The organism is Desulfuribacillus stibiiarsenatis, assembly GCF_001742305.1.
GTDB classification, from domain to species: domain Bacteria; phylum Bacillota; class Bacilli; order Desulfuribacillales; family Desulfuribacillaceae; genus Desulfuribacillus_A; species Desulfuribacillus_A stibiiarsenatis.
In genome coordinates, this window is sequence record NZ_MJAT01000022.1 from 57,672 (window position 1) to 288,357 (window position 230,686).

The following is a 230,686-nucleotide window of genomic DNA, read 5'->3' on the forward strand; positions in this document are numbered from 1 at the left end:
AGGACTGTTCATACCATCATCGATTACAGGTCAGAAATTCATGGTAAGAGATATGGCTGACGTGAAACTTCAAGCTTCAGTCCCAGCAATTCGCAAATATGATCGAGAAATTTCGTTAACAATATACAGTGATGTGATTACTGGGTATAGCCCTGTTACAATTCAAGAGCAGCTTCAAGCAAAGCTCGGTACAATTGAGGCAAAAGGCGTCGGGATTGTATTTGATGGAGAGCGTGAAAAGATTCAGGAAAACTTCGGGGACATTGGGTATTCTGCATTGTTCGCAGTCCTGTTGATTTATGGAGTATTGCTATTGCAATTTAACTCGTTTAGTCAGCCGTTTATCATCTTACTTACGATTCCACTATCAGCGATTGGGTCGATTGTTGGCTTATACCTCTTCCAACAGCCGTTGTCATTTACAGCGATGCTAGGAATTGTGAGTTTATTTGGGATTGTAGTCAATAATGCGATCGTATTACTAGACTATATTAATAAGGAACGCGAAATGAATATTGAAATTGAACAAGCTTGTTATGATGCTGTTATTAAGCGCTTCCGACCGATTATGTTGAGTACGATTACGACAACCATGGGAATTATGCCTCTCGTATTTTCAGGGAGCGAATTGTTTCGTCCGCTGGCAATCTCAATCATGTGCGGTTTATTGGTCTCAACGATTCTAACGTTAGTAGTCGTGCCTGTCTTCTATGCACTTACACAAGGCAACTTGAAAGGGCAAAAACAACAAAATGCAATATTGTCGAGTTCTGCGGAGATGCTAAGTAAATAATCAAAGCAAAGTAAAACATCAGCAAAGTAAAGTACAAAAACAAAGTAAAGAATCAATTGAAATTGTTCATGTGAATACAAATAAAAATAAAATCTTCTTAATTGCAAAAATGGAGATGATGACATGTCGTATAAAGTCGCAACCTTTGGCCTCGGATGATTCTGGGGACCTGATGCCCGGTTCGGGGTCATGGAAGGAATCGTACGTACTCGTGTTGGTTATGCAGGAGGGACAGCGGACAATCCAACCTACCACAATTTAGCGGACCATACGGAATGCTTGCAGGTGGAGTATGATGAGTCCATGATTTCTTATGAACGAATTCTAGAATGGTTTTGGAAACTGCATAATTCCACAAGACGTGTATGGTCTAGACAGTATATGCCAGTGTTGTTCTATCATGATGAACAACAAAAAGCATTAGCAATAGCCAGTAAAGAACTGCAACAAAGCCTTCTTGGGAAGGTGATTACACCGATAGAGCAGTATGAGAAATTCTTTCTAGCGGAATTCTATCATCAGAAATATTATTTGCAGCAAGTGCGAGAAGTAGCGCAAGAGATACAGAAACATGAAGGAACTCCACAACAATTTGTCGACTCAACGGTGGCAGCTCGTTTAAATGGTTATATTGCCGGCTATGGCAATTTGCCGCAACTATTGCTGGAATTACCTGATTGGAAGCTTTCTGATGCTGCCAAGAAATTGCTAATTGTAAGAGTAAGTAGTTACCAATCTTAATATGAATAATTCACTCTATAAGCAGCAATGTAACATAAGGTTAATTTTATATAGTTTGTACAGAATAAGAGCACGTGCCATTTTTTAATCATGGGGCGAGCTCTTATTTTTATTACTAAAAAATATGAACATATGGAACTAAAAGACAATACGAATAATCAAATTGTTCCAGTAGATAATAACATTGACAATGTAAATCCTACTATCAATGGAAATATAAAAAACTATGAGAGGTTGCCCAATTGAAAGATGATTTATATCGTATATATGAGGTAATCATACATCAAGTCATCCAATTAAAAGCGGATACGCCATTGCTAGAGCAAGACCGACAAGAAGCTGTGGCAATTTGTTAAGCTATGCTGTAATGCGCGGCTTCGACTAAGAAAGCTTGCAAGATAGGCTGGCTGCGTTAGGTTTAACATCCTTGTCGCGACTTGAGGAAGAGTTGTTTACCATGCAAAATAATATATTTGAGGTAAAGAAAAAGAATCATTAAAGACTGTAAGAACATTTAAAGAAGGGAGTAAAAACATGAAAAAAAGTTTAATTATAGCTTTCGTAGTATTAGTTGCAGCATCAATTTTTGTTGGATATCAAACGCAGGTAGGCGATCAAGCGATTCAGGAGAGTAATAATCCAGAACAAGCTGCTGTACTTGCATTAAGCCCAATTGAAGTTGCAGAAAGAATTTCAAGTGAATGGAAAGGCTCTAACAAGTTTTTCGCGCAAATTAACGCAGCAAATTTGGCGAACAGTCCAGGTGCGCGTGAGGGTTGTACACATTGTCATAACGGTATGGTGTTTGCAGGTGGAGTACATACAAACGCCCCGATTGGCGATCATATGACGGGTATCAATTGTCAAGCATGTCACACTGGCACTGGTAATGAATTGATGAAAACTGGGCAAATCAATCCAGCTATGAGACATTTCACAGGCACATACATAAAAAGTGATATTACTGGTGGACGCGCAGGAAAAGGCGCATTATGTATCACATGCCACAATGGTAGACGTGATCCGCAGGCATCATTAGCAGCATTTACGGCTGGAACAGGAAACATGCAATATCCTCACTATGGTGCAGCATCGCTAGTGTTTGGGCAAGGCGGTATGCATTTGCCTGAAGCTACTTACCGCTCATCGGCAGCGCACTCGAACATCCAAGATAGTTGCGTTGGGTGTCATATGGTAGAGACTCAAGAAGGATATTCACAACATACATTCATACTTGATGAAGCAGATGCTAATAAAGCATGTGGAAACTGTCATGTGGGTGCACAGAATTTCAATATCAACGGTTCACAAACAGAAGTCTATAACGGTTTGAAAAGAGTCTATGATGCATTATTAGAAGCGACAGGAGCCGCTAGAATCGAAACATCAGGTCAAGGTGGATTCTTGTTCTACGATCAAGCTGGGGCAACGTTCCAACATAGGCCAACTCCCGAAGTATACTCATTACTATATAACTGGTACCTTGTAAAAAGCGATGGCAGCTTAGGAGTCCATAACCCCGCGTATGCACGTGCGTTATTGGGTGAGTCCTATCGCGCTGTAACAGGTAAAGGGCTTTGGTAGTCATATTCAATAGGAAGGAGATATAACATGAGAAAAAGTCTAATTTTAGTACTAGTTTTGCTGGTAACTATGTTCATATCAATCGGTTGTGAGTTGGAAGAGATTCCAGAAACTCCAGCACCGCAGACGCCTACACAACCACAAATACCAGCGTTAACATTAAATAACTTAGATTTAACAGAAAGAATTTCGAATGAATGGAAAGGGACAGGAAAAGCCTTTGCGATTCCAGATCCAGCGGGACGGGGAATTGGCTGCGCGCAATGTCATGACGGTTACGGATTTTCAATGTTCAATACGTATAATCCTAACGTAACTGGTGCACCAGCCTATGCTCCAAAACACCCTACAGGAATTGACTGTCAAGCCTGTCATACTGGGCGTGGCAAAGAGTTAATGGATTCTGGTTCCGTACAGCTACCGTTTAATGCACAACCGTTACAAGCTGGAAAATCAGCAAATTGTATGGCGTGTCACAATGGTAATAGAAACCCAGAAACGTTAGCACAGCAATTCCAAGCAGGTACACTAGCTCGTTTAACATATCCGCACTATGGAATGCAAGCAGCTGTAACAACGGGACAAGGCGGCATGGCGATTCCAGGAGTTACCCTGCCATCCACAGTAGCTCACTCTTCAACTCCATGCATCACATGTCATATGCCGTACACGAATGAAGGATATAAGTCGCATACATTTAAAGCAGATGTGGCAAATATCAACCAAACCTGTGGAACATGTCATGCGGGAATTACAGATTTCAATTACAATGGATTCCAAACTGAAATTACTGATTTGTTAACAAAAGTTAAAAAGGCAGCGATAGAAAAAGCAGGAGCATCTGATTTAACGTATGCAGGTGGTGCGTTTACTTTCCATGACGCACAGGGTGCTGAAATTGATATTAAACAGATTCCGTTTGAGGCGTACGTTGGTGCCTATAACTGGAGGCTAATTGCTTTAGATGGTAGTGGTGGTATTCACAATCCTCAATACGCAAGATCAATTTTGAGGGAGACGTATAGATTTATCACAGGACAACAAATTCAATAGTTTTTCCATAATGTAAAAGAAACCCTTGTGAATGCAAGGGTTCTTATTTTGCCTAATTATCACTTAGAACGAATGCAATTTTACATTAAAACTTCACATTCGAGTATCAAAAATGAAAGAGATTTAGCGTCACTCATGCATAAAAATTGCACAATTTTTACATAAATTATCCATAAAAAACACAAACTTTCTCCACAACTTCTCCATGATTTCTCCACAACTTATCCGCGTTAACTCCTTGTGTATCAAGTGTTGCCGCCAATTGAACTATTATTTTAAGTATGAAAAATAGAGCCAAAGAAAATTAAAAATATTTATATATTTTTGACACAAAACTGTAACAAATGTATTGAAAAGAAGTGTGATGCATGTCATAATAGGGTATGTAATTGTGAAATTGATTCACAATTGAAAGTATAGAAAGTTGTCTATACAAGAAAATTCATCTTTAGAAGGGAGAAAGAGAAATGAAAAAGAGCTTATTTTTAGCTTTTGCAGTTCTAGTTGCTGTTTCTGTGTTTGTAGGCGTACAATACCAAACAGTTGCAGAACCTGCGATTGAAACAAGTGCTTTTGCTGAAGCGGCTGTTCTTGGAGTAAGCAACCTGGAAATGGTTGAGAAGATTTCAGCTGAGTGGAAGACCTCTGATAAGGCTTTTGCTCAAGTGAGTACCCCAATCACTAACAGCCCAGGGCAAAGAGAAGGATGTACTCATTGTCATAACGGTATGGTATTTGCAAGTGGTGTACATACCAATGGTGTAGTAGGTGACCACATGACGGGATTAAACTGTCAAGCTTGCCACACTGGTACTGGTGAAGAGTTAATGAAAGCTGGTAAATTGAACGTATCTATGAGACATTTTACAGGAACATATATTAAGAGTGATTTTACTGAAGGTAAAGCTGGGAAAGGTGCATTATGTATTACTTGCCACAGTGGAAGACGTGATCCAGCTACGAATCTTAAAGGTTATATCGCTGGTACAAATGGAATGGCTTATTCACACTATGGTCAAGGTCCAATTATCTTTGGTCAAGGAGCAATGCCAATTGAAGGTGTAACTTTCAAGACTTCTTCTGCTCATGCTAGTATCCAAGATTCTTGCGTAGCGTGCCATATGTCTGATACAAAAGACGGCTATGCATCTCACTCATTCAAAATGAACAAGGATAACGTCGCTACAGCTTGCGGTACTTGCCATACTGGAGCGAAAGACTTCGATATTAACGGTGTCCAAACAGATATGTACAAGAAATTAAATATTGTGTATGACGAAATCAAGAAATTCTCAGGCGCTGCAGAAGTTAGAACTTCGGGGAGCACAGGATTTACGTTCCACAAAGCTGATGGAACAGCAATAGCTTACAAGCCAACACCTGCACAATACACATTAATGTACAACTGGTACCTTGTAAAAGGTGACAAGAGTAAGGGCGTTCATAACCCACAATACTTAAAATCTGTGTTAAGCGAGTCGTATAAAGCTGTAACCGGCAAAGGACTTTGGTAGGAATTACATTGATTATTACTAGAAGGGAGAAAGAGAAATGAAAAAGAGCCTAATATTAGTGCTAGTTTTTCTAGCTACTATGTTTGTTATAGCTGGTTGTGAACTTGAAGAAATGGCTGAGACACCAGCAGTATCAACTCCAGCTCCTACGCCAGCACCTCAACCGGCTCCGGTTGTAATGTCGTTAAGCAGCTTAGAGTTAACGAACAAGATTACTGCAGAGTGGAAAACATCTGATAAAGTATTTGCAATCACTGATCCAGCAGGTAGAGGTATCGGTTGTGCAAAGTGTCACGATGGATACGGTTTCTCAATGTTTAAAACGTTTGACCCTGCTGTAGCGGGAGCTCCTGCGTATGCTCCAAAACATGCTACAGGGATTGATTGCCAAGCTTGCCACACAGGCCAAGGTAAAGAACTAATGGAGTCAGGTTCCGTTAAATTATTGTTCATGGATCAGCCATTACAAGCTGGCAAATCTGCTATGTGCTTAAGCTGCCATAACAGTAATCGTAATCCTAAGGATTTAGCAGCACAATTTAAAGCAGGTACATTAACGCAAATGACATACCCACACTATGGTATGCAGGGTGCAGTTTATACAGGTAAAGGTGGTATGGAGATTCCAGGAGTTACACTTCCTTCATCTCCAATGCATTCACAAATTCAATGTTCGAATTGCCATATGCCAACAACGGAAGAAGGCTACAAGTCACACTCATTCAAAGCTGATGTAGAGAAGATCGACAAGACTTGCGGAACTTGCCACACAGGTATTACATCTTTTGACCACAAAGGTTTCCGCAGTGAAATGAACTACATGCTTGGCAAGCTTAAGAAAGCTACTATGGCGAAAGCAGGAGCTTCTGACTTAACTTATGGCAGTGGACGATTTACCTTCCATGATGCTAAGGGAGCTGCTATCGACATGAAGATGATTCCGTTTGAAGCATATGTTGGTGCATACAACTGGAGATTAATTGCTCTGGATGGAAGTTTAGGAATCCACAACCCGCAATACTCTAAAGCGATTGTAAAAGAAACTTACAAGTTCGTGACTGGGGAAGAGTTAAAGTAATTAGAATTAGCTCTTGAAATGATATTAAACCTTTATAACAGCTTGATAGCGTGCTATCAGGCTGTTTTTTTAACGCAATTTGAGTTGAACTTTAAGAGTCTTAGCAAATGTAGTAGAATAAACTCACCACTATGTTAGGGAGATTACAAGTTATGAACAATTTTCAGAAAAAACCTATAAGATTTGTAATGGCAACCGCACTTTTGCTCGCTTTTATAGCAAGCGTCTGGATTGTTCATCAACATATAACAGTTGAAAGACAGAGAAATGCTGATGGTAGACTTAGTTTGTTTGACATTTCCATAGGAGATTCTGAAAAGGAAGTGATCCAAAGACTAGGCCTTCCCGACAGAAAAGAATTAAGTAAATATGGTTATGAGTGGTGGGTATATAATCAGGACCTCAATCGGTATTTACAAATTGGTCTAGAACGAAATCGAGTTGTGACAATGTTTAGTAACTCTACGGGAATTCAGTGGAAGGATATTATGGCAGGAGAAACGACACAGAAGGACATTGAAAAGAACTATCAAATCGATGAAGCTGTGACGGTTACTTTTGACGGTGCAGAGTTTTTATTGAATAACGCAAATGAAAAAGAAGATAGAATTCTATTAGTAGAAGAAAATCTCGCGGTAGAGATTTATTTTGATATATTAGCAGGTAAGACGGCTCATGCAATCCGCTTACAAAATATAGACACACTTGTCAAATCTAGAGGTTATCATATGACCTGGTCGTACAATAAAAGGCCACCAAGTATCAGTGCGCCTCAGTTGTCGGAACAGGAGCTTGAGCAAGTTCATGAAGGAATAGAAAAACAATCATTCGATCTCATTAATACTATGCGTATGCAAAATGAACTGCCGCTGCTCACGTGGGATGATGAGCTAGCGGTATTAGCGAAAAATCACTCAGTGGATATGAGTCAAAACAGATTCTTCAACCATTCATCACCGCGGTCTGGAATTGCAGCAGATCGACTCAAGGCAGCAGGGTATCCGTTTCAGCGAGTTGGTGAAAACCTCGCCTATGCTCACTCGGATGCGATTGATGCGTATATCGCGTGGATTAACAGCCAAGGCCATAGGAATCACATTTTGACAAAGGAATATCAGAAAATTGGAATCGGTGCCATCGATGAATTTATCACAGCGAAATTTGTAGCTAATTAGTAGCTTTTCGTTGCAAGTGGATTTTATAATACGCGCGATGAAAGATGAGTAATCCTAACATAACAGAAATCATAAAAGAGAACGAAATATTACTATAGATAGTTGCGGAATCAACAAAGTGCAATGGATTCAATTGAAATGAAGGATTGTTGAAATCCAACAGCTTACCGCTAATGGCAGAAATGAAAGCCCCAGATATAAAAAACGTCAAATTATATAGGCCCATCCCAATGCCTGTTTGTTGTGGTGGCAGGACACGGGAAACAGTATTTGATAAAGACGATTGTATAAAGGAAAAACCTATATATAAGATGAGTAGGATGCTCGTAATCACAATCGGTAAACTGCCAGCGAAAAATGAGAGCAAAAGTAGACTGATAAACAACAGGGACATACCGGCATATACCACAGGAATACTGCCAACTCTATCGGCAATGCGCCCGCTAATTGCCCCCATTACAGAAGCGCTCATCGCACCGGGGAAAAGTACTAACCCAATCTCTCCGCTAGAAAGATGATTCATATCGCGAAGCATGATTGGTATCATAAATAAGGTAGCAAACACTGTGCCGACTGTTACGAAGGCGGCAATTAGACCATTCCGAAACAACCGATTTTGAATTAAAGAGGGCTGAATAAAAGGATTTTCGGTAGATATCATATGATGTCGGACAAGAAACGTCATAAGTAGACCAACAGGCAATAGCCAGAAAATCAGTTGATTCACGGCGACTAGGAAAATCGCGATTGTAAAAGCTAGTAATAATGCCCCCTTGATATCCAATGCCCCACCTGTAACCTCTTCTTTTGGCAACCATTTATGATAGAAATAGATTGCAAGTAATGAAAATAACGAGATTAGAAACAGATAGTTCCACTCCCATGTGTTTGTAATAAAACCGCCCAACACTGGACCGATTCCAGAGCCGAATGCGACTGTTGAAGCGATAAAGCCTAATACTTTACCTCTTTTCTCAGGAGGTGCATACCGTGTAGCGACAAGCATGGCAAGGGCTGGAATGGAACCGGCACCACAGGCTTGAATATATCTAGCAGTCAATAGCATCGGATACCATTCAGCAAGAAAGCCAAGTAACGAACCAATATTGAATAGGACAAGGCCGGTAGAAATAAGATTTTTGACTGGGTACATGTCTGCTAACTTTCCAAAGATAGCAGCGCTTAACGCAAATATTACGGTATAACCAGTGACTACCCAGCTCACTTGTGACGGAAGTATAGAAAACTGGGTCGATATATTAGGGATTGCGACGTTGAACATAGTGCCATTAATGACGGAAAAGAAAATCGTGAAGCTTAATAAGGGAACTAATTTTTGTGTATTATCAGCGCTCATTACGAAAATCCTTTCTAATCTGCTGGACAAGTAAGCAGAGCATTATTCTTCATAAGGATATTATACTGGGAATAGAAAAAAATAGAAATCATTTCTAAACTATTATGTTTCCGGCAGAAATGAAGTATAATAGTATCAATTTTAATGGAATAGTTTTTATAGATAAGGAATTCGATATTTTCAATGAATACATGGATATAATGGATAGATAGGGAGCAAAACTGATCGAGAAGGAAGATGAAGATGAAAATTGATAAGCAAGCAGATTTCGAAAATGAAAGTTTGGGATTTTGTGAGATTGATCAGGGATTTGGCATCCGAGAGGCAATTGAAGAAGCGAAGCGTTGCCTAAATTGTAAAAATCCTCTCTGTCGTAAAGGTTGCCCAATTGAAAATGATATTCCTCAATTTATACAAGCCTTAGCGCATGGGAACATCGGGGAAGCGGGCGTAATCATTTCAAAACGCAGTAACTTACCTGCCGTTTGCGGACGTGTATGTCCCCATGAGCAGCAATGCGAAGGGTCTTGCATTTTAAATGCCAAAAAAGAGCCAATTAAAATAGGGAAGCTAGAGCGTTTTATTGCTGACTTTGAAGCGGAAATGGGTGTAACGATAGAGCGCCCGCCATATAAGGATGGAGATATTGCAGTCATTGGTGCAGGCCCTGCAGGACTTACCGTTGCTGGTGACTTAGCAAAGATGGGCTTTTCTGTGACTGTTTTTGAATCGCAATCGGAGCCTGGTGGGGTTCTGATGTATGGGATTCCTGGTTTTCGATTAAATAGAGAAGTGGTACGTCGAGAGATTCGTAAGATTGAACAGCTTGGGGTCAAATTTAGGACGAATACCTTAGTAGGCCAAGATATCACAATCGATGAAATGCTAGAAAAGGAATTTGATGCAGTATTTATTGGGACTGGAACTGCTCTGCCGAAAACATTAAATGTTCCTGGCAAGGAACTAACAGGTGTGATTCAGGCGATGTATTTGTTGCGCATGGTAACCCTTGCGAACCATGGCGATGTCAGCGATAAAGAGATTCCAATCGATCAAGGAGACCGAGTGATTGTCATTGGGGCAGGGAACGTCGCGATTGATGCTGCGCGAACGGCACTACGTCTTGGGGCAACTAGCGTGACGATTGTCTACCGAAGAACGATTGAAGAAATGCCAGCGTTACGCTCTGAGTATGAGCATGCAGTGAAAGAAGGGGTACAGTTTTCGTGGCTTTCAAGCCCTGTTGCCTTTTTGGGCGAAGAAAATGTCCAACAACTGCAATACGAAGTGCAAGAAGTCGATGAAAATGGAAAAATTCGAGGGACAGGGAACATGGAAATCATCCCTGCAGACAAAATTATCTTGGCGATTGGTCAGCGACCAGCAGCAAGAGTCATTAGTACTGCAAAGGGCATAGAAGTTAATGAAGAGGGATATGTCATTACCAAGGAGTATCCATACGGCATGACGACGCGTAAGGGTGTGTTTGCTGGTGGCGATGTCGTTCATGAGCCGGCGACGGTTGTTTTGGCGATGAAAGAAGCGAAAAAGGTCGCGGCAGGTATTGCAAAATACGTAGAAGCGAAGAAGCTAATAGAAGCATTAGATAAAAACATATAAGAGGGTGATGATTTGCTAGATTCGCCATATTTTCGATTTGCGATTTGGGTGCTTGTCTTGTTTCTCATTATCTTAGTAGGAAGTCAGATATCCTTTATCTTTCACCCACTAGTTGTCATTGTACAAACGGTGTTCTTCCCGATCTTATTATCGGGGGTGCTGTATTATCTCATGGTGCCCACGGTTGACAGGCTCACGGAAAAGAGGGTGCCTAGAGGGATTGCAATATTGCTGATCTATCTTGCATTTGCAATAGTAGTAACAATTTTAGTTCTTGTACTAGGTCCGATACTACAAAGGCAAATTGGCAGTTTAATAGAAAATGCACCGACAATCGTCAATGGAATACGCGTGCGTTTGCTAGAACTACAAGACCATCCGTATGTGCTACAACTGGCGCAACAAGAGTCTTTTACATTTGAGGATTTAGCAAGGCGTTTATCACAATATATCAATCAGATTTTTGTATCTGTAGTGAATAATGTAGCAAGTTTTTTTGGCACATTAACAAATGTCTTTACTACGTTGCTGATGATACCGTTCATCTTGTTCTACATGCTGCAAAGTGGTGAAAAGCTACCTGGTGCTATGACAAGATTTTTGCCAAAGCATCACCAAAAAGAAGGTAAGTCCATCATCTATGACATGGATCGCACGTTAAGTGCGTTTATCCAAGGGCAAATTATAGTCTGTTTATGCGTAGGGGTGTTGTGCTATATCGGGTTTATGCTAATCGGTATCGATTATCCATTAATTCTGGCGATTGTCGCAATGGTGACGAATGTAATTCCGTTCGTGGGACCGTTTATTGGAGCAATACCAGCGATTATTGTGGCTATTCTCCACTCGCCAACAATGGTTGTGAAGGTTGCAATTGTAATCATTATTGTACAGCAAATTGAAAGTATGTTTATTTCGCCGCGCATTATGGGTGATAAACTAGCGATTCATCCAGTCACCATTATTCTCATTATCTTAATCGCGGGTCGACTAGCTGGTTTTCTAGGTTTGATATTAGCAATTCCAACCTATGCAATTTTAAAAGTCATAGCATCCTATATGTACCGTTTCGTAAAGTTACGCATGGGATGGGATCATAAATAGCATCATTACAAGTAGTAAATCTAGGGGTGAGGAATTGACTCAAGAGAACGTTCGTGAAGTACGAGTAGGATCGCGATATCGCCATTTTAAAGGGAACGAATATCTTGTATTGCATGTTGCGAAACACTCAGAGACGATGGAGGAATATGTGGTGTATCAACCGCTCTATGGGGAGCGAGGGATTTGGATACGACCGTTGTCGATGTTCTTGGATAAAAAGGAAGTCGATGGAGTCCTTGTCCATCGCTTTGAAGAAATTGATGAACGATGAGTGTTTAAGAGAATGATGACATAAAAAGAGATTGCCGACGTTTCGAATGTCGACAATCTTTTTTTATCATCAGAAAGTGTAATTCCGTAATTTTAAAGAGAGTTTATTGCTTACCACTACAAGATTTGGCAGTAACGCAAGATAATTTATACACGAATTGCTTTCTTGCGGTATGGTACGTAGAACTTATAGAGAAGAAGTTATCCCACATGTGAGATAATTCTTCATTTCGATAATCCTCTAATGGTTTTATTTGTTCATCGAGTTTTCGCTGGATTTGTTTGTCTTTTAACAGCTGTTCATACTTTTTAGATGCTACTAAATGCTCTACAAATGCTTTTACCCCAGGTATTAAAGCGGAAGAATCATAAATTACATCAATTAAACCAATGGCTTTTGCTTTTCTCGTACTTAATGGCAGGCAGCTCTCGGTCAAAGTGGATGTTAATGTGGTCCCTACTCTGCTTGGTAATAGATACGTCCAATACTCAGAACCATACAAACCCATTTTTTTATAATGAGGATTTAAGATAATGCCATCTCTAGCAAACACATAATCGCTAGCTAAAGCCATAATAACGCCCCCTGCTGCTGCGTTGCCCTGTAATGCAGAAATGACAATTTTTGAATCTGTCAGTATAATATCTCGAACTAAATCATCAATCGCGTTAATATTGCGCCAAGATTCATGTCCAGGATGCGGGGAAGCTTCTATAACATTTAAGTGTATACCATTGGACCAGAAGTCTTGTCCACCAAGCAGTACTAATACTTTTGTGTTTTTTGATAAAGCGGTTTGATACGCATCGCGCAATCGATAGCACTGTTCTGTGCTCATAGCACCATTGTAGAAATTGAACTGCAAATAGCCGACTTCATTTTTCTCATGATAAAAGATTTCTCTGTAAGTAGAGCCAGAATGAGAATCGAATGGAGACAGAGCTATACTAGGAACTTGATCGAGCTGATCTTGAAGAACCATTTCGGCAGGGAGTTTGCACGACAATTCTCCCTGGAGCGGCTTCTTTTTCAGATGGCTTATCCATACGGCACCATCGCCAGTAGCGCGACATATAGCTCCATCGCGCTTTGCTATAATATCGCCGGGAGCTCCCTTGAGTTTCGACTCCTCGTGCACTCCATATAGATAATAAGATTGGCCGTTAATTGTATCCAGCACTCCAGGCTGACTGTCGGCACAACGAATTTTTCGTGCGATCTGTGATGTAGGCTCGTGCCAATTGATTGCACGGTCTAGTTGTTTCATAGGAGTATGAAGGATTCCGATGGTATCAGAATGACTATAATCTAATGGTGTAGGTTTAAATGTTCCAGATTCAAACTTTTCGATAGTATCTAACAAACCCTTGATTGCAGCATCACAACCCTCCTTGCGATATAAGGCGCTTTTTGAAGCATTGCGTACTGGAAAGTTATGAGTTGCCCAGATATCTCCAGCATCCATCTCTGGAGAAGCTTCTAATAAAGTCACTCCCCACAGTTTTTTGCCGTTTAGGATAGCCCAGTCAAGAGAAGATGGACCGCGATCACCCTTCACGCCTGGGTGGACAATGATGCACTTATATCGCATCCATAATTGATCAGGGATATATTCTTTTAAAAAAGGTGCAATGATTAATGAAGGATTAAAGCGTTCAGCAGCCTCCAACATTTTCTCACTGCTAGTAGAAAGTTGCACAAGTACATTATGGCCTCTGTCAGTTAACTCTACATAAGCCCTTTGGCTAAGACTATTATGGGCAGAAACGAGAAATAGGATTTTTATGATAAGAACCCCCTTGGTGGTATCAGAATTTGATACAAAGATAACGAAACTATCTTAGGTAATAGATATTAAGTAATTATATAAGATAAATCGGAAATTACTATGAATTCCGTCACATGTATAGAAAAAAATAAAGTTTAGTCAAAAACAAAAAACTAGGATGCTTATATGCAAGCAATCCTAGTTTCGACAAGTTATATTAGCCAATTTCGTTAAGATCATATGGCGTTTGTTGGTATACATAGTAGTTGAGCCAGTTCGAGAAAAGCAAGTTCGCGTGAGAGCGCCAACGCACGATTGGTTCTTGTGTTGTGTCATCGTTAGGGTAATAATTCTTAGGAATTGCAATTTCTTTACCAAGGCCACAATCGCGATCGTATTCGTATTTTAGAGTAAGAGGGTCATACTCAGAATGTCCTGTTACGAATACTTGTCGACCGTCCTTGGAAGCTACTATATAAACGCCGGCTTCTTCTGACTCGGATAACACCTCAAGGGCGGGTACGTTTTCTATGTCCTCTTTGCGTGTGTAGGTATAGCGCGAATGAGGTACGAAGAAAATGTCATCAAAACCGCGTAATAAAGCAACTTTCTTTTGATTTAATGTATGTTTAAAGACCCCAAACTGTTTTGATTCAAGTGGAAACTTGGGTACGCCGTAATGGTGGAATAGCCCCGCTTGTGCACCCCAACATATATGAAAGGTAGAGGTTACATTCTTCACGGTCCAATCCATGATTTCTGCAAGCTCATTCCAATACTTCACTTCTTCGAATTCCAAATGCTCAACAGGTGCACCAGTAATAATCATGCCGTCAAACTTTTCGTGTTTGATATCTTCGAAATGCTTATAGAACATGCTCAAGTGATCAATCGGTGTGTTCTTAGGCATATAGGATTTCGGATGAAGTAGTACAATATCAACCTGAATCGGAGAGTTTCCTAACAAACGCAAGAGATGAATCTCTGTTGCGACTTTCGTCGGCATCAAATTAAGAATAAGAATCCGTAACGGTCGGATATCTTGATGTAACGCTTGTTTTTCCCCCATAACGAAAATATTCTCATTTTGTAATATTTCAGTTGCCGGCAAATTGTCCGGTATTTTTACTGGCATTTGCAAATCCCTCCCCAATGAAAATGCAACTATAGGAGCATAGCTGGACTGATTATTCAAAAAATTCTTTAAAATCCATCATAGCACGAAAAAACAAAATTGAAAACAATATATTTAGGTTTTCTGTTCGATTATTAATCCCTTTAAATCACCACTAAAGTTCTCGTGTTCCAAATATTTATTACGGGAGCGGTACTTCGGCAAACGAATGTTTTGTAGTGCTTTATATAATGGAAGGATAATCTCTTTCATTGGTGAAAAAATTGCATCTGTAGGATTCTTAGTTGAATGCTGATCTGTTGTAAGCTCACCAAATTCATTAGTTAACGATAGCTTTCGGATATATGTATCAGCATCTAGTGTTAGTCTTCCCTGCTCGACACCGCTAATACCGAAATCTTCAAGAACGCTTTTGTAACTCGTGAGCAGATGTTGGATGTTGTGACTTTGACTCGTTTTTGCTGCTGTATCGAATGCTTGTAATGAATGATAGGCGGTGTTGAATTTTGAGATAAGCTCTTGCATGTGATCTATTAAATGACCCTCGGTATCATCGTGTATGCGCACCAATGTTTGCTTTACTGCCTTTTCATCATGGTAAAACTTCCTGAATTCTTCTTTGAGATCCTTGATGGATTCGTAATAGTTATCATAAAACATCAATTGATGATCGGAAGGATGCTCGGAATGATTATTCATGGAACGCGTGCTGTCTATAGGGTCTACTTTGACAACCGATTGCGGTTGGTTTAATTCCTTCGCATGATGCAGACGAAAGCGACTATTTTTCAGTAATGAATATCGCGAGATGCGTGCCATTGGATTTCCTCCTTACCTGATTTCTGTGCTAAAAAGAAACTAAGTTAATACGTAATACGGTTCTATGTTTAGGTTTAGCTCTAATATCGGCGTATTGATAAGTTTTGTTAAATCACTGTATAAGATAGTCAGGACATTATAGGGCAAGATAATGTTATACATCATATGATTTGAACAGGAAAAAATTGTGCGATACAATACAAGTAGACGCTACAAGCAGTAATCAAGAGATTGAAATCACATGAAAGGAGAGTTGAGGATGAAAGCAGAGGATATTATGACTTCAGATGTAATTACTGTCGGTCTGCAAGACACCATTGAAGACGTCGCTAAGATATTAGTGGAAAAGAAAATCAGTGGTTTACCAGTGGTTGACGAAGGGGAATTGGTGGGGATTATCAGTGAGGGCGATATTGTTTTTCAGAATAAAAAAGTAACGCCACCGGCTTATGTTGATATTCTTGGTGCGTTAATTACCATTGGAAGCCAGGAGCAGTATTTACATGAAATTAAACGCGCTCTTGCTACTCAAGTGAAAGATCTAATGGTAACGAATGTAATGACAGTAGAAGCAGAAGCATCTTTAGAGGAAGTAGCAACTATGATGATTGATCATAATATTAATCGCGTTCCGGTCGTAAGCAAGAAGAAATTGTTGGGAATTATTACTCGACAAGATATCTTGAAAGCAATGGGAAATAGATAAACACCAGGTTTCAGTAACGAAAAGGTTGTTTCTTACTAGTTAGTTGTACCAAAAATTACACTATTTTAATGTAGACTCCAAAAATAATTTTAGGAAATGATAATAATTAAAGACGATTAATTAGAATCTACTAGTTGTTGAGGGGGAAATAGATAAAATGGCTGTATTTACTCGAGAAAATATAAAACAATTGATGGGTCATGGTGATAAACTTTGTATTTCTATTTATTTGCCAACAGGCACTACGGGGGCTGAAGGTAAGCAAGGGCAAATCCGTCTGAAAAATTTATTAAGACAAGCACAAGACCAAATGATAGAAAATGGGTATAAGAAACAAGATATTGAAGGATTAACGGAACCTATTCAAACACTTATTTCAGACACACTATTTTGGAGCTACCAACGTGGGGGCTTAGCAATCTTTTTAGCGGAAAATGTGTTTGAATATTATCAAGTTCCGTATGAGTTTGAAGAGTTGGCAATCATTGCTCAGAACTTCCATCTTAAACCGTTGATGCCATTGTTCGTAGAAGATGGAACGTTTTATGTCTTGGCATTAAATCAAAAGCACGTGAAACTACTTGCCTGCTCAAGATTTCTGCATTATGAAATACCGTTAGAGGATGTACCGACAAGCTTAGAAGAATATTTAAAATACGATGATCCGGAAAGGCAATTACAATTCTCTTCCTTTAACCCTGCGGGGGGCGTGGGGAGAAGTGTTGCTTCTTATCATGGCCATAGCTTGAGTGATGAAGAGAAGACAAATTTGCTGCGCTTTTTCCAAGAGATTGAAAAAGGTGTGCGAAAAACGCTGCAAGACAGTCGGTCCCCTTTAATACTGGCAGGAGTTGAATATTATCTGCCTATGTACAGAGAAGCGAACCAATATTCTACTGTGATTGAACCGGGCATAGTTGGAAGTGTAGAAGCTTTTTCGAACGATGAACTTCATGAAAAAGCATGGGAAATTGTGGAATCTTATTTTCAACAAGCGCGTGAAGAAGCATTATCGAAATATCAAGAAATTGTTGGTACTGGAAGAACATCAACGGATATAAAAGAGATTGTTTTGGGAGCCTACACAGGAAGAATAGCAACCATGTTCGTGGCGAGCGGAAAGCAGCAATGGGGAAGGTTTGATAAGGATACAAGTGAAGTGATTCTCGAAGATCAATCAACCATCGAAAATCAAGATTTACTCAATGATGCAGCAATCCAAACCTTTTTGAACAATGGAACGGTATACGTAGTTTCAGAAAAGTTAGTGCCTGACAATAAAGAAGTAGCCGCGATGTTCCGATTCTGATGCCCGGCGTAATACTTTAGAGTCAACAAAAGCGATGCAGAGAACTTGCATCGCTTTTGCAAATAATATATATACGTGTATATAAATACATCAAGATTCACATGAAGTGTTTTTTATAATGCCTTTTTGAATTCAAGCCCAGGTACAGACTAGTGAATAATAACCATTGACTAACGATGCGCTAAAATTTATAATTTACCACTTGTAAAATAACCGCATTTGGTATATACTAAAAGCAAGAAAACAGCAATAACTTCTTAAGAGACTCAACCATAAAAAGTTAAGTTCCGGTATGAAAAGATCATAAATAGTGTTTGATCGATTATGCTGGAAGCATTTAATGACCATCTCAATAGATGGTTCCCTATAAGGGATGAAGGTTGGTTTAGTCTTAGAATGGATTTGCGGAACTGACTGCCCATCAGGTAATTCTGAAAATGGTATGTGTAAAGTGAAGTAAAGTAACCATCAAGTAACTAAAGGTAACGATGATTCTAAATGAAACATGTAATGTTTGCTCGTGGATAGAATCGTAAGGTTTAGAGGCGAGTTATAAGCCCTGATGAGTGATGGTTGAGTCTCTTAAGAAGTTATACCATAGTTCAGCAAAAGAGTATGCTTAGAATCGAGCATACTCTTTTGTTTGCGATTAGCATTTTCAACTTCTAGGTATGAATTGTCTTTTTCTACCCAAAACTGTATACTATGGGATAGCTTATGATAAAGAAAGTGGGTGTCAAATGCCAAGAAAATTTTCGGATTTAGGTATTCGACGGGTTCTTAATGAAGAATTACATAAACAAGGGATTACGGAAGCTACACAGATTCAGGCGGAAACAATTCCGCTGTTGTTAAAAGGGAAAGATGTCATTGGACAGGCACAGACAGGCACTGGGAAGACACTAGCATTCTTACTGCCAATCCTTGAACGCATCAATACGAAAAAAGATGCAATACAAGCCTTAATTATTACTCCTACGCGAGAGATAGCAATTCAAATAACGGCTGAGTTAAACAAGTATATTGATCACGTGAATGCCAAGGTTTTGGCTTGTTATGGTGGACAGGATGTGGAAAGACAAATTCAACGTCTGCGTTCTCGTCATATTGTAGTAGGGACGCCAGGTCGATTATTAGAGCATGTGGGACGTGGCACGATTAAATTATCGGATGTATCGATGGTTGTACTTGATGAAGCAGACCAAATGCTACACATGGGTTTCTTGCCGGATGTAGAAGAAGTCATTACTAAGACATCGTCACGCAGACAGACAATGTTGTTTTCGGCAACGATTCCTAAAAATGTACGAGTTCTAGCGAAAAAGTATATGAAGAAACCAACGTTTGTTCAAGTCCAAGAAGGTAAGAAAATCACACTAGATGACATTCAGCAAGTCATGATTGATACGACAGAGAACAAGAAGACGGATCTGCTTTGCGAGCTTATCGATAAGTATCGTCCGTATCTTGCGATTGTATTTTGTGGGAAAAAGGAAAAAGCAATAGAAGTAAATAAAGAGTTAGCAGAACGCGGCTATGAATGTGACGAATTACATGGAGAATTGAGCCAATCGAAACGTCAACAAGTCATGAAGCGTTTTCGTGACGCGAAGCTGCAAATCCTTATTGCAACCGACATTGCGGCACGCGGGCTAGATGTGGAAGGTGTCACACATGTATTTAGTTACGATATACCGCGGAGCACGGATTGGTATATTCATCGAATTGGGAGAACAGGTCGAGCTGGGGAAAAAGGAATGGCTATTACTTTTGTAACCCCTGATGATGTTGAAAAGCTCCAGAAGATTGAAAAAGGCATTGCGAGCAAGTTAGAGCGCCGAGATAAAGATGGCGAAACAATCATTAAACCAACGGTAAAACGGACGTATCAGCGTGGTGAAGGTAAAGCTTCTCCAGATAAAAAGAACGCTAAAGGCGGTAAAGCCCGCGGTTCAAAAACTGGCTCTGTAAAGGGCAATAGAAGTACCACGAAAGCATCAGGTAGAACGGCTGCGAAAAGCAGTTCAAGGACTGCAAAAACGTCAAGAATATCTAGAACATCAACAACACCAAGAAAACAATCATAAAGAAAACTTAGTGGCAATTATTTCGAAGCTTAGCGGCTCTTATCTCCGACGTACAAAAGTGGGAGTATCAATAACGCCGCTGAGATTAAACATGGGTATATGGAGGCAGAGTAATCAATGATAAGTACAGTAGGAATCAGTCTTCAATATGGGGGACGCAAATTATTTGAAGATGTAACAATTCAATTTACGGATGGAAATTGCTATGGTTTAATCGGTGCTAACGGCGCTGGGAAATCTACGTTCTTAAAGATATTATCTGGGGAAATTGACGCGAATAAAGGGGAAGTAATCTTACCTGCGAATTCACGCTTAGCTGTCTTGAAACAGAACCACTTCGAGTATGAAGAGGAAGAAGTATTGAAGACGGTCATCATGGGTCACCATCGTTTATTTGCAATTATGGAAGAGAAGAATGAATTGTACGCGAAGGAAAACTTCACAGATGAAGACGGCATTCGTGCTGCTGAGCTTGAAGGAGAATTCGCTGAGCTTAACGGTTGGGAAGCAGAATCAGAAGCGGCAATTTTACTATCCGGTTTAGGGATTACAGAAGACTACCACGATAAGAAAATGAAAGAGCTAAGCGGATCTGAAAAAGTAAAGGTTCTACTTGCACAGGCGCTTTTTGGTCGTCCTGATGTACTGCTGTTAGACGAGCCGACGAACCATTTAGACTTAAAAGCGATTGAGTGGTTAGAGAACTTCTTAATGAACTTTGAAAGCACTGTCATTGTAGTATCCCATGACAGACACTTCTTGAATAAAGTGTGTACCCATATCGCTGACGTTGATTTTGGGAAAATTCAATTATACGTAGGAAACTATGACTTCTGGTACGAATCAAGCCAGTTAGCATTAAAAATGGCAAGAGAACAGAACAAGAAGCAAGAAGAAAAGATTAAAGAGTTGCAAGCATTTATTGCGCGTTTTAGTTCAAACGCATCGAAGGCAAAGCAAGCAACTTCTCGCAAAAAGTTATTAGACAAAATTACCCTAGAAGACATTAAACCTTCTACTCGCAAATATCCGTACATTGATTTTAAATCAGAACGTGAAGCTGGAAATGATTTAGTGCGTGTCGAAGGAATTAGTAAAACAATCGACGGAGAAAAGGTCTTAGACAATATCTCGTTTATCGTGAATAAGGGAGATAAAATTGTTCTTACAGGTCCTAATGAATTAGCGAAAACAACTCTGTTCAAAATCCTTATGGGTGAAATCGAACCAGATAGTGGTACATTTACTTGGGGGATTACGACCACAAGAGCATATTTTCCAAAGGATAACTCGGAATATTTCGAGGGCGTGGATTTGAACTTAGTGGATTGGCTACGACAGTACTCAAAGGATCAGTCAGAGAATTACATCCGTGGTTTCTTAGGCAGAATGCTATTCTCTGGGGAAGAAGCACTTAAGAAAGCGAGTGTCCTTTCTGGAGGAGAAAAAGTACGTTGCATGCTCTCTCGAATGATGAATAGCGGAGCTAACGTATTGCTATTGGATGAGCCGACGAACCATTTAGATCTAGAATCAATTACAGCCTTGAATACGGGCTTAACAAAGTTCAATGGGACACTTTTCTTCACATCCCATGACCGTCAGTTTATTGAAACGATTGCAAATCGCATAATAGAAATCACGCCAAAAGGAATTATCGACAGACAATGCTCGTATGAAGAGTTCCTAGGGAATGATGATTTACAAAAGCAGTTACAATCGATGTACCAGTAATAGCTAAATCTCAAAAATCAAAACGCAACTCTTAAGATTCAAAACTCAAGATTCAAAACTCAAGATTTAAAAATAATAAAGGGCTAGGCAGTTCGCTATTCTATATAGTGGATGCCTGGTCTTTTTGTGCGTCACGGCATCTAAAGCATTTACCGCGCTTTTTATCACATTCATTAGGAGGAATTTCTATAGAAAATGAAGAATATATGTAGTAAACAAGTATGGCAAGTAGGGTTAACTATGGAACAAACGTATCAGGCAATTGTGATTGAAGATAATCAAGATACAGGGGAACTGATTGTACGAGCTCTTGCTAAATCGGGTATTCAGACCATTCACTTTTGTCGATACTAAGGGTGCCATCGATATCTGTCCGAAACGATAATGCTCTCGAAACTCATGTGCGGTTATATAACGTAAGAAGTAAGGTCATACTTATTAGGAGGCGCTAAATGAAGGTTGAAGGAGTCATCTTAGCTGCAGGTCTTTCGAGTCGAGCCATCGTGTACAAGATGGAACTTGACTTTGGTGGTAAAACTCTGATTGAACGGAGTATTGAGGCGATTTATGATCTGTGTGACCAAGTAATCGTCGTCGGTGGGTACAAGATTGAGGTCATTAGAGAGTTAACGAAAAGGTTTTCCAGGGTGAAAGTAGTAGAGAACCCTGCATATGCAAAAGGTATGTTTACTTCAGTCAAGGCGGGCCTAGTGGCAACAACGGCAGAGAAAGTGCTGTTTACTCCAGGAGATTACCCGTTGATAACCCCGAAGACATGTGAGATAATGTTACATAAAGAGGGAGAGGTCGTCGTTCCTTTATGGAAAGGGAAGAAGGGACATCCGATTGTATTACGCCGGTCACTTATCAATGAAATTTTATTGGAACCGGATGACTCCAATTTGAAAGCAATTTTACGGCGCAAGATAGCTGCTTTTGTGGATGTAAATGACCCTGGTATACTCATCGATATTGATACCATGAGTGACTATAACAATATCATAGAACGGTATAAAGATTTCTTTCAGCATAAATAATTGCGTGCAGCAAGAGGAGAGACGAAGATGACGGTACGAACATATAGTTCATGTATTAGCAAACCGATTCCGAAGCTGGATAATCATTCGAAATTAAGTGGGTCAGCAAACTATGTTGCTGACTTATGCTTTGAGGGCATGTTATTTGCAAAGACAATTCGATCAACAAAAGCGAAAGCTAGAATTATGCATGTAGAAATTCCTCCATTGCCTGAGGGCTATTATGTGATTGATCGACACGATATCCCTGGGAAGAACATTGTTAAGATGATCTATGAGGACCAACCGTTTCTAGCGAATGAAATTGTCAACTATGTAGGGGAGCCGATTCTCTTAGTTGTCGGTCCTGATAAAGAGAAGATACTTTCCATTACGCAAGCGATTACTATTATTTATGAGGAATTACCAATGGAGCAAGCGCCATTTGTCGAATATACCTACAAGAAGGGTAATGTTGACACGATATTTGGTGATGCTTCATATGTGATAGAAGATGAATATAAAACGGGTTATCAGGAACAATTATATATCGAACCCCAGGGCGTTATTGCAGTGCCAGAAGGGGGCCGTATGTACATTTACGGTAGCTTGCAATGTCCGTATTATGTAAAAGATGCTGTAGCCCAAGGATTAGGGTGGGAAGGCGATCGAATTTCCGTCAATCAAACAGTCATTGGTGGAGCGTTTGGCGGAAAAGAGGATTATCCATCGATCATTGCAGGTCATGCGGCATTTGCTGCGCAAAAGACTGGCAAGCCTGTACAGCTGATTTTCGATAGAAATGAAGATATCATTTCGACGCCAAAGCGACATCCGTCTGTGATCCGATATAAGACAGCCATTAATGAACGAAAACAGATTTTAGGCATGGTTGTTGAAGTGGAAATCAATGCCGGCGCATATTCAGGATTATCGAATGTCGTATTGCAGCGCTCAATGTTTGCTGTCACTGGTGTATACGACATTCCGAACTTATATGTAGAAGGTAAGGCGATGCGGACCAACACTGTACCTTCTGGCGCATTCCGCGGTTTTGGTGCACCGCAATCTTTCTTTGCAATCGAGCGGCACATGGACAATGTTGCACGGAAGTTATCGATTGACCCTTTAGAGTGGAAGCAGAAGTATATGGCGAAGCAAGGGGGTTCTACGGCGACGGGAGGAACCTTTATCGATCCTATCAAGCTACCAGAAATGATAGAGATGGTCGATCAAATGGCGAACTACTCTAGCAAAAGAAAGAGTTATGAGCAGCAAAATGACAGAGTATGGCGTGGGGTTGGCATGTCGTTATTTTTACATGGCTGCGGTTTTACGGGTAGTGGAGAACAAGACTACATTAAGGCAAAGGCCAAGCTACGTAAGAGTGCAGACGGTACAGTAGAGATACTGGTTGCAAATGTGGACATGGGACAGGGGTTAAAAACTACGTTTTCCAAAATTGTTGCCCAAGCATTGGAACTACCAATTGAACAAATAATTTATGAGAATCCTAACACAGATCGTGTGCCGAACTCCGGACCTACAGTTGCATCACGCTCTATTATGATTGTCGGAGGATTACTAGAGCGAGCAGCAATAGAGTTAAAGGAACGTTGGAATGAGTCAGATATCGTAGAAGTGATGAAACAATATCGCCAGCCGGAGCACATTCGTTGGAACGATGCTAAGTTTGAAGGAGATGCGTATCCCACATATTCTTGGGGAGTCAATGTCGTAGAAGTAGAAGTCGACCCTGTAACCTATGAAGCTACCACAAAAGGGGTATGGGGAGTTTATGATATAGGTACGGCGATTGATGAACGAATTATTATGGGACAAATCGAAGGTGGAGTCGTACAGGGGCTAGGATATGCATCAATTGAAGTGATGAAGGAAAAGCAAGGTCAACTTTTACAAAAAAGCATGACTGACTACAAGGTGCCAACCGTCAAAGATGTACCAATCATAGAAAGCAAATTGATAGATAACTACTATGGGGCAGGGCCTTTCGGAGCGAAGGGTGCAGGGGAATTAACTTTGATTGGAGCGGCCCCGGCATATGCTCAAGCTGTAGAACAAGCGATAGCAAGACACGTTACACAAATCCCTATCACGCCGGAATATATCATGGAGGTTATAGAAGATGAAACTGCCGATACAGATCTCAATTAACCAACAGCAAATGACGCTACATGTGGACCCATTGAAACGGTTAATCGATGTATTACGTGAGGAATTAGCGCTTATGGGTACGAAAGAGGGTTGCGGTGAAGGGGAATGTGGTGCTTGCTCTGTATTTGTGGATGGTAAATTAGTGAATGCTTGTCTAATGCTGATGGGGAACCTTGACAAGGCAGAAGTCCTTACCATCGAATGGTATAAGCACACGGAGCGGTACAAAATCCTTGAAACAGCATTTGTGGAAGCAGGAGCAGTACAATGTGGCTTTTGTACACCTGCTATGATTATGGCGGCAGAAACGTTATTGAAGATATGTGCGAAACCAACGAAAGAACAAATTAGAGATGCAATCTCAGGCAACATTTGTCGTTGTACAGGATATAACATGATTGTCGAGGCGATTTACCAAGCAGGACAAAAGGGGGAATTCGCATGGAAGTAACGGAGCTACGAAGCCACTTACCGAGAACCCTAGCGGAAGCACTAACGATTCGTAAAAATTGTAGTGCCATTCCTTTTGCTGGTGGAACGGATGCGATCGTTCAACGACGTACTTGGGCTGGAGTGCCTGTGCAATTCCAGGCAGATGTGCTGTTCTTGCAGTATATACAGGAGTTAACAAAGATGGAGATAGAAAAAGGGCAGATTCAGATTGGCGCTATGGTAAAGCTAGCGGATTTAGCAGAGTATGTACTTGCAAATCCGCACCTTCTACCGCATGTGTTAGCCGAGATCATTCAAGAGATGGCATCCCCCGCAATACGCAATATCGGTACAATTGGCGGGAATATTTGCAACGCCTCCCCGGCGGGCGATTTATTTCCATTTCTGTATGCTATGGATGCGCAGGTTGAAGTTCAATCGTTGGCAGGTACACGAGTTCTGCCTATTAATGAATTCTGGCAAGGCCCGCGGAGAATCCAATTAGCATCCGATGAACTACTGACGAAGGTGATAATTCCGTATGCAGGTAAAGCAACTTATGAAGTTGAGGCGGGTTCTGCGTATAGAGAAGATTGGACAGTTCAATACTATAAAAAAGTCGGTACAAGGAAAACGGAGACCCTTTCCAAGCTTTCGTTCCTAGGGCTAATGAAGCTATCGGACAATGGGCAGATGATTGAAGATGTGCGCATTAGCTTTGGTGCCGTTGCGCCTGTCGCAGTGCGGTCGATTGCAATCGAACAAGGTCTCATTGGTCTATCGGTAGCACAAGTGAAGGATCAGTTGGACAGCATATTGAATCAGTATGAACCTTTAATTGCACCAATTGATGATCAACGCTCTACTGCAGCATATCGGAAAAAGGTAGCTTTACGTATTTTACGACACTTCCTTAAGGAGCTATAGATGTTAAGAACAGAGAATACTCATCTTCTCAAAGGGAACTTTATTTATACACCCACATCCCAAGAAATACAGTATTTCGAAAATGCTTACTTAGTCTGTGTAGAGGGCATTGTTCGTGGTATTTATCAGTCTAGCGATGAATTACCAGAGTCAGTTAAGGACTTGCCAATAGAGGATTATTCGAATCACTTGGTGATTCCTGGATTTGTTGATTTGCATGTACATGCTGCCCAATACTATCAACGGGGAATTGGACTTGATAAAGAATTGATTGCTTGGCTGGAAGAGTATACGTTTCCTGGTGAAGCGAAATTTGCAGATGAACAATATGCAGAGCAGGTGTATCACGAGTTTATCACACAACTACTGCGTCAAGGGACGACCCGCGCAAGTATTTTGGCGACGATTCATAAGCATAGCACGGATTGTTTATTTCAGATTGCAGAAGACATCGGCATGCATGCGAGAATTGGCAAAATCAACATGGATCAAAACTGTCCAGAGTTTCTCCGCGAGACTACAGAACAATCGTTAATCGACACGGAGGAACTGATACTTGCCCATGGGCAGAATAAGTATGCGAAACCAATCATCACACCGCGTTTCGTGCCAACCTGTTCGGCGGCATTGCTGCAAGGACTTGGCGAACTTGCTAAGCAATATCAAGTGCCAATCCAATCTCATTTGTCAGAAAATCGTGATGAAGTCCGTTGGGTGAAAAGTCTATATCCAAATGCGGTATCTTACGGTCATGTCTATCATCAATTTCAGTTGTTCGGACATAATCCTACATTGATGGCCCATGGTGTATATCTTGAGGAGCAAGAAATTGCGCTAATGAAGGAACAACAGGTTATGATAGTGCATTGTCCAGAAGCGAATTTGAATTTAGCAAGTGGCATTATGCCAGTAAAGAAATTGCTTGAGCAAGGGCTAGCGATTGGACTTGGAAGTGATGTCGGTGCAGGGCATAACCTATCTATGATGAAAATTATGGTTCAAGCCATGCAGAGCTCGAAGGCTTTACAAGCGGTACAGAATCAATTAACAGACCAAGCAACGAAGGTAGCACTTTCGCTGTCAGAAGTCCTGTATATGGCTACAAAGGGGGGGGGGCGCTTCTTTGGGAAGGTTGGTAGTTTTGAAGAAGGATATTGCTTTGATGCCATTGTAATCGATGACCGTAATTTAGGGCCCCAGAACATTCCATTGTCGGACCGATTACAAAGGCTTGTGTATATAGGAGATGATCGTAATATCGTGCAACGGTTTATCGATGGAAGAGAAGTGCGGATTTAAGCTGACATCTATTCGGTAGATTCGCAAGGATCAGTTTAATTGGTCCATAACTTCATTCACCCAATCAATTGCTTCGAGGTAAATATCAGGAAGCTCCTGATTCTGAATTGGAATAGTCGCTATTAAAGCTGACAGGTGATGCCAGTCGGCTTTTTCTATTGTCAAAATAATGTCTAAGATAGTACGGAACTGATTTTCTTTTCCTAGTAGACAGTCTTTCACATCTTCTGATAGTGGAAGATCACTGATAGCCTCTTCCATCGGTTTTTGTAGCAGCACATGGACCATCGACAATAATCCCATTAAAAAACATTCGGATTTCCTTTTCTGCAAGTTTATTTTTGACGATAGGGACTCAGCTATTCTGGCCCGGATTAAGCACGAAGTAATCATTTCGTTTGAAGAATGATTGGCTAAATCTTTTAGTGCTATAATGGAGACCCATTTACGGATTTCGCGTAGACCTAGCAACACAACGGCATGTTTAATCGATGTAACGGTGCTTTTGAGTCCAAAGGCAGCAGAATTTATAAGTTTTAATAACTTGTAAGAAAGGGATAAGTCTAATTCTATATTTCTTGCGATACGATCAACGTCTGGCTCTGATGCACTTAATTCTTGGAGAAGTTGAAGGTAGCGGAAATTGCTCACTGGCACATCGCTACTGGTTAAGATAACAGGCTTACTGAAAAAATATCCTTGGAAGAATGTAAATCCCATCGATAGAGCTTGTTGAAATTGCTCTCGAGTTTCCACTTTTTCTGCAAGAAATTTGACCTTCCTAGAGCTAAGGCTGCGCACGATATGGAGACGATCAAGTGCTGATGTACTGAGGAAATCAATTTTTACAATGTCCGCCACTTCGACTAATGGGTATAACCTTTTTTGTAGGACAAAATCATCAAGGGCAATCGTATAGCCATGCTCCTTAAGTTTCTTACATACTGCAATGATTTCATCCGTTGGCTCTACGTTTTCAAGGATTTCCACAACAACATGTTCATGTGGGAACAAAAAAGGAATCTCTTTAATGAGTAGATTTTCGGTAAAATTAATAAAACACTTCTTACGGTTCGATATGCGGTCGATTCCAATATTTAAGAAGCTATTGATAATGACATCTGTAGTCGCTTGATCACCATTGACGTTATCATAAAAGTTGTCTTCTCCACTACGATATAACAATTCGTAGGCAACTACCTCTTCTTTTTCTGTAAAGATTGGCTGCCGTGCGACAAATACGTTCATAGGCTGTACACCTCGTATACTCAAGATAGTTCAAGATATTAAAAGATATTAAAAGATTTTTTTAAGATATTCTTACTATAACATAGCTATTGGTTCAAGCGTTGAAACTGAAAGGTTCTGTTGGCGTAAAGCGGTATAGATGCGGCAATCACGAAGATTCCGAACAAAAGCATAGAAAAGGACAGTCCAAGATAACTCCCAGTAATTCCGAAAATCAATGAGCCACTAGCTACGGAAACATCGATTGTACTTTCTTGAATTGATAAAGCCGTTGCTCGTAATTCCTCTTTTACTAAATCTACTAGCCATGCAATGAGAACCAACAAACCACCAGAGAAACCAAAACCAGCAAACATACTACTTATAAATAGTGAGACTGGAGCATAAGGTAGAGTAAAAAAAGCAAGGAAGCCTAGTCCGAACAGGATCATACAAGGCCAGACGACTATCAATCGCCCAAAGCGATCGGATAATTTTCCAACAGAAAGATTGGCAACAATCCCGGCAAGCGCGAAATATGTAAAAAATACTCCAGGGTTTTGTAATTGAGTCACACTAGAAATATAAATCGCGGCAAAGGTTAACAATGCTCCGTATCCAGTAGACAATATGGCGATACCGAGATACACAGGGTATGTGTTCGGTTGCTTTAAAACTGTTTTCATCCACTGTAAGGAATGTAGTTCTTGTGACCTTTGCGCTGGCCTGGCAGTAAGGATTGAAATGAAGAAAACACCAATTAAGCCGATAGCAAAGCTAGCAAGAAACCAAGTAGTATAACCCCATTGATTGATAATCCAATATCCTAGCGCAGGTCCTAATAGCAGACCGAAGGAATGAACCGTACGATACACGCCTAAGTATACTCCTAGCTTTGCGGGAGGCGCTATGTCAGAAACAAAGGAACTGCCACTCGAAAAGAATGCAGCTAGCCCAATGGCGTGATAGACGCGGGCTAAAGTTAATGTCGTAAAGTCATAGCTAATCGCAAATAACAGTGGGGCAGTAGCAAAAGCAATCCCACTAATTAATAAAGGAAGCTTCCTGCCGTGGCTATCTGCCATAGGCCCGAGATACATTCGCAGAATGACAGCAGCCAAAAAATATATCGTTGCTTGTAAACCAGACAAGAATTCATTGCCACCAATAGTTAATAAATATTGAGGGAGAATGATGACAGAAGATGAAAAATTCATCATAAAACTTAAAGTAGCCATTAGGAAAAAACCAAGATTAAAAAAATGCCTCTTAGACTGTGTCAAAGATGATTCACCTCGTATAGGAATCATTGTAACAAGTTTGTACTTTAAATTCCACTGTTTTCCTATTCGGAACATTCTTTAGTAAAAAGCATAGGAGAAAGTTGACATTTTATTTTAAAGGTGATTTAATAAATATAAGGCGTATGTAGGTACATAACCGAAAGAAACGCTTATCAATTTTTTGGAGGTTTTATCGTAATGCAAAAAGGTAAAGTTAAATGGTTTAATGCAGAAAAAGGTTTTGGTTTCATCGAAGTTGACGGAGGAAGCGATGTATTCGTTCACTTCTCAGCAATCACTGGTGACGGTTTCAAGTCTTTAGACGAAGGTCAAGAAGTTGAGTTTGAGGTTGTTGAAGGACAACGCGGACCTCAAGCTGCTAACGTTGTAAAGTTATAATTTGAAACTACAATAGTGAACTCGAAAACGACCTTTTATGGGTCGTTTTTTTCATGTAGTTTATTAATTGTTTGATAGGATTCCATGGCATTCCATTGTCTAAAAAACAACAATCAGGTAGAATGAAAATATCAATGGAATGATGTAATGGATTAGATTGCATCCAATATCAGATAATTATAGAAGAGAAACGTGGTGTAGCCAATGCAATATATACAGTACAATCCAATGCATTATAAGGTACGCTTTTTAATCGTTGGACTTTTGATTTTTGCTCTCTTAATCATTCCTTCGCCACTGGTTTATGGTGCACAACCCGCAGACCCTAAGTCGTTCCCTGTCATGAATCAGCATCCAGAATTGCCAACGGGTTGCGAAGCTACGGCAGCAACGATTTTGTTCCATTACCATGGAAAGCTTGTATCTAAAGCCGAAGTGGCTCGGAAGATTCCAGTAGAGCCTGTGCCGCAGACGATTGGCGATAGAGCTGTTGGTGGCGACCCGAAGAAGGGTTTTGTAGGAGACCCATTTAGCTCCAGTGGGTTTGGTGTGTATCATCAACCAATGGAAGCATTACTTAACGAATATTTCCCAGGGAAAGTTGTGAATCTTTCGAAAGAGCCTTTTCAATCCGTACTGGAAGAAGTACGTAAAGGTAACCCAATGATTATATGGGTAACGATTGGATTAGCGCCGACAGAGATTTCGCATTTTTGGTGGACTGAAGAAGAGCATCTAATTCAATGGAATAAGAATCTGCATACCGTAGTATTGTTCGACTATGATGAGAATTTTGCATATGTGAGTGACCCTTACACTGGGAAGATAGAATCTTATCCGAAGAATCTTCTGGAAAGACGTTGGCTTGACTTAGGTAGTAGAGCCATTGGCATTGATTTAAATCGACAACCATCAGATGTAAGCCCTGGCCAGGATGGGACGAATAATAGTGGTAATATTAGCAATACTGATTACGAGCTTGAGCGCCAGAGAATCGTGAAAGAAGCACAGTTAAAGAAAGATCCTAAACTGCAAGCGATTGAACAAGCTGCACAAGAAGGGTCTAAACCGAAGAGTAAGCTTCCGTTGTGGTTGTTTATTGGAGCGGCGGCAATCTTGCTCATTTCATCAACGATTTTGTTAATCATTACATTGAAAAACAGAAAAACCGCTAAACAAGAAGTGGCGCCAACAAAGGAAGAAGATTAATAAGCAAAAACGACTCGCTATGAACTGCACCCCAATTGTTAGACAGACCTAATAATTGGAGGTGCAGTTTTTATTATTTTACCTTGTATGCAATTATAGAATCACCTTGTGTCCTTAGAACTTGGTGTTGTCGGTTTTTTATCGGAGTTGCAGAGACGCTACTCTGTTGCCGGTCTCTTATCGAGTACTGGATTCATAAAGAATAACAGGCCGCCGGCAATGAGGCATAGTACGGATGCAACCATAAAAGCATCTAAAAGATCAAAGTACGTGGCTAATATTGGGCCAGCAAAGGCAGCAAGCCCATACGCTTGATACACAATTCCATAATTCATACCCAGATTTCTAGTACCATAATAGTCAGCTGTCTTTGACGGGAATAACGCGAGGAATCCGCCGAAAAAGAAGCCAACTAACGATACATTAATTAAAAATGAAAAATATGTAAGCTGAACCGAATTCATGTATAGCATAACGAGAGCGGTCAATAAATAGATAAGGGTAATCGTAAACTTTCGCCCTAGGCGATCGGAAATGATGCCCCAAATAATTCTTCCTGCTGCATTTAACAATGCGATGGTGATAATCGCGTTCCCTGCCGTGCTGGCATCTAGCCCTACCAACGTAACCCCAATATCAACGGCAAGACTAATGACGAGTAAGCCAGTCATACACCCGATGAAATAAATAATCCAAATCATGTAGAACTGATGAGTCTTCAACATTTCCACCGTTGTATACTCTTGTTTGATAGTGATAGCAGTAGAGTTCCTACCGTCTGGTACGAAGTCAACCGGTGGGTTTACTAAAAACTGTGAGCCAATCACAATGGCGATGGCATAGATAATGCCGAGATAGAGGAACGTGTCCATAACCCCTACATTTTCAATCAAGCTAACAATGATCGGTTTGAACAGCAAACCGCCTGCACCAAATCCTGCTACGGCAACACCTGTAATCAGTCCGCGCTTGTCAGGAAACCATTTCACGCAGGTTGCTAGTGGACAAACATAGGCAGCGCCAATCCCTGCTCCACCTACAACGCCATAATAAAAGTACAATTGATAAATCGACGTAGCAGTACTTGCGAGTAACAATCCAACACCAAGTAAGATTCCCCCACCCATTGCCACAAGACGTGGACCAATACGATCCTGCAGCTTTCCAGCTATAATAGTGAAAAAGGCAAACGTAGCTATCGTAATCGAAAACGTTAATACAACATCTTCGCGATTCCAGCCAAATGCCTCAACGAGGGGCTTGTTGAACAAACTCCATGCATAAACTGCACCTAAACACAATTGAATGAGTACAGCGCCAAAAACTACACTCCATCGATTTCTGATTTTAGTCATCTTTAGTCTCCTCTTGATGCAAAGGCTTTGGGCCTTACATATAATGCCTTTGCAATTATACAAAAAAGTTGGAAAAAGGAAAAGAGATTCCATTGATTTTTTCTAGAAAGTAAGGTTATAATGTTTTTTATTTACTTCTACTACATTTGTTTAACTGTAGTAAACGTGCAAGAGTCGTATGAATAACAAAATAAATAAAAAATATTAACTCATATAATAGTGGGGATATGGCCTGCGAGTTTCTACCAGCTACCGCAAATAGTTGACTATGAGTGAAATGATTGATTTTTAAGTGTATGATTATTTGTCATCGAGACTTAGAATGATGTCTTTTTCACTTTTGAAAAGGGACATGCATGCTGGGTCTTTTTCAATATCTGTTTTTACTAGTTTTCCAATGGAAACCATAATTATTAGGGAAAAATCACAAGACGTGGGGAGAAACGCATGAAAATATTACAAGAGAAAATTCTGCAGGACGGTATTGTTTTATCGAATGATGTGTTGAAGGTAGATTCCTTTCTGAATCACCAATTAGATCCGTTTTTAATGGCGGAGATTGGAAAAGAGTTTGCGTCAAAAGTAAAGTCAGGAAAAAAGATAACAAAGATTCTAACGATTGAGGCATCGGGAATTGCGGCAGCACTGATGACGGGCATTGAATTGGGTGTTCCTGTAGTGTTTGCAAGAAAAAAGAAATCAATCACGATGTCTGACCAGAATTATGTAGCGCAGGTATACTCTTTCACTAAGCAAGAATCAAGCGATATCACTGTCTCTAAAAGGTTCATTACACCAGAGGACCATGTATATATCATTGATGACTTCCTCGCACGGGGGGCAGCCTCTTTAGGCCTTGCTTCCATCGTGGAACAAGCAGGGGCAAGTCTAGCTGGAATCGGTATTATCATCGAGAAAGCCTTCCAAGAAGGCGGTAACAAGCTAAGGGAAGCAGGCTATCCTGTATATTCTTTAGTAAGAATAAAGAGCCTGAAAAATGGCGTAGCAGAATTTATGGAGGAGGAAGAGAATGAGTAAGCAAGTCAATGTACATTATCCGTGGTTTAAGAAACAGGATACGGACGCGTTTTTTGCTTTGTTCCAAAATAACTTAGCAAATTTCGTAGTCATCGCTACGGCTATGTTAGGCATGGGGTTCCCGGCAGAAATCGTATTTGGTAAGGTGATTCCGGGGGCAGCAGTAGCGGTAATTGTAGGGAATTTATATTACGCGTATTCGGCGAACCGCCTAGCGCAAAAAGAAAATAGAGCAGATGTTACGGCACTATCCTATGGGATAAGTACTCCTGTGATGTTCGTGTTTCTATTTGGGGTTCTACTTCCAGCGAAAAACCTTACAAACGGTGATTTTGATTTGGCGTGGAAAATTGGTTTAGCAGCATGTTTCTTAAGTGGTCTGATTGAAGTATTAGTTAGTGCTTCAGGAAAATGGTTAAAAGATAACCTTCCTAGAGCAGCAATTTTAGGAGCATTATCTGGTGTTGCCCTTACATTCATTGGTGGGGAAATGTTGTTCAAAACGTTAGATATGCCGATTATTGGATTATTAGTGTTAGCAATTATACTTGTAGGATTATTAGGAAAAGTATATATGCCGTTTAAGATTCCGGCATCATTATTTGCAATTGTAGTAGGTACTGCGTTAGCGTACTTATTAGGAGCAGCAGACACGAGTAAGATTCAAGCAGGACTTGACCAAGTAGGTTTTTACCCAATGCTACCAACGTTTGCTGTATTTACAGGATTTGAGTATTTATTCGGAGCTTTGATTGGGTTACTGGCTGTGATTCTGCCGATTACCCTTTACAATGCGATTGAAACTATGAATAACGTGGAAGCGATGGCGGCAGAGGGAGATTCATATGACGTCAGAGAGTGTCAAGCAGTAGATGGCGTAGGTACTATGGTAGGAGCATTATTTGGTGGCCCGTTCCCGACAACTGTATATATCGCATCTGTTGGTTCGAAATGGATGGGAGCAGGTCGTGGATATAGTATTTTAAATGCTTTAGTGTTTGGTCTGACCGCTATGTTTGGCTTAATCGCAGCAATGTCAGCAATCATTCCTATCGCAGTTGTTGCACCGATTCTAGTATTCGTAGGTGTGTCGATGGTTGCGACAACGTTCCAGAGCAATGCAACGAAGTATTATCCGGCAGTCGTAATTGCTGCCTTACCGTATTTTGCAAATTATATTATGTCGAGGTTCAACACGGCGGCAGGAGAAGCAGTGAATAATATTTCTTCAGGGCTTGTACCATTAGGCCAAGGGGCAATGTTCACGGGTATTATCCTAGGTGCCATCACTGTATTCATTATCGATCATAACTTTAAGAAGGCAGCAATATTTAGTGTAATAGGTGCGGGATTATCCTTTATCGGATTAATGCATGCGCCGAAGTTAGCGATAGGGGCGGCTAACGATTTTACCATTGGATATATGATTATGGCAGTATTCTTCTTATACTTTACTTTGAAAAAGCCAGAGCATTTCCAAACAACATCACCACAAGTTGATAAAAGTAGCTATACAGAAGTTGAATAAACATAATTAAGATGAATAATGAGTTATAAGTAATAAAGCTATAACGAGAACTTGGGTAAATAAAAAGGTAGAATAATACACGGTATCAAAAACAAAGTAACAAAACAAAAAACAAGGACAAAGTGCGAATGCTAAACGCTTTGTCCTTGTTTTCTGTCGATTAGTATATAATTACCACTCGTTTAATTGTCTCTTAGAATATTACCAAGTATCTGAATGCACGCGAGCATCGTTATATCGATCTGCAGGAGGCTTAGTCTCCGCTGGGTGTCCAATTGGAATGACTGCTAAAGGAATCACATGCTCAGGAATATTCAGCAATTTACGGAAATCCTCTGCTTTTGCAGATTCTTCTGGATAGATACCGACCCATACTGCACCTAGACCTAAATCTTCTACAGCAATCAAGATGTTCTGAATCGCTGCAGAGCAGTCCTGAACCCAATACCCCTTATAGCGTTCTATTGTAGGATCACCACATACCACAATTGCTAACGGAGCATCCTTCATCATGTTGGAATACGGATGAATCTTCGGAATTTCGTTAAGGATTGAGCGCTTTCTAATCACAATAAAATGCCACGGCTGCTGATTGCCGGCGGAAGGCGCACTCATAGCTGCTTTTAGGATGGATTGCACGTCTTGCTCTGAAACATCCTGCTTTGTGTATTTTCTAATACTTCTTCTCTTTAAAATAGCCTCCATATGTATTACCTACCTTCCTTTGTGTACTTATTATCATTATATGAAATACTAGAGTATACGTAAAATAATTATGTGTATTTTAGAGCGTAATCTAGAGTTATCAGATCGGACTTATAGTATAATATGACTACAAGTTTCTTTACATTATTATTTCAATAGAAGGGTGATTGCCTATATGAAAAAAATTATTATCCTCGACCCGATTAAAATGGCACGTGACCGTGTACGCGCAATCACGGATAAGCATCAACACTTATTATTAGAGGCGGAAAATGTAACGCGTTTCTTTGATTTACTAACAGAGACTCGGTATGATGTGGACCTCGTCATTGTTGATGTGCAGGTAGAAGAAAATGGTTTTGATGTCATTTCCAAGCTAAAAGAAAAAAATCCTCTCGTCCCAGTGGTAGTCGTTACAGGCGAAACCAACCGAAATGCATTTATAAAAGGCATTCGCGCTGGTGCGGAAGATTATATATTAAAACCATATGAAGACTTCGTTTTGGAACAGAGAATCGTTAAGATTTTGGGTACTATTAATCAGTCTTTAGATACCTTTGCTCAATCGGTTCAAGCGGTGAATCTTTCACTCGATCAATACTTGCGTGGAGAGATTCGAAAGGCTCAAAAGGCAAATATTTCATTATCGATAGTCTTAACAACATTTTTTGCTACACAGATGGATTATAACGACAAAGTTGAACAAAAATATCGTAAGCGCAGTTTATATTTGTATGAACAGTTGAAAAAAGTATTTTGGGAAACTGATATTTTTCTTCCTTACGGTTCCCAAACATTTATTGGTATCTTCCCTTTTTGTGATCCTGAACACACGCATATCGTCAATGATAAAATTCATGCTAAATATCTGGAAATACTAGAAATTAATGAACAATATCGAGAGTTTGCCGTAGAAAATTCATGGGTTTCTTTTCCAGAGGATGGAACCACACGTGAGAATCTCCTTGATACGCTCATTGAGAGAGCTACAAACGCAATGCGAAATAGGAAACATAGGTCAATTATATAAACCAATAATAGAATATTCAATCAATTGTGTATTTTTGGAATACTCTTTTAAATTGCATTTTCTCCTTTTTTATGAAGAATATATAGTATAGGACATTTTAACATATTAAATCATCAACGAATGAAAGGGAGAAGAAAATGCAAAAATTTGGTTTATTGCCGAGGTTGATTCTTGCAATAGTTCTGGGTATCGCTTTAGGGGCTTACGCACCAGAGTTTATTGTGCGTATTCTCGTTACGTTCAATGGCATTTTTGGTAGCTTTTTAGGATTTATTATTCCTTTAATCATTTTAGGATTCATTGCTCCAGGTATTGGGGAGCTAGGAGCTCGTGCAGGGAAAATGCTAGGTATTACAGCAGGGTTAGCTTATGCATCGACAATCATTGCTGGAACACTTGCGTTTTTCGTATCATCATTAGTTCTACCACAAATGATTGAAGTTGGTAGTTTCTTAACATCAGGAATTGCTGATGCAGAAGCGGCTAATGTAAAACCTATCATTGAGTTAGCGTTCCCTCCAATTATGGGTGTAATGACAGCTCTATTATTAGCGTTTACATTAGGACTAGGTATTGCAGCAATTCAAGGCGACACATTACGTAAGTTCATGAATGATTTCCAAGAAATTGTGAAAAAAGTCATTACAAATGTTATTATTCCGTTACTTCCAATTCATATTATGGGTATCTTTGCAAACATGACGTATGGTGGCAAAACAGCTATGATTCTATCTGTATTTGCGAAAGTTTTCGTTATGATTGTTTTATTACACATTACGTATCTATTGATTCAATACACGGTTGCTGGTTCTGTTGCTGGAGCAAATCCATTCCGTTTAATCAAAACAATGCTTCCTGCATATTTCACAGCGATTGGAACCCAATCGTCAGCGGCTACAATTCCAGTTACACTTCGTCAAACAAAGCGTAATGGTATTAACGAAGACGTAGCAGATTTTGCAGTGCCATTATGTGCTACCATCCATTTATCAGGGAGTACAATCACATTAGTAAGCTGTGCAATGGCAGTTATGCTATTGAATGATATGCCTACAACTTTTACGGCGATGTTCCCGTTTATTCTTATGCTTGGTGTTACAATGGTTGCAGCGCCAGGTGTTCCGGGTGGGGCAGTTATGGCTGCATTAGGTTTACTTGAGTCAATGCTAATGTTTGACCCGACTTTAACAGCATTAATGATTGCCTTATACCTTGCACAAGATAGCTTCGGAACTGCTGGTAACGTAACTGGGGATGGAGCATTAGCGACAATCATCAATCGTATTTCTGGCCACAAGCTGGAGAAAGTAAGCGAAGAAGTATAATACGATATCGAAGAAAAGTAAAATATAGATATTTTGGCACCGATTGACTTCATTGTCTGTCGGTGTTTTTTTTGCACCTTCTTGTCAAAAAATATTTACGCAGAAGCGATGAATATTCACTGTATATCCCTTAATAGACTTATATATAGACAGCTAAGTACGTTTAAGGGGGAGTATACTATCGCACAGATACTATCGGTTGGTTTAAGTAATCCGCCTTACGAGGTCACACAAGATACAACCAGAAGCTTTGTGAAAAGATTGTTTTCAGAGCACCATGCAGATATCGAACGTTTACTCAGCATTGTGCAAAATGGTGAGATAGACAGGAGATATGTATCGGCACCACTAGCGTGGTTTGATAAAGAGCATACCTTTGAAGAGAAGAATAAATTATTTATCGAGATGGCAACCCATCATGGAATAAAAGCCATCGATGCTTGCTTAAATGCCAAACATTTTATTCGTGAGTCCATAGGATATCAAGAGATAGATGCGATTTTCTTTATTACTAGCACGGGGATAGCAACACCAACGATTGATGCGAAGATCATGAATCATTGCGCATTCTCACAACATACAAAACGCATCCCGATATGGGGCATTGGTTGCGCGGGTGGGGTATCGGGGGTCTCTCGAGCATATGAATATTGCAGAGCATATCCAGCAGCGAATGTCTTGGTACTATGTATAGAATTATGTAGCCTAACATTCCAGAAGAACGACTATTCGAAAAGTAATTTAATTGGTGCATCGCTTTTTGCTGATGGGGCGGCCTGTGTACTTGTTTCGGGAGAGCGCTCTAAGCTAGTAGAAAGGGAAAAGAGTACACAGAATAGCACTAACAAGGCCCACCCACGGATTTTAGACACAATGTCCACCTTTATGCCGGATTCTGAAGATGTCATGGGCTGGGACGTTCGGAATAACGGATTGTACGTAATCTTCTCTAAAGATATCCCGACAATTATTCGTAGCTGGTTAAGTCCGAATGTAGAGAAATTCTTAAATCGCCACTCTTTAAAATCTGATGATATTCAGCACTTTGTAGCCCATCCAGGAGGAAAGAAAGTCATTGAAGCATACTATGAAGCTTTGTCTTTACCTTCTGATAAAACATTGCCATCACGTACGATTCTTCGAAATTACGGCAACATGTCATCGCCTACAGTGATATTCGTCTTGGAATCGATTATGAATAGTAGTGCGAAGGAAGATGATTTAGGCTTAATGCTTGCACTCGGACCAGGCTTTAGCTCAGAATTGATTTTATTAGAGTGGACCTAATAAAGAAAGTAATATTAGAATGGTATAGAAATTAAAAGGCAACACTAGGATTAAAAATTTGAAAAGGTGATCCTATGTTGTTTTTTCTTTGTCTATTCTTATTTGTAGTTTTACAGCGACTTGCAGAACTTCAACTCGCAAAACGCAATGAACGCTGGATGCTTTCCCAAGGAGCTGAAGAGTCTGGGCAAAGCCATTATCCATACATTGTAGCTTTGCATGTCTTATTTCTTGCTTCTTACTTTGTCGAAGTAATGAGTACAGGTGCTCAACGTATTACTGGGTGGTGGATTCCATTCTCTGCTTTTATGCTTGCACAGGCACTTAGAGTATGGACACTGAGGTCGTTGGGGAAATATTGGAATACCAAAATATTAGTGCTTCCATCTGCCACACTTGTGAGCAGAGGACCATATAAATATATTAGGCATCCTAATTACTTGATTGTAGCACTGGAGATTCTTGCACTTCCTATGATTTTTGGTGCGTTTTATACGGCAGCTATTTTTACAATATCTAATGCAGCATTGCTACTATTTATAAGGATTCCAGAGGAAGAAAAGGCACTTAAAAAAGTTCGTGAAAAAAATCACGAAATTGGGTAAAAGTGTATTGTAAAAAGTGAGATTCTCTTGTATAATCTTTCTTAACAGTATGTGAATGTGAGAACATTCACAAAGTTGTACATACTATAAAGAAAACTTAGTTCAGATGGAGTTTTTACTCCACCTGAACTCTAGTTGCACTTATTTCGAAGCTTGGCGGCACTTATCTCCCGCTTATAGAAGTGGGAATATTAGTAAACGCCGCTGAGATAAGTGAGTGATTTCACGAGGTAGTAGCGGATATGATTGAGCTAGTTATCAGTCATATTTTACGAAAGCAGTTTGCTTCGCCTTAGGCTTGGTGGATGCAAAGATTTTTTAAAAATTTTAGTATAAAGGAGGTTCGGGTTGTGCAACAGTCTAACAAGAAAAGAGTTGTAATTCTAGGAGCAGGGTACGGTGGTGTAATAGCTGCACAAGGCTTAGGCAAGTTAGCTAAGAAATTAAACCTAGATATTACTTTGGTGAATAAGCACAATTATCACCAGATGGTGACAAGATTACATGAACCTGCTGGCGGCTTTGCAGAGGGTGATGAGGTACGGATTCCTCTGAAAAGGCTTGTTAACGATAATGTGAAGCTTATTAAGGATTGGGTAGAGGCTATTGATCCTGTGAATAAACAAGTAACACTAAAGGAACAAGTGGTTGCTTATGATTACTTAGTGATTGGTTTAGGGTCCGATCCAGAGTATTTTTGTATCCCAGGACTGCAAGAGCATAGCTATACGTTACGCAGCTTAAATGCAGCACGACTAATCAAGACCCAGATTGAAGGAAGTCTAGCCAAATACAAGGTCGAAAGTCAATCAGAGGAAGGTCTACTGAATATAGTGGTCGGTGGGGCCGGGTTTACAGGTATTGAGCTGTTAGGGGAACTAGCGGAATGGTTACCAGTTGTAGCTCCTAAATACGATGTAAACGTCAAAGATATTCGCCTCATCTGTGTCGAAGCAGCACCAACGGTAATGCCAGGCTTTGATGAGGAATTATCCATTAAAGCCGCAGATATTCTACGCAATAAAGGTGTGGAGTTAAAGATAGGCACTCCAGTGAAGGAAGTCACTCAAGACTACGTCATGATTGGTGATGAGAAAATACCTACGAAACTTATGATCTGGACAGGTGGAGTACGAGGTAATTCCGTACTCGAAGATTCAGGCTTTACTACACAACGCGGTAGAGCGAATATCAATGAATTTCTACAGTCCACGAACTTCGAGGATGTATTCATTATTGGTGATAGCTCGATATACTACGATGAAAACGGAAGACCATTGCCGCCAACAGCGCAAATCGCAATGCAGCAAGGCGAACATCTTGTGCACAACATTGAGCGCCTATTAACAGGGCAAGAGATGACGCCATTTGTATTCATCAATCGAGGAATCATTGCATCCATCGGTCCTAAAGAAGCAGTTGGAATCGTGTTTGGCAAGCGCGTATCAGGTCTTCTAGCGGTGTATCTGAAGCGCTTAGTACATTACCGTTATTTGTTTATCTTCGGTGGTATTCCATTGGTGATTCAGGGTTTTTTGGGGCAATTCATTCCGCAAGTGAGCATTAAATCAGATTATACAACGCTAAATGGATAGGTAATTAAATATATATGGAATAGGAACAAGGGCCAGCTTCGCATAGGCTCTTGTTTTTTGTTAAGGTTTATTTTTCTTTATGCTATAATTAGTTTAAATTAGACGGCTTGAAATTGGAGGTATGCTACATAAGTAAAGACGATATTCGTTGGATACAAAGACTTAAGAACTACCAAAAAGCCCTAGGGCAATTAGAAGAAGCTGTAGACTTAATGGCGGAACGACAGCTCAGCAATTTAGAGAAACAAGGGCTAATACAGGCTTATGAATTTACACATGAATTAGCATGGAATGTTCTGAAAGACTTTTTGACTAGTAGAGGAAATACAAATATTTATGGTTCAAGGGATGCGACGAAAGAGGCATTTTCCGTAGGGATAATTAGCAATGGCGATATTTGGATGGATATGATTAAAAGTCGCAACTTAACTAGTCGTACATATAACGAGGGGACATTAGAGGAGATTGTTCAGTCAATAAGAAATGGATATTATCCAGCATTTAAACAATTAGAAGTAACAATGGATGAATTCGCTAAGAAAGAGTTGGCTTAGATGAAATACGGATTAAAAGAGGAAGTAATCGACAATCTACTTGAAGTGATCACTGGAAATCCTAAAATAGAAAAAGTAGTGCTATATGGTTCACGTGCTAAAAATACATATCGAGTAGGGTCAGATATTGATCTAGCTTTATATGGTGAAGATATTAATGTCATAGATATCAATTTAATTTCTAATAAGCTAGACGACCTATATTTACCCTATCATATTGATCTCTCAATTTATAATAAAATTGAAAATCCTGAATTTGTCGAGCACATAAACCGTGTAGGAATTACACTATTCTCTAAAGATGATAATACTGTCATCTTATAGCAAGGAGCCCTATAATGTACGAAAATATATTGTTAATCTGTGATATGGATGGTACTTTGCTTAACAGTAAAGATGAGATAAGTAAGGAAAACATAGAGGCAATAGAAGAATTTAAAGCAAAGGGTGGTCTGTTTACGATTGCAACGGGTCGCAAAGAGTCATCGGTAATAGAATATTTACAACAAGTACCGATTAACGCTCCAGCCATTTTATATAACGGTTCGCTAATCTATGATTTTAACAACCAACAGGTGCTGTGGGAACGAGAATTGGATTATGACGTACAGGAAATCTTATTAGATATCGTCAAGAGATTCCCAAACATCGGGATTGAAATATATCAAAAGAGTAACATACGACTGATTAAGGATAATGAATATACGCAAATCCATCGTTCCAAAGAAGAGTATCCATATATCATCCATTCATTAGTCGATTTAACACCACCTTGGCGTAAGGTTCTGATTGCAGCAGAGACAGATACGTTGACGGAAATTGAGCAGTATATGATGGAACTTTTTGCGAATCAGCCAATGCCTTTTCGGATATGTCGATCGGAACGATACTTCCTAGAGTGGCTACCAACGAATGTATCGAAAGGGAAGGCCATAGAAGTATTAAAGGAGCAGTTTGGTTTTGCAAACCATAACATTATTACCGCAGGCAATGAAACGAATGACCTTGAAATGCTTGCAGAACCGAATATCGGGTTTGCTGTTGAGAACGCTCACCCAGATGCAAAGAGTGTAGCCAAATATATCTGTGCCAATCACAATGAACATCCAATTCGAGAGATTATCCATAGATTGCAAGAGGTAATACGATGAATAGCAAAAATAAGAATACAATGAATAGTAAAAAAATAGCTGTCATCGGTGGCGGGCCAGCGGGAATGATGGCTGCTGCAACGGCAGCTATTAGAGGTCTGGACGTTACCCTGTTTGAGAAGAATCATCTTCAAGATCAAGTATTACTTGGGAAAAAACTGCTCATTACCGGGAACGGCCGTTGCAATATCACAAACAACACGGACGTGAAGGGACTCATGGCTAACATTCCAACGAATCCTCGATTTTTGCACAGTGCCTTTTATTGCTTTGGCCCCAGCGATCTTATCGATATTATGAAGCGCTATGGAGTGCCAGTAAAAGTGGAAGATCGCAACCGAGTGTTACCGATGTCTGATAAATCGAAAGACGTGGTCAACGCACTAAAGCAATACATGAGTGATCAAGGGGTGAAAGTATATTTACAAGAGATCGTGTCAGTGCAAAAAGAAGCAACAGGACAACGTTTTATCCTACAGTACAAAAACCCGCTGACTAAGCAACAAGCACAAGGAATTTTTGATGCGGTGGTGATTACGACAGGCGGGAAATCCTATCCGCAAACTGGATCTACAGGAGATGGATATAAATTTGCTAAACAGTTTGGCCATAGTATTGTAACGCCGAAAGCAGCGCTTGTACCACTTGAAACATCGGATGCATGGGTGAAGAGCTTGCAAGGAGTTGCATTGCGAGATGTGGCGATTACTGTGTATAAAGCTAAGAAGGAACACGAAACGAAGGGAACTCATGAAACAAAGGGAAGTCGGGAAATCAAGGAAATCGTGTTCAAAGACTCAGGGGACATACTCTTTACCCATTATGGACTGACGGGTCCAGTAATGTATTCAGCAAGTCCCCACATGCAGGATTTTCGTGGGTACAACTATTCTGTAGAAATCGACATGTTTCCTTCTCATACAGTGAAAGAGTGGGAGCAGCAATTACTGAAAGAAATTGAGGCGAATGGGAAGAAACAGATGGCAAATGTTTTACAAGGATTGATTCCAAAGAAGATGATCCCAATCCTATTAGATGTTGCGGAGATTCATCAGGACAAAGTTGCCCATCAAATCACCCAAAAGGACAGGAAAGCAATTGTACGTTTAACGAAATCTATGGCTATCCAAATCAAACGCCTCCGACCAATAGAAGAAGCAACGGTGACATCGGGTGGAGTAGATATACAAGAAATAAATCCCTCCACCATGGAATCTAAATTAGTGGAAGGATTGTACTTTGCAGGTGAAGTTATCGATGTTGATGGGTATACAGGCGGTTTCAATCTGCAAATTGCTTTCTCTACTGGCTACATAGCAGGTCATAACATCCTGAGATAAAGCAAATTCTCTAGTTTATGCTACTAAGCAAATAGTAAAGCAAGTGTTACATTTTATCGAGCGCTTCGATTCGCTTATTAATCGGTGGGTGTGTACTAAATAACGAACTTAATTGAGATGGTTTCATCAGCGGGTTTACAATAAATAGGCTAGCAGTAGCCTCGCTGCCGATTCCGTCTCTTTTTGCTGTTTCTGGATTACTATATTGCGCAATTTTTTGTAAAGCGGAAGCTAATCCCTTCGGATAGCCTAACATCCTGGCGGCCGTGGCATCAGCAAGGTATTCCCTTGTGCGCGATACTGCCATTTGCACGAGCTTTGCAAGGAGCGGTGCAAGGATTACAGTGACAAGCCCTATAATCAAAAACGCCGGATGCCCGCCATTTCGGTTATTATTACCACCACGACGGAAAAATAAAGCCCGGGATGCAAATTCCGCAAGGTACACTAACGTACCAGCCAGCACGATGACAACGGACGAGTACAAGATATCATAGTTCTTAATGTGGGCCATTTCATGGGCAATCACACCCTCTAATTCCTCGCGATTTAATGTATTCATCAATCCGCGTGTAACAGCTACCACGCCATGTTCCGGATTCCTCCCTGTTGCAAAAGCATTGGGTACATCTGTCTCAATAACGTATGCCTTCGGGGTTGGAATGCCAGCCGCTAAAGCTACACCCTCAATTGTATGGTATAGATAAGGCTCTTGTACTTTCGAGACCGGCCGTGCATTCGTCATCCGTAGTATCATCTTGTCACTGTTATAGTAACTATAGAAGACTCCGATGCCGGAGAAGATTAAGGCAATCCCAGCAAAGGAAATGCTTGAAGCAGGGTCTAATAAATATCCGATGAAATACGCTGAACCAAGAATCAATCCTATGAAAAAGATGATAAATAGTACGGTATTTCTTTTGTTTTGACTGATTTGTTGATACATCTAAAGGTTCCCTCCATTGCTTGAAACCAAACTAGAAACTAATAGCTAAACTAGAAACTAACACGAACAGCCTTTCTTGCTTCTTCATTTTCAATAGCAAAAGAGTCAGCTGCCTGAAAGTTAAACATGTTGGCGAAGATGTTATTCGGAAACACTTGAAGGGCAGTATTATAGTCCATCACAGAATTATTGTAACGCTGTCTTGCGTAAGCAATTTTATTCTCAGTTCCCGCTAGTTCTTCTTGTAGCATCATGAAGTTCTGTGATGCCTTTAAGTCTGGATAATTTTCTGAAACGGCAAACAGTGACTTTAAAGCGCCTGCCATCATGTTTTCTGCGGCCGCTTGGTCCTTTACGCTGTCAGCATTCATGAACGCAGTACGGGCTTTGGTAACAGCTTCAAGCACCCCTTTTTCATGCTCCATATAACCTTTCACTGTTTCCACTAAATTTGGAATTAAATCAAATCGACGTTGTAGCTGTGTATCAATTGTTGCCCACGCATTTTTGACTTCATTTCTTTTAGAGATTAGTTGATTGTAAGTAAGTACTGCAAATAGTGCTAACACTAAAACTGCGCCAATTGCCCAAAACATAATACATCATCCTTCCGTATCTTCTTATACTATAGTGTGTCATATAGATAATTCTTATATTAGCAAGAGTTAATATTTTTTCCTAGTAATGATATGCACTTTAAAGCAATTATTTCCTTTTTAAATCGTGAAAAATGTATTTAAGCTAATGTTTTTTGTATGAACACTGTATAATTACTCAACCATAGAGCATTCTAAGAAAAGGAAGGAAAGGAGAGTGCTTTATGAACGGAAATAAACAAGACAAACTATTTTTAAGAGCTACAACTGTTTTAACATTGCTTAGTTTGATGATTTTATTATTTAGAAAACCACCCATGAAAGATTGGGTTATCGTTTATTTATTCAATGCCGTTACAAATGGTATTATCGATAATTTCATGACATCGTACAAAATACTCAAATATCCTGTTCGCTTTTTCCCTAATGTATTTAAAACACATGTGCTCTTCGACTTTTTAATTTATCCAACGTTCACTGTTCTTTACAACCAAGTCACCGAAAAAGATAAGCCTTTAGCCATTTTTTATAAATTACTGTACTTTACTGTTCCTATGTTTTTCATTGAATATTGGGCAGTAAAGAAAACAAACTTAATCAAATGGGAAAAGGGATGGGAATGGTATCATACTTTTATAAGCGTTACTATTAAATCACTTGTAACACGTTTTGTTATTGGCATTATAAGAAAAGTGGATCAAAAGACTCCTATGACAGACAATTTACATTAATAATATTTTATCAAAATCAGGCGATTGCTTTCAAAGTGATCGTCTTTCGCATTCTGTAAGTCTGTAAAGTGAATTAAGTATTATGAAATTGATTCAATTATGTGTTGTTTACGAAATTTTTGTAAATAATAAGAAAAGAAATAGCCAAATAAGCGTAGTTATGAGATAATAGCTAGATGTTTATGAATTTCAGGAGAAATAACATAATTTGAGGCTAAAACTGTGTATATAAACAGCAAATACAATAATAGAAGTGGAGAATCATAAGTGAAGAATCGAGTTAGAAATGAAAAGGTAAGAAATATTGCAATTATTGCCCATGTTGACCATGGCAAAACAACGTTAGTAGACCACATGTTAAAGCAAAGTGGTACTTTCCGTACGGGTCAAGAAGTAGATGACCGAGTGATGGACAGTATGGATTTAGAGCGTGAACGCGGAATTACAATCGCTGCGAAGAACTGTTCTGTATACTGGCGCGATGTAAAAATAAACATTTTAGACACACCTGGTCACGCCGATTTTGGCGGAGAAGTGGAACGTGCATTGAAAATGGTAGATGGAGCAATTCTATTAGTAGATGCTTCAGAAGGCCCATTGCCACAAACGCGTTTCGTATTAAAAAAAGCATTGGAAGCGAATCTTCGTATCATCGTATGTATCAATAAGATTGACCGAAGTGATGCGAGGCCAGAAGAAGTATTAAATGAAATTTACGACTTATTTATAGATTTAGATGCGTCTGAAGAGCAATTGGAATTCCCAATTCTATATGCGATTGGCGTAAAAGGGCTTGCACAACATTCATTAGAAGAGTCGAATGATAATCTACATCCGATATTTGATACGATTGTGGAAGAAGTTCCAGCGCCTTCATATAATCCAGATGAGCCATTCCAAATGCTGGTGACAAACCTAGATTATTCTGAATACCTTGGTCGTTTAGCAATTGGCCGCGTATTCCATGGGAAAGTACAGGGTAATGATCAATTAGTGTGCATTAGTGATAAAGGGGAGCAAATTCCTCTTCGTATATCAAAGCTACAAGTATATGATGGCTTAAAGCTATTAGAAGTGAAAGAAGCAGACGCTGGGGACATCGTAATTCTTGCTGGGATTGAGAATGTTAAGATTGGTGATACAATCGCTAACAAAGAAACCCCTAAGGCATTACCAAGAATCACTGTGGACGAGCCAACGGTATCGATGTTATTTACAATTAACACTTCCCCGTTATCAGGGAAGGAAGGTAAAATTGTACAAGGTGCAAAAATCCGTGAACGCCTTTACAAAGAGACTTTACGTAATGTTGCAATTAAAGTTGAGGATACGGATGAGCGCGATAGCTTTATCGTGAAGGGCCGTGGTGAGCTGCAAATGGCAATCATCATTGAGCAAATGCGCCGTGAAGGATTTGAATTTACAGTTGGAAGACCAATCGTAATATATAAGCATGAGAACGGCAAGAAGCTTGAACCAATTGAGCGATTATTCGTGGACTGTGATGAGAACTTTGTAGGTATTGTTACGGAGAAGCTATCCCTGAGAAAAGGTCGCCTTATGAATATGGAGAATAAGGGTAGCGGTAGAACTATGATGGAGTTTTCTGTGCCATCTCGTTCCCTATTAGGATATCGTAACGAATTCCTAACAGATACGAAAGGTACCGGGATTATGAATTCTTATCTTGAAGGATTTGAAGAATATCGTGGAGATTTCCCTACACGTATCAATGGATCCCTTGTATCAGACCGATTAGGAACTGCTGTACCGTACGCTTTATTTAACCTAGAACCGCGTGGGATATTGTTCGTACAACCAGGAGAACCTGTTTATGAAGGAATGATCATTGGCGAAAACGCTCGACCGCAGGATTTAGATGTCAACCCTTGCAAAGAGAAGAAAGCTACCAACGTCCGTTCATCTGGCAAGGACAACAGTATCTCTTTAACGCCAGTTTTGCCTATGACATTGGAGAAAGCAATTGACTTTATCCGTGAAGATGAGCAAATTGAAGTAACGCCAAAATCTATCCGTCTACGTAAAACGATATTACAAGAGAACATGAGATAATTAGAGCATAAGAAGCTATAGATGTACAAGTAAATGAATCGTTAAGAGGGAAATATAAAGGGATACTTCACACTTTAGTGGAGTATCCCTTTCGTATATTATGAACCTTAATGCATTGATAAAAATAATGCATTGATATCCGTAAATGGAATGATCGTGTCATTATAATACAAATTATATTAGTAATTAGGCCTAAGTTCTATTGGTAAGTGGATTGGAACGTCGAACCACCAAATTACTAGAACGACAACTAGACTAGATAGTGCATAGGTCAAGATCGGGCGCGTTTGGTGTAGCCGTATTAACGGGAACATCACTAATAAAAACGCAATCGACCAACCAATGTTCCATCCATGTTGATATTCAATTCTTCCAGTAATGTAAAAACCATATTCCCAAACACCGTAAATGAAGACCCATTTTAGTGTGCGTAGGATTTTCCCCTTCCAACTCAGTGGAAAATTATATAAAAAAATCAATACTGAACAAGGCAACACAATGAATGTATACAGTAACTTAGTGAATGAATAATGAGCTAGGAAATCATCCACTTGATATTGCCAGAGAAAATAGTTCGCAGTCATTGTGTTGTAAAGCAAATCACCGAGAACAACAAAAAGCAAAGTCGTATGATACTTCTGCCAATTCTGCCAGTCCCCATAATACCACGTTGCGATAATTGCAATAATTGCTGTACCTATGTGCATGAAAACATCCCCTAGATATATTGATACTATTGTTTCACAGACGAGGGAATATATGTAAATAAACGCTGAATAAGTTTAAAAATTAAGTATATTTGTCCTGAATAGTTCTCAATAGAAATGGCATATTAAGCGTTAATCGTACTTTGAAGAGGTAATATAATGCAAAGCACTGCGTTACCGGCCAGTTGAATAAATAGCAAATTAGTGTAAACAACAATTAAAGTATATAAAGCAAAAAGATTGGCCATGTGGTCAATCCTTTTTGCAGTGTCTAAGGAAAAAGGTCGGGAACTTCTTCACTAATATTTCATATCGCTGTCCAACTAAGCTGCTTAAAATAGTAAACATTATCTAATTGTAACGTGTAAAAAAATGGGATACAATAATAAAAGAGATGGCAATCGGAAAACAAGTGTTATGTTGAGGTGGTAGAATGAAGAACACAGCACAGCATGAAAGAAAAAAGTTATATACCTGTGAACCTATCCTACAACTTCAGCACGACATGCGCACCCCTTTAAATGTGATACTCGGATACGCACAGTTACTAGGATGTGATCGAACAATGAACCTGACGGACGCTCAAATCAATAAGATTCAGGGTATTATTACAGCTTGTCGAAAGCTTAATGGAATTCTGGATGAGTCCATTAGTACATGTGTACATGGAACAGCAAGAGAGATAGAAAATCCGGAAGTAGGTGAGCCTGGTGAAAAGGATTAGTGCAGTAATTGCTGAGGACTGTAATGAATCGAGAGATATACTGAAACAATTTTTAGAAATGGATTCCGATTTAGACATCATCGGTGAAGCCAATAATGGTGAAGAATTATTAGAGTTACTTTTCAACAGACGGCCAATGGTTGCATTTGTTGATATAGATATGCCGAAAATGACAGGATTTGATGCGGTTGCTATGGCGAGCAAGATTTCTCCACAGTTACAGGTCATATTAATCACTGGACATAAAGACTATGCCATTAAAGCTTTTGAAATTAACGCTACAGATTTTTTAGTGAAACCCATTGAGAGATCTAGATTACTAGTGTCGTTACAAAGGATAAAGGAAAATGCAAAAAAAGCAAGGATTAGTGAAGTTCAGGAGAAAAAAGATAAAATCATATTAAAGTCTGAAAAATCAATATTCATGATACCGTATCAAGACATTATTTGCATTGAAAGAATTGGTAGAAAGAGTGAGGTATGGACGAAAGAGAGAAAGATTGATACGGTAGAGAATTTTACTGAGCTAATGAGTAATCTTCCAAATCGTTTTTTTCAGACACATCGCTCCTTTATTGTAAACTTAGACTACCTGTACAAAATTACAAAGTCGGGTGACACTAATATCGGATATCTAAAACACATTGATAAAACTATTCATATATCTAAAAATAAAATCATGGAATTGCAAAAATATCATGAAAATATTTAACATGAAAAGCTTCTTTCAACATCTGAAAGGGGCTTTTTTATTATGCGAATAGCCCGGAAAGTGCGTTGAAATGCTACACAATCAACTGGACAGACCATTGTAACATCAAGTAATCTTAACAATAATATTGCGGGAAGGATTGATTAACATCTTTATTCTTTTAATTTCTTTAAACATTATCCCTGTCTTTATAGGGTACTACTTATTACGACTATATAGTAGAAATCGCTTGATTCTATCCATTCAACTACTAATATTTTTATTTGCATGCTGGCAAATGGCAAGAGCCGTTTCAGATTATAACTTTATGCTTTCAAATGGTCTTTTGTTTTCAAGAATCATTAGTAATGCGGGGCTTCTTCTTACTGCACCGACGATCTCATTAATTATATATTTTATTATTGCTGAAACTTCAAGTAAACATTTGTTGATTTTAGGTGTCAAGAGATTTGTACAAGCTCATTATTATTGGGCTTTTATAGTATTTATAAATACGTTTGCATTAACCGATAAGAACATACAATTATTATTTGTTGCTCATTTTTTAGTACATATATTGGTGGCGATTATACTAATAGTAGTCGTTAAATACCTGAATAATTTCTATTTAAAAGAACTGCTTAGTCCTTTTTCATATGGTATTCTCGCATATACATTCATAGAGATATTCGCTTATCAGAGACTATCTGAATATCTCATAGCGATTATGTCTAGCATTGTTTTCACGTTATTTTTAGTGTTTGCAGTATTGATGGCATATGAGCGAACGAATAGAGATTATAAGAATTTTCTATCCAAATTTTTCGTAGATAACTCTTTAAACCTTTATTCTACAGAGTTTATGCATGAGATAAAGAATAATTTAGGTGTGATTAAAGGCTTTAGTGATTTAATTAATAGATCATGTAAAACAATAGAGGTAGCGGGTGTGAATCATATTCCGTTGTTTGTTCAAGAGATCAATACAGCAGTAGATAATATGGATGGTTTTATTAAGGAATTTAAAGATTATGCGAATACAAAGGAGAATAATCTCAGAGAAGAGGACATAAGGCAACTGATTGAAAAGGTATATTACCAATTTTACAACAGAGGAAACGTAAGAATTACTATTAACAGCGATACGAAAATATTCGCTTGGGTGAATCGATTTTTTCTAAAGCAGATTCTGTTTAATATTATAAAGAATGCTGCAGAAGAAGCCGGGCGTCAGGATCTTTCGTTTTGTGAGATCAATTTTAGTCTCTACTACAGAGAACGCTATACATATATTGATATTTTTGACTCATGTAACCAAATAAAAAAAGAATATGCAGAAGATATATTGAAAATTTTTAAATCATCAAAAGAGGATGGTTTTCGGATTGGGCTTGTTGCAAGTAAGAAACTTGCTATCTATCAATTTGGAAATTTAACAATTGAAGAAGTAAATGGGAACAACATTATCAGGCTTATTTTTAGAAGATCCGATATAGGAGAGATGGAAATTGAAAATATACACAATGGACGATAATAAGCAGATTAACTTTCTATATAAAAGCTTGTTTATGGAAGAATATGAAATCACAACATTTGATAATATAGGGGATTTCATGCGTAAGATTTCCTTAGTATTACCAGAAGTAGTCATACTGGATTTGAACTTTCAAGGGAAATCTATTGGATACGACATTGCAGTAAAAGTACGTGAAATCAGTAAAACTGTTTCTATAATCATTATATCGTCCTTCATCGACCATCACATTATTAAGAAGTTTATGTCACTAAATATTTATGAATTCCTAAGTAAACCAATTGACCTTCGGCGTCTTGACGCGATTATTCATGAGATAGCCAATGCTACAGATGCTTATTGCGAATTAGCAAAACGATTGTATACGAATCGATTGTGTATTTTAGAGGATACAAACCAAATGAGATTGCTTTACGGATATCAGTTTAGCGAGTTTCAATTAAGTTTATGTAAACATTTTGATGAGTTGAAAAAGCTACAGGACAAGCATGAAGTAAACACTATTATATTAGATTATAAGCTAGCAGATAATGAGAATTTCGATGATGTACTAGATTATACAAGGAAATACTATCAAAATGCGAAGATTATCTTGATTTCTGGAAGCATCATGAATCTAAGGTTAGATCAAAAATACAGAGATGTAATACAATATTTCTTTGAAAAGCCTGTTGATTGCTTTGATACAATTAAAGCAGCGATTCGCGAATCTAACGTAAGAACTCTTGTGTAGTATTAGATTTCTATACAAACGAAAGCAAACACATCCTTTCACGAGGTAAAGTCTCTAAATTGAAATATATCGGCTAAAGGCAAGGATTGATATTTAGCTAAAAAAACCGCAGTAACCGGCGGTTTTTTTGATTTAAAGAATACGTTCCAGTCGGTGTAACCATTGGTCAAAATGTTTGCAGTGTTGACGTATCATGGGAAGACCAATCTCAGCAGCAATCATTGGCCCAGCAGTCCTCTTAGAATATCGATAGGCAGGTATTTCGTTGATAATCCGTTTCGATGGGGCAGTCGCTACCCCATGGTTAATATGTTCAGGGGATGGGAAGTGTATCGTCATTTGCTTAAGATTGTTAATCTGTTCTTGTCGTTTGAAGAAGTACACGTCAAATTTTAATGGATCAGTTAAGATGAGCGCCTCAAATTCATGAAGCTGAATATAGGGAATGAAGAAGGGTCGACGTATATCTTTAGCAATCGCCCGTTCGATTCGTTTGACAAGATTATACGGATTATTATAGATATTGATGAAATGGTATCCAGGAAAGTCCTTTGGTAATGCGTAAAAATCTATCATAGTGGTATACCAAGCCGTTTTGTCTTCATCCATCCAGTTCAACAGATCGCGCTTTAACTTTTCGTAGCTTGCAAGCCCGCCGCGAAATATTTTCCCATCCCGCCGGCTAGTCTCAACCATCCTTGCGCGCACATCAATGCCGTGTAGCCCTAAATGGGCGGCTAATAAATCCCTTACGAAAGTTTCTTCTGTCTGTCCTTCTACGATGATATTCAAACGTTTCATAAGGAAGGCCTACCCCCTATGATGTTTTTCTCCCACAACTCACCTAACGTATAGTCTTCAAGCCACTTAGCTAAAGATTGATGTTGTAACCGCTGGAATGTCGATTGGCCATTTTTACGATCGACAACGACTACATCTTCCACTTCCAAATGGTTTAATAAGGTAATCGACTGTGTAGAAATGATCAACTGCGTTTCTGTGGCTAAACTCTTTATAATGCAAGCTAGTACATTGATTGCATAGGGGTGTAGTCCTAATTCCGGCTCGTCAATGCAAAGTAATGCAGGAGGATTCGGTTGAAGTAATATGGTGACTAATGTAATCATGCGGACCATGCCATCCGATAGATGACTCGTGTTAAACACCATATCCGAACCTTTTTCACGCCAATAAAATACAGATGGATCTGACCAAACAAAGTCATCGAAAAACGGTAGCATTTGCTGCAATGTATGGAGAATCCTTTTGTAATGGCTAGGTTCGTTCAGATAAATAGAATGCAGTTTTGATACAATTGATAAATCGGGTGCATGATGAAAACGATAGAACTCCCAACTATTTACGTATTCAAGGAAGGGGTGTATCTGCTCATGACTAAACGAATCGAGTTTTGTTTCGGTGTGCCCAGTTCCCAAGCTATGTACTCCCGAGTTCAGTGAAATACGCTCTTTCGCAAAGACAAGCTGATCACTTAAGCCACAAGTTAAGTCAAAGTCATATTCAATTTTCCCAGATTCTTGAGTAAACTGAAGATTGCTTGATAAAACACTCGTTTTCTGATTTCCGAAGTATAATAAGTGAGAGGCTCCGTTACAGTTTGCTACAATCTGCTGGAGATTCCTCTTTGTTAGCATTTGAATCAATTGGAGAAATGAAATAAGATTTGATTTACCAGCACCGTTTGCTCCAATTAATACCGTTAAAGGTGCTAATTCGAGTTGTAGTTCGCGAATTGACTTGTACCCTTTAATCTCGATTTGGTGTAGAATAGAAATCCATCCCCTCTGCTGAAAATACTTGGTAAATAACGACATTCTAAGGCTCTCAATGCTATTGAAAATCAATAATCTACTGTATATAGTATACATGGAATCGTACTCTAATTGAAACAATTGTACTAACGATGTCGTCTAACTTGATAATACATTGGTTTACATTTTGAGTTTTAAAAGGAGTGGTTTGTCTTGTCAGAAAAAATGGTATTCAAGCGTACGAATGGTTTAAAGGTCATGCTCATCACATTAGTATTACTCATCACACTCGTTGGATGTGGGAATACGAAGTCGAGTATGGAATCTGTAGCGAACGACGCAGCTCAATATCCGAATAGTAGTCCTGCGATGGAGCCGCGCGATATGAAAAGTGAAGAGTACGGTGAATCTGGCTCAAATCTATCAAACGGTAGTACAGAGTTAGCAGATCAAGCTGAGAGGCTAGTAATCAAAAGTGGTGATATCTCATTATATGTAGATAGCACAGAAAAGGCTTTTACAGATATTACAACGATTGTAGAATCAAGTGGTGGGTTTATTCAAGATTCTCACGTTTGGAATTCTGATCGTGGTATGTCAGCAAATCTTCAATTAAGAATTCCTGCGAAACAGCTGCAGCAGGTTGTAGAGCAGTTGGAAGCATTAGGTCGAGTGCAAAGCAAGCGCATTGGTGGGCAAGACGTAACGGAAGAATTCGTTGATTTAGAATCACGGTTACGTAACTTAAACAGACAGGAACAAAGGTATCTAGAATTATTAGAGCAAGCAAAGAACGTGGAAGATATATTACGTATTGAAAAAGAGCTAAATCTTGTTCGTGGGGAAATTGAACGCATTACGGGTCGATTGATTGGCCTCAAAGATAAAATCAGTTTCGCGACATTGCATGTGAATATTAGTGAAGCTCTGAAGCAAGGGGAAGTATTACCTCCTTCGTTCTCTAAGGCTATGCAGGACGCGAAACAGGGGATTATCAATTCCGTGCACTTGCTGCTCCAAGCTATTACGGGTGCGATTGTGTTTATTGGATATTTAATCCCATTCGTTCCAGTGATATGGATTGGATATTATATCTATCGCAAACGTCAGAAGAATAATAGCTAGAAGAATAAAAGGCATTCACGGTCTATTAACAGACTAGTGAATGCCTTTTATTGAAGGAAGCAGGTTTTCATTCGTTACTTCATGTTAAATTGTGCTTGAACGGACGCGCGGATTACTATTTCTCCAGTCATAATCGGAGTTGAAGCATCGCCAGCCATTTTTGCCATTTCTGGTGCATAGAATACTGGAGGGGTTACTGAAGCTGAATCTGTTGATATGCTTACGACGTCAGCTACTTTTTTATTTAAGGCAGCAGCAACTACATCAGCTTTCTTTGCTGCATCTTGTACAGCTGCGGTTAATGCTTGCGAGCGTAATACCTCTTCTTTCGTCGAATAGAACTGAACGTTGTTCACTTCATTGGCACCTGCTTGACTCGCTTTGTCGATAATTGCTCCAAGCTTATCAATGCTTTTTACATCGACAAGTAGCATGTTTCTTGCTTGATAACCAATTATTTCCGCCTGACCATTACGGTTTATGCTATAATCGTATTGAGGGTAGACGCTGTAGTTTTGAGTTTGAATTTGCTTTTTATCAATGCCTGCGGCTGCCAAAGCAGTCATCACACGATTTGCCGCTTGTGCATTGTCCTTTTGTGCTTGTTCGGCAGTTTTTGCAGTTGTGACGACACCAATGGAGATTTTTGCTGCATCAGGCTCCACGAAGATTTCGCCGACGCCTCCGACATTCACGACAGGAATACCACTTTTACCGTCGACTTCCGCGTTGGCTGGTTCGCTAAAATGCGAGAACAGCAAGGCAGCAGTTACAATTAATACGGGGATTAAAATACTAGATAATTTTTTCATTCGACATAACCTCCTAGAATATTTTACTACATATAAACATTGTTGCTAATTAAGACGATGTTTCGCTCATAATGGTTTCGTGGAAATTGCTGGTTACAGGTTAGTGATGTAAAGGTTTATTACAATTCGATATAATTAACGTAACATAAAGAAAACTTAGTTCAGATGGAGTGTTTACTCGAAGTGAACTCTAGTTGCACTTATTTCGCCTGTACCCCTTGTGGGTGAAGCTTGGCGGCACTTATCTCCCACTTTCACCAAGGGTACGTAATGGTTCTAACTATTTTTAAAATAGAAGAACCATTCTGTAGAAGTGGGAGTATTAGAAACGCCGCTGAGATGAAATATGGGAGATTTCCAAAAGGAGTGTGTAAAAATGGCATCTATGCAAAGAAATTTTGTACCAGGGCTGATTGTATTAGGGTTAGGGGTATTGCTCCTGCTGAAGAACTTAGGATTTATAGAAATAAGTATTGGACAATTTTTTGCTGATTTTTGGCCTATAATTCTTATGATATGGGGATTTCAATTATTGCTTCGGGGTAAAGGGAATGGTTTCCCTTTTACAGGCATCATATTGATTGCCATTGGGGCTATTTTACTAGGAAATAAAAGAGGTTGGTATGAGATTGACTTATCATCGATATTTCCTTTTATTTGGCCCGTCATTCTAATTTTGGCGGGAATTAGCTTGCTGCGAGGACCTAAATCTTTTGGCAATAGTAATGTTGCATTCATGGGTGGATTTGAAAAGAAAAAAGAACAGTGGAAGCTGGAGGATGGAGATTTTTGGGCTGTAATGGGTGGCATCGAGTTAGACGTTCGAAAAGCGATTCTGGATAAGTCTGAATATCAATTAAACTGTACGGCTATCATGGGTGGCATCAAAATAACTGTACCAAGAGATGTTACGGTAATCTGTGAGGGAAGTGCAATTCTTGGTGGTGTAGAAATCATGGGAGAGGGTGCAGGTGGTATTGTTGCTACCTTGAAAGAAAAATCGATCGTTGCAGCGGGGACGAGTCGAGCAACTTTGAGGATATACAGCCGTGCTATTATGGGTGGTATTGAAATTAAGGCTAAGGGGTCGGAGTAATCATGAGAATTGCATTTGTGCTCTTTCATGGGATGACGATGCTTGATTTTATCGGTTTTTATGATTGTGTAACACGTCTCAAGACGATGGGTTTTATCAAGGATTTAAGTTGGGACACCTGCGCTTTAACACCAACGGTACGCGATGACCGGGGGATTGAGATGAAGATCGATAAACAGAATGCGGATTTAAGTGAATATGATATGATTTTTATACCAGGTGGTATGGCAACAAGGCAATTAATTCATGATGAAACTCATATCGAGTGGCTAAAAAAGGCAAGATATGTTCGATATATTGTATCTGTTTGTACTGGCTCGCTATTATTAGGGGCTGCTGATATCTTGCGAGGGAAAAGAGCAACAACGCACCCCAATGCATACAGCCTATTAGAATCTTACGATGTTGTCGTCAATAAAAAGCGGATTGTCTTTGAGGATAATATCATTACTGCGGGTGGGGTAGCAGCATCGATTGACTTAGGACTTTTTATATGCGAACTGCTTGCAGGGTACGATGCTCGTTCAGTAATACAAAAACAGATGGATTATCCTTATGTGTATCAAGGGATATAAGATTATGTACTACATACGTGAAGTGGTAAGTATTATACAGTAAACAGTATAAAGGAGTGTGAGGGATTGGCAAAACTTACATTAGAGGATTTATTTGAACGCAATGTGCCACTTGCTGAACATTGTTCCTATGAAATTGGTGGAATCGCTGACTTCTTTGCATTGCCAGAGAATGTCGAGGAGCTACAGATATTACTGGAAGCTTGTCAAACATCCGGGGTGCCATATTTTTTATTTGGCTATGGTTCGAATCTATTGTTCCCAGACAATCCGCAAAGAGGAAAAGCGTTTATTTCTTTGAAGAAAATGATTGACTGTCAATGGGATTCAACCCAAAAAGACCAATTGTTCCTATCAGCTGGTGTGCCTTTGTCGTTTTTGGCGATTATTGGTTTGTTATGCAACCATTCAAAGCTTAATTTTACACATCTATTGCCTGGATGCATCGGATCAGGCATTTACATCAATGCTAAGTGCTATGACGACCAAATGAGTGGAGTGATAGAGCGAGTTCATTACATTGACCCTTTTGAGAAAAGTCCAACGATTGTTACAATTGATATAGAAAGTTGCGAATTTGCTTATAAGCAATCGATTTTCCAAGGCAAACCATGGATTATTGTCGGAGCTGATTTCAAGGTTTCCAATATGACAGAGTCAAATGTCCACCGAATTCGAGATTTGCTCACGAAATATAGAGAGTCGGATTCGATTACGAAGCTATATGATTTCTATCAGCATTTTAAAATGTTGTTTGAATTTGTTGCTTACGAAAAACAAGCAAGTGCTGTGAATTTCATAAAGATTGATGAAGATCGTAATGCGAAGAAGCATTTCTCGTTTCCGTCCTGCGGGTCGGTATTTAAGAACAATTATGGATTTGGAACTCCGATGGGAGTCATTGTAGATCAGTTAGAACTAAAGGGTAAAGCCTATGGAGGGGCTATGATCTCCCCTTATCATGGGAATTTTATAATTAACTATAAAGATGCAAAATCGGAAGATGTAAAGTATCTAATTCAACTTGTACAAGAGAAAGTTCATGCAGCCCATGGCTTTGTACCAGAACCTGAGGTAGTGATTGTGAAAAGTTAGGAGGCTATTCGCCTTGAAAGCAGTTATCATTGATGCATTAGATAAAGAGCATATATCTGGTCTAGTCGACGTGCTGATGCAGGAATTAAAGCAATTGGCGATTGTCATTGATCACTATGACCTTGGAACATTAGATTTTGAGAAATGTAGGGAATGTTATCATTGCTGGCTGAAGACCCCGGGGAAATGCGTAATACAAGACCCTGGCAATGACTGGGTCCGAGCGATTGTGCAGAGTGATCTAGTAGTAGTCGTGACGGCAATTCGAGATGATGGGATTGGCCGGGATGTAGCAGAAATGTTTAAGCGAATGATTCCGACATTAGCACAGCCTTTAAAGAAGGCGAAACGACCGAGGTTATTCGGTGTCGGACTGTCACTGGAAAGAGATACTATGCTAGAAAAGAATTTTCAAGAGAAAATAAGAAGGTTAGCTATTGATTTCCGCTTTACAGCCTATGACAGTATCATTATAGATTCGGAAGAAGATTTCTTACAACATACAGAGATTATTCATGCAAAGATTTCCAAAGCGAATCAACTTTAGATAGGAGGTTATGTCGTGGAGAGAAAATGGGCGAGACGTTCATTAAAAGTTTGGGGTATGCTAATCTTGATGGTAATCGGTATGACGACTATTGTTTTTGCCACTCCAATGCAACTTCAATCGGGAGATGTAGTAGAGGTAGAAGCTGGTCAGCTAGTAAAGGGGCCAGTGTTCTATGGTGGGAATAATATCCGTATTAGTGGCGACATTATGGGCACGGGATTTATTGCTGGCGGCACAGTGCAGATTGACGGAACGGTTGATGGCGACTTATTTGTTGCTGGGCAACAGGTTGTGCTTAACGGTGTAATTACTGGGAACTTATATATTGCTGGAATGGACTTGCAAATTAACGGTCAAATTCTAGGCGATGTATTCAGCGCAGGTCAGAAAATCCATCTAAGCAAGGATAGTGTGGTGGAGAGAGATTTCTTAGCAGCGGGAGAGACGATTTTTAGTTCCGGGAATTTAGGGCGGCAGTTTTTCGGGGCGGGAACGAATATTGTATTAGCTGGCACAGTTCAAGACGATGTGCGAATCGCTGCTGACCGGCTAGAAATACGAGACAATGCTGTGATTGAAGGGGATCTTACATACACAAGTTCTAAAGAAGCAATCATTGGGACAAATGCGACGCTTGCGGGTGTTACAGAATGGAAGCTTCCGGAGCCAACATATAACGAGCGTGAACAGCAAACAAGTATTATAGGGACATTGTTCGCTGCAGTATCTAGTATCATCGCAGCAATCCTCGTATGGTTTGCATTATCGATGGTAATCCCTAGTCTGTGGAAGGGCACGAGTGAACCGTTGCAGAAGACACCTTTCCGTACGTTAGGATTAGGGGTAATGATTTTAATTGGAACACCGATTATTGCTATTATTGCGATGGTTACAGTCGTAGGGTTACCACTCGGGTTGATTATTATGGCAATGTATACGGTCGGAATCTACATTACGAAGATTATCGTAGCTACTGCCATAGGATATATGATTGCCAAGAAGTTTGGGTGGAACGATATTCATCAGGGTTTCTGGCTCGTATTGCTGGGCTTGATTATACTGAAGGTATTATCTTTTGTCCCAATTGTTCGTGTAATCGTAAGCATTGCAGTTATCCTGGGTGGTCTAGGCGCAATTCTAATCTTCTTCTTGAATCGAGACAATAAAGAAGAAGTACCCATTGAAGAAATCAGTGAATATTAAAAAAGAGGTGGATAATGGTAATAACAATTCTAATACCAGTGATTCTTATAGCAGTCGTATTAATTATAGCTTCGGGAATTCGGGGCAGTGAACAAGGAGGAGAAGACATGATTAAGAATGTATATGTATATTTAGTTTTATTTGCAACCCTTATGATGATTATTGGAGGTAGCGTGGCATCGTTTATGGCCATCGCAGATATAGTGGCACCAGCACCATACTTCCAGTCCTATGAGGAGTATAAGCAGTGGGGCATGGAGAAACCAAATCCTGAAAGTGGGCAACCGCAAACACAACTGACAGAAGAGGAAATGAGACAGAAATATGAGATGATGGTAAGAACTGAGACGGAAAGGCAAGTAGAAAGGGCAAAGAACACATTGATCAAGAGTCTTGGTTGGATTGTTATTCCATTGCCAGTATTCATGTTTTATCAAAGAAAGCTTTCGCGAAACCGCGAAGCAGAATAAGAAAGATTCTATAATCCAGAGGGAGACTTCTGGATTATTTTAGTTGTAATAGATTGATTTTGCTAGCGATACAATGTAAAAAAATCTAGCGATACAATGGTAAAAAGATTATGAAATTATGATATGATAAAAACTGAAAACTAGCATATTATGGCTCTTAGCAGATGGGAGGCAGTTATGAGACGTAAAATTGCGCGGGTGATTACGGGAATTATCGTATTAATTCTGGGGGCCCTCATAATTTCTTTTATATTCATACAATTTAAAATACATTCTGAAAAGAATGTTTCCGAAGATATAGAAGTGAAGTATCTCTTGATATTAGGTGCTGGCCTACGAGGCGATGAACCTTCGTTAAGCTTGTGGTATCGTCTGAATGAGGGCTTAGAATATTTAAAGCAGTATCCGAATACGAAGGTTGTTGTGTCAGGGGGACTTGGGCCTGGGGAACAATATACCGAAGCAGAAGTTATGAAGCAATTTTTAGTGGACCGTGGCATTACGGAAGACCGGATTATTAAAGAAGAGCGTGCTACGAATACCAAAGAGAATATACAATACACGAGGGAGATCCTCTTGCAGTTGGAGCAACAACGGAATACGGTAAATAGCACTTTTGATATCGGCACAAATCCGATTCAACTGATGATTATTACGAACGACTATCATCTCTATCGCTCGAAAAAATTAGCGGAACGTTTCGGATTTGAAGCCTATGGAATACCAGCAAAGACGCCGGCTGTGGTAGCTTTTAAATATTTTATTCGTGAATATTTTGCAGTCGTTAAATCTTTTGTATTCGATCGATAGCAACTAATACATTGGGATTCGAAGGTTTAATACTAAATTTTTGCTCATTTAATAGTATTACATGTGTGGGGGTATGGGGATGAAGACGATTAGTCAATTTCAATCTGGTGAGTCAGTCATCAATTATTTTCTCGTGAAAGCAGCCTCAATGAAGAGTGCTTCGAATCAGAATAAGTATCTAGATGTTACATTATGTGACCAAACAGGGGATATCAATGCAAAGCTATGGGACGCTTCCGAGGATTTTGAGGCAGTATTTCAACCGAATGCATTAGTAAAGATTAAAGGAACAGTGACGGAATGGCAAGGAAAGCTACAACTGAAGATTGAAAAGGTCAGAGCAGTCAATGACAGTGATGATGTAGATATAGCTGACTTCGTGCCATCAGCGCCGCACGATCCTGCATTTATGTATCAAGAGGTAATGCGATATGCTGATCAAATTGTTGATCAAGAGATTCAATCAATTGTAAGAATTATCCTTGAAGAAAGTAAAGAAAAGCTTCTATACTATCCTGCTGCGCAAAAAAACCACCATTCTATTCGCGGTGGTCTGCTGTTCCATGTGATGACGATGTTGCGCACGGGCGAGCGAATATCGGAAGTCTACCCAATCATTAACAAAGATTTATTATACGCCGGGGTCATTCTCCATGATATCGCGAAGCTAGATGAAATGGCTGCCAATCACCTAGGCATCGTTTCTGATTACACTACCGAAGGCCATCTACTCGGGCATATCATCCAAGGGATTAAGAAAGTAGAGCGAATCGCTAAGGAAATTAACGCGAGTGTAGAGAAGTCGTTAATCCTTCAGCATATGATTCTAAGCCATCACTCGATACCGGAATTCGGTAGTCCTAAGCCACCAATGATTCCAGAAGCAGAGCTACTACATTACATTGATATGATTGATAGTCGTATGTATGATATGGAAAAGGCGTTATCGAATACGGAGAACGCGAAGCTCTCCGAAAAGGTTTGGTCATTGAACAATCGTAGGGTATATAAGACAGATTTCTAAAATACAACCCGAATTTCACTCTGGAATATCTCGCGAAATAAAGCGGATTTTTCAGAGATTCTTTTTATAACGGTAGGGGATGGGTAGCCACATAGATGAATACAGAATTGGTGATTGTCCATGTACATATCCTCAATGCGAATGTTGCTTTCTCTAGTATAATCAATGGCATCCGCAATACGAAGAATCCCTGCCAGTTGTAAAATGATATATTGCTCGTCTTTGGTATGTTCACGAATTTTGTTCGATATCGACTTGCGATGTCCACCAGCAATAATGGCAAGCATGGAACGTAAACGGTCTGGTACACAATCGAAAACATGATCATGGGCAATCAAATATTTCGTGTGTTTGTCGTGTTTATTCTCATGGATAAAGTGCCCAATATCATGGAGATACGCACAGTATTGTAGAAGTGCAAGCTTCTCGTCAGCCCACTGCTTATCTTGTATTAACGCATGGAATAGCGACGTAGCGTAGGAATGCACACGTTGCTCATGGGATTCATCGAAAGCAACCTCATACTTTTTAAACACGAGTGCTAGTTGATCCTCTGGTAGATACTTCCGTATATCCAACATCCATCATCTCTCCGATTTCTGAGTAGAATTTGTCCAACCTTACGTATTTATGAGGAAGACTTGTGGTCAGATAGAGTTTTTTACTCCGCCAACCTTTAGTCGCAATTATTTCGCCTGTACAATATGTTTATTTTCATTTTAGAAAATTAAAACCTCAATTTCATTAATTCTCATGATAAAATAATATTAGATGAATACAGTGGCCTTATATTATGCGTAAAGAAGGAGATATTCATGCGAGACTGGGACGAGTTATATCATGCGTGTCGGAACTGCAAAAGCTGTAATCTTTATCAAACGCGTAAAAACGTCGTAATCGGCATGGGAAACCGCGATGCGGATGTCATGTTGATTGGCGAAGCACCAGGGCGACAAGAGGAAAGTATTGGGCTGCCATTCGCAGGAGCGGCAGGGATGCTTCTCGATAAAATGGTTGCCAGCATTGGTTGGTCACGCGATCAGGTGTATATTGCCAATGTGGTCAAATGTCACCCGCCGAAAAACCGCGATCCACTAAAAGCGGAAGTAGATGCTTGTATGAATCATTTAAGGCATCAGGTGCGATTCGTCAAACCGAAATTCATCATATGTTTAGGGAGAATTGCAGCCCAAGCTGTCATCGATCCGAATTTCCTTATCACTGCTCAAAGGGGCCAATGGTTCGAGAAAAAAGGGTATCTCATGACAGCCATTTACCACCCGTCTTCTTTGCTGCGCGATGAAAGCAAGAAGCAGCCCGCGTGGGAAGACTTGAAAAAGATTCGCAAACGATACGATCAATACCTGAAGACAGGCCAATAAATTAAAGTTACTGGGAGAATAAAATTCATGAAAATTACAGGGATGATACGAGGCCTTGCGCACCAATATCAAGAGCCTTTACAATATTTTATTAAAATAAACGATAATCGTCAGGAAATCAACTCTTGGTTAGACGCAAAAGTGAAAATTGAATACGAAGGACATATTCAATGTATATATTGCGGCCGAGTGATTAAGAAAACCTTTAATCATGGGTCTTGCTTTCCGTGCTTTCAAAAGCTTCCGGAAAACGACTTATGCATTGTGAAACCTGATTTATGCCATTATGATAAAGGCACTTGTCGTGATTCGGAATTCGGTGATTCCCATTGCATGCAGCCGCATTTTGTGTATTTAGCAGTCAGTAGTGACCTAAAGGTTGGTCTTACTAGAGAGTGTAATCATTTAAAGCGTTGGGGTGATCAAGGGGCGGTACAAGCAATTCCGATTGCGAAACTGCCAACCAGGAAATTGGCTGGTGAACTGGAAATGCGTTTAGCAGAGCGCTTCCCTGACAAAACGAACTGGCGCAAAATGTTAAAAGGTGATACACCAGAGATTGATTTATTACAATTTCGAAAGGAAGCATATTCCATGGTGCAGGAGGAGTACGGAGACTATTTTCTGCACGAAGAATCCTTAACAAGTCTTCGATATCCGATACGCCAGGAAATGGAGAAAGTGACTACATTTAATCTCGACAAACAGCCTGTGATAGAAGATGTTTTAATCGGAATCAAAGGCCAGTATTTAATGTTTTCCTCAGGGGTACTCAATGTGAAGAAGTATGCGGGTTATCACGTTACCATTACTTTACTAGATACCATGTAAATACCGTGGTGATTAACAAGATACCAATAATCACAAGTCGTATGGGTAGAGCCAATGGCTTCTTTTGCAAGACGGAGACGGCCGATAGGAGTCCATAGGATATCAATGCGATTAATAATAAGGCAGCACACCAGACAATGCTAAAGCTGATAGAGAATCCCCATAAGTTAGTTGTTGCTATGATGATGCTTTGTGTTGACCAAGGAATGGTAATCAGTGTGCAGAACACTAAAATCGAAGATGCGACGGGTGCGATGACACCTAAACGATAGAGAAGCATTTCTAATCCGCGGACGTCTTGGTAATATATAAGGCTCGCAGCCGCACGAGTAAATTGTTGGAACGGTAAATGGAATAAATACAGCACCAGAACGATAGCAAATATGCTGAGGATAAGACCTACGAATATATAGAATCTCTTGTGTTTCATTAATTTATTCTGTTGCTCCATTGACCTATTCAACTCCTATAATCGAAAATGGATGTTTAAAAACAAGCTACCAATCCGTTGGTAGCTTGTTCTGGGAAGTTGTAAATTGTAAATGTTGATCACTTATTCATTGGTAAAGCGTCATTTGCAGCCCACTCATAGATTGATGCATCATAGTTCTTAACGTTCTGGTAACCAGCCATTTCTAAGATCATCGTCATATGAGCTGAACGGATTCCAGCAGTGCAATATGTGACAATTTCAGAGTTTTTATCAATTTGCTTTGCTTTCATAATGTCCTCTACCTCTGTTGCTGTCTTAATTGTACCATCATTGTTGAAGAAATCCTTAAAAGGAATATTGATTGCTCCTGGAATATGTCCACCACGTTTTTCACCAAAATCAGTTGCGCCCTCAAACTCTTTCGCATTACGTGTGTCTAATATCACTACATTGTCTAAGTTAGTAGACAACCAATCCGTTGTTGCAAGAGAGTCTAAATCTAAGCTTGCCACTTGAAAATTTGATGCTACAGGGGTAGTCGCATCCTTAGATACTTCAAATTTCGCATCATTCCATGCTGGCCAACCACCACTTAACATCTTGCTGTTCGTTAAGCCAGCCATACGCAACATCCATACGATACGACCATCTTCACCCCAGCCATTAGGGTCAGCGTATACAATAATTGTTTTGTTTTGATCGATTCCTAGCTCGCTTAACTTCGCAGATAGTTCTGGAGCATTAAGCACCGTACCCCAATCAGTATCGCCAGGGGCACCATCCATTTTAGCAAATTGCTGCCACTTCACTGGGATAGCCCCAGGGATATGACCTTGTTCGAATGATTCCGGGCCTCTAGCATCTAAAAGTAGTAGATTGTTCGTATTTAAATTTTCATTTAACCATTGTACGTTTACTAAATAGTCATTGCTTTGCGCTACTGAGCCTGCATCAGGAGCCTTTGGAGTAGTTCCACAAGCAACCAGCATGACAGCTAGTAGAATGATAAAGCTAAGTAAAAGATGTTGTTTTTTCAAATCGAATAGCCTCCTAGTGGGTTAATTGAATAGTTATTACCGTCCATATGAACGAATTCATTACTGTTCACATTATATATTAGTAAAAATTATTGGTCAATAAATTGATATTATAATTACATTCATATAAGTTGTTTTAAAAATCTTGAGTCTACTATTAGAAAATCAAGAAACTATACCCTAAGAAAAGCAATAAACGGTATAATAATAGAATCATAGTATGCGTAATTGGGGGACAAAGTATGTCTTTAGAATTTATTGTTGGGCGCGCTGGTAGTGGGAAGACTTTTACATGTCTTGAGCGTATTCGTCAAGAGCTACGCAGTCATCCACAAGGGGCCCCAATCCTGTATATTGTACCCGAGCAAATGACATTTCAATCGGAATATGCCTTAGCGACTACGGACGGGCTAAAAGGAATGATTCGTGCTCAGGTATATAGCTTTACGAGATTAGCCTGGAAGGTGTTGCAGGAAACAGGAGGGCTATCCAGACAGTATATCGATGGGATTGGCATGCAGATGCTGTTGCGCAAACTCACCGAGCACCATAAGCACGCATTTCACATGTACGGAAAAGTAGCAGATCAAGCAGGCTTTATTCAGCAATTAGAACAGATGCTAGTGGAGATGAAACGCCATTGTATCTCAACAACACAACTGGAGAATTTACTACAGCAGCATAAACAAACAGAACGTAAAGATCAGAAGTTAATTGATAAGCTTGAAGACATTTTATTGATTTACAAGGATTTAGAAAAGGAAATCCATAGCAAATATATCGATTCAGAGGATTATTTAAAACTTCTAGCAGAAAAAATAGTAGACTCCACGTATATAGCGGATGCAGAGATTATCGTCGATGGATTCCATAGTTTTACCCCTCAAGAGCTGTTCGTTTTGAAAGCTCTTCTTACGCATGCTAAGAAAGTTTCGGTAGCTCTTACCCTCGACCAAACGTATGATGACAAGCTTCCAACAGAATTGCACATGTTTTACGGAACGGCTAAAACGTATCAGAAAATCCGGTCATTAGCAAAGCAAGAATCTGTTCCTGTATTGCCTGCGCTATGGTTGGACGGTAGCTTAGGGAGACATAGAGAAAATCCGCAATTACAGCATCTAGAGAAAAACTATCATCGATGGCCAATCCTACCATTTTCCGAGTGTAAAGATTCAAAAGCATCAAAAGTATTAAAAGCATCTATAAACATTGCTGCGGCAGTAAATAGACGTGCAGAGATTGAGGCAGTAGCCCGCGATATTATTAAAAAAGTCAGAGATGAAGGCTATCGATACCGAGAGATTGCAATTGTCACGAGAAACTATGAAGTGTATGGCGATGTATTAGCTAATATTTTCAAAGAATACGAGATACCTATATTTATAGACCAGAAGAAGACGATGCTGAATCACCCGCTCATTGAGTTTATACGTTCAAGCTTAGAAACCGTCACTGGGAACTGGAAATATGATGCGATTTTTCGCTCCGTGAAGACAGATTTCTACTTGGATTTTGAGCAAGCTATGTGCAAACAGAAACAGCGGGAAGAACTGGATGTGTTAGAAAATTACGTATTAGCAAAGGGCATTTCAGGGAGTCATCGATGGAATAGCGAGCAGCCATGGAGATATGCGAAAAAGGATTCCCTTGAATCGGATATTGTCTATTCCCTGGAAGATCAACAACAAGAACATCTGATTAATATCTGGCGAATTCGTATTGCAACACTACTATCAAACCTTGAAAACGGATTGAACAAAGCCACCCTAGGGAAAGAGTTATGTGCAGCTCTCTATCAATTCCTTGTGGAGCTTCAAGTGCCAGAAAAAATTTATACATGGCAACAGGAGCAAGAAGCGTCTGGGGAGCTAGTCAATGCCCGTCAACATGAGCAGGCGTGGAAATCAGTAGTAGAGTTACTTGATCAGCTCGTAGAAATTGTTGGAGATCAAGAGGTTTCTTTAGACTTATTCGTCAAGATGATGGAAAGCGGCATCGAGAATCTTCGCTTTAATCTTGTTCCACCAGCTTTAGATCAGGTGTTAATGGCAAATTTCGACTTGTCGCGGTTAACGAATATCCGATGTACGTATATCATTGGCATCAATGAAGGGGTAATACCGGCAAAAGTTAAAGAAGATGGCATGATCACGGAAGAAGAGCGGGAGTACTTAAAGAATACAGGGCTTGAGCTAGCTCCTAGCTATCGCAGTCGATTAATGGAAGAGCCATTTACCATCTACAACACACTTACAAGCGCTTCAGATTTCTTGTGGATAAGTTATCCATTGGCCGATGAGGAAGGGAAGACATTACTTCCATCCAGTGTGATTTCTCACTGCAAAGAGTTATTCCCAGCCATTGAAGAGCAATTTATAGTAGCAGACCCAGGGGAAGAAGTCGAGGAGCGGCAGTTAAGTTATATCGTGCACCCGAAACCGACGATATCCTATCTGACAAACCAATTAAGACAATGGAAAAAAGGCTATACAATTTCACCCGTGTGGTGGGATGCTTATAATTGGTTTGCTAGTATAGGGGATTTGCACGACGAGAAATGGAAACGAGCGATCGATAGCTTGTTCTATAAGAACGTAGAATCGAAGTTGCCACATGAACTGATTGACAAAATGTACGGGAAAAAAATTGTTGCCAGTGTTTCGCGAATGGAACGCTATTCAGCCTGTCCGTTTTCGCAATTTCTTTCCCACGGATTAAAAGTTAAGGAACGAGAAATATACAAATTGCAAAACCCAGACATTGGCCGTTTGTTCCACGAAGCGCTTAAAAGGGTAGGACAATATATCATCGAACACGGATTACGATGGGCAGATTTGTCAGAAACGGAGTGCCGTGAATTATCGGAACGAATTGTTGAGCAATTAGCGCCGAAGCTACAAAGCGAAATTTTACTAAGCTCACAGCGCAATCAATACATTTTGCGCAAGCTAAAAGCGGTTGTTAGTAGAGCTACAATCATCATCAGTCAGCAAGCCAAGGGCAGTGGCTTTTCTCCTAAAGGCTTCGAAGTTGAATTTGGACCGAATGTACCGATTGCTTTTGATCCGATTGCGCTCACGAAAGGCCATACGATGGATTTGATTGGACGTATTGATCGCATTGACCAAGCGATCGTGAGTGGTGAGTCTCTACTGCGTATTGTGGATTATAAATCGAGCATGAAGGCGTTAGATTTGACGGAATTGTATTATGGGTTAGCTTTGCAAATGATTACGTATTTAGATGTCGTCGTCGCTTGCTCTAAACATTGGTTAGGAGAGCAAGCAGCCCCGGCAGGTGTGCTATATTTCCATGTCCATAATCCATTAATCCAAAGTAATCGCCCGATGACGAAGGAGCAATTAGAGCAGGAATTATATAAGAGTTTTCGTATGAAAGGGTACGTACTAGCAGACCCGGAAGTGGCAAGGGCGATGGATCCTTCCTTGGCAGATGAAGGGTATGTCCGCTCGCATATCGTGCCAGTGGCATTAAAAAAGGATGGCCAATTTGACAGTCGATCGGCTGTTATGTCGAACATGGAATTCGATGCGCTGCGCAAGCATGTGCGCGAGACGATTCAACACATTGGCAATCAGCTTGTCGATGGGAACATTACGATAACACCGTATCGACTGAAACAAAAGACACCTTGTAGTTATTGTCCGTACCCTTCTATTTGCCATTTTGATTGTAGCCTAGAAGAAAATCAATACCGCATATTAAAACCGATTACAGACCAGCAGACATTACTAGAAAAGTTAAGGGGGGATTCTGATGACAGCAGCAAATAACATGCCAGCCAAACCTGTAGGTAGTCAGTGGACGGACGAACAGTGGCAAGCTATCGCGATGCGTCATCAAAACATCCTTGTAGCTGCTGCCGCAGGCTCTGGAAAGACAGCAGTACTTGTAGAGCGAATGATACGTCGCATTATGGATGAGCAGGACCCCATCGAAGTTGATCAGCTTTTGGTCGTTACTTTTACCAATGCCGCAGCCGCAGAGATGCGAAAAAGGGTAGGTGAAGCTTTAGAGAATGCCTTGCAAAGCAACCCAACATCGACAAAGCTGCAGAGACAGCTCGCACTCATGAATAAAGCGGCCATTTCGACCTTGCATTCCTTTTGCTTAGAAGTGGTACGCAGATATTATTATACAATCGAAATCGATCCGAAATTCCGCATTGCTGATGAAACAGAGGCAGATTTATTACGTGACGAAGTGTTAGAAGAACTGTTTGAGAAACAATATGGAATCGCTGACAACTTTGCATTTTTCCAATTGGTCGATTGCTTCACAGATGATCGGGATGACATGCAATTACAAAGCATGGTGCGAAAGCTATATGATTTTGCCCAAAGCCACCCGTTTCCGTATCACTGGTTAGATCAAGTGGTGGGGAATTATCAGCTTAAGGAAGTTGTGGCTATAGACGGTCTGCCGTGGGTCCAAGATTTTCTAAAGGATATTCAACTACAGCTTTCGGGCACACGCTGTGTTTTTGAGAATGCTCGCCAGCTTACCTTAGACCCACAAGGGCCAGAGCCGTATTTCGAGAATCTAACATCGGATTTACAATTGATAGATTCATTAGTTACGGCAGCTCAAGAGTCTTGGGGGAACCTCCATGCTGCTTTTCAGTCGATTACATTCTCCAGACTGAAAAGCTGTAAAAAAGGTATGTATGATGAGGATTTGCAAGACGAAGTGAAAAGTTTGCGTGACCAAGGAAAGAAACAAATCAACAAAATTATGGAAGATTATTTTCAGCGCAGCCCACAAGAGTTTTTGCAGGATATGCAGCAAATGGCTCCCGTGGTCGGAACACTAGTGGAAATAGTCAAGGAGTTTTCTGGGCGCTATCGCGAAGCCAAAGAGAAGAAGGGAATCGTTGATTTTTCTGATTTAGAACATTATTGTCTTGCGATTTTAAAGGATGCGCAGTCGTCCCCAAATGCACTGATTCCATCGGCAGCAGCGGTCGAGTATCAGAAGCAGTTTGCAGAAATTCTGATTGATGAATACCAAGATACCAATCTAGTGCAAGAAGCAATCCTACAGCTAATAAAAAGCGATAAGAATTGTCTATTCATGGTGGGCGACGTCAAACAGAGCATTTATCGGTTTCGATTGGCCGAGCCGGAGTTATTCCTTTCGAAATATCGGGCTTTTGAAAGTATGGACAACATATACAATAGAATTGAAACAAGCGAGCAAGCGAGTGTCGAGGGCGTCGCGGGTGTACGTATAGATTTGGCAAAAAACTTCCGTAGCCGTACAGAAATCATTGATTGTACGAATTATGTGTGTCAGCAAATTATGAATGAGACAATCGGCGAAATCCCATATGATGAAGCCGCGCAACTGAAATGGGGTGCTAGCTACTACCCAGAGCAACCATCCAGTGCAGAATTGCTTTTGATTGATCGTAGCCAGAATGTAGTTGTTGAAGATCAGTCTGACGGACAGTCTGTTGCAACAGGTGAAGAAGGTTCGGACGTATTCAATCGCAATAAACAAGAGGACACCATCGATACAGATAACCCAGAGGAGTTAGAAACGGCCCAACTAGAAGCAAGGGCAATTGGCAGGAAGATACTTTCTTTAATAGGAAGAGGAGAAGGACCGACCTATCAAGTGTTCGATAAGACGTTCAAGCGCATGCGCGATATTCAGTATCGAGATATAGTCATTCTATTACGTGCAACTGCTAGCTGGTCGCCAGTTATGATTGAGGAACTTAAGAAGTTAGGGATACCTGCGTACGCAGAGATTGCAACAGGATACTTCACTGCCACAGAAGTGCGAATTGTCATGTCATTATTGAAGATTATTGACAATCCATATCAAGATATACCGTTAGCAGCAGTGCTACGATCTCCCATTGTCGGGTTGACTGCTGAAGAATTAGCGCTGATTCGAATCAGCAATAAGAGTGGCTTGTACTATGATGGATTGAAGCAATACCTCGAATCAAAAGCACACGATTCAGACAGTAATGTAGAAGACACCAAAACGGAAGACACCAAAACGGGTGAATCCAATGGGGAAGATGAAACGTTTGCGAAGTTGCAAGGATTTTATAATAGACTATTGCACTGGCGTGCTTTAGCGCGAAAGGGATCACTCGCCGATTTGCTATGGGAAATTTATCAAGACACTGGCTATTACGACTATGTCGGTGGTTTAGTGGCAGGCCATCAGCGTCAGGCGAATTTGCGGGCACTTTATGACCGTGCGCGTGGCTATGAAAAGACATCATTTCGTGGTTTGTTTCGTTTCCTTCGTTTCATAGAACGGATGCAGGAACGAGGCAGTGACTTAGGCACAGCACGTGCCTTAGGAGAACAAGAAGACGTTGTGCGCATCATGACAATTCATAAAAGCAAAGGATTAGAATTTCCGGTCGTGTTTGTCGCGGGTTTAGGGAAACAATTTAATTTCCAAGATATTCGCGGGAAATTTTTATTACACAAAAAACTTGGGTTAGGCATTGCTTTTGTCGACCCGCAGATTCGCATTACCTACCCATTGTTGTCACAGCTAGCGATTCGTCAGCGAACTAAGCTTGAACAATTAGCTGAAGAGATGCGTGTGTTATATGTAGGGTTAACGAGAGCGAAGGAAAAACTGTATTTAGTAGGCACATTAAAGGATATGGAAAAGTCCGTCCAGCAATGGAGCCAACATATTTCGTTGCAAAACTGGCTGTTACCAGAGTTCCATCGCGCCAATAGTCGCACCTATTTAGATTGGATTGGCCCTGCCATTCTACGTCATCGGGAAGCTACACAGCTACACCAGAGAATTCACCCAGATTGTAATGCATTACTTGCGGATATTTTCAGTGAGGTTCGCGACCATCAAGCAAAATGGTCCATCATAACGATTCAAAGCAGTGACTTGACACTCGATTCGGCAACCAACGGGGAGCTTGAACTTCAGCATTTGGATTTCATTCAAAGGAAACAACCAGTTCCATTATCAAGTCAGCACCAAGAGTTAATTGCAGCGCGCTTCCAATGGCAATATAACTATTTGCAGGCGACTACTCACCATGTGAAGCAAACCGTTACGGAAATGAAACGAGCTGGAGATTTTACAGTCAAATCTGATGAACGCTCATTCGTCATTGGAAAAGAGTACCAAACGGTTCTTATGCCACGACCTCAATTTTTACAAGAGAAGAAAATGTCTGCTGCAGAGCGAGGCACTCTACTACACATGATCATGCAGCATATCAATCTTGCGCAAGACCTATCGAAGGACACACTGGAAATACAAATCGATGATATGATTGAGAAGGAATTCGTGACAAAAGAGCAGGTTGCGCCATTACTGAACTCGGATGTGCTCCATCATATTGTTGCGTTCTTTGCGACTGACCTTGGCAAACGCATGAAGAATGCGCAAAGAATTTACCGTGAGATTCCATTTAGTTTAGCAATTCCTGCACGTGAGATGTATAACGATTGGACGGGACAGGATGAGAATGTTTTCGTACAGGGTGTAGTGGATTGCTTATTGGAGGATGAAAAAGGAATTGTCCTGGTGGATTATAAATCGGACCGCACGAAAGACCTTACCGATGAGGAACTTTTCAACAGGTACCGTATGCAAATTAGTATTTATGCGAGGGCAATAGAAGAGATATGGAATATAACAATCGCAGAGAAGTATTTATACTTCTTCGATGGGAATCGCATTGTCAGTTGTTAATAGAAGTATAGAAATTGCAACATTTCCATAGCTACCCAATGTTTCCAATACAATAAACGTAACTTTCATGATAATATGCTACTATCAGCAAACAAAATGCAATATAATGATGATAGCACCACTGAAACGGTACATTACAATTTTAACTAAGATGATATTTATTGTGAAAATTAAATAGCTTATGCAGGAAAAACCGATGTCTGAGCAGAATAAACACTAGAAGCGACGCTAATTATTCTATGATTTAGAGAGTTGTGTTGGTAGATACTTGCAAGATATTAAGAATGAAAAAATAGATTTAGAAGTACAACCTATTGATATAAATAATATGAATGAACAGATTGAATCATTTGATAGAAAAATAGAAAGAAAATAGAAAGAAAAGAGAAAAAAAGAGAAAAAAGAGAAAAAAACAAGATGAGGGTAACAAGGATAGGAAGCGAAATCATCAGAGGAGGCACTAATAATGGTGTACTGGTATAAGAAATTATCCAATAATATTGGGATGAAAGTTATGATCGTAGTTTGGGTTGGCATATTCATAGCTGCGATGATGCAGGTGTGGTTCGGGTATAGCTTGAATAAAGACCATCTCATGCTTAGTGCTCAGCAAAAACTAATAGGCGACCTTCAATTAGGAGCAGAGGCATTTGATCGAAAGGTTCCTGGCGATTGGAAAGTAGAGAATGGGAATTTGTATAAAGGATCGACTCAAATCAACGACAATCCTGAAGTCTTAGAAATTGTCGACAATTTAGGTAAGCTTATGGGAAGTAACACTGTAACAATCTTTCAAGGTGATACACGCGTAGCCACTAACGTACTTACCGCTGAAGGTAAGCGAGCAATCGGCACGCAAATCTCGGAGACTGTTGGGAAAGCTGTACTTCAAGATAAAATACGCTATGTAGGGCGTGCGAACGTAGTTGGTACTTGGAACCAAACAGCGTATGACCCAATCCACGACTCCCAAGGAAATGTAATAGGTATATGGTATACAGGAGTCCCTGAAGATTATTATATTCAATTAGCGAAGGATGGCATTATACCAAATGTAGTGGTCGGGTATTTTTCTGCTAGTATTTATGCGACGATTTTGTTCTTTATTTTACGCTGGTTGATATTCATTCCGATTCGCAGATTACAGGTAAACGCTAACCAAATTGCAAACTACAACCTGCATATTGAGCCTTTACAAGTGCGCAACGAGGACGAAATTGGTGATGTAACTAAGGCGTTTAACACGATGCTTGCGAATTTGAAAAATATTGTGGGCAATGTTACAGACAGTGCGAACCGCGTGACACATATATCTGAGAATCTATCGGACGGTGCCAAACAGACAGAACAAACATCCCAAGAAGTCGCGCATAATATCGGAGAAATAGCAGACGGGGCGAATTCCCAAGCTGCTCATGCATCCAACATTATGGAAATGATTGAAGATACGAAAGAGCAAGTTGAGATTGGATATAAGGAAGCATCTAAGACAGCAATTAATACAATGGAATCCACTAAAGTTGCGAAAGAAGGACAAGAGGCAATAAGTAAAGCAATTGCGAATCTTGGATCTGTAACCAAAACAGTGCAATTCGCAACTGACGCAATCCAGAAGCTAGGGCGTCGCTCCAATGAAATTGGCGGGATCGTTACCATAATCTCAGATATAGCGAATCAAACAAATCTTTTAGCACTAAATGCTGCCATCGAAGCGGCTAGGGCTGGCGAGCAAGGTAGAGGTTTCGCAGTCGTATCGGATGAAGTTCGTAAACTTGCGGAACAGTCGAACCAGGCAGCAGAGAAAATAGGAAATCTTATTCAAGATATTCAAGCAGAAACTTCCGTGACAGTTCGCACAATGGAAAGTAACTTAGAAACAGTGCAATCGCAAGTAAACATTATCCAGGAAGGCGGAAAAGCCCTTACAGAGATAGTGAAAAATGTAGAACAGACAGAAGTAGATGCGAATAGTATCCAAAAAATATTTGAGCAATTAACCGATAACGCAAATCAAGTACTTCGTGCCGTGGAAGAAATATCAAATATTATTTCTAGGGCAGCATCTGCTTCACAGCAAGTCGCAGCAGCGGCTGAAGAACAGTCTAGTACAGTAGAAGAAATTGCATCAAATGCAGAAGAACTATCGCTGATGGCGAAATCCTTGAACGAAGAAGTTAGTAAATTTACAACATAGAGCCTTAGTTGCACCGACTTAACAACACAGTATGTATTATTGATGTACCAGATTAGGCAGCGCCCCTAGCATATTAAATGCTTTAGGGGTGCTGTTTTTCATTTCTCGATTACATTTCATTTATACACGAATAGAGTTGATATTTATATGGCAGACGTAATATGATGGAGTTAGGCAGACAAATGGGGAGTGGGCATATGCGAAAAGTATCTTTTGGTTTTATTTTGGGGATTGTATTATCGATTTCTGTGAATGTACAAGCAAACACTGAGATTATGGCGAGACTTGCAGATTTTAAATTATTACTAAATGGCAATTCAGTGCAAGTTGAGAACACACCATTATTATATAATGGGAGAACCTATCTTCCAGTACGAGAAATTAGCAATATACTAGGCTATGATATTGATTATATAGAAGCGACAAAATCGATTATGATTCAAGACCGTCCAGCGCAACAAGGGACGAATACAACGGTTCTTTTGCCAGGTCAATCTTCACCAGCACAGGCACCAGTATATCTAGATGTACATAGCGCCATTATTGAGGCTGTTGATAAAGCCAAGCATTCTGTCGTCGGGGTTGTCAATATGCAGCCAACAGGTGGGAGAATCAATCCTAATGAATTAAGGGAAGCGGGAAGTGGATCTGGAGTCATCTACAGAGCAGAGGATAACAGAACTATCATCATAACGAATCATCATGTAATTGAGCGTGCTTCTCGTATCTATGTAACACTACCAACAGGGGAACAGATTATTGCTAGATTAATAGGTTCCGATCAATTAACAGACTTAGCAGTATTAGAGGTTACTAGCTCCGATTTAAAAGGAACTACGTTAGCGGTGATTGGCAATTCTGCTGCTTTAAGGCAAGGAGAGCCGGCAATCGCGATAGGGAATCCACTCGGCCAAAGGTTAGCGCAAACGGTAACAGCAGGAATTATTAGTGGGACTCAGAGATTTCTGCCTGTAACAATAAATGGCGCAAGACATGAAGTGGAGGTAATCCAAACCGATGCTGCTATAAATCCAGGGAATAGTGGTGGAGCACTCCTAAACATTAGAGGTGAGCTCATCGGTATTAATAGTGCAAAAATCGCTATGACTGGCGTCGAGGGAATTGGATTCGCGATTCCTATCAATAAGGCACAACCTATTATATCGGATATATTAACCCATGGTAGAGTTATACGTTAAATGATATTTCCACTTCCGAATAATTCAATGAACAAGTCATATGATAAGAGTAAGAGCTTGTTCTTAGAGCGGATCTATGGACATGGACATAGGGAATAGGGAGTGAAGATAATGTTCAATTTTTTAAGAGTAAATGGGAAAAGAAGTATCTTTGCATTGATTATTAGCATAGCGATTGCACAAGGGATAGGGCTACTAAGTACATTGTTGACTCGGAACTCGTTTGAGATTTACCAAACACTAACAAAGCCTTGGTTTGCGCCACCACAATGGGTGTTTGGGCCAGTTTGGACAATACTATTTGTACTCATGGGTCTAGCAGCATACAGAGTGTGGATGAGTGGCTACTATCACCCATTTGGATTTACGGACCAAATGCGCAGAGCATTAACGCTGTATGGAATACAATTTGTTTTCAATTTCTTGTGGTCGATATTATTCTTCCGTTTTCAATGGTATGGCATAGCGCTCATCGATCTTTTAATCTTATTAGCCTTGATTATTATTACGGCAAGGGAATTCTACAAGATTGACCGACTCGCAGGCTTGCTCATGATTCCATACATTGTATGGGTATCCTTCGCTGGGATATTGAATTATTATATCTGGATATTGAATCGATAGGAAGTAAATAGCAAGATGTAATCGTTAAGAAGTGAATGTTAAATCGTTATAAAATATAAAAGCTAATTGTAAAAACTAAAAGCCATACATAACACACTTGAGAATTCACGTGTTATGTATGGCTTTCCTATTTCGACAGTGCATTTACTATACAATACTTGAATCTACTATATCTTAAAGGTTAAGACTGCTGTTTCTAGTTCTTCTGCCATTTCATTTAATGAAGTAGCAGATGCAGAGATTTCCTCAATAGCTGCTTGCTGTTCCTCGGTAGCTGCAGCAACTTCTTGGAAACTACTTGAAGAAGTACGAGCAATTTCACTGATTTCGTTAATCGAACTTGCTACTTGTCGTACATGCTTTGATAGGGTTTCAGAAGTGTTCGTTACTTCTTGTATTTGCGCAGCAATTTGGTGAGAAGCTTGGGCAATTTTTTGGAAGTTATTCTTCGCTTCTTCTACTAACACAGTTCCCGTTGTAACCTCTGTTGCTACAGTATTCATAGCTTTTACAGAACGTAATGTTTCGCTTTGAACTTGTCCTATTAATTCTGTGATCTGTTTTGCAGAGATCTCCGATTGTTCAGCTAGCTTGCGGACCTCTTCGGCAACAACGGCAAAGCCTCTACCATGTTCCCCTGCACGTGCTGCTTCGATTGACGCGTTGAGTGCAAGCAAGTTTGTTTGAGCTGCAATTCCTGTAATGACACTGACGATATTCTCAATATCCTTCGAACGCTCTTCTAACGACTGGATAATCGTAACGGTATGCTCCACGGACGAGCTAACTTGACTCATTTGTGACATTGTCTTTTGGATTGATTGATTTCCTAATTCAGCATCTTTCGATGTCGCATTTGATATTCCTGCAACAGCGGCCATACTAGAAACGACTCGTTGAATATCTATATTGATGGTGTCCATTGAATCATTACAGTGATCGACAGAGACTGTTTGTTGCTCAGCACCATTAGCCGCAATTTCTATGGATGTGTTGATTAGTTCTGTCCCTTTAATTGTCTGTTCACTACTAGCCGCTAACTGTGTGGAGGATGCAGCTAATCCGTGGGACAATGTTAAAATCTGTTGGACTAAAGACCGTAGATTTTCTTTCATATGATTATAGCTATCGGAAAGGTTTCCGATTTCATCCTTCGCAGTAACCTCTAGGTGGGTCTGGAAGTTACCTTCCCCGGCTTCACAGAACACAGCTAATAGCTTGTTAAGGCGTGAATTAATGTTACGGATAAAGAAGAATACGATAACAATAGCAAGTAGGATAACTACTACAACAGTAAAGAGTAAATGTCGCGTTGCACTCGCTACTGTTTGATCAATCATATTTTGTGGTGCACCCACATACCAAATGCCAATAGTTTCATTTTGAGCATTTTTAATTGGCTGATAAGCAGTTTGATAGTTCTTGCCAACCACGTTTGCTTCCCCTAAATACAATTCCCCTTGCTTTAATACCTTGTCTGCAACGGTAGCAGATACTTGGGTACCGACAGCTCGTTTGCCATCCACTTGAACGTTTGTAGCGATTCGAGTATCGCCAAGGAAAATTGTAACAGTATCGCCGGTGAACTTCCCGATATCATCCACAAGTGCAAAGTTCTCATTCATTCTGACATTGCCCTTAAAAAGCTCCCCGTCACGAACGTTCCATTCCCCAGGGTATTTTAAATCGATGTATTCATAGCCTAGTGTTAAATCAGATAATGCCTTCTGTGTTGCTGTTGCTTTTACCCCAGCCTCTATTTCTTTAATCATTACATAGCCGGCAGCCACTGCAAAAATAAGAAGTAGCGCAATTGTCAAGAAGCCAAACTTATAGCCCATTTTAAGATTTTTCCAAAAACTCATGATAGCACTCCCTATAATAAATAATAAATAGTAATAATAAATAATAATTATCTAAAAACTGGACAACATAAGTCTTATTTAGAATCATTACACTTTATTGTAATAAATTATTGTTGGATTCACAATGATAAATTACTACCATCAAATTAGAATATTACTAGATAAAATATAGTAGCTAGTTGGTGGGCAATACAGCATGCATGGCAAGCAAATAAAATGCTTATACTAATGGAAATATTGGCGTCAGTTGGAAGTCAAATACATACGAATACATACGAATATGAGGGAATTGCAAGTGAAGTGAAGGAAATCAAAAGAAGAGCAAAAAAAACCGAAAAAGTAAGCAAACATAAGATGAACGTAAGAGAAACGCAAGATAAGGAGTGGATATAATTGAAGAAACCAGTGATGATTATAATTTCATTGATGCTGCTCATGGGATCAGCATATTTTGTACATACGACTAACGGATCAGAGCAAATTGTAGAGTCACAGACAACGCATATTAATGAAGCTGTCAGTGATTTAATTACCACAACAGCCTATGGACAACGGGCAATGATTGCGACAAATGATGTAATTCATGTCATATCTACCAATTATCATCTACCGCCAAGATTAGTGAAAGCGCGTGTTTCAGAGGAATATAAGGATAAGGAATCAGTTACTATGAATGAAGCGCGAGCAATCATTGCTTCCTTTGAAGATTTAAAATTCGCGGATCGGGTGCCGATTATTACCTATCATCATCTTTTAAAACGTGATGAAAATAGGAGATACCGAGGAAATAGCCTAGTAATGTCCGTAGAAATGTTCGAAGAGCATATGAAGCTATTACATGAAAACAACTACACAACTATAACCCTAGATGAACTGGCATTATTTATGAGTAAACAAATTCAGTTACCAGAAAATAGTATTGTCATTACCTTTGATGATGGTTATTTGAGTAACTTTGAATACGGATATCCAATTTTAAAGCAATATGGTTTTAAGGCAACAATCTTTATCATCACTGGGATTGTACGAGAAAGGCCGATTGCATTTCACCCGAACTACTTGAGCTTTATTAGCTGGCCTGAGATGGAGACCTATAAAGATGTGTTTGAGTATGCAGGTCATACCCACGATTTACATTATAAAGAGGGACGATATAGCCATTTGCGTGTGAAACCCCAACAGTCTGTCCTCGATGACCTGAAACAGTCAAAGGAATTGTTGGATTCGGATTACTTTGCTTATCCTTACGGTCAATACAGTAAGAAGGTAATCCGAACTTTAGAAGAAGCGGGATATACCCATGCGTTTACAGTTGAACCTAAGCCTGTGACCGTAAAGAGTGATCCGTATAAAATCCCGCGCTATATGATTAACCCGACAACAAAACTCAAACGTTTTAAAAAATATGTAGGCATTGATTGAAAATGATTCTTGACCAGATCCCTGTCGCAGAGTATTCTGTATATAAGCAATTTTGAATATGGCTAATTATACAAGCTGATGAGGAGATCTTCATGAATGAAACAGTAGAATATTGGGTAAAAGGACTTTCTTGAGCAGATTGTGCCGCTAAGTTTGAGCGGAATGTAAAGTCATTACCAAATGTCCAAGAAACTAAATTAAACTTTGGTGCTTCAAAAATTACAATTACGGGAAATATTTCTATCGAGAAAATTGAAGAGGCAGGGGCTTTTGATGGAGTGAAAGTAGTCGCATATAAAGAGCCACAAAAAGCCAAGGTTATAATCGGTGCCAGTGCGGAAGATAACACACTGGTAAATCAAGAAAGGCGTTTTCAAATACAAGAGCTATGGACGAATCCTGTGTTCCAAAAATCTATGATATCTGGGATGTTCATTGTTTTTGCGTATATAACGGAACGTTTCTTTGAAGCTGAGCAAGTAGCACTAATCCTATACATGGTAGGTTTGTTAGTCGGTGGTTTTGTAACGTTTCGCAAAGGTCTACGAAGCTTAACTAAGCTACAATTTGATATGAATCTCCTAATGACAATTGCCGTAACAGGTGCAGTTCTGATTGGTGAATGGGCGGAAGGCGCTATCGTATCTTTCTTGTTTGCGATTAGTAATGCCCTCGAAAGCTATTCTATGGATAAAGCACGCAATGCCATCCGGGGACTCATGGAATTAGCACCAAAGGTAGCAAATGTGATACGCAATGGGGCAGAAACCCAGGTACCAGTCGAAGAATTGATTCTCGGTGATATCGTTGTCATTCGACCAGGTGAGAAAGTAACTGTCGATGGAGAAGTAGTCAATGGGCAAACGGCAATCAATCAGGCGGCAATTACAGGTGAATCTATTCCAGTAGAGAAGAGAATTAGCGATACTGTGTTTGCAGGTACGTTAAATCAGCATGGAGCGATTGAGGTAAAAGTATCTAAGCTAGTGGAAGATACTACGATAGCGAAAATTATCCATTTGGTAGAGGAAGCACAGGGAGAACGCGCACCGTCACAAACCTTTGTCGAGGCTTTTGCAAAGGTGTATACACCCACAGTTTTTGTTATTGCGTTGGCAATAGCGACGATTCCACCTATTTTATTGGGGCAAACTTGGTCAGAATCGATCTATCAAGCGCTAGCATTATTAGTTGTCGCATGCCCTTGTGCCTTAGTTGTTTCCACACCAGTGGCTATCGTGACAGCTATAGGGAATGCAGCGAAGAACGGGGTACTGATTAAAGGTGGTGCGTATCTAGAGGAAGCTGGGAGCTTAACAACAATCGCATTTGATAAGACGGGTACTTTAACCAAGGGCGTACCAGAAGTGACCGACGTAATTACGTTTGGAACATACACGAATCATCAATTAATACAAATCGCAGCATCGATCGAAAATATGTCAGAGCACCCGCTCGCAAAATCTATCGTTCGCCACGCGAAAAAACTGTCGTTAACCCTATCGCCAGTCGATGGATTTCAAGAGATACCTGGTAAAGGCGCTTTTGGAACAATTGATGAAGCGACCTTTTCGATTGGTAGTCCAAGTTACTTCGCAGAACGTAACCAATTGACAGAGGAACTTAAATTTCCGATTTCTTTGCTGCAAGGACAAGGGAAAACAGCGATGTTGTTAGGCGATGAGACTTCTACCTACGGAGTAATTGCAGTGGCTGATCAAGTCCGTCCTTTGAGCGCGATGGTTATTCAGGAGCTGCATGAATTAGGAATCAGAAAGACAATCATGTTAACAGGTGACAGTATACAAGCAGCGAATTATATAGGGAAACAAGTGGGAGTTACGGAAGTATTTGCCGAACTTTTGCCAGAGAAGAAACTACAAGCAATTAAAGATTTACGTCAAGGAAATCACATAGTCGCGATGGTCGGAGACGGGGTGAACGATGCTCCAGCACTGGCGGCATCTAATGTGGGAATTGCCATGGGTGGTATAGGTACTGACACAGCACTTGAGACAGCAGATATTGCCCTAATGGCAGATGACTTGTCGAAGCTGCCCTTTACGATACGTTTAAGTAGATCAGCAAAAAGGATTATAAAGCAGAATATAGCATTCTCTGTAAGTATTAAGATTATTGCAGTACTGGCAGTATTTCCAGGTTGGTTGACTTTATGGTTAGCAATTCTTGCGGATATGGGAGCTACATTATTAGTGATTGCGAACGGTCTTAGACTTTTACTGTTAAAACCGAAGGAACCGCCACTACCCTCATGTTCAAGTACAAAGGAAAAGGAGGTACATTAAATGCGTATTGTCATGCAAAGAGTTACAAGTAGTAGCGTCTATCTCCCAAAAGAAGAGCGCATAACAGGAGAAATTCAATTAGGTTTATTGGTGCTATTGGGTGTCGGTCCTAACGATACGGACGAAGATATGCAATATCTGATAGATAAGATGATCCATTTACGGATTTTTGAGGACGAGGCAGGCAAAATGAATCTATCTGCGAAGGATGTGGGCGCAGAGATTATGATTGTCTCACAATTTACCCTCTATGCAGATTGTCGTAAAGGCAGAAGGCCAAGCTTTACACAAGCTGCACAGCCTGAAAAGGCTAATGAGATGTATGGACAGTTTGTAGCGCGTTTACAGGAAGAAGGCTTTAAAATAGCGACCGGTGAGTTCGGCAAACATATGCAGGTATCACTGGTGAACGATGGTCCGGTTACTATTATGCTCGATAGTGAGAATAGATAGTGTGGTATACCTACAATGAAATGGACTAGATTTATAATACTCATATCATATTTAACTGGTATATAAATTAAAAGAGAACTGGACGCATCCACTTCTCTTAAATGTACGCCGAAGCGATACACTGCAATTAGTTATAATCTAGGATACTATTTTTTTATTATACGTAAAGCAAAAACTATATTTATATGAAGACTCAAATGTATGGTAAGTTAGGTTTGACCTTGACTACTCGAGAATTGCATTCTATAATGATAACAATAATCATTAACGAAAAGGTGAGGCTGATGACAATTGTTAGAAAAGGGAATTCAGCAGATATCAATAACTTGCAACGAATCGATATAGTAAATAAGAATTTGCTGAAAGAAAAGTTAAATGAGATGCTTCTAGATAGAGATTTACACCAAATCAGGATTAATTTTAACACCATATCGAAGGTAGATTGTACTGGTATAGGGCTATTATTGTCTTTCCATAAAATAATTCAAGAAATGGGTGGAAAGTTAATTCTTTATGGGATTAAAGATCGTTCAATTCAAACAATATTTCAAATGATTCACTTAGATAGAGTAATAACAATAGCAGATTGAATAAGTATGAGGAATTGCCCTTGACTTGCCATGATTGCCTTATATTACAAGCAAATAATCTATAATTTTTAGCAGGTAATCACAAGTGAATAAAGAATACTATAATGAATAATGGAATTGATGTGAAAGGGGACAGATCAACTTGAAACACCACCTAAGAATACCCATTCTCGTATTGTTCATTGTAGCATGTATTGTCGTCATGCCTTTTGATGGTTATGCATCTTCGAATCAAATCAAGGTTTTTGTTGACGGCACGGAGGTTCCTTTTGTCGATGCGCAGCCTTACATTGACGGCAATGGACGCACGCTAGTACCTGTACGATTTCCTGCGGAAGCAGTAGGGGCTACAGTAGACTGGAATAATGACGCCAAACAGGTGACTGTAAGTAAGGATCATAAAACTGTGATACTCTCAGTGAATCAAAGGGAATATATCGTCAACCATATGAAGATGCAGATGGACACGGAAATGATCTATAACTCACAATACCATCGAAACTTTGTGCCAATACGATTCGTCTTAGAAGGCCTTGGATATGAAGTAGGCTGGCAGACATTCCAACAGTATGGCATCATTCACGTGTTTACGGATGGACAAACAGTCACGCAGAAGAACACAATTTACAAGCAAATAGAATCGCGAATCACTGCGCCACAGATGCCAAGCGTTCAGCCTGTTGAGACAACACAGCCAACAGCTAAATTTATAGTAGATGACCTTGCGATTGGTAGTCCTTTAGAGGATTTAATCAAGAAACGTGGCAACCCGGACCGTATGGATGCAAGTCAATACGACTTTCAATGGTATGTATACAATAAAGACTATAGCAATTATTTGCAGGTAGGCGTTAAGGATAAGAGAATTGTTGCTTTACATAGTAGTGCAGTGAAATGGAGCGGAGTCGGGAATTTAGCACCTACCGCAACAAAGAAGAATGTGCGAGATGCTTTAGGAGAGCCTTTAAGAGGTTTGCGGATTGGCAATACGATGTATCTTAATTCCTATGAAAATAGGGATGTTTATTTAGTTGACGAGTCCTATTATGCATATTTTGATTATGATGCATTCGATAAGGATATCGTTCAGTCGGTTTTATTGTTAGACAAAAAAAGTAGAGAGACGCTACCGGCATTTCACTCTGCGGGCTCAACGGATTTACGAAAAGCCTTCGAATATCAGGTGTTTGACTTGACGAATGCTGTGAGGCAGAAAAAAGGCTTGTCTATACTAAAATGGAACGAGCAAGCTGCCATTACTGCTAGGAAACATAGTGAAGATATGGCGAAGAATAACTTTTTCGACCATATCAATCTCCAAGGTCAGAGCCCATTTGACCGCATGCGTGCGGATGGTATACGTTTCCGTTCTGCAGCGGAAAATTTAGTGGCAGGTAGTGAAGATGCAGTGCAAGCTGTACCAATGTGGATGAATTCTAAGGGCCACCGTGAAGCAATGCTTTCGCGACAGGAGTTACTAGGTGTTGGTGTGGCCTTTGGTGGCCGTATGAATATATATTTTACACAGAAATTTTTCACTCCATAATAAACGATGCTTGCAGCAATGATATAAATTTCGTGGCGGCAAGTGGAGTCGGAATATGCTTATGAGTAATGATCCCCAAGTCTCGATTGGGGATTTTTTCTTTGAGTTGTAATTCAATGACTTCCCCAGAAGTTAATTCGTTTAGAACATAATCCTTAGTTAAGAATGAGATTCCGAAATTGATTTTCACCAAATCAATTAATAAATCTACACTACTTAGCTCAAATTCTGGTTGAATCGATACTTGATTTGTAGATGCCAGTTGATTAAGGAATGAGCGCGTAGAAGTGTTTTCTTCCAATGCGAGAAGAGGTAGTTGAGTTAACTCTTGCATCGTAATAACCTTCTCGCGCAGATGTTCAAATTGTCTACCTGCAATAAAAATGTCCTGAATCGGTCGTTTCAATACTACATCGAATATTTGAGTATCGATATGACTCGGAAGATTTATCATGATGACATCTACTTCGCCCTTTTGCAAAAGCTCCAAACAAACAGGCGATGGGCGATTCGTAACATGAATCTTTATCTTTGGATATTGAGTCGAGAACTGCTGGAAATAGGGTAGCAAATAGTGCTTGCATATGGTATCGCTTGCACCAATTCGAATTTCTCCAGCCTCGAGTGTGCGCATTTCTATTAATTTGCGTTCCCCATTCTTAATGTAGAGGTACGCTGGTTCTAAATGTCGGAATAACACTTCTCCTTCCTGTGTTAAACGGACACTTTTCGTGCTGCGGATAAATAGCTTGCAGCCGAGTTTTTCCTCTAATAGTTTAATCGTCTGGCTCACGGAAGACTGTGATACGAATAAGTGTTTAGACGCTTCGGAAAAGCTAAGGGTGTTAGCTACATGATAGAAAACCTTATAAAGCTCAAAATTTATATCGATAAGAATGCACACCTTTTTTAGTTAATGATTTCTTAATACATCAGTAATCGCTATGTAAGTATTTAGTAACAAAATAATAATAAGCGGCAAAAGAGTAAAACGCAAGTGAGCAACAAGATTAAATTCTAATAATTGGAAGGTGAACCCTTTGGAAAATAATCCCGAAACAATTCTGCAACTCGAAAATGTTTCCAAGTATTTCGGTATTACCCAAGTGCTGCATGACATCACCTTACAGGTAAAGAAGGGCGAAATTTATGGCTTTCTTGGGCCCAATGGTGCAGGAAAAACAACCCTAGCACGAATGATCTTGGGTTTAATACGCTGTGATAAAGGCTCTATACAAATCCAAGGGCATAACATCAATGATCAATATAAACAAGCGATTCGTCATGTCGGAGCTATTGTAGAAACACCAAACTTTTATTCCTATTTATCTGGATACGACAATCTTAAATTATCTGCCAATGTATATGGCGATGTATCTAAGGAACAGATCTTAGAAGTGTTAGAGATGGTGCAAATGACGGAGAAAAGTAAAGCCAAAGTAAAAACATATTCCCTTGGCATGAGGCAGCGGCTAGGTATTGCAAGAGCATTGCTGCATCGCCCTGAGCTAGTCATTCTCGACGAACCGACCAATGGGCTAGATCCGCAAGGGATTAAAGAAATGCGGGAACTGATTCAACAGCTAGCGTTTGAAAAAGACATTACGTTTTTTATCTCAAGTCATCTTTTGAAAGAGGTTGAAATGACCTGTACTAAGGTCGGTATCTTGAATCGCGGGAAATTCCTAGCAGAAGGTCAGGTGGAGGAATTAGTTGCGCTATCTCCATTCTCAAGCTTTGAAGACTACTTCTTAGATCTTACAAAAGGGGCTGGGGTTTATGTGTAATTTAGTATACAATGAACTATATAAAATGGTAGCAAACTGGAAACTATTGATCTTCTTGTTGATAACTTTAGTGGCAGTTGCTATTCCTTCGATGGTGATGTTCATCCCTGAGGCGCATGTTGTGTTTACTGGACAAGACTACCCACTGATGATACTTAATGGGCTTGTAACAATGGTTTTGCCGATTTTCATTATTATAATGCTTGCGGAAATGTTCACAACAGAATATGAAAAAGGTACATTGAAAAACACGCTCATCCAACCTGTTTCACGAATCCAAGTGGTGGTAGGGAAACTCCTTGCAGTCGTATCGATTGTGGGATTTTTACTACTTGTAGCATTGATTGCTGGTTATGGATTTGGAATTGCTGTATTTGGCTGGGGAGAAGGGATTGCTATCGGAGGCAACTTGCTAACCTCATCACAAGGCATTATTGCCACTGTTACCAGCTATGTTGTATCTTTGATACCATTAACGGTTTTCGCTGTATTTATCGCAGTGCTTTGTATAATATTGTCCAGTGGAACCGCTGCTTTGGGGATTAGTATTGGCTTGTTCCTGGCAATGAATATTGCAGGGCAGCTTGTAGAAAAGTTAAGTCCATACCTTATAAACACACACTTCAATCTGTATATTTTTGTCATGGAGGAAGCATTGCGAGTGCAACTAGTACAATCAATTGTAGCACTTGTAGTATATGGGGTTGTTTCTTCTCTGTTAGTGGCTATACTTTTCAAGAAGAAGGAAATTATACTTTAGATTTAGAGGTGGACGTTATGGTGAAAGAAAGAATCCTTGTCGTAGATGACGAACAGGAAATCTGCGAATTATTAAAGGATTATCTTGAAAATGAAGGGTATGAAGTTTTCGTAGCTTATGACGGTAAGCAAGGATATGAACGTTTTCAACAAGAAAAGCCTATTTTAGCGATATTGGATATAATGCTTCCATTGATGGAAGGGACGGAACTTTGTCGTAAGATACGCAATGAGTCTTCTATTCCGATAATTATGTTAAGTGCTAAGAAAAGCGATATTGATAAGATTCTAAGCCTAGGCCTTGGCGCCGATGATTATATGACGAAACCTTTTAGCCCTAGTGAGTTAGTCGCTAGGGTTAAAGCGCATTTGCGCAGATTCCTTCAAATGAATGTTAGTAATGAAGGGCAGGCTGTTTTTACATACGAGAATTTGCAAATTGATAGTAAAGCCCATAAGGTAATAGTTGACGGTCAGTCAATGGAGCTATCTGCGAAAGAATTTGCACTGCTACATTTTCTTGCCAACCATCAAGGGCAAGTATTCACACGAGATCAAATTTTTGACCATGTATGGGGTTTCAACGAATATGGGGATGTGAATACAGTGACGGTGCATATCCGGAGAATCCGCGAAAAAATAGAAGTAGATCCAACGAAGCCTAAGTTTATTAAAACAATTTGGGGTGTTGGATACAAATTTGGAGAGTAGGGGGCCACTACGTTGAAACTTGGGATTCATAGTAAGCTTGTGGTTGCCTTTATCTCTGTTATCATCATTCCGATTGCTACAGCAGGGTTGTCTTTCTATTTTATTATGGAGCATGTGAATAAACATTTTGATATGAAACAAGTGGATGTGATGCAACAGGTTGCTTTCGACATCCGCGAAGCAGTGCAATCTGGTTATCCATATCTGGCCAATAGTAATGGACAAGCAACGCAATCAGTAGGGGAAAGCATACGCGAAATAGCAGACGACTATGATGTGCAGTTTGAAATATTTGATGAAGAAGGAAATCTACTCCTTCGAACGGCGGAGACAACTTTTACAAAATCGAGATTTAGTAATAACAGTCTGAATATACCAGTAGAGGATAATAAGGTTGTGAAAGTAGTTGTTCATTACAATCCGTCATCCGAACCAGCCAAAATTTTATTTTCGATTCTAAAAGGCATTGCACTTAGTATTCTATTTGGATTTATTGCACTATTAATGGTCGTAGGATGGTTTACGTGGTTTCTCTCACGGAGTGTTTTGAAGCCTTTAGGGGAATTAAACGTTGCGACTGCGAAAGTAGCGGACGGAGACTTCGATTTCAATATCAATTACAACAAAAATAATGAGTTTGGTGCATTATGTCGTTCCTTTATGTTGATGAAAGAGCAGCTCAAGGCATCGATTGTTCGACAACAGCAACAGGAGCAACTGCGCAAAGAGTTGGTAGCAAGTATTTCTCATGATATTAGAACTCCAGTCGCTTCCATTAAAGGCTACGTGGAGGGGATTCAAGATGGTATTGTGAAAGACCAAGAAAGGTTAGCGAAATACTTAGAAGTAATACATGGGAAAACTGAGCAATTAGACCGTTTGGTTGACGATTTATTTCAATTTTCTCAAATAGAAGTAGGTAAATTGGAAATAGTTCTAGAAAAACAGAATAGCAGAAAGTTTTTCTCTTCGATCCTTCAGCAATTTGAAGTAGAGTTGGGATCGCAAGGGATTTCTTTGACGCTACCAAAAGAAATTCCGGATGTTAGTATTGCTGTAGATAAGCAACGGATGATCCAGGTGATCGAGAATTTGATTGGTAATGCGTCTAGGTACGTAGATAAAGAACATGGACTCGTGCAGATCGACATCGATTTACAATCAGAGAAAGAAAACTCAACGGAACCTTTACACTTATCAGAATCTTTACGCATATCCATTAAAGACAACGGGCAGGGCATCGCAGAGGACGACCTTCCGTATGTATTTGATCGGTTCTACCGAGGCGAAAAGTCGCGTTCGAGAAAATTCGGTGGCACGGGCCTTGGTCTAGCGATTAGCAAATACATCATTGAAGCGCACCATGGGGAAATAGGTATTACTAGCAAGCTACATAAAGGAACAACTGTGTTTTTTACCCTTCCAATACAGAAGTAGAATCAATTATATACAGAATTACGAAAAACATATTACATATACTTATAAATCATATTATAACTAATAATAACATGTTATAAGTAAATTCTGTTACAATAAAGCTAATGAAAACCATTCGAGTTTACAAACGAAGGGAACAAATCGACTGAAAATAAATGGGGGGGTTTATCGATGACCGCTGTAATGGGGATACAAGTGCGAAGAATTTTCGTAGAGAAGAAACCTGGATTTAACGTGGAAGCTGAGGCTTTATGTCGTGACTTTCAACAAAACCTAGGAATTTTAGGACTGCAATCGGTAAGGGTCGTAAATCGGTACGACATCCAAGGAATCAATGAAGAAATTTATCAACAGTCTCGAAATACAATTTTCTCAGAACCACCAGTGGATATTGTCTATGACGAACAATTACATGTACAAGACCCAATTCGTATGTTTGCCGTCGAATTCCTACCAGGACAATATGATCAAAGAGCTGACTCTGCCGCGCAATGTATACAGATTTTAACACAGAGTGACCGACCGATTGTTACTACCGCTAAGGTGGTACTATTATCAGGGGACATTTCAGATGAGGAATTTAATCGCATCAAGCAGTATTATATCAATCCAGTAGAGTCCCGAGAAGCTACTCTAGATAAACCTTTAACAATTGAGCTACAAACGGAACAACCAAGTGATGTACAAGTCCTTGACGGGTTCTGTCACATGGATGAGCAGCAAATGAAGGAATTTATGCAACGTATTGGCTTTGCAATGAATTTCGAGGACCTTTTATTTTGTCAAAAGTACTTCCGTGATACAGAGAAGAGAGATCCAACTATCACAGAATTAAAAGTAATCGACACATATTGGTCTGATCACTGCAGACATACAACATTCTTAACAGAGATTCAGGAAGTGACGTTCGATGAAAATGAGAATGTAGTGCCTATGAAAGCAGCATATCAGAGATATCTTAAAGCTCGTGAAATCGTGTATGGCGAAGAAAACCGAGATGTTTGTCTTATGGATTTAGCTGTCATCGGAATGAAAGAGCTGCGCAAGCAAGGCAAACTACAAGATTTAGATGTTTCTGATGAAGTAAATGCATGTAGCATTGTTGTAGATGTCGATGTTGAAGGTGAGATACAAGAATGGTTAGTGATGTTCAAGAACGAAACACACAACCATCCTACAGAAATTGAACCATATGGTGGTGCGGCGACTTGCTTAGGTGGCGCCATTCGTGACCCACTATCTGGTCGTTCGTATGTATATCAAGCAATGAGAGTGACAGGTAGCGGCGACCCACGTGCGCGTATTGAAGATACTATTCCAGGCAAGCTGCCGCAACGCAAAATCACTACGGAAGCAGCAGCAGGATATAGTGGCTACGGGAACCAAATAGGGCTCGCAACAGGACATGTTGCTGAAGTATATGATGAAGGCTTTGTCGCGAAACGTATGGAAATTGGTGCTGTGATGGCTGCTGCTCCCAAAGAAAATGTGGTTCGCATACAACCAAGTAAGGGCGATGTAGTGATTTTAGCTGGCGGACGTACAGGTCGTGACGGCTGTGGTGGAGCTACTGGATCTTCTAAAGAACATGATGAAGACTCGATCTTTACATGTGGCGCAGAAGTGCAAAAAGGGAATCCACCGACAGAAAGAAAGCTACAAAGACTATTTAGAAATCCTAAAGTAAGCATGATGATTAAGAAATGTAATGATTTTGGTGCTGGCGGGGTATCTGTTGCAATCGGGGAATTAACAGATAGTCTGAAAGTCAATTTAGATGTGATTCCGAAGAAGTACGAAGGACTTGATGGTACAGAACTTGCGATTTCTGAGTCACAGGAGCGGATGGCGGTGGTAGTGGCCGCTGAAGATGCAGAACGCTTCATTCGATTCGCACAAGAAGAAAATGTAGAAGCTACTGTTGTTGCTGAAGTAACAGATAACCGACGTCTACAAATGTATTGGCGCGGAAACGCGATTGTCGATTTAAGTAGGGATTTCTTAGATACGAATGGTGTGAAACAAACAACCAAAGTACACGTAAATGGGCCGCAAACAGATATGGATTTTCTTACGCAACCATCGCAGCACATAAGAGATGAACTAAAGAGCTACCCTTTGGAATCTTGTGAAACATTACGACAAGCTTGGATAGCGAATCTTACGGATCTAAATGTTGCTGGTCAGCAGGGATTAGTGGAGCGCTTTGATAGTACAATCGGTGCAGGAACGGTCTTAATGCCATTTGGTGGGAAGTATCAGGCTACGCCTGCCGAAGGCATGGTTGCCAAGATTCCGGTCATTGGCAAGGAAACCAATACAGCGACGATTATGACCCATGGATACAATCCAAAGCTAGCATCTTGGAGTCCGTTTCATGGGGCTCTGTATGCAGTAGTAGAGGCAGTTGCCAAGGTAGTAGCAATCGGTGGTCGTTATGATTCTATCCGTTTGACTCTACAGGAGTACTTTGAAAAGTTAGGGACGGATGCATCCAAATGGGGCAAGCCGTTTAGTGCATTATTAGGTGCATATCACGCACAGGAGCAATTCGGTATTCCAGCAATTGGTGGAAAGGATAGCATGTCAGGGACATTTAAAGATTTGCATGTCCCACCTACTTTAGTTGCTTTTGCTGTAGATGTAGTGAAGGCAGATAAAGTGATATCTCCAGAGTTCAAACAGGCGGGGAGTCAGGTTGTTTTTATTCCATCGAAGTTTGATGGACAATCGATGATTGATTTTGACAACTTGAAAGCGAACTTTACTAAGGTAACAGAACTGATTCATTCTGGAAAAGTATTAGCTGCCCATACTGTGAAGTATGGCGGAATCGCAGAAGCACTTACGAAAATGGCTTTCGGAAATAAAATTGGATTCCGTTTTGAACCATCAAAAGCGAATGCCATGACACAATCCATGGAGATTGGATATGGAGAAGAATGGTTCTTGCCGAAGTATGGTTCATTAGTATTAGAACTTCCGAGTGATATCAACGTACAAGAAGCGTTGGGAGATATTGATTATATTGCATTAGGTAATACAACGTCATCACAAGCCATTCAAGTTGGTGATATGACGATTATGCTGGATGAATTATATCGCCTATGGCAAGAGCCATTACAAGATATTTTTCCAATCCAAGCGAAAAGTGTAACGGAAGAATCTACTTACAATTTTGAGAAAACTGAAGCTAGTTTCGTGAAAACTGGGTCAGATGCAATAACGTACAATTCGATAATAAACGCAGATACAACTATTAAAAGTCAAAGTCGCAGCTCTCGTACAACAGCACTCGCACAGCCGCGTGTCTTAATCCCTGTATTCCCAGGAACGAATTGCGAATATGATACGCATAAGGCGTTTGAGAAAGCTGGCGGACAAGTCGATACGATGATTATAAGGAATCTAACGTCTGTTGATATTGAGAATTCTATCGCAACCATTGTTGATAAAATCAAGCAAACACAAATTTTGATGCTGCCAGGTGGCTTTAGTGGTGGTGATGAACCAGACGGTTCTGGTAAATTTTACGCTACGCTCTTTAGAAACCCAAGAATTAAAGAAGCTGTGATGGACCTATTGCAAAATCGTGATGGTCTTGTGCTGGGGATTTGTAACGGATTCCAAGCGTTGATTAAATTAGGGCTACTGCCATATGGTGAGATCCGAGATATGAATGAGAATTCCCCTACGTTAACCTTTAACACGATTGGTAGACATATTTCCACAATGGTACAAACAAAGGTTGTATCCAATCAGTCACCATGGTTACGTAATGTTGAAATAGGCGAAATCCATTCAATTCCTGTTTCCCATGGGGAGGGACGTTTCTTTGCTACGGTAGAGGAGTTACAAAAGCTTATCGATGGGAAACAGGTGGCTACTCAATACGTAAATCAAATGGGTAATCCGACTATGCAAAGCCCTGCCAATCCTAATGGCTCCATCTATGCAATCGAAGGCATCACAAGCCCTGATGGTAGAATTTTTGGGAAAATGGGACATTCAGAGCGCATAGGAAATCACGTAGCCATCAATGTTCCGGGCAAAAAAGATCAGAGAATTTTTGAAGCTGGTATCTCATATTTCAAATAATAGGTATAAAATATCCAGAAATATAGCACAATAGAGAATGTAAGTAATATATTTAGGTAATGCATTCAAGGAATGCAAACATTTAGGAGGAATTTAAGAGTATGCAAGGTACAGTAAAATGGTTTAATGCAAGTAAGGGGTTTGGATTTATCGAAACAGAAGGTGGAGAAGATGTATTCGTACATTTCTCAGCAATTCAAGGCGATGGATTTAAATCATTAGAAGAAGGTCAAAGAGTATCTTTTGAGGTTACTGAAGGAAACCGTGGCCCTCAAGCGACTAACGTTTCTGTAATGTAATCGCATATCCTACCAACGAATAAAACCTCCACTCTTATGTGGAGGTTTTTTGCACTATCAGAAATCATTAGTTTGAAGTAGATAGTATAGCTGTGCATTAGCAACACATCAGCAGTAAACTGCTGTGTTTATGCGTCAGTGCAACTAAGGCATTCTCTGCGCTAAAGCTTGGCGAATGCTAGTTTTCTTTACATCTGTTGGGCCATGCGGTAAAGCATTACCCAAACTTGTTCGCGTGTCGCTTGATCCTGCGGATTCAAGCCATCGGAAATGCCGTTGGCTACTACCCAATCATGAGCTTCTCTTGCATAATCGGATACAACAGATTGTGGTTTAGCTTTAGGTGTAGCTACAGGTTTAGGTGCAGGTAATGTATCCCACTGAAATAATTGATGTTCTTCAATTAGTCGGATAAGTTTTGAAGCATAATTGGGATCTGTTGCATAACCTGCTTCTTGTAATGCATGTGCTGCTTCTAAGTAATTATTAGCTTGGAATACAGGTAGGTAACGAGACGATCGTAGCAGAAATTGCGTATGGTCATTTATCGATTCGTTCAAAGTGTTATAATTTCGGAATTGCGCTTGGACCCATATCCATCCCTTTTCTTCACTGTACTCCCTAGTTTTCTTTGTGATACTACCTACTGTACCGACTCCTTTGATACCAAATAGATTGTTCGCTTCTTTCGTAAGTCCGCTCTTTCCCCAGTTACTTTCTAGAATCGCCTGCGCTATTTTCACACTAGGAAATAAACCATGTAACGCGTAATCTTCTTTAGCTGATGCAACAAGAGATTCAATAAATTTCGTCTTTTCCATTTTAGCACGCCCTTTCTTCCCTTATAATTCATTGTATGATGTACCCTATACATTGCATGAAGAAAAGGTAAACAAGAATGCCATATTAATTTTCATTTAAAGAAAACATGTAAAACAAAACTTGGAATACTACAAGTTCTTAGGACGCGAGTGAGTAAAAAAAATCAGCTCACACAGAATGTGCAAGCTGGCATGTATGTATCGAATATAACTTTGATGTTAGCGGACGACTAAGACATCCGATGGAGAATGACGAATGATGTATTCAGAGACACTACCAACAAGTACACGTTCCAATGCATTTGTGCCAGTAGCACCGACAATAACCAAGTCAGGATCAACTTTGGGCATAATCGTTTTGATAATCTCTCGCTTTGCAGAGCCAGACTCAAGAATCACTTGTACATTGGTAATACCGGATTCTACGGCTTTCGCTTTAAATTCTTCCAATAAGCGTTCAGCGCTTGTGCGAGCAACATTTAGTATCTCTGCGTCATATGGCTTGTAATCCGAATAAATCGGAATATCTACTACATGGGCAAGAGTTAGTTTTGCTCCGTTTTCATTGGTTACCTTTAAAGCACGGTTAAAGGCTTTATTCGATTCTTCTGAACTGTCTACACAAAGCAGAATGTTTTGATAAGGCATATAATACGATTCCCCCTTATTATAAGTACGCTAACTAAAGCATTCTCAAAGCTAGATGAATGCAAGTCTTAAAGAAATATATCTTGCGTGCATTGATAGAGCTTGCGACTGCTAAGTTTTGTTTATATTATAACTTAAGTGTTATATATTGTGCGAATAATTATGCGCTAACACGAAAAGTTGAACTGATAATATAAGTGTATTATAATATAGTGAATTAATAATATGCATGAAAACCATATCTTAATGGATACTAAAGTGTTAGAGATTACACCTAAATGTAATAAGTATTGAATTATGAGAATAAAACTATATTTTACGAGGAGGCAAGAGGTATGAGAAAAACACTATATTTTCTATGTACAGGAAACTCGTGTCGCAGTCAAATGGCTGAAGGTTTTGCAAAAGCATATGGAGCAGAGAAATTTGATGTATATAGTGCCGGGATTGAAGCTCATGGATTAAACCTACTGGCTGTAAAAGCAATGAATGAAATTGGAATTGATATCAGCAATCAAACATCTGATGTCATTGATCAAGAAATTTTGAATCAGGCGGACTATGTCATTACATTATGTGGAGATGCCAACGATAAATGCCCTTTGTCGCCGCCACATGTCAAACGATTACACTGGGGATTTCCTGATCCTGCAAAAGCAGAAGGAACAGAAGTAGAACGATGGAAAGTGTTTCAGTCAGTGCGCGATAGTATTGGCGAGAGAATTCAACAATTTGTTGAAACAGAAGAGTAAATAACTATTTATAGAAACAGAGTATATCGGCAGGCTGTTATGAGCAAAACCCGCGCAATAATGAAACGGCGTTTCATTATTGCGCGGGTTTTGTTGGTACTAGTACATATAGTCATATATCCTTATGTCCAAGCATATAATGGAAGTGGAGATGAACAACTTGTGATTCATTATGTTTCTTTATAAGTAAAAAAGAACTATAAAGAACAATATGAACAAAACGTTGAACTGTTTATAAAACAGTGTTACTATATACATGTAAAGTAACACAGTTATATAACAGAAAAGAATGTGTACAAAATAAGGGGAGGAATATCATGTTTAGAAGTAAGAAGTTTACAATCCTAATTACAGTATTACTAGTGTTATCATTAGCAATCGTAGGTTGTGGCGGTAGCAAGGATGCTGCTCCAGCACCAACACCAGCTCCTGACCAAAAGGATGCAACTCCAGCAGGTCCAGACAAATCAAAGTGGCCTAAGAACTTACAATTAGGTGCTGCTTCTATCGGTGGAGCATACTATGTATATGCTGGAGGTATTTCAACTGTTCTTCAAGAAAAAGTTGGCATTGAAGTTGGCGTAGAAGTAACTGATGGTCCTAACCATAACATTCAATTATTAGAAATTGGCGACATGGATTTAGGTCTAGTAACAATGGGTCCTGCTTGGGAAGCATGGCATGGAGAAGAAGCTTGGACTGGTGGCAAAAAACACCAAAACATGAGAGCAATCTTCCCTATGTACAACACATACTCTCAGTGGTGGGCTTCTGCAAGCACAGGCATTAAGAGTGTTCAAGACTTAGCTGGTAAGAAGGTTGGTGCTGGTCCTAAGAGTGGAACAGCTGGTACATTCCACCCGCGTTTCTTAGAAATAGCTGGTGTTAATGCTAACCTACAATTCGCTGGATTAAGCGACCTTGTTAGCAGTCACTTAGATAAGCAATTAGATGCAAACAGCTTCGCTTCTGGTATCCCAGTTGCAGGTGTTATGGAAACAGCTTCTCAAATGAAAGACATCGTTATGTTCGGTGTTGATGGAGAGTTACGTGATGAAGTAGTTAAGAAATATCCTTTCTGGACTCCAGCTCAAATTCCAGTGAGCGCTTACCCTGACTTCTTAAAAGCTCCAGTTGAGACTGTAGCGATTGGTAACTGGGCAGTTGCTCACAAGGATCTACCAGAAGATTTAGTTTATGAAATCGTAAAAGCGATTATGGAAAACAACGACATGATGCTACAAGCTCACCAAGCTGCGGCAGAAACTAAGCCTGAGTTTGCTAAGGATAACACTTGGTTACCAATGCACCCAGGAGCAATTAAGTACTTCGAAGAAGTGGGTATTGAATTACACCCTGACGTGAAGAAGTAATCGTTATCAATCAGTTATAAAATGCTTTGTATAGTAAGGTAGTATCCCCACCCGCCTTATAGTGGGTGGGGTTTTTCACGAATTCAATGGAGAGGAGATTCCCGATGACAGAGACAGAGAAAAAAAAGAGCAACGCAGCCGCGCAGCCTCAGATGCATGGGCAGTTTGAATTGAAAAATGGGAAAATCGTTTTGGAAACAAACGATGAAGCAGAGTTCTCGAGCCACCGCATACTAACTGGATGGTTAGGAAGGTCAATTTCTGCAATTGCTATTATTACAGCTGTTTTTCACCTATATACGCTAATCGTTGCACCTATGGACCAATGGTTATTCCGTAGTTTGCACGTCATGTTCTTATCTGTGTTAGGTTTTGCGCTTGTACCGGGATGGAAGAGTGCGAAGGCAAAAATTCACTTCGTCGATTGGTTATGTATAGCAGCTAGTATTGCTACAACCGCGTATATATTTATTTATTTTGATGAATTATTGTACAGAATGGGAGTACTCCCAACGACGTTAGATTTTATAGTTGCACTTATAGGTACGGTTTTAGTATTAGAATTAAGTAGACGTACGAGTGGTTGGTCACTGACAATCTTAGCATCAGTGTTTATCGCGTATGCTTTTGCGGGACCGTATATGCCAGGAGTATTACAACACCGTGGTTATTCCATGGAAAGATTTTTCACGTACATTTTCGGTACGAATGGAATCTTCAGTGTTCCAATTTCCATTTCTTCTAAATATATTATTATCTTTATCATTTTCAGTGCGTTTCTACAAGTATCTGGAGTTGGTAAGTTCTTCGTAGAATGGGCATTCTCAATTAGTGGAAGTGCTCGTGGAGGACCTGCTAAAGTAGCGGTATTATCCAGTGCGTTGATGGGAACGATGAATGGAACATCAGCAGGTAATGCAGTAGCTACGGGTAGTTTAACAATTCCGTTAATGAGGAAAGTTGGTTATAACCCTAAGTTCGCAGCTGCAACAGAGGCTGTTGCGTCAACAGGTGGACAAATTATGCCACCAATTATGGGTGCCGGAATATTTATCATGGCCGAGATGACGGGGATACCGTATCAAAGTATCATGGTAGCCGGTGTTATACCAGCTATATTATATTTCTGGTCTGCTTACTTAATGGTAGATAAAGAAGCATGTAAATTAGGGCTTCATGGATTTGATAAGACGCTTTTACCAGATATCAAAGACGTTATGATGAGAAGTTATATGTTCTTGCCAGTCGTTATGTTATTCGGAATGCTTGCCGCTGGATTCTCAGTAATCATGGCAGGTTTCATAGCAATCGTTGCTAGTTTAGCTACAAGCTGGTTAACGAAAGACAATCGCATGGGTCTTAAAGAGGTATTACAAGCCCTTGATATTGGGGTTCGTGGTAGTATTCAGTTAATGGCAGTGTGTGCTGCAGCGGGTATTATCATGGGGGTAATCGCTTTAACAGGTGTTGGTCTTAAGTTTGCGTCGATGTTGTTGGGAATTGCAGGAACTTCAGTTTTCTTAGCGCTATTCTTTGCAATGTTAATCTCAATCGTACTAGGTATGGGTATGCCAACGACAGCTGCTTATGCAGTAGCTGCTTCGGTTATTGCACCGGGACTAATTCGTATGGGAATTGAACCATTAATGGCTCACTTCTTCATATTCTACTATGCTTGCTTATCCTCTATTACACCGCCAGTAGCGCTTGCTGCGTATGCTGCATGTGGAATTAGTGGATCAGATCCAATGAGAACAAGTTTAACATCATTCCGTTTAGGAATCGCGGCATATATAGTACCATTTATGTTCTATTATGCGCCGGCTATCTTATTAGCAGGAGAGGCTTGGGAGATTGCGCTGCGATCCATTACTGCCGGTATCGGAATTTATGCATTGGCTTCGGCGGTACAACAATGGTGCTTCGGAAACATTAACCGCCTAGAACAAGCGATTCTATTAGTCACATCGTTCTTCTTAGTAACGAAGAATGAAGTACTAGATATCGTAGGCTTAGTAGCTTTAGCTTTCATCATATTCTTACAATACAAAAAATATGGTACGCTAAAATACAAGAACATGAAAAGAGAAGATATTCATCAAGGTGTAAGCTTATCTCAATAGTGATGAGTTATATACTATAAGAATACCTATAGATAACAATAATACAGTAGAATTACGATACTTGGCAGCACCAATCTCCTGTATATAGAAAAGGCGTTTTGGTAGCGGTCGGGATATAAAGAAAACTTAGTCAGATGGAGTTTTTACTCCATCTGAACTCTAGTTGCACTTATTTCGAAGCTTGGCGGCACTTATCTCCCGCTTATAGAAGTGGGAGTATTAGTAAACGCCGCTGAGATAAAAAAGAGATAGTAGTTATAATAGTGCTGAGGGGCACGTATAAGGGCTGTTGACAAATGTCAACAGCCCTTAAAATTGTTCCTGCACTTAATTGAATTGAAATAAGATTGTTTCATGTACCGCATGTTGAACTATCCTCTATGAAAAGTTAAGATGTTATTCCTTTTGTAAATTCTATTAATAAGGAACTAGAAAGTTTTGCGCATAATGTTTCTCAATTACACCAACTCCAAGATGAGTATAGTTTTTATGCAGCATATTTACGCGATGGCCTTCACTATTCATCCACGCTTCTACAGCTTCAATTGCATCCTGCTGACCAGCGGCGATATTTTCTGCAATCATTCGATAACCTACCTTCGCTCTGTTAAAACGGTTAGAAAGTTTGCCATGGGTGGGAGAGACATGGTCGAAATACCCGTTGGTCAACATATCATGTGCGTGATTTCGCGCGATATCGGACACCTTACCACTCCATTGTAATGGTTGTAATTGATGGCGCACTCGTATCGCGTTTGTAATGTCTAGAATTTGTCGTTCATGAGCACGATTGACAATTTCAAAATCATTGGCAGACAATGGCAAAGCTTTAAATGACGGTGCATTTCGATAATAACTCCATTCCATAGAGTAGCCACCTGTGGCTAGAAACGTAGCATAATCACTAATGCGAATTCCTGATAATTTGTGATTATCGTGAATATCAATGTAAAATTCAATCGCCATTTGATTGTCGATGGCTACATACTTCTTGTTATCATACGACTGTTTAACATGAACGAGGAAATTCGCATCTTCAAAGTCTAGTGATACAGAATCTTTAAGAGAATATATCTTTTGAATCTCTGTTACAGGCATTCCAATTTTAATAGAATTAAATTCCCATGTAGGACTCACACTATATAAGGATACAACTGTATGATCTTTTATTGCAATTTGCTTATAATATTTATAGTTATCATTGTAAATCCACCACGTATACCCGTAAGGAGTTAAATCTATTCGATTAGGCGTACCAAGTGTATCTAATACTTCTCGTTCCGTTGATCCAATCGAAATTCCGAACAGACCTTTCGCTTTCTCACTATGATTTGCCATTGTTGGGAAAGGGTTTGTGTTAGGGATTGATTCATTCGTAGGTGTTACTAACACCTGTTCAGGTACATCTTTCAAGAATGTGGTATAATTATTACTGTTCCGGTCTACTAAATTGACTAAGACTTCTAGTCCGCCTTTGTTTTCTCTTAGATGTTTCGCATAAGCGCTAAACTCAAGGAGTGTTGGTAGGGGGATTAAGGTCGATGCAATAATCACACAAAAAATAATTCCACTACACATGCCCAATAAAAAACGTTTCAAATCTATTGCACCTCCCTAATCTAAGTATATTATATGGATTTTCGAAACAAAACAAGTATAACGTATATAACATGGTGAAAATAATGTTAATATGTGCATAATAAGGATATTCAAAACTCTATCATTATAGGTAGAAAATAAGCATCTTATTCACGTTAGAATGAAAGTTAGTATAACGAATCAAAAATAGTATACCAATGGGAAATGCAGCGTTGAGTAGGAAAAGAATAAATGGAGGACTCATACATGGGATTAGAAAGAATAGACAAAATCTTAACACACCTGGGTGTAGGTACAAGAAAAGAAGTGAAAAAACTGTGTCGATTAGGTAACATAACCGTAGATGGAGAAATGGTGCGCGATAGTAGTGAAAAAGTAGACCCGGAGAACGTAGAAATTGCTGTGGATGGACAAGTATTAGAATACAAAAAATATATTTATGTCATGCTACATAAGCCTGCCGGAGTCGTCTCAGCGACTGAAGATCGCCAGCACACAACGGTAATTGATCTTTTACCAGAGGGGTTTCAAGTATTCGAACCATTTCCTGTAGGTCGCTTAGATAAAGATACGGAGGGACTCATGATTCTCACGAATGATGGGCAATTTTCACATCGAGTGCTTTCGCCGAAAAAACAGATTAACAAGATGTATTATGTAGAAGTGAATCGTAACATAAAAGATGCTGACTTCAAAAGAATCGAAGAGGGAATCGCGTTAGAGGATGGCTATGTAACGATGCCAGCCGTTGTCTCAACAATAGAAAGCTTGGCGCCTGATAAAAAAGCAAACATCCCAGAAACATTTCACAGTGCTTATGCTAATCAGCGATTTATGCTAACGATTCAAGAAGGGAAATACCATCAAGTCAAACGTATGGTGGAGGCAGCTGGCAGCGAAGTAGTCTATTTAAAGAGAATATCGGTAGGGAACTTAGTATTGGATAGTCAACTAGCGCCAGGAGATTGCAGGGAATTGACGGAGGATGAGATGGAGGGAATTCTATGAAGCCCAGTTTTGCCAGTGATAACTACGCCCCAGTACATCCCTTCGTAATGGAGGCGCTCATAGAGGCGAATCATGGGCATGTTCCTGCTTACGGGAATGATCAATATACACAGGCTGCGATAGAAGCATTTAAAGATATATTTGGTGCAGATATAGAGGTATTCTTTGTGTATAACGGGACTGGTGCAAACACGATTGGTCTCACAACAATTACGCGGTCTTATCACGGCGTCCTGGTCGCCAATACTGGACATATCAATGTGGATGAATGCGGTGCGCCAGAGAAGTTTACTGGTTGCAAGCTACTAGACATAGAAAGTGATAGCGGAAAACTTACTGTAGAGCAAATGCAGCCATACCTTCATAAATTGGGTGAGCAACATCATAGCCAACCAAGAGTTATATCGATTACCCAAGGGACAGAATATGGTACGGTGTACTCAATCGATGAAATACAGGAGATTTCTGACTTTGCTAAGCAAAATAATCTGTTGTTACATATGGACGGAGCACGTATAGCAAACGCTGTAGCGTCACAATTACAATCAATCGATCAAGGGCATAATGAATACGATACAACCAATCAAGAACGCTATCAATGGGGTATCAAGCTCTTAAAAGGAATGACGAAGGATGCGGGTGTCGACGTGTTATCGTTTGGCGGGACGAAAAATGGAATGATGTTCGGAGAAGCTGTGATATTTTTCAATACAGCATTAGCCCATGAGTTTAGATTTTTCCGTAAGCAAGGGATGCAGCTTCATTCGAAAATGCGATATATTGGGGCGCAATTCCAAGAACTACTCAAGAATCATTTATGGTTGCAAAACAGCCTACATGCCAATGCTATGGCGCAATTGTTAGCAAATCAGCTGAGAAAATATCCGAAAATCCAGATTACACAGCCAGTGCAAGCAAATGTTATATTTGCAACGATTCCTCAGGAAATGCTAGACATTCTATCAGAACAATTTCATTTTTATGTTTGGAATCCCGATTGTTTAGAGGTACGGTGGATGACTTCCTTTGATACAACAGTGGAAGACATTCAGAGATTTATAAAAACGATTGCTGACTACTATGCTGTTGCATTAGATTGAAATCTTTATCATATGCAGTAGGGAAATGCAAAGTCACGATTGTCCCCCAAGAACCAGTGGAAATTTCCATAGAGCCATGATGACGATCGATAATCGATTGGCATACAGCTAACCCTAATCCTACATGCTTCTCTTTCGTTGAAATAAAAGGTGTTCCCATTCGGTCCAGTATACTATCCGGTATACCTGGGCCGTCGTCTTTTATTTTGATGAAGACATCATGATTGGTTTGGCCAGTACTGATTGTTAATGTCTGCCCCGCTTTCATTGCCTCGCAGGCGTTTTGTACTAAGTATAGTATCAACTGTCGAACTTCTCGAGTGTCGATAAGCACCAAAGAATGCTTTGTTAAATCAAGCGTTACTTGGATATCAAAATTATTAGCTTGCTCCTCAATGATTGGGAATAGATTTTCGATGATTGGATTTAAACTTTTTAATTCGGGCGATAAAGGGGTCTCCTTCGCCAAAGATAAATAATCGTTGATAATGCTACTAGTTCGGTCAATTTCCTGTAACATTAACATGAAATAATGGCTGTCTTGCTCATAGGCCTTCTTAGTAGATAAGAGCTGTAAGAACCCCTTCACTGTTGTCAACGGATTGCGAATTTCATGGGCAATCGAGCCGGCCATTTGACCAATCAATTTGTATTTCTCTAATTTCATTATATCGCTTTGCATCAGTGTATAATCGGTGATGTCGACTAGTGTGCAAAATAAAAGCTGTTGCTCGCGTATTTCTAGCCTCTCTATAGAAAGTAAGGCTATCTTATTGTTGTTATCCATGGTTATAAAGGCAACTTCCGTATTTGTGATGCGTTGTGAGTTGCGAACAAGGTACACAAGCTTTTCATAAGTATCCTCAGTAAGAAATTGGCGGAACGAAACATTCTTGTGCAAAAGCTCTTCTCTAGGAATCTTAGTGAAACTCAAGAAGCGCTCATTAGCATCGACACAAAGGCCTGTATGGTATTCTAATAGCATACAAGGCAAGGGGTTACTGTGGAACAATTGCCGGAAATGGTCCTCAGAAGAACGTAACTGGTTGACAATCTCTCGATTGCATTCCTCCTTATCAATTAAGGCGTTTAAGATGGGGGTGATTTCCTTAAAGACTAACTCTTGATGGGCGATTGGTTGATTATTCGCAATGGCTAAAGAAAATGATTCTAAATTCTTTGCAAATATCGTAAAAATTAACCATGCGAAGGATAAAGCTATAAGGGAGAATAAGAGTCCTGCTAGGGCAAACTTACAAGCTTTTATAAAGGCGGGGTAGATTTGGATGCCGGCTTGATAAGCATCCATAAAAGTAATTAGCGTTAAGCCAACGGTTGGGATTAATGCAATGAGTAGAATCCATAAGTAATACCTTCGAGCAATCGATAATGGAAATAGCTTTTTATACAGATTACTATATTTCATGTAACTGATCCTCTCAAGTTATGATTGTGTAACTTATGTTGATTATATAGCAAAGCTATTCCAGAACTATGGTACTAACATTGATTCTAAACAAGTGCAATGGAGTGATTAATAGCCATTATAACAACTGGGAATGGTAGGAACAAGTGTTTTCATACAATTATCTCATAGGAGGTGTATGGTGAGACATATAAGCATAAAAGGGTGTCTATTTGTAGTATTGCTCAGTGTGTTGTTAGTGTTAACAGGTTGTGCGGAAGGGACATTTCACATTACGATTCATAAGGATTATAGTGCTGACTTGCGCTATCAAGTTGGTGTGAATCAAGGTGTAGCGGGGTTTCTAGTGTTAGCGCAAGAGAACCCAATGCTAGAATTGAAACGTAGGGCTGAGATTTACGGATACTCTGTTACCGGCTATACAGACGCTAGTTCTACAGGCATCATAGCAGAGCGGCATGTAGAATCTATTATTAACTTCGACGCACAAGAAGTCGACGTGCTGGTTGCTGGACTAATTGATAATAGTAGCGGTGAAAACAAAGAGAATTTCCGTTTTTATGAAGAGAAGGGATTTTTCACGAATCGTTATCAGGTTGAGGCGAACATTGACTTGAGAAACCTTAACTTTCTAGATAACCAAGAAATAAATTTCCTCGGGAGTAAGATGTTAGAACAAATGAATTTGCAATGTATCGTCACACTACCGATTAAGGTTATCAAGCATAATGCCCATGAAACGAAAGATGAGGGATACACATTGGTTTGGAATCTGAAGGCTGGGGCGGAGAATCCAATCATACTTCAAGCAAGCGTTCCTAATATAAAGAACATCATAACTTTTATAATTGCGACAATTCTATTAGTAATGGGTTTTTTCTTTATTATAAAGAAAACTTAGTTCAGATGGAGTTTTTACTCCACTTGAACTCTAGTTGCACTTATTTCGAAGCTTGGCGGCACTTATCTCCCGCTTTCACCTCAGGTCGTAATGGTTCTAACTATTTTAAAATAGAAGAACCATTCTGTAGAAGTGGGAGTATTAGTAAACGCCGCTGAGATAAAAAAATGAAACGCACCTAAATCGTAATCGTTCTTATTTACAGATAATTTCATATACATTATACTAATGGAAAATATAGAGAAATACAAGGGGTGCGATTGATGATGAATGGACTGGTTTATAATGCAATTAATACAAAGAGAAGGATTCGAAGCGTAATTATGATTCTAGTGTTGCTAGTAGGATTGGTATTCGCTGGTTGCTCCAATCACGCGAATCCTACGAACAATGCACAACGCGAAAGTAAGTCGCCGGAGAGTATAGATAACAATCGTAATACATTAACCGTATATACAACAACCCTAGCGAACTACGAATTCACAAAAGTTATAGGCGGAGAGTTTGTGGAGGTTAACAATATCGTTCCAGTAGGAGTAGATTCCCATGACTTTGAACCTTCAGCTCAGACAATGATAGGTATAGCGAAAGCAGACTTAGTTGTATATAATGGTGGGGGATTTGAGTTATGGATTGATAAACTCCATGAAGCAGTGGGGAAAGAGAGTCACGTAATTTTGCTAGATACGACGCAAGATATGAAGTTAATGGAATCGGACGAAGTGCATGCTGACGATATGCATGAAAGCGATATCGATCACAAGGACGACCATGAACACGGCTTTTTAGAAGAATTATGGCATACAGTGCGGGGTTGGTTTTCTGATTCCCACGACCATGATCATGATGCACACGACCATGGGGATTTCGATCCACATGTATGGTTAAACCCATTGCTAGCAATAGAGCAGGCAGATAAAATTGCCAAGACGTTGGCGCACATTGATCCAGCGAATGCAGAGTACTATCAAACGAATTCTATGAATCTTAAGCAGCAATTACTAGATTTAGATGCAGAGTTTGAAAATGCTCTGAACGATATGCCGAATCATAAGTTTTTTGTTTCCCATAAGGGATATTCGTATTTAGCAGAACGTTATGGATTAGAACAAGTTGCGATTAATGGCATTCATCCAGGGGCAGAACCAAGCCAAAAAGAGATACAGACAATCATCGATGAAATGAAAGCGCTTGGAATCCAACACCTTTTCTTCGAGACGACGGTAAGTAATAAGATAGCAAATGTAATTAAAGATGAGATTGGTGCTGATGTATTGTTTTTACACCCGTTAGAGAATTATACGGAACAGGATATCCAGAACCAAGAGACATATTTCACACTTATGAGAAAGAATTTGGGAAATCTAGTAATGGCGTTTGCAGAATAGGAGCCACGTATGATCCTTCAATTAAGCAATATATTTTTCCAATATGATACTCGGGTTGTCTTACGTAATGTCAACTTATCTGTGGAAGCGGGAGATTTTCTCGGTATCGTTGGGCCTAACGGTTCTGGGAAATCGACATTGTTAAAAACAATGATGGGACTAATCAGCCCTGACCAGGGGGAAGTTAAACTTTTTGGTAAAAGCATAAAGGAGTTTCGTGAGTGGCATAGAATTGGTTACATACCTCAAAAGGTGAACAGCTTAAATGTAGGATTTCCTGCAACGGTATTTGAAGTGGTTTCTATGGGATTAACAGGGAAAAAGGGAATGTTGAATCGCTTATCGAAGGCAGATGACGCAGAAGTGGAAGCGACCATCGCATTAGTCGGATTACAGAAAAAGCGGAACGATCTGATTGGTACTCTATCAGGGGGACAACTACAAAGGGTATTTATCGCGCGGGCTTTGGTATCAAAGCCCGATGTCATGATTTTTGATGAGCCAACTGTCGGTGTAGATGCCAACTCGATGGAAAGCTTTTATCAACTATTAGAAGATTTACATCGTCATCATAAGAAAACGATTGTTTTGGTCAGTCATGATATTGGTGCGATTACCACGAGAGTGAATAAGGTGGCATGTATCAATCGAGAATTGTACTATCATGGTGATCATCTGGGATTTATAGAAAATCAACAACAAATTCTCGCACAAGCGTATCAGCATTCTATCACACTCATTGAACATGGTCACAAAACGGAATGTTCATGCTAAGGGGCGTTACTATTGATTGAAGTTCTACTAAACTATAGTTTCATGCAACGGGCATTTATTGCTGGAATTCTTATCGGTATAGTCGCGCCAGTGATTGGTGTGTTTCTTGTATTGCGACGTCTATCGTTAATTGCAGATGCGCTTTCGCACGTGACACTCACTGGAATAGCGCTCGGGATGTTGTGGAATAAATGGAATCCAATGCTTGCTATAAATCCAGTAGTTTCTGGTATGGCGGTATCTGTCGTTGGAGCGTTATCGATTGAGCAGCTTCGAAAGGTGTATAAATATTATCAGGAACTAGCCATTCCTGTCATTTTATCGGCAGGTATAGGATTAGGCATCGTATTAATCAGCCTGGCAGATGGATTTAACGCCAACTTGTTTGGCTATCTATTTGGAAGCGTTGTTGCTGTTAGTACGTCTGACGTGTGGCTCATTGGTATGGTCGCGGTAGGCGTGATAGGTGTGATTGTTATATTCTATAAGGAACTGTTTTTCCTTGCATTTGACGAAGAGGGAGCAAGGCTTGCAGGAATTCCGTATCGCTTCCTTAACCTTATGTTTATTCTACTGGTGGCCTTAGTGATTGCAGTCGGAATGCGAGTAGTAGGAGTATTGCTGATTTCTTCTATGATTACGTTGCCAGTTGCCGCCAGCCTACAAGTGGCCAATAGCTTTAAGCAAACGTTCCTCTATGCAATAGGCTTTGCACAGCTTTCCATCATTACTGGATTGTATGCTGCCTATTACTTAAATTGGGCTTCTGGGGGGACAATCGTATTAGTTGCGGTAGCAATATTGATTGTAGTGATAGCTGCAAAATCTGTGATAAAACGTAAGGGGAATCAAGATGGAAAAACGAGAAGCGATGCTGCAATTGAAACAACAGGGGTATAAACCGACGAACAGACGACAGGCAATTTTTAATTGCATCCATGAGCAGAAAAGATTCATGTCTGCAAAGGATGTGTATGATGAGTTACAAGCTGCTTTTCCGACCTTAAGCCTGGATACAATCTATCGCAACCTCATGATATTTACAAATGTGGGGTTACTAGAGACAACTGAGATACAAGGCGAGCGGAAATATCGGTTATTATGCTGCGCACATAACAGCCATCACCATCATATGATTTGTACAAGCTGCGGAAAAACAATAATGATCGAAGCGGAATGTCCGATTGAACTCATAAAAATGCCCGATGATTTTGTCGTCACCGGACATAAGTTTGAGATTTATGGTTGTTGTTCAGATTGTGTTCCTGAAGGTGCAACTTCATATTCGAAAAATGACTCTGTCATGTAAGAGGATAAATCCGCTTCTTCTGTGATTTTATCTGGATGGAATACAACGGAGAATAAAAAGATATTTCCGTCTTCTATCGGGGGCATGTTTTTCAGTGTGTTAAAGACACCGCCAGCAATCGTTTGGTTTTTCCCGCCAATAATTTTGACACTCATAGAATGTAAATTCGTTACTGTTTCCCCGGTATTGTTGACGAACATCATATAAGCAAGCAAGGCCCCGTTACTTAGGAACTTTGCGTGGGGAGAGTATAGACTAGGCTTTCCGTTTGAGGCAATAATAGCTCGGCGAGCAAAATCCTGTAACCGAGAAATTTCTTCCTCTGTTAATACCTCATAGACGGAATCTTCTATAACCAGCAGATTTTCGTTAAATGTATGATTGAATTCAGGCCCTCGCTCCACGTAATAGAATATTGCTGAAATCCCTACGATAAAGAAAACTCCTGCCAAAATACCTTTCCATTTCATAAAATCCCCTCATCTACTTGTCCAATGAGACACATAATGAACTTCTCTGTATAGTGTATCATCCATTGAATGTTTCGTAAAGGTTTGCCAATATACCATAAGCATCAGATTATTGCACAGGCTCTGTACCGGGCACGAAGAATACTGTACGCGTTCTTGTACAACTTCCGTTAGCTGGGGCTAGTTCACCAGTATCCAAGCAGATTTCAAGCGGAGCAACCCCTTTAGGAATCGGAAATTGCTTGTAGTGTTGCTTGGTTATCACCGGCTCAGTTACGGTAGACGATTCACCTACACTGGTAGGGTGACCCATCACAGGTACAGTGGTTCCTGATACTTGGGCCATATAATTCGCCCATATCGGTGTCGCTTGATAGGACTCACTACGACTGATGAACCTGTCTCGATCATAACCGACCCAAACAGAAGTGACGTTATCTGGTGTGAAACCAATCATCCAAGCATCTGTATCGGTTGTACCCGTCTTACCTGCTACATCGAATGGTAATAAATCTTTGACACGAAAGCCAGTGCCATCTGGTTCAAACACACTACGCATCATATCTGTAAGAATATATAGCGTCTCTGGATCATGGACATGTTGTTGCTGTGTTTCACTAGCATATAAGAGTTTACCACGACGGTCGCGGATTTCCAGTATTGCTCGTGGCTCTATACGAATACCTTGGCTCGCTATCGTCCCGTATGCAACTGTCATTTCCATAGGACTCACAGGAAAAGCGCCGAGCGCAAGAGAAGGCTCTTCTTGTAAATAGCTTTGAATTCCTAAGGTTTGAGCCGTTTCTTTTACTAGAGATGGTCGTACCATAAGGTTTGTCTTGACAGCAACTACGTTATCTGACACAGCTAACGCCTTTAAAAAAGTTATATCATCATTAAAATAAAAATCATTAAAGTTTCTAGGAGTATAGCTTTGGCGCCCGTTATCATAGGTAAAACGTGCCGCTTCACTTTTAAGTTTCGAGACTGGTGATAAGCCGCTATCTAAGGCAGCTAAATACACAAACGGCTTAAATGTTGACCCTGCTTGGCGCTTAGCAAGCACTCGATTGTAAGGGCTTTCTTTATAGTCACGCCCTCCAACCATGGCAAGAATATCGCCGTTTTCTGGATTGACCGTGACGAGCGCTGCTTGCAAATCTTCAAACTTAGAAAGCTGCTCATCAATTAAAGCTGCTGCTGTTTGCTGCATGCCAAGGTTAAGTGTCGTTGTGATTTCAAGGCCTTGCATACGCAATTGGTCTTCCTGATAGCCCAGTTTCACAAGCTCAGCAATCACATAATCGCGGAAGTATAAGGCGGATGCTGTTTGCACATTAGGCTTATGGAATACTAGTTCTGACGTTAATGCATCATCCATTTCCTGCTGTGAAATATATCCATTTTCGACCATGCGATGTAACACTAGTTTCTGTCGTTTCATAGCATTATCGTAGTTCAAAAACGGAGAATAGTAACTGGGCCCCTTTGGGACACCAGCTAATAACGTACTTTCCGCTAATGTTAATTCGCTAGCGGATTTTCCGAAATAACGTTGGGAAGCAGCCTCTACACCATAGCAGCCATGCCCATAATAGATTTGATTTAGGTATTTTTCTAATATATAGCTCTTTGAATAGTGAAGCTCAAGCTGTGCTGTAAGAATCAGTTCATAGAACTTGCGCTCCCAGGTTTTTTCATGCGTGAGATATAAGTTTTTTGCAAGCTGTTGTGTGATTGTACTTCCGCCTTGCGAACGACTTTGGTTTTGGAAATTAATATAGATAGCTCGTAAAACGCCTTTCACATCGACACCGAAATGCTGATAAAAATGCTGATCTTCTATAGCGACAGTTGCCTGCACTATGTGTGTGCTGATATCCTCCAATGGAACGTGAACGCGATTTTCTTCCGTATGAAGATTATCAATAATTTGATGGTCGCGGCTATATATTTTGGTCGTATAAGCAATGTCTTGATCTGGTAAAGGTTGGCCCTTCAGATAGATAATAAAACCGATTAATAAAAAGATGGATAGTATGGATAAAGCAAATAGTTTGCTGGAAATCCATCGTATTGTTCCCCACATAAACAAGCCCTCCTCACAGACTTTGTAGTATCCATTGTTGCCATTCGAGGGGCTTTTAAAACTCGCGATATGATTTTTTTAAAATTTTTTGAAAAAAAACATTTATTTTTTCACTAATACTGGGTATAATACGTAGTGGCATTTAAAAAAGCTTCCAAAAGAGCATCGCAGCTTTTGAGGACAGCCGGTAATATTAGCCTGAATGATAATTGATGAAGGAGTGATTGTCGTGTTACCGACACCTAAAAAGTTTAAAGTAGTTGCAGGCGGTGCAGAAGGAAGAAGTAAACTTACTGCATTTGATAACGCCTTATTAAAAGCCGGAGTAGGAAATGTAAACTTATTAAAAGTTAGCTCAATCTTACCTCCGTCTTGTGAGTTCGACGCAGATTTCGTATTACCACTTGGAGCATTAACTCCAATTGCATACGGTTCTATTGTATCTGATGTTCCGGGCGAGACGATCGCAGCAGCAGTAGCAGTAGGAGTTCCTGCGGAAGAAACGATGGGAGTTATTATGGAGTTCTCTGGTAAATGCACGAAGGAAGAAGCAGAAACTACAATCCGTAAAATGGTAGAAGAAGCTTTTGAAGTACGTAACCTAGAACTAAAAGAAATCAAAGTATGTGCAGTTGAGCATAAGGTCGAGAAAATCGGTTGTGCTTTTGCTGCTGCTCCACTTTGGTACTAATCATACGAACAGCGTCAATAGGGACAAGCTCCCTTTTGGCGTTTTGTTTATTTTAAAGCATCAAAAACTTGGCTAGTGGATTTATTCAGTAAAATTACAGATAAATATTAAGATACCTCAACAAGATAAAAAGCAATATCACTTGCAGTAGATGATTCGTTGGTGATTTAATTGGTTATGATGGTTAACTTTGGACAAGTAATTAGGGATTAGCAAATAAAAGAAATCTATAAAACTTAAAAGAGAGGTTGATGAGAATGTCAGAATTTTGGTACACGGAGAAACAAACTCCAAACATCGGGATTACCCTTAAGATTTCCGATATTATACATAGCGAGGAATCAGAATTCCAAAAGGTAGATGTAATTGAAACGAATCAATTCGGTACGATGTTAGTTCTTGACGGTATGGTTATGACAACGGATAAGGACGAGTTCGTGTATCACGAAATGATTTCCCATGTTGCTATGAACACACACCCAAACCCTAAGAAAGTTCTAGTTGTTGGTGGTGGAGATGGTGGAGCAATTCGCGAAATTATCAAGTACCCTTCTGTAGTAAAAGCAGTACTTGCAGAAATTGATGGACGAGTAATCGAAGTCTCAAAGAAATACCTTCCAGACATTGCAGCAGGACTCGCGGACCCTCGTGTAGATGTGCAAGTCATTGACGGTATCAAGCATGTACAAGATTTAAAAGACGAGTATGACATTATCTTAGTAGATTCTACTGAACCTATTGGACCGGCAGAAGGCTTATTCGCGAAAACATTCTACCAAAGCATTTATGAATCTTTAAAAGAAGATGGGATTATGGTTGCACAAACAGAATCGCCGTTCTTTAACAACGATTTAATTACGCGCGTGTTCAAAGACATTGAATCGCTTTTCCCAATTACGAAGCTTTACTTAGCTCATATCCCAACTTACCCAAGTGGTGTGTGGAGCTTTACGATGGGATCTAAGAAATATGATCCACTACAAGTACCGCAAGAGCAATTAAAGACAACGAATACTAAATACTATACACCAGAGATTCACAAGTCAGTATTTGCTCTTCCTAAATTCGTAGCAGATTTATTAAAATAACAGAATTTCAAAATTTATAAGGAAAGGCAATCGTAATAGGTTGCCTTTTTTTGTTTTTTTGGATAGCATAGTAATACAACTCACAAGCAAATCACAATCTATTATTATTTTTATCATAAAGAAAACTTAGTTCAGATGGAGTTTTTACTCCGCCTGAACTCTAGTTGCACTTATTTCGCCTGTGCCCCTTGTGGGTAAAGCTTGGCGGCACTTATCTCCCACGTTTACCTCAGGTATTTAATGGTTCTAACTATTTTAAAATAGAAGAACCATTCTGTAGAAGTGGGAGTATTAGTAAACGCCGCTGAGATAATCAAAAGTACACCTTAGAAAAAAGAAGGGGATTTTTATGGAGCAGCAAGTTCGATTATACATCCAAGCGATACATCAAATTGAAGATAAAGAACTGATTGAACAAGGCGTCTTAAGCCAAGTCGAAAAGGCAGAGCATTGGTACGAGGCAAAATTACATGTAAAAGAGAACATTACATACATTCAATATAACGATACAGAACAGGAAAACGAAGAAGTGAAAACCATCATTAAAATTGATGGACAAGAGATTACTATATTAAAATATGGTTTTGTAAAATCAAAGCAGAAATTCATGAAGGGCGTACCGTACCAAAGCATCTATGAGACGCCATATGGAACATTGCCCCTTGAAGTCGACACGAAGGATATTAACGTACAGTTCCTATCGAAAGATGATGGTTTCATACAAATTGATTACGTCTTAGATGTAGCGGGAGAGCGTTTAGGATCAAGGAAACTAGATATTCGAGTTATGCCGGACACGAAGCGGCATGTAGCATATAAGCATTAGAGGTATATGGAGTATAAGTATTGCGGTATGGCGTATAAGGATTAACAGAAATGGCACGATTAGTATATAGGAGGTTTTATGATATGGGTATCATTGATCAACTAAAGAGCAAATTGCATCAAAGTGTAATAGAAGCTGTACTGCAAGCGGGAATCGTCACTGAATCTGAAATGCCAGAGTTCATCATCGAGTCGCCGAAGGACGATAAGAACGGAGATTTTGCTACGAATGTTGCTATGCAACTCACGAAAATCGCTAAGAAAAACCCGCGCCAAATCGCCGAAGCAGTCGTGGAACATCTTGATAAAGAGTCCATCGGCATAGAGAAAGTAGAAATCGCAGGGCCGGGGTTTATCAACTTTTACATGAGCTACCAGTACCTGTATGATTGTCTTGATCAGATTCTACAACATGGGGAAAAGTTTGGAGCATCGCAATCAGGAGCTGGAAGAAAAGTACAGGTTGAGTTCGTGAGTGCCAATCCCACAGGAAGTCTTCACCTTGGTCATGCACGATGGGCAGCCGTTGGAGATACGTTATCCAACCTACTAGAGTTCGTAGGATATGATGTAACAAGAGAATTCTATATTAATGATGCAGGGAATCAAATCGACAATCTTGGCAAATCTGTATACGCTCGATACTTACAAGCCCTTGGACAAGAGGGAGAAATGCCGGAGGGTGGATACTTCGGTCAAGATATCATAGAAATTGGTCAACAACTGGCAGATACATATGGGGATAAATATATCAGCATGGATGAGGAGAGTCGCCATGCGGAATTGAAAGAATTTGCATTACAGGAAAAGCTCGCGAACATTAAAAAGGACCTAAAGGATTTCGGCGTTGAGTTCGATGTTTGGTTTAGCGAACGATCCTTATACCAGACGGATGAAATTCCACAAGCTCTTGATCGATTAAAGGATGCTGGATATCTCTTTGAACAAGATCAAGCGATGTGGTTAGCAAGTACAAAGCTTGGAGACGATAAAGATCGCGTATTAGTAAAGTCTGATGGCAGCTTCACGTATTTGACGCCAGATATAGCATATCACCGCAATAAGTTTGAACGCGGATTTGAGAAGGTAATCAATATTTGGGGGCAAGACCATCACGGATATGTAGCACGTATGAAAGCTGCGATGGATGCATTAGGATATGACCGTAACCGTTTGACCGTGCTTTTAGGACAGTTAGTGAACTTATATCAAGACGGCGAGTTAGTAAGAATGTCAAAGCGTACCGGGAAAGCAGTTACCTTAGCGGAACTCATTCAAGAAGTCGGAGTGGATGCGACGCGTTATTTCTTCACTATGCGCAGTATCGATACCCATTTAGATTTTGATTTAGACTTAGCAAAGACGAAATCCAATGAAAACCCAGTGTTTTATGTGCAATATGCCCATGCCCGTATTTGTAGTATTAAGCGTCAAATCGCGGAAACAGGGTTGGAAGATGGTCTGCAAGCGAGTCGCGACGCTGCCAGCCAATGGTCGATTGATTCTGTGAACTGGAGCTTACTATCGACAGAGCACGACATTCAGTTAATTAAGAAATTAGCAGAACTGCCAAGTGAATTGGCACAAGCAGCGGAACAACTGGCACCACACCGTATCATTCGTTATGCATTCGATTTGGCAACGGCGTTCCATAGTTTCTATACGGCGCAGCGAGTGTTAAGTGAAGATATAGAACTGACAAAGGCAAGATATGGCTTAGTACTAGCTGTGCAGCAGACGTTACAGAATACCCTGCGGATATTAGGGATTTCTGCGCCAGAGAAAATGTAGGATTTAAGGAAACGACCCACTAGAGGGTCGTTTTTTCGCACTTTTGGACCATTGCTTAAGGCCTATTATCGTAATAAAATAACAAACAGGATAAAGAAGGTCAGAAAAAACATAAAAGGTTCGATAAAATATAATTATGTAGGAAAAATCTAAAATTCTGGTAGATATTATTAGGAAGTGTGGTCCTGTATGCATCAATATATTGTGATTTCAAGTTCAATGAAAGAAGGAAATGATTTGCGAGAACAACTGTTGCAGATACTTCGCAATGATTTTCCTGGAAAGAAATTATACGTATTAGCAGTTCTTGAAATGGTTATGAACTCGATTGAACATGGGAATCAAATGGATGAGAAAAAATCGGTAACAATTAAAATTCTTGAAGAAGTGAATCGAGTGAGCATTGAAGTTACGGATGAAGGTATAGGATTTAACTGGAAAGACAAAATAACAGATTTAGAAAGACTGGCAGATCCAGATTTTTCACTGCGCGGAAGAGGGATTTTATTAGCTAAAGAAATTTGTGATCAATTGATGTATAAAGACGAAGGTAGGACTGTAGTATTAATAAAAGAACTATAGTGTCGACGAAAGGTCTATGAGAAAATAAGTTTTTACAAGCAATGGTACTATTTTACCATTGCTTTAGTCCTGGAATACAAATATTATTGAGTTAATATATGTAAATTTAGAATTGTTCAAGGAGTTTGCCATGCTGAAAACGGAAATTAATAACCAACAATTACATATGCAGGTCCACGCAAATCTATTATCTCCGGTAGTACCTATGTTAATCGAGCAAGTAACGGATATTTTTGACAAACAAAGTTCTTTGTTTACTAAAGTTTTTTTTGACATGCAGAAATGTCGTGACATTGATTCGCGCGGAGTAGGCTTTGTCATTAGTTTATACAAAACCTTGTCGATGGAAGGTAAGGATTTAATTTTGCAAAACGTACACCAGGACATTATCGAGGTATTTCAAATCGTTAAGATGGATGAGTACTTAATAATACATAATCAAAAGTCTTAATTATTCATTGATTGAAGAGGGGAATTAGAAGATGGGGATCCTTGTAATAGACGATTGTAAAGATTCGCTACAACTAATAAAAGCGTATCTAAAGGACTTTATGGAGGAAGAGATAGTTACTGCAGTATCTGCAAGAGAAGGAATGGAGCTGCTATCTGATGAGATCGGACTTATCCTTCTTGATGTAGTTATGCCAGACAAGGACGGGATTACTGCTTGTAAAGAAATAAAGACAATCGCTGACTATACGGATATTCCTATTCTCATTATCACTCAAAACAATGATTTGGAGACTTTAGAGAAGGCATTTCAGGCAGGTGCATCGGACTTTATCAGGAAACCATTTCATAAACTGGAATTGCGCGCAAGGGTTTCTGCTTTTTTGAAGCTCAGTAGGGAAATGAAGCATCGCAAGCTCCGTGAGCAGGAACTCGTGAGTTTAAATCAGGAATTGTACGAGAAAAATGAATTATTAAAACAACTATCGATGATTGATGGTTTAACTGGCATAGCGAATCGAAGATATTTTAACGAGTGCTTAGACCGTGAATGGAAACTAGCAGTAAGAAATCATACTCCACTTTCTGTCGTTATATTTGATGTAGACCATTTCAAAGATTATAACGATCAATATGGTCATCAAAGTGGCGATGAGGTGCTAAAGAATGTAGCTGCCGCCGCTGTAAATGTGATTAAACGACCGACAGATATTATCGCTCGATATGGTGGAGAAGAATTCGTGGTCATCCTACCTGAAACTACATGTGATGGTGGTTATCATGTGGCGGAGACGATACGAAAAGAAATAATAGGTTTGAACATTTGTCATGAGAAATCCTCTGTCTGTGAGTCCTTGACAGTTAGTGTAGGAGTGGCCGAAATAGGCAAACACGGGGATACAATGGATTGTTTAATAGAGCGGGCAGATAAAGCGTTATATCAAGCAAAACAGTTAGGGAGAAATCGAACGATAAGGCATAGCGATATTGAAAATGCAAAAGAATCCACGCAGGAAACCCTATGATTAAAGCAATGAAAATTCTTATCGTTGACGATTCAAAAGCAAATGCCCTATTGCTACTAAAATATTTGCAGGTAGAAGGATATAGTGACGTTTCCTATGTCTTGTCTGCCCTTGAAGCATTAGATGTATTGAATAAAAGTTTGGATCTTATTCTAATGGACGTCATGATGCCGGAGATGGATGGCATTGAAGCGGTTCAACAAGTGCGCAAAAGCTATAATCCACAACAATTACCAATTGTAATGGTTACGGCAGCCGATCAGGTTGGGTATTTGAAAAGTGCATTCGATGCTGGTGCGAACGATTACGTGTCAAAGCCAGTCAATCGAGTGGAATTTCTTGCGCGCGTTAAGAACACACTTGACTTGAAACGACAATATGATCGGAGAGTTCATTACGAGCGCATCCTTGAGAATACGCTAGAAGAGCAACGGGTACAGATTACTGCAATGGAGACAACGTCTAGTGGGATTATTATTGCTGACCATGTATGCCATGTGGAATGGATGAATCATGCAGCGGAAGAATTGTTAGGTTATACGCTGGAAGAGCTCTTATCGACGAATCTGATGGAGCATTTTGCTGAGCAAGATCGCCTACGGGTCTACCAGCAATTAGCACAGAACACCAATCCGAATGCCATTCAAGAACAAGCTACACAGCCAATGATAGAAGAACTTGTAAATTACTATAATCGCAATCAACAGCAACGAATAGCAAAAGTATCTTGTACTTCATTATTGGTGACTGTACACAAACAAAAATTACAGAAACTTGTACTCGTAGTACACGATGTGACAGAACAAGAGAGTCAACGAATCCAATTAGAAAATGAACTCGAGTTGGCAAAACAAATACAGAAAAACCTCTTACCAGCACCAATGGATCAAAAGGATATTCAAATTAATGGGTACATTGAAGTATCCAATCGCCTATCAGGCGATTTTTATTATTGGCACCAAATCTCAGAATCGCAGTATGGTGTAATTATTATTGATGTAATGGGTCATGGGGTTAGCTCTTCGTTAGTTGGGATGACCATACGATCTCTGTTGCCGGGGATTATTAGTAGAATCAAGAGCCCTACAGAAGTAATGCTAGAGTTAAACCGTCATATGATTTCTTTATATCAATCAAAAGCATATATATTTGCGTGCATGGATTACTATTTTACAGCAATCTATGTGTTAATCGACACAGAGAAAGATATGGTTCGTTATGTCAATAGCGGACATCCAGTAGGGATCTTGGTTGAAAATTGCAAGAAATTCATAAAACTTGATACTGGGTCACCACCAATCGGTTTGCTATCACAGCTTCCTATGAAGGAAGCACAGCTATCCTTCCCAAAGGGTTCGAGACTAGTATTATATTCCGATGGTTTACTAGCATTGTTACCACAAAATTACAAGTGGCAAATCGGAATCCTTACGGCTTTGATACAAAAAAGCTGCGGGAAACCGTATGGTGAATTACTAGATTCGATTTTACGAAATCCAGAAAACATAAAAGAGAACGCATCTCGAGATGATGATATTACCCTTGTCGTGATTGATCGTAAGTAATGAAATTTAGATTGCAGCGTATACAAATGTACGACAATAGATATAAAGGGGTGTTACAGTGTATGACAGAAATTCATATAGAACGATTGCACTCGTATCACTCGTTTGTATTTGAATTAGCAGCATCATTTATTAATACTCCCCTACATAAAATGAATCAGGAAATAATGACGGCCATGGAGACCATTGGCCTACGAGCCAATGTCGAGCGAGTATATTTATATGAGTACGATGAGGAGAATACATTGGCGATTAACACCCATGAATGGTGTGCACCGAATGTAGCATCACGCATCCAAGTTGCTCGGGCAGTGCCTATGCAGATGATTGAAGAAGTCATTGAATGCCACCGTTCTGGTAGAGTATTTCATATTGATAATGTTCAACAGTTACAAGAATCTGAATTGAAGAATTATCTCCTGCAGCATAATGTCTTTACTCTGGTTGCTATACCGTTATTAGTAGACGGGAAATGCCTTGGAACGATTGGCTTTGAATCAGCGCAAAGTACTCGTCAATGGACGATGGCGGAGTTCGAATTGCTAAAATTGTTCTCACATCTATTAACGAATGTAAAGGTTCGTCAGCAGACTGAAACCGCCTTGCTAGAAAGTAAGAACTATAATGATGTTTTATTTCATCATTCTCACGTCCCATCGGTAGTCATTGATTTAGAACATTATAGAATACTGGAATGTAATGATGCTGCGATTAAGATTTACGGACTCGATTCAAAAGAGCAGGCGCTTCACCAATCAATATTTATGTTCTCTGCAGACATTCAATACGATGGGAGGCAATCAAAAGAGGCAAGTAATGAATATATTCAAAAGGCTTTACGTGAGGAATCTGCTTTTTTTGAATGGAAACATATCCGCCCCAATGGAGAGTCCTGGGATGCTGAGGTCCATTTGATTGCTTTCAAACATCAAAACAGACAACTTTTAAAATATACTTTATTTGATATTACGGAAAGAATAAGAAGAGAACAATTGCTAGAAGTACGTTTGCGAATTGCAGAGTTTGCGACGAACCATACACTAGACCAACTTTTGCAGAAAACGCTGGATGAAATTGAGCAAATTACCGAGAGTCAGATTGGTTTTTTTCACTTTTTAAATGAAGACCAAGTGACATTAGAGTTACAGATGTGGTCTACGAATACAATAGGATCGATGTGTGCAACCGAAGGACGAAAAGCCCACTATAATATAGGTGAAGCAGGAATATGGGTTGAGTGTATCCATCAACGTCAGCCTGTGGTTCATAATGATTATGATAGCGTACCGCATAAGAAAGGACTGCCAGACGGACATGCACCGATTGTAAGGCAACTTGTGGCACCAGTCATTCGAGGGAATCAAATAGTAGCGATTATAGGGGTTGGGAATAAACCCCGAGACTATACGTCTAGAGACGTCGAGTTGGTATCAGCTCTGGCCGACCTTGCATGGGAGACAGCAGCACGGAAACGCGCTGAAGAAGAGATGAAAGCGTTGCGCGACCAAGCATTACTGGCAACGAAAGCAAAATCTGACTTTCTCGCCATGATGAGTCATGAGATTCGTACGCCAATGAATGTAATTATTGGTATGGCAGATTTATTAGCAGAAACTCCATTAAAGAAAGAGCAAAAGCGATATATCGATGTGTTCCGGCGTTCCGGAGAAGATTTGTTAAATATTATCAACGACATTCTAGACATTTCTAAGTTCGAAGCAGGACGACTTACTATTGAGAGAATCCCATTTAACTTGTCGCGATTGATTCAAGATGTTTCTGATTTATATATGCATCAAGCCATACAAAAAGAAATTCAGTATTCATCGCATATTCACATTGCTGAAGGTTTCTTTGCAGTAGGTGATCCAACCAGGATTCGCCAAATCATTGGGAATCTGCTGTCAAATGCTGTGAAATTCACAGAGTCCGGGAGCATTCGATTGATAGCAGATTGCCTAATGGAAGACGATGGTCATTTGTGCTTAATTTGCCGAATAGAGGATTCAGGAATTGGTATTGCCACAGAAAAGCTACAAGAAATATTCGAACCTTTTTCACAGGCCGAAAGTTTTATCACACGTAGATTTGGTGGAACAGGACTTGGGTTAGCCATAGCTAGGCAGCTAGCTTTATTGATGCAAGGTGATATTGCCGTTGTCAGTGAAGCTGGGAAAGGGAGTACTTTTGTATTAGAAGTGCGGATTGATGCATATGACTCGGAAAAGGATTATATTACGAATTTATCCCATGGTAAACACAAGAAATCGATAGAAACCAATAATGGGAAGCCATTAAAAATCCTAATTGCGGAAGACTCGATTGACAACCAATTGTTGATGAAAGCATATTTAAAAAACCAAAATATTAAGGTGGAGTTTGTAGACAATGGAAGGTTGGCCGTTGAATCTTATCAAAACAATGAGTATGATCTTGTGATAATGGATATTCAAATGCCTGAAATGGATGGCTATACAGCAACTTCAGAAATCCGTAAATGGGAACAAGTAAATCAGCGAAACGCGACCCCTGTTATTGCACTTACCGCCTTTGCACTTCAAGGAGACCGTGAACTTGCGATGCAAGCAGGATGTACTGAATATATGACCAAGCCAATCAAAAAACAAAAGATTGTGGAATTATTAAAAAGGTATCGGGGTGAGGAAAACGAAGATACTAATCATTGACGATTGTCTGGATACCCAAAGATTGCTTAAGAAATACATTAGTGATTATTTGGATGCAGAAGTAGTGGCAGCAGTTTCGGCAGATCAAGGAATATCGGTTCTTACGGACGACGTGGATTTAATTCTACTAGATATTCTCATGCCAGAAAAAGACGGTATCTGTGCTTGCCGGGAAATTAAAAGCAAGGAAGCATTTCGGGATATACCAATTGTAATTGTAACTCAATATGACAATCAGGAGATTTTTAGAGATGCTTTTATAGCGGGTGCATCAGATTTTATTAAAAAACCGTTTAATAAAATTGAGTTATGTGCTAGGGTGGGCTCACTCTTACAACTGAGCGCGGAAATGAAAAAAAGAAAAGTTAGAGAAAAAGAGTTACAAGAGCTTAATGCACAGCTTCAAGATCGTAATGAAACCTTAAAAAAGCTCTCCATGATTGATGGACTAACAGGAATTGCTAACCGAAGGTACTTAGAAGAGTACTTAGAGCGTGAATGGCGCTATGCCGTGCGAAACAAAGGACAACTATCCCTTGTAATGTTTGATATTGATTATTTCAAGTTATATAACGATTACTATGGTCATCAGTGTGGCGATGATACACTAAAAGCGATAGCGCAAACAGTGGAGAAAATCTTAAAGAGACCTACGGATATGGTAGCACGTTACGGTGGAGAAGAATTCGTTGTCATTCTACCAGCAACTGCCATTCATGGGGCGATGGAAATTGCGAAACAAATTCGTGGTTGTGTCGAGGGGCTTCAAATCTGTCACGAAAAGTCAGCCATCTCTGACTATGTAACGATTAGTCTCGGGGTTACGACAATACATAATTATACTAGTGATTCGACCACGACACTTATCGAACATGCAGACAATGCTTTGTACAAGGCCAAAAATAGTGGTAGAAATAAAGTTGTGCAGTATGAAGAGGTTATAGAGAACTGTAGCTTTATTAACAATACTTGTAGACTCTCGTAGTGCGTGTTTTTATAAGAGATATCATTTGGTGTCCTGAGTATTATAAGCTATTGCAAATGACCTAGTTTAACTTTATAATACGAGTGGAAAGCAATTTCTAAGAATATTCGTTAAAGCATAAGGGAGCTAAGATAAACAATTCTAACATGGACGCCTGAATTGTTTGGAGCAAGTGGCGTAACCGACCAGTTATTTCAACTGGTCTTTTTTATACGCAAAAGTTGATTTTCCTTTGAAATATTATTTGAGCAACAAGTATTGAGATTGTAGGTGTTCACGTGGCGAGAATCATAACAACAAAAAGTATTACCTCGGTGATTATAGTATGTTTGCTATTAGTAGTCCTGTTGTGGCTGAGAACGGAATCGCTCCAGACGAAAACAATCATAATTATAACGAAAGACCAAGAGAATACAGCTAGCCTTAATCCATCCCGTTTAATTGTAGCGGCTGAATTAGCTTTAGCTGATTATCAAAAACAAAAACAACGATATCCTATCACCCATCAATATATTACTTATACGGGCGAAGAACAGGAAGGATATGATAAGGCAAGGCAGTATCTGAAAGAAAACAAAAGCGTGGTTGCAATCGTAGGAGATTTTAATAGTGCAGGAACAAAGTTACTCGCAGAGCTTGCGATGGAATTTGAAATTCCTCATATATCATTTTTCTCAACAGATGAGACGATATTTCATGAAAAGTCATGGAGTTTTTCCATTCGAAATCGAACGGCACATGAGATGGATACGATGGTGCAGCTCATCAACAAACATCTACAAGTAGAACAAGTGACAATCCTTTCTAGCGAAACGTCTAATTTAATCCAAAGAGCAGAAGAACTGGAACTGGCTTTGAGTTCTATAGGAATCAAAGCACAAGAGATACTAACGGTAGAATCAGGGCAAATAGATTTTAGTAACGAAATTACCCGGATTAAGGGGCAACTGACGGGCAAGGCCGTCGTTATTTTTCTAGGGTCGCAACAACTTGAACACTTTTTGCAACAATGTCAAATGGCAGAGATAACACTTCCGATTATTTCTACAGGAGTAGTTCTGCATCCAGATATTCTTCATGAGTTTGTTGGAATAAAGGGCAATGTATATTCTGTAGTGCCAAAAATTTATCTAGATTATGCAGAGCGAATAGATTTAGTAACACTTATGGAGCGTTATAAGATAGCCATAGGTAATCATCGATTGGACGCCTCTGGGCTGTGGATTTATGATGGATTTCAAGTGATGTACGAAACGATGAACGCGTCTAAAAATAGCTCTCAATTAAGAAATCTCTTGCGTGACTATAATAAAAGGCATGTAAGTTATATGATATCATTTGATGAACATGGTCTAATCAAAGATAGTGGTTTCATCCCCGTAACCATTCAGGGCAGCCGGTTTATAGAGGTGGAGATTCCGTAATGTTCAATAAAAATTCTAGAATAGTTTTCAATAGATTACAATGGCGGCTATTCCGGCAGTTCACAATTGCGGGATTAGTTCTGATTGTCTTGTTAGCAGGTCTAATATACAAGTACGTGACAGAAACAACCATTGAGTTATACCAAGCGAACGCAAGGATGGTACTAGAACGTTACGAAATAACAGCTAGGTTATTCTTGAAGAGAGAAATGGAGATATTAACGCTACATTATAAGCTGCTAGGTTATGAGCAAAGTGATAAAGTTCTAGAAAGCATCAAGGATAATCCTAAATACTTAGAATCATATATTATGAACGCAGAGGGTTTCATTACCCATGCGACTGTTGATAGGATGATAGGATATCAATACAAAGGTAAAGAAATCTTTAAAGTAGCGAGGAATGCAAATCAGCCATTCCCGTTGATAAGATTCCATCCCTTTGAGCAAAGATTACTTATCAATCTTGTCATTCCGACCTTTAACGATCGTAGGCAGTTAACTCAGATTGCAGTACATGAACTAGATCCAATTTGGTTAGAAGAACGCTTAGAATTTGAGTATCAAGCAAGTGATGGAGAAATTCATCTAGTAAATACAAATGGAATTATCTATTTAACGCTGCCCAAGAATGATTCAAAAAAACTGAATGCATTTGGAATTGCTACGTCCATCTTTGACTATGGATTTACGCTGGAACATTTAGAACAAAACCAGAGTGGACTGAATGATTTTATTAGTGATAACCATTTAATTGTTTATAAAAATATAGATTCTGATTTAGGATTTGTTGTCAATCGCGTCTCATTAGATACAATTAGTGAGCAATTGAGAAGTATCTATGTCATCATGGTTAAAGGTGCCCTTGTTGGAATGCTTTTTTTCATATTTTACGGCTTTTATGTAGCTAGGCGAACCGTGAAACCAATACGTGAGTTATCTGTTCAATTGAAGGAAGCACTGAAAGGTGAAAAAATGACCGTCATTTACGATCAACAATCGGAGCTTTCAATCATTGGTGACGCTTTTAATCAAGCTTGGGAAGATAATAAAATCATGAATCAGCAGTTAGTAAAAGAGAGAGAAACAGCAAAGCGTGAAAAGCAAAAAGCTGAAGAAGCAAATGCTGCGAAAAGCAGGTTTTTAGCTACAATGAGTCACGAAATACGAACCCCAATGAACGCTATTATTGGTATGACGGATGTATTAGACGAACTAGCCAACACACAAGAACAAAGAAATTATATTCGTATATTGAAGAAAAATGGAGAGCATCTATTAAAAATTATTAACGCAGTCCTCGATTTAGCTAAAATAGAAGCAGGAGAAATAAAGCTGTCTATGAGTGCAGTTAATGTTTCGGAAATGGTATATGAAGTAGGGGACACCTATAGCTATATAGCAGATCAAAAGGGTTTGCAACTTACGGTAGATATTAACTTAGATAAAGAAATGAAATGCCTTGCTTGGATTGATGAAGATAAAGTGCGTCAAGTACTGGTTAACCTGATTGGTAATGCTATTAAGTATACGGAAAAAGGTAGCATTAATTTAAAATTAGAATGTGATCAGCGCTCTCTTCGATTGATTGTAGAAGACACGGGGATTGGACTGTCACAAGATAAGGTAGAAACTATCTTTAACGAATTTATTCAGCTAGATACTTCGACGACCCGCAGTTATGGTGGAACTGGTTTAGGGTTGACTATATCCAAGAAACTGGTAGAGATTATGGGGGGTCAAATTTGGGTTGAAAGTCAAGAAGGAATTGGCAGTAAATTTATGGTTCAAATACCGTACAAACCAGTTACTGAATCCTACGACTTAGAAGAAGTGAACAATATTGACAAAGCTACTGAAACACTTTCTTGGCGTCATGGGGATAAAACAGAGGCTAACGCGAAAAGAATTCTACTAGTAGATGATGCAGTCGATAATCGATTGTTAATCAAAGCATATCTTAAAAATCTTCCATACCATATTGAAGAAGCAACAAATGGTATAGAAGCCTATGAGAAATTTGTAGAGGGAGACTTTGACTTGGTACTCATGGATATTCAAATGCCATTATTGGATGGATATCAAGCAACTTTGCAAATAAGAAAGTGGGAGCAAGAAAATAACAAAGTCGCGACTCCAATCATTGCACTTTCTGCATATGCACTGAAAGAGGACCAGGAACGTAGTATTCAGGCTGGCTGTAATGAACATATGAACAAACCTGTGAAAAAGAATGATTTGTTAAGCAAAATCGACAGTTATATATTTAAGAATAGAAGAGGTAAGGAAGCTAAGGATTAATTATAATGATGTATTGAATTGCAAGGGTTAAACTAAATTATATTGTAGACTCTAGTAATATATGGTATTTTTGAGGCATTAACGTTTCGGAACTTCAGAGAGAGACTATGGAGGATTCATATGCAGGAGAAGACAATTGATTGCATTGGGGAAATGTGTCCCATACCAATTCTTAAAGCAGAACAAGAGCTCAAGGCATTAGGGAACCAAGATAAGGTTCATATCAAAACAGATCATAGCTGTACCATGCAGTCCGTTGTAAAACACTTTCAGAATAAGCTAGGATATCCTAGTTCTGTACAAGAAATCGATTATGGGATATGGCTTATCACAATTGAAAAAAGAACAAAATAAAAAGGGGTTAACAGAAACCCCTTTCTTTTGAATGCAATAATTCCAGAAATGCTTGCGCTAAGGAAGATTTAATCTTCTTCGGATGATAGGCTAAGCTAATTGTATGATAGAATAAGAACTCTTTTACTTTAATTGCCTTTAAAGTTTTATAATGGAGTTCTTTTTTTACTGCTATGCGTGGCAATAGTGATAGGCCACGTTCCGACGCTACAGTAGATATGATGGCGCTTGTTTGGTCCATTTCCATTAGAATCTTTAATTTGTTCAGATCCATACCTTCTTGAATCAACTTCGCTTCAATGGTAGCACGAATTCCAGACCCTTTCTCACGGAAAATCCACTGACAATTCATAAAATCCTGAATACAAATCTCATCAATATCCTCCCAAGTTTCAGTGTGAGGAACAACAATTACTAGCTCATCCCTAGCAATTCTCTGCAGCACAATGCCTTCGTCCTTCAATGTTTGTTTGTCCTCATCTTTAATGGGGCCCTCAAGAATTGCGAAATCGACACTTCCGTTAAGCGTAGATTCAATCGCTTCTTTCGTGTTCGTAATTCTAGTAATAATTTTACTATCTGGGTATTCCTCATGAAAAATAAAGAGTGTACATGGTAAGGCATACTGTCCCACAGTGCTAGATGTAGCTACTAAAAGCTCCGTTTGAACGTTATTCATTTTAGTTACGTCTTTTCTCATATTCTCTGCGATGGTGACTAGCTTTTGTCCATATTCATAGACAAGATTACCAACCTCAGTAGGAGTTACACCTTTATTACTACGCTCAAGTAATGTCGCATTTAATTGGTTTTCTAACTCTTGAATTTGTAAGCTTAACGCCGGTTGTGACATGTGTAATGCTTTGGCAGCCTTAGAAATACTACCATGTTGTATCACGTGACAAAAGGATTCTATAGCTGTTAAATTCATTCGGAGCACCTACTTTCGAGTTGTGTAAGATTGCATCTTTGCATCTATGTAACATTCTGTTAAACTTATTTATAGAGACCACATTACATTTGCCATACTAAATCGAGTTTCCATTCATAAAGAAAGCTTAGTTCAGATGGAGCGTTACATATCTCCCACATATAACATTGGAGGATTAGTATCGCCGCTGAGATAATTAGTTTGCCATTCTAACAAATTGGAGAGAAAAGTATGATTCTATCAAAACAAAGGGAAATTGGATTTATCCTTGTGATTGTCAATTTCATAGGAATCGTTGCTACTATCGTCTGCTCTAATTATAATCTAGCAATTGCTTGGAGCCTTGGGCTTTGTTTTGGTTTTGTGTTTCAACGGTCTAGGTTTTGTACTGTTGGTGCAATTCGTGATGTATTTTTGTTAGGAAATTATAATCTAGCCAAGGGTGTTTTAATCTATTTATCGTTATCAACTACGTTTTTCACAATCTTGTATACAATCTCTTTATTCAGTCCGTTAAAGATTGTTGCCAAACTGGAACCTATTGGTCTTATGACACTGATTGGCGCATTTATCTTTGGCATTGGCATGGTCATTGCCGGAGGATGTGCCTCTGGAATTCTAATCCGTATGGGTGAAGGGCTCATTATGCAGTGGTGGGGATTCCTTGGCCTCATTGTAGGTTCTTTTTTAGGTGTATGGCTATATGATTGGCATCATCCACTGAATTATGGCATTTCCTATGTGTTCCTTCCCGAGTATCTTGGTTTGCCAATTGCTATGGTGTTGCAAATGACCGTTTTACTAGGAATGCTGGGTCTGTTTTATTATCTTGATTACAAGAACAAAATGATAGATTATCCGTTTCCTCAGTCGTTTCAACAAACAGCAGCCTCTCTATCAGCGACCGATAAAATCCTCAAAAAACCATGGCCCTACACTTGGGGTGCTATTATTTTAGCGATTTTAAGCTCCTTTGTGTATTTGTGGAACCAATTCTGGGGAATTACGAATGGTCTTATCCATTTATTTGCGGGACTTACAGACCGTTTTATCATGGACATCAACCACTGGACGTTCTTCGCAAAGAATCCGAATCAGCATTTGTTGTTCTTCAATCATCCACTGGTTCCCTTGGTGATCGCCACTGTCATAGGATCCTTTGTCGCATCATTACTTGCCAGAGAGTTCCGGATCCGCAAAACGGCCCACCCAAGGTTTATCTATTCAGCGATAATTGGCGGTTTCCTCATGGGATTTGGTGCTAGGTTGGCCCACGGATGTAATGTGAGTGCCGTTATGACGGGAATTCCAACATATTCCCTGCATGGCTGGGTATTCTTAATTTTCATGACTTTAGGTGTACTTGCGGGGATTCGAATCCTAACAAAGTACCTGGTTGTTTTTTAATAGATTCATTAAATTCTTCACAATATAAGCATATTCCATATTCTTCGAAAAGACAAACATATCTCGCGATGCGGGGTATGTTTGTTTTTTATGGCTATAAAACATGACTATAGCGCAAAACCCTCCCTCGTGTAATACATAAGGCTAGTGGTGAAATTCCGCGTTTTTTATGAATTTTCAATGAATTGAAGTGTGATATCTCACGCGTTATAGTGTGAGTAAGAGTTGAAATTTCACATTTTAATCACGATTAATCGATTTTGTAAATTTTCAGAGAGAAAGGAGAATGGCAGTGAAAAAATTTAATAGAAGAACATTTATAAAAGCCGCCGCAGCTTCAGGTGTAGTTGGCTCAGTGCCAATGTATCTAAGTTTAGCAGACCATAAAAAAGTTGCTTCGGAAGAGCCACTTAAGAAAGTTTGGTCACAATGTAATGGTTGTGCGAGTATGTGCTCCAAGGCTGTTTATTCCAAAAACAATCGCCTGTGGAAAGTAGAAGGTCATCCGTTACATTTGAAGTCTGGAGGCCGCTTATGTGCCCGAGGGCATGGTATGGCAGCAGATGTCTATAATACTTCTCGCGTTACACAACCAATGAAACGCGTAGGCGATACATTTGAGCCAATATCTTGGGAACAGGCATTTTCAGAAATTGGAGAAAAGCTTGGAAAGATTGTGGAGGAACATAAAGGGGACTCCGTACTCTGGGTAGAACATGGCCCACGTGGTAAGTTCTATGCTGATATTTTATTAGACTTAATCGGATCGCCAAATTATTGCACTCACTACTCTACATGCTTTACTTCAAAAACTAACGTATGGCCTAAGATGGTCGGCGATTCTTTAGCGGCAGATCATGAAAATGCCAACTACTTATTATTCGTCGGAAGAAACTTCGGCGGAGGGATTATCCCAAATGGAATGAACAAGATTCATAAGGCGATTGAAAGAGGAGCAAAGCTTGTTGTAGTAGATCCAAAATATAACGAAATGGCTAAAATTGCTCATGATTGGGTCCCAATCCGACCGGGTACTGACCTTGCATTCTATCTAGGTCTTGCGCACACACTTATCTCGGAGAACCTATATGATCGTAATTTTGTGAACAGAAACGTACTAGGATTTAGCGAATTCTGGGAAGCAAATAAAACGGCAAGTGCCGACTGGGCTTCAGAGGTTACTGGCATTCCAGCGGATAAAATCCGTGAAATTGCTAGGGATATGGCAGCTAGCGCACCAAAAGCGATATTAGAACCAGGATGGCATGGATTGAACTGTCACTATGTGAACAGTACGCAAACAGCCCAAATGAATGTAATACTCAATGCTTTAGTCGGCAATTTCTATAAAATCGGTGGGCTGTACCCAGGGCAAGATATCCCATTTGGATCGGTTGACCGCAAAATGCCACCGTTCAAACGTAAGGGAGAACGTGCAGACGGCGCTGGTGTGAAAGGGAAGTTCCCAACAGTTGAACCTGGTCGTGGAATTGCGCAAATCACACCACAATTGGTAGAGGAAGGGTTAATTAAAGCGGTATTTATTTATCACTATAACCCATTACGTACAGCACCTAACCCAGAATACCAGAAGAAAATCAAAGATGCTGAATTAGTAGTCGTCATTCCGACGGATTGGAATGAAACAGCGGTTCACACGGCGCACTACATCCTTCCAGAAGACTATTATCTGGAAAGAACAGAAACACCAAGGAATAATAGTGGTCATTTAGCGCACATATACCCACAAATCTCAATTCGTGCGAAAGCTCTAGACCCGATTCACGATACGAAGCCACTCCGTGAAATCGTAGCAGGAATTTGTGAAGCAATGGGATATGAAGGATACTTTAATTTTACTATCGAAGACGAAGTCAAAGCAGCGTTGTCAACGGTAGAAGGGTTAACACCGGAGCGTTTATATGAAGAAGGAACAATAGAGTTTACGACCCATTTCATGGAAGGAGTTCCATTAGAGTTTAAGACTTCCACGAAGAAGATTAACTTTAAGGTTCCGGAATATGAAGCCAACGGATTTAGCGGAGTCCCTACGTGGGTACCTCCTGCTACATGGCCGAAGGAAGAGAATGAATTCCGTCTTATCCATGGGAAACAGCCTTGGCATTCCCATAGTATTACTGCCAATAATCCGTACTTGATGGCAATTACGAAAGCGTATAACGGGGAATGGATGTGGATGAATAAAGTTCGTGCCGATAAGCTAGGAATTAAAAATGGCGATACGGTTACAGTGCAATCTTCCGTTTCCACCAAACAGGCAAAAGTAAAAGTGACAGAATTGGTTCACCCTGATTGCGTATGGATTTCTAACTCCTATGGAAACTTCTCTGAGAGACAAAAGGACGGTTACGGTGTAGGTGTAAACTTCAATGATTTCTTAGAGTTGCAAGTCGAACCTATGGCGGGCGGTACCAATAGTCAAGAAATCATCGTAAAAATAACGAAGGGGGTAAGCTAATATGGCTCGCTATGCAATGTTGATTGATGCTTCTCGTTGTACTGGTTGCGGAGCATGTCGCGTCGCGTGTCAGATGCAGCATCAATTACCACCGAATATGTCGTTTAATCGACTGGAATTTAGAGAGCGTGGGATATTCCCAACAGTAAAACAAGAGATTGTACCTGTTCAATGTATGCATTGTGACAATCCTCCTTGTCTGCACGTATGTCCTACGAACGCAACATATAAGCGCTCCGATGGCATAGTGCTTGTGGATCACGACAAATGCATTGGCTGTAAGTATTGTATGACGGCATGCCCGTATGACGCTCGTACATTAAATGAAAAGCGTGTTCCAGAGAAATGTAAGTTCTGCTCTGAATATGTCGTACAGGGCCAGGAACCTCCATGTGCTAGTACGTGTATGTGTAGTGTACGTATCTTTGGCGACCTCGATGACCCTGATAGTGAAATTAGTAAAGCAATGGCAAAAAAATCTGTATATCAGTTGATTCCGGAAAAAGGAACCCGTCCGCGAATCTATTATGTGAAAAAATAGAGGAGGGGTGAGACGATGAAAAATGCAAAATTATGGATAATCATATCCGCTATTATGATAGCCATTGGCGCAATTGGTGGAGTAATGATTCTTATCAATGGTGAGTCGGCTATGGGTACAACGGATCGAGTGCCATGGGGTGGTATGATTGGTGGTTATGAATTTTTTGCCGTTATGAGTACTGGACTATGTATGATAGCTGCTTTAGGAATCGTATTCCAATATAAAAGTTTCATACCAATTGCAAAGAGAGCAATAGTACTTGCGTTACTTTCATTAGTATCAGCATTTACAATTCTTCTTTTAGAACTTGGTAGACCTTGGAACATGATTTACATTGCTTTTAGTCCAAATTTCATGTCCTCCATATGGTGGATGGGCGTGTTCTACGGAATATATATGGGGCTGTTAATGTTAATCCTCTACAGCATGTATAAAGGCAATGAAAAACTTACGAAACAATTAACTTTGGTAGGTGCGATAGCAGCGATATTAGCTGTAAGCAATATAGGGAACTTATTTGGACTTGTGAATTCTCGTGGCCATTGGGCGACATCCATTTTACCAATCTATTTCATTATTGGTGCGCTTCTATCGGCAGTAGCACTACTAGCGGTAACAACGTATATTACAGGTTCAAACGGAGGCGCGAAAGCCAAGCAATCTCTGCAATCGATACCGACAATTGGGAACTTGTTAGCGTTACTACTAGGCTCAACTATGATTATGGTTGCAGCAAAAACAATTGCTGGCCTATATGGTGGATTGCCAGGGAAATATGAGGCGACGATGGCTTTAATCAATGGGCCGTTAAGCATGTATTTCTGGGTATTTGAAGTGTCAATCGGCATGGTCATTCCAATGTTCCTGCTTTTGAAATATCAAGGCAAGGATTTAGGGAAAATTGCTCTTGCAGGTGGAATGGCATTGGTTGGTATCTTCTTTATGAGATATGACTTTGTTGTTGCTGGTCAGATTGTCCCGTTGAAGGTAGTAGATGGTCTAAAAGAGACTGTATACCATGCGTATCACACAGCATTACCAGCCTGGGCAGTTATGATTGGAGCGTTTGGAATAGGAATTCTTTTATATATACTAGCGGAACAAAAATTTGATTTAAATGATAGTTCCACAAGTAATCAAAAACGGATGGAGAACGACAAGGTCGTGAGTGCCCATGTTTAATTCGAAAGCATATGCTGATATTTTTGGCATCTTGTCTGAATTTTATAAATTTCCTAACCAAGAATTCTTCGACTATATTAACGACCGTAGCTTTCAGCAGGAAATGGGAGAACTGATTCGACATACGGAATTGAATTTCGATATCCGCATTGTTCGACCTTTTGTCAACCTCAAAGAAATGAAAAGCGAGTACACCCGATTGTTTATTGGGATTACAGGCACGGCAGCAATCCCTGTAGAATCTGTCTACAAGATTTGGACTACTGATGAATCTGCTGCTATGAGCTTTGCTAAAAGCAAAGGGTATCTCATGGGGGATTCTGCATTACATGTGCAACACTTACTCGAAATGTTTCAAATGGAAGTTGTTGAAGAACTGGGTAAGAAACCAGATCATATTAGCGTTTTACTAGAATTGCTAGCATATTTCATAGAGCACAGAAGCTTAGATGAAACCTGGATGTATATTCAAGACCACTTTGATTGGTTGGGAGACTTCAAAACAGCTATCGAGGAGCTAGAAGGTCATGAATTCTATAAGTACGTAACTGATTTATTAATCGAGTTAATCGATGAGTATAAGGGATTACTCCGGTCTAAGCTGGTGCAAGAAATGAAAGAGGAGCAACTAGAAGGAATCCAATAAGAGGAGGGATGTAGATGAAGACACTTCGTAAGAAACTACTATTACTCATTGCGATAGTAACTCTATCGATGACAATCGTCGGATGTAAGGAAGTGCCGGTTGTGAAAGTGGTGGACCCTACTCAAGAAGTAGTCTCAAATATAGTAAAATATGAAGCCCCTGAGCGAACTATAGCGCCAGAGCCTAAAGAAAAGACAGGCGTCAGTTGAGGCTAAAATGTCAGATTCGCTGGATGCGAATCAAATAGCAAGTACTAGATTGAATTATGCTTAAGTAGAACTAGGTAGCTTAATAGATGTAAAAAAGAAGGAGGGAAACTAGTGATTATTAATAAAAGATGGCATATAACTTCCGTTCTTGCAGTCATGTTAGTCTTTGCTATGTTGCTTGTAGGTTGTAGCTCCACAGCATCTGTAGCAGTTAGAGAATATCAAGTTCCTTCATTGCCATTAGATCCTCCAGTTTATGAAGGAGTTAAAGCGCCAGATGGCATGAGCAATGCGGTACCAGTTGAGCCACATTTGAATTATATTGAAACCTTTGAATTAATGAATCTCTATTTAAAAGGCAAGCCAGTTAGTAATGAAAGAGATTCTTATGAACAATATGCGAAGGATTGGGAGTTTGTAATAGTCGATTCACGTCCACCTGCAAAGTATAACGAGGCACATATCAATGGAGCGATCAATATCCCTGATGCCGAGTTTGATAAGTTTGCAAATCGTCTACCAGAGGACAAATCAAAACTACTAATCTTCTATTGTAATGGTTGGGACTGTCCACTTAGCCCAAGCTCTGCAAATAAGGCAATCAAATTAGGATATACCAATGTTCGTGTTTATCAAGAGGGTGTTGCGGGCTGGAAATCTGCTGGGAATTACTTCGCAACTACACCACAACACGTAGCTTCAAGAATTACTGATGATTATGTAAGTGGTACTGCATCAGGGGCGAAAGCTTTTAGAATTATAGATGCGAGACCATATGCTTCTTATTTTCAAGCGCATGTACCTACATCATTTCCGTTAGATGATGGGATATTCAGTAAGAATTCTAAATCATTTCCGCTAGACAAGAATACAGAAATCATCTTCTACTGTGGAGGATTCTACTGTTCGAAAAGTCATAACGAGGCAAGACTTCTTTCGACTTTGGGATATACAGATGTAAAAGTCATGGTAGGGGGATTGCCAGAATGGAAGAAAGCAGGCTTACCTACATTTGGTACAGAGAGTTCAGGTGTGAAGTTTGATATTTCTGGTGGGAAAGCGAATCTAGCATTGACACCAGAGGAATGGAAAAAGAAATACGATGCTGGAAAGGTAGTAGTAGTTGACGTTCGTACGGCAGATGAACGCTCAGCAGGCGCGATTCCTAACTCAATTCACCTAGTAGATAAAGATATTCTAGCAAACCCAAAGATTATTTCTGAAAAACTACCAGCAGATAAAAATGTAACAGTTCTTATCCATTGTGCATCTGGTGCAAGGGCTTCCGGCGTAGCTAGTAAATTTACTGATGAAGGGTACAAAAACAGTTTCTATCTCAATAGTAAGATTACAATTAAAGCAGATGGAACGTTCGGCTTCTAAAACAACAGAAGGTATCTAAGCGATGGAAACCTCTGATGTTATATAGAAAGCTTAGTTCAGATGGAGTTATTACTCCACCTGAATTCTAGTTGCACTTATTTCGAAGCTTGGCAGCACTTATCTCCCACCTATAGAAGTGGGGGTATAGAAACGCCGCTGAGATAAAATTAAAAAAATATAGGAGGAAAAACAATGTTAAAAAAGTTACTCAACATGAAAGCATTATTGTTAATTTTAATGCTTGGCTTGGCACTTACTCTAACAGGTTGCGAAGAGTTAGAGGCAATGTCTGCTGGAGCATCAGCTCCAACAAAGCAAGTACAGGTGCCAGCGGGAATTACTAACGCAGTACCAATCAAAGCACATTTAAATTATGTGACAACTGAAGAAGTAATGGTATTAATGAAAAGTGTTAAGCCTGCAAGTGCAGCGCGTACGAAGTATGAGCAAGCTCCTCCAGAATGGAACTTCGTATTAGTTGATTCTCGTCCTTTTGGTAAGTATGCGGAAGGACATATCAATGGTGCAATAAACATTCCTGAAGAAGAATTCGAAAAATTCAAAGATCGTTTGCCTACAGATAAGAATACGAAGCTAATTTTCTATTGCGGTGGTTGGGCTTGCCCACTAAGTTCAGCATCTGCTGAAAAGGCAATTGCATTAGGTTACACGGATGTTTCTGTATTCCAAGCTGGTACAGATCATGGTTGGTCTTTAACAAACAACTACTATGTAATCACTCCTGAATATCTAGCACCAAAAATTCAAAACGCTTACATGTCAGATGTAAATAAAAAGCCATTCAAGTTAATTGATGCAAGACCATATACTTCATACTTCGAATCTCATATTCCAATGGCATATCCAATGGATGACGAATTATTCAGTAAGAAGTATCTATCTACAATGCCAACTGACAAGTCAACAGAAATCATTATTTATTGCGGTGGCTTCTTCTGCAGCAAGAGCCATAATGTTGCAAAGGAATTGACAGCTCTTGGTTACACAAATGTAAAAGTATTAGCTGGAGGACTACCAGCATGGAAAGAAGCAAAGCTTCCTACATTTGGCACAGCTACTGGCGGAGTAAGCTTTGATATCAATGCAGGCAAGAAAGACCCAGGTTTAACTCCTATAGATTGGAAAGCTGCTTATGATAAAGGTGGAGTAATCGTAGTAGATGTACGTACTGCTGATGAGCGTGCAGCTGGTGCAATCCCTAATTCAATTCACATTCCAAGTGGAGAAATCAATGCGAGTCCAGCAGTCATTGCTGAAAAAATTGCAGATAAGAACGCTACAATTCTAATTCATTGCGCATCTGGTGCACGTGCAGCTGGCGTAATTGATAAGTTTTTAGATCAAGGATATAAGAATGCTGTGTACTTAAAGACAGGAATTAAAATTGCTGCCGATGGGACATTCTCATTCTAATCCAGGAAATCAATCTATAAATCAATCTATGTTCGCGGCGCCATCTCCCATTTATAGAATGGGAGTTTTGGTAAAGCCGTTGAGAAAAACTAATCATTGGGGGAAAGCAACATGTTCAAACAAAATAAAGCATTTAAGTCGTTGTTAATTGCATTGTCATTGATTTTAGCAGTAACTCTTGTTGGTTGTGGCAAAACTGCTGAACCAGTACAACAGACACCAGCTCCTGTAGCAACTCCGGAACCAGCACCAGCACCAGCTCCAGAGAAACCTAAATTAAAGGCAGAAGATGTAGTTCTTGAGCGCGCGAAAGACTTTGCTGCTGCTCGTCATGCAGGTCAGTCGTATATGATTGCAGCGAAAGACGCTTCTGAAAAAATTGCTGCAGGTAATATCTTTGTTCTTGATGTTCGTTCTGCTGAGGACTTTGAAAAGGGTCACATTGCAGGTGCTTTTAACGTAAGTTTCGTAGGTGGAGAATTAGCAACATTACTAGATCGCCTCCCACAAGACAAGGAAATCTATGTATTATGCTATTCAGGTCAACAAGCGAACCAAGTAAATGCAGCGTTAAATGTTGCTGGCTTCAATTCTAAAGCAATCACAGGTGGTGCAGGAAGTTGGACGAAGGCAGAGCTTACTCTCCCTGAGACAGGTGCAAATCCTTTATCAGCAGCGCCAGCAGCATCAGAGCCTACAACAGATGCGGATAAGTTAGCTTGGGAAAAGGTTGAAGGGTATCTAGGGTCGGTTATAAGTGCGGAAACAAGCAATTTCATTGCTCCAGCTAAATTACACGAAGAATTAACTGCAAGTGCAGATAAGTACTATGTAGTCGACATCCGTGTACCTAAAGCAGATAACTATGATCAAGGTCATATTGAAGGTTCACATTTCTACTCATGGGAAGACATGGAGAAAAAAATGGCTGAATTCCCTATGGATAAGAAGATTGTCGTAGGATGCTGGTCTGGTAACAATGCAGGTCAGGCAGTAGCGTTACTTCGTATGAACGGATACGATGCTCATTTGCTTACAAGTGGAATTGATAACGGCTGGTTACAAAAAACTAAGCCAGAAGCAGAAAGAAAGCCTCTACCATTAGTGAAATAAGGAGATGACCCAATGAAAAAAATCATTACGGTTGCAGTGGCGGCACTCATAACAATGGGAATCGCTACCTATGATGTGCAGGTTGTAGAAGCTTCACCATGTGAAGTGGATACGCCGGCACCAGCAAAGCCAGCAACACCGGCACCAGCACCGGCACCAGCAAAGCCAGCAACACCGGCACCGGCGCCAGCAAAACCAGCAACACCAGCGCCAACACCTGCAGCCACTCCAGCTGTCACAACAGCAGCGAAAGTGCCTGTGACGAATGTTGATTTCAAATTCCTAGGAAAGCCTGGTAAAGCATCGATTGTCATTATTGACAAAGAGGTTTACGTAAGCGTTCGATCATTTGCACAAGCACTAGGATCAGATGTAGGTTGGGATGCAAATTCCAAGCAAGTTGTGATTAAAGGTGACGTAATAGGCACTCCACTTGAAATTAGGGGTCAAAGTGGTCAAAAAGGCATTACTGTAAATAAAAAATTGTTTGTTATGCAAAGAGCTGTAACAAATGTTGATGGCACTTTATATGTGCGAGCTCACTGCATTGCAGGCATTACAGGTTCCATCATGAAATCGCCTGTAAAAGTAACATTTGCGAAAAATGTGCTAGAGTTTAAAGAATAGATTGAACCCCCCTTCGTGGGGGTTTTTCACTTGTACTATCAGAAAGTATAAATTTTTTTATGTAGATAGTATAAGTGCAACTAAGGCATTCTCACGGCGAATGCCAAGTTGTCTTTAGCGAAAGTCAGGTTTTCTAAAAAAAACAATCGAGAAGAAACGGGGAGTGTAACTTGAAGGAGAAAAGTTACGAAATTTTAACGAAGTGTATACGATTAACAGTTATCATGCTTCTCTTGTTGAGTCTGACAATGGTAGGCTGCAACAAACAAGGTCAAGAGACAAAGGCAGAATTATCGCCTGTAAAACAAGAGCAACCGAACACTTCAGCTGCGAGTCAAGAGCTTAAAGTAGATGAATTCGCAATTCTTCAAGCAGCAGCACAGGAATATGTGCAACGCCCGCTAATGCTAATGTCTACCGATGAAGTTTATCAGAAAGCAGTAGTGGAGAAAAATAGCGAGTATCAATTAATAAGCACGCGCTATGAAGAGGATTATAATAGAGGGCATATAGAAGGTGCAGAGTGGATTACGCGCACTGAGTTTGCGAAGGAAGAAACGCTTAATAGAATTGACAAAAACCGTAAGACAATATTATATTGCTATACGGCTAGTGGTGCCACGTATGTATCTGCAATGCTGAATCTTATGGGCTATGAAGCGTACGGAATGAGCATTGGCATGACAGAATGGACTGCCAATAGAGAAGTAGCTGGGACACAAAGAACACCTGTGGCTATCGAGAATTATCCGATTGAATCTGCTGAATATCAACTCCAACAAACATACCCGTTACCTAAATTAACGACAGGAAAAACGAGCGTAGAAGAAATTGTACATGAAATGGGAATGAATTATTTTGCTTCGGGTAAGGCAAGGTGGATTAGTGCCGAAGAGATAAAAGTGGCTTATGACACGGATGCGTTAGAAGAGTTTATATTAATTGACGTAAGGGACAAGAGTAAATATGATAAAGGGCATGTTCCAAAAGCAGTCAACATTGCGTATCGTCAGACAATGGATATGACGAACCTACAAAAACTTCCGACGGACAAAAAACTTATTATCATTAGTGAAGATGGACAATCCGCTACACAAATCGCAGCGTTGTATAGTTTCTTGGGTTATGACGCACGTACGATGTTGTATGGCATGTTGGCCTGGTCAAATGACCCCAATGTTGTAGGAACGAGTTTATGGAAGGGTCCACGCAATTATCCTTGGGTTGGCAGTGTAAAACCGTAAGTATAGAATATTTTGAACGTGAGCAGGAAAAGTTGGTCTTGAAGCCGAATTGATTACTACAGATATATGAGACTTCTATTAGGTGTGATTGAATGCAAGTACAACGAAAGCTTCCAGATTTTTTTCTGTTAACAATAGCTCTATTACTGACTGGCTTTGGACTTGTAGCTGTGTATAGTGCAAGTTTTGCTATAGGATATGAGAATTACCATAATGCAAATTTCTTTTTTGTGAAACAGTTGATGTGGGCAACCCTGGGTATTGGAGTTTTGTTCTTTACGATGAATATCCCTTATAATTTTTTCAGGAAGCTATCACCACTGATGTTCTTGGGTGTGTTCGTGCTATTAGTATTGTTAATTATACCTGGAGTAGGGATTGAAAGGAACTATGCGACTCGATGGATTGGGATTGGGCCATTGGTAGTGCAGCCTTCAGAAGTTCTGAAAGTTGTCATATGTTTGTATTTCCCGTATTTAATAACTAAGAAGATTGATGTTTTAGACGATTTCAAAAAAGGTGTTATGCCGATTATTGTCTTGATGGGTGTTTGTTTTCTATTGATTATGGTGCAGCCTGATTTTAGTACAGCAGCAATGATTGCCTTTTTAACTGTCGCCTTATTGTTCGCGGCAGGCGTGCGAATTAAGCATCTGTTTGGAGTTGCTCTTGCGGGAGTTCCGTTCTTGTTGTTGATGGCTATATTTAAACCTTACCGTGTAAAGCGGTTATTTACGTTTTTCAACCCAGAACAAGCGGATCAGCTCAAAGAGGGCTATCAAATTATGCACTCTTTATATGCATTTGCTAACGGGGGAATTACCGGTGTCGGTTTCGGGGCAGGGCTACAGAAGTTATTCTATTTGCCAGAGCCACATACCGACTTTATCTTTGCTATTATTGGTGAGGAGTTAGGCTTGATCGGTACAATTGCTATTATTATATTATTTGCGCTGTTCTTTTGGCGTGGATTATTCATAGCTTCTCGAAGTGAAGAACTATATGCGAAGCTAGCAGCAATTGGGATTACGGTTATGATTTCTTTTCAGGCCTTCGTCAATATGGGGATTACTGTTGGATTACTACCTGTTACGGGGATGACGCTTCCCTTTATTAGTTACGGTGGGTCGTCGCTACTTATTACTTTGTTTGCTACCGGGATTTTGCTAAATATATCTCGTTACATTAATAGAAATTAGAATATGTGAGTGAAACATGGCGGCACCTATTTCCTATTTATATGAAAAACTTAAATATTTTACGAGAAATGGTTTGACATCACTAGAAGTTTGGATACAATAGTGAATGAATATGTTTTATAGGATTGATTAGGAAGGACGTGTCAGGATGTTAGATGATTTTAAAGTTCTTATGACGGACGAAGAAGTGCAGAACGCTTCATATGTTGATTTAGCATATGAGATTCTTCGTTCATCAGGGAATACATTTCATTATAAAGACCTACTATTAGAGATTGGTCGTCGTAAAGGACTTGCTCAGGAGAACTTGGAGAACGTGATGGCGACAATCTATTCAGAAATTAATATAGATGGTCGATTTGTAGCGGCAGGGCAGAATGTATGGGGACTTAAGCGTTGGTACCCATCAGAAAAGCAATCGAAGACAGGTCCTATTCCGAAGCGCTTTAAGCGTAATGATGATGACTATGATGATTATGACTTAGATGACGACTTCTATATGGATGATGATTATTCACCAGACATAGAAGATGAAGATAATGACATCAATGATGGATTTGATGATATTGATGCGATTGATGATGATGCAGATGATTTTGTTATCGGTACAGATGATGAGGATGTACCAGCAGACCTTGAGGATGATTTAGATGAAGATTTGGCGGATGAATTAGATCCTGACTTGGATGATGATTTTAATGATGATGATGTAGACGACGAAGATGAATTATTCGAAGATGACGAAGATGATGATAGATAATATCAAATAGAGGTGCAAGGATTCTTGTGCCTTTTTTTATTTTCATATGCCCATTCTTTACATCTTGACACTCCAGTAGAGAATCGGTAAGATATGCGAAGGGATTATCGCAAGGGGGATATTTTATGACGAAATATATATTTGTAACGGGCGGCGTTGTTTCTTCATTAGGGAAGGGTATAACGGCGGCTTCTTTAGGCCGATTACTGAAAAATCGCGGATTGCGAGTTATTATTCAAAAGTTTGACCCATACATCAACGTGGATCCGGGAACGATGAGTCCATATCAACATGGGGAAGTATTCGTTACAGACGATGGTGCGGAAACGGATTTAGACTTAGGTCATTACGAGCGCTTCATTGATGTGAACTTATCGAAATTTAACAACGTAACATCTGGGAAAGTCTACTGGTCGGTAATCACCAAGGAACGTAAAGGGGATTACCTTGGAGGCACAGTTCAAGTCATTCCGCATATTACGAATGAAATCAAAGAACGGATTTTCATGGCGGCGAAAGAAACCAATCCTGATGTAGTAATCACAGAAATCGGGGGCACTGTTGGTGACATTGAGAGCTTACCTTTCTTAGAGGCGATTCGCCAAATTAAAAGTAATATTGGAAGAGAAAATGTAATGTATATTCATGTTACATTGCTACCATTCTTACAAAAAGCTGGGGAAATTAAGACGAAGCCGACACAACATAGTGTGAAAGAACTTCGTAGCATTGGTATTCAGCCAACGGTAATCGTAACTCGTACGGAGCAGAAAATTTCTGATGAACTGAAAGCGAAATTAGCACAATTCTGTGACATTGACCAGAAGGCTGTGATTCAGGCTTGTGATGCGGAAACTCTCTATGAAGTTCCGTTAAACCTTCAAGAAGAAGGATTAGATGAATATGTCGTGCAGTATTTAGGTTTGAAATGCGAGAAGAAAGCCGATATGCAAGAGTGGAAGCAGTTAGTCGATCGCGTGAAGAATTTACAGAAGACAGTTCGAATTGCCATTGTTGGGAAGTACGTGGCACTTCATGACGCGTATTTAAGTGTGGCAGAGGCGTTGAATCATGCGGGTATTCATCACGACTATAAGGTTGAAATTGAATGGGTCCACTCAGAAGACGTGACCAAAGAAACAGTGGCTACGTACTTGAAGGGTGTGGATGGAATCCTAGTACCTGGTGGCTTCGGTGACCGTGGTGTGGAAGGGAAAGTAACTACGATTCAATATGCTCGTGAAAACAATATTCCATTCTTCGGGATTTGCTTAGGCATGCAAGTAGCTGTCATTGAGTTTGCACGTCATGTTTTAAACATGAAAGATGCTCATTCTACTGAATTTGATCCGGAATCTGAGTACCCTGTAATCGACTTGCTGCCAGAGCAGAAGGATGTTGAAGACAAGGGTGGTACGATGCGACTTGGGTTATATCCATGTAAGATTATTGAAGATACCAAGGCTTTTGCAGCGTATCAGGATGAGTTAGTGTATGAACGCCATCGTCATCGTTATGAGTTTAACAACCGCTTCCGTGAAGATTTAGAGGCAAAGGGTATGGTATTCTCAGGAACATCGCCAAGTGGAAGACTTGTTGAAATTGTTGAGATAACAGACCATCCGTGGTTTGTGGCGTCGCAATTCCATCCGGAGTTCACATCAAGACCAAACCGCCCACAACCGTTGTTCAGAGATTTTGTACAAGCTTCAATTATGAAAAAAGAAAAATGTAACGAATAACTATATAGTTCGGTCGAAATACGAACCGATTAAAGATAGCGAATTCAATCGAATTTGCTATTTTTTTTACACTTTTTTTGTTTTTTTTGCTAAAATAACTAACTATCGTTAATATCCTGCTGTTATTGCAAAAAAACTTTTCGACAAATACCGACATTAGTCTTGAGGATCTTGTGTAGTTCTTAAGCACTATCCTTTTATAGTCACGACAAATCGATACAAATACTGTCGGAATATGTCGAAAATACTATGAATACGCAACTTTCGCACCACGCTGCTTACGAGACTGAAAAGAAGGATTTTTATAAAAAGTATAGAATTACCAGAAAGAGCAGATTTTTCAGAAGAAATTCAAATAAGTTAATACAGGTATAAGTACTATCGGTGAAGATTGATTCTTAATATTCGTTTAAGGCTAATATGAAATTGGGGAGTTGTGAATCAATGAGTCCAAAAGTTTTGGTTGTAGACGATCAGTATGGAATACGTTTATTAATAAGTGAAGTTTTGAGAAGTGAAGGGATTGAAGTGAAGGAGACAAGTACTGGAGAAGAAGCAATTGAGATTTCTAAGGATTTTTCGCCCGACCTAATTCTACTTGATATGAAAATGCCTGGAATGAATGGTGTTGATATATTGCGATACTTCCGTAAAAAGAAGAATTTAGACATTCCAATCTACATGATGACAGCGTATAGTGAGCTAGATATGTTGGCAGAAGCTGAGCGTTTAGGAGTAACAAGGCAGTTCACGAAACCGTTTGATATTTTTGATGTGAGTCGTGCAATTGTGGAAGAAGTTTGCAATACTCCTGTAGTTTGTGGATAATAGAGTAAGATAGTTTTTCTACAATCAATAACAGGGGGTTATGATATGATATTTTTCATTGATACTGCCAATACGGAAGAAATAAAGAAAGCATATGATATGGGTGTCGTAGCTGGGGTTACTACAAATCCTAGTTTAGTTGCTAAAGAAGGAAGAGATTTCGTAGAGGTTTTGAAGGAAATTATAGCGATTGTAGATGGGCCGATAAGTGCTGAAGTCATTAGTTTAGACGCTGTAGGTATGGTCAAGGAAGCACGGCCACTTGCTGCGTTATCGAAGAATATTGTAATTAAGATTCCGATGACAGGTGAAGGCTTGAAAGCGGTAAAGATTCTTGCAGCAGAAGGAATCCGTACGAATGTAACGTTAGTGTTTTCATCGAACCAAGCGCTATTAGCTGCGAGGGCGGGTGCTACATATGTAAGTCCGTTTGTTGGGCGTTTAGATGATATAGGACATAATGGGATTGAGTTGATTTCGGAAATTGCAAATATTTTTGGTCTACATCAAATCGATACAGAAATAATTTCTGCAAGTATTCGCCACCCTCTGCACGTGACCCAATCCGCTCTAGCAGGAGCCCACATTGCGACTGTACCGTATTCGGTGATTCAGGGAATGTTGAAGCATCCTATGACAGATTTAGGGATTGAAAGATTCTTGAAGGACTGGGAACAAGCGAAGTCCTAAACTTGCTGTACATGCACAATCGCAAGATAGATATGCACCTAAAGTAGGTGCATTTTTCAATATTATTTACAATTATGGGACATACTAGAGTCAATGGAATTATTATATACTATCAGAATTATAAATTTAATGTTGATAGTATAGCTGTGCATTAGCAACACATCAGCAGCAAACTGCTGTGTTTATGCGTCAGTGCAACTAAGGCATTCTTAAAGCGAGACTTATGCAATGCATATAGCGAGACTTATACCTTGCGTGCTTCGCCAGAAAGGCTTGGCGAATGCCAAGTTTTCTTTATAACAACTGGAACAAGGACTAAAGAAAACTTAGTTTAGATGAAGTTTTTTAGGTTTGAAAGGGGCACAACCATGGATCAGCTATGTATACAAGGCGGGAAGAGGCTACACGGAACGGTAACGATTAGTGGAGCGAAGAACAGTGCTGTCGCACTTATTCCTGCTGCGATATTAGGAGAAGAAAGAATCACAATTGAAAACTTGCCAACCATTCGAGATGTCGTGATTTACAAGCAAATCCTTGAACAGTTAAATGCCCGTGTAATGCACGAAAAAGACACATTAATTGTGGAGCCGTTCAATCTGGCGTGTCAACCCATTCGAGACGGTTTAGTCACAGAATTAAGAGCTTCCTATTACCTTATGGGTGCTATGCTCGGGAGATTTAAAGAGTCTTGCGTTGGCTTGCCGGGTGGCTGTGATTTAGGACCACGTCCCATTGATCAGCACTTGAAAGGATTCCAAGCCTTAGGTGCATCTATTGAACAAAAGAGCGGCTCTATTTATTTGCGAGCCAATGAACTCATGGGAGCGAAAATTTACTTGGATGTTGTGAGCGTTGGTGCTACTATTAATATAATGCTTGCTGCGGTAAAGGCCAAAGGGCAAACAATTATTGAAAACGCCGCCAAAGAGCCAGAGATTGTTGATGTGGCTACGATTTTAACTTCCATGGGTGCTGATATTAAAGGTGCCGGAACAGATATTATCAAAATTAATGGCGTAAGTTATTTAGGTGGCTGTAAGCACTCAATAATCCCAGACCGCATTGAGGCGGGTACATACATGATTGCAGCGGCAGCTACACGAGGAGAAGTACTTCTTGACAATGTCATTCCTAAACATATGGAGCCAATCACTGCGAAGCTTCGGGAAATCGGTGTAGAAGTTGAAGAATCCGACGATCAGATGCTTGTGCGTGGAAGCGCCAATTATCGAGCGATAGACATTAAAACATTGCCGTATCCAGGTTTTCCGACGGATCTGCAACAACCGATTACGTCGCTATTAACTCAAGTGCAAGGATGTTCTCTGGTCACTGACAATATTTATAATTCGCGGTTTCGACATATTGATGAGTTGAAGCGTATGGGGGCAAATGTTAAAGTAGAAGGTAGAGCAGCTTTAATTGAAGGGAGTACCCCACTGCAAGGAGCTCAAGTAAATGCAACAGACTTGCGAGCGGGGGCAGCTTTAATTGTTGCTGGCTTAAGCGCCAAAGGCATCACGCGCATTAATGGCGTTCAATACATAGACAGAGGCTATGAAAGAATCGAAGAAAAGCTCCAAAAACTAGGGGCTGAGATTTGGCGTGAACAAATTCCTGAACAGTAATTTAGAAAAAAGTATAAAGTAGTTTTTTGTTTAGATGATATGTATATATAATGGGAGGGTATTCAAAATGGATCGAAGTTTGACATTAGAGATTGTAAGGGTTACGGAGGCGGCAGCACTTGCTTCTGCAAGATGGATGGGACGAGGCAACAAAGATGCTGCAGATCAAGGCGCTACGAGTGCTATGAGAACAGTATTGAACACAATTCCAATGAACGGAACGATTGTGATTGGCGAAGGTGAAATGGACGAAGCGCCAATGCTGTATATTGGTGAGAAGTTAGGTTCTGGCGGTTCTGCTGTAGATATTGCAGTCGACCCTTTAGAAGGTACGAATATTGTAGCGAAGGGCTTATGGAATGCCATGGCAGTGATTGCGATTGCCGATGCAGGAACGATGCTCAATGCTCCTGATATGTATATGGACAAGATTGCCGTTGGACCGAAGGCTAAGGGAATGGTGAGTTTAGACGCGACTGTAACGGAGAATCTTAAGGCAGTAGCCAAAGCATTAGATAAAGATATATCTGAAGTTACTGCGACATTATTAGACCGTCCTCGTCATGACCATATTGTCAAAGAAATTCGTAGTGCAGGCGCTCGCATCAAGTTTATTCCTGACGGCGACGTTGCTGCTGCCATTAATACTTGCTTTGAAGACACAGGCGTTGATATTTTATTCGGTATTGGTGGTGCTCCGGAAGGCGTTCTAGCTGCTGCAGCGATTAAATGTTTAGGTGGAGATATCCAAGGGCGCTTAATACCAGAAGACGATGATCAAAGAAAGCGTTGTTCTGACATGGGAATTGATTGTGTCGATCAAATTCTTACATTAGATGATATGGTGAAAGGTGACGATGTAATCTTTGCAGCGACGGGAGTCACGGATGGTGAGCTTCTAAAAGGAGTACGTTTCTTAGGGAAGGATATCGCTAAGACGGAAACAGTTGTTATGCGTGCGCAAAGTGGTACGTTACGCTTTATTCAAGCTCAACATAAACTGTCTCAAAAGCCGAACTTAGTCATGGTGTAAAGGTGAAATATGAAAAATATTAATATTAATGAATTAGAAAATTTAAAGCTAACAGAATTATATAAATTAGCAAAAGAATTTAAAGTGCCATATTACTCACAAATGAAAAAGAAGGAACTGATCTTCGCTATCTTGAAGGCTAGAGCTGAGAAAGACGGGTTTATGTTTGCGGAAGGAGTACTAGAGATTTTACCCGATGGGTATGGATTCCTTCGTCCGATTAACTATTCTCCAAGCTCGGAAGATATATATATTTCTCAATCGCAAATTCGCAAATTTGATCTTCGCAATGGTGATGTTGTATCTGGAAAGGTACGGCCTCCCAAAGAAAATGAAAGATATTATGGGCTCCTTTACGTAGAAGCCGTCAATGGTATGGATCCGGAAATCGCTGCAGAACGTGTTCATTTCCCTGCATTAACTCCTATCTATCCGAATAAACGCCTCAACCTAGAGACTACTCCGACCAATGTATCGACTAGGATTATTGATTTAGTTTCCCCAATTGGTTTAGGGCAAAGAGGACTCATTGTTGCTCCGCCAAAAGCCGGTAAGACCCTTCTTTTGAAAGAAATTGCGGGCTCCATAGCGAAGAACCATCCAGAAGTTCATTTGATTGTGTTGCTTATTGACGAACGACCAGAAGAAGTGACAGATATGCAACGTTCAGTCGCTGGAGAAGTGGTCAGTTCAACATTTGATGAATTGCCGGAAAACCATATTAAGGTTGCAGAACTTGTCCTCGATAGAGCTCAGCGCTTAGTCGAACACAAAAAGGATGTTGTCATTTTATTGGATAGTATTACTAGGTTGGCGAGGGCATACAACCTTGTCATGCCAAGTAGTGGGAAGACTTTGTCTGGGGGGATAGACCCTACGGCGTTTCATCGTCCGAAGCGATTTTTCGGTGCGGCAAGAAACATCGAAGAAGGTGGGAGTTTAACTATTCTCGCTACGGCGCTCGTGGAAACTGGTTCGCGCATGGATGATGTGATATTTGAAGAATTCAAAGGCACTGGAAATATGGAGCTACAACTTGATCGTAAGCTTTCAGAAAGAAGAATCTTCCCAGCCATCGATATTCGCAAGTCAGGAACTCGCAAAGAGGAATTATTGCTCAACAAAGAAGCCTTAGATACTTTGTGGAAGCTAAGGAAGACTCTTTCTGACGCACCTGATTTCACGGAAATGTTCCTCAAGAAATTGAAAAACACGAAGACTAACGACGAATTTATAGAAAAATTATTAAAACCTGGGAATAATTAATAAAAATTAAGAGAAGACTGAATAGTGCACGTTTCCGTACTGGAAAACATATGATAATACATCCAACTTTTGTGAGGTGTTAACAGGTGAGAAAAGTACAGGCACTACCAGTCTTTTTATTAGTTATGCTTTTGAGTAGTGTAGCCTTCACGCCACCAGAGAAAGTTTCGGCCATATCGGTAAAGGAATACTTTAACCCCTTTATCAATATCAAAAAATATATTCAAACAACATTAGACGATACACAACCCTCGTTCGCTGGGTCGCATTTCAACGAAGAAGATAGTGAGATAATTTACAATACAGCACCTATGCATTCAGAATATGTGGTGAAAGCGAAAGATACAATTCAAGCGATTGCACAATATTACAAGATATCGCAAGCGGAAATCCTCTCAGGGAATCCGTGGTTACGAGAACCGATTGAGGCTGGTCAAATCATTTATATACCTCTTTCGGCAAAAAGGATACACCATGTGGCGTGGGGTGAAACTATTTACACGATAGCGAGTCGCTATGGTGTAGAGGTCGCGGATATAATTATGGAGAATCAAGACCTAGATGTTATGCAACTAGAAGTCAATCAAGAAGTTGTATTACCGAAAGAACGGAAAAGTATCGTTCGAGTGGCAGCTATTCCTACCGTAAAGGTCAACCCTTTTATTTGGCCGGTGCAAGGTATTATTACCAGTAAATTTGGACCGCGATGGGGATTGTTCCATCAAGGAGTAGATATATGGAATTCCATTGAGCGGCAAGCGGAAATTCGTACGGCTTTGTCAGGATCAGTTGTTTTTGCTGGTTGGCATGGCGGCGGATATGGTCGGTTAGTTGTCATTGATCATGGCAACGACATCCACACATATTATGCACACCTAAGCCAAATTCGTGTTCAAGAGGGCCAGAAAGTCCGTCAAGGCGATTTACTGGGGTATATGGGCGATAGTGGGCAAACGACAGGAATTCATCTGCATTTTGAAATTCGCGTCAATGATCAGCCGTTAAACCCATTATTGTATCTTCCAGAAAAACAAAACGAAATTGTATTGCAATGATTCCTTTCACCTGATATAATGTAACCACTGTGCATTGAATTGACATACACTGTTATTGCTAGGAAATGAGGTGAAAGATAATGAAACAAGGAATCCATCCTAATTATAAAGAGGCTACTGTACAATGCGTTTGTGGTGAATCTTTTGCTACTGGTTCTATTAAGCAAGAGCTTAAGGTTGAGATATGCTCAAAATGTCATCCTTTCTTTACTGGTGGCCAAAAGCTTATCGATGTTGGTGGTCGCGTAGACAAATTCAAGAAAAAGTACAATATCTAATTATGATAAAAACTGCTTCCCTCCATGTGTGGGAGGCTTTTTTATTTCTTTATATTAGTCTAAACTTTGGCATTCCCATCGGTAATTACCAGTGATTTTTTCGCATCAGCGGACAAGATAATTATCGAGGAGGTGATACCAATATGAAAACCCAAAAAATTATATTACTTATCATATTGGCTGCATTTGTTGCATTCGCTGTTATAGGATGTCAAGCTGCTGACAGACCAGAGCCTGCAAGGTATGATCGCACACAAGAGGGCCTACGTGGTCCAGATCGTGTAGGAGTAAACCCTGGTTTTAATGCAGGAACTGATGACATTCGAGGAATTCGAAACAATAATTTAAACAGAGATGCTACTTTTGATGATGGCTTTAACAACCGTGGTGGAATGTTCGGAATGCGCGATAACGCTGGCATTATGGGTGGCGGCGCTCAAGACCAAATGACACGTCAATTGGAAGCAAGAGTAGAGCAAATCCCAGGTGTTAATGATGCAAACGTTGTTGTAGATGGAGCTACTGTTTACGTTGGATTAGACTTAGATAGACGTGGACAAGGTGATTACATGAATGATCAAGCAAGAGGTGCTCGTTTTAGAATGAATCAAGGAAATCAAGGGTTTGGAGCGAATCAAGCTGGTCAAGCCGGTAATGTAGAAAACATTAAGAGCCAGGTACGCCAAGTAATCATGCAAGACGGTAACTATTCCAATGTAATCATTAGCGAAGAACGTAACTTCAACCAGACATTAGGCGGAATTGCGAACGAAATCCGCACAGGAAGACCAGTAGCAGACTTTGCTACAAATTTACAAGATTTAGGTAGAACAATCTTGCCTACAAGAACAACAAGATAATTATTTGTATAATCATATGCCTAGATGCACATTGTGTGTCTAGGTATATGATTATATTTGTTTCATAGTCAGAATTTATGAAAATTCTGACTATAAGTAACGGCAACTAAGGCATTCACCTTCGTCAGATGGACTTGGTGTATGCCAAGTTTTGTTTATCTTTTCTTTGACTTTGCTTACATCTTTAGAATATAATTATAATGTTATACATGTTGAAGAACATCTAACGTTTTCTTTGAACGTATGAATATAAGGCATAATTTATTGAATGGAAGGTGTACCATGAGTCAAAAAACCTTGATTGGCGGTCAAGCTGTAATCGAAGGCGTCCTGATGCGTAATGGGGAAAACCTTTCCTTAGCAGTTCGGCAACCTGACGGAAGTATCTTTTTATCGAACGATCGACATCAATCCATCATTCAGAGGTATCCTGTGTTGGGGCTACCTTTTATACGAGGAACTGTGAATCTGTTTGAAGCGTTAATCATGGGTATGAAAGCTTTGACCCAATCTGCCAACCTTAGCGCTGAGACCAAAGAGGAAGAACTTTCTTCGAAAGAAATTGCTGTTACAATTTTTTTCTCGCTGTTATTTGGAATTGGACTTTTTGTAATTTTACCGGCGGGATTAACGAAATTTTTATCAGGGTTTCAAGGGATTTTATTTAGTCTTGTCGAAGGGATACTTAGAATTTTCATCTTATTATGCTACATATTACTCCTATCGAGGATGAAAGATATTCAAAGGGTGTTCCAATATCACGGGGCAGAACATAAGACAATCAGTGCGTATGAAGCGGATGAGGAACTAACAGTCGAGAATATTAAGAAATATAGTACGTTGCATCCACGCTGTGGAACAAGCTTTATTTTATTCGTCATGATTGTGAAAATTATTGCCTTCTCGTTTATTAGTAGTTCTGTTGCATGGTTAGAGATTCTTTTGCGAATTTTAATGCTGCCATTTATTGCGGGAATTGCTTACGAAATTATTCGTTTTACCGGGAAGCATTGCACGACCAACTTTTTCGGTAGAATCCTTATAGCACCAGGTCTTTTACTACAGAAATTGACGACACGCGAACCTGACGACCAACAGATAGAGGCTGCTATTGTAGCGACACAATCAGTGCTGGGTATTCCAATCACGATTGGGAATGTGAAGACGGAAGCTACGATAGACGCAGTGGAACCAGAGGTCACGAATCATGCGCAATTTCAAGATTAATAATCCGAAATATGAAATAAAGCAATGAAATAAAGTAATGAAATAAAGTAATGAAATAAAGTAACAAGATTAAAGAATCAAATAACAATGAAAATAACGGCTTAAAGGGTGGATACGATATAATGTTTGATAAATTACAATCTTTAGCAGAACGATATGACAAATTAAGCGAAGCACTTTGTGATCCTGATGTTATCAGTGATATTAATAAGCTTCGCAAGTTTTCCAAGGAGCAATCTGATTTACAAGAAACGGTAGAGGTTTACCGTGAATACCAATCACAGAAGAAGCAATTAGCAGAAGCAAAAGCTATGCTTGAAGAAAAGCTAGATGACGAGATGCGTGACATGGTCAAGATGGAAATTGATGAGCTTAGTGAAAGTGTGGAAGAGCTTGGAGAACGACTGAAGATTTTATTATTGCCGAAAGATCCAAATGATGATAAAAACGTTATCGTAGAAATTCGTGGAGCTGCTGGTGGTGACGAAGCTGCGTTATTCGCAGGAGATTTATATAAGATGTATGTGCGTTATGCAGAGCGCCGTGGATGGAAAACAGAGGTACTAGAAGCGAACTATACGGATATTGGTGGCTATAAAGAAATTATCTTTACGGTAATCGGGAAGGGTGCTTACAGTCGTCTGAAGTACGAAAGTGGTGCTCACCGCGTACAACGTATACCTGAGACGGAAAGTGGCGGCCGCATCCATACTTCTACATCAACTGTTGTAGTATTGCCAGAAGCGGAAGAAGTAGAAGTGGAAATCCATGATAAAGATGTTCGTGTCGATTTATTCTGTTCTTCAGGGCCTGGCGGTCAGAGCGTTAACACGACGCAATCAGCGGTTCGTTTAACACACGTTCCAACGGGAATTGTCGTAAGCTGCCAAGATGAGAAGTCGCAGTTGAAGAACAAAGAAAAAGCGATGCGTGTATTACGTGCTCGTGTATATGATAAGATTCAACAAGAACGAGATGCAGAGCTCGCTCAAGAACGTAAAGGGAAAGTAGGTACGGGTGATCGTAGTGAACGTATTCGCACATATAACTTCCCACAAAGCCGTGTGACGGATCACCGGATAGGTTTAACGTTGCACAAGCTTGATTATATTTTACAGGGTGACCTTGATGAAATCATTGACAGCCTGGTTGTAGAAGAACAATCCAGTATGCTGAAGGAAGACCAGTAAAGGAAACCTAAGGAATTGAATGTGGAGGTTTTCAAATGTTGAAAACATATCGTGAAGCCTACTTGTGGGCTTCTTCTTTTTTACAGCAAAAACAAACCCAAAATCCGAAATTTGAGGCTGAGCTATTGCTGCGTAAAGTCGCGGGACTAGAACGACATCAGCTTTTTATGAGTTGGGACGAATCACTGCCAGAAGGGGCATTTCAGCGATTTACTGAATCAATTGAGTTACGTGGTAGGCACGTTCCTATCCAATATATTTTGAAAAACCAAGAATTTTACGGAAGAGATTTTTATGTGGATGAACGCGTGCTAATCCCGCGCCCTGAAACTGAACTTTTAGTCGAACAAGCAATGCGTAGGATTGGGGAAATTCACGAACTAAAATTGAGGGTAACCGATAGTAACAAAACGAATCCCGATATCCGTATACTTGATATCGGTACTGGGAGCGGAGTTATTCCGATTACGATCACGCTAGAGTCAGCATTAAAGGGATATCAATTGCACGTAGATGCGGTCGAAATATCGAGTGATGCCTTAGCAGTAGCGAAGATCAACGGCGAACGCCTGATTGAAAATGTAAGCGTATCGAGCTTAGGGCATATCGATGTGAAGATGCCAACTTGGCATTTAGGGGATTTATGGCCTGGACAACCCTTATCGAGTCAAATACATCCTGCGTCGGATCAAACACATCATGCAGCGAATCAAACATATCATGCGTCGGTTGAACTTTATGATATGATCCTATCGAATCCGCCGTATATCGACCTCCAAGATCAAGCAATTCTAGCTTCTGAAGTAAAGGATTATGAACCGCACCTTGCGTTATTTGCCGAAGACAATGGCCTTGCGATCTATAAGAGAATCATTCGTGAAGCGAGAAATTACTCATTAAAAGGCGGTTGGCTTGGTTTTGAAATTGGCTATGGACAAAGCCTAGATATTCAAAATCTTTTACAGTTTGAAGGTTATCAAGATATCGCGGTGTATCAAGACCTTGCGGGAATTGATCGAGTAATTTTTGCAAAAAGGGTTTAGAAACCTTCACTTCTGACCATAATGCTATCATAGAAGATAGAGATGGGAGCTAGTGAAGATGAATCGTTCAGTATATCGTATAGTGGGTTATATAAGCATATTAGTTTGTATATTAGTCATGAGTTGGGAGCAAGCGTATTCTCAGCCTTTGCTTTGGAAAAGTCAAGAGTTACCGAGTGACGCGATTCGCTTGAGAATATTGCCAAATAGCGATGGAGCAGTCGATCAATGGTTGAAGCATCGAGTGCGTGATGCTGTGACGGTAGAAATGAAACAATGGACAACAGATGTCGCTAGTAGTGAGCAAGCACAACAGTTGATTTCAAGTAGAATTGATACGATTCAAGAAATAGTGAACCAGACATTAAAGAACGAGGGCTTCGACTATCCTGTAAAAGTAACATTGGGTGATACGGATTTCCCGACAGTGCAATATGGTGAACATATATATCCGGCAGGAGTGTATACGGCTGTCCTAATAGAAATTGGTGAAGCGCAAGGGAAGAACTGGTGGTGCGTTCTGTACCCTCCACTATGCTTTGTCGATATCGCAACAGCGAAGACAACTGCGATAGATGCTAGTGAATCTCAAATGCAAACCAGTGAGATACAATCTGGTAGCCAACAATTAGCTGATGGGTTAGCAAATAAAGGGACTACCCAAAAACCGGAAGTACAATTTTTTATCAAGAAATTATTTCAATAGTAATATAAAGAGCCAAGCCTCATAGAATGGGTAATATACGTTCTGGAGGAGGGGCTTTTTTTATGAGTATCGTAGTGCGCCTAGCGAAACAAAATGATATGATTTATATGGAACAATTATTAGAGAAAGCGAAATTGAATAAGGCAGGGATTGCAGAGCATATTGAGAATTTTCTCGTTGTGGAAGACTTACGCCCAGAGGCGCGCCCTCACATTGTGGGTATGGTTGGGCTTGAAGTATATGGAGAATGTGGTATTCTAAGGTCATTAGTACTTCGATCAGAGTCTTGGAATTCTAGGGTTGGCGTAGAGCTAATCGCGTTAATTGTTTCCTACGGATGGAGATTAGGTTTGAAAAAGATTTATCTAATGACAAGTAATTCGCAATCTTTCTTTGAATACTGGGGTTTTAAAGAAATTGCATGGAATAAAGTTCCTGATGAATTGCGTCAGTCTACCCATTTTCAGGAGTATGATGAGGCCCTTGCGACTGTCATGTGCTTGCAAAAAGACGAATCTGAATCGAAGAAAGCTTAGAGGTAACAACGAAAGACGGTGTATGAACATAAAAACTCAGTTAGTTTACATAGACTCTGATTCGTTAGATTCGAATCAGAACCAAGTAAAAGTCCAGCAGGCAGCGGAGCTCCTGTGCCTTGGACAAGTTGTCGCCTTTCCCACAGAAACAGTGTATGGTCTAGGTGCCAATGCCTTTGATTATACTGCTGTGCAACGAATTTTCGAAGCAAAGGGAAGGCCTAGTGACAACCCTTTGATTGTGCACGTGAAAGATATACAAGACATTGATGCGTTTGTAAATCACTCAAGGATGGACACAAACATGTGGGACAAGCTGATGAAGCTAGCAAAAGCTTTTTGGCCTGGCCCTTTAACTTGTATATTGCCTGCCAATGATGCGCTAGCTTTAAACGTGACGGCTGGTCTTGATACGGTGGGAATTCGAGTTCCCAATCATCCTGTTGCGCTTGCTCTCCTAGAACAATGCAACCTTCCAATAGCAGCACCTAGTGCGAATGTATCTGGAAAGCCGAGTCCAACCAAAGCTGAGCATGTCTACCATGACTTGCAAGGTCGTATACCAGTAATTCTTGACGGTGGAGAAACAGGTGTTGGAGTGGAATCGACGGTACTTGATTTAACTACCGATATTCCAATGGTTTTAAGACCGGGTGGGGCTTCGTTAGAGTCACTGCGAGAATGTATCGGACAAGTGGAAGTTGATATTGCGATTGAATCGATGCATCACGCACCGAAATCACCTGGCATGAAATACACACACTACTCTCCGGATGGAGATGTTGCAGTATTTTTGACGGATTCGGCACATATAGTAGTACAAACGATTCGCACACTACCACAAGACGCAACAGTGGGACTCATATGTAGCAAAGCAACGTACCAAGAGTATTTTGACGGACTCTTTAATCCACACGATGGTTCGCATTCTATCACTTTTCTAAGAGTTCATGAGAATGATTCAGTACAGATTGCTAGCTCTTTATATCATTGGCTGCGCGAGCTTGATCAACTTCAAGTAGAGCATATTTTTATTGAAGAAGTCTGCGGTTCTGGCTTGGGATACGCAATTATGAACCGCATAGTGAAAGCGTCCGGTGGTAACGTGCTGTAAGGGGCTACGATATGGACCAAATACTGATTATGAGTTTGCTAGCGGGGCTTGCTACGATTATTGGTTGCTTGATTGTATTTGCAATCGGAATTCCTAGTCGACAGTTTATGGCAGGCTATCTTGGTTTGGCTGCTGGAATCATGGCGATACTGGTGGTTGACTTACTATCGCATGCTTTGCAAATTGAAGGCAGTTGGTTTGTGTTAAGAGGGATTCTCGTAGGTATACTATTTATGGTAATCATTTCTTATGGGGTCGATATGCTAGCAAATCAAGGAATTCGAAAGAGACGAATGGGCAAAAAAAATACTGGACAGAATAACTCCGAATTTGTTAAAATTGGTTGGACGATGGTGCTTGGTATTGCCATGCATAACATCCCAGAAGGGCTAGCAATTGCTGCGGGGGAAGCTGCCAATCATCAACTTGGGTTAGCACTTATCTTTGCGATTGCGCTCCATAATATTCCGGAGGGAATCGGTGTGACGGCACCTCTATTGAAAAGCCGGACTGGAAAACTGTCAATCATCACGTTACTGTTACTTGTTTCCCTTTGTGTTCCACTCGGTACATGGATTGGTACACACTGGATTGAACCAACGGACACGATGATTGCGACGTCCTTAGGTTTTGCTGCTGGAGCAATGGTGTATATTGTTGCCTTCCATCTATTGCCGAGTGCGTTTCGTCAGAGTCCTATATATGCCCAATTCGGTATATTCCTAGGTGTCCTTATTTTATCTATTGCCCATTGAGAATAGAAAGCCTGGAGGTATATGTAGTATGCATGAGCAACAGAAAGTGAAAATTCTATTCGTTTGTACAGGGAATACTTGTAGAAGTCCAATGGCAGAGCGGATCACGCGCAATCTCGTGGAGAAGGATAATCTCAATATTGAAGTTCAATCCGCAGGTGTATCTGCGTGGGATGGAATCGAGATGTCGGAGAATGCTCGATTGGTTTTAGAAAATCGTGGAATTCATTCGGAAGACCATCTTTCGCGTTTGGTGACTCAGGATTTACTAGATTGGGCTGACTTAATTCTCACGATGACAGAATCCCATCGCCAATCATTATTGATGAATTATCAGACGAAAGATAATGTTTACAATCTTTGGGATTACACGTACAATGAAAGGACAGATGTCCTCGATCCATTTGGTGGTTCCTATCAGATATATGATCAATGCGCAAAGGCGCTAGAAAATGTGATTCAGGATTTACTGAAAAAGTTAAGAAGTTATTGAATAAGCTAAGTAGTTAGGAATTCTTTGAAGAAACAGGTTGAATCTTTAGACAGAAATTTATGGGGAGCGGTATCGCATGGATATTAAGGGTTTATGGAATGCGATTTTCATGAAAAGCAAAAGGAATTATAAATTTAGTTTAGCGAAGAAGATGGTCTTAGCTATCACGGGACTCGCTGTCATTACCTACACTTGTACAGGTGTGTTCATTTTAGTACTGGAACAATTCTTCTTTGAGTTCTTCGGGTTATCGCGTGTTGAGGTAGTCATTATGACACTTGTGAAAGGGGTCATGTGGTCCGCTCTCTTAGGCTATTTGATTGCAAAGATTATCAGTAGCTCGCTAATACGAATTGAAGAAAATGCTACGATAGCAGCGACTGGCGATTTGGACGTGGAAGTTGCGACAGGTAAGTCTGATGACGAGATTCGCGCGCTTAGCGAAGCTTTTAATAAAATGATGGAGAACCTCCGTCAAATCGTGAATGAAATTACGAGAAACTTTGATCAGACGAAAGCAAATGTTGAAGAGTTAACAACGGCTTCCCGTGAAGCAGCAAAGACTGCTGAACAAATCAGCTATACCATTGAAGATATAGCGCAAGGTGCAGTTCGTCAAGCGGAAGCGGCCCAAACGACTTTAGATGCCGTTGGACGTGTTACTTCGTTAGCACAGGAGATTGAAGAACGTGGAAACGGTACGAAAACACTGTCGCAGGCTATGTTGAAGACGATTCACGAGAGTGGCATTGTTTTTGAAGATTTAGTAGCGGGCATGTCGAATATAGCGACTTCTAATCAAGATTCGATTGAAGTAGTAAGGCGCTTAGAGAAAAACGCAAGCGAAATAGGCAAAATCTCTGCAGTTGTAGGTGACATTGCAGAGCAAACAAATTTACTAGCGTTAAATGCAAGTATTGAAGCAGCGCGAGCTGGCGAACATGGTAGAGGATTTGCGGTAGTAGCAGAGGAAGTGCGTAAGCTGGCAGATCAAAGTAGAACAGCTGTTAGCAATATTACGAATCTTATCCTACAAATGCAGAATGAAGTGAAAAATGTAGTAAAACAAATAGAAGGCCAAGTAGAACTTGCCAATACCGCTTCTGAGAAGGGCACAGCTAGTCATGTTGCCTTACAGAATATTACACTATCGGTTAATGAAGTGGTTGATGCGATTCAACAAATCGATACATTAGTTAAAGAACAAGTCAAACAAGCGCAACACACAGTCGATGAAGCGCAAAGCGTGGCAGCAGTTGCAGAACAAACATCAGCTTCCGCACAAGAAATGGCTGCATCAGCGGAGGAACAGACGGCAACTATGGAAGAAATTTCTGCCAACGCAGAAGTGCTACAAAACTCAGCAAAAGATTTACAAAAAGTGATATCAAGATTTAAATGCAGAAAAAACTAGGTGCGAAACCTAGTTTTTTTGTTACCTTTACTTTAGTAAAAAAAATATGATAGTATGAATTTACTCTTTTGAGAATGATAAGTTTATGATAATCTAATATGATAATGGAGGTGCATACAATGAAAGTTGCTATCGCTGCAGATCATGGTGGGTATGTATTGAAGGAAGAAATTAAAGAGTTGATTCACGAAATGGGCTATGAAGTGTTTGATTTTGGAACGAGCAATTCTGAATCCGTGGACTACCCAGATTACGCTTTGCCAGTGGCAGAAGCGGTTGCTGACGGAAGGTACGATCGAGGGATACTCATTTGCGGAACTGGGCTTGGAATGGCAATAGCGGCAAATAAAGTGCCAGGTGTACGCTCTGTTGTTGTGCACGATACCTTTTCAGCGAAAGCGACGCGACAACATAACGACTCGAATGTTTTAGCAATGGGGGCAAGGGTCATTGGTTTTGGACTTGCGCAAGACATTGTACAGACATGGTTACAAACGGAATATGAAGGTGGCCGTCACGACAGTCGAGTTGGCAAAATAAAGGCAATTGAAGAGAAGTACTCTAAATAATAATAATCAACGATAGGTGATGGGGATGAGTCGCGAACAGAATCCAATGAATCTCGTACATATGAAGAGCCAGGTAACGAAAGCGATTGAATGGCTATTACAAGCAAAAACGTTATCTAACGAACATATACTTATCATCGGGACAAGTACAAGTGAAGTAGCTGGTGCGAAGATTGGAACAGCAGGTAGCATATCCATTGCCGAGACCATATTTGACGTTTTAGAGCAAAAAGTAAAACAACATTCCTTTCATCTCGCATTTCAATGCTGCGAACATCTCAATCGAGCATTAGTCGTGGAACGATCCACACTCAAACGATTTCAATTAGAAGAGGTTTCAGCGCGCCCAGTGGCGAAAGCGGGTGGGTCAATGGCAACCACTGCCTATCTAAGGTTTGAGAATCCAGCGTTGGTAGAAACTATTCGCGCCGATGCCGGCATCGATATAGGTGAAACGATGATTGGGATGCACCTTAAACAAGTAGCTGTTCCTGTGCGCTATCCAGATGCTTTTATCGGACAAGCTAGGGTATTACTTGCTTTTACTAGACCAAAGCTGATTGGTGGATGCAGGGCTGAATATTAAAGCGAGACTTATGCGCATGTGCGCTTCGCCAAAGCATTCTCATCGCAACAGCTTGGTGACTGCCAAGTTTTCTTTACATAATAGGAAGGGGAGTTTATTTTGTTAAAACATGTAAAAAACCAAGATCCACAAATCGCTGAACTGATTGATTTAGAGTTAGAACGTCAACGCAATAAGATTGAGTTAATCGCATCGGAGAACTTCGTGAGTCAGGCTGTTATGGAAGCAATGGGTACGGTACTAACGAATAAATATGCAGAGGGATACCCGGGGAAACGATATTATGGTGGTTGTGAGCATGTTGATGTCGTGGAGGATATCGCTCGTGACCGTTTGAAGCAGATTTTTGGAGCAGAGCACGTAAATGTTCAACCTCATTCAGGGGCGCAAGCGAACATGGCTGTGTATTTTGCGCTGCTTAAGACTGGAGATACTGTTCTAGGTATGAATCTTGCCCATGGCGGACACCTTACTCATGGTAGCCCGGTGAATATGTCGGGACAATATTATAACTTTGTTGCATATGGCGTGGATGAGGTCAATCATAGAATCGATTATGACCAAGTAGAGAAGTTAGCAATCGAACATAAGCCGAAGATGATTGTTGCGGGAGCAAGCGCGTATCCGCGTGTGATTGACTTCGAGAGAATGTCGGAAATCGCCAAAAAAGTAAACGCTTACTTTATGGTCGATATGGCTCACATTGCTGGTCTTGTTGCTACGGGACATCACCCAAGTCCTATACCTTACGCAGATGTTGTTACTAGTACAACTCATAAAACTCTACGTGGGCCTCGTGGTGGGGTTATTTTATGCAAAGAGGAGTATGCAAAAGCGATTGATAAAGCTGTGTTCCCTGGCTCACAAGGCGGACCGTTGATGCATGTGATCGCTGCCAAGGCAGTTGCTTTTGGTGAAGCATTGAAGCCAGAGTTTAAGCAATACTCACAAAACGTTGTCGATAATGCAGCAGCTTTAGCGAAAGCATTGACAGCACGTGGTTTCAACCTTATTTCTGGCGGCACAGATAACCACTTATTGCTTGTAGACTTACGCAGTGTGAACTTAACTGGTAAGGTAGCTGAGCATGTGTTAGATGAAGTGGGAGTAACTGTCAACAAGAACGCAATCCCGAATGACCCAGAAAGTCCGTTTGTTACTAGTGGTGTACGTATAGGTACAGCAGCTGTAAGTAGTAGAGGGATGGTTGTAGAAGATATGGAGAGTATCGCAGAAATTATCTCGATTACACTAAAGGCTCCGGAAGATGAAGCTTCTTTAGAAAAAGCGAAAGCATTAGTAAAGCAGTTGTGTGACAAGTATCCGATGTATGTATGCCCTCGTCATAGTCAAATTGCTGAATAATTACAACAGGAGGTAGCAATGAGTAAAGTATTCGTTACAGATCATCCATTAATCCAACATAAATTATCGTATATTCGTGATAAGAACACAGGTACGAAAGACTTCCGTGACTTAGTGGAAGAAGTTGCTATGCTGATGGCATATGAAATTACACGCGACCTGAGTTTGTCAGAACAGACTATTGAGACACCAGTGTGTGAAGCTACAGTAAAGAAAATAGCCGGTAAAAAGCTAGGGATTATCCCGATTCTACGTGCCGGATTAGGTATGGTAGATGGCGTACTGCGCTTAATTCCTGCGGCAAAAGTAGGTCATATTGGATTATATCGTGACCCTGAGACGCTAGAGCCAGTGGAATATTACTGCAAGCTTCCGACTGATGTAGAGGAAAGAGAACTGATTGTCATTGACCCAATGTTAGCGACAGGTGGTTCTGCTGTAGCGGCGATTCAATTCCTGAAAGACCGTGGAGCGCAGAACATTAAGTTAATGTGCTTGATTGCTGCTCCAGAAGGTATCGAAAAAGTTCAAAAACACCATGATGATGTAGATATCTACGTCGCTGCTGTGGATGAGAAGCTTAACAAAAAAGGTTATATTGTGCCAGGTCTTGGAGATGCTGGTGACCGTTTATTTGGCACCAAATAATTTCGTTTATGGGAATTTTATTATAATCGTAAATGTTAAATTGCATTGTAATATGAATGTCATTAAGGAGTTACAAACATGACAGATAAAAAGATAAAAGTTCTTACAGTCTTTGGTACCCGCCCTGAAGCAATTAAAATGGCTCCACTAGTGAAAGCGCTAGAAATGGAGCCTTCCATTATTTCTAAAGTATGTGTTACGGCACAACATCGAGAGATGCTAGACCAAGTGCTTCGTTTATTTCAGATAACGCCGGATTATGACTTGAATATTATGAAGGATCGGCAGACGTTAACGGGAATTACGAGTCGTGTTTTAACCGGCTTAGAAGAAGTGTTGACGCAAGAGTCTTTCGATATTGTGTTAGTGCATGGCGATACAACAACTACGATGGCTGCTAGTCTCGCGGCGTTTTATCAGCAGGTTGCCGTTGGACACGTGGAAGCAGGATTGCGGACCTACGATAAGTACTCTCCGTTTCCTGAGGAAGTGAATCGCCAGATGACGGGCATTGTAGCCGATCTTCACTTTGCTCCAACGGAAACAGCAAAGAAACATCTGTTGCAAGAACACAAACCGGAACGTAGCATCTACGTCACAGGCAACACTGTAATTGATGCATTACATACAACGGTTCAAGATGACTATAGTCATCCAGTACTAGAACAGATCCCTAGTTCTTCGCGGATGATATTGGTCACTGCCCATAGAAGAGAGAACCATGGACAGCCGTTAGTGAACATATGCCAAGCTATTTTACGTATCATTGAAGAGTTTGAGGACGTCCACGTCGTATATCCAGTACATATGAATCCGAATGTAAAGGATACGGTAAATCAGTATTTGAGTGGGAATGAGAGAGTTCATCTATTAGAACCATTAGAAGTACTAGACTTCCATAACTTCATGAAGCGCGCATATTTGATTCTGACGGATTCTGGCGGACTGCAAGAGGAAGCACCGTCACTCGGTGTTCCTGTACTTGTATTGCGCGACACGACGGAGCGACCAGAGGGAATCGCAGCGGGGACACTGAAGTTAGCAGGCACGGACGAACAACAAATTTTCTCGCTTACTAGTCAATTATTGACAAATGTTGAAGTGTATCAGAGTATGTCAAAGGCATCGAACCCTTATGGAGATGGAAAAGCGTCATCTCGTATCGTAGAAGCAATCGCTAAATATTTTCAAAATATTTAGAAAATAGTAACATATCATTACAAATAGTACTTTAGAGTGGGTTGACATAGACTAGGCACTATTGTACTATAAAACGAGGTTAGTAGATGAGTAACAAAACTCCTTTACAAGCAATTATAGTAGTATCATCACTTGGTATGCAGTTCGCTATCTCATTAGCCGCCGGCTATTATGGTGGGAGCTACTTAGATGAGCATTTTCAAAGTGGTCAGGTCTTCATGATAATAGGATTGCTTCTAGGGATTGGCGCTGGCATTTTTGCTGCAATCAAACTAGTCAAGCCATTTCTGAATGACTAGAGGTTCCAATACTATTGATTTTAGAGGATAGATGCGCAGTGGACAGCCACCAAGAAGATAATTTTCATACACAATACCGGAAAGTTCCTCTCGCAACTTCGATTGTTATTCTTATCGTCGCACTATTGTGGATTTTCAATCCCAAACCGATCTATGCAGGATTCGTACTAGGGGCTACGGCGAGTTTAATTAATATTTACATATTATACCGCAATGTAGTCTATGTAACAGAGAAATTAGTGAACGGCGATGTAAGTCCATTTCGTTTTTCAGGTATGGGCTGGCGCATTTTTTTTGTAGTTTTCGTAGTATTACTTGCGAATCGTTCGCCTGAGTTTGATGTATTTGCAACGGTATTTGGAGCATTTTTTGCTCAAATGATTGCATATATATACTTTTTTATTCATGTTTACTCAAGCAGCAATACGAAAGGGGGGAAAACATAAATGCATCACTTATTTCCAACATGGGCACCGGCAGGCTTACCATGGTTAGAATTTAACCTTACTGCCATAGGAATGGTGCTACTCACATGTATCATTGTTATCGGACTTTGCGTTTGGATGGTTAAGGGCATAAGCGTCAATAATCCATCTAGAAAGCAAGTTGTGATAGAAATGGTATATGATTTTATCCGTAATACTGTAGCAAGTACAATGGATATGAAACGCGGGGAGAAATTCGTAACCCTTGCACTAACTTTGTTCTTATTTATCTTAATAGGCAATTTCTTAGGAATACCTCTGAATATATCTGTTAGCTTTACAGAAACAACTCCTTTCTGGGAATCCTTAGGGATTACACAAGAGGTGATTGACGAGCACTCAGTAGACGGTCATGGCGCTCACGTTGCTTTTTGGATGTCTCCAACTGCAAGTCCGAGTGTAACGATTGCGATGTCTCTATCAATCGTACTTTTATCTCAGATTTTAGGTTTTATGTATAGAGGGCCTGTAAAACATATTAAGCACTTCTTTGAACCAAATCCGGTGTTCCTTCCTTTACACATTATCGAGGAAGGTGCGAAGATATTGACTCTTGGTTTCCGTCTTTACGGTAACATCTTCGCAAAAGAAGTATTGATAGCAGTAATTCTAACAATGCCTTTAGTAGGGTTTTACGCCGGCGGTTTCTTAACACTTACCATCTGGCAAGGATTTGGTATGTTCGTAGGTGCAATTCAAGCATTCGTATTTACGACGCTGAGTATGGTGTACATTGCGACACAAACTGCAAAACACTAATACTTAGGTATGCTTTAGTGAATGGGTAGTATTAACTTAGCGAAACACAAGCATTTTAATATGCTGTTTCAACATAGCAATCATTATTAATTATATTGTAGGTAGGTTTTTACATTTGAAAGGAGGGGAAAGGCATGGAAGTAGGAGCAGGCGTAGCAATCGCAATCGGTATTATCATGGGTCTTGCAGCATTAGGAGCTTCATTAGGAGTAAGTAAGGTAACTGCACAAACAATTGAAGGTATCGCTCGTCAACCAGAAGCAAGAGGTGCATTACAAACTACAATGTTTATCAGCGTAGGTCTTGTTGAGGCATTACCAATCATCGCGACAGTAGTTGCATTTATGTTATTAGGTAATCTGTAAGACTTTCGTTAGGACATCTGGCGGTGGCAAGGGCTAATTGCCAGCGCCTTCTATTTTGTCCATTTTCGGAATTAGCGTAATGCGTTATATTTCGAGCTATCTGAGGGGAGTGAAATTGTTATGCATTTTGAAGCAGGAACAATGATAATGCAGCTCTTTGCCTTTCTTGTACTATTTTTCTTATTAAGCAAATATGCCTTTAAACCGCTTGTGAAAGTGATTCAGGAGCGTCAAGATTATATAGAGAAACAACTGAAAACCGCAGAAGATCAACGAGCTGAAGCGGAAAAGCTACAAGCTGAGCATAGACAGGAAATGGTAAAAGTTCGCGAAGAAGCATTAGAAATCGTTGAACGCGCTCGCAAACAAAGTGAAAAGCAAGCAAACGACATTTTAGTTGCAGCGAAGAACGAAGCGGAGCGTTTAAAAGAGAATGCGAAGCAGGAAATCGTAAAAGAAAAAGATCAAGCATTAGCGGAACTTCGCAATCAAGTAGGCTCATTATCTGTACTTATTGCTTCTAAGATTATCGAGAAGGATATGAATGAAGCTGAGCATAACACGCTGATTGACAAGTACCTTAAAGAAGTAGGGAAAAGCGTATGATGGAAACAACTGTAGCATCAAGATACGCGGAAGCGTTATTTGAGATTGCGAAAGAGAAGAATACATTAGATAGTTTAGAGACAGAATTAGTTCTGATCAATCAAGTACTTCGTGACAATGATGAGCTACTTCAGCTACTAAACCACCCACACATCGAAACTGATGTGAAAAAAAATCTTTTAACAGGTGGGTTAAAAGGACACATTTCCGAAATTACTGAAAACTTTCTAAATCTACTAATTGATAAAAATCGTCAGGATGTTTTTACACATATCGTTTCTTCTTTCACACTGTTAGCCAATGATGCTCGTGGTATTGCTGATGCAGTAATCACGACAGCAATCGCGTTAACGGACGATCAACTAAGCCAAATTCGCACAACATTCCGTACTTTAATTGGCAAGGAACTACGTTTTACCTCCGAGATTGACGCATCAATTATCGGTGGTTTTATCGTTCGCATCGGAGATCGCGTGTATGACAGCAGTGTAAAAACACAGCTACAGCGTTTTGAAAAATCAATACACGAATCTCAAGTACAGTAGATAGGGGTGAATCAAAGAGTATGAGTATCAGACCAGAAGAAATCAGTTCGCTGATTAAAAAGCAGATTGAAAACTATAAATCTGATATCCAAGTTATAGATGTCGGTACTGTAATGCAAGTTGGTGACGGGATTGCTCGTATCCACGGACTTGCTAACGCAATGTCAGGAGAACTTCTTGAATTTGCAAACGGTACGTATGGTATGGCATTAAACTTAGAAGAAGATAACGTCGGTGCTGTAATTCTAGGACCTTTCACAGAAATCCGTGAAGGAGACCAAGTAAAGCGTACAGGACGTATTATGGAAGTTCCTGTTGGTGAAGAATTAGTAGGTCGCGTTGTAAACGCTATCGGTCAACCAGTAGATGGTAAAGGCCCAATCAATGCGAAAAACTTCCGTCCAATTGAATCTCAAGCTCCAGGGGTAATCGATCGTAAATCCGTACACGAGCCTCTACAAACAGGAATCAAAGCGATTGACTCGATGATTCCTATTGGTCGTGGTCAGCGTGAGTTAGTTATCGGTGACCGTCAAACAGGTAAAACAACAATTGCTATAGATACAATCATCAACCAAAAAGGTAAAGGTGTTATTTGTATTTATGTTGCCATTGGACAAAAGCAATCAACTGTTGCCAACGTAGTAGAGAAGCTTCGTAAGCATGGTGCAATGGACTATACAATCGTAGTTACTGCGAGTGCATCAGATCCAGCTCCGTTGTTATACCTTGCTCCTTACACAGGATGTTCAATGGGTGAGTACTTTATGTACAAGGGTGGTCATGTACTTTGCGTATATGATGACTTATCGAAGCAGGCAGCAGCGTATCGTGAGCTTTCCTTATTACTTCGTCGTCCTCCAGGTCGTGAAGCATATCCAGGAGACGTATTCTACTTACACTCACGCTTACTTGAGCGTGCAGCGAAATTAAGCGACGCACTAGGTGCTGGTAGCTTAACGGCGCTACCATTTATCGAAACTCAAGCAGGTGACGTATCTGCTTATATTCCTACTAACGTAATTTCAATCACAGACGGTCAGATTTTCCTTGAAGCAGACTTATTCCACTCTGGTATGCGTCCTGCGGTTAACGTAGGTCTTTCAGTATCACGTGTAGGTGGTTCTGCACAGATCAAGGCAATGAAAAAAGTTGCTGGCCCATTACGTTTAGATTTAGCACAATATCGTGAACTTGCAGCATTCGCACAGTTTGGTTCTGATCTTGATAAGCAAACGCAAGCTCGCTTAGAGCGTGGTAAGCGTACAGAAGAAATTCTGAAGCAAGGCGAGAACAAGCCTATGAACGTTGAAGACCAAGTTATTAGTATATTCGCAGCTACAAAAGGATTCTTAGATGATATCCCTGTGGCAGATGTACTTCGTTTTGAGCGCGAGTTCTTAATGTTCTTAGAGCAAGAAGCGCCTGCGATTCAACAAGGCATCCGTGAAACAAAGGATCTTGGAAAAGATCTAGAAGAACAATTAGTAGCAGCTATTGGAAAGTTCAAAAAAGGCTTTGCCATCAAAGGTTAGTAGCGAGTCTAATTACAGGTTAGACATTTAGCTCTAATCTGTTGTCAAAAGGTGGTGAATTACGTGCAGGGAATGCGTGAAATAAAACGAAGAATTCGCAGTGTTAAGAATACACAGCAAATTACAAAGGCCATGAAAATGGTTGCTGCTGCAAAACTTCGTCGTGCCCAAGAAAGGGCTTTACAAGCAAAGCCTTATGCCTCCAAGATGGCAGAGGTGTTAGCGAGTATCGCTAAGACTACGACAGATGTGAGTCACCCAATGCTAGAGAAGCGGGTCGTGAAGAAGACAGGTTATATCGTAATTACTTCCGATCGCGGATTAGCTGGTGGATATAACTCCAATATCTTACGTAAGGCAGCCCAGGAGATGCAAAAGCATCAGTCGAGCGACGAATACGCAGTGTTTGCTGTAGGTCGAAAAGCTGTGGAGTACTTTAAAAGACGTAACTATCCTGTGATAGGAGAAGTTACAGGTATAACGGATTATCCAACGTTTGCTGACTTGAAGAACATAACTTCAGCTGCTGTAGGTTTGTATGAAGAAGGAATTCTTGATGAATTATATATTGTATATAATGAGTTCATAACTGCTGTAACTCAATTACAGACAGTACAGAAGCTTCTACCGATAGACAACATTGCAGGTGCTAGTGAAGTTACGGATAGTTCTGCTGACTATATTTATGATCCGTCAGCAAGTGAAGTATTAAATCAACTGCTTCCGAAATATGCGGAAACATTAATATTTAACGCAGTGCTAAATGCGAAAGCTAGTGAGCACGGTTCTCGTATGACAGCTATGGGTAACGCAACAGATAATGCTGCAGAAATGATTAAATCATTATCGCTAATCTATAACCGAGCACGTCAAGCTGCTATTACTCAAGAAATTTCGGAAATCGTTAGCGGTGCGAACGCGCTTTAGATAACTGTTTTTCATTTAACACGTTTCAAAAGGAGGGGAAATTCAGACATGCAAAAAGGTCGCGTATTACAAGTTATGGGTCCTGTAGTAGACGTTCAATTCGACAAGGGATATCTACCTGAGATCTATAATGCGTTAACAATTGAACATAAAGCAGAAGACGGTCAAGGGAAAGACATTAAGATTACACTAGAGGTTGCGACTCACTTAGGTGATAACGTGGTTCGTTGTGTAGCGATGTCATCAACTGACGGATTAGTCCGTGGAACAGAAGTAGTAGACTTGCATAAGCCGATTACAGTTCCAGTTGGACGTTCTACCCTAGGTCGTGTTTTCAACGTTCTTGGGCAGCCAATTGACGAAGCTGGAGATGTAACATCTGATACTAACTATCCGATTCACAGACCAGCTCCAACATTTGACAACCTTTCAACGCAAGAAGAAATTCTTGAAACAGGTATTAAGGTTATTGACTTACTAGCTCCTTATGCTAAGGGTGGTAAGATTGGATTATTCGGTGGTGCCGGCGTAGGTAAAACTGTATTAATTCAAGAATTAATCAATAACATTGCACAAGAGCATGGTGGTCTTTCCGTATTCGCAGGTGTAGGAGAGCGTACTCGTGAGGGTAATGATCTTTACCACGAAATGAAAGATTCTGGTGTAATTAGCAAGACGGCAATGGTATTCGGTCAGATGAACGAACCACCTGGTGCGCGTCTACGCGTTGCATTAACAGGCTTAACAATGGCAGAATATTTCCGTGATGAAGAAGGACAGGACGTATTATTATTCGTAGATAATATCTTCCGTTTCACGCAAGCAGGTTCTGAGGTATCGGCACTTCTTGGTCGTATGCCATCGGCGGTAGGTTACCAACCGACCCTTGCAACAGAAATGGGTCAATTACAAGAGCGTATTACATCGACGAATAAAGGTTCCGTAACTTCGATTCAAGCGATTTATGTACCTGCCGATGACTATACAGACCCGGCTCCAGCAACAACATTCGCACACTTAGATGCGACGACTAACCTTGATCGTAAAATATCAGAACTTGGTATTTATCCAGCGGTAGATCCTCTTGGCTCTACTTCAAGAATCTTGAGTCCTGCAGTAGTCGGACAAGAGCACTATGACGTTGCTCGTGGAGTTCAGAAGATCCTACAACGTTATAAAGAACTTCAAGATATCATCGCAATCTTAGGTATGGATGAATTATCTGATGAAGATAAAGTGCTTGTTGCGCGTGCTCGTAAGATTCAACGTTTCTTATCACAGCCATTCCACGTAGCTGAACAGTTTACTGGATTCCCTGGTAAATATGTTGCAGTTAAAGATACAGTTCGTAGCTTCAAGGAGATTTTAGAAGGTAAACACGACAATCTTCCTGAGAGTGCATTCTTATATGTGGGTACGATTGAAGAAGCCGTTGAAAAAGCGAATAAAGGCTAGACCTCGCATAATAGGAGGTTCATAATGAAAAATTATTTACTGGAAATCGTCACCCCGGAGCGTAAGGTTTTTAGTGAACAAGTGGAAATGTTGATTGCTAAAGCTAATACTGGAGAAATCGGTATTATGGCTGGTCATACACCGCTTGTTACGTCCTTAGCAATTGGACCATTACGTGTGAAAAAAGAAGGCTTAGAACACTTAGTGTCTGTCATGACGGGCTTTATGGAAGTAACACCGGACAAGGTTGTTATTCTTGCAGAAGCAGCGGAATTAGCGGAAGAAGTGGATATTGATCGTGCGATGCGTGCGAAAGAACGTGCAGAACAACGATTGAGAGAAAAAGGTGACAAGGTTGACTTTAAACGTGCAGAACTTGCATTACAACGTGCGGTTACACGTATGAAAGTCGGCGGAAAATAATATTTAAAATATGGTGTGCATTACTTATGCATACCATATTTTTTTTTTGACAAACTAAAATCGAATGTTCTCGAGCATTAAAGTAGCATTTTACGAAGACTCACTTAAATCAAATACCTAATCAAGTCTCCAGCATCAATATAGTCATTATATAACACATGACTATTCAAATTACTATAACACATGGTATTTTATAATAGTTAAATAACCGTAGTAAATTTATAGGCGTACATAGTTTAATTCTAAAATATAACACAGAATGCTAAAGATTTAAACTGTTATAAAACAAAACTGTATTATATAAAAATAAAACAGTTAATACAAGGCGAGCTATAATCATCAAGGTTTTTATCTGTTGTTATAATTATAATTTTCTTCTGTTATTATTAAGAAATAACAGAAATATCATAAGAATGTGAATTACTAGATAGACACAGCAAGACTATTTTTGATATAATCTGCATATTGGATTATAAGACCAAATTTTTTGGAAGGTGGAAGAAACATGGAGTTATACCAGACGAATTACTTGTATGTCATCCTTTTCTTGCTACTGGGTATAGCACTTCCGGTTGGTGCATTGTTGTTCGGTAAGCTCATCCGACCACATAACCCGTATCCTGCGAAGCTAGAAACCTATGAGAGTGGGATATTGCCGACTGGTGAAGCACAAGTAAGATTCAAAATTGCGTACTACATAATAGCCCTTGAATTTGTCATTTTTGATGTTGAGACAATATTCTTTTATCCTTGGGCAGTTGCGTTTGACGAACTTGGGTGGTTTGGACTGAATGCGATGTTAATTTTTATTTTTATCCTGGCCGTTGGGCTAGCATATTCGTGGAAAAAGAAGGTGCTTGAATGGAACTAAATAACAACAGCCATGAGGTTAAAAATCGCGGGAAAGTTCTTGAAGGCTACGAAGGGCTAGAAGAATTTGACCCACGAGTCGTACAACAAGTAAGGGATAATATAATGTTTGTCAAATATAACGAATTGAAGGCCTGGGTTCAAACGAGTTCATTCTGGCCTGTGAGTTTCGGTCTAGCATGTTGTGCGATTGAAATGATGGCTACCGGTGCAGCCCACTATGACCTTGACCGATTCGGTGTTATGTTCCGCGCTTCGCCTCGACATGCAGATGTGATGGTGGTAGCTGGAACAGTAACGAAGAAGATGGCGCCAGTCCTGCGTAGGTTATACGACCAGATGCCTGAGCCGAAGTGGGTAATTGCCATGGGTTCGTGTGCGACGTGTGGAGGACCTTATTATCGATCGTATAGCGTATTAAATGGCGTGGATAAGATCGTGCCAGTGGATGTATATGTCCCAGGTTGCCCGCCGTCCCCACCAGCTTTATTAGATGGTATTGAAAAACTACGAGTAAAAATTAAAACGGAAGCTAAAGGGAAGAAGGTGGGCCTTGAATGAGTCAAGAAGTATTAAATCTGATTATCGATAAAGTAAAATCGATTGCAGGCCCAGACGCTATTATAGATAGTAAATTAAACTTTGACATTCCTTATGTTGTATTAGATTCAAGCTCTTGGACCACCGACCTAGCCAATATGCTCAAGCAAGACGATGCACTACAATTTGATTTTCTATGCTTTGTCTCAGGAGTCGATTATAAGGAACACATGGAGGTTGTATATCAACTGCACTCCTTGAACAAGGATCAATACATTATGCTGAAAATTAAGACATCAAGAGAAAATCCAAGTGTGATCTCCGTTGCAAGTGTATGGGGAACTGCTGACTGGCATGAGCGGGAAGCCTATGATTTACTAGGGATTGACTTTGTCGGGCATCCGAATTTAACGAGAATTTTACTAGAGGACGACTGGGAAGGCCATCCATTAAGAAAAGATTATAACATCGATAAAGAAACATTAGGCTTAGACTAGGAGGTGAATACTGACAATGAGTATACGTACGGAAGAAATGATATTAAACGTTGGACCGCAGCATCCTAGTACCCACGGTGTATTCCGAATTGCGATTAAAATCGACGGTGAAATCATTCAAGAAGCAACACCTGTGATTGGATACTTGCATCGTGGCACTGAGAAGCTCGTAGAGGACTTATCATATACCCAAGTAGTTCCCTATACAGACCGACTAGATTACCTAAATGCGATGACGAATAACGTCGCATGGGTACATACAGTTGAGAAACTAATGGGTGTGGAAGTACCTGATCGTGCAGAGTACATTAGGATTATCTGCATGGAGTTAAACCGTGTTGCAAGTCACCTGGTATGGTGGGGAACATTCTTGTTAGATATAGGGGCTTTAAGTCCGTTTATTTATGCTTTTAGAGACCGTGAAATCATTCTAGATTTATTTACTAAGATTTGTGGTCAAAGACTTACATATTCGTATATGAGTATTGGTGGTGTTCGCTTTGATGCTCCTACGGGCTGGCTGGAAGAAGTAGAAGAAGCGGTAAAAGTATTGCGCGAAAACATTGCTGAGTATGACACATTAGTGACTGGTAACGAGATTTTCCAATATCGTACGAAAGGTGTTGGGGTCATTACGAAGGAGCAAGCAATTGATTGGGGTTTATCTGGACCAGTTGCTCGTGCGAGTGGCGTTGATTTTGATATCCGTCGTGATGATAAGTATTCCATTTACGATCGTTTCCAATTCGATGTGCCGGTTCGACAGGCGGGAGATGTGTGGGCGAAGTATGAAGTACGCTTAGAAGAGATGCGTCAATCGCTTCGAATTGTTGAACAAGCATGCCGACAGATTAAAGATGCAGGTCCTGATATTCAAGGGAAAGTTCCAAGAATTATCAAGCCACCGGCGGGAGAACTTTATCGTCGTGTAGAAGGGTCTAAAGGAGAACTGGGAGTACATCTAATTAGTGATGGAACGGCAAAGCCGTATCGTGTGAAGCTTCGCAGACCATCGTTTGTGAATTGTCAGATACTTCCGGAGATTTTAAAGGGTGAAAGTATTGCGAACCTGATAGCCATCTTTGGTGGTTTGGATGTTGTATTAGGGGAGGTTGATGCATAATGGATATGAATCTGTTTTATATGATTTTCTATTCTGTTGCTTCCCTTATCTTATTATTAGTTACAGTAATGTACACCATCTATTTTGAACGTAAAGTTATTGGTTATATGCAAGTGCGTTATGGACCTAACAGAACAGGGCCACTGGGGCTACTACAAACCCTAGCAGACGTACTTAAGCTCTTGATGAAAGAAGATATTATCCCGGCAAAAGTAGACCGTCCGATATTCGTCTTAGCGCCAGTCATTGCATTTGCTCCATCGTTTATGATTCTTGCGACGATTCCTTGGAGTGAGAACATTTATGGTGCGGACCTGAACATAGGTGTCTTATATATTATCGGTATTTCCTCCATTACCACGATAGGGATGTTGATGGGAGGATGGAGCTCTAACAATAAATACTCATTGTTAGGGGCTATGCGTAGCGTAGCACAGATGATTAGTTATGAGATTCCTTTGGTAATGTCAATTATCGGGGTCGTCATACTAGCAGGCTCTATGAACCTGCGTGACATTGTATACGCGCAACAAAACATGGGTCTATGGTTCGTAATTCCGCAATTCTTAGGTTTCATTGTGTACATGATTGCCGCAACAGCAGAAGTAGCAAGATCGCCATTTGACTTACCAGAAGCTGAGTCGGAGTTAGTTTCTGGGTATCACGTAGAATATAGCGGATTTAGAATGGCATACTTCTTCTTAGCAGAGTATGTGTATGCAATTGCAATAGCTGCCCTAGCAACAATCTTATTCTTTGGCGGATGGCTGGGACCAGCATTTCTTCCAGGAATTGTATGGTTCTTCTTGAAATGGTCAGTATTTATGTTCATCTGGTTCTGGTTGCGTGCGACAATGCCTCGTACTAGAATTGACCAATTGATGACATTTGGTTGGAAGGTGCTGATTCCGTTAGCCCTTGTCAACATAGTGATAACAGCAGTAGTTAGAATCTGGATGGGCGGGTGATTATGTGCTACGATTTCTAAAAGGTTTTGGGGTTACCTTTAAGTACTTCTTTAAGAAGAAAGTAACCATCCAATACCCTGAGCAAAAACCAAATTGGCCTGAGCGATTCCGTGGCATTCATCGTTTTTTCCCAGACAAGTGTATCGTATGTAATCTTTGTGTGAAAGCTTGCCCGACAGAGGTAATTACTCTAACAGGGGAAAAAGATGAAGAGTCCGGCAAAAAGAAAATTGTCACCTATGACATACAATTTGAGCGTTGTATCCAATGTGTATATTGCACAGAGGTTTGCCCGACGGAAGCGATTGTTATGACAACGAGGTTCGACAATTTAGCAGTATATAATCGTAAGGCATTGTTGAAAGACCGTACATGGCTAGAGAATAACCATGTGTATGGGAATTATAAAGAGCCAGATCAAACGGCTCCTACAGAAAGTGTAGAGCCAGTGGATAAGACAACAGATAATGGAGCAGGTAAAGGGGGCGACGCGCAATGACGATTACAGGAGAAGTAATTATCTTCTTTATATTAGCGATTATCGCCATCGCGTGTGCAGTCCTTGTCATAACTTTAGAAAGAATGGCCCACATGATTTTATCGATGGTATTCACGTTCTTATCGATAGCAGGTTTATATTTCTTACTACGCGCAGAATTCATAGGGGTAGTGCAAATTATCGTCTATGTAGGAGCCATGGCCATCCTGTTTGTCTTTGGGATGATGATGACAGAACATCGTGTCGTAGCGTTTACAGATGAAGAACCTTCAAAAGGACATAAATCTTTATCATTTATCGGTGTGGCTGCGTTATTAGGATTGATTTTGTATGGACTATCGCAATTCCAACTTCCTACCCAAGCGCCACAATACGTTGGGTCAGCCCATGATATCGGGCTATCGTTATATGGAAATTATGTCATAGCCTTTGAAGCAGCAGCGATTCTACTATTAGTCGCTTTAGTAGGGGCAATCGTGTTAGCGCGAAAGGAGGCAGAATAGCATGGTGCCTTTAACTTCTTATCTAGCGTTGGGTGCAATCTTATTTTGCGTAGGATTGTATGGAGTGTTAACGAAGCGCAATTTAGTCATCGTACTTGTTTCGATAGAACTTATGCTGAATGCAGTCAATATTAATCTTGTTGCATTCTCTAGTATTGGACCAGCGGCAAATGTCACTGGCCAGGTATTTACACTTTTTACGATAACGGTAGCCGCAGCTGAGGCAGCCGTCGGTCTTGCGATTCTCATTGCACTGTTCAGAAACCGTGGTACGGTTGATTCTTTGAGGCAGAACTTGATGAAATGGTAAGGCTATGGCAAGTAGACTACAAGGAGAAAAGGTGATGGTATGATACAATACGCCTGGTTAATACCTGTCTTCCCACTACTAGCCTTCGTGCTGCTATTACTCTTTGGCAGAAGCCTGAAAGAGAATGCAGCGTATGTAGGGATTATAGCCCTGCTGGCGTCGTTTGGGTTGTCAGTGTTAGTTCTATTCGAGAGAACTGGCGGAGAAAACTATAGACAAGTAATCAATTGGTTAACATTCGGAGACACAACAATCACTATGGGCTTTGAAGTCACGGCACTCAATGCGATGATGTTATTTATCGTTACGCTTGTGAGTCTATTAGTTCATATGTTTTCAAGAGATTATCTACATGGAGATGATCGTTATCCGGTCTTCTTCTCCTATTTAGGACTCTTTACATTTTCGATGCTGGGTCTAGTATTAGCGCCAAACATCCTACAATTATTTATTTTCTGGGAATTAGTAGGATTATGCTCATACTTACTCGTAGGTTTCTGGTTCTTCAAGCCGGAAGCGGCGGCAGCAGCGAAGAAGGCATTTCTTACGACAAGAATTGGAGATGTCGGTTTATTCGTAGGATTAATTCTAACATTTATTTATACAGGGTCTTTTGAGTACGATACAATCTTCACGGCAATTCGTGAAGGGGTTGTAGAGCAGACAACAATTACAATTATTGCGCTCCTGATATTCCTGGGGGCAGTTGGTAAGTCGGCACAATTCCCGTTACACGTATGGTTACCAGATGCGATGGAAGGACCAACACCAGTGAGTGCCTTAATTCACGCAGCAACAATGGTAGCAGCGGGAGTATATCTAGTAGCAGTCATGTACCCGATGTTTATGGCATCGAGCACAGCAATGACTGTAGTTGCCTATACAGGCGCTATAACCGCCATCTTTGCAGCATCGATTGGTCTAGTACAGAACGATATTAAACGCGTTCTCGCGTATTCTACCGTCAGTCAGTTAGGATTTATGATTTTAGCTTTAGGTACAGCAGGATATGTAGCGGGGTTATTCCATCTAATGACACATGCGTTTTTCAAAGCATTATTATTCTTGGGTGCAGGTAGCGTAATTCACGGTGTACATAGTCAAGATATCAATGAAATGGGTGGCTTGTGGAGCAAGATGAAGGTGACAGCCGTTACATTCTTAATTGGTTCCCTGGCGATTGCAGGAATTCCACCGTTGGCTGGTTTCTGGAGTAAGGATGAAATCTTTGCTTCTGTATGGCAGAGCGGAGACCGTGTGCTATTTGTCATCACAATTACTACAGCAGCAATGACAGCGTTCTATATGTTCCGCTTGTTCTTTATGACCTTTGCTGGGAAGTACCGTGGCAAGCATGAACCGCATGAAAGTGGTCCGTTTATGTTAATTCCACTCATCGTGTTATCCGTTTTTGCGATTGGTGCAGGATTTGTTAACTCTCCATTTATGCATCATGCGTTAGGTGATTATCTAATCTATGGCACGTATATCGGCGAACAAGCATTAGCATCAGGATGGATGATGATTTTATCGGTAATTCTAGGAATTGCTGGCATTTTCCTTGCGTGGTTAATCTATGCAAAGGGTGCCATCAGCAGAGACACAATACCGAATATGTTCCCTAGGTTGTACCGTCTACTGTACGATAAGTACTACATTGATGAGATTTATGCGAACGCAATTGTGAAGCCAATCGTTTCATTTGGTAAAGGCTTATGGGCTTTTGACCGCACAATTGTTGATGGAATTGTCAATGGAGTGGCAGGAGCTACGCAACGAACAGGGAAGTTCTTTAGTCTGCGTCATAACGGGCAAGTTCAAACATATGGAATGGTAACGATTATTGGCGGTATCGCAATTTTCGCCATTGCCTTCTTATTAAGGGGGTATCTCGGATGATTCCAAACATGTTAAGTTGGTTAATATTTTTCCCGCTAGTTGGTTTAATCGCAGTGTTACTTGTACCGAAAAATAACCATAACTTAATCCGTACAATCGCTGTCGTTACTACGATTGTGACGTTAATTCTATCTTTCATGATATGGGATGCGTTTGACAATCAGTTTAATGGTATCCAACTCGCAGAAAGCTATCAATGGATTGATATTGGGTTTGTTCAATTTAATTACGAAGTTGGTATTGACGGTCTATCTATGCCAATGATTCTTCTTACGACGATTGTTACCCTACTGGCCGTAGTGGCATCGTTTGGTATCAACGTGAGAGTGAAGGAATACTTCGCTTGGTTGCTAGTATTACAAACGGGTATGACAGGAGTATTCGCTGCTCTAGATATGTTCTTGTTCTTCTTGTTCTTCGAGCTCACACTGATTCCAATGTTTTTCTTAATCGGTATATGGGGTGGAAAAGAGCGAGAGTATGCTTCATTTAAGTTCTTAGTATACACGGGACTTGGTAGTATCGTAATGCTGTTATCGTTCTTCGCGATTTTCTATGTCGGAGCAGCGGCGACGAACTTTGCCGAGGTAACCTTTAATATGATTCGTCTAGGTGAGATTTTAGCGAATCCGTTAAATCCTGATGCAGCGACTATGGGAATGAAGTCGGCAATCTTCATCGCGATTTTTGTCGCATTTGCTGTGAAGTTACCGATTTTCCCATTCCATACATGGTTGCCTGATGCTCACGTTCAAGCGCCAACGCCTGCGAGTATGATTTTAGCAGGTATTCTACTAAAGATGGGTGCGTATGGATTACTGCGCATTGGATTTGGAATCCTGCCAGATGCGGCAGCTAACTTTGCAACGTTAATGGCGATTTTAGGGGTCATCAACATCCTGTATGGTGCGTTATTAGCATTGGTACAGAAGGATTTAAAGAAGCTAATCGCATATTCGAGTATCAGTCACATGGGGATAGTGCTAATTGGAGCAGCCTCCTTTACTCCAGAGGGAATGCAAGGGGCAATTTTCCAAATGGTATCTCATGGATTTATCTCAGCTCTATTGTTCTTCATGGTGGGAGCAATTTATGAGAGAACACATACGAGAATGCTTGCAGATTTAGGTGGTTTATCGAAGACAATGCCGATTTTAGCAGGTTTTATGCTAGCGGCCACAATGGCATCGGTTGGTCTGCCAGGGTTGTCTGGGTTTGTAAGTGAGTTACTAGCATTCATGGGTATATTCGCAGCATCTTCAGAAATCATTCCAGCGGCGCGTACGATTGCAGCGATTGGTGCATTAGGGATTATCTTTACTGCCGCCTACCTGCTATGGGCGATTCAACGTACGACCTTCGGACATATTCGAGATGAGTTCAAGAACCTACCAGATGCAAGAACGGTAGAATATATTCCGATGATTGCATTGTTCGGATTAAGCTTGTTAATTGGGGTTTACCCAAACATCTTAAGTGATATGATCAATACTGCAGTAGTCGACCTTGTGTCGCGGATAGGGGGTTAAGACAATGCCAAATCTAATGGATGCGAATTGGGCGTTATTAACTCCTGAAATCGTGCTAGTCAGTTTCGCAATATTGATTTTAATATTTGACTTCATGACGGGGATCAAAGGACATAAACCAACATTAGGGATGCTAAGCATATTTGCATTACTAGTGACAATCGTATTAGTCGCGCGTGGCGATGGAATGTCTTATATTGATCACACATTTGTCGTAGACTCCTTTGCGATACTGTTTAAAGTAGTCATATTATTAGGAGTTACTTTAGTCATTTTATTATCGATGAATTATCTCAATCGACATGATGACATCTATCAAGGAGAGTATTATTACCTGCTACTATTTGCGGCAGCAGGCGCAATGTTGATGGTATCTTCATTAGATTTAGTGACACTGTATGTAGGGTTAGAAATATTAAGTATTTCCTCCTACTGCTTAGCGGGCTTCCGCAAAACCAACGTAAAATCGAATGAAGCAGCGTTAAAATATGTAATCTTAGGTGGCGTAGCATCAGCATTCATCCTATTTGGAATGTCGTATGTCTATGGTTTAACTGGGACGACAAACCTACTGTCAATTGCTACACAGCTACCGGAAGTGTATCAAGCCTATAGCTATTTAGTGATTATGGCACTGCTATTTATGATCGTAGGATTTGGTTTTAAAATTTCCATCGTTCCGTTCCATATGTGGGCACCAGATGTCTATGAGGGAGCACCTACTCCAATCACAGCATTCTTAACGGTGGTTTCAAAGGTAGCAGGCTTTGCGATTTTCTTGCGAATCCTAACAGTCGGATTTGGCTCTATGTTCGCTCATTGGAATTATTATATAGCTGCAATTGCAGCAGCAACGATGATTGTAGGTAACGTCGTGGCACTTAGACAGAGAAACATCAAGCGTCTAATGGCGTACTCAGGGATTGCGCAAGCAGGATACTTGCTAGTGCCAATTGGAGCCGCATTGTCCTGGAACGTCACCCTTAGTCAAATTCTTTTTTACTCTGTTGCGTATTTATTTATGACACTAGGAGCATTCGCGGTCATCACATTAGTGACGGAAAACGACAGTTCTGAAGATATTTCAGCATTTGCAGGACTGCACAGACGTTCACCGGTCCTTGCATTTTCGATGACGGTGTTCCTGATTTCATTAGCTGGACTACCACTGACTGCAGGATTTTTCGGAAAGTTTTACATCTTTATTGGCGTTATGACGGGGCAAATGTATTGGCTAGCAGCGATTATGGCAGTTACGAGTATCATCTCGTTTTACTACTATTTCGGGATTATCAGGGAAATGTATATGCGTGATACGGATAAACGCTCGATTCTACTTCCTTCGACATTATCGATCACAATCGCTATTTGCTTAGTGGGAACCATTGGCCTCGGAGTATTTCCGAACATCTTGACAAACTTCTTAATTAATGTAGAATGGATAATGTTTTAGAGTATTCAACTAAAGCATGATCCGAAGGTAAAAGATTGAACATAACCTAAGGTAAGCGGATTGTTGAATGCTTACTTTAGGTTTTTTTACATTTATTGAGAGGTGAATGATATGATGATGTCAGGTGAGTCGCAAGTCTTCTACGGAGTCGTAAGTATCATAAACCTTATTTGGTTAGGTGTGTGCATATATATTACTTGGGTTTGCTTGCGCGAAGCCAGGTGGGATAAGGTTTTCTATGACACGACAGGCATTAAGGCGAGGGGCTTTGTACTCATAATGTCTATTATCATTGGGACTATGCTCGCAGATTTCTTTACCAAATACTTAACGAATTCCCTATATTTGCGGTTCCTTTTCTAAAGCAATTTACTAAATATTGTGCTTGTATTATATAAAACTACAATGATAAACTAATAAAGAATCTGTCGGAGGGGGGTGTCATTACGATTTTGAACGAAAATCAATTTCAGGAACGGATAATTGTAAAAAAAGCATCTCCACTTAAAGGGACGATTCGTATACATGGTGCAAAAAATGCAGTTTTACCGATTATAGCAGCTTCTATTTTGGGTAAAAGTGAGCCAAGCTTTATTGATGATGTACCAGATTTAGAGGATGTTCGTATATTATGTGATGCCATTCGACATTTAGGGGGAAAGGTTGAGTATGACTCAGAAACCCTAAAGATTGATACAACGAGTTTACACACGACAGAACCACCAAAGCAATTAGTTCAGCAGATGCGAGCTTCCTTTTTACTGATGGGGTCCCTGCTTGCAAGAACAGGACATGTTAAGATTTATTTACCAGGTGGATGTGCGATTGGTGCTAGACCAATTGATCAGCACTTAAAAGGGTTTCAAGCCCTAGGTGCAAAGATTATCATTACAGAAGAATATGTAGAAGCGTTCGTGAAAGAGCGTTTACAAGGTGCAATCATTTATTTGGATACTCCAAGTGTTGGTGCAACGGAGAATATAATGATGGCGGCGTGTCTCGCAAAGGGTACGACGATATTAGAAAATGCTGCACAAGAGCCAGAAATCGTGGATTTAGCGAATTACTTGAACTCTATGGGCGCGAACATTAAAGGTGCTGGTACGAATTTGATTCGTATTGAGGGTGTTGAAGAGTTATATGGTACGCGTCATACAGTCATTCCTGACCGTATCGAGACTGGCACATTCTTAACAGTAGCTGCCATCACTCAAAGTGAATTATATCTAAAAGGTGCCATGGGCAATCACCTGCGCGCCGTAATATCGAAATTATCAGAGGCTGGTGTACATATTACCGAAGACGATGATGGTATATTTGTCAGCGCTTTACAACCTTTGAAACCATTACAAATCAAAACATTGCCATATCCAGGCTTCCCAACGGACATGCAAGCACAGTTTGTTACGATGCTTGCAGCAGCAAGTGGTACTAGCTATGTGTCAGAAACGGTGTTTGAAAACCGCTATATGCATTGCACAGAGCTACAGAAGATGGGTGCCAATATCATTGTCGATGGCCGTCATGCTACCGTTATTGGCGGACAACCGCTACAAGGAGCACAAGTGAGGATGACAGACCTTAGAGCAGGTGCTGCTATGATTATGGCAGGTCTGATTGCTGAGGGAACTACTGAAATTACGCAGCTTCATCATATCGACCGTGGTTATGTTGATATCGTCGGGAAGCTGAAGAATGTCGGTGCGGAGATTCACCGCATGAAACCAGTGGAGTCAATTCCTGTACAAGTTTTAGAACAGGAAGAGGAAACGATTACAGAATCGATTACGACACGTATTTTACGACCAACTTTTGTGTAATACTATCAAAAAGTTTAGATTTTAATGTAGATAGCATGCGTGCGTGTACTAAAAATAGCATAAGCGAATAGATATAAGAGGAGACCCATTACAATAGGTCTCCTTTTGTTTCGTATTTATCTATGATTACGCATATGTGGAGGTGCAGGATGGAAAGGTTTAAGTCACTACAATCATTTAAAGAACGTTATAGGCAAGGGTTACGCGGTAAGCCTTCATCATCAATGGAGACCAATGGAAGAGAGGAAAAAGGACACGTTTTGCGGAAGGCCACATTTCTAGTAATTGCTTTTCTGATATTAACCATTGGAATTCCGTCACTTGTCATTTGGCTTACGGATCAAGAGACCACCCCAATCGAACTCGATATTGATCCCGAAGGATTTATGGTTCAGCTGCATCGGAGTAAAGAAAATCAAGTTGTAGAGCTTCCATTAGAACAGTACATAAGAGGTGTGATAGCAGCAGAAATGCCAGCGGAATTTCACTTAGAAGCATTGAAAGCGCAATCATTAGCTGCTAGAACATATTTTATTAACAAATGGAGCCAGAGTAATCAGCCAATCTCCGACGATTATCGAATAGACCAAGCATACCTATCAGACCAGGAACTGAAGATTCGCTGGGGTGCATCCTATACAGACTATTCCAATAAAATTAACCAGGCCTTAAACGAAACCAAAGGCCTAATTCTGACGTACGAAAAGAAGCCAATCGAGGCATATTTCTTTTCCACCTCCAACGGATATACAGAGAACTCTGAAGATGTGTGGAGCAAAGCGACGCCTTATCTACGCAGCGTCGAAAGTACGGGGGACGTAATTTCGCCAAAGTTCCAGGATTCGAAGGTAATTCCAATACAAACGGTGCATCAAAAGCTGGGATTAGCTATCCCTGTTTCGTCATGGAATCAAGGACAGCCGCCGAAAATGCAAGCAGTGAAACGCTCCCATGGAAATCGCATTAAAGAGCTGCAAATTGGCGATCAAACGTTTACAGGTCGTGAAGTACGGGAAAAGCTTGGGCTAAATTCTACGCATTTCACTGTGAGCATTCAAGGCAAAGATATGCACTTTACTACTTATGGGTATGGACATGGAGTTGGGATGAGTCAATGGGGGGCAGAAGCACTGGCGCGAGAAGGAAATGCGGCTGAAGAGATTGTGAAGCACTATTACCAAGGTGTCACCATTGAGCCGTATACACAAGTTTCCATGCTATGGCCTAAGCTCCAAGAGACACTAGCAAAGAAGCAGGGTACAGAGCAGCCAATGCCATAAAACCGACCGCAATATCATAAAAATTTTTTACAAAAATGCAAGACAACCTGTATAGCAAGGAAAATAATGGACACACTGGATTACTGAGGTGATGTCCAAATGGATAATGAAAAAAATCCACAAGTCAAATGGTGGAAATCTCTGTTAGGTAAGAAGTGGACTTTCCCGGCAATTTATCTTATCGCTTCTGTACTAATCGTAACTCTTATGTGGACCAAAAGTGATACTGGAAACTATCAGTTATCAAAGGAAGACAGTATTTTTAAGGCTCCACAAGAAGAATACGTAATCGATCAACCGATTACAGCAGCCCCTCAGAATCCTGAGACTGTAGAGTTAGAAGAAGCGGTACCAGTAACTGCGGAAGACGTTCAAGTATCTTGGCCTCTAGAGATGAGTGAGAAAGCGAAAATTGTAACAAGCTTTTATTCAGAAACAGCTAGCGCAGAAGAACGCAGTAAAGCAGTCTATGAATACACAGACAAGACGACTACGAAGTTCATCCATTCTAAAGGAATTGGCATCGTAAGTGGTGAAGAGAAGTTTGATGTATTCGCAGTTGCCAACGGCGAAGTAACCATGGCTGAAGAAGATGCCTTATATGGCATGAAAGTAAAAATCTCCCATGGCGATGGTTTAGAAACAGTTTACGCAAGTCTTTCTAAAGTAACAGTTAAGGTTGGCGATGAAGTCAAAGCGGGAATGAAAATCGGTCAAGCTGGCAAGAGTGAAATACGCAAAGATTTACCTAACCACTTATATTTTGAAGCATACAAGCTCGGAGAAGCGATCGATCCAGTATCCATCCTACCTGAGGCACCAGTAGTAAGAACGCAGGGATAAGCCCTTGCGTTCTTTTTTTGCATTCGTCCTCGCAATTAGTCATATATGGCTTCCTGACTCATATAATATATCAACATTCCTAGAGTAGGAGGCGAGGAAGTTTGCATGATTACATCAAAGATCGGACTTTAAAAATAGCGAATCATTTTTTAGACACGCAAGATACAGTGCGTGAATTGGCGAAAAAATTCGGTGTCTCCAAAAGCACAGTCCATAAAGATCTAGCAGAACGCTTACCAGATATCAATCCGGAAATAGCTGAAAAAGTAAAGCATATCCTGGAGTACCATAAGTCGATTCGACACTTAAGAGGGGGAGAAGCTACGAAAAATAAATATTTAAAAGAAAAAGACGATATCTAAGATTTTTTATAAAGGAATTCCTCAGTTTTTGTCGAAAGACTATTGTTATCATGATAACAATTAGGGAGGCATATGCCGAATGTTTGGCAAAGATATAGGAATCGACTTAGGTACCGCAAACGTTTTAGTGCACGTAAAAGATGAGGGAATTGTTCTTGATGAACCATCAGTAGTGGCAATTGATAATTCTACGAACCAAGTATTAGCAGTAGGTGAAGACGCACGTAGAATGCTTGGAAGAACCCCAGGCAATATTGTTGCCATTCGACCACTTAGAGATGGTGTAATTGCAGATTTTGAAGTAACAGAGACGATGCTGCGTTATTTTATAAAAAAGGTCATCGGGAAGAATTTCTTACTACGACCAAGGATAATGATTTGTACGCCGATTAACGTTACATCTGTAGAACAAAAAGCAGTCAAAGAAGCAGCGGAGCGTTGTGGTGGCAAAGAGATCTATATGATGGAAGAACCTAAGGCCGCTGCGATTGGCGCAGGTTTAGATATATTCCAGCCAAGTGGAAACTTGGTGATTGATATTGGCGGAGGAACGACAGATGTAGCCGTTTTATCTATGGGAGACGTCGTTACCGCCACTTCTATTAAAGTAGCTGGGGACAAGTTCGATGCTGCGATTACTCGCTATATTAAGAATAAATATAAATTGTTGATTGGTGAACGTACAGCAGAAAGCATTAAGATTACCATCGGTACTGTATATCCAGGACTGGAAGAGCAGAAGATGGAGATTCGAGGTCGTAACCTCGTGTCTGGATTACCGATTACCGTAACCATTAGCTCTGAAGAGGTACGCGAAGCGTTAGAGGACCCAGTCGCGAGTATTGTAGTGGCTGCCAAAGGCGTTTTAGAAAAAACTCCACCAGAACTATCAGCAGATATTATCGATAAGGGAATCATGTTAACGGGTGGCGGAGCATTATTAAAGGGCTTGGACATGCTGTTAACAGACGAACTGAAAGTACCGGTATTAGTCGCTGAAGATCCGATGGGTTGTGTAGCGAGAGGTACAGGCATAGCGTTACAGCATATCGATACACTTTCGAAAACGCAAATACATAGCTTTAAAAATAGTTTTTTCAAACGCAAATAGGAAATATTGACCGATAGTAATGCGCCTAGTTTTTCTATACAATAGAAGAGTAAGTTATTAAACATTTTTATCGTTTGCCGATAATATATATAATGTTTTTCGAGGCTTGGCTACACCTGTCGACATTATGAAATGTGAGACTTGGTAAAAGCCCTTGAGATAAAGGAGCATGGATATGTTAAGAGGTATATACACAGCTGCCCAAGGGATGAAAGTCCAACAACAGCGACATGATATAACAGTTAATAACATGGCGAATATCAATACCCCTGGATTTAAAGGCGACGAGGCAATCGTTCGTTCGTTTCCAGAGGAATTGTTGTATTTTATGGGTGGACAGGGAAACGCGGCTGCACCTAGCCATTCCCGCGCTGCTTCTATGTTACCTGGGCAAGCACCTAAAGTGGGATACCTTTCCCAAGGAGTGACAATTGAAGAAGTAGTGAAACGTTTTAGTCAGGGTGCGATTCGCGAGACGGGGAGTCCGATGGATGTGGCAATCGTCGATAATGACCCGCAGCAGACTAGTTTTTTTGCTGTCAAAAAAGATCTTAATAGCAATGAAGTATTCTATACAAGAGCAGGAAATTTTCGCTTACGTGAGGTGGAAGGTCAACAGTTCTTAGCCACTCAAGATGGCGAATTTGTCATGCAACGACAAGCTGGTGGAGAGTTAACACCAATTCAGGTGACCAGTGATAATGTCGTGATTCGTCCGAATGGTAGGTTCGAAATTGGGGATGAAGGCTTTGCTCCATTAGTAGGGAACCTCCACATTGTACAAATGGACAATCAACAGCTACCAGGAATGCTAAAAGATGGTCACGGCCTCTATCGAATCAGTGAACAGTTTCTAGGAGCAGGTTTTCAGCCAGAAATAGCTGAGAATATGATGGTTCGTCAATATTATATTGAAGGCTCAAATGTCGATCCAATGCAAGCGATGGTTGATATGATGACAGCACAACGAGCGTATGAAGCGAATCAGCGCGTGATTCAAGCCTATGATCGAAGCTTAGAGAAGGCAGTCAACGAAGTCGGTCGAGTATAGGTCTAATCGATAATTTGATGAAAGAAAGCATGTAAGTATAGCATGTAAATCTAGAATTCAGGAGTGAGTATATTGAATACATCTCTTCATATCGCAGCTTCCACTATGCGGAATGCCAACACAAAAGTAGATATGCTTGCCAATAACCTTGCAAACGTGAACACCGTTGGATTTAAGGCCCAACGTGCATCGTTTCAGGATTTATTATATAATCAAATCAACCAGACGGAAAAAGTAAATCTTCCTGGTAGAATTACGCCCCTTGGTTTCCAAACGGGTCATGGAGTACGCATGAACGAAATTACCCGCGATATGCGTATGGGCAACCTTACAGAGACGAACCAGCAGCATGACATTGCACTTGCTGGGCCGGGTATGTTTCAGTTGTTAGTACCTCGTGCAGAAGCTGATCGTTTGGGCGTAAATCCACAAGCTATGGAAGCCTATGACAATGATTTATATGGTTATGTCTTTTCTCGTGACGGAAACTTCCGAGTCGATGCTAGAAATGGGTATAATACATTAGTAGATGCTCGTGGTTATCAGGTGTCGGATCGCAATGGAAATCCTATCGAGTTTACAAAAGATGTAAAAAACTTTACAATAGATAAAAAGGGTAATCTCTTCATCAATGATGAGAGACTTCCATATACACAATTGATGCTAGCGAATTTCAATAATCCACAAGCGTTAGAGCATGCTGGGAATAATATATTTGTTGAGCGTAAATTTGTCGCAGGCAACTATCAGAATAGTGCGAATAACCCCGCCTTACTGAATAACACACAATTTCAACAAGGATACGTAGAAAGTTCGAATGTCGATATGATTCAAGAAATGACAGAACTAATTGCTACCCAGAGAATGCTGCAGTTTGGCGCTCGTGCCATCCAATCGACAGACACGATGATGGGGTTAGCGAACTCGATTAGAAGCTAATTAAAATATTGGCTTTTATTGAGAAAATAACTCAAAGGTAGGGAACTGGATGACGGATCAAACCTATAGGAAAAGAGCTACCTCACCAACAGAAAGTGATGCGAAACCAAAGAAGAAAAGTAATCTTTCGGCCCAGCAAAGAAAGGTCCTATTTTTTGCAAAAGCAATAGGTATTCCATTGGCGTTGTTAAGTCTTTTCTTTATCGGGATGGCAGCTGGATATAAGTATGGTGGCGGATCTGCAGGAGAAGTATTTGATGCGGAAACCTGGAGAAACATTATCCTCATCATATTTGGATAAAACAATAAGTAGTAGTATGTATATTTGCCCGAATAGTTATATTTGCCCAAATAATTAAAGAGAGCTTTGCAACCCCAAGAAATCCGCTGAAAAGCTCCTTTATATGAACTCCCCGGGGAGAGTTATTTGTAGTTTGTACTAATTCGCCGACATCATTCTCTAGAATGTTGGTAAATTCATGGCAACAAAAGCAGAAATAACCGCAAATACATATAGTTATTTTGTATAGAAGCTGAAGTTGTCAATCATTGTATTCAGGCGATTATAAATTTAAGGAGAGTAATTATGTTAGATATACAACAAATTAAGGAAATCATTCCGCATCGTTATCCTTTTTTATTAATTGACAAAATCCTTGAAGTCGAAGAAGGAAAGCGTGCCGTTGGAATTAAGAATGTCACAATGAATGAACCGTTTTTCCAAGGCCATTTTCCAGAATACCCTGTAATGCCTGGAGTGCTAATTGTAGAAGCATTAGCTCAAGTTGGTGCTGTAGCAATCCTGAAAGATCCTCAGCATAAAGGGAAAATTGTACTGTTTGCTGGTATTGACAATTTGCGCATTCGTAAGCAAGTAGTACCTGGTGATACATTAGAATTAACTGTGGAAATTTCGCGTTTAAAGGGTCCTATTGGCAAAGGGAATGCAATAGCGAAGGTTGATGGGAAAGTCGCCGTAGAAGGTGAATTAATGTTTGCTATTCAAGCTACTTAATACATTTATAATTTCATTAAACAGAATAACATTATAAATGAAAAGGCTTATTAAACTAAGAAGATTATTAAATTAAGCGGCAAATCAAATACATAAATCAACAAAAAAATGTGGCAGAACTTCTGCCACATTTTTATTATGCGTTTGTTTCGTCATAGATACTTGTATGTGTTTTCGTTGACGCCTTCTCTAAGACACATACTACCATTTTTACGAAATATTCTTGAAACACTGGCAATATAGATAACGTCTTAAAGTATGGACGTAAAGGTACATACTCGTGATACAATACTTGAAAAGGGACAATACCAAGGATTCGATCAAAACGCTCCAACGTCATCTTATTGATATAGGAGAAATATTCACTTCCGCCCTGTTTTTTACCAATACGGAAGTTGATTCTTTCATTGGCATCAGGGTATTTCTGAACTAAGTCCTTGTATACTTGCACTAACGTAGGCTCGTCGAACAGCTTATGCACCCAAGGAATGCCAATCACATCAGATAAATGCGCACCATATGGATGGTGGTATGGAGGGAAGTTAATATACAATTTCCCGCCTTTTCTTAGCACACGATAGCACTCGTTTAACACAGCAACTGGGTCATCTACGTGCTCCATCGCATCGTTCATTATGATTGTATCAATCACATTGGATTCAAACGGCATTTTTGCTGCATCGCCAGTGATGAACGTAGTGATGTCTTGTAGGCCCTTTTTCGTTGCTAATTGAGTTGCTTCTTCTTTGTATTTTTCCACAGGATCAATACCGAAGACAACTTTTGCGCCTAAAGTAGCATAATATAGGGTTTTCCCTCCGGCGCCACATCCAATATCTAGTACTATTTTATCTTTGAACATTTCTTCCGTAGTGGTAAAATTTCGAAAGAAACGAATAGTTTCTTCTCCGCGTTCGAATTGCCACTCTGCATAGGATTGTTTGCCTTCGTTGGCTAGGTTAAACGGATGAACTGGAACAGGAAAAAATTTATTGATAACTTTACAAAAGCTTGCGTTTACGGTCATTGATGCTCCCCCAGAGAACTGTTCTACAATAGAAAAGAATACCCAATGAATTATATATACACATTATAACAAATTAAATAGTCCTTTACTACTAACTAATGATTCATATATGAAATAAATTTATTATTACATTATTACCATTTTTAATGTTTTACAATCTTTGCATAATTTTCAAATAAATTATATATTCGCTTTCGCAAAATTTTATATTACTATATAAGGATACATAAAGAAAACTTAGTTCAATGCAGTTTTTACTGCACTTGAACTTTAGATGCACTTATTTCGCCTGTACCCCTTGTGAGTGAAGCTTGGCAGCATTTACCTTCCACGTATGGATGTGGGATTATTAGTTACGCCGCTAAGACAATGCAAAAAATGAATGGATTACTAATGTTAGGATTTTACTGGGAAAGTATAAACTGCTTGAATACAAGTGAAATCGCAAGGAAACCTGATAAAAGAATAGCTAATTTTTGCAAACGGCATTTTAACTTTCTGTTACGATGTCGATATAATACTTAATTTCTATACATAAGAATGGGAGGAAGTTCATGAACAGCGTTATTTATTACAACAAACGAGCGCGCACAATTTCAATGATTTTAGTTTTAGTTATGTTAGTAACAATTCTTCCGGTGTGGCCAAGCTTAGTAAATGCCAATGGAAGCTTAACAATTGATTATCCGGGAACTCAGGGGAATGAGTTGGGGAAAGATCCTAGCACTCCAATCCAGGTATCCGATCGGAATTTTCGATTAACTGGATCTTTTTCGGGTTTTAGCGTTGTAAGTATCAGCTACACGGTAAGAAATTTAGGGACTGGTCACTTAGCAACCGGAGGTACTCCGTACAACACGCCAGGCACTAGTAATTACATATACGAGAATATACAGCTAACGCCGGGGTTGAACGAAATTACCATTCAATCCACTACAGGTGTGAATAGAAAAGTGTTTGTGGAATATAACGATATGCCGGGTATCTTTAATTTGACTGTCAATGGCACTAATTTGGTAAGTGATGAAGTAGTTATTAATGCCACTCAAGTACAAGGGCAAGCAATAGCAGGGGCAATAACGGGACTTGCAACTAACTCTACCCAAGTAATTATTACGAATCAAACGTTAATCGCAACGAATTCTAATGCAAGTGTATCTGCTCAAGTTTTCGGAGCTACTGGATTCTTTTCATCTACTATCCCTTTAACAACTGGGGAGAATATCATAACTTTTACGGCTAGAAATGAGACGAAGTCAGTTACAGAAACAAGAAGAATCATTGTAAACACTATAACAGCGGGTGCTGGGATGAATGTATATAACCTTCAATCTCATTACACCTTTGGATCTACCATCACAAAGAACGTACCGAAAAATGGTCAAGTAGATATCGTAAAAGGAACATCGAATTCAACTTTAAATAATAAGAATACGTATATGACTGTAAATGGTCAGCTTCAGTTCACAGGAAGATTAATTGTGAATCCTGGAGGAGCCGGTTATACAGAGCTGAATCAGTTTAGAACTGTAGGTACCAACCGAGTCTATAGTGATATTCTATTTGAAGTTCAGGACAATACGGGTACTCCGTTAGTGGCGAAACAATCACTACTATCACCTTCGGCGATAACTACGGCAAGTTTGAACCCTCAGAATATTATTGCTGCAGATCAGGCGCTATTTCAATTTCAGCGACAGGCAACTACAACGAAAACGCAATTGAATAATATTGCGAATATTAGCGTTGGTGCTCCAACTGATCCGATAGGGGTAAATAACGCTAACTTAATCATTAACAATTTACCAGTATCCGCTACAGCAAACACATTACAAACACGATTTGCAGATGCGAATAATGCGTTAATAGGGGCTGACTTAGCTACGATTGGACTTCTTTTGGACGCTACTGCTCTTAATACTGCAGTTTCAGATCTAAATGCTGTCGTTAGTGGGATTACCGCAACTACCACTTGGGGAGCGATAATTGCACCAAGTGCTGTCTCTTTAGAAACTTTGGTGAACAATTTTAAAACGGAAGCTGCAACGTATCATGCGTCAATCACAGCTATTGACACTACTGGGAGTCCATCAGTATTGGCTGGTAAGTTTACTGAAGTTTCAAATCTAGCAGCAAATAATGGAGCGATTACAAAAGATAACGCAGAATCAAATACGAACATTCATTTCTATGATTTTGTTTCTCCAGTTGTAAATGCAGCTGCACTGGGCTTACAACATAATAAGACGTACAGAATTATTATAGAGCCTAGATTTTATAGAACGAATCCAACAACTGTTACTGATTACTTAAACACTTTTAACACAATCACTTATGAATTTACTTATATAGATAGTGATTATCCAGTGATTAATAATTTGCAGAATAGGGATACAGGGGAAATTATTTACAACGTTACCCCTCCATCAACGAATTATTACCGTATAGGACAGAAACCATTTAATTTAAGAATTAACTTTCAGAACTTCACAACAGGTGTAAATCGCGTTCAAGTGATGCATAAAGCAGCACCTTATCCAACAACACTTTCAGGTTCGGGAATCACTTTAGATGGCGATATATCTGTTCCGATTGTAGCAGGAGATATTACGAACGGTTATGTAGATGTCGAATTGCCTAATTTACTAACGGGAAACAATTTAATTGAAGTACATTATAGCGATGGCACGAACAGTATTGTAGAGAAACGAGTAGTATTGGTCGTAACAACACCTCTTGTAACCATACGCAATGCAACGAACCAAGAAGTTATCGCGAATAATAGGGTATATGAGTTCTTGTTTAATCCAGCCGTACCAAGTGAGAATGAAGCATGGTTCTTAGGGCAAAATTTCGGGAACATTCAATTTAACTTTACAGGCTTATCTGATACGAATAGGCTAGGTTCCGCGACAAATCCATTACACATTTCATTAAACGATAAGCCAGTTATTGTCGGGGGCATAATTACTAGTACTCCTGTAGGAGCGAACAATGTTGTTAGAGCACGTACTCCACAGCCAATAGGTACTGATGCTATAACCAGTGTGAACGTTAATTTTACTCATAGTGACATTCATACTGCTTTAAACCCAATATTCCGACAAGGATTGAATAAGCTAACAGTGCAGTTTAACAATGGATTAAACCCTATGAGGGTAGATTTAGAATTTTACCTATTTACAGAAAGTTCTCCATCTGTAAATGACATTCGTGTTACAGATAATAGAGTTACTGACAAAGCGATTGTAAACTTTGAACCATATACTACAGATGGTGATCAAATCACAATTCGTGGAACTGTGAAGAATTCTGATAAATTAGTACTTCGCATTCAAGGTATGGATGTGGCTGAATATCAATTGATTGGCGGTGTGTGGACACAAATTTCTACACAACTACCGACTGGTCGTTTTCAAATTGATTCACCGATTGGCACAGAGAATGAATCTGAATTTAGAATCGTGAACTATCCATTGCAAAACCCAAGCGATAATGTATTGCAAGGAACATTCGTATTTGTTGTGGAAGCATCACAGGGTCATACCACAGTTAGTAGACCAATCACGATTATGAAAAAGACAGACCCATACACGGTACTTGCGCCATACCGTAAAGTTACGAATAATAACTATGAGAAAATCATCATAAAAGCAGATGGAGCGAATGGTGTAAGCATTGGTAAAGACCAAGTGCAAAAAATCCGTCTAAGCGACTCTGATGTAATGAGTGAGTACGTTCGTGACTGGTTATCATCACATTTATATGGCAGAAACCAGAGTTTGTTTGATAGTTTAGGTGCAGATGCTGAAGTATTTTTTGCAGAAGTTCCATTGAAAAAAGGTGCCAACAAAATAGCAATTACCGTCGACTTCGGATCTCAGAAGGTTAACGGTACTATAGATATTTTCTATGCTGCGACAGCACAAGTTGGCGCGGTATATAAGACGGATTTAAACAAGAACAATATTAAACCAGCAGAACTAGAAAACAAAATTCAACTTACATTCCCTAAAGGAACACTGTTACAAAGAAAGAATATGCAAATCCAAGGGGAATTCGAGAGATATGAGGATAGTTATGATGTTCCGAATTTCTGGGCGGATAAAAACATCCTAATTGGTATAGCCGATTACGAAACAGGAAAAGTTGACCGTGATATTGCGAAGTCCACTCGCGCTGATTTGCGTATGAGTCTTAACAATTCGTACTACAATAATTTCTTCCAGTATGCGAGCGATTTATACTTCATTGATGCCGGGGACTTAACACACCCTGGGGGACGTCTACCGTATGAATCACCTGAGATTGTGACTCGTAGAATCGAAGACTCTTTAGAACCAACGAAACGTGGAACAATTACCTTGACGTACAATAATAGTATTGTTCTAGATGCTGGTCCACACCTAGCGATTATGTATAACCCAGGGTATACATCTATTGGCTCACAAGCAGGTTGGAAGAACCTTGGTGGGGTAGTAAACACGAAATCTAAGACAATCTCAGTACCGTTTGAAGGCTTTGGATATTATACGGTAATGAAGTTGAACCGATCACTACCAGATATGATTTTCCATCCTTGGGGTAGAAGAAACCTAGAGGCAATGTTCTCTAAGGGTATTATGATTAGTGAACCAGGAACGAACCGTTTTGGAACTGACTTAAACATTACACGTGGTGAGTTTGTTACTATGCTTGTAAAAGCTATTCAAATTCCAGTGAACGCGGGACCTTACGTAAGACAAGGAATTTCTACGCTACGTCCTGTGAATAATTCCTTTGATGATATTTTGCCAGGAATGGGTGATTTCTTCTGGGAGTATCCTTACCTTGAGACTGCAGCGAGAGCTGGTATTATCCAAGGAAAAGCACCTGGATTATTCATGCCGAATGAGCAGCTTACAAGGGAGCAAGCAGCTGTAATTATTGCTAGAGCGATCGAAGCTAAAGTAGTAAGAACACCAGAGCTGGCAATGAACCAATTAACGAAGGACTTTACCGATGCGTCACAGGTTGATACGTATGCTCGTCAAGCAGTAGCAGCGATTGCAAAGACTGGTATCGTTGTAGGTAAGCTGAATGATCCGAACGACCCTACAAGAGGTTCTAGTTTCTTACCGAAAAACAATCTGACTCGTGCAGAAGCATCAGTGATTGCAACGAGACTCATGCAACAACAAAAGCTATTACCAGACCCGCTTTAGGATCTAGTTGAAAATTAAATCAGATTTAACTCACAAATGGGCAGGAGAAATTCTTGTCCATTTGTCTTTGTGACTTTTTTTTATAGAGTCTTCGTGGTAAGATATATAATGCGTTTCCAACTTTAGATTGAACCATAATTCATAACGTTTTAGAATAACAACCTTCCATAAAAGCGTATCACGATAGTCCATGCAAGAAGACTAATCATCATTTTAAAGTATTTTAATAAATACAAATAAAACTTAGGATTTAATAAAGGAGTCACTCATATATGAAAGAGAATCAAACTCAAGTTACAAAAGGCATTGCCGTTATAGGGCTAGGATTCATTGGGCTACCGTTAGCACTAAGTTTTGCCATGCGTGGTGCGCGTGTAAGGGGCATTGACGTTCTCCCTGAACTAATTGAAGAAATTAATCATGGCGTATCTCATCACTTGGAACAATATAACGGGATGACAATTCGTGATATTTTGAAAGAACAACTACAAACAGGGCAATTCCGCGCCACTACAAGTTACCAGGAAGCGAGTCAAGAGGTTGATACATATATCGTTACAGTTGGGATTCCAGTGGCCAATGGTGCTGGCAACTACTCGTATATCGATAGTGCGTGCTCTTCAATAGCAAAAGTGTTGAAGAAAGGTGATACAGTCATTATTCGTAGTACAGTGATACCTGGAACAACGGAAGAGCGAATCGCTCCGCTGTTGCAGGAAGTTTCTGGGCTAGTGCCAGGGGAAGATTTTTACTTAGCGTATGCATCTGAACGTATTGCCGAAGGTAAGGCATTCGAAGAATTTGAGAATATGCCTCTTGCCATGGGTGGTATAAATGAACAGAGCGCCCAACGGGTAAAAGAAATTCTTACAATTGTTACAAGAGCAGAAGTTACCATATCTAATATTAAGACTGTAGAGACTGCCAAGGTAATTGAGAACATCCAACGGGACGTCAATATAGCGATGGTTCAAGAATTTGCGAAGTTTGCACAGAGCTTTGGTATTGATACGGGAGAGCTAATAAAAGTGGCCAACACTCACAAGCGAGTAAATTTGCTAGTTCCTGGTCCAGGGGTTGGCGGATACTGCTTGCCCAACGCTTTCTACTACTTAGAGCCAAAAGCTACGGAATTGGGAGTGTCCTTAAATCTCTTAAAACGTGCAAGAGACATTAACGACGGGGTGCCGAATCATATCGTGACACGTGTGGAGAAAGAGTTAGGAACATTAGTAGGAAAGAAAGTAGCTGTGCTAGGTCTAGCAATGAAGGATTATTCTAACGATGATCGCATTAGCCCGCCTATTGATATTGTGAAAGTATTACAAGAACGCGGTGCCCAAGTATTAGCATATGATCCTGCAGTTGTGACAGAGTACTCGTTTAAACATAGCAATCTTAAAGATTGCATAGAGCAAGCCGACGCTATGCTACTATTAGCAATGCAAGAAGAGTTTAGACATCTGAACTGGGCGGAAGTGATTCAACAGATGAAACCGAATGCCGTTGTTTTCGATGCTAAGAATGTAATTGCGAAAGACCAAATATCAAATCATGTCACACTACTGAAAATATAAATTCTAGGAAGTGCAACCGTGCAACAAGGTTCAAAGAAGAAAGTTTTAATTATCTCCTATCTATTCCCGCCAATTGGTGGGGGAGGAGTCCAACGTGCGTTAAAGATGGCGAAGTATCTTCGCGATTATGGCTGGGAACCACACGTCCTCACGGTAACTGAGGATGTGTATTTTGCGTCCAAAGACTTTAGTCTGCTTGATGAATTACCCGAGGGAATCTATATCCATAGAGCGCAGCAGTGGGACCCACTAGGAAAAATGCAGCCGGTTCCGTCCACAAAGCCAGCAGGCACTTCAACGAAGCAAGCTGCCGTTGTTAGTGGAAATCAGAATCAGCGAAACAAGAATGAAGTCACACAGACCACTAGTTGGAAGCGACGAATCATCAATACGATTAAGCCTATACTGAAAGGCATTAAGAACCGTGTTCTGATTCCTGATGACCAAATCTTATGGTACAAGCATGCAGTAGAAGTAGGCACTAGTGTGGTGAAAGAACATAACATCCAAGCAATATTTTCAACATCCGGCCCGAATACCAATCATTTAGTTGCCTTGTCAATTAAAAATCAGACTAGCATTCCTTGGATTGCTGACTTCCGAGATCCATGGACTGATAACATGCACCGTTCGGGTATCTGGTGGCGTGAGAAACTTGAATCTATACTTGAGAGAAAAGTAGTTAAGAACGCAGATTGCATTATGACGGTGACGGAAAGCTTTTTAAGAGGATTTGAGAAGAAGTATCGAACCCTCATTCAAAGTGGTGCAGTAGTGCACAATGGATATGATATCAGTGACTATAAGCAGCTACCATCAGACCACTTATCTTCTAGCGAGGTAACGAATCCGAAGAACTCAGTAAAAGACTATCCTACCAAAGAAATTGATAGGGTTGAATCCAAAAAAGAAAAGATGAAATTAGCTTACACAGGTATCTTCTATAACAAGAGAAATCCCCGTCTATTATTGCGCACTCTGCAAGAGTTAATTCACAAGGGCGATATAGATGCGAATCATATAGAACTTCATTTTGCTGGAATCTTTGACTATCCTGGGCAATCTGCTAACTGGGATGCGGTGGTTTCCGCAGGGTTACAGAATCAAGTGGTACTTCATGGTCAGCTACCTCACAAAAAAGCCTTATCTCTACTAGCGAATTCGGACCTGTTATTGCTAATTGCAGATACAGATGAAAACGCGGGGGCATACATTCCGGGGAAACTATTTGAATATATTGCAATTGGTAAGCCAATCTTTGCACTTAGTCATCAAGGGGAATCAGCGGATATAATATCATCCCTTGGAAACGGAGTAGTCATCAATCCTACTGACTTAGCAGCAATGAAGCTCTCCTTGGTACAAATGTATCAACATTGGCTTAAAACGGGACAAGCTCTAACAATGCCGACAGATATATTCAATAGAACGAAGAAATACCAACGCCATGAACAAGCCAGAATGTTAGCGGAAAAGCTAGATATATTAGTTGAGAAATAGTAATTAAGATTTGAATATTGAACAAGGCTTTCGGAATGCTCATTAATCCGTAAGCCTTGTTTCTTTATTGGACTATTATATAAGCAATTTATCCACATAGAGAGTTGCCCCTCTATTGATTACTGCCTGCCCATTAGTTACATCGACTAGGAACTTTTCTAATTGCTGCTCAAACATATACTTTGCGAGAATAGTAAACCTTACGGTTTCCGCATACTCTACATTCTTTACAGGATAGCCTTTGTTATAAAGTTCATTCTCAAGCTTTCCTATCCAGGTATAATCCACATCTAATAGAATCTCTGTGTGTAGCTCGCGTTCGACAATACCTGCCTTTTGCAAACCTTCAGTAGTAGCTTGGCTATATGCCCTTATTAAGCCTCCAGCCCCCAGTAATATCCCACCGAAATACCGAGTCACGACAACGACAGTATTTAACACGCCTTCTTTTTTTAACACCTCTAGCATAGGCTTTCCGGCAGTACCACTAGGCTCTCCGTCATCACTAGCCTTTTGAATATGACTGTTCTCACCAATCACATACGCATAGCAATTGTGGGTCGCGTCCCAATGCTTTTTTCGAATCATTTCTATAAAATGATTCGCTTCTACTTCGTTTTTCACGGGTGAAACATAACTTATGAATTTCGATTTTTTTATAATGAGAGTTTCCTCATCCGACTTCTTTACTGTTTTATATAAGGGGATTGTAAAACCATCCACGGTAATTCACTCCTAACAAATGTTAATATCAATTTTAATAATCAATAATTTAATAATCAATAATTTAATAGTACCCTCTATTTCTGAAGGAAGCAATGTGTCAGTATTTTCAGAAGGAATCAATGTGTAGGAATTCAATAAAGGAATCTTAAAGAATACATACTTTGAAAACGATAATACTAAAAGCAACAGTTATCGACAAATATTTCCTGGGAAATACAAATATCCACTATGTTCGACACGAACATTTTTGCAAAACAACACTTGAAAGTTCGTGAACAAACCCTTATAATGCATAAGGGACTTAAAAAACGACCTCGAAAACTAGAAAAACACAAACTAAGCGCTAGTGAATGTTACTCTCGATAGGTGAGTCAAATTCGGTTGCGCAGGTATGGAGGGTTTTAACATGTCACAGAACAATAAACAAAATAACGTAAATCGATACGATGTAATTATCGTCGGTGCAGGACCTGCGGGAATATTTTCTGCCTATGAAATTGTAAAAGAAAAACCAAATACTAAGGTTTTACTAATAGAGAAAGGAAAAGACATTCGCAAACGACATTGCCCGATGCTTGATAAAGACATCTCTTGTATCAATTGTAAGCCACACTGCTCGATAATGACTGGATGGGGTGGAGCAGGGGCGTACAGTGATGGAAAGCTAACCCTAACAGCAGACTACGGTGGCTGGCTTGATGAATATTTAGATGGCAAAGCAGAAGTAATGAAATATATTCAGTACGTAGACGGAATCTACATGCAGTTCGGTGCGCCTAATAAGACCTATGGATCTTATGACGACAAGGTCGCCGAAATTGAACGTATGGCAGCAACTGCAGACCTGAAGTTAATTCCGGCTGAGATCCGCCATTTAGGGACAGAGAATAATCTTGAGCTTTTATCGAAAATCCGCGACTTCTTAGATGATAAAATAACATTCCATAGCGGCACTACAGTAAAGGAACTCATTATTGAAGAAAATCGCGCTACTGGAGTAGAGCTAGATTCCGGAGAAATATATCACGCACCATATGTAATAGTCGCGCCAGGGCGTGTTGGCTCTGACTGGTTCCGAAGTGAATGTACAAGACTAGGACTATCGCTTAAGAATAATCAAGTGGATATTGGAGTACGTGTAGAAGTCCCTGCAAGCAGCATGGAGCATATCACGAAGCACATTTATGAGAGTAAGCTTGTGTACTACGGGAAGAAGTTTGATGACCCAATCCGCACATTCTGTATGAACCCTTATGGTGAGGTTGTTGTTGAGAATACTGGCGGTATCATGACTGTTAACGGACATAGCTACGCAACAAAGAGAACGAAGAATACGAATTTCGCCCTTCTCGTCAGCAATAAATTCACAGAACCTTTTAAAGAGCCAATCGCGTATGGTAAGTATATTGCAACGTTAGCGAACATGTTGGGTGGCACTGTAATAGTCCAACGCTTTGGCGATTTGAAGAGAGGCAGAAGATCGACACGTGAGCGCATTGATCGTGGTTTGGTAACACCAACATTGACATCGGCAACACCAGGAGATTTATCCCTAGTATTCCCATATCGTCAATTAACGAACATCATTGAGATGTTAGAAGCGTTAGATAAAGTGGCCCCTGGTGTTGGTTCAGAGCACACACTACTATATGGTGTGGAAGTGAAATTCTACTCATCACGTCCAGAGCTATCTAAGAAATTAGAGACTAACATCGAGAACCTTTTTGCTATCGGTGACGGTGCAGGAGTCACAAGAGGACTTGCTCAAGCGGGAGCTAGTGGAGTAGTAGTAGCAAGAGAAGTCGTCAAACGTATGGGATAGAAAAGCTAATGTATAGAAGATTATTAATATCCATTTTCCTCCAAGACGTGATATAATTTTTATACTATTTGATTGAGAGTCGAGTCGGAGGGATTTATATGGACCAAGAAACTAGGGATATGTTTCATCTAATATTGAATAAACTAGATTCTTTTGAAAAAGAAATGAAGTCTGAAATGGCCGAAATGAAGACAGACATTGCAGAAGTAAAAACAGATGTAGCGGAACTTAAAACAGATGTGGCAGCGCTTAAAACAGACGTGGCAGAGCTTAAAACAGATATGGCTGAAGTGAAGTCACAACTTTCAGATGTGCAAACACGTCTCGTTGAAGTAGAATCCCTAACTCGCATGCAAATACAAGCCACTACGGAACTAAGTGACAAATCAGACGAGCAGTATATAGAACTTAAGAGCGAAATGAAATATATTTCGGGAAAGTACGATCAGCAGGAGCGTGTAATTAAGCTGTTAAATAAGAATCGAGTACAAGAAGATCCATCAGATTACGAGAGTTAAAAATAACACGATATACCCTGTTGAATAACTAGACAGAAAGGAGAGGCCTATATAGACCTCTCCTTTCTGTTTCTAGGATTACATTGATGTTTTTCTAGGAAATTAAGGTGTTATTCAATTCGCATGTTAAAATTTCCTATATAAAATCCTGTATCATTTCACTGTTTTCATTACTTCTGAATTATATAATCTGCTACCTGGCTTCTTACGTCCTGTAAATGCTTGTCAATGTTTTCATTCGTTACAATAACGCCGAAGTCCCCTGGGAGTGGTGCGGAAGGCCTTCCAATTAACCGATCCACCATCAGTTTCCCGATGCTAGGGTAGAAATGATAAGGGTCGAAGAAATTATCATAATTGAATGTAACTGTATTCAAATCCATGAAATTTATCACTTCTCCGAACACGCTGACAGTCTCCCGCAGCCATCGCTCATACGCCTCCCAGAATACCCGCTGCTCGAGCATTAACTTAATTCTTGGTGCGATAACAGGCTCAGTAAACACAACGAATCTTGTATTAGGATTATTCTCCTTAATCTCCCGCAGGAAGTCAATATATCGGTCATCATATGGATAACTAGGGGCAGTAGCTTTCTTATGATTCTTCACAAAATCACTAACAATCGCTTGAATATCGACATCCTGAAGGTGCGTACTCGTCTGATTGTATCGATTATAGCTCCGCGCCCCCTCGTACCCACCATTAGCGGAGTAATAGTAATTCGTCAGTGCGCGTTCGTACGTATCCTCAGAAAACAAGCTCTTCCAGCGATAAAATGGTTCATTAGTCAATGATATATAATGTTCAGGTGGTTGATGATCATAGCGCCGCAAAGAGTAAAAGATATCGAAAAACGTCTCCAAGAAAATCACGTCAAAATCTTTGCCATTCTGAAGCTTCGCATACTCAATATAATCGTTATACTCATCAATCAATAGAGAGCTAAGACCATAATTAAATGCCTTATATCCAATAAAATCGTCTTGGTTGAGATACGTTGTACGACTCGTCCCGATAATCAGCGCATTGTAGCGAAATGGTTGATGGGTCACCATATTCGTCTTAAGCAAACGTTCATCAAAACCAATCTGAACCTGATTATACCGATGAGCGTGGCTAAAGTTCCATAACGGATCAACGAAAAAGTTAAACCCAATCAACGCAAGATAAGGCGACAGCACAATCAGTATTAATAGTATAGACGTAGTAATTAACCATTTCTTATACGCTTTCATACCAACCACCTTAATAGGCTAAAAGTTAAAATACAAAAACTCACTATTCGTATTCACGAGAAAGCTCACAAGTAACACACCAGCAACGAAAACCATCAGAACTGACGATGCAGTAAAATTCGGACGGAAATTCATCATAGCATCCATGGAATTCTGCGCACATATCACAATCACAAGGAAAGCAGCAATACACAGAGTTGCAAACTCTCCATACTCAACCATAGGGAACACCTGTAACGACGCCACTATCGCCTCTGCGCTAGTCGGCAAAGCAAGCGCCTCTGGGAAAACAAACATCGCCTTCAGAACCTTCATCGCGTCTGCCCATTCCTGTGCTCGGAAGAATACCCATGAAATATTGACGAACTGAAACGTCAAAAACCAAGCAATATAACGATTCAGCGTATATCCATTAGCTTTCCACAAACGGTGAATTACAATCGCCATTCCATGCAAAAATCCCCAGAAAACAAAAGTCCACCCGGCACCATGCCAAAGTCCGCTAATTAGAAACACAAAGAACAAATTCAAATACGTACGGAACTTGCCTAGACGGTTCCCGCCCAATGGAATATACACATATTGCGTCAAAAACCGTCCAAGGGTCATATGCCAGCGACGCCAAAAGTCTTGAATGCTTGTCGCTTTATATGGAGAATGAAAGTTTATCGGCAGTCGAATATTAAATAGCAGCGCAATCCCAATCGCCATATCGGCATACCCGCTAAAGTCAAAGTACAGCTGAAACGTATAGGAAAGAGATACAATCCATCCTTCGAGCATTGTCAAAGAAACAGCCTCATCAAAGCCGTAAGTTGCCCAAATGGCAAATGTATCTGCAATCACAACTTTTTTGAACAACCCGATGCAGAATACGAATAGCCCCGTCGCAATATTTCTATAATTCACAAGCTTATTCCTAAGCTGTTCAAACTGAGGCATCATTTCTTTGTGATGCACAATCGGGCCGGCAATCAGTTGCGGGAAAAACGTTACGAACAACGCATAGCTTAAGAAATCATACTGCTTTGTCTCCTGGCGATACGCATCTACTAAATATGCAATCTGCTGAAACGTAAAGAAACTTATCGCGAGCGGCAACGCCAACTTTAATAGAGGAACATTAGTAGTAAATACGGCATTCATGTTCGTTAGGAAGAAATTGGAATACTTATAGTATCCTAGTAAGCCTACATTGAATGCAATCCCCAAGGCTAAAATTCCCTTACGCAAGCCGAATTGCCACTTTGTCAAAATTTTTCCTATTATATAATTGAACACCATCGAGCCTATAATCAGTGGAAGATAACTCACATTCCACCAAGAATAAAAAAACAAAGAACTGATGACTAACCAACCCTTTGCTACTGTAATCCAACGTATTTTATTGAGTAGAAAGTACACCGCAAACGCCACAGGCAAAAAGATAAAAATAAACTCGAAAGAATGAAATAGCACCGAACATCACCTCAATTCTAGTTGCAAAAGGTGCAATACTTTAATGATATAATGATTGATATATATGAATCAATAGGGGATACTTTCCTGTTATTCCATAGAAATGTATCATTTCAGAAAATCTTGTCAAAGCTAGTCATACAGCTATGTGGAGTATTGTTAACTACGTCAAGATAAAGTTAGTAATATACAATATTAGCACTATATAAGGAGGATGAAATCATGGTAAGAAAAAAGAATCAATACACAACGGTATTACTTTTAATGATTGGAATGATAATGTTTGGCTTTATGCTCGTTGGATGCAACGGAAATGTAGATGAAGAGGAAAAGAAAGCGAAGGAAGATGGGGAATTTGGGCAGCCGAATAGCACCCATGCCCTTGTAATGCTTGAATCACGAGCAAGTGGATTAGGTGTAGAGAAAATCAGTGATTTGTCACCGAATAACCTTGCAGGCACAATGGTAATATCTGCGGAGGAAGAGCTTTATAGTGGCGAGATGCTTTTAGAGGCAATGCAGCAAGTTTATGGAATTTATTTTAAAAACCATGCCGTTCATATGCCAGGAGAAGGGTATTCGACTTTAGTAGAGGGTAGCGGCGATGCCAACGTTGAGGCTATTTTAGTAAAGACTGATGACGAGGTTTTGAAACGTGACGATATTCGAATCTTACAGGATGACAAGAATTTCTTTATTACTGACAAAGAGCCGCAAAAATCAAATTAGTGTAGCCATCTTGTATTCACTACCCTCCTTTCGCTATAATACATGAGAGAATAGTTTTAGGGGGATAACGATGGTACCAGATCGCATACGTGAAATGATTATAGATATTACGAGTCAATACGGGGAAATCTTAAAGATAACTCTATTTAAAAAAGATGTAAAAGGCGTCTACAATCGCAGGGCTGACATCAATCTTGCCATAGAAACGAATGGGATTTCAGAAGAGCGTTGGAAAGAACTGTACCAAAGCCTAGAGAACGAGCTTGGGACACTACTCTTCTTCGCCATCTTTCGTTGGGAGGAATTCCCGCAAGAGAGCCAAGCAACGATTGCTGAATCTGGGCTTTTGATTTATGAGAAGCAGGCATAAATAGAAATTAATGCAGCAACACAATAGCATGCGAAGTGACTGAATGAATGTGAAAAATCCCGCCTAGAAGGGTTAGAACCCAATAGGCGGGATTTGCTTTACTAATCAGCACTCACAGGAGACTTCGCAACATTCTCTAGCAGGATAGCTAATCGCAATTCTAACAGTCGAATTTCTTGGCCAGTCAACTCAGCTAACATATTCTCATCTGCGAGTACCTTTTCTATGTCCTCTATCTGCAATAACTCGCGATTGACAATCTGCTTTTCAATCAATAACGGATCAGACATGACAATTGACGTATCATTGTAGTTCCAGAAACGGAAATACACCGTTTGCTGCATCATGCCCGCCCCAGGAACTGGCATTAGGGTCTTTGTCTCATACTGATAGATATAAGGATCATCTTCTCCGACCCAGATCGTCCAATCCATTTGTGCGTTGTTAGGACCTACTACTGTTAGTATAACTTTGTCACACCAGTTTCCGAGAATTCGTTCACGTCCGATAATTTGCGGCGCTTTTATAAGTTGCTCGGTGTTCGTTAATTGTAGTAGCTCGATAAATGGTTCATCAATCGATAATCGTTGCCCGTCATATCTCGCTAGCCAATCAACAGGAAACCCTGATTCGTTCTGCATACGCTGCCAATTGCCTTCTTCATGAAGGTAAATATGTTCACCAGCCTCATAATAGCGGAACGGTCGACCAAGGAGCCGCGCATTGACGAGAATCCCGGTACGACTATTCTCTAGAGTCGTATCTTTTTCAGTGCTTTGCTGTGCTACCTCTCTTACAACAATTCCATCATACATGCTAGTCGTTCGACGCTTTTGTACTTTCGTTACAACCCACCCACTATACCAGAAGCGTTTACCGTTAACTTCAGTGAACTGAACGGCTTCGTTCCAGAAATCTTCCCATTCCGAATTCGTAAAAGTACGGTTAGTTACTTTGTTATCCGCATCTAATAACTGACCATTTAGTTGTCCACTATCAATATCGTAGGTAATTGTCTTAGGCAGCCCTTCAGCACTCGGGTGACTGCATCCAGCAGCAGTCAGTAAGGTAATAGATACCATAATAAGAATCAACATAATACGTGTATTAGCAATTCCCTTTTCATCACTTATTTGATTCGTTTGCGTACTACCTTTCTGATTCCATGGAGTAGTACTCAAGTCATCAAGTGTTTCTTTTCTATTCGGATGCCTTAGCGGACTCAGTTTTCTATGTCCTCTTAAACGATACCACGCAATCCCCATGATAGATAATAACGTCAATCCCCATGCTCCTTCTTGGACCGGCATGCCATGTTCCTTTAACACCACGAAACGGTGCTGCTGATAATAACTTGCCACAATCTCATCCGTACCGTCTCCCGTAACATCGCCTACATTTACGTTAATCACAGTATTATTCGTCCGCCAGATTGGCTTCATTTCATAAGAATACGTTTGCGATGACTTAGACGCACCCGGAATATTCTCCATCGTCTCTTCCACCCGATAACCTGTTAAATATCTCCGTGGTTCATTGCGCATATAGCTTTGACTAAGAGCAATAATTTCGCCGTCTGCTTTTACATGCTCGAACCGGAATACATCATCTTGAGCGACCCATAACTGCTCCCACTGATACGGATAGGGACCTCCATTCGAATCATTCATGGGATACGATGGATTTTCTGTTAGTCGCAATACCTGAGACGGAGTGCCAGATAATAGGATTTCATCGCGCGCGTCCCCCGTTACATTAGCGAACAAGAACTCTCCATCTGCTACCTCACGTAACATATCTGGGGATAACATAGCAACGAGCTGCCATTCTGCACCACCCCATTGGTAAATCTCTAACCCGTCACGGTAAAAAATAAACTCGGGCTCTCCACTAGCTACATCATCTTGCGTCAACTTAGCAGTGCCAAGAAACCTAGCACCTTCCCTTTGCATTTCTTCCACAAAAGTTTGCTGCTGCTCGCTAAGTCCATTAAGGTTGTCCACAGCTGCGAGTTTTTCCACTGTTTGTTGCCAGCTCAATTGTTGTTTTTCCACAGTATCTGTACTTAATGCTAAAGCAGCAAATGGCGTCTGCCCAAACGGAAGTAACTGATTAATCACATGCAAGCGATCTACCTGCGGGATAAGTAACTCATAAACTCCGCTGTTTTCCACAGACTTACCCACAGAGTTATCCACACTATCCACAGAGCCGTCTGTCATCAGGACATTTTTTTCTGAATCCCGTTCTAATAGGGGGAATAATGAAGAAGTTATCCTCAGGTTATCCCCAATTTCCACAGTTAAATCATCTTCTAACTGGTAAAAGAAGTCCATTTGCAGCATTCCACGGTCCAGTAAGGATTTTCGAATCTCGCTAAATCTGTGGATAAAGTTCTTATCAGACGCCCATTCCGATGTATAATATGGGAACCCAATATAATCCCTTTGCACTTCATTCCAAATCGATTGCTGGTAGCGCTGGTCTTTTCCTATTTCGATAAAGCCCTCCTTAGCATCTGAGAATCCACCATCATCAATGCGATGTTGAAAGACAAGGTAACGGCTTGGCTCTAGCTGCATAGGAGCTCGACCAGGGCTTGTATATTGCTTCGCTAACTCACTTTCAGAAATTTCTTGAGGCAGTAGTCCTTGGGTAACAATCTCTAGCTGCCCATCGCCGGTAATATCCACTAGCTTTAATGGGAAGTAGTCTACATTCGTATCGTTGAAAAGGGTCGGACTTTCATAAATCACACGGAACTTCTTCGCGAAAAACAGCTCTTCCTGCGTCCAGCCTTGAAACAAAAGTCCACCGACAACGCATAAAACAAGTACAAATCGAAGCTTGATTTGCTTTGCAAGGATTTTGGTTGTGATTAAGAATACTGTTGTTAACACAACAAACGCCAAGAGCTGCTCAAGTGTCGGCTTGTATGCGACTCGGTATAATCCTCGAACCAATAAGAGGTATCCTATCATTAGGAAGCAAAAAGCTAGCCGTTTCTCTTTTGGTAGGATAGCGATAATCACAGCAATTAAGAATACAGTGCCAAGCACTCCGTAAATTCCGTAGTCAAGGAATAGAGGGAATACGACAAAATGATAAAAGATAAATGCAACAATCCCGAACAGAATCGCTAGGCTATAGGATGTGATGTTTTTATTCATGTTGTGCGTTCCCTCCTAACTCTTGCTTCGCTAATTCGTTCGCTAGTTCGTTCTGATCTTCTTGTAAAAATGGCAACGCAAGCAGTATTCCAGCTGTCAGCCAGAACAACACATTCATAAAAGGTACTTCAAAAATGTTCTCTACACCATTGTGCAGAATCACAGCGAATAGACCGCTAAACAAACCTGCAGCAAGAAAACGATAGGATGAATCCCATACACTACGCCATGCCTGATAGCCGTTTTTGACAAGGGAAGACATTAGCCATAGGAAAAGGCTAATTCCCACTAGACCCATCTCTGCTAAAGTCTTCGCATAATAGTTATCCACATAAATCGTACCGAAATGTCTCGCGCCTACGGCACCGCCGTATTGTCCAAGGCCCGCACCGAAAAACGGCTCATGTCGCATTCGGTCAAATGCATTCAACCAACGAGTAATACGACCACCTTGGGCGCTTTTTGTTAGGTATTCTGGGGAGAAGACATACAGAAGACGCTCTACAACTGTTGGGGCTAATACATATACAAGCCCAATCGCAACAACTCCAGCACCTAGTACTCCAATAATCGTTCGTTTATCGTAGATCGTCGCAATGATAATTGCTACAACGACTAGAGATACAGCTAACGCAAGCAATGCCCCACGGGAGAAGGTTACGAGTAAGCACAAGCCCATGACGCCAGCGATACTTAGGAATAGCATCGATAGGCCAAGATCTTTTTTTCCAGAAGTGATGTATTCCTTATGACTGTCCCCATGATTCTTCGTATGCTGCTCCCTATGTTTCTGTAATTTGCGGTTATGGAAGAAGCTTTGTATATGGGATAACGCTAACCCAATGGCAATCGGTACACAGAAGGCCATGTAACTTCCTAAGACATTCGGACTTCCGACGAAGGAGAAGGCACGTGTCCGCACATTCTCGCCGGCATCCACCCAGTGACCGGGCATTGGAACACCAGCAATGTATTGATAGACTCCGTGCAGACCCATAATTAGACCGATTCCTACTATAATATAGATCATCGTGACAATCGTTTGTTTTTCACGTAATAAGTAAAAGGCAGCGAAGAAAGCGAATATGTACTGAAAGGATGCGCGAAAGCCTTCGAGACCTACACTGAAGTAAGGAAGATTAAAGAAGATTAAAGCAATCCCGTACAATACAATCAGAAGGAGCGGCTTCGAGACATTCGTGCGATGGAAATCTCGGCTTTCCAGTTCGCCGATGAACCAACGCCAGCCTAAAATCGTCAAAAGCCCGAATAACACTAGCTCGTCCCACAACGAACTTACAACGGGAATTCGTAAAATTGTTCGCAACACATAATCGACTATCGGGAAGGAAAAGAATAATAAGAATAAGAACGTCTGTAAGCGGTATTTCATGAAGAACCTCCATATTTCTAGATTGAGACTAGTATAGCACAAATCCCTTGCTTTCAAAAACACAGACTGATAAGATAAATAAGGAATCTTAGTAAGCCAAACGGCTGAAATTAGCGGCTAAAGGACGGATACAATAGGTGGTGATTCTATGACAGAGAAGAAGCGATGCAAGGTATTACATGTAATCGGCGGCGGAGAGTTCGGTGGTGCTGAACAGTACCTAATTAATGTAGCGAAACAGATGAAAGACACTGACTATGAAATTCATTTGGCGTGCTTTTACGACCGAGAATTTGCTCGGAAGCTTCGTTCAGCGGACATCCCTGTCCATGTCATATTACCGTCAAATCGTATCGACTTTTCCCTTGCTCATAAAATCGCAGATCTCATCCGTCATTACCAATTTGATATATTGCATACCCATGGAGTTCGGGCGAATTTATTCGGCCGTCTAGCAGGGAAGCATATTAATAAGGAAAGACGTAGAGATGGGCAGAAAAAATTGCCTGTCCTTACGACGATTCATAGTGAACTACGTCAGGATTATTCGCACCCAATTGCCTACAGCATTGCCTATAGCCTGGAACGAATGAGTCAGAATATGACAGACACCTTCATTGCCATTTCTAATAGTATTCGCGATGACATCCTTAAGCGTAACATTCCATCGTCGAAAATAGAAGTAATTTATAACGGGATTGATTTTGTAGAGTTATATGAGAAAGCGAAGGAAGAATCTCCTGAGCTGGATGCAGTGATGCAGGGTATTGTAGGACGGAAAACAGGTGATTCTTTAGAAGAGCACCATGGTTCGACCCCGCCTATATTGATGGGAATCGTAGGTCGTCTTCAGCCGGTGAAGGGACATCGATATGCAATCCTTGCCATGCCAGAGATTCTGCGACTGTATCCCAATGCACGATTATTGATTGTAGGCGAAGGACCGTTACAGCCAGAGCTTCAGCAGTTAGCGAGACAACTGCAAGTAGACCATGCTGTTCACTTGATTGGTTATCAGGCGAATGTAGCACCGTTTTTATCAAAGCTCGATGTATTCCTCATGCCATCCTTGGCGGAAGGGTTAGGGTTATCTTTAATAGAAGCAATGGCATTCGAACTACCAGTCATTGCTAGTGGTGTAGGTGGTATTTTAGATGTAGTGCAAGAAGACACGGGAATTCTTGTTCCTGCGGAAGATGCTTACGCACTCGCGAAGGCAACCTGTCAGCTACTAGCAAACCTTGAATCTGCGAAGTTAATGGCAGTGCGGGGAAAAGAGGATGTTCAGAAGCGTTTCCACACAGACCGTATGATTTCTCAAATGGTGAAAGTGTACAATGAACAGTAAAAAATAAAATTTTCGTGTATATCAATGGAGTATATTACTACCGTATATATGCATACTTAATAGAGGGAAAAATATGGTGGAAGACCACAAACGCACACTTATAAAGTCTGGAATGATTATTGTAGTCGCCACATTTATCGGGCGACTTTTCGGTTTTGTCAGAGAGATTTTCATTTCCGCGCAGTACGGGACATCTGCCCAAGCCGAAGCATATTTTATTGCCATTACCATTCCTACTATATTGATAGCTGTTTTACCTGGGGCATTGAATTCTGTTTGCACTCCACTTTTTGCAGAATATAAAGCGAAAGGGGATATTAAGGGATTACAAGGATTATTTAATACTGTAACATCACTTGTTTTATTAGGATCGTTAGTGCTTTCTATTCTAGGAGGATTTTTCTCAGCGGAAATTGTGTCAGTCCTCGCGCCAGGCTTTACAGGAGAAGTGCGAGAACTTACAATTGAACTAGTAACATTGATGGTTCCAGCGATTACACTCATCGGACTAATCAGTATCTTCTGGAGCTATCTGAATGCACAACAACATTTTTTAATGCCAAGTTTAGGGCCACTAGTAGCAAGCGTTATTGTCATTGTATCGATTTTCACTTTAGTGCCAGTGTATGGGATTCATGGATTGACGGTAGGGACTGTCATTAGTTTCTTATTTCAAGGGCTAGTCATGTACCCAACGCTAAGAAAGAGTGGCATTAAATTTGGACTCGCGTTGCAATTTAAGAACCCAGCAGTGAAACGTTTCTTCATCCTAATGATTCCGATTGTGTTAGGCATGTCAATCAACCAGTTAAACGTCATCGTTGACAGAATGCTTGGTTCTGGACTAGAAGAAGGGAAATTCGCAGCATACATCTATGCGACAAGGATATACCAGCTACCAATCGGGATATTCGTCGGTGCGATTACATTACCGTTGTTCCCTGTGTTATCGAAATACGCATCAGAGCAGAACATAGACCAGCTGATTGCTACGATGTGGAACGGATTGAAGATGCTGGCCTTTATCATGTTGCCAGTAACCGCAATCTTAATGATCTTAGGAGAACCCATCGTCAGACTACTATTCGAACGTGAAGAATTTACACGGGAAAGCACAATAGAGACGAACTGGGCACTGATGTTCCTTGCACTTGGATTCTTTCCGTATGCTGCGAGGGATTTACTCGCACGAGTATTCTACTCCCTGCAAGATACAAGAACTCCAGTAATTATCAATACCATAACGATTACTTTAAATGTTATATTTAGTATAATCCTTGTCCGCTATCTCGATCAAGGTGGACTAGGGCTAGGTATGGCATTGGGGGGATTTGCGAATTTTATGATTATGTTGTGGGCGATTCGTAGGAAGCTTGGGTTGGTGGTGGATAGGCAGTCATTGGTGGAAATTGGGAAGATAATGGTAGCTACTATTAGTATTTTAATTTTACTGATAGGTTTTAAAGCAAATGTATCTTATAATGAAACTTTTATAATTGAATTAATATACATGGTAACGATGATGATGATTATTGGAGTTATATATATATTTATGCTGCATCTTTTAAAAGTGGAGACTGCCAAAGCATTATTAAATTTGCTTTTTTTAAAAAAATCAACTAAATCATAGTCTGTGAAGCTATATAGGTATGCTTAAATTATGGAAAGAAGGGTTGAGTTAAATGAATTTTAATAATGGTAAAAAACAGAAAAAACGAGAGTTGCATAACGGACTAAATGTTTTAGATTGGTATTACTTAATACCATTAGCCCTCATTGGAGCTTTTGTACCGACTATTGTTTACTTGAAAATAACAGAATTACCACCTCATATTGCAGCTCATTGGGTTAGTTCAGAAAATCTCGATTTCTTTTCATACTATAAGTCCCTATGGATACAAATAATATCTGGGCTATCTATTATTATCCTAGTATTAGCTAGGATACAGAATACCTTCAGATTCAGAAATGAAATCATCTATTACCCTTTATTTCTGTACGCTGGAATGATTATTTTATCAACCATATTTACTGATCCAATTTATATGGATGTTGCACTTAAAGGATTTCCAGATCGATTTGAGGGAATGTGGGTGCTTCTTTCATACATTGTAATTACTATTGTTACTATGAATATAGTGAATCAATCATCGCATTTCAAAATATTATTAGGAAGCCTTTTAGTTTCTGCTTCAATTCTCAGCATATTAGGAATATTTCAGTTTTTCGGCACTGACTTCTTTCAAACAGATATAGGAAAAGCTTTGATATTACCGAATCAATACAAATATATGTCTGACACACTATCTTTCACATTTGGGCCACATACGATATATAGCACATTCTATAATACAAACTACGTCGGAAGCTATATGTCTATGGTTTTTATTTTGTCCATTGTTTTATACCTTTTCGCAAAAGAAAGAAACTACCAAATTGTTTTAGGAATAGTTATTTGTCTTACATTTAGTAATTTAATTGGATCAAATTCAAGAGCCGGGTTAATGGGCGGAGTTATTGCGTTTTTAGTATTATTCATTGTTATGTATAGAGTCATAATTGAAAAATGGAAACAATCTATTATTCTGGCTTTTTCATTATGTTTAATATTTTTTGGATTAAACACAATATCTGATGGAGGTTTGACTAGTAATATAGAAAGACTCACCTCTGAACAAAATAATTTAATTACGGATAATATAAAAGATGAATCAAATGAAGGTAAAATTTCGTTGGATTTTAAAGATCTTTCTTTAGATAAAAATCGAGCAATTTTAGATATGGGCCAACAAATATTAACTGTTGAAGCATTAAGAGTTGATAATTCTATGGAATATAATCATGAAGATTATAAATTTTATGACACGGAGGGAAAGACTCTTCCATACACATTTAATAAAGAACTATATGAATTGTCATTCGATGATGCAAATTATTCAAAGTATACACTGATAATTGCTGGGAATCTTGTTCAAATAAATTATAATACATCATTATCGATAAGCTTAGGGACTGGCCCTGATGGTAAAATTTATTTTGTGAATAACAAGAATCAATTAGTGCAATTAAATACAGCACCTAGTTGGGGTTTTGAAGGTCGTGAAACTATGGGATCATCTAGAGGATATCTTTGGTCAAGAAGTATTCCAATGTTAAAAGAAACTGTATTATTAGGAAAGGGTCCTGATACGTATGCGATTTATTTTCCTCAAGATGACTATATTGCTAAACGGAAATATCTATCTGAGTTTTATAGGTTAGTAGATAAGCCGCATAATATATATTTACAACAAGGAATCAATACAGGCGTAATATCACTAATAGCTTTTTTATCAATATTCTTTATATATTTTTACTCGTGTTTCCGTCTGTATTTTAAAAAGAATATAAATGGTGAAAATATTTTCAATGTAGTTGGAATAGCTTCGTTTTTGGCTGTTATATCTTACGCTGTAACGGGAATATTTAACGACAGTGTGGTCTCAGTAGCCCCAGTATTTTGGTTGATCTTAGGAATAGGATTAGCTAGTAACCGTATTAACAAAGAGAACATAATCCAAACATAATCTACTAATGATTATTACAAATATATTACTATAAAAACATTGAAAATGTACCGAAACTTATTTAGATAATCTGCGTCTAATATGGTGTAGTAAAGACAAACGCGCTTTTAAGCCGTAGTTAAATGCACCGTATATATGGACTATTTAGTTTAAGTAATAAAAAGTCATTTACTTTTATTAGATGTCTATTATATAATAGTGTGTGCATGCAAAATGCTAGATTTGTCAATTTATAGCCTTATCTCGTAGAAAGGGGGTGGAATAATGAGAGATCAACAAAACCAAGGCAAAGTATTATCAACACCCTTAAAAAACCAAAAAAGAAGATTTTCCCAAGGAGGAGAAACAAAATTTATGAAAAAGAATAAATTAATAGCTAGTTTTCTAGTGTTCGCTTTATTAGTGACTCTAGTAGCTCCAATCGGAGTAGCAAGCGCTGCAACTACTTATAGTGCAGTAAGCGTTGCGAAATTTACAAAAAGCACTAGTTCAGCACTAGGTGTTATCCAGGTAACTGCTGACCCAATGTTAGCTTCATCTTCTGCTTTAATCAAACTTCCAAGCGACGTTAAAAACATAACTGTTTCAGCGGTTACAGGCGCTAACACAAGTACTAATGCAATTACTATCAGTGGTATCAATGGAATTACTGACGCTACTAATTACACTTACAGCCAACCTGTTAATGAGTTCAGAGTAACAGTTGCACCTTCAATAACAGGTCAAAAAACTGAGTTTTTCATCTATATTACAGCTGATACTTCAGACTTAGCAGCTGGCGATGTAGTTGCTACTATTACTGGTTTAAGTGGACAGCTTCCTAGTGGATCTGTTACAGTAGCAAACATTTTAGGAAGTGGAACTACTGATATTACAGTAAGCACTCCTAAGTTCATTTCTGGAAACAACAATGAAGTTATCTTTACATTAACTGAAAGCATTGCTGGCGCATTAGATACTAAAGCGTCTTCTTTAAAACTTACTTTACCAAATGGATACACATGGTCAAATACGTCTGCTTCAGCAGTTATCGTAGGTAACCAAGTTGTTAATGCTTTAACTTCATCTTCAGATGGAAGAGTATTGACTGTTGATACACAAAAAGCTGGTTCGCCTTCTAAATCAATCATTCGTTTAACTGCTAATGTTAACGTTAATGACAACGTAGCTAAGCATGGCGATGTTATTGCTACAGTTTCTGGTGATAACAAGTTTAATGCTGCTGAATTAACTGTAGCTAAATATGCTGACTTCGGAGTTAAAACAAGCGTTAAAGACAAGAAATCAATCGTTGCTGGTCAAGCAAACAAGAAAATTGGAACAGTAGTGGTTGAAGAGACTGCTCCTGCATCATTAGTAAACGGAAGAACAATCTACTTAACTCTTCCTGAGGGTGCAAAGTGGAACAACGCATTCTCTGCTGCTATGTACAGTGGATCTAATACCTTAGCAGTAACTACACCAACTTCTCCTGATGCAATTTCTAATGAAGGAAGAACATTAAAGGTAGTATTAAGCGCTGCAAGTACTGGTAACGCTGGTAAGTTAGAAATTCAAGACTTAACTGTTGACACTGCTGTAGACTTTAAAGGCGAAATCGCTGTAGAACTTTCAGGTAATTCTGGATTGACTGGTAAGTTAGTGGTTGCTGATGTAACTGCTCCTATTACTGCTACTGCGACTAAAGCTGATGTAAAGATTGGTCTTCAAAATCAAAAGGCAGGAAATATCGTAATTAAAGAAACTGCTAAAGAAAGATTAATTAAAGATGGAAAATTAGAAATTACGTTTGCTAACACTGCAGCTACATTCCAAAACACTCCTACAGTTAAAGTTACTGAAGGCGATATTGATGTAGAAATCTCAAAATCTTCAACTATGTTAACTATCACAGTGAAGAGAGATAGTTCAGTTGCAAGTACTATCGAAATTAGCAATATCTTAATGACAGTTGACCGTTCAGTTGCTGAAGGTGACTTAACATTAAATATCAGAGGTAACGCTACAAACAACGCAATCAGTGCTGTTGATGCTAGATTCCCTGATAACAAAACAGTTGCTAAAGTTGTTAATGCATCTGTAACAACTCCTGCTCCTGATAGCACGCCTGTAACTCCTGTACCTGTAACTCCTGTATCTGCGTTCGTAGTAGATTCAAAGAATTACACTGTTAACGGTGTTACCAAGACTATGGATGTAGCTCCATTCATCCAAAATGGTCGTACTATGTTACCAGTTCGTTTCGTTGCTGAAGCTCTTGGCGTAAGCGAAGATAACATCATCTGGAATGCTTCAACTAAGCAAGTAACTATCATGAAGGGTGACCGCATTGCTCAATTAACAATCGGTAGCGATACTCTTCTTGTAAATGGTGTAACTGTTAAGATGGATACAGTTGCTTCAACTAAAGACGGCAGAACAGTTCTTCCAGTTCGATTTGTTGCTCAAGCACTTGGCGCTAACATCGATTGGGATGCTGCTACACGTACAGTATCAGTAAAGTAATTAGAATTATCAAATAAAAAGAGCTCCTTTAGGAGCTCTTTTTATTTGGATTGATTAATTCTATTAGTTAAATATATGTATTGAACAAATAGAAACGTACATTTAAGGATTTTTTAATAATCATAAGCAAAAATTATGATATAATTTAATAAATAGGAAAGGGGAGAAAAGATGAAAAAGTATATATTGATGTTAATAATTCTGTTTATAATCCCATCAATCTCTTTTGTTAATGCAGAAGCCTTAGAAAAAGGAAAACAAGAAACGGCATATTTAACAATAGAAGATGCAGTTAATCTAGGGATAAAAAATAGTATTACTCTAAAAAACATGGAAGTTGAAGTTGCAAAATTGTATGAACAACGGAAAAGGGCAGATGAGATAATTCAATTTTTTACTATAGATGCAGAAAATAGCGCTGGCTATTTTAGTACTGGTGGTGATGCTGGGCATGCAGTTATTACAGGTTCTATTCAATCTTTGGTTGCTATTGACCGTCAATGGAAGATTGCAGTAAAGCGTTATGATATGGAGAAAGAAACTATTGAATATAAAGTATTACAAGCATACCAAGATGTATTACGAGCGATGAAAGATATTGACTATATAAATAAAAATATAGAACGTGTACAGTACGATTTACGTTTAGTAGATATTAAGAATCAATATGGTATGGCTAGCAATTTTGAATATGAAAAAGCAAAATATGCAGTTTCAGCTGCAAAAGATAGTTTACAAACAAAAAAAGCCTTACTAAATTCAAAGGTTATCGAATTAGCAAAATTAATTGGTACTATAGATGTTGAATCTATAGAACTGACAGATCTACCGCAAAAGGAAATAGTAAATTTAGATTTGGATTTACATATTAGTAGGTTGCGAAGTGATAGTCCATTAGTTTGGATAGGAGAGCAGCAAGCATATTTGGCTCAACTTGCAGTTGACAATTATACATTCAATCAGAATACATTTGATACGTATCAAGTGAAAAAGTTAGAAGTTGAAATTGCCCAAAATAGAGTGAATATTACTAAGGATCAGATGGAAAGCACAGCTAAAAACTTATTTGCTAAGCTAAAAGAGATTGAGTTTTCATATCAAGAACTTATTACTTCTGAAAAATCTTTAAATAATATGTACAAAAATGCAGAGGTTAGAATGAATATTGGAATGTCAACAAAACTAGAATTGTTACAATTGCAAGAACAAATACTATCAATTCAAGTACAAAAATACAACCTGATAGCTCAACAAAACATCTTAAATTATGCACTAAAAAAGCCATGGGTTATGGGCGGATAATGTAAAAATAAAACACCTTAATATAGCGCCTAAATTGTTATGTGATTTAATTAATATAGATATAAAGCGTGATGAATAAAGTATTGACAAAAAGCCTGTTATGAGTAAAAATATTACTCATAACAGGCTTTTATTTATACGTATTTTCAGTGTGAGGAGAAATAATAATAGAAAACAAAATCTTTAATATTACTTGTTGGCAAATTATTATATGAAAATGGAGAAATGTGGAAATGTTAGATTCGCTTATTACATCGAAGACAAGAATTAAATTATTACTTAAGTTTTTTTTAAACGTTGAGACTAAAGCATATCTAAGAGGACTTGCGGAAGAGTTTGGAGAATCAACAAATGCTGTACGTGTAGAGTTGAATAGACTTACTGATGCAGGAATACTTGAGACAATTACTGATGGGAGAACAAAACTTTATCAGGCAAATATAAGACACAGTTTATTTTTGGACTTGCAAAATATTGTAAAAAAATTTGTTGGTATTGATAAAATAGTAGAACATATAGTTGCGAAATTAGGGGATGTAAAGTTAGCTATTATTACAGGTGACTATGCAGAGGGTCGAGATTCAGGATTAATAGACTTGGTGATGGTAGGTGAAATTGATAAAAATTACTTTATAAAATTAGTAGATGCAGTTGAAATGCTTATTCATAGGAAGATAAGGGCTTTAGTGTTAACGGAAGAGGAGTATGTAACGTATACTGATGTTTTAAACAAAAATAAAGCTATAATTGTCTGGAGTGCTCTAGGTGATAAACGTAATAATTAAACTTAAGGAATTATTTAATAAGAGACAAAAGACAAAATATATTACATTACTTTTTATGATGCTACTTGCAGCATTATTAGAGACAGTGGGCATTGGATTAATTGTTCCATTTATTAGCTTGTTAACAAATCAAGAGATAATATATGATAATACTATTATATATAAGTTATATTCCACTTTTAATTTTCATTCAAAGTCTGATTTTTTAACAGTTGTCACTATTATCTTTTTCGGAGTGTTTTTAATAAAAAACCTATATCTATTACTATTTATATATATTCAAAATCGAATTATATATAATGAACAGATAGCGCTATCTATAAGGTTATTCGAATCATATCTAAAGAAGCCATATGAATTTCACGTACAAAGAAATACTGCTGATTTACAACGGAATATAAATATAGAAGTTGGTAAGTTTTTTTCATATTTTATAATCCCCTTATCAATGGTAGCAATAGAAATCTTAACTGCAACTTTCATTTTTATACTACTATTATATATTTCACCTATACCAACATTAGTTACAATTATCATACTAGGAACAAGTGCAGGAGTATTTTTAAAGTTAGTAAAGAAGAAGATTTATCAAAGTGGAATTGATCAACAGATTTCAAATGGTGACATGATTAAGTGGGTTAATCAAGGGTTGGGAGCGGGTAAAGAAGTCAAAGTAAAAGGTATAGAAGATTTTTTTGTTAAGAAGTTTTCTAAGGAAAGTGTTGTTTATGCCAAGGCTGCCCGCTATCATTCCTTGTTATATCAAAGTCCAAGATTATTTATAGAGACTGTACTAATAGCAACTGTGTTAATAATTTGTCTAATGATAGTAGTAACAGAAGATAATATCTCATCACTTGTAGCAACTTTAGCATTATTTGCTATGGCTGCTGTAAGGTTGGTTCCCTCTATTAATAGAATAGTAAGTAGTTTAAACTCTATGCGATATAGTATACCTGCTTTTGATGTAATATATAATGATTTGATTGATAGCAATATAAATCATGAACAACCTATATATAATGCAAATAATAATAGAAGATTAGAATTTGAGAGGTGTATACGAGTAGAAAATGTAACTTATAGGTACCCTAATAGCAATGAAGACGCAATAATTAATGTTTCATTTCAGATTCCAAAAGGTAAAGCAATAGGTGTAGTAGGTGCTTCTGGGTCTGGAAAGACGACTATTATTGATATACTACTAGGGATTTACAACCCAACGAAAGGGAAAATCTTTATTGATAATAGAAACATATACGATAACATAGCAAATTGGCAAAAAAACATTGGATATATTCCGCAGACAATATATTTATCTGATGATACAATTAGAAACAACATAGCATTTGGGAAAGATGAGAAAGAGATAGACGATAGTAGAATTTGGCGAGCATTAGAACAAGCGCAATTAAAAGGTTTTGTTGAAGGGTTGCAGGATAACTTAGATACTTTTGTAGGTGAAAATGGGGTGCGGTTGTCTGGAGGGCAGAGGCAACGGATTGGTATTGCTAGAGCATTATATGATGACCCTGAAATATTATTTTTAGATGAAGCAACATCGGCACTAGATACAGAGACGGAGTATGAAATAATGAGAGCGATAAATGAACTTAAAGGATTTAAAACTCTAATTATAATTGCTCATAGACTTAGTACGATTGAACAATGTGATTATATTGTTAAAATGAATAAAGGAAAAGTTGAAAAAGTATAGACTTACTAACGCTAGGTGAATATAAAAGTGAATTTAGCAAGCCAAATTGAGATAAGGAAAGAATATGGTGTAATTACTCTCGAATTTATATAGAGATGTAAAAATGTTATTAAAAACTAGCGTAATTATATAGACTATAATTATGTTAAGAAAAAAATTATAATTTAAGGATGATGAAAGTGAATATGGAAAACAGTACAATTCTTATAACTGGAGGAACAGGATCATTTGGGAGAAAGTTTATTGAGTATGCTCTTCAACATGATATAAAGAAAGTGATTGTATTTAGTCGTGATGAACTAAAGCAATATGAAATGGCCCAGGAATATAACGATGACCGGATACGTTTTTTTATAGGTGATGTTCGTGATAAAGATCGATTATATAGGGCGTTTGATGGTGTCGATATCGTAGTACATGCAGCTGCGCTTAAGCATGTTGGAGCTTGTGAATATAATCCTTTTGAAGCGGTTAAGACCAATATAAATGGTGCCCAAAATATAGTGGAAGCAGCTATAGACAGAAATGTAAAGCGAGTAATCGCTCTTAGTACAGATAAAGCGTGCAATCCAGTAAATCTATACGGAGCTACTAAATTAGCTTCAGATAAGTTGTTTGTTGCTGCAAATTCATACGTTGGAGATAACAGGCATACACGTTTTTCTGTGGTAAGATATGGGAATGTAGTTGGCAGCAGGGGAAGCGTTGTTCCGTTTTTCAAAAAAATTATGCATACTGGAGTATTACCTATTACCGATGAGCGAATGACACGTTTTTGGATTACGCTTGATCAAGGTGTACAATTTGTATTAGACAGTCTAGTAAGAATGCGTGGCGGAGAAATTTTTATTCCAAAGATACCAAGCATGCGAATAACCGACTTGGCTTATGCTATCGCACCAAATTGCGAGACCAAAATCATTGGAATTCGTCCAGGAGAAAAATTACATGAAGCGATGATTTCTGAAGACGATGCTAGGCATACAAAAGAGTATGATTCGTATTACATGATACAACCTGAGTTCGAATGGTGGGATGAAGAAAGTGTAGGGGCTGGAAAAAATGTGCCAGAAGGATTTACTTATACTAGTGATAATAACAGTCATTGGTTGACATTTGAAGAGTTGCGAACTTTAGTATCGGAAAATCATAAATAACGTGTCTATAGGGTGAGATTATGAATTTATGTATTGTACAAGCACGGATGGGCTCAACAAGGTTATCTGGAAAAATTATGATGAAGCTAGGTGACCGACCATCTATATATCATACCTACAATAGGATTAGTAAGAGTAAATTGATTGATAATATTGTTATTGCTACTACTACAAATTCCTCGGATGATATTTTATATGAGTATTGTAAAGAACAATCTATACCTTGCTTTCGAGGTAGTGAAAATGACGTACTAGATAGGTATTATTCTTGTGCTAAGGAAAATAATGCGCAGAACTCTGACGCAATCATTAGAATCACAGGAGATTGTCCACTCATAGATCCAATTGTAGTTGATGAAATAATTGGTTTTCACGAAGAATCTAAAGTAGATTATATTAGTAATACGATTGTTCCAACTTTTCCAGATGGTTTGGATGTGGAAGTGCTTTCTTTTGAATCATTAGAATATGCCTGGTTTCATTCGAAACTAGCCTCTGAACGAGAGCATGTTACCCCTTTTATAAAAAAAAATACGAGTCTTTTTAAGGTGAACAACTATCTTAACAAATGCGACTGGTCGCATTATCGTTGGACACTAGATGAAATAGAAGATTATAGAATGTTGTCTTGCATTTTCGAACATCTATATAAAGAAAATGAAATATTGAAGACGGAGAAAATAATTGAATTTTTGGAACATAATCCTCAAATAGCACGTATTAACTCATCAATTGGTAGAGACGAAGGTTATCAAAAGTCTCTAAAAAAAGATTTGTTATATTTAGAATAAGTTAGGAGATAGATAATGACATACAATAACCTACAAAAGAGCAAAGAATTATTGGAGCGAGCAAGAAAAATCACTCCACTGGGTTCCCAGACTTATAGCAAAAGTTACAGGTACTTTTGTGAAGGAATAGCTCCTGCTTATATTGAAAAAGGAAAGGGTTGTTATGTATGGGATATAGATGGGAATCAATATATTGATTTTATAGCGGCGTTAGGCCCAATCATAATTGGCTACTCTGACGAAAGAGTAAACGAAGCCATTATAAAACAATTGGAAAAAGGTATTATCTTTTCACAACCGTCATCCATATGTATAGAATTGGCTGAAAAAATTACGCAGATAATCCCGGGCGCTGAGATGGTGCGTTTTCTGAAAAATGGGTCAGATGCTACTTTTGCAGCAGTAAAATTGGCTAGGGCCTATACGGGTAAGGAAATGGTCGCGATTTCAGGTTATCATGGCATGCAAGACTGGTATATTGGATCAACTATTAATAATAGAGGTGTACCTAAAGCAGTAAGTGAAATATCAAAAACATTTACTTACAATAACATCGAATCATTGGAGCTTTTATTTGAGCAATATCCTGACAAAATTTCCGCAGTTATATTAGAGCCAGTTCAAGGAGATGGCCCGGAAAATCAGTTTCTAGAAAAGGTAAAAGAAGTTACTCAAAAAAATAATGCTATTCTGATTTTTGATGAAGTGAAGAGTGGCTTTTATTATGCGTTAGGTGGGGCATCTGAGTATTTTAATGTAACCCCTGATCTTACAACTCTTGGTAAAGCGATTGCAAATGGGATGCCTTTATCAGTCGTAGCAGGGAGACGAGAATTATTAGAGCTAATTGAAACAGAGGGTGTCTTCATATCAACTACTTTTGGGGATGAGACTCTATCAGTGGCAGCTGCACTAGCTACCATTAGTATATTAGAACAAAAAGAAACTTATGAAAAAATATGGGGATTAGGTGAAAGCTTAAAAACTGGGTTGCTTAATATTATAAAAGATAAAGGATTAGAAGAAATCGTTACTGTTAAAGGGTTAGCGCCATATTGTGGTGTGGACTTTAATGGATATGATAATCTTTCATATTTAGATATTGCTTCAGTTTTTCAACAGAGAATGATTAAGTCCAGTATTCTCACTTTAGGGTTGAATCATATTTGTTTAGCACAAACTGAAGAAAATATATGTAAATATTTAAATGCAACAGAAGATGCCTTGGATGACATTATACAAGTGTTAAATAAAAAAAGTACTGAGGGGATTTTACTCGGGGGTAAAATAAATCCTATATTTAAGAGGAACTAACATCTAAATTACAATTATAACGTTATATATTAGGGTGGCATTGTATGAAGATATTAATTACTGGAGTAGCGGGGCTTCTTGGTGGGAATTTAGCATACTTATTATCAAAAAAATTTAATATTGTTGGAGTCGATCGTAATATAATAAAGATACCTGGTACAACAATCCACTCTTTAGATTTAAGAGATCGTACCTTAATATATAATTTTATAAAAAAAAACCAACCTTCTGTGGTAGTTCATTGTGCGGCTGCAACAAATGTTGATTGGTGTGAAGTAAATGAAGAATTAGCTTATATTTTTAACACTGATGTGACAAAACAATTGGTAGATATATGTAATGAACTAAGGATTAAATTTATATTTATATCTACTGATGCAGTATTTGACGGGGTTAAAGAAGGACTTTATCGGGAATCTGATGAAGTTACACCTGTAAATGTTTATGGGAAAACAAAAGCACTAGCAGAACATGCAGTTATGGAGAATCCCAACAACCTAGTTTTGCGTACTAATATATATGGCTATAATATTAGAGAAAAAAATAGTTTCGGAGAATGGATTCTGTATTCTCTTATCAATGATATGACTTTGAAAATGTTTGATGATGTATTGTTTTCTCCTATTATAGTAAATGATGTAGCAACCATTATTGAACAAGTTATACTATCCAATGGAAAGGGATTGTACCATCTTTGTGGAACGGGAGCTATTTCAAAATATGACTTTGGAGTTCAACTTAAAGAGGTTTTTTCTATAAATACAGGTTCTATTGAAAAGATTTCGGTTGATCAATTTACCTTTAAAGCAAATCGAACAAAAAACATGGCCTTGAGTAATGAAAAAATTAGTCAACTTTTAAATGTTGAAATTGCATCACCTATGGAGAGTATCATTAAGTTTAAAGAATTATATGACCAGCATTATCATGAGATACTAAGGGAGTTTATAGGAGGGTCTAGAAATGCTAAATAATGCTATTGCAGTTGGAAATACAATAATATCTGAATACAATCGCCCATACTTTATAGCTGACATAGCAGCTAATCATGACGGTTGTTTAGATCGTGCGTATAGACTAATTGAGTTAGCAAAGGAAGCAGGGGCAGACTGCGCTAAATTTCAAAATTTTCAAGCAGCAAAGATTGTTAGTCGCAATGGGTTCGATACACTAGGGAGTCAGTTATCGCATCAAGCATCTTGGAAAAAATCGGTTTTCGAAGTTTATGAA

At 39.8% G+C, this 230,686-nt stretch carries 206 protein-coding genes, 2 pseudogenes and 2 riboswitches (2 of these 210 only partly in view); of the genes and pseudogenes, 176 read left to right on the top strand and 32 right to left on the bottom strand.

Annotated elements, in window-relative coordinates:
• From BHU72_RS08095 to BHU72_RS08125, 7 genes and pseudogenes are all read left to right on the top strand, one after another.
• Positions 1–793, top strand: the 3' portion of a protein-coding gene (locus BHU72_RS08095) for an efflux RND transporter permease subunit (RefSeq protein WP_069702127.1). 2,285 nt of this gene lie to the left of the window's left edge; only the last 793 of its 3,078 coding nucleotides appear in the window; its start codon lies beyond the left edge, outside the window; it ends in the stop codon at positions 791–793.
• A gap of 171 nt (positions 794–964) precedes the next feature.
• Positions 965–1,534: pseudogene (locus tag BHU72_RS08100) on the top strand (peptide-methionine (S)-S-oxide reductase); the annotation flags it as partial.
• A 534-nt stretch (positions 1,535–2,068) separates the two neighbouring features.
• On the top strand, positions 2,069–3,118 hold the full coding sequence (locus tag BHU72_RS08105; protein WP_069702129.1) for a cytochrome c3 family protein: 1,050 nt from the start codon (positions 2,069–2,071) through the stop codon (positions 3,116–3,118).
• Between the two features lie 27 nt (positions 3,119–3,145).
• Positions 3,146–4,171: an ammonia-forming cytochrome c nitrite reductase subunit c552 gene (locus BHU72_RS08110; RefSeq protein ID WP_069702130.1), complete on the top strand. Its 1,026-nt coding sequence runs from the start codon at positions 3,146–3,148 to the stop codon at positions 4,169–4,171.
• Between the two features lie 467 nt (positions 4,172–4,638).
• Positions 4,639–5,685 (top strand): ammonia-forming cytochrome c nitrite reductase subunit c552, encoded by a 1,047-nt coding sequence (locus tag BHU72_RS08115; protein ID WP_069702131.1) that lies wholly within the window; start codon positions 4,639–4,641, stop codon positions 5,683–5,685.
• Positions 5,686–5,722: 37 nt separating this feature from the next.
• Positions 5,723–6,763 (top strand): ammonia-forming cytochrome c nitrite reductase subunit c552, encoded by a 1,041-nt coding sequence (locus BHU72_RS08120; RefSeq protein ID WP_069702132.1) that lies wholly within the window; start codon positions 5,723–5,725, stop codon positions 6,761–6,763.
• A 152-nt stretch (positions 6,764–6,915) separates the two neighbouring features.
• On the top strand, positions 6,916–7,938 hold the full coding sequence (locus BHU72_RS08125; protein WP_069702133.1) for a CAP domain-containing protein: 1,023 nt from the start codon (positions 6,916–6,918) through the stop codon (positions 7,936–7,938).
• Here BHU72_RS08125 and BHU72_RS08130 read toward each other — a convergent pair.
• Positions 7,931–9,295, bottom strand: a complete 1,365-nt coding sequence (locus BHU72_RS08130; RefSeq protein ID WP_069702134.1) for an MFS transporter — start codon at positions 9,293–9,295, stop codon at positions 7,931–7,933. The two genes, BHU72_RS08125 and BHU72_RS08130, sit on opposite strands and share 8 nt — an antisense overlap.
• Positions 9,296–9,538: 243 nt before the next feature.
• Between BHU72_RS08130 and BHU72_RS08135 the strand changes: the two genes are divergently transcribed.
• From BHU72_RS08135 to BHU72_RS08145, 3 genes are read left to right on the top strand one after another with little or no spacing between them, the layout of a single operon-like run.
• Positions 9,539–10,915: an NAD(P)-dependent oxidoreductase gene (locus BHU72_RS08135; RefSeq protein ID WP_069702135.1), complete on the top strand. Its 1,377-nt coding sequence runs from the start codon at positions 9,539–9,541 to the stop codon at positions 10,913–10,915.
• Between the two features lie 12 nt (positions 10,916–10,927).
• Positions 10,928–12,019: an AI-2E family transporter gene (locus tag BHU72_RS08140; RefSeq protein ID WP_069702136.1), complete on the top strand. Its 1,092-nt coding sequence runs from the start codon at positions 10,928–10,930 to the stop codon at positions 12,017–12,019.
• 34 nt (positions 12,020–12,053) lie between these two features.
• A complete protein-coding gene (locus tag BHU72_RS08145) occupies positions 12,054–12,290 on the top strand; it encodes a DUF1653 domain-containing protein (protein WP_069702137.1) in 237 nt (78 codons plus the stop codon).
• Positions 12,291–12,393: 103 nt separating this feature from the next.
• Here the strand turns inward: BHU72_RS08145 and BHU72_RS08150 are convergent, their stop codons facing one another.
• The 3 genes from BHU72_RS08150 to BHU72_RS08160 form a co-directional block, all read right to left on the bottom strand.
• Positions 12,394–13,989, bottom strand: coding sequence for an enoyl-CoA hydratase-related protein (locus BHU72_RS08150; protein ID WP_245671879.1), 1,596 nt, complete (start codon positions 13,987–13,989; stop codon positions 12,394–12,396).
• Positions 13,990–14,275: 286 nt separating this feature from the next.
• Positions 14,276–15,193: a homoserine O-acetyltransferase MetA gene (gene metA, locus BHU72_RS08155; protein WP_069702139.1), complete on the bottom strand. Its 918-nt coding sequence runs from the start codon at positions 15,191–15,193 to the stop codon at positions 14,276–14,278.
• A 114-nt stretch (positions 15,194–15,307) separates the two neighbouring features.
• Positions 15,308–16,012: a hypothetical protein gene (locus BHU72_RS08160; protein WP_069702140.1), complete on the bottom strand. Its 705-nt coding sequence runs from the start codon at positions 16,010–16,012 to the stop codon at positions 15,308–15,310.
• A 259-nt stretch (positions 16,013–16,271) separates the two neighbouring features.
• On the opposite strand from BHU72_RS08160, the gene BHU72_RS08165 reads away from it, so the two are divergent.
• From BHU72_RS08165 to guaD, 10 genes are all read left to right on the top strand, one after another.
• Entirely contained in the window at positions 16,272–16,718 is a 447-nt protein-coding gene (locus BHU72_RS08165; RefSeq protein ID WP_069702141.1) for a CBS domain-containing protein, read from the top strand.
• 157 nt (positions 16,719–16,875) lie between these two features.
• Positions 16,876–18,027 (top strand): baeRF3 domain-containing protein, encoded by a 1,152-nt coding sequence (locus BHU72_RS08170; RefSeq protein ID WP_069702142.1) that lies wholly within the window; start codon positions 16,876–16,878, stop codon positions 18,025–18,027.
• Between the two features lie 740 nt (positions 18,028–18,767).
• Positions 18,768–20,114 carry a DEAD/DEAH box helicase gene (locus BHU72_RS08175; protein WP_069702143.1) on the top strand — a complete coding sequence of 449 codons (1,347 nt, stop codon included), beginning with the start codon at positions 18,768–18,770 and terminating at the stop codon, positions 20,112–20,114.
• A 117-nt stretch (positions 20,115–20,231) separates the two neighbouring features.
• The gene (locus tag BHU72_RS08180) at positions 20,232–21,848 is read left to right on the top strand and encodes an ABC-F family ATP-binding cassette domain-containing protein (protein ID WP_069702144.1); all 1,617 of its coding nucleotides are present in this window, start codon (positions 20,232–20,234) and stop codon (positions 21,846–21,848) included.
• 195 nt (positions 21,849–22,043) lie between these two features.
• The gene (locus BHU72_RS15865) at positions 22,044–22,202 is read left to right on the top strand and encodes a hypothetical protein (RefSeq protein WP_176720441.1); all 159 of its coding nucleotides are present in this window, start codon (positions 22,044–22,046) and stop codon (positions 22,200–22,202) included.
• Between the two features lie 98 nt (positions 22,203–22,300).
• Positions 22,301–22,885, top strand: a complete 585-nt coding sequence (locus BHU72_RS08185; protein WP_069702145.1) for a nucleotidyltransferase family protein — start codon at positions 22,301–22,303, stop codon at positions 22,883–22,885.
• Between the two features lie 27 nt (positions 22,886–22,912).
• Positions 22,913–25,039 carry a xanthine dehydrogenase family protein molybdopterin-binding subunit gene (locus BHU72_RS08190; RefSeq protein WP_069702146.1) on the top strand — a complete coding sequence of 709 codons (2,127 nt, stop codon included), beginning with the start codon at positions 22,913–22,915 and terminating at the stop codon, positions 25,037–25,039.
• Positions 25,011–25,490: a (2Fe-2S)-binding protein gene (locus BHU72_RS08195; protein ID WP_069702147.1), complete on the top strand. Its 480-nt coding sequence runs from the start codon at positions 25,011–25,013 to the stop codon at positions 25,488–25,490. Before BHU72_RS08190 ends, BHU72_RS08195 begins: the two co-directional genes overlap by 29 nt.
• Positions 25,481–26,398: an FAD binding domain-containing protein gene (locus BHU72_RS08200; protein ID WP_069702148.1), complete on the top strand. Its 918-nt coding sequence runs from the start codon at positions 25,481–25,483 to the stop codon at positions 26,396–26,398. The genes BHU72_RS08195 and BHU72_RS08200 overlap by 10 nt, the downstream gene beginning before the upstream one ends.
• The gene (guaD, locus tag BHU72_RS08205) at positions 26,399–27,697 is read left to right on the top strand and encodes a guanine deaminase (protein WP_069702149.1); all 1,299 of its coding nucleotides are present in this window, start codon (positions 26,399–26,401) and stop codon (positions 27,695–27,697) included. It begins immediately after the preceding gene.
• Positions 27,698–27,727: 30 nt separating this feature from the next.
• On the opposite strand, the gene BHU72_RS08210 is transcribed toward guaD, so the two are convergent.
• Positions 27,728–28,945 carry an EAL and HDOD domain-containing protein gene (locus BHU72_RS08210; RefSeq protein WP_069702150.1) on the bottom strand — a complete coding sequence of 406 codons (1,218 nt, stop codon included), beginning with the start codon at positions 28,943–28,945 and terminating at the stop codon, positions 27,728–27,730.
• Positions 28,946–29,031: 86 nt separating this feature from the next.
• A complete protein-coding gene (locus BHU72_RS08215) occupies positions 29,032–30,234 on the bottom strand; it encodes an MFS transporter (protein WP_218076116.1) in 1,203 nt (400 codons plus the stop codon).
• A 171-nt stretch (positions 30,235–30,405) separates the two neighbouring features.
• Between BHU72_RS08215 and cspD (BHU72_RS08220) the strand changes: the two genes are divergently transcribed.
• A complete protein-coding gene (cspD, locus tag BHU72_RS08220) occupies positions 30,406–30,606 on the top strand; it encodes a cold-shock protein CspD (RefSeq protein ID WP_069702152.1) in 201 nt (66 codons plus the stop codon).
• A gap of 228 nt (positions 30,607–30,834) precedes the next feature.
• A complete protein-coding gene (locus BHU72_RS08225) occupies positions 30,835–31,815 on the top strand; it encodes a C39 family peptidase (RefSeq protein WP_176720442.1) in 981 nt (326 codons plus the stop codon).
• A 158-nt stretch (positions 31,816–31,973) separates the two neighbouring features.
• Here BHU72_RS08225 and BHU72_RS08230 read toward each other — a convergent pair whose 3' ends face one another.
• The gene (locus BHU72_RS08230) at positions 31,974–33,170 is read right to left on the bottom strand and encodes an L-lactate MFS transporter (RefSeq protein ID WP_069702154.1); all 1,197 of its coding nucleotides are present in this window, start codon (positions 33,168–33,170) and stop codon (positions 31,974–31,976) included.
• Positions 33,171–33,359: 189 nt separating this feature from the next.
• Positions 33,360–33,459: riboswitch (purine riboswitch) on the top strand.
• Between the two features lie 158 nt (positions 33,460–33,617).
• Here BHU72_RS08230 and BHU72_RS08235 point away from each other — a divergent pair.
• Together BHU72_RS08235 and BHU72_RS08240 are read left to right on the top strand one after the other, a co-directional pair.
• Positions 33,618–34,208, top strand: coding sequence for a xanthine phosphoribosyltransferase (locus tag BHU72_RS08235; protein WP_069702155.1), 591 nt, complete (start codon positions 33,618–33,620; stop codon positions 34,206–34,208).
• Complete coding sequence (locus BHU72_RS08240) at positions 34,201–35,736, top strand: NCS2 family permease (RefSeq protein ID WP_069702156.1); 1,536 nt, start codon at positions 34,201–34,203, stop codon at positions 35,734–35,736. Before BHU72_RS08235 ends, BHU72_RS08240 begins: the two co-directional genes overlap by 8 nt.
• 201 nt (positions 35,737–35,937) lie before the next feature.
• Here the strand turns inward: BHU72_RS08240 and BHU72_RS08245 are convergent, their stop codons facing one another.
• Positions 35,938–36,441 (bottom strand): nitroreductase family protein, encoded by a 504-nt coding sequence (locus tag BHU72_RS08245; protein WP_069702157.1) that lies wholly within the window; start codon positions 36,439–36,441, stop codon positions 35,938–35,940.
• A 175-nt stretch (positions 36,442–36,616) separates the two neighbouring features.
• On the opposite strand from BHU72_RS08245, the gene BHU72_RS08250 reads away from it, so the two are divergent.
• The 9 genes and pseudogenes from BHU72_RS08250 to BHU72_RS08290 form a co-directional block, all read left to right on the top strand.
• Positions 36,617–37,471, top strand: a complete 855-nt coding sequence (locus tag BHU72_RS08250; protein ID WP_069702158.1) for a response regulator — start codon at positions 36,617–36,619, stop codon at positions 37,469–37,471.
• A 137-nt stretch (positions 37,472–37,608) separates the two neighbouring features.
• Positions 37,609–38,796 (top strand): dicarboxylate/amino acid:cation symporter, encoded by a 1,188-nt coding sequence (locus tag BHU72_RS08255; protein WP_069702159.1) that lies wholly within the window; start codon positions 37,609–37,611, stop codon positions 38,794–38,796.
• Positions 38,797–38,976: 180 nt separating this feature from the next.
• Positions 38,977–40,083, top strand: coding sequence for a type III polyketide synthase (locus BHU72_RS08260; RefSeq protein ID WP_069702347.1), 1,107 nt, complete (start codon positions 38,977–38,979; stop codon positions 40,081–40,083).
• 74 nt (positions 40,084–40,157) lie between these two features.
• A complete protein-coding gene (locus BHU72_RS08265; protein ID WP_069702160.1) occupies positions 40,158–40,688 on the top strand; it encodes an isoprenylcysteine carboxyl methyltransferase family protein in 531 nt (176 codons plus the stop codon).
• A gap of 350 nt (positions 40,689–41,038) precedes the next feature.
• A complete protein-coding gene (locus tag BHU72_RS08270; protein ID WP_176720443.1) occupies positions 41,039–42,283 on the top strand; it encodes an NAD(P)/FAD-dependent oxidoreductase in 1,245 nt (414 codons plus the stop codon).
• 128 nt (positions 42,284–42,411) lie between these two features.
• Positions 42,412–42,837: a nucleotidyltransferase substrate binding protein gene (locus BHU72_RS08275; protein WP_069702348.1), complete on the top strand. Its 426-nt coding sequence runs from the start codon at positions 42,412–42,414 to the stop codon at positions 42,835–42,837.
• The gene (locus BHU72_RS08280) at positions 42,838–43,161 is read left to right on the top strand and encodes a nucleotidyltransferase domain-containing protein (protein ID WP_069702162.1); all 324 of its coding nucleotides are present in this window, start codon (positions 42,838–42,840) and stop codon (positions 43,159–43,161) included.
• Between the two features lie 14 nt (positions 43,162–43,175).
• Positions 43,176–43,988 (top strand): Cof-type HAD-IIB family hydrolase, encoded by an 813-nt coding sequence (locus tag BHU72_RS08285; protein WP_069702163.1) that lies wholly within the window; start codon positions 43,176–43,178, stop codon positions 43,986–43,988.
• Positions 43,989–44,026: 38 nt separating this feature from the next.
• A pseudogene (locus BHU72_RS08290) lies at positions 44,027–45,328 on the top strand (BaiN/RdsA family NAD(P)/FAD-dependent oxidoreductase); the annotation flags it as partial.
• 46 nt (positions 45,329–45,374) lie between these two features.
• Here BHU72_RS08290 and BHU72_RS08295 read toward each other — a convergent pair.
• Together BHU72_RS08295 and BHU72_RS08300 are read right to left on the bottom strand one after the other, a co-directional pair.
• Entirely contained in the window at positions 45,375–46,274 is a 900-nt protein-coding gene (locus tag BHU72_RS08295; protein WP_069702164.1) for a M48 family metalloprotease, read from the bottom strand.
• A 50-nt stretch (positions 46,275–46,324) separates the two neighbouring features.
• Positions 46,325–46,870: a LemA family protein gene (locus tag BHU72_RS08300; protein ID WP_069702165.1), complete on the bottom strand. Its 546-nt coding sequence runs from the start codon at positions 46,868–46,870 to the stop codon at positions 46,325–46,327.
• Between the two features lie 224 nt (positions 46,871–47,094).
• Between BHU72_RS08300 and BHU72_RS08305 the strand changes: the two genes are divergently transcribed.
• Positions 47,095–47,601: a CBO0543 family protein gene (locus tag BHU72_RS08305; RefSeq protein WP_069702166.1), complete on the top strand. Its 507-nt coding sequence runs from the start codon at positions 47,095–47,097 to the stop codon at positions 47,599–47,601.
• A gap of 267 nt (positions 47,602–47,868) precedes the next feature.
• On the top strand, positions 47,869–49,674 hold the full coding sequence (typA, locus tag BHU72_RS08310) for a translational GTPase TypA (protein ID WP_069702167.1): 1,806 nt from the start codon (positions 47,869–47,871) through the stop codon (positions 49,672–49,674).
• A gap of 179 nt (positions 49,675–49,853) precedes the next feature.
• Here the strand turns inward: typA and BHU72_RS08315 are convergent, their stop codons facing one another.
• On the bottom strand, positions 49,854–50,381 hold the full coding sequence (locus tag BHU72_RS08315; protein ID WP_069702168.1) for a CBO0543 family protein: 528 nt from the start codon (positions 50,379–50,381) through the stop codon (positions 49,854–49,856).
• Between the two features lie 433 nt (positions 50,382–50,814).
• Here BHU72_RS08315 and BHU72_RS08320 point away from each other — a divergent pair, with 433 nt between their 5' ends.
• The 4 genes from BHU72_RS08320 (at position 50,815) to BHU72_RS08335 (ending at position 54,063) form a co-directional block, all read left to right on the top strand.
• Positions 50,815–51,105 carry a histidine kinase dimerization/phospho-acceptor domain-containing protein gene (locus tag BHU72_RS08320; RefSeq protein ID WP_069702169.1) on the top strand — a complete coding sequence of 97 codons (291 nt, stop codon included), beginning with the start codon at positions 50,815–50,817 and terminating at the stop codon, positions 51,103–51,105.
• The gene (locus BHU72_RS08325; RefSeq protein WP_176720444.1) at positions 51,092–51,817 is read left to right on the top strand and encodes a LytR/AlgR family response regulator transcription factor; all 726 of its coding nucleotides are present in this window, start codon (positions 51,092–51,094) and stop codon (positions 51,815–51,817) included. The genes BHU72_RS08320 and BHU72_RS08325 overlap by 14 nt, the downstream gene beginning before the upstream one ends.
• 277 nt (positions 51,818–52,094) lie before the next feature.
• Positions 52,095–53,330, top strand: a complete 1,236-nt coding sequence (locus tag BHU72_RS08330) for an ATP-binding protein (protein WP_141709283.1) — start codon at positions 52,095–52,097, stop codon at positions 53,328–53,330.
• On the top strand, positions 53,305–54,063 hold the full coding sequence (locus BHU72_RS08335; protein ID WP_069702171.1) for a response regulator: 759 nt from the start codon (positions 53,305–53,307) through the stop codon (positions 54,061–54,063). Before BHU72_RS08330 ends, BHU72_RS08335 begins: the two co-directional genes overlap by 26 nt.
• A 132-nt stretch (positions 54,064–54,195) precedes the next feature.
• Here the strand turns inward: BHU72_RS08335 and BHU72_RS08340 are convergent, their stop codons facing one another.
• Both BHU72_RS08340 and BHU72_RS08345 read right to left on the bottom strand, forming a co-directional pair.
• Positions 54,196–54,864 (bottom strand): DUF4276 family protein, encoded by a 669-nt coding sequence (locus tag BHU72_RS08340; protein ID WP_069702172.1) that lies wholly within the window; start codon positions 54,862–54,864, stop codon positions 54,196–54,198.
• Positions 54,861–55,898, bottom strand: coding sequence for an AAA family ATPase (locus tag BHU72_RS08345; RefSeq protein WP_069702173.1), 1,038 nt, complete (start codon positions 55,896–55,898; stop codon positions 54,861–54,863). Before BHU72_RS08345 ends, BHU72_RS08340 begins: the two co-directional genes overlap by 4 nt.
• Positions 55,899–56,048: 150 nt before the next feature.
• Here BHU72_RS08345 and BHU72_RS08350 point away from each other — a divergent pair, with 150 nt between their 5' ends.
• A complete protein-coding gene (locus tag BHU72_RS08350; RefSeq protein ID WP_069702174.1) occupies positions 56,049–56,960 on the top strand; it encodes a DUF4349 domain-containing protein in 912 nt (303 codons plus the stop codon).
• Between the two features lie 74 nt (positions 56,961–57,034).
• Here the strand turns inward: BHU72_RS08350 and BHU72_RS08355 are convergent, their stop codons facing one another.
• The gene (locus tag BHU72_RS08355; protein ID WP_176720445.1) at positions 57,035–57,721 is read right to left on the bottom strand and encodes an SIMPL domain-containing protein; all 687 of its coding nucleotides are present in this window, start codon (positions 57,719–57,721) and stop codon (positions 57,035–57,037) included.
• Between the two features lie 427 nt (positions 57,722–58,148).
• On the opposite strand from BHU72_RS08355, the gene BHU72_RS08360 reads away from it, so the two are divergent.
• The 8 genes from BHU72_RS08360 (at position 58,149) to BHU72_RS08395 (ending at position 64,595) form a co-directional block, all read left to right on the top strand.
• A complete protein-coding gene (locus BHU72_RS08360) occupies positions 58,149–58,868 on the top strand; it encodes a cell wall-active antibiotics response protein (RefSeq protein ID WP_069702176.1) in 720 nt (239 codons plus the stop codon).
• A gap of 2 nt (positions 58,869–58,870) precedes the next feature.
• On the top strand, positions 58,871–59,443 hold the full coding sequence (locus BHU72_RS08365) for a DJ-1/PfpI family protein (protein ID WP_069702177.1): 573 nt from the start codon (positions 58,871–58,873) through the stop codon (positions 59,441–59,443).
• Positions 59,444–59,509: 66 nt separating this feature from the next.
• Positions 59,510–60,538: a UDP-N-acetylmuramate dehydrogenase gene (gene murB / locus BHU72_RS08370; RefSeq protein ID WP_069702178.1), complete on the top strand. Its 1,029-nt coding sequence runs from the start codon at positions 59,510–59,512 to the stop codon at positions 60,536–60,538.
• Positions 60,539–60,551: 13 nt separating this feature from the next.
• Positions 60,552–61,085 (top strand): flavodoxin family protein, encoded by a 534-nt coding sequence (locus tag BHU72_RS08375; RefSeq protein WP_069702179.1) that lies wholly within the window; start codon positions 60,552–60,554, stop codon positions 61,083–61,085.
• A 15-nt stretch (positions 61,086–61,100) separates the two neighbouring features.
• Entirely contained in the window at positions 61,101–62,291 is a 1,191-nt protein-coding gene (locus tag BHU72_RS08380) for a DUF8173 domain-containing protein (protein WP_069702180.1), read from the top strand.
• Positions 62,292–62,305: 14 nt separating this feature from the next.
• Entirely contained in the window at positions 62,306–62,761 is a 456-nt protein-coding gene (locus tag BHU72_RS08385; protein WP_069702181.1) for a hypothetical protein, read from the top strand.
• A gap of 177 nt (positions 62,762–62,938) precedes the next feature.
• Positions 62,939–63,571: a YdcF family protein gene (locus BHU72_RS08390; RefSeq protein ID WP_176720446.1), complete on the top strand. Its 633-nt coding sequence runs from the start codon at positions 62,939–62,941 to the stop codon at positions 63,569–63,571.
• A gap of 73 nt (positions 63,572–63,644) precedes the next feature.
• Positions 63,645–64,595 (top strand): 3'-5' exoribonuclease YhaM family protein, encoded by a 951-nt coding sequence (locus tag BHU72_RS08395; protein WP_069702182.1) that lies wholly within the window; start codon positions 63,645–63,647, stop codon positions 64,593–64,595.
• On the opposite strand, the gene BHU72_RS08400 is transcribed toward BHU72_RS08395, so the two are convergent.
• A complete protein-coding gene (locus BHU72_RS08400; RefSeq protein ID WP_069702183.1) occupies positions 64,592–65,176 on the bottom strand; it encodes an HD domain-containing protein in 585 nt (194 codons plus the stop codon). The genes BHU72_RS08395 and BHU72_RS08400 overlap by 4 nt on opposite strands.
• A gap of 234 nt (positions 65,177–65,410) precedes the next feature.
• Between BHU72_RS08400 and BHU72_RS08405 the strand changes: the two genes are divergently transcribed.
• On the top strand, positions 65,411–65,977 hold the full coding sequence (locus BHU72_RS08405) for a uracil-DNA glycosylase (RefSeq protein WP_069702184.1): 567 nt from the start codon (positions 65,411–65,413) through the stop codon (positions 65,975–65,977).
• Positions 65,978–66,004: 27 nt separating this feature from the next.
• Positions 66,005–66,808 carry a DUF2797 domain-containing protein gene (locus tag BHU72_RS08410; protein WP_069702185.1) on the top strand — a complete coding sequence of 268 codons (804 nt, stop codon included), beginning with the start codon at positions 66,005–66,007 and terminating at the stop codon, positions 66,806–66,808.
• Here BHU72_RS08410 and BHU72_RS08415 read toward each other — a convergent pair.
• Both BHU72_RS08415 and BHU72_RS08420 read right to left on the bottom strand, forming a co-directional pair.
• Positions 66,786–67,259: a hypothetical protein gene (locus BHU72_RS08415; RefSeq protein ID WP_069702186.1), complete on the bottom strand. Its 474-nt coding sequence runs from the start codon at positions 67,257–67,259 to the stop codon at positions 66,786–66,788. The two genes, BHU72_RS08410 and BHU72_RS08415, sit on opposite strands and share 23 nt — an antisense overlap.
• A 98-nt stretch (positions 67,260–67,357) precedes the next feature.
• Complete coding sequence (locus BHU72_RS08420) at positions 67,358–68,278, bottom strand: sulfurtransferase (protein ID WP_069702187.1); 921 nt, start codon at positions 68,276–68,278, stop codon at positions 67,358–67,360.
• Positions 68,279–68,520: 242 nt separating this feature from the next.
• On the opposite strand from BHU72_RS08420, the gene addB reads away from it, so the two are divergent.
• The 5 genes from addB to BHU72_RS08445 all read left to right on the top strand — a co-directional run bounded on the left by addB (position 68,521) and on the right by BHU72_RS08445 (position 80,020).
• The gene (gene addB, locus BHU72_RS08425) at positions 68,521–72,075 is read left to right on the top strand and encodes a helicase-exonuclease AddAB subunit AddB (RefSeq protein ID WP_069702188.1); all 3,555 of its coding nucleotides are present in this window, start codon (positions 68,521–68,523) and stop codon (positions 72,073–72,075) included.
• Positions 72,059–76,003, top strand: a complete 3,945-nt coding sequence (gene addA / locus BHU72_RS08430; protein WP_069702189.1) for a helicase-exonuclease AddAB subunit AddA — start codon at positions 72,059–72,061, stop codon at positions 76,001–76,003. Before addB ends, addA begins: the two co-directional genes overlap by 17 nt.
• Positions 76,004–76,469: 466 nt before the next feature.
• A complete protein-coding gene (locus BHU72_RS08435; RefSeq protein WP_069702190.1) occupies positions 76,470–78,197 on the top strand; it encodes a methyl-accepting chemotaxis protein in 1,728 nt (575 codons plus the stop codon).
• A gap of 197 nt (positions 78,198–78,394) precedes the next feature.
• The gene (locus BHU72_RS08440) at positions 78,395–79,396 is read left to right on the top strand and encodes a trypsin-like peptidase domain-containing protein (RefSeq protein WP_069702191.1); all 1,002 of its coding nucleotides are present in this window, start codon (positions 78,395–78,397) and stop codon (positions 79,394–79,396) included.
• Positions 79,397–79,507: 111 nt separating this feature from the next.
• Positions 79,508–80,020, top strand: a complete 513-nt coding sequence (locus BHU72_RS08445) for a TspO/MBR family protein (protein ID WP_069702192.1) — start codon at positions 79,508–79,510, stop codon at positions 80,018–80,020.
• A 167-nt stretch (positions 80,021–80,187) separates the two neighbouring features.
• On the opposite strand, the gene BHU72_RS08450 is transcribed toward BHU72_RS08445, so the two are convergent.
• Positions 80,188–81,885, bottom strand: a complete 1,698-nt coding sequence (locus BHU72_RS08450; RefSeq protein WP_083248346.1) for a methyl-accepting chemotaxis protein — start codon at positions 81,883–81,885, stop codon at positions 80,188–80,190.
• Positions 81,886–82,113: 228 nt separating this feature from the next.
• On the opposite strand from BHU72_RS08450, the gene BHU72_RS15870 reads away from it, so the two are divergent.
• From BHU72_RS15870 to BHU72_RS08475, 6 genes are all read left to right on the top strand, one after another.
• The gene (locus tag BHU72_RS15870; protein ID WP_176720447.1) at positions 82,114–82,278 is read left to right on the top strand and encodes a hypothetical protein; all 165 of its coding nucleotides are present in this window, start codon (positions 82,114–82,116) and stop codon (positions 82,276–82,278) included.
• Positions 82,279–83,307: a polysaccharide deacetylase family protein gene (locus BHU72_RS08455; protein WP_069702193.1), complete on the top strand. Its 1,029-nt coding sequence runs from the start codon at positions 82,279–82,281 to the stop codon at positions 83,305–83,307. It begins immediately after the preceding gene.
• Between the two features lie 92 nt (positions 83,308–83,399).
• Positions 83,400–85,613, top strand: coding sequence for a heavy metal translocating P-type ATPase (locus BHU72_RS08460; protein WP_083248347.1), 2,214 nt, complete (start codon positions 83,400–83,402; stop codon positions 85,611–85,613).
• A complete protein-coding gene (gene dtd, locus BHU72_RS08465) occupies positions 85,614–86,066 on the top strand; it encodes a D-aminoacyl-tRNA deacylase (RefSeq protein ID WP_069702194.1) in 453 nt (150 codons plus the stop codon). It abuts the gene before it with no gap.
• A 248-nt stretch (positions 86,067–86,314) separates the two neighbouring features.
• A complete protein-coding gene (locus tag BHU72_RS08470; protein ID WP_176720448.1) occupies positions 86,315–86,656 on the top strand; it encodes an STAS domain-containing protein in 342 nt (113 codons plus the stop codon).
• Between the two features lie 142 nt (positions 86,657–86,798).
• Positions 86,799–88,202, top strand: coding sequence for a stalk domain-containing protein (locus BHU72_RS08475; protein ID WP_069702196.1), 1,404 nt, complete (start codon positions 86,799–86,801; stop codon positions 88,200–88,202).
• Here BHU72_RS08475 and BHU72_RS08480 read toward each other — a convergent pair.
• The gene (locus BHU72_RS08480; RefSeq protein WP_218076119.1) at positions 88,192–89,106 is read right to left on the bottom strand and encodes a LysR family transcriptional regulator; all 915 of its coding nucleotides are present in this window, start codon (positions 89,104–89,106) and stop codon (positions 88,192–88,194) included. The genes BHU72_RS08475 and BHU72_RS08480 overlap by 11 nt on opposite strands.
• Positions 89,107–89,242: 136 nt before the next feature.
• Here BHU72_RS08480 and BHU72_RS08485 point away from each other — a divergent pair, with 136 nt between their 5' ends.
• The 6 genes from BHU72_RS08485 (at position 89,243) to cspD (BHU72_RS08510) (ending at position 97,293) form a co-directional block, all read left to right on the top strand.
• Positions 89,243–89,989: an ABC transporter ATP-binding protein gene (locus BHU72_RS08485; protein WP_069702197.1), complete on the top strand. Its 747-nt coding sequence runs from the start codon at positions 89,243–89,245 to the stop codon at positions 89,987–89,989.
• The gene (locus BHU72_RS08490) at positions 89,982–90,749 is read left to right on the top strand and encodes an ABC transporter permease (RefSeq protein WP_069702198.1); all 768 of its coding nucleotides are present in this window, start codon (positions 89,982–89,984) and stop codon (positions 90,747–90,749) included. The genes BHU72_RS08485 and BHU72_RS08490 overlap by 8 nt, the downstream gene beginning before the upstream one ends.
• A 17-nt stretch (positions 90,750–90,766) precedes the next feature.
• Positions 90,767–91,459, top strand: a complete 693-nt coding sequence (locus tag BHU72_RS08495; protein ID WP_083248349.1) for a response regulator transcription factor — start codon at positions 90,767–90,769, stop codon at positions 91,457–91,459.
• A 12-nt stretch (positions 91,460–91,471) separates the two neighbouring features.
• Positions 91,472–92,896: a sensor histidine kinase gene (locus BHU72_RS08500; RefSeq protein WP_069702199.1), complete on the top strand. Its 1,425-nt coding sequence runs from the start codon at positions 91,472–91,474 to the stop codon at positions 92,894–92,896.
• A gap of 183 nt (positions 92,897–93,079) precedes the next feature.
• Entirely contained in the window at positions 93,080–96,994 is a 3,915-nt protein-coding gene (locus BHU72_RS08505; protein ID WP_069702355.1) for a phosphoribosylformylglycinamidine synthase, read from the top strand.
• 101 nt (positions 96,995–97,095) lie between these two features.
• Positions 97,096–97,293, top strand: coding sequence for a cold-shock protein CspD (cspD, locus tag BHU72_RS08510; RefSeq protein WP_069702200.1), 198 nt, complete (start codon positions 97,096–97,098; stop codon positions 97,291–97,293).
• Positions 97,294–97,481: 188 nt separating this feature from the next.
• Here the strand turns inward: cspD (BHU72_RS08510) and BHU72_RS08515 are convergent, their stop codons facing one another.
• Together BHU72_RS08515 and BHU72_RS08520 are read right to left on the bottom strand one after the other, a co-directional pair.
• A complete protein-coding gene (locus tag BHU72_RS08515; protein ID WP_069702201.1) occupies positions 97,482–98,114 on the bottom strand; it encodes a glycoside hydrolase family 73 protein in 633 nt (210 codons plus the stop codon).
• Positions 98,115–98,333: 219 nt separating this feature from the next.
• On the bottom strand, positions 98,334–98,762 hold the full coding sequence (locus BHU72_RS08520; protein ID WP_069702202.1) for a universal stress protein: 429 nt from the start codon (positions 98,760–98,762) through the stop codon (positions 98,334–98,336).
• A gap of 335 nt (positions 98,763–99,097) precedes the next feature.
• On the opposite strand from BHU72_RS08520, the gene arsC reads away from it, so the two are divergent.
• From arsC to BHU72_RS08535, 3 genes are all read left to right on the top strand, one after another.
• Positions 99,098–99,514, top strand: a complete 417-nt coding sequence (arsC, locus tag BHU72_RS08525; protein ID WP_069702203.1) for an arsenate reductase (thioredoxin) — start codon at positions 99,098–99,100, stop codon at positions 99,512–99,514.
• Positions 99,515–99,831: 317 nt separating this feature from the next.
• Entirely contained in the window at positions 99,832–100,887 is a 1,056-nt protein-coding gene (locus BHU72_RS08530; RefSeq protein ID WP_069702204.1) for a TAXI family TRAP transporter solute-binding subunit, read from the top strand.
• A 104-nt stretch (positions 100,888–100,991) separates the two neighbouring features.
• Positions 100,992–103,010 (top strand): TRAP transporter permease, encoded by a 2,019-nt coding sequence (locus BHU72_RS08535; RefSeq protein WP_069702205.1) that lies wholly within the window; start codon positions 100,992–100,994, stop codon positions 103,008–103,010.
• 417 nt (positions 103,011–103,427) lie between these two features.
• On the opposite strand, the gene BHU72_RS08540 is transcribed toward BHU72_RS08535, so the two are convergent.
• On the bottom strand, positions 103,428–104,609 hold the full coding sequence (locus tag BHU72_RS08540; RefSeq protein ID WP_069702206.1) for a CAP domain-containing protein: 1,182 nt from the start codon (positions 104,607–104,609) through the stop codon (positions 103,428–103,430).
• A gap of 246 nt (positions 104,610–104,855) precedes the next feature.
• Here BHU72_RS08540 and BHU72_RS08545 point away from each other — a divergent pair, with 246 nt between their 5' ends.
• On the top strand, positions 104,856–105,617 hold the full coding sequence (locus BHU72_RS08545) for a pseudouridine synthase (RefSeq protein WP_141709284.1): 762 nt from the start codon (positions 104,856–104,858) through the stop codon (positions 105,615–105,617).
• Positions 105,614–106,717 (top strand): threonine aldolase family protein, encoded by a 1,104-nt coding sequence (locus BHU72_RS08550; protein WP_069702208.1) that lies wholly within the window; start codon positions 105,614–105,616, stop codon positions 106,715–106,717. Before BHU72_RS08545 ends, BHU72_RS08550 begins: the two co-directional genes overlap by 4 nt.
• Here BHU72_RS08550 and BHU72_RS08555 read toward each other — a convergent pair.
• Positions 106,674–108,143, bottom strand: a complete 1,470-nt coding sequence (locus BHU72_RS08555; RefSeq protein ID WP_069702209.1) for a two-component system sensor histidine kinase NtrB — start codon at positions 108,141–108,143, stop codon at positions 106,674–106,676. The genes BHU72_RS08550 and BHU72_RS08555 overlap by 44 nt on opposite strands.
• 181 nt (positions 108,144–108,324) lie before the next feature.
• Here BHU72_RS08555 and BHU72_RS08560 point away from each other — a divergent pair, with 181 nt between their 5' ends.
• From BHU72_RS08560 to BHU72_RS15460, 5 genes are all read left to right on the top strand, one after another.
• Positions 108,325–109,044, top strand: a complete 720-nt coding sequence (locus BHU72_RS08560; protein ID WP_069702210.1) for a DUF3153 domain-containing protein — start codon at positions 108,325–108,327, stop codon at positions 109,042–109,044.
• Between the two features lie 263 nt (positions 109,045–109,307).
• Positions 109,308–110,432 carry a metal ABC transporter solute-binding protein, Zn/Mn family gene (locus BHU72_RS08565; protein ID WP_069702211.1) on the top strand — a complete coding sequence of 375 codons (1,125 nt, stop codon included), beginning with the start codon at positions 109,308–109,310 and terminating at the stop codon, positions 110,430–110,432.
• Between the two features lie 9 nt (positions 110,433–110,441).
• The gene (locus BHU72_RS08570; protein WP_069702212.1) at positions 110,442–111,206 is read left to right on the top strand and encodes a metal ABC transporter ATP-binding protein; all 765 of its coding nucleotides are present in this window, start codon (positions 110,442–110,444) and stop codon (positions 111,204–111,206) included.
• A gap of 12 nt (positions 111,207–111,218) precedes the next feature.
• Positions 111,219–112,106 carry a metal ABC transporter permease gene (locus tag BHU72_RS08575; protein WP_069702213.1) on the top strand — a complete coding sequence of 296 codons (888 nt, stop codon included), beginning with the start codon at positions 111,219–111,221 and terminating at the stop codon, positions 112,104–112,106.
• The gene (locus BHU72_RS15460) at positions 112,060–112,515 is read left to right on the top strand and encodes a Fur family transcriptional regulator (protein WP_083248350.1); all 456 of its coding nucleotides are present in this window, start codon (positions 112,060–112,062) and stop codon (positions 112,513–112,515) included. Before BHU72_RS08575 ends, BHU72_RS15460 begins: the two co-directional genes overlap by 47 nt.
• Here BHU72_RS15460 and BHU72_RS08580 read toward each other — a convergent pair.
• Both BHU72_RS08580 and BHU72_RS08585 read right to left on the bottom strand, forming a co-directional pair.
• Positions 112,446–112,985: a hypothetical protein gene (locus BHU72_RS08580; protein ID WP_069702214.1), complete on the bottom strand. Its 540-nt coding sequence runs from the start codon at positions 112,983–112,985 to the stop codon at positions 112,446–112,448. The genes BHU72_RS15460 and BHU72_RS08580 overlap by 70 nt on opposite strands.
• Before the next feature lie 109 nt (positions 112,986–113,094).
• Positions 113,095–115,074: a transglycosylase domain-containing protein gene (locus BHU72_RS08585; RefSeq protein WP_069702215.1), complete on the bottom strand. Its 1,980-nt coding sequence runs from the start codon at positions 115,072–115,074 to the stop codon at positions 113,095–113,097.
• A gap of 229 nt (positions 115,075–115,303) precedes the next feature.
• On the opposite strand from BHU72_RS08585, the gene BHU72_RS08590 reads away from it, so the two are divergent.
• The 13 genes from BHU72_RS08590 (at position 115,304) to BHU72_RS08650 (ending at position 130,841) form a co-directional block, all read left to right on the top strand.
• Positions 115,304–115,765 carry a pyruvoyl-dependent arginine decarboxylase gene (locus tag BHU72_RS08590; protein ID WP_069702216.1) on the top strand — a complete coding sequence of 154 codons (462 nt, stop codon included), beginning with the start codon at positions 115,304–115,306 and terminating at the stop codon, positions 115,763–115,765.
• Between the two features lie 257 nt (positions 115,766–116,022).
• Positions 116,023–116,853, top strand: a complete 831-nt coding sequence (speE, locus tag BHU72_RS08595) for a polyamine aminopropyltransferase (RefSeq protein WP_176720449.1) — start codon at positions 116,023–116,025, stop codon at positions 116,851–116,853.
• Positions 116,854–117,202: 349 nt separating this feature from the next.
• Positions 117,203–117,679 (top strand): YwiB family protein, encoded by a 477-nt coding sequence (locus BHU72_RS08600; protein ID WP_069702218.1) that lies wholly within the window; start codon positions 117,203–117,205, stop codon positions 117,677–117,679.
• 83 nt (positions 117,680–117,762) lie between these two features.
• Complete coding sequence (argS, locus tag BHU72_RS08605; protein WP_069702219.1) at positions 117,763–119,469, top strand: arginine--tRNA ligase; 1,707 nt, start codon at positions 117,763–117,765, stop codon at positions 119,467–119,469.
• A gap of 189 nt (positions 119,470–119,658) precedes the next feature.
• A complete protein-coding gene (locus BHU72_RS08610) occupies positions 119,659–120,051 on the top strand; it encodes an ATP-binding protein (protein ID WP_069702220.1) in 393 nt (130 codons plus the stop codon).
• Positions 120,052–120,181: 130 nt separating this feature from the next.
• Positions 120,182–120,502: an STAS domain-containing protein gene (locus tag BHU72_RS08615; protein WP_069702221.1), complete on the top strand. Its 321-nt coding sequence runs from the start codon at positions 120,182–120,184 to the stop codon at positions 120,500–120,502.
• Positions 120,503–120,533: 31 nt separating this feature from the next.
• Positions 120,534–121,526 (top strand): GGDEF domain-containing response regulator, encoded by a 993-nt coding sequence (locus BHU72_RS08620; RefSeq protein WP_069702222.1) that lies wholly within the window; start codon positions 120,534–120,536, stop codon positions 121,524–121,526.
• Complete coding sequence (locus BHU72_RS08625) at positions 121,523–123,091, top strand: SpoIIE family protein phosphatase (protein ID WP_069702223.1); 1,569 nt, start codon at positions 121,523–121,525, stop codon at positions 123,089–123,091. The genes BHU72_RS08620 and BHU72_RS08625 overlap by 4 nt, the downstream gene beginning before the upstream one ends.
• 62 nt (positions 123,092–123,153) lie before the next feature.
• Positions 123,154–125,778, top strand: a complete 2,625-nt coding sequence (locus BHU72_RS08630; RefSeq protein ID WP_069702224.1) for a GAF domain-containing protein — start codon at positions 123,154–123,156, stop codon at positions 125,776–125,778.
• Positions 125,750–126,763, top strand: coding sequence for a GGDEF domain-containing response regulator (locus tag BHU72_RS08635; RefSeq protein ID WP_069702225.1), 1,014 nt, complete (start codon positions 125,750–125,752; stop codon positions 126,761–126,763). The genes BHU72_RS08630 and BHU72_RS08635 overlap by 29 nt, the downstream gene beginning before the upstream one ends.
• A gap of 112 nt (positions 126,764–126,875) precedes the next feature.
• Positions 126,876–126,959: riboswitch (cyclic di-GMP riboswitch) on the top strand.
• 82 nt (positions 126,960–127,041) lie between these two features.
• On the top strand, positions 127,042–128,187 hold the full coding sequence (locus BHU72_RS08640) for an ABC transporter substrate-binding protein (protein WP_069702226.1): 1,146 nt from the start codon (positions 127,042–127,044) through the stop codon (positions 128,185–128,187).
• Positions 128,187–130,487 (top strand): ATP-binding protein, encoded by a 2,301-nt coding sequence (locus tag BHU72_RS08645; protein ID WP_069702227.1) that lies wholly within the window; start codon positions 128,187–128,189, stop codon positions 130,485–130,487. Before BHU72_RS08640 ends, BHU72_RS08645 begins: the two co-directional genes overlap by 1 nt.
• Positions 130,488–130,607: 120 nt before the next feature.
• Entirely contained in the window at positions 130,608–130,841 is a 234-nt protein-coding gene (locus BHU72_RS08650) for a sulfurtransferase TusA family protein (RefSeq protein ID WP_069702228.1), read from the top strand.
• 7 nt (positions 130,842–130,848) lie between these two features.
• Here BHU72_RS08650 and BHU72_RS08655 read toward each other — a convergent pair whose 3' ends face one another.
• Positions 130,849–131,772, bottom strand: a complete 924-nt coding sequence (locus BHU72_RS08655) for a LysR family transcriptional regulator (protein WP_069702229.1) — start codon at positions 131,770–131,772, stop codon at positions 130,849–130,851.
• 231 nt (positions 131,773–132,003) lie between these two features.
• On the opposite strand from BHU72_RS08655, the gene BHU72_RS08660 reads away from it, so the two are divergent.
• From BHU72_RS08660 to fabZ, 67 genes are all read left to right on the top strand, one after another.
• Positions 132,004–133,179: a YeeE/YedE family protein gene (locus BHU72_RS08660; protein ID WP_069702230.1), complete on the top strand. Its 1,176-nt coding sequence runs from the start codon at positions 132,004–132,006 to the stop codon at positions 133,177–133,179.
• Positions 133,180–133,465: 286 nt separating this feature from the next.
• The gene (gene srrA / locus BHU72_RS08665) at positions 133,466–135,658 is read left to right on the top strand and encodes a respiratory selenite reductase catalytic subunit SrrA (protein ID WP_436796455.1); all 2,193 of its coding nucleotides are present in this window, start codon (positions 133,466–133,468) and stop codon (positions 135,656–135,658) included.
• Position 135,659: 1 nt separating this feature from the next.
• Positions 135,660–136,199 carry a 4Fe-4S dicluster domain-containing protein gene (locus tag BHU72_RS08670; RefSeq protein ID WP_069702232.1) on the top strand — a complete coding sequence of 180 codons (540 nt, stop codon included), beginning with the start codon at positions 135,660–135,662 and terminating at the stop codon, positions 136,197–136,199.
• Between the two features lie 15 nt (positions 136,200–136,214).
• Positions 136,215–137,384 carry an NrfD/PsrC family molybdoenzyme membrane anchor subunit gene (gene nrfD / locus BHU72_RS08675; RefSeq protein WP_069702233.1) on the top strand — a complete coding sequence of 390 codons (1,170 nt, stop codon included), beginning with the start codon at positions 136,215–136,217 and terminating at the stop codon, positions 137,382–137,384.
• Positions 137,377–138,030, top strand: coding sequence for a TorD/DmsD family molecular chaperone (locus BHU72_RS08680; RefSeq protein ID WP_069702234.1), 654 nt, complete (start codon positions 137,377–137,379; stop codon positions 138,028–138,030). The genes nrfD and BHU72_RS08680 overlap by 8 nt, the downstream gene beginning before the upstream one ends.
• Positions 138,031–138,044: 14 nt before the next feature.
• Complete coding sequence (locus BHU72_RS08685; protein WP_069702235.1) at positions 138,045–138,239, top strand: hypothetical protein; 195 nt, start codon at positions 138,045–138,047, stop codon at positions 138,237–138,239.
• A 111-nt stretch (positions 138,240–138,350) separates the two neighbouring features.
• On the top strand, positions 138,351–139,622 hold the full coding sequence (locus tag BHU72_RS08690; RefSeq protein WP_069702236.1) for a rhodanese-like domain-containing protein: 1,272 nt from the start codon (positions 138,351–138,353) through the stop codon (positions 139,620–139,622).
• A gap of 192 nt (positions 139,623–139,814) precedes the next feature.
• Entirely contained in the window at positions 139,815–141,056 is a 1,242-nt protein-coding gene (locus BHU72_RS08695; RefSeq protein WP_069702237.1) for a rhodanese-like domain-containing protein, read from the top strand.
• A gap of 111 nt (positions 141,057–141,167) precedes the next feature.
• Complete coding sequence (locus BHU72_RS08700; RefSeq protein ID WP_069702238.1) at positions 141,168–142,169, top strand: rhodanese-like domain-containing protein; 1,002 nt, start codon at positions 141,168–141,170, stop codon at positions 142,167–142,169.
• 12 nt (positions 142,170–142,181) lie between these two features.
• Positions 142,182–142,796 (top strand): stalk domain-containing protein, encoded by a 615-nt coding sequence (locus BHU72_RS08705; RefSeq protein ID WP_069702239.1) that lies wholly within the window; start codon positions 142,182–142,184, stop codon positions 142,794–142,796.
• A 170-nt stretch (positions 142,797–142,966) separates the two neighbouring features.
• Positions 142,967–144,040, top strand: a complete 1,074-nt coding sequence (locus tag BHU72_RS08710) for a rhodanese-like domain-containing protein (RefSeq protein ID WP_083248353.1) — start codon at positions 142,967–142,969, stop codon at positions 144,038–144,040.
• A gap of 92 nt (positions 144,041–144,132) precedes the next feature.
• Complete coding sequence (ftsW, locus tag BHU72_RS08715) at positions 144,133–145,239, top strand: putative lipid II flippase FtsW (RefSeq protein ID WP_069702241.1); 1,107 nt, start codon at positions 144,133–144,135, stop codon at positions 145,237–145,239.
• 148 nt (positions 145,240–145,387) lie between these two features.
• The gene (gene rpoE / locus BHU72_RS08720; protein WP_069702242.1) at positions 145,388–145,999 is read left to right on the top strand and encodes a DNA-directed RNA polymerase subunit delta; all 612 of its coding nucleotides are present in this window, start codon (positions 145,388–145,390) and stop codon (positions 145,997–145,999) included.
• A gap of 125 nt (positions 146,000–146,124) precedes the next feature.
• The gene (gene pyrG, locus BHU72_RS08725) at positions 146,125–147,741 is read left to right on the top strand and encodes a CTP synthase (protein ID WP_069702243.1); all 1,617 of its coding nucleotides are present in this window, start codon (positions 146,125–146,127) and stop codon (positions 147,739–147,741) included.
• Between the two features lie 444 nt (positions 147,742–148,185).
• Complete coding sequence (locus tag BHU72_RS08730) at positions 148,186–148,569, top strand: response regulator (protein ID WP_069702244.1); 384 nt, start codon at positions 148,186–148,188, stop codon at positions 148,567–148,569.
• 45 nt (positions 148,570–148,614) lie between these two features.
• Entirely contained in the window at positions 148,615–149,259 is a 645-nt protein-coding gene (gene fsa, locus BHU72_RS08735; RefSeq protein ID WP_069702245.1) for a fructose-6-phosphate aldolase, read from the top strand.
• A gap of 368 nt (positions 149,260–149,627) precedes the next feature.
• Positions 149,628–150,890 (top strand): UDP-N-acetylglucosamine 1-carboxyvinyltransferase, encoded by a 1,263-nt coding sequence (murA, locus tag BHU72_RS08740; RefSeq protein ID WP_069702246.1) that lies wholly within the window; start codon positions 149,628–149,630, stop codon positions 150,888–150,890.
• Between the two features lie 67 nt (positions 150,891–150,957).
• Entirely contained in the window at positions 150,958–151,923 is a 966-nt protein-coding gene (gene glpX, locus BHU72_RS08745; RefSeq protein WP_069702247.1) for a class II fructose-bisphosphatase, read from the top strand.
• Between the two features lie 18 nt (positions 151,924–151,941).
• Positions 151,942–153,189, top strand: coding sequence for a transcription termination factor Rho (gene rho, locus BHU72_RS08750; protein ID WP_069702356.1), 1,248 nt, complete (start codon positions 151,942–151,944; stop codon positions 153,187–153,189).
• Positions 153,190–153,275: 86 nt separating this feature from the next.
• Positions 153,276–154,244: a peptidoglycan DD-metalloendopeptidase family protein gene (locus tag BHU72_RS08755; protein ID WP_069702248.1), complete on the top strand. Its 969-nt coding sequence runs from the start codon at positions 153,276–153,278 to the stop codon at positions 154,242–154,244.
• Between the two features lie 80 nt (positions 154,245–154,324).
• Positions 154,325–154,522 carry a 50S ribosomal protein L31 gene (gene rpmE / locus BHU72_RS08760; RefSeq protein WP_069702249.1) on the top strand — a complete coding sequence of 66 codons (198 nt, stop codon included), beginning with the start codon at positions 154,325–154,327 and terminating at the stop codon, positions 154,520–154,522.
• 143 nt (positions 154,523–154,665) lie between these two features.
• Positions 154,666–155,382 (top strand): YhcN/YlaJ family sporulation lipoprotein, encoded by a 717-nt coding sequence (locus tag BHU72_RS08765; protein ID WP_069702250.1) that lies wholly within the window; start codon positions 154,666–154,668, stop codon positions 155,380–155,382.
• 282 nt (positions 155,383–155,664) lie between these two features.
• The gene (locus tag BHU72_RS08770) at positions 155,665–156,609 is read left to right on the top strand and encodes a DUF1385 domain-containing protein (protein ID WP_069702251.1); all 945 of its coding nucleotides are present in this window, start codon (positions 155,665–155,667) and stop codon (positions 156,607–156,609) included.
• Positions 156,610–156,731: 122 nt separating this feature from the next.
• On the top strand, positions 156,732–157,799 hold the full coding sequence (gene prfA / locus BHU72_RS08775; protein ID WP_069702252.1) for a peptide chain release factor 1: 1,068 nt from the start codon (positions 156,732–156,734) through the stop codon (positions 157,797–157,799).
• Positions 157,800–157,834: 35 nt separating this feature from the next.
• A complete protein-coding gene (locus tag BHU72_RS08780) occupies positions 157,835–158,842 on the top strand; it encodes a N5-glutamine methyltransferase family protein (protein ID WP_069702253.1) in 1,008 nt (335 codons plus the stop codon).
• 58 nt (positions 158,843–158,900) lie between these two features.
• A complete protein-coding gene (spoIIR, locus tag BHU72_RS08785) occupies positions 158,901–159,548 on the top strand; it encodes a stage II sporulation protein R (RefSeq protein ID WP_069702254.1) in 648 nt (215 codons plus the stop codon).
• A gap of 62 nt (positions 159,549–159,610) precedes the next feature.
• Positions 159,611–160,084, top strand: coding sequence for a GNAT family N-acetyltransferase (locus BHU72_RS08790; protein WP_069702255.1), 474 nt, complete (start codon positions 159,611–159,613; stop codon positions 160,082–160,084).
• A 22-nt stretch (positions 160,085–160,106) separates the two neighbouring features.
• Entirely contained in the window at positions 160,107–161,198 is a 1,092-nt protein-coding gene (locus tag BHU72_RS08795) for an L-threonylcarbamoyladenylate synthase (RefSeq protein ID WP_069702256.1), read from the top strand.
• An 11-nt stretch (positions 161,199–161,209) separates the two neighbouring features.
• On the top strand, positions 161,210–161,953 hold the full coding sequence (locus tag BHU72_RS08800; RefSeq protein WP_069702257.1) for a ZIP family metal transporter: 744 nt from the start codon (positions 161,210–161,212) through the stop codon (positions 161,951–161,953).
• Positions 161,954–161,981: 28 nt separating this feature from the next.
• Positions 161,982–162,446 carry a low molecular weight protein arginine phosphatase gene (locus tag BHU72_RS08805; RefSeq protein ID WP_218076121.1) on the top strand — a complete coding sequence of 155 codons (465 nt, stop codon included), beginning with the start codon at positions 161,982–161,984 and terminating at the stop codon, positions 162,444–162,446.
• Between the two features lie 76 nt (positions 162,447–162,522).
• Positions 162,523–163,860: a methyl-accepting chemotaxis protein gene (locus BHU72_RS08810; protein WP_083248354.1), complete on the top strand. Its 1,338-nt coding sequence runs from the start codon at positions 162,523–162,525 to the stop codon at positions 163,858–163,860.
• 119 nt (positions 163,861–163,979) lie between these two features.
• On the top strand, positions 163,980–164,429 hold the full coding sequence (gene rpiB / locus BHU72_RS08815) for a ribose 5-phosphate isomerase B (RefSeq protein WP_069702258.1): 450 nt from the start codon (positions 163,980–163,982) through the stop codon (positions 164,427–164,429).
• Between the two features lie 25 nt (positions 164,430–164,454).
• Positions 164,455–165,015, top strand: coding sequence for a TIGR01440 family protein (locus BHU72_RS08820; protein WP_254006240.1), 561 nt, complete (start codon positions 164,455–164,457; stop codon positions 165,013–165,015).
• Between the two features lie 99 nt (positions 165,016–165,114).
• Positions 165,115–166,380 carry a serine hydroxymethyltransferase gene (gene glyA / locus BHU72_RS08825; protein WP_069702259.1) on the top strand — a complete coding sequence of 422 codons (1,266 nt, stop codon included), beginning with the start codon at positions 165,115–165,117 and terminating at the stop codon, positions 166,378–166,380.
• A gap of 18 nt (positions 166,381–166,398) precedes the next feature.
• Entirely contained in the window at positions 166,399–167,028 is a 630-nt protein-coding gene (upp, locus tag BHU72_RS08830) for a uracil phosphoribosyltransferase (RefSeq protein WP_069702260.1), read from the top strand.
• 78 nt (positions 167,029–167,106) lie between these two features.
• Positions 167,107–168,228, top strand: a complete 1,122-nt coding sequence (gene wecB, locus BHU72_RS08835; protein WP_069702261.1) for a non-hydrolyzing UDP-N-acetylglucosamine 2-epimerase — start codon at positions 167,107–167,109, stop codon at positions 168,226–168,228.
• An 86-nt stretch (positions 168,229–168,314) separates the two neighbouring features.
• A complete protein-coding gene (locus tag BHU72_RS08840; protein WP_069702262.1) occupies positions 168,315–168,527 on the top strand; it encodes an AtpZ/AtpI family protein in 213 nt (70 codons plus the stop codon).
• 38 nt (positions 168,528–168,565) lie between these two features.
• Entirely contained in the window at positions 168,566–168,973 is a 408-nt protein-coding gene (locus BHU72_RS08845; RefSeq protein ID WP_218076122.1) for an ATP synthase subunit I, read from the top strand.
• Positions 168,974–169,771, top strand: a complete 798-nt coding sequence (gene atpB / locus BHU72_RS08850) for a F0F1 ATP synthase subunit A (protein ID WP_069702264.1) — start codon at positions 168,974–168,976, stop codon at positions 169,769–169,771.
• Between the two features lie 134 nt (positions 169,772–169,905).
• A complete protein-coding gene (gene atpE, locus BHU72_RS08855; RefSeq protein ID WP_069702265.1) occupies positions 169,906–170,136 on the top strand; it encodes a F0F1 ATP synthase subunit C in 231 nt (76 codons plus the stop codon).
• Positions 170,137–170,256: 120 nt separating this feature from the next.
• Positions 170,257–170,742, top strand: a complete 486-nt coding sequence (gene atpF, locus BHU72_RS08860) for a F0F1 ATP synthase subunit B (RefSeq protein WP_069702266.1) — start codon at positions 170,257–170,259, stop codon at positions 170,740–170,742.
• Positions 170,739–171,287: a F0F1 ATP synthase subunit delta gene (locus BHU72_RS08865; protein WP_083248356.1), complete on the top strand. Its 549-nt coding sequence runs from the start codon at positions 170,739–170,741 to the stop codon at positions 171,285–171,287. The genes atpF and BHU72_RS08865 overlap by 4 nt, the downstream gene beginning before the upstream one ends.
• Positions 171,288–171,307: 20 nt before the next feature.
• Complete coding sequence (gene atpA, locus BHU72_RS08870) at positions 171,308–172,822, top strand: F0F1 ATP synthase subunit alpha (RefSeq protein ID WP_069702267.1); 1,515 nt, start codon at positions 171,308–171,310, stop codon at positions 172,820–172,822.
• Positions 172,823–172,894: 72 nt separating this feature from the next.
• A complete protein-coding gene (atpG, locus tag BHU72_RS08875; RefSeq protein ID WP_069702361.1) occupies positions 172,895–173,749 on the top strand; it encodes an ATP synthase F1 subunit gamma in 855 nt (284 codons plus the stop codon).
• A 48-nt stretch (positions 173,750–173,797) separates the two neighbouring features.
• Positions 173,798–175,204, top strand: a complete 1,407-nt coding sequence (atpD, locus tag BHU72_RS08880; protein WP_069702268.1) for a F0F1 ATP synthase subunit beta — start codon at positions 173,798–173,800, stop codon at positions 175,202–175,204.
• 24 nt (positions 175,205–175,228) lie between these two features.
• Complete coding sequence (locus tag BHU72_RS08885) at positions 175,229–175,627, top strand: F0F1 ATP synthase subunit epsilon (RefSeq protein WP_069702269.1); 399 nt, start codon at positions 175,229–175,231, stop codon at positions 175,625–175,627.
• Between the two features lie 505 nt (positions 175,628–176,132).
• Complete coding sequence (locus BHU72_RS08890; RefSeq protein ID WP_069702270.1) at positions 176,133–176,498, top strand: NADH-quinone oxidoreductase subunit A; 366 nt, start codon at positions 176,133–176,135, stop codon at positions 176,496–176,498.
• Positions 176,489–177,058: a NuoB/complex I 20 kDa subunit family protein gene (locus BHU72_RS08895; RefSeq protein WP_083248357.1), complete on the top strand. Its 570-nt coding sequence runs from the start codon at positions 176,489–176,491 to the stop codon at positions 177,056–177,058. The genes BHU72_RS08890 and BHU72_RS08895 overlap by 10 nt, the downstream gene beginning before the upstream one ends.
• Positions 177,055–177,534 carry an NADH-quinone oxidoreductase subunit C gene (locus tag BHU72_RS08900; RefSeq protein ID WP_069702271.1) on the top strand — a complete coding sequence of 160 codons (480 nt, stop codon included), beginning with the start codon at positions 177,055–177,057 and terminating at the stop codon, positions 177,532–177,534. Before BHU72_RS08895 ends, BHU72_RS08900 begins: the two co-directional genes overlap by 4 nt.
• A 16-nt stretch (positions 177,535–177,550) precedes the next feature.
• Positions 177,551–178,657, top strand: coding sequence for an NADH-quinone oxidoreductase subunit D (locus tag BHU72_RS08905; protein ID WP_069702272.1), 1,107 nt, complete (start codon positions 177,551–177,553; stop codon positions 178,655–178,657).
• Between the two features lie 5 nt (positions 178,658–178,662).
• Entirely contained in the window at positions 178,663–179,625 is a 963-nt protein-coding gene (nuoH, locus tag BHU72_RS08910; RefSeq protein WP_083248363.1) for an NADH-quinone oxidoreductase subunit NuoH, read from the top strand.
• A 4-nt stretch (positions 179,626–179,629) separates the two neighbouring features.
• Positions 179,630–180,124, top strand: a complete 495-nt coding sequence (locus tag BHU72_RS08915) for a NuoI/complex I 23 kDa subunit family protein (RefSeq protein WP_069702274.1) — start codon at positions 179,630–179,632, stop codon at positions 180,122–180,124.
• Positions 180,121–180,627 carry an NADH-quinone oxidoreductase subunit J gene (locus BHU72_RS08920; RefSeq protein WP_069702275.1) on the top strand — a complete coding sequence of 169 codons (507 nt, stop codon included), beginning with the start codon at positions 180,121–180,123 and terminating at the stop codon, positions 180,625–180,627. Before BHU72_RS08915 ends, BHU72_RS08920 begins: the two co-directional genes overlap by 4 nt.
• A gap of 1 nt (position 180,628) precedes the next feature.
• Positions 180,629–180,937, top strand: coding sequence for an NADH-quinone oxidoreductase subunit NuoK (nuoK, locus tag BHU72_RS08925; RefSeq protein WP_069702276.1), 309 nt, complete (start codon positions 180,629–180,631; stop codon positions 180,935–180,937).
• A 39-nt stretch (positions 180,938–180,976) separates the two neighbouring features.
• A complete protein-coding gene (gene nuoL / locus BHU72_RS08930; protein WP_069702277.1) occupies positions 180,977–182,836 on the top strand; it encodes an NADH-quinone oxidoreductase subunit L in 1,860 nt (619 codons plus the stop codon).
• A complete protein-coding gene (locus tag BHU72_RS08935; RefSeq protein WP_069702278.1) occupies positions 182,833–184,365 on the top strand; it encodes a complex I subunit 4 family protein in 1,533 nt (510 codons plus the stop codon). Before nuoL ends, BHU72_RS08935 begins: the two co-directional genes overlap by 4 nt.
• 4 nt (positions 184,366–184,369) lie before the next feature.
• Positions 184,370–185,818: an NADH-quinone oxidoreductase subunit N gene (locus BHU72_RS08940; protein ID WP_069702279.1), complete on the top strand. Its 1,449-nt coding sequence runs from the start codon at positions 184,370–184,372 to the stop codon at positions 185,816–185,818.
• A 117-nt stretch (positions 185,819–185,935) separates the two neighbouring features.
• Entirely contained in the window at positions 185,936–186,181 is a 246-nt protein-coding gene (locus BHU72_RS16540; RefSeq protein ID WP_367114475.1) for a DUF1146 family protein, read from the top strand.
• Between the two features lie 89 nt (positions 186,182–186,270).
• Positions 186,271–187,638, top strand: a complete 1,368-nt coding sequence (gene murA, locus BHU72_RS08950) for a UDP-N-acetylglucosamine 1-carboxyvinyltransferase (RefSeq protein WP_069702281.1) — start codon at positions 186,271–186,273, stop codon at positions 187,636–187,638.
• 149 nt (positions 187,639–187,787) lie between these two features.
• Entirely contained in the window at positions 187,788–188,918 is a 1,131-nt protein-coding gene (gene spoIID / locus BHU72_RS08955) for a stage II sporulation protein D (protein WP_069702282.1), read from the top strand.
• 99 nt (positions 188,919–189,017) lie between these two features.
• A complete protein-coding gene (locus BHU72_RS08960; protein ID WP_069702283.1) occupies positions 189,018–189,761 on the top strand; it encodes a M23 family metallopeptidase in 744 nt (247 codons plus the stop codon).
• Positions 189,762–189,862: 101 nt separating this feature from the next.
• Positions 189,863–190,123 (top strand): sporulation transcriptional regulator SpoIIID, encoded by a 261-nt coding sequence (gene spoIIID, locus BHU72_RS08965; protein WP_069702284.1) that lies wholly within the window; start codon positions 189,863–189,865, stop codon positions 190,121–190,123.
• 79 nt (positions 190,124–190,202) lie between these two features.
• Complete coding sequence (locus BHU72_RS08970) at positions 190,203–191,234, top strand: rod shape-determining protein (RefSeq protein WP_069702285.1); 1,032 nt, start codon at positions 190,203–190,205, stop codon at positions 191,232–191,234.
• Between the two features lie 175 nt (positions 191,235–191,409).
• The gene (locus BHU72_RS08975) at positions 191,410–192,285 is read left to right on the top strand and encodes a flagellar hook-basal body protein (RefSeq protein ID WP_069702286.1); all 876 of its coding nucleotides are present in this window, start codon (positions 191,410–191,412) and stop codon (positions 192,283–192,285) included.
• Positions 192,286–192,348: 63 nt separating this feature from the next.
• A complete protein-coding gene (locus BHU72_RS08980; RefSeq protein WP_176720450.1) occupies positions 192,349–193,224 on the top strand; it encodes a flagellar hook-basal body protein in 876 nt (291 codons plus the stop codon).
• A 49-nt stretch (positions 193,225–193,273) separates the two neighbouring features.
• On the top strand, positions 193,274–193,525 hold the full coding sequence (locus BHU72_RS08985; RefSeq protein WP_069702288.1) for a DNA-directed RNA polymerase subunit beta: 252 nt from the start codon (positions 193,274–193,276) through the stop codon (positions 193,523–193,525).
• 285 nt (positions 193,526–193,810) lie between these two features.
• Positions 193,811–194,239 (top strand): 3-hydroxyacyl-ACP dehydratase FabZ, encoded by a 429-nt coding sequence (gene fabZ / locus BHU72_RS08990; protein WP_069702289.1) that lies wholly within the window; start codon positions 193,811–193,813, stop codon positions 194,237–194,239.
• A gap of 136 nt (positions 194,240–194,375) precedes the next feature.
• Here the strand turns inward: fabZ and BHU72_RS08995 are convergent, their stop codons facing one another.
• Complete coding sequence (locus BHU72_RS08995; RefSeq protein WP_069702290.1) at positions 194,376–195,266, bottom strand: class I SAM-dependent methyltransferase; 891 nt, start codon at positions 195,264–195,266, stop codon at positions 194,376–194,378.
• A gap of 554 nt (positions 195,267–195,820) precedes the next feature.
• Between BHU72_RS08995 and BHU72_RS09000 the strand changes: the two genes are divergently transcribed.
• The 3 genes from BHU72_RS09000 (at position 195,821) to BHU72_RS09010 (ending at position 203,547) form a co-directional block, all read left to right on the top strand.
• A complete protein-coding gene (locus tag BHU72_RS09000; protein ID WP_069702291.1) occupies positions 195,821–200,470 on the top strand; it encodes an S-layer homology domain-containing protein in 4,650 nt (1,549 codons plus the stop codon).
• A gap of 272 nt (positions 200,471–200,742) precedes the next feature.
• Complete coding sequence (locus tag BHU72_RS09005; RefSeq protein ID WP_069702292.1) at positions 200,743–202,047, top strand: nucleotide sugar dehydrogenase; 1,305 nt, start codon at positions 200,743–200,745, stop codon at positions 202,045–202,047.
• Positions 202,048–202,065: 18 nt separating this feature from the next.
• Complete coding sequence (locus BHU72_RS09010; RefSeq protein WP_069702293.1) at positions 202,066–203,547, top strand: glycosyltransferase; 1,482 nt, start codon at positions 202,066–202,068, stop codon at positions 203,545–203,547.
• 75 nt (positions 203,548–203,622) lie between these two features.
• Here BHU72_RS09010 and BHU72_RS09015 read toward each other — a convergent pair whose 3' ends face one another.
• Positions 203,623–204,270, bottom strand: coding sequence for a YigZ family protein (locus BHU72_RS09015; RefSeq protein ID WP_245671881.1), 648 nt, complete (start codon positions 204,268–204,270; stop codon positions 203,623–203,625).
• Positions 204,271–204,679: 409 nt separating this feature from the next.
• Here BHU72_RS09015 and BHU72_RS09020 point away from each other — a divergent pair, with 409 nt between their 5' ends.
• Together BHU72_RS09020 and BHU72_RS09025 are read left to right on the top strand one after the other, a co-directional pair.
• Positions 204,680–206,095 carry an NAD(P)/FAD-dependent oxidoreductase gene (locus tag BHU72_RS09020; RefSeq protein WP_069702294.1) on the top strand — a complete coding sequence of 472 codons (1,416 nt, stop codon included), beginning with the start codon at positions 204,680–204,682 and terminating at the stop codon, positions 206,093–206,095.
• A gap of 98 nt (positions 206,096–206,193) precedes the next feature.
• Positions 206,194–206,613, top strand: coding sequence for a hypothetical protein (locus BHU72_RS09025; RefSeq protein WP_069702295.1), 420 nt, complete (start codon positions 206,194–206,196; stop codon positions 206,611–206,613).
• 170 nt (positions 206,614–206,783) lie between these two features.
• Here BHU72_RS09025 and BHU72_RS09030 read toward each other — a convergent pair whose 3' ends face one another.
• Complete coding sequence (locus BHU72_RS09030; protein ID WP_069702296.1) at positions 206,784–207,851, bottom strand: hypothetical protein; 1,068 nt, start codon at positions 207,849–207,851, stop codon at positions 206,784–206,786.
• A gap of 18 nt (positions 207,852–207,869) precedes the next feature.
• On the bottom strand, positions 207,870–209,309 hold the full coding sequence (locus tag BHU72_RS09035) for an MBOAT family O-acyltransferase (RefSeq protein ID WP_069702297.1): 1,440 nt from the start codon (positions 209,307–209,309) through the stop codon (positions 207,870–207,872).
• A 222-nt stretch (positions 209,310–209,531) separates the two neighbouring features.
• Here BHU72_RS09035 and BHU72_RS09040 point away from each other — a divergent pair, with 222 nt between their 5' ends.
• Positions 209,532–210,038: a glycine betaine ABC transporter substrate-binding protein gene (locus BHU72_RS09040; protein WP_069702298.1), complete on the top strand. Its 507-nt coding sequence runs from the start codon at positions 209,532–209,534 to the stop codon at positions 210,036–210,038.
• Between the two features lie 70 nt (positions 210,039–210,108).
• Positions 210,109–210,408, top strand: a complete 300-nt coding sequence (locus tag BHU72_RS09045; protein WP_069702299.1) for a hypothetical protein — start codon at positions 210,109–210,111, stop codon at positions 210,406–210,408.
• Positions 210,409–210,509: 101 nt separating this feature from the next.
• On the opposite strand, the gene BHU72_RS09050 is transcribed toward BHU72_RS09045, so the two are convergent.
• Positions 210,510–213,578, bottom strand: coding sequence for a hypothetical protein (locus BHU72_RS09050; protein WP_069702300.1), 3,069 nt, complete (start codon positions 213,576–213,578; stop codon positions 210,510–210,512).
• Complete coding sequence (locus BHU72_RS09055; RefSeq protein ID WP_069702301.1) at positions 213,571–214,971, bottom strand: O-antigen ligase family protein; 1,401 nt, start codon at positions 214,969–214,971, stop codon at positions 213,571–213,573. The genes BHU72_RS09050 and BHU72_RS09055 overlap by 8 nt, the downstream gene beginning before the upstream one ends.
• A gap of 148 nt (positions 214,972–215,119) precedes the next feature.
• On the opposite strand from BHU72_RS09055, the gene BHU72_RS09060 reads away from it, so the two are divergent.
• From BHU72_RS09060 to BHU72_RS09115, 12 genes are all read left to right on the top strand, one after another.
• Positions 215,120–216,319: a glycosyltransferase gene (locus BHU72_RS09060; RefSeq protein ID WP_069702302.1), complete on the top strand. Its 1,200-nt coding sequence runs from the start codon at positions 215,120–215,122 to the stop codon at positions 216,317–216,319.
• A gap of 73 nt (positions 216,320–216,392) precedes the next feature.
• The gene (murJ, locus tag BHU72_RS09065; RefSeq protein ID WP_069702303.1) at positions 216,393–217,949 is read left to right on the top strand and encodes a murein biosynthesis integral membrane protein MurJ; all 1,557 of its coding nucleotides are present in this window, start codon (positions 216,393–216,395) and stop codon (positions 217,947–217,949) included.
• Positions 217,950–218,001: 52 nt separating this feature from the next.
• Entirely contained in the window at positions 218,002–219,885 is a 1,884-nt protein-coding gene (locus tag BHU72_RS09070) for an O-antigen ligase family protein (protein WP_069702304.1), read from the top strand.
• A 264-nt stretch (positions 219,886–220,149) separates the two neighbouring features.
• Entirely contained in the window at positions 220,150–222,390 is a 2,241-nt protein-coding gene (locus BHU72_RS09075) for a copper amine oxidase N-terminal domain-containing protein (protein ID WP_069702305.1), read from the top strand.
• A gap of 171 nt (positions 222,391–222,561) precedes the next feature.
• Positions 222,562–223,692: a TolC family protein gene (locus tag BHU72_RS09080; protein WP_069702306.1), complete on the top strand. Its 1,131-nt coding sequence runs from the start codon at positions 222,562–222,564 to the stop codon at positions 223,690–223,692.
• A gap of 233 nt (positions 223,693–223,925) precedes the next feature.
• Complete coding sequence (locus tag BHU72_RS09085; protein WP_069702307.1) at positions 223,926–224,477, top strand: winged helix-turn-helix domain-containing protein; 552 nt, start codon at positions 223,926–223,928, stop codon at positions 224,475–224,477.
• Positions 224,458–226,194, top strand: coding sequence for an ABC transporter ATP-binding protein (locus BHU72_RS09090; RefSeq protein ID WP_069702308.1), 1,737 nt, complete (start codon positions 224,458–224,460; stop codon positions 226,192–226,194). The genes BHU72_RS09085 and BHU72_RS09090 overlap by 20 nt, the downstream gene beginning before the upstream one ends.
• 185 nt (positions 226,195–226,379) lie before the next feature.
• Entirely contained in the window at positions 226,380–227,351 is a 972-nt protein-coding gene (gene pseB / locus BHU72_RS09095) for a UDP-N-acetylglucosamine 4,6-dehydratase (inverting) (RefSeq protein ID WP_245671882.1), read from the top strand.
• A gap of 20 nt (positions 227,352–227,371) precedes the next feature.
• Positions 227,372–228,142 carry a cytidylyltransferase domain-containing protein gene (locus BHU72_RS09100; RefSeq protein WP_069702310.1) on the top strand — a complete coding sequence of 257 codons (771 nt, stop codon included), beginning with the start codon at positions 227,372–227,374 and terminating at the stop codon, positions 228,140–228,142.
• A gap of 15 nt (positions 228,143–228,157) precedes the next feature.
• Positions 228,158–229,456, top strand: coding sequence for an aminotransferase class III-fold pyridoxal phosphate-dependent enzyme (locus BHU72_RS09105; protein ID WP_069702311.1), 1,299 nt, complete (start codon positions 228,158–228,160; stop codon positions 229,454–229,456).
• A 44-nt stretch (positions 229,457–229,500) separates the two neighbouring features.
• Positions 229,501–230,430, top strand: a complete 930-nt coding sequence (locus BHU72_RS09110) for an SDR family oxidoreductase (protein ID WP_069702312.1) — start codon at positions 229,501–229,503, stop codon at positions 230,428–230,430.
• A protein-coding gene (locus BHU72_RS09115) for an N-acetylneuraminate synthase family protein (RefSeq protein WP_069702313.1) crosses the window boundary here: on the top strand, positions 230,420–230,686 show its beginning. The gene runs 810 nt beyond the window's last position; 267 of the gene's 1,077 nt are visible here — the first part of the coding sequence; it begins with the start codon at positions 230,420–230,422; its stop codon lies beyond the right edge, outside the window. Before BHU72_RS09110 ends, BHU72_RS09115 begins: the two co-directional genes overlap by 11 nt.

Coding starts and splice junctions, on each gene's coding strand:
- BHU72_RS08105 (WP_069702129.1), top strand. CDS start 2,069: ATGAAAAAAAGTTTAATTATAGCTTTCGTAGTATTAGTTGCAGCATCA.
- BHU72_RS08110 (WP_069702130.1), top strand. CDS start 3,146: ATGAGAAAAAGTCTAATTTTAGTACTAGTTTTGCTGGTAACTATGTTC.
- BHU72_RS08115 (WP_069702131.1), top strand. CDS start 4,639: ATGAAAAAGAGCTTATTTTTAGCTTTTGCAGTTCTAGTTGCTGTTTCT.
- BHU72_RS08120 (WP_069702132.1), top strand. CDS start 5,723: ATGAAAAAGAGCCTAATATTAGTGCTAGTTTTTCTAGCTACTATGTTT.
- BHU72_RS08125 (WP_069702133.1), top strand. CDS start 6,916: ATGAACAATTTTCAGAAAAAACCTATAAGATTTGTAATGGCAACCGCA.
- BHU72_RS08130 (WP_069702134.1), bottom strand. CDS start 9,295: ATGAGCGCTGATAATACACAAAAATTAGTTCCCTTATTAAGCTTCACG.
- BHU72_RS08135 (WP_069702135.1), top strand. CDS start 9,539: ATGAAAATTGATAAGCAAGCAGATTTCGAAAATGAAAGTTTGGGATTT.
- metA (WP_069702139.1), bottom strand. CDS start 15,193: ATGCCAGTAAAAATACCGGACAATTTGCCGGCAACTGAAATATTACAA.
- BHU72_RS08160 (WP_069702140.1), bottom strand. CDS start 16,012: ATGGCACGCATCTCGCGATATTCATTACTGAAAAATAGTCGCTTTCGT.
- BHU72_RS08165 (WP_069702141.1), top strand. CDS start 16,272: ATGAAAGCAGAGGATATTATGACTTCAGATGTAATTACTGTCGGTCTG.
- BHU72_RS08170 (WP_069702142.1), top strand. CDS start 16,876: ATGGCTGTATTTACTCGAGAAAATATAAAACAATTGATGGGTCATGGT.
- BHU72_RS08175 (WP_069702143.1), top strand. CDS start 18,768: ATGCCAAGAAAATTTTCGGATTTAGGTATTCGACGGGTTCTTAATGAA.
- BHU72_RS08180 (WP_069702144.1), top strand. CDS start 20,232: ATGATAAGTACAGTAGGAATCAGTCTTCAATATGGGGGACGCAAATTA.
- BHU72_RS15865 (WP_176720441.1), top strand. CDS start 22,044: ATGAAGAATATATGTAGTAAACAAGTATGGCAAGTAGGGTTAACTATG.
- BHU72_RS08185 (WP_069702145.1), top strand. CDS start 22,301: ATGAAGGTTGAAGGAGTCATCTTAGCTGCAGGTCTTTCGAGTCGAGCC.
- BHU72_RS08190 (WP_069702146.1), top strand. CDS start 22,913: ATGACGGTACGAACATATAGTTCATGTATTAGCAAACCGATTCCGAAG.
- BHU72_RS08195 (WP_069702147.1), top strand. CDS start 25,011: ATGAAACTGCCGATACAGATCTCAATTAACCAACAGCAAATGACGCTA.
- BHU72_RS08200 (WP_069702148.1), top strand. CDS start 25,481: ATGGAAGTAACGGAGCTACGAAGCCACTTACCGAGAACCCTAGCGGAA.
- guaD (WP_069702149.1), top strand. CDS start 26,399: ATGTTAAGAACAGAGAATACTCATCTTCTCAAAGGGAACTTTATTTAT.
- BHU72_RS08210 (WP_069702150.1), bottom strand. CDS start 28,945: ATGAACGTATTTGTCGCACGGCAGCCAATCTTTACAGAAAAAGAAGAG.
- BHU72_RS08215 (WP_218076116.1), bottom strand. CDS start 30,234: ATGATTCCTATACGAGGTGAATCATCTTTGACACAGTCTAAGAGGCAT.
- cspD (WP_069702152.1), top strand. CDS start 30,406: ATGCAAAAAGGTAAAGTTAAATGGTTTAATGCAGAAAAAGGTTTTGGT.
- BHU72_RS08225 (WP_176720442.1), top strand. CDS start 30,835: ATGCATTATAAGGTACGCTTTTTAATCGTTGGACTTTTGATTTTTGCT.
- BHU72_RS08230 (WP_069702154.1), bottom strand. CDS start 33,170: ATGACTAAAATCAGAAATCGATGGAGTGTAGTTTTTGGCGCTGTACTC.
- BHU72_RS08235 (WP_069702155.1), top strand. CDS start 33,618: ATGAAAATATTACAAGAGAAAATTCTGCAGGACGGTATTGTTTTATCG.
- BHU72_RS08240 (WP_069702156.1), top strand. CDS start 34,201: ATGAGTAAGCAAGTCAATGTACATTATCCGTGGTTTAAGAAACAGGAT.
- BHU72_RS08245 (WP_069702157.1), bottom strand. CDS start 36,441: ATGGAGGCTATTTTAAAGAGAAGAAGTATTAGAAAATACACAAAGCAG.
- BHU72_RS08250 (WP_069702158.1), top strand. CDS start 36,617: ATGAAAAAAATTATTATCCTCGACCCGATTAAAATGGCACGTGACCGT.
- BHU72_RS08255 (WP_069702159.1), top strand. CDS start 37,609: ATGCAAAAATTTGGTTTATTGCCGAGGTTGATTCTTGCAATAGTTCTG.
- BHU72_RS08265 (WP_069702160.1), top strand. CDS start 40,158: ATGTTGTTTTTTCTTTGTCTATTCTTATTTGTAGTTTTACAGCGACTT.
- BHU72_RS08280 (WP_069702162.1), top strand. CDS start 42,838: ATGAAATACGGATTAAAAGAGGAAGTAATCGACAATCTACTTGAAGTG.
- BHU72_RS08285 (WP_069702163.1), top strand. CDS start 43,176: ATGTACGAAAATATATTGTTAATCTGTGATATGGATGGTACTTTGCTT.
- BHU72_RS08295 (WP_069702164.1), bottom strand. CDS start 46,274: ATGTATCAACAAATCAGTCAAAACAAAAGAAATACCGTACTATTTATC.
- BHU72_RS08300 (WP_069702165.1), bottom strand. CDS start 46,870: ATGTTTTGGGCAATTGGCGCAGTTTTAGTGTTAGCACTATTTGCAGTA.
- BHU72_RS08305 (WP_069702166.1), top strand. CDS start 47,095: ATGAACGGAAATAAACAAGACAAACTATTTTTAAGAGCTACAACTGTT.
- BHU72_RS08315 (WP_069702168.1), bottom strand. CDS start 50,381: ATGCACATAGGTACAGCAATTATTGCAATTATCGCAACGTGGTATTAT.
- BHU72_RS08320 (WP_069702169.1), top strand. CDS start 50,815: ATGAAGAACACAGCACAGCATGAAAGAAAAAAGTTATATACCTGTGAA.
- BHU72_RS08330 (WP_141709283.1), top strand. CDS start 52,095: ATGGCAAGAGCCGTTTCAGATTATAACTTTATGCTTTCAAATGGTCTT.
- BHU72_RS08340 (WP_069702172.1), bottom strand. CDS start 54,864: ATGAAACGTTTGAATATCATCGTAGAAGGACAGACAGAAGAAACTTTC.
- BHU72_RS08345 (WP_069702173.1), bottom strand. CDS start 55,898: ATGTCGTTATTTACCAAGTATTTTCAGCAGAGGGGATGGATTTCTATT.
- BHU72_RS08360 (WP_069702176.1), top strand. CDS start 58,149: ATGGCATCTATGCAAAGAAATTTTGTACCAGGGCTGATTGTATTAGGG.
- BHU72_RS08365 (WP_069702177.1), top strand. CDS start 58,871: ATGAGAATTGCATTTGTGCTCTTTCATGGGATGACGATGCTTGATTTT.
- BHU72_RS08385 (WP_069702181.1), top strand. CDS start 62,306: ATGGTAATAACAATTCTAATACCAGTGATTCTTATAGCAGTCGTATTA.
- BHU72_RS08390 (WP_176720446.1), top strand. CDS start 62,939: ATGAGACGTAAAATTGCGCGGGTGATTACGGGAATTATCGTATTAATT.
- BHU72_RS08395 (WP_069702182.1), top strand. CDS start 63,645: ATGGGGATGAAGACGATTAGTCAATTTCAATCTGGTGAGTCAGTCATC.
- BHU72_RS08400 (WP_069702183.1), bottom strand. CDS start 65,176: ATGTTGGATATACGGAAGTATCTACCAGAGGATCAACTAGCACTCGTG.
- BHU72_RS08405 (WP_069702184.1), top strand. CDS start 65,411: ATGCGAGACTGGGACGAGTTATATCATGCGTGTCGGAACTGCAAAAGC.
- BHU72_RS08410 (WP_069702185.1), top strand. CDS start 66,005: ATGAAAATTACAGGGATGATACGAGGCCTTGCGCACCAATATCAAGAG.
- BHU72_RS08415 (WP_069702186.1), bottom strand. CDS start 67,259: ATGGAGCAACAGAATAAATTAATGAAACACAAGAGATTCTATATATTC.
- addB (WP_069702188.1), top strand. CDS start 68,521: ATGTCTTTAGAATTTATTGTTGGGCGCGCTGGTAGTGGGAAGACTTTT.
- addA (WP_069702189.1), top strand. CDS start 72,059: ATGACAGCAGCAAATAACATGCCAGCCAAACCTGTAGGTAGTCAGTGG.
- BHU72_RS08435 (WP_069702190.1), top strand. CDS start 76,470: ATGGTGTACTGGTATAAGAAATTATCCAATAATATTGGGATGAAAGTT.
- BHU72_RS08440 (WP_069702191.1), top strand. CDS start 78,395: ATGCGAAAAGTATCTTTTGGTTTTATTTTGGGGATTGTATTATCGATT.
- BHU72_RS08445 (WP_069702192.1), top strand. CDS start 79,508: ATGTTCAATTTTTTAAGAGTAAATGGGAAAAGAAGTATCTTTGCATTG.
- BHU72_RS08450 (WP_083248346.1), bottom strand. CDS start 81,885: ATGAGTTTTTGGAAAAATCTTAAAATGGGCTATAAGTTTGGCTTCTTG.
- BHU72_RS15870 (WP_176720447.1), top strand. CDS start 82,114: ATGGAAATATTGGCGTCAGTTGGAAGTCAAATACATACGAATACATAC.
- dtd (WP_069702194.1), top strand. CDS start 85,614: ATGCGTATTGTCATGCAAAGAGTTACAAGTAGTAGCGTCTATCTCCCA.
- BHU72_RS08470 (WP_176720448.1), top strand. CDS start 86,315: ATGATAACAATAATCATTAACGAAAAGGTGAGGCTGATGACAATTGTT.
- BHU72_RS08490 (WP_069702198.1), top strand. CDS start 89,982: ATGTGTAATTTAGTATACAATGAACTATATAAAATGGTAGCAAACTGG.
- BHU72_RS08495 (WP_083248349.1), top strand. CDS start 90,767: ATGGTGAAAGAAAGAATCCTTGTCGTAGATGACGAACAGGAAATCTGC.
- BHU72_RS08505 (WP_069702355.1), top strand. CDS start 93,080: ATGGGGATACAAGTGCGAAGAATTTTCGTAGAGAAGAAACCTGGATTT.
- cspD (WP_069702200.1), top strand. CDS start 97,096: ATGCAAGGTACAGTAAAATGGTTTAATGCAAGTAAGGGGTTTGGATTT.
- BHU72_RS08515 (WP_069702201.1), bottom strand. CDS start 98,114: ATGGAAAAGACGAAATTTATTGAATCTCTTGTTGCATCAGCTAAAGAA.
- BHU72_RS08520 (WP_069702202.1), bottom strand. CDS start 98,762: ATGCCTTATCAAAACATTCTGCTTTGTGTAGACAGTTCAGAAGAATCG.
- arsC (WP_069702203.1), top strand. CDS start 99,098: ATGAGAAAAACACTATATTTTCTATGTACAGGAAACTCGTGTCGCAGT.
- BHU72_RS08530 (WP_069702204.1), top strand. CDS start 99,832: ATGTTTAGAAGTAAGAAGTTTACAATCCTAATTACAGTATTACTAGTG.
- BHU72_RS08535 (WP_069702205.1), top strand. CDS start 100,992: ATGACAGAGACAGAGAAAAAAAAGAGCAACGCAGCCGCGCAGCCTCAG.
- BHU72_RS08545 (WP_141709284.1), top strand. CDS start 104,856: ATGGGATTAGAAAGAATAGACAAAATCTTAACACACCTGGGTGTAGGT.
- BHU72_RS08550 (WP_069702208.1), top strand. CDS start 105,614: ATGAAGCCCAGTTTTGCCAGTGATAACTACGCCCCAGTACATCCCTTC.
- BHU72_RS08555 (WP_069702209.1), bottom strand. CDS start 108,143: ATGAAATATAGTAATCTGTATAAAAAGCTATTTCCATTATCGATTGCT.
- BHU72_RS08565 (WP_069702211.1), top strand. CDS start 109,308: ATGATGAATGGACTGGTTTATAATGCAATTAATACAAAGAGAAGGATT.
- BHU72_RS08570 (WP_069702212.1), top strand. CDS start 110,442: ATGATCCTTCAATTAAGCAATATATTTTTCCAATATGATACTCGGGTT.
- BHU72_RS15460 (WP_083248350.1), top strand. CDS start 112,060: ATGGAAAAACGAGAAGCGATGCTGCAATTGAAACAACAGGGGTATAAA.
- BHU72_RS08580 (WP_069702214.1), bottom strand. CDS start 112,985: ATGAAATGGAAAGGTATTTTGGCAGGAGTTTTCTTTATCGTAGGGATT.
- BHU72_RS08585 (WP_069702215.1), bottom strand. CDS start 115,074: ATGTGGGGAACAATACGATGGATTTCCAGCAAACTATTTGCTTTATCC.
- speE (WP_176720449.1), top strand. CDS start 116,023: ATGTCAGAATTTTGGTACACGGAGAAACAAACTCCAAACATCGGGATT.
- BHU72_RS08600 (WP_069702218.1), top strand. CDS start 117,203: ATGGAGCAGCAAGTTCGATTATACATCCAAGCGATACATCAAATTGAA.
- argS (WP_069702219.1), top strand. CDS start 117,763: ATGGGTATCATTGATCAACTAAAGAGCAAATTGCATCAAAGTGTAATA.
- BHU72_RS08610 (WP_069702220.1), top strand. CDS start 119,659: ATGCATCAATATATTGTGATTTCAAGTTCAATGAAAGAAGGAAATGAT.
- BHU72_RS08615 (WP_069702221.1), top strand. CDS start 120,182: ATGCTGAAAACGGAAATTAATAACCAACAATTACATATGCAGGTCCAC.
- BHU72_RS08620 (WP_069702222.1), top strand. CDS start 120,534: ATGGGGATCCTTGTAATAGACGATTGTAAAGATTCGCTACAACTAATA.
- BHU72_RS08625 (WP_069702223.1), top strand. CDS start 121,523: ATGATTAAAGCAATGAAAATTCTTATCGTTGACGATTCAAAAGCAAAT.
- BHU72_RS08630 (WP_069702224.1), top strand. CDS start 123,154: ATGACAGAAATTCATATAGAACGATTGCACTCGTATCACTCGTTTGTA.
- BHU72_RS08645 (WP_069702227.1), top strand. CDS start 128,187: ATGTTCAATAAAAATTCTAGAATAGTTTTCAATAGATTACAATGGCGG.
- BHU72_RS08650 (WP_069702228.1), top strand. CDS start 130,608: ATGCAGGAGAAGACAATTGATTGCATTGGGGAAATGTGTCCCATACCA.
- BHU72_RS08655 (WP_069702229.1), bottom strand. CDS start 131,772: ATGAATTTAACAGCTATAGAATCCTTTTGTCACGTGATACAACATGGT.
- BHU72_RS08660 (WP_069702230.1), top strand. CDS start 132,004: ATGATTCTATCAAAACAAAGGGAAATTGGATTTATCCTTGTGATTGTC.
- srrA (WP_436796455.1), top strand. CDS start 133,466: ATGGCAGTGAAAAAATTTAATAGAAGAACATTTATAAAAGCCGCCGCA.
- BHU72_RS08670 (WP_069702232.1), top strand. CDS start 135,660: ATGGCTCGCTATGCAATGTTGATTGATGCTTCTCGTTGTACTGGTTGC.
- nrfD (WP_069702233.1), top strand. CDS start 136,215: ATGAAAAATGCAAAATTATGGATAATCATATCCGCTATTATGATAGCC.
- BHU72_RS08680 (WP_069702234.1), top strand. CDS start 137,377: ATGTTTAATTCGAAAGCATATGCTGATATTTTTGGCATCTTGTCTGAA.
- BHU72_RS08685 (WP_069702235.1), top strand. CDS start 138,045: ATGAAGACACTTCGTAAGAAACTACTATTACTCATTGCGATAGTAACT.
- BHU72_RS08695 (WP_069702237.1), top strand. CDS start 139,815: ATGTTAAAAAAGTTACTCAACATGAAAGCATTATTGTTAATTTTAATG.
- BHU72_RS08700 (WP_069702238.1), top strand. CDS start 141,168: ATGTTCAAACAAAATAAAGCATTTAAGTCGTTGTTAATTGCATTGTCA.
- BHU72_RS08705 (WP_069702239.1), top strand. CDS start 142,182: ATGAAAAAAATCATTACGGTTGCAGTGGCGGCACTCATAACAATGGGA.
- ftsW (WP_069702241.1), top strand. CDS start 144,133: ATGCAAGTACAACGAAAGCTTCCAGATTTTTTTCTGTTAACAATAGCT.
- rpoE (WP_069702242.1), top strand. CDS start 145,388: ATGTTAGATGATTTTAAAGTTCTTATGACGGACGAAGAAGTGCAGAAC.
- pyrG (WP_069702243.1), top strand. CDS start 146,125: ATGACGAAATATATATTTGTAACGGGCGGCGTTGTTTCTTCATTAGGG.
- BHU72_RS08730 (WP_069702244.1), top strand. CDS start 148,186: ATGAGTCCAAAAGTTTTGGTTGTAGACGATCAGTATGGAATACGTTTA.
- fsa (WP_069702245.1), top strand. CDS start 148,615: ATGATATTTTTCATTGATACTGCCAATACGGAAGAAATAAAGAAAGCA.
- murA (WP_069702246.1), top strand. CDS start 149,628: ATGGATCAGCTATGTATACAAGGCGGGAAGAGGCTACACGGAACGGTA.
- glpX (WP_069702247.1), top strand. CDS start 150,958: ATGGATCGAAGTTTGACATTAGAGATTGTAAGGGTTACGGAGGCGGCA.
- rpmE (WP_069702249.1), top strand. CDS start 154,325: ATGAAACAAGGAATCCATCCTAATTATAAAGAGGCTACTGTACAATGC.
- BHU72_RS08765 (WP_069702250.1), top strand. CDS start 154,666: ATGAAAACCCAAAAAATTATATTACTTATCATATTGGCTGCATTTGTT.
- BHU72_RS08770 (WP_069702251.1), top strand. CDS start 155,665: ATGAGTCAAAAAACCTTGATTGGCGGTCAAGCTGTAATCGAAGGCGTC.
- prfA (WP_069702252.1), top strand. CDS start 156,732: ATGTTTGATAAATTACAATCTTTAGCAGAACGATATGACAAATTAAGC.
- BHU72_RS08780 (WP_069702253.1), top strand. CDS start 157,835: ATGTTGAAAACATATCGTGAAGCCTACTTGTGGGCTTCTTCTTTTTTA.
- spoIIR (WP_069702254.1), top strand. CDS start 158,901: ATGAATCGTTCAGTATATCGTATAGTGGGTTATATAAGCATATTAGTT.
- BHU72_RS08790 (WP_069702255.1), top strand. CDS start 159,611: ATGAGTATCGTAGTGCGCCTAGCGAAACAAAATGATATGATTTATATG.
- BHU72_RS08795 (WP_069702256.1), top strand. CDS start 160,107: ATGAACATAAAAACTCAGTTAGTTTACATAGACTCTGATTCGTTAGAT.
- BHU72_RS08800 (WP_069702257.1), top strand. CDS start 161,210: ATGGACCAAATACTGATTATGAGTTTGCTAGCGGGGCTTGCTACGATT.
- BHU72_RS08805 (WP_218076121.1), top strand. CDS start 161,982: ATGCATGAGCAACAGAAAGTGAAAATTCTATTCGTTTGTACAGGGAAT.
- BHU72_RS08810 (WP_083248354.1), top strand. CDS start 162,523: ATGGATATTAAGGGTTTATGGAATGCGATTTTCATGAAAAGCAAAAGG.
- rpiB (WP_069702258.1), top strand. CDS start 163,980: ATGAAAGTTGCTATCGCTGCAGATCATGGTGGGTATGTATTGAAGGAA.
- BHU72_RS08820 (WP_254006240.1), top strand. CDS start 164,455: ATGAGTCGCGAACAGAATCCAATGAATCTCGTACATATGAAGAGCCAG.
- upp (WP_069702260.1), top strand. CDS start 166,399: ATGAGTAAAGTATTCGTTACAGATCATCCATTAATCCAACATAAATTA.
- wecB (WP_069702261.1), top strand. CDS start 167,107: ATGACAGATAAAAAGATAAAAGTTCTTACAGTCTTTGGTACCCGCCCT.
- BHU72_RS08840 (WP_069702262.1), top strand. CDS start 168,315: ATGAGTAACAAAACTCCTTTACAAGCAATTATAGTAGTATCATCACTT.
- atpB (WP_069702264.1), top strand. CDS start 168,974: ATGCATCACTTATTTCCAACATGGGCACCGGCAGGCTTACCATGGTTA.
- atpE (WP_069702265.1), top strand. CDS start 169,906: ATGGAAGTAGGAGCAGGCGTAGCAATCGCAATCGGTATTATCATGGGT.
- atpF (WP_069702266.1), top strand. CDS start 170,257: ATGCATTTTGAAGCAGGAACAATGATAATGCAGCTCTTTGCCTTTCTT.
- BHU72_RS08865 (WP_083248356.1), top strand. CDS start 170,739: ATGATGGAAACAACTGTAGCATCAAGATACGCGGAAGCGTTATTTGAG.
- atpA (WP_069702267.1), top strand. CDS start 171,308: ATGAGTATCAGACCAGAAGAAATCAGTTCGCTGATTAAAAAGCAGATT.
- atpG (WP_069702361.1), top strand. CDS start 172,895: ATGCGTGAAATAAAACGAAGAATTCGCAGTGTTAAGAATACACAGCAA.
- atpD (WP_069702268.1), top strand. CDS start 173,798: ATGCAAAAAGGTCGCGTATTACAAGTTATGGGTCCTGTAGTAGACGTT.
- BHU72_RS08885 (WP_069702269.1), top strand. CDS start 175,229: ATGAAAAATTATTTACTGGAAATCGTCACCCCGGAGCGTAAGGTTTTT.
- BHU72_RS08890 (WP_069702270.1), top strand. CDS start 176,133: ATGGAGTTATACCAGACGAATTACTTGTATGTCATCCTTTTCTTGCTA.
- BHU72_RS08895 (WP_083248357.1), top strand. CDS start 176,489: ATGGAACTAAATAACAACAGCCATGAGGTTAAAAATCGCGGGAAAGTT.
- BHU72_RS08900 (WP_069702271.1), top strand. CDS start 177,055: ATGAGTCAAGAAGTATTAAATCTGATTATCGATAAAGTAAAATCGATT.
- BHU72_RS08905 (WP_069702272.1), top strand. CDS start 177,551: ATGAGTATACGTACGGAAGAAATGATATTAAACGTTGGACCGCAGCAT.
- nuoH (WP_083248363.1), top strand. CDS start 178,663: ATGAATCTGTTTTATATGATTTTCTATTCTGTTGCTTCCCTTATCTTA.
- BHU72_RS08920 (WP_069702275.1), top strand. CDS start 180,121: ATGACGATTACAGGAGAAGTAATTATCTTCTTTATATTAGCGATTATC.
- nuoK (WP_069702276.1), top strand. CDS start 180,629: ATGGTGCCTTTAACTTCTTATCTAGCGTTGGGTGCAATCTTATTTTGC.
- nuoL (WP_069702277.1), top strand. CDS start 180,977: ATGATACAATACGCCTGGTTAATACCTGTCTTCCCACTACTAGCCTTC.
- BHU72_RS08935 (WP_069702278.1), top strand. CDS start 182,833: ATGATTCCAAACATGTTAAGTTGGTTAATATTTTTCCCGCTAGTTGGT.
- BHU72_RS08940 (WP_069702279.1), top strand. CDS start 184,370: ATGCCAAATCTAATGGATGCGAATTGGGCGTTATTAACTCCTGAAATC.
- BHU72_RS16540 (WP_367114475.1), top strand. CDS start 185,936: ATGTCAGGTGAGTCGCAAGTCTTCTACGGAGTCGTAAGTATCATAAAC.
- spoIID (WP_069702282.1), top strand. CDS start 187,788: ATGGAAAGGTTTAAGTCACTACAATCATTTAAAGAACGTTATAGGCAA.
- BHU72_RS08960 (WP_069702283.1), top strand. CDS start 189,018: ATGGATAATGAAAAAAATCCACAAGTCAAATGGTGGAAATCTCTGTTA.
- BHU72_RS08970 (WP_069702285.1), top strand. CDS start 190,203: ATGTTTGGCAAAGATATAGGAATCGACTTAGGTACCGCAAACGTTTTA.
- BHU72_RS08975 (WP_069702286.1), top strand. CDS start 191,410: ATGTTAAGAGGTATATACACAGCTGCCCAAGGGATGAAAGTCCAACAA.
- BHU72_RS08985 (WP_069702288.1), top strand. CDS start 193,274: ATGACGGATCAAACCTATAGGAAAAGAGCTACCTCACCAACAGAAAGT.
- fabZ (WP_069702289.1), top strand. CDS start 193,811: ATGTTAGATATACAACAAATTAAGGAAATCATTCCGCATCGTTATCCT.
- BHU72_RS08995 (WP_069702290.1), bottom strand. CDS start 195,266: ATGACCGTAAACGCAAGCTTTTGTAAAGTTATCAATAAATTTTTTCCT.
- BHU72_RS09000 (WP_069702291.1), top strand. CDS start 195,821: ATGAACAGCGTTATTTATTACAACAAACGAGCGCGCACAATTTCAATG.
- BHU72_RS09005 (WP_069702292.1), top strand. CDS start 200,743: ATGAAAGAGAATCAAACTCAAGTTACAAAAGGCATTGCCGTTATAGGG.
- BHU72_RS09020 (WP_069702294.1), top strand. CDS start 204,680: ATGTCACAGAACAATAAACAAAATAACGTAAATCGATACGATGTAATT.
- BHU72_RS09025 (WP_069702295.1), top strand. CDS start 206,194: ATGGACCAAGAAACTAGGGATATGTTTCATCTAATATTGAATAAACTA.
- BHU72_RS09030 (WP_069702296.1), bottom strand. CDS start 207,851: ATGAAAGCGTATAAGAAATGGTTAATTACTACGTCTATACTATTAATA.
- BHU72_RS09040 (WP_069702298.1), top strand. CDS start 209,532: ATGGTAAGAAAAAAGAATCAATACACAACGGTATTACTTTTAATGATT.
- BHU72_RS09045 (WP_069702299.1), top strand. CDS start 210,109: ATGGTACCAGATCGCATACGTGAAATGATTATAGATATTACGAGTCAA.
- BHU72_RS09050 (WP_069702300.1), bottom strand. CDS start 213,578: ATGAATAAAAACATCACATCCTATAGCCTAGCGATTCTGTTCGGGATT.
- BHU72_RS09055 (WP_069702301.1), bottom strand. CDS start 214,971: ATGAAATACCGCTTACAGACGTTCTTATTCTTATTATTCTTTTCCTTC.
- BHU72_RS09060 (WP_069702302.1), top strand. CDS start 215,120: ATGACAGAGAAGAAGCGATGCAAGGTATTACATGTAATCGGCGGCGGA.
- murJ (WP_069702303.1), top strand. CDS start 216,393: ATGGTGGAAGACCACAAACGCACACTTATAAAGTCTGGAATGATTATT.
- BHU72_RS09070 (WP_069702304.1), top strand. CDS start 218,002: ATGAATTTTAATAATGGTAAAAAACAGAAAAAACGAGAGTTGCATAAC.
- BHU72_RS09075 (WP_069702305.1), top strand. CDS start 220,150: ATGAGAGATCAACAAAACCAAGGCAAAGTATTATCAACACCCTTAAAA.
- BHU72_RS09080 (WP_069702306.1), top strand. CDS start 222,562: ATGAAAAAGTATATATTGATGTTAATAATTCTGTTTATAATCCCATCA.
- BHU72_RS09085 (WP_069702307.1), top strand. CDS start 223,926: ATGTTAGATTCGCTTATTACATCGAAGACAAGAATTAAATTATTACTT.
- pseB (WP_245671882.1), top strand. CDS start 226,380: ATGGAAAACAGTACAATTCTTATAACTGGAGGAACAGGATCATTTGGG.
- BHU72_RS09100 (WP_069702310.1), top strand. CDS start 227,372: ATGAATTTATGTATTGTACAAGCACGGATGGGCTCAACAAGGTTATCT.
- BHU72_RS09105 (WP_069702311.1), top strand. CDS start 228,158: ATGACATACAATAACCTACAAAAGAGCAAAGAATTATTGGAGCGAGCA.
- BHU72_RS09110 (WP_069702312.1), top strand. CDS start 229,501: ATGAAGATATTAATTACTGGAGTAGCGGGGCTTCTTGGTGGGAATTTA.